General features: G+C 59.4%; 215 protein-coding genes, 5 tRNA genes and 1 riboswitch (2 of these 221 only partly in view). Of the genes, 100 read left to right on the top strand and 120 right to left on the bottom strand.

The window, feature by feature from the left end:
- Both secDF and yajC read right to left on the bottom strand, forming a co-directional pair.
- Positions 1-2,378 carry the 5' portion of a protein translocase subunit SecDF gene (gene secDF, locus ACQZ5F_RS05625; protein WP_225339815.1) on the bottom strand. The gene continues 187 nt to the left of window position 1, outside the view, so the window shows 2,378 of its 2,565 coding nt (coding positions 1-2,378); its start codon is at positions 2,376-2,378; the stop codon falls past the left edge of the window.
- 82 nt (positions 2,379-2,460) lie between these two features.
- On the bottom strand, positions 2,461-2,808 hold the full coding sequence (gene yajC, locus ACQZ5F_RS05620; protein WP_046800095.1) for a preprotein translocase subunit YajC: 348 nt from the start codon (positions 2,806-2,808) through the stop codon (positions 2,461-2,463).
- 207 nt (positions 2,809-3,015) lie between these two features.
- On the opposite strand from yajC, the gene ACQZ5F_RS05615 reads away from it, so the two are divergent.
- A complete protein-coding gene (locus ACQZ5F_RS05615; RefSeq protein WP_052818400.1) occupies positions 3,016-3,888 on the top strand; it encodes an ATP-binding protein in 873 nt (290 codons plus the stop codon).
- Positions 3,889-4,229: 341 nt separating this feature from the next.
- The gene (gene fdhA, locus ACQZ5F_RS05610; RefSeq protein WP_046800115.1) at positions 4,230-5,420 is read left to right on the top strand and encodes a formaldehyde dehydrogenase, glutathione-independent; all 1,191 of its coding nucleotides are present in this window, start codon (positions 4,230-4,232) and stop codon (positions 5,418-5,420) included.
- Between the two features lie 92 nt (positions 5,421-5,512).
- Here fdhA and ACQZ5F_RS05605 read toward each other — a convergent pair whose 3' ends face one another.
- Positions 5,513-6,172: a TetR/AcrR family transcriptional regulator gene (locus ACQZ5F_RS05605; protein ID WP_225339814.1), complete on the bottom strand. Its 660-nt coding sequence runs from the start codon at positions 6,170-6,172 to the stop codon at positions 5,513-5,515.
- Positions 6,173-6,283: 111 nt separating this feature from the next.
- Between ACQZ5F_RS05605 and ACQZ5F_RS05600 the strand changes: the two genes are divergently transcribed.
- Positions 6,284-7,657, top strand: coding sequence for a cytochrome P450 (locus ACQZ5F_RS05600; protein ID WP_225339813.1), 1,374 nt, complete (start codon positions 6,284-6,286; stop codon positions 7,655-7,657).
- Positions 7,658-7,726: 69 nt separating this feature from the next.
- Here ACQZ5F_RS05600 and ACQZ5F_RS05595 read toward each other — a convergent pair whose 3' ends face one another.
- From ACQZ5F_RS05595 to ACQZ5F_RS05585, 3 genes are all read right to left on the bottom strand, one after another.
- The gene (locus ACQZ5F_RS05595) at positions 7,727-7,930 is read right to left on the bottom strand and encodes a DUF3126 family protein (protein WP_003502851.1); all 204 of its coding nucleotides are present in this window, start codon (positions 7,928-7,930) and stop codon (positions 7,727-7,729) included.
- A gap of 120 nt (positions 7,931-8,050) precedes the next feature.
- Complete coding sequence (cysE, locus tag ACQZ5F_RS05590; RefSeq protein ID WP_046800091.1) at positions 8,051-8,875, bottom strand: serine O-acetyltransferase; 825 nt, start codon at positions 8,873-8,875, stop codon at positions 8,051-8,053.
- Between the two features lie 200 nt (positions 8,876-9,075).
- Complete coding sequence (locus ACQZ5F_RS05585; RefSeq protein WP_225339812.1) at positions 9,076-9,852, bottom strand: alpha/beta fold hydrolase; 777 nt, start codon at positions 9,850-9,852, stop codon at positions 9,076-9,078.
- A 170-nt stretch (positions 9,853-10,022) separates the two neighbouring features.
- Between ACQZ5F_RS05585 and ACQZ5F_RS05580 the strand changes: the two genes are divergently transcribed.
- Together ACQZ5F_RS05580 and ACQZ5F_RS05575 are read left to right on the top strand one after the other, a co-directional pair.
- On the top strand, positions 10,023-10,268 hold the full coding sequence (locus ACQZ5F_RS05580; RefSeq protein ID WP_046800090.1) for a zinc-finger domain-containing protein: 246 nt from the start codon (positions 10,023-10,025) through the stop codon (positions 10,266-10,268).
- Positions 10,269-10,296: 28 nt separating this feature from the next.
- Entirely contained in the window at positions 10,297-11,478 is a 1,182-nt protein-coding gene (locus ACQZ5F_RS05575) for an FAD-dependent monooxygenase (protein ID WP_225339811.1), read from the top strand.
- A 41-nt stretch (positions 11,479-11,519) separates the two neighbouring features.
- Here ACQZ5F_RS05575 and ACQZ5F_RS05570 read toward each other — a convergent pair whose 3' ends face one another.
- On the bottom strand, positions 11,520-12,707 hold the full coding sequence (locus ACQZ5F_RS05570; RefSeq protein ID WP_046800088.1) for a cystathionine beta-lyase: 1,188 nt from the start codon (positions 12,705-12,707) through the stop codon (positions 11,520-11,522).
- 375 nt (positions 12,708-13,082) lie between these two features.
- Between ACQZ5F_RS05570 and ACQZ5F_RS05565 the strand changes: the two genes are divergently transcribed.
- The 6 genes from ACQZ5F_RS05565 (at position 13,083) to ACQZ5F_RS05540 (ending at position 18,374) form a co-directional block, all read left to right on the top strand.
- On the top strand, positions 13,083-14,105 hold the full coding sequence (locus tag ACQZ5F_RS05565; RefSeq protein ID WP_046800087.1) for an amino acid ABC transporter substrate-binding protein: 1,023 nt from the start codon (positions 13,083-13,085) through the stop codon (positions 14,103-14,105).
- A 109-nt stretch (positions 14,106-14,214) separates the two neighbouring features.
- Complete coding sequence (locus ACQZ5F_RS05560; protein ID WP_052818397.1) at positions 14,215-15,411, top strand: amino acid ABC transporter permease; 1,197 nt, start codon at positions 14,215-14,217, stop codon at positions 15,409-15,411.
- A 3-nt stretch (positions 15,412-15,414) separates the two neighbouring features.
- Positions 15,415-16,572 carry an amino acid ABC transporter permease gene (locus tag ACQZ5F_RS05555; protein ID WP_046800085.1) on the top strand — a complete coding sequence of 386 codons (1,158 nt, stop codon included), beginning with the start codon at positions 15,415-15,417 and terminating at the stop codon, positions 16,570-16,572.
- An 11-nt stretch (positions 16,573-16,583) separates the two neighbouring features.
- Positions 16,584-17,357 (top strand): amino acid ABC transporter ATP-binding protein, encoded by a 774-nt coding sequence (locus ACQZ5F_RS05550; RefSeq protein WP_046800084.1) that lies wholly within the window; start codon positions 16,584-16,586, stop codon positions 17,355-17,357.
- Positions 17,358-17,775: 418 nt separating this feature from the next.
- A tRNA-Glu gene (locus ACQZ5F_RS05545) sits at positions 17,776-17,850 on the top strand.
- Positions 17,851-18,299: 449 nt separating this feature from the next.
- Positions 18,300-18,374, top strand: a tRNA-Glu gene (locus ACQZ5F_RS05540).
- A gap of 127 nt (positions 18,375-18,501) precedes the next feature.
- Here the strand turns inward: ACQZ5F_RS05540 and recJ are convergent.
- From recJ to ACQZ5F_RS05515, 5 genes are all read right to left on the bottom strand, one after another.
- The gene (recJ, locus tag ACQZ5F_RS05535; protein ID WP_225340000.1) at positions 18,502-20,310 is read right to left on the bottom strand and encodes a single-stranded-DNA-specific exonuclease RecJ; all 1,809 of its coding nucleotides are present in this window, start codon (positions 20,308-20,310) and stop codon (positions 18,502-18,504) included.
- A gap of 103 nt (positions 20,311-20,413) precedes the next feature.
- A complete protein-coding gene (locus ACQZ5F_RS05530; protein WP_175414467.1) occupies positions 20,414-20,638 on the bottom strand; it encodes a hypothetical protein in 225 nt (74 codons plus the stop codon).
- A 211-nt stretch (positions 20,639-20,849) separates the two neighbouring features.
- Positions 20,850-22,160, bottom strand: a complete 1,311-nt coding sequence (locus ACQZ5F_RS05525) for a homoserine dehydrogenase (protein WP_046800082.1) — start codon at positions 22,158-22,160, stop codon at positions 20,850-20,852.
- Positions 22,161-22,221: 61 nt separating this feature from the next.
- On the bottom strand, positions 22,222-23,442 hold the full coding sequence (locus ACQZ5F_RS05520) for an LL-diaminopimelate aminotransferase (RefSeq protein ID WP_046800081.1): 1,221 nt from the start codon (positions 23,440-23,442) through the stop codon (positions 22,222-22,224).
- A gap of 302 nt (positions 23,443-23,744) precedes the next feature.
- Positions 23,745-24,704, bottom strand: a complete 960-nt coding sequence (locus ACQZ5F_RS05515) for a nucleoside hydrolase (RefSeq protein ID WP_052818593.1) — start codon at positions 24,702-24,704, stop codon at positions 23,745-23,747.
- A gap of 181 nt (positions 24,705-24,885) precedes the next feature.
- Between ACQZ5F_RS05515 and ACQZ5F_RS05510 the strand changes: the two genes are divergently transcribed.
- On the top strand, positions 24,886-25,689 hold the full coding sequence (locus ACQZ5F_RS05510) for a TSUP family transporter (RefSeq protein WP_225339810.1): 804 nt from the start codon (positions 24,886-24,888) through the stop codon (positions 25,687-25,689).
- A 58-nt stretch (positions 25,690-25,747) separates the two neighbouring features.
- Here the strand turns inward: ACQZ5F_RS05510 and ACQZ5F_RS05505 are convergent, their stop codons facing one another.
- The 8 genes from ACQZ5F_RS05505 to hemN form a co-directional block, all read right to left on the bottom strand.
- Positions 25,748-26,443 (bottom strand): nitrogen regulation protein NR(II), encoded by a 696-nt coding sequence (locus ACQZ5F_RS05505; protein ID WP_046800079.1) that lies wholly within the window; start codon positions 26,441-26,443, stop codon positions 25,748-25,750.
- A gap of 279 nt (positions 26,444-26,722) precedes the next feature.
- Positions 26,723-27,652, bottom strand: a complete 930-nt coding sequence (locus tag ACQZ5F_RS05500; RefSeq protein WP_052818591.1) for a lipid A biosynthesis lauroyl acyltransferase — start codon at positions 27,650-27,652, stop codon at positions 26,723-26,725.
- Between the two features lie 5 nt (positions 27,653-27,657).
- The gene (locus ACQZ5F_RS05495) at positions 27,658-28,686 is read right to left on the bottom strand and encodes a zinc-binding dehydrogenase (RefSeq protein WP_225339809.1); all 1,029 of its coding nucleotides are present in this window, start codon (positions 28,684-28,686) and stop codon (positions 27,658-27,660) included.
- A 162-nt stretch (positions 28,687-28,848) separates the two neighbouring features.
- Positions 28,849-30,132, bottom strand: coding sequence for a beta-ketoacyl-ACP synthase (locus ACQZ5F_RS05490; RefSeq protein WP_225339808.1), 1,284 nt, complete (start codon positions 30,130-30,132; stop codon positions 28,849-28,851).
- Positions 30,133-30,144: 12 nt separating this feature from the next.
- Positions 30,145-31,341, bottom strand: a complete 1,197-nt coding sequence (locus tag ACQZ5F_RS05485; RefSeq protein ID WP_046800076.1) for a beta-ketoacyl-ACP synthase — start codon at positions 31,339-31,341, stop codon at positions 30,145-30,147.
- A 209-nt stretch (positions 31,342-31,550) separates the two neighbouring features.
- The gene (locus ACQZ5F_RS05480) at positions 31,551-32,030 is read right to left on the bottom strand and encodes a 3-hydroxyacyl-ACP dehydratase FabZ family protein (RefSeq protein ID WP_020810293.1); all 480 of its coding nucleotides are present in this window, start codon (positions 32,028-32,030) and stop codon (positions 31,551-31,553) included.
- Positions 32,031-32,121: 91 nt separating this feature from the next.
- Positions 32,122-32,406 (bottom strand): acyl carrier protein, encoded by a 285-nt coding sequence (locus ACQZ5F_RS05475; RefSeq protein WP_003495848.1) that lies wholly within the window; start codon positions 32,404-32,406, stop codon positions 32,122-32,124.
- Between the two features lie 114 nt (positions 32,407-32,520).
- Positions 32,521-33,870, bottom strand: a complete 1,350-nt coding sequence (gene hemN, locus ACQZ5F_RS05470; RefSeq protein ID WP_225339807.1) for an oxygen-independent coproporphyrinogen III oxidase — start codon at positions 33,868-33,870, stop codon at positions 32,521-32,523.
- Positions 33,871-34,083: 213 nt separating this feature from the next.
- Here hemN and fnrN point away from each other — a divergent pair, with 213 nt between their 5' ends.
- On the top strand, positions 34,084-34,809 hold the full coding sequence (gene fnrN, locus ACQZ5F_RS05465; protein WP_046800073.1) for a transcriptional regulator FnrN: 726 nt from the start codon (positions 34,084-34,086) through the stop codon (positions 34,807-34,809).
- A 576-nt stretch (positions 34,810-35,385) separates the two neighbouring features.
- On the opposite strand, the gene ACQZ5F_RS05460 is transcribed toward fnrN, so the two are convergent.
- Positions 35,386-35,811, bottom strand: coding sequence for a hypothetical protein (locus ACQZ5F_RS05460; protein WP_046800110.1), 426 nt, complete (start codon positions 35,809-35,811; stop codon positions 35,386-35,388).
- A gap of 139 nt (positions 35,812-35,950) precedes the next feature.
- Here ACQZ5F_RS05460 and ACQZ5F_RS05455 point away from each other — a divergent pair, with 139 nt between their 5' ends.
- From ACQZ5F_RS05455 to ACQZ5F_RS05430, 6 genes are all read left to right on the top strand, one after another.
- Complete coding sequence (locus ACQZ5F_RS05455; RefSeq protein ID WP_225339806.1) at positions 35,951-37,810, top strand: PHA/PHB synthase family protein; 1,860 nt, start codon at positions 35,951-35,953, stop codon at positions 37,808-37,810.
- A gap of 33 nt (positions 37,811-37,843) precedes the next feature.
- The gene (gene sfsA, locus ACQZ5F_RS05450; RefSeq protein WP_225339805.1) at positions 37,844-38,563 is read left to right on the top strand and encodes a DNA/RNA nuclease SfsA; all 720 of its coding nucleotides are present in this window, start codon (positions 37,844-37,846) and stop codon (positions 38,561-38,563) included.
- Between the two features lie 31 nt (positions 38,564-38,594).
- Positions 38,595-39,428 carry a type I methionyl aminopeptidase gene (map, locus tag ACQZ5F_RS05445; RefSeq protein ID WP_046800109.1) on the top strand — a complete coding sequence of 278 codons (834 nt, stop codon included), beginning with the start codon at positions 38,595-38,597 and terminating at the stop codon, positions 39,426-39,428.
- A gap of 13 nt (positions 39,429-39,441) precedes the next feature.
- On the top strand, positions 39,442-40,278 hold the full coding sequence (gene radC / locus ACQZ5F_RS05440; protein WP_225339804.1) for a RadC family protein: 837 nt from the start codon (positions 39,442-39,444) through the stop codon (positions 40,276-40,278).
- A gap of 148 nt (positions 40,279-40,426) precedes the next feature.
- Entirely contained in the window at positions 40,427-40,849 is a 423-nt protein-coding gene (locus ACQZ5F_RS05435) for a TadE/TadG family type IV pilus assembly protein (protein WP_046800069.1), read from the top strand.
- 1 nt (position 40,850) lies between these two features.
- Positions 40,851-42,590 (top strand): TadG family pilus assembly protein, encoded by a 1,740-nt coding sequence (locus tag ACQZ5F_RS05430; RefSeq protein ID WP_225339803.1) that lies wholly within the window; start codon positions 40,851-40,853, stop codon positions 42,588-42,590.
- A 67-nt stretch (positions 42,591-42,657) separates the two neighbouring features.
- Here the strand turns inward: ACQZ5F_RS05430 and ACQZ5F_RS05425 are convergent, their stop codons facing one another.
- The 4 genes from ACQZ5F_RS05425 to rpiA form a co-directional block, all read right to left on the bottom strand.
- A complete protein-coding gene (locus ACQZ5F_RS05425) occupies positions 42,658-44,034 on the bottom strand; it encodes a class II 3-deoxy-7-phosphoheptulonate synthase (protein ID WP_225339802.1) in 1,377 nt (458 codons plus the stop codon).
- A gap of 251 nt (positions 44,035-44,285) precedes the next feature.
- On the bottom strand, positions 44,286-45,674 hold the full coding sequence (gene gor, locus ACQZ5F_RS05420) for a glutathione-disulfide reductase (protein WP_225339801.1): 1,389 nt from the start codon (positions 45,672-45,674) through the stop codon (positions 44,286-44,288).
- A gap of 146 nt (positions 45,675-45,820) precedes the next feature.
- Positions 45,821-46,390: a DUF2059 domain-containing protein gene (locus ACQZ5F_RS05415; protein WP_052818389.1), complete on the bottom strand. Its 570-nt coding sequence runs from the start codon at positions 46,388-46,390 to the stop codon at positions 45,821-45,823.
- A 16-nt stretch (positions 46,391-46,406) separates the two neighbouring features.
- A complete protein-coding gene (gene rpiA, locus ACQZ5F_RS05410) occupies positions 46,407-47,102 on the bottom strand; it encodes a ribose-5-phosphate isomerase RpiA (RefSeq protein ID WP_046800064.1) in 696 nt (231 codons plus the stop codon).
- 190 nt (positions 47,103-47,292) lie between these two features.
- Between rpiA and ACQZ5F_RS05405 the strand changes: the two genes are divergently transcribed.
- On the top strand, positions 47,293-47,994 hold the full coding sequence (locus tag ACQZ5F_RS05405; protein WP_225339800.1) for an HAD family hydrolase: 702 nt from the start codon (positions 47,293-47,295) through the stop codon (positions 47,992-47,994).
- Positions 47,995-48,000: 6 nt separating this feature from the next.
- Positions 48,001-48,576: a CHAT domain-containing protein gene (locus ACQZ5F_RS05400; RefSeq protein ID WP_225339799.1), complete on the top strand. Its 576-nt coding sequence runs from the start codon at positions 48,001-48,003 to the stop codon at positions 48,574-48,576.
- A 56-nt stretch (positions 48,577-48,632) separates the two neighbouring features.
- On the opposite strand, the gene ACQZ5F_RS05395 is transcribed toward ACQZ5F_RS05400, so the two are convergent.
- Positions 48,633-50,483, bottom strand: coding sequence for a L,D-transpeptidase family protein (locus ACQZ5F_RS05395; RefSeq protein ID WP_225339999.1), 1,851 nt, complete (start codon positions 50,481-50,483; stop codon positions 48,633-48,635).
- Between the two features lie 500 nt (positions 50,484-50,983).
- On the opposite strand from ACQZ5F_RS05395, the gene fumC reads away from it, so the two are divergent.
- Complete coding sequence (gene fumC, locus ACQZ5F_RS05390) at positions 50,984-52,375, top strand: class II fumarate hydratase (RefSeq protein ID WP_052818386.1); 1,392 nt, start codon at positions 50,984-50,986, stop codon at positions 52,373-52,375.
- A 264-nt stretch (positions 52,376-52,639) separates the two neighbouring features.
- Here the strand turns inward: fumC and ACQZ5F_RS05385 are convergent, their stop codons facing one another.
- From ACQZ5F_RS05385 to ACQZ5F_RS05370, 4 genes are all read right to left on the bottom strand, one after another.
- Positions 52,640-54,268 carry a CTP synthase gene (locus tag ACQZ5F_RS05385; protein WP_046800060.1) on the bottom strand — a complete coding sequence of 543 codons (1,629 nt, stop codon included), beginning with the start codon at positions 54,266-54,268 and terminating at the stop codon, positions 52,640-52,642.
- Between the two features lie 159 nt (positions 54,269-54,427).
- Positions 54,428-54,880 carry a preprotein translocase subunit SecG gene (secG, locus tag ACQZ5F_RS05380; RefSeq protein ID WP_046800107.1) on the bottom strand — a complete coding sequence of 151 codons (453 nt, stop codon included), beginning with the start codon at positions 54,878-54,880 and terminating at the stop codon, positions 54,428-54,430.
- Positions 54,881-54,995: 115 nt separating this feature from the next.
- Complete coding sequence (gene tpiA, locus ACQZ5F_RS05375) at positions 54,996-55,766, bottom strand: triose-phosphate isomerase (protein ID WP_137084310.1); 771 nt, start codon at positions 55,764-55,766, stop codon at positions 54,996-54,998.
- Between the two features lie 215 nt (positions 55,767-55,981).
- On the bottom strand, positions 55,982-56,863 hold the full coding sequence (locus ACQZ5F_RS05370; RefSeq protein WP_225339798.1) for an alpha/beta fold hydrolase: 882 nt from the start codon (positions 56,861-56,863) through the stop codon (positions 55,982-55,984).
- A gap of 208 nt (positions 56,864-57,071) precedes the next feature.
- Between ACQZ5F_RS05370 and parE the strand changes: the two genes are divergently transcribed.
- Together parE and ACQZ5F_RS05360 are read left to right on the top strand one after the other, a co-directional pair.
- The gene (gene parE, locus ACQZ5F_RS05365) at positions 57,072-59,192 is read left to right on the top strand and encodes a DNA topoisomerase IV subunit B (RefSeq protein ID WP_225339797.1); all 2,121 of its coding nucleotides are present in this window, start codon (positions 57,072-57,074) and stop codon (positions 59,190-59,192) included.
- 67 nt (positions 59,193-59,259) lie between these two features.
- Positions 59,260-60,150, top strand: coding sequence for an NAD-dependent epimerase/dehydratase family protein (locus tag ACQZ5F_RS05360; RefSeq protein ID WP_225339796.1), 891 nt, complete (start codon positions 59,260-59,262; stop codon positions 60,148-60,150).
- Between the two features lie 9 nt (positions 60,151-60,159).
- Here the strand turns inward: ACQZ5F_RS05360 and ACQZ5F_RS05355 are convergent, their stop codons facing one another.
- Genes ACQZ5F_RS05355 through ACQZ5F_RS05345 form a run of 3 tightly spaced genes read right to left on the bottom strand, consistent with a single transcriptional unit; the run spans position 60,160 to position 61,478 of the window.
- Positions 60,160-60,768, bottom strand: a complete 609-nt coding sequence (locus ACQZ5F_RS05355; RefSeq protein ID WP_046800055.1) for an ATP-dependent Clp protease proteolytic subunit — start codon at positions 60,766-60,768, stop codon at positions 60,160-60,162.
- A gap of 42 nt (positions 60,769-60,810) precedes the next feature.
- Positions 60,811-61,167, bottom strand: coding sequence for an SRPBCC family protein (locus ACQZ5F_RS05350; RefSeq protein WP_225339795.1), 357 nt, complete (start codon positions 61,165-61,167; stop codon positions 60,811-60,813).
- On the bottom strand, positions 61,164-61,478 hold the full coding sequence (locus ACQZ5F_RS05345) for an ArsR/SmtB family transcription factor (protein ID WP_052819817.1): 315 nt from the start codon (positions 61,476-61,478) through the stop codon (positions 61,164-61,166). Before ACQZ5F_RS05345 ends, ACQZ5F_RS05350 begins: the two co-directional genes overlap by 4 nt.
- A gap of 159 nt (positions 61,479-61,637) precedes the next feature.
- On the opposite strand from ACQZ5F_RS05345, the gene ACQZ5F_RS05340 reads away from it, so the two are divergent.
- Positions 61,638-63,194 carry a phospholipase D family protein gene (locus ACQZ5F_RS05340; RefSeq protein WP_225339794.1) on the top strand — a complete coding sequence of 519 codons (1,557 nt, stop codon included), beginning with the start codon at positions 61,638-61,640 and terminating at the stop codon, positions 63,192-63,194.
- 15 nt (positions 63,195-63,209) lie between these two features.
- Here ACQZ5F_RS05340 and ACQZ5F_RS05335 read toward each other — a convergent pair whose 3' ends face one another.
- From ACQZ5F_RS05335 to ACQZ5F_RS05315, 5 genes are all read right to left on the bottom strand, one after another.
- The gene (locus ACQZ5F_RS05335; protein WP_046800051.1) at positions 63,210-64,043 is read right to left on the bottom strand and encodes a response regulator; all 834 of its coding nucleotides are present in this window, start codon (positions 64,041-64,043) and stop codon (positions 63,210-63,212) included.
- A 159-nt stretch (positions 64,044-64,202) separates the two neighbouring features.
- A complete protein-coding gene (locus ACQZ5F_RS05330) occupies positions 64,203-66,716 on the bottom strand; it encodes a GcvT family protein (RefSeq protein WP_052819815.1) in 2,514 nt (837 codons plus the stop codon).
- A 241-nt stretch (positions 66,717-66,957) separates the two neighbouring features.
- On the bottom strand, positions 66,958-67,302 hold the full coding sequence (locus ACQZ5F_RS05325) for a hypothetical protein (RefSeq protein WP_225339793.1): 345 nt from the start codon (positions 67,300-67,302) through the stop codon (positions 66,958-66,960).
- Positions 67,299-68,609 carry a hypothetical protein gene (locus tag ACQZ5F_RS05320; RefSeq protein ID WP_448731062.1) on the bottom strand — a complete coding sequence of 437 codons (1,311 nt, stop codon included), beginning with the start codon at positions 68,607-68,609 and terminating at the stop codon, positions 67,299-67,301. The genes ACQZ5F_RS05325 and ACQZ5F_RS05320 overlap by 4 nt, the downstream gene beginning before the upstream one ends.
- Positions 68,610-68,865: 256 nt before the next feature.
- Positions 68,866-71,514, bottom strand: a complete 2,649-nt coding sequence (locus ACQZ5F_RS05315; RefSeq protein ID WP_225339791.1) for a mechanosensitive ion channel family protein — start codon at positions 71,512-71,514, stop codon at positions 68,866-68,868.
- Between the two features lie 147 nt (positions 71,515-71,661).
- On the opposite strand from ACQZ5F_RS05315, the gene ACQZ5F_RS05310 reads away from it, so the two are divergent.
- The gene (locus ACQZ5F_RS05310; protein ID WP_003524764.1) at positions 71,662-71,916 is read left to right on the top strand and encodes a GlsB/YeaQ/YmgE family stress response membrane protein; all 255 of its coding nucleotides are present in this window, start codon (positions 71,662-71,664) and stop codon (positions 71,914-71,916) included.
- Between the two features lie 155 nt (positions 71,917-72,071).
- A tRNA-Lys gene (locus tag ACQZ5F_RS05305) sits at positions 72,072-72,147 on the top strand.
- Between the two features lie 166 nt (positions 72,148-72,313).
- On the opposite strand, the gene ACQZ5F_RS05300 is transcribed toward ACQZ5F_RS05305, so the two are convergent.
- Positions 72,314-72,754, bottom strand: coding sequence for a hypothetical protein (locus ACQZ5F_RS05300; RefSeq protein WP_082178920.1), 441 nt, complete (start codon positions 72,752-72,754; stop codon positions 72,314-72,316).
- A 433-nt stretch (positions 72,755-73,187) separates the two neighbouring features.
- On the opposite strand from ACQZ5F_RS05300, the gene ACQZ5F_RS05295 reads away from it, so the two are divergent.
- The 4 genes from ACQZ5F_RS05295 to ACQZ5F_RS05280 all read left to right on the top strand — a co-directional run bounded on the left by ACQZ5F_RS05295 (position 73,188) and on the right by ACQZ5F_RS05280 (position 74,845).
- Entirely contained in the window at positions 73,188-73,520 is a 333-nt protein-coding gene (locus ACQZ5F_RS05295; RefSeq protein ID WP_046798390.1) for a hypothetical protein, read from the top strand.
- Between the two features lie 162 nt (positions 73,521-73,682).
- Positions 73,683-73,934 carry a hypothetical protein gene (locus tag ACQZ5F_RS05290; RefSeq protein WP_046798389.1) on the top strand — a complete coding sequence of 84 codons (252 nt, stop codon included), beginning with the start codon at positions 73,683-73,685 and terminating at the stop codon, positions 73,932-73,934.
- Between the two features lie 201 nt (positions 73,935-74,135).
- On the top strand, positions 74,136-74,366 hold the full coding sequence (locus ACQZ5F_RS05285) for a hypothetical protein (protein WP_046798388.1): 231 nt from the start codon (positions 74,136-74,138) through the stop codon (positions 74,364-74,366).
- A 290-nt stretch (positions 74,367-74,656) separates the two neighbouring features.
- On the top strand, positions 74,657-74,845 hold the full coding sequence (locus ACQZ5F_RS05280; RefSeq protein WP_046798387.1) for a hypothetical protein: 189 nt from the start codon (positions 74,657-74,659) through the stop codon (positions 74,843-74,845).
- Between the two features lie 193 nt (positions 74,846-75,038).
- Here ACQZ5F_RS05280 and ACQZ5F_RS05275 read toward each other — a convergent pair whose 3' ends face one another.
- Both ACQZ5F_RS05275 and ACQZ5F_RS05270 read right to left on the bottom strand, forming a co-directional pair.
- Positions 75,039-75,290, bottom strand: coding sequence for a hypothetical protein (locus tag ACQZ5F_RS05275; protein ID WP_225339790.1), 252 nt, complete (start codon positions 75,288-75,290; stop codon positions 75,039-75,041).
- A 151-nt stretch (positions 75,291-75,441) separates the two neighbouring features.
- A complete protein-coding gene (locus tag ACQZ5F_RS05270) occupies positions 75,442-75,600 on the bottom strand; it encodes a hypothetical protein (RefSeq protein ID WP_167379148.1) in 159 nt (52 codons plus the stop codon).
- Positions 75,601-75,977: 377 nt separating this feature from the next.
- Between ACQZ5F_RS05270 and ACQZ5F_RS05265 the strand changes: the two genes are divergently transcribed.
- The gene (locus ACQZ5F_RS05265) at positions 75,978-76,412 is read left to right on the top strand and encodes a PACE efflux transporter (RefSeq protein WP_046798385.1); all 435 of its coding nucleotides are present in this window, start codon (positions 75,978-75,980) and stop codon (positions 76,410-76,412) included.
- Between the two features lie 46 nt (positions 76,413-76,458).
- Here ACQZ5F_RS05265 and ACQZ5F_RS05260 read toward each other — a convergent pair whose 3' ends face one another.
- The 5 genes from ACQZ5F_RS05260 to ACQZ5F_RS05240 all read right to left on the bottom strand — a co-directional run bounded on the left by ACQZ5F_RS05260 (position 76,459) and on the right by ACQZ5F_RS05240 (position 81,536).
- Positions 76,459-77,427, bottom strand: coding sequence for an alpha/beta hydrolase family protein (locus ACQZ5F_RS05260; protein WP_225339997.1), 969 nt, complete (start codon positions 77,425-77,427; stop codon positions 76,459-76,461).
- A 102-nt stretch (positions 77,428-77,529) separates the two neighbouring features.
- Positions 77,530-78,135, bottom strand: coding sequence for an ABC-type transport auxiliary lipoprotein family protein (locus ACQZ5F_RS05255; protein ID WP_046798384.1), 606 nt, complete (start codon positions 78,133-78,135; stop codon positions 77,530-77,532).
- A 15-nt stretch (positions 78,136-78,150) separates the two neighbouring features.
- Positions 78,151-79,521, bottom strand: a complete 1,371-nt coding sequence (locus tag ACQZ5F_RS05250; protein ID WP_046798383.1) for an MlaD family protein — start codon at positions 79,519-79,521, stop codon at positions 78,151-78,153.
- 7 nt (positions 79,522-79,528) lie between these two features.
- Positions 79,529-80,365 carry an ABC transporter ATP-binding protein gene (locus ACQZ5F_RS05245; RefSeq protein ID WP_046798382.1) on the bottom strand — a complete coding sequence of 279 codons (837 nt, stop codon included), beginning with the start codon at positions 80,363-80,365 and terminating at the stop codon, positions 79,529-79,531.
- A gap of 10 nt (positions 80,366-80,375) precedes the next feature.
- Positions 80,376-81,536 (bottom strand): ABC transporter permease, encoded by a 1,161-nt coding sequence (locus ACQZ5F_RS05240; RefSeq protein ID WP_046798381.1) that lies wholly within the window; start codon positions 81,534-81,536, stop codon positions 80,376-80,378.
- A gap of 143 nt (positions 81,537-81,679) precedes the next feature.
- Here ACQZ5F_RS05240 and dgcA point away from each other — a divergent pair, with 143 nt between their 5' ends.
- Complete coding sequence (dgcA, locus tag ACQZ5F_RS05235) at positions 81,680-82,663, top strand: N-acetyl-D-Glu racemase DgcA (RefSeq protein ID WP_137084332.1); 984 nt, start codon at positions 81,680-81,682, stop codon at positions 82,661-82,663.
- Positions 82,664-83,201: 538 nt separating this feature from the next.
- On the opposite strand, the gene ACQZ5F_RS05230 is transcribed toward dgcA, so the two are convergent.
- Positions 83,202-84,041, bottom strand: coding sequence for a UDP-2,3-diacylglucosamine diphosphatase (locus ACQZ5F_RS05230; protein ID WP_046798379.1), 840 nt, complete (start codon positions 84,039-84,041; stop codon positions 83,202-83,204).
- Positions 84,042-84,269: 228 nt separating this feature from the next.
- Here ACQZ5F_RS05230 and ACQZ5F_RS05225 point away from each other — a divergent pair, with 228 nt between their 5' ends.
- The 4 genes from ACQZ5F_RS05225 to ACQZ5F_RS05210 all read left to right on the top strand — a co-directional run bounded on the left by ACQZ5F_RS05225 (position 84,270) and on the right by ACQZ5F_RS05210 (position 89,990).
- A complete protein-coding gene (locus tag ACQZ5F_RS05225; protein ID WP_448731061.1) occupies positions 84,270-86,585 on the top strand; it encodes an NADP-dependent malic enzyme in 2,316 nt (771 codons plus the stop codon).
- Positions 86,586-86,717: 132 nt separating this feature from the next.
- Positions 86,718-87,818, top strand: a complete 1,101-nt coding sequence (locus ACQZ5F_RS05220) for a DUF2865 domain-containing protein (protein ID WP_225339789.1) — start codon at positions 86,718-86,720, stop codon at positions 87,816-87,818.
- A 351-nt stretch (positions 87,819-88,169) separates the two neighbouring features.
- Positions 88,170-88,829 (top strand): hypothetical protein, encoded by a 660-nt coding sequence (locus ACQZ5F_RS05215; RefSeq protein WP_052760219.1) that lies wholly within the window; start codon positions 88,170-88,172, stop codon positions 88,827-88,829.
- A gap of 207 nt (positions 88,830-89,036) precedes the next feature.
- Complete coding sequence (locus ACQZ5F_RS05210; RefSeq protein ID WP_137084336.1) at positions 89,037-89,990, top strand: chymotrypsin family serine protease; 954 nt, start codon at positions 89,037-89,039, stop codon at positions 89,988-89,990.
- Positions 89,991-90,046: 56 nt separating this feature from the next.
- On the opposite strand, the gene bluB is transcribed toward ACQZ5F_RS05210, so the two are convergent.
- The gene (gene bluB / locus ACQZ5F_RS05205) at positions 90,047-90,760 is read right to left on the bottom strand and encodes a 5,6-dimethylbenzimidazole synthase (protein WP_225339787.1); all 714 of its coding nucleotides are present in this window, start codon (positions 90,758-90,760) and stop codon (positions 90,047-90,049) included.
- Between the two features lie 96 nt (positions 90,761-90,856).
- Positions 90,857-91,038, bottom strand: a riboswitch (cobalamin riboswitch).
- A 72-nt stretch (positions 91,039-91,110) separates the two neighbouring features.
- Positions 91,111-91,941: a TolB family protein gene (locus ACQZ5F_RS05200; protein ID WP_225339786.1), complete on the bottom strand. Its 831-nt coding sequence runs from the start codon at positions 91,939-91,941 to the stop codon at positions 91,111-91,113.
- A gap of 191 nt (positions 91,942-92,132) precedes the next feature.
- Between ACQZ5F_RS05200 and ACQZ5F_RS05195 the strand changes: the two genes are divergently transcribed.
- Complete coding sequence (locus ACQZ5F_RS05195; protein ID WP_046798373.1) at positions 92,133-92,510, top strand: glyoxalase superfamily protein; 378 nt, start codon at positions 92,133-92,135, stop codon at positions 92,508-92,510.
- A 249-nt stretch (positions 92,511-92,759) separates the two neighbouring features.
- Here ACQZ5F_RS05195 and ACQZ5F_RS05190 read toward each other — a convergent pair whose 3' ends face one another.
- Complete coding sequence (locus ACQZ5F_RS05190; RefSeq protein ID WP_225339785.1) at positions 92,760-94,439, bottom strand: NAD+ synthase; 1,680 nt, start codon at positions 94,437-94,439, stop codon at positions 92,760-92,762.
- A 221-nt stretch (positions 94,440-94,660) separates the two neighbouring features.
- Between ACQZ5F_RS05190 and ACQZ5F_RS05185 the strand changes: the two genes are divergently transcribed.
- The 3 genes from ACQZ5F_RS05185 (at position 94,661) to sthA (ending at position 99,397) form a co-directional block, all read left to right on the top strand.
- Positions 94,661-96,601, top strand: a complete 1,941-nt coding sequence (locus ACQZ5F_RS05185) for an LTA synthase family protein (RefSeq protein WP_448731060.1) — start codon at positions 94,661-94,663, stop codon at positions 96,599-96,601.
- Positions 96,602-96,716: 115 nt separating this feature from the next.
- Positions 96,717-97,250: a DUF1003 domain-containing protein gene (locus tag ACQZ5F_RS05180; protein ID WP_046798370.1), complete on the top strand. Its 534-nt coding sequence runs from the start codon at positions 96,717-96,719 to the stop codon at positions 97,248-97,250.
- 743 nt (positions 97,251-97,993) lie between these two features.
- Positions 97,994-99,397: a Si-specific NAD(P)(+) transhydrogenase gene (sthA, locus tag ACQZ5F_RS05175; RefSeq protein ID WP_046798468.1), complete on the top strand. Its 1,404-nt coding sequence runs from the start codon at positions 97,994-97,996 to the stop codon at positions 99,395-99,397.
- Between the two features lie 248 nt (positions 99,398-99,645).
- On the opposite strand, the gene ACQZ5F_RS05170 is transcribed toward sthA, so the two are convergent.
- The 4 genes from ACQZ5F_RS05170 to ACQZ5F_RS05155 all read right to left on the bottom strand — a co-directional run bounded on the left by ACQZ5F_RS05170 (position 99,646) and on the right by ACQZ5F_RS05155 (position 102,898).
- Positions 99,646-100,305: a hypothetical protein gene (locus ACQZ5F_RS05170; protein ID WP_225339783.1), complete on the bottom strand. Its 660-nt coding sequence runs from the start codon at positions 100,303-100,305 to the stop codon at positions 99,646-99,648.
- Between the two features lie 263 nt (positions 100,306-100,568).
- Positions 100,569-100,904, bottom strand: coding sequence for a cupin domain-containing protein (locus tag ACQZ5F_RS05165; protein ID WP_349506713.1), 336 nt, complete (start codon positions 100,902-100,904; stop codon positions 100,569-100,571).
- A gap of 192 nt (positions 100,905-101,096) precedes the next feature.
- A complete protein-coding gene (tig, locus tag ACQZ5F_RS05160) occupies positions 101,097-102,575 on the bottom strand; it encodes a trigger factor (protein WP_046798367.1) in 1,479 nt (492 codons plus the stop codon).
- 240 nt (positions 102,576-102,815) lie between these two features.
- Positions 102,816-102,898: transfer RNA gene (locus ACQZ5F_RS05155), tRNA-Leu, on the bottom strand.
- A 665-nt stretch (positions 102,899-103,563) separates the two neighbouring features.
- Between ACQZ5F_RS05155 and ACQZ5F_RS05150 the strand changes: the two genes are divergently transcribed.
- The 3 genes from ACQZ5F_RS05150 to trmFO all read left to right on the top strand — a co-directional run bounded on the left by ACQZ5F_RS05150 (position 103,564) and on the right by trmFO (position 106,282).
- Positions 103,564-103,710, top strand: coding sequence for a DUF1127 domain-containing protein (locus tag ACQZ5F_RS05150; protein WP_004433052.1), 147 nt, complete (start codon positions 103,564-103,566; stop codon positions 103,708-103,710).
- Between the two features lie 479 nt (positions 103,711-104,189).
- The gene (locus tag ACQZ5F_RS05145; protein WP_003495735.1) at positions 104,190-104,333 is read left to right on the top strand and encodes a DUF1127 domain-containing protein; all 144 of its coding nucleotides are present in this window, start codon (positions 104,190-104,192) and stop codon (positions 104,331-104,333) included.
- Positions 104,334-104,827: 494 nt separating this feature from the next.
- A complete protein-coding gene (trmFO, locus tag ACQZ5F_RS05140; protein ID WP_225339781.1) occupies positions 104,828-106,282 on the top strand; it encodes a methylenetetrahydrofolate--tRNA-(uracil(54)-C(5))-methyltransferase (FADH(2)-oxidizing) TrmFO in 1,455 nt (484 codons plus the stop codon).
- 41 nt (positions 106,283-106,323) lie between these two features.
- Here the strand turns inward: trmFO and ACQZ5F_RS05135 are convergent, their stop codons facing one another.
- Genes ACQZ5F_RS05135 through ACQZ5F_RS05125 form a run of 3 tightly spaced genes read right to left on the bottom strand, consistent with a single transcriptional unit; the run spans position 106,324 to position 108,573 of the window.
- Positions 106,324-106,902, bottom strand: coding sequence for a TadE/TadG family type IV pilus assembly protein (locus ACQZ5F_RS05135; protein WP_225339780.1), 579 nt, complete (start codon positions 106,900-106,902; stop codon positions 106,324-106,326).
- Positions 106,899-107,441 carry a TadE/TadG family type IV pilus assembly protein gene (locus ACQZ5F_RS05130; RefSeq protein WP_052819799.1) on the bottom strand — a complete coding sequence of 181 codons (543 nt, stop codon included), beginning with the start codon at positions 107,439-107,441 and terminating at the stop codon, positions 106,899-106,901. Before ACQZ5F_RS05130 ends, ACQZ5F_RS05135 begins: the two co-directional genes overlap by 4 nt.
- Positions 107,422-108,573, bottom strand: a complete 1,152-nt coding sequence (locus tag ACQZ5F_RS05125; protein ID WP_225339779.1) for a pilus assembly protein — start codon at positions 108,571-108,573, stop codon at positions 107,422-107,424. The genes ACQZ5F_RS05130 and ACQZ5F_RS05125 overlap by 20 nt, the downstream gene beginning before the upstream one ends.
- Positions 108,574-108,599: 26 nt before the next feature.
- Here ACQZ5F_RS05125 and ACQZ5F_RS05120 point away from each other — a divergent pair, with 26 nt between their 5' ends.
- The 6 genes from ACQZ5F_RS05120 (at position 108,600) to ACQZ5F_RS05095 (ending at position 114,536) form a co-directional block, all read left to right on the top strand.
- A complete protein-coding gene (locus ACQZ5F_RS05120; protein WP_225339778.1) occupies positions 108,600-108,884 on the top strand; it encodes a hypothetical protein in 285 nt (94 codons plus the stop codon).
- Positions 108,885-109,221: 337 nt separating this feature from the next.
- A complete protein-coding gene (locus ACQZ5F_RS05115; protein ID WP_225339777.1) occupies positions 109,222-110,349 on the top strand; it encodes an S-(hydroxymethyl)glutathione dehydrogenase/class III alcohol dehydrogenase in 1,128 nt (375 codons plus the stop codon).
- Between the two features lie 286 nt (positions 110,350-110,635).
- Positions 110,636-111,376, top strand: a complete 741-nt coding sequence (locus ACQZ5F_RS05110) for a hypothetical protein (RefSeq protein ID WP_448731086.1) — start codon at positions 110,636-110,638, stop codon at positions 111,374-111,376.
- Positions 111,377-111,482: 106 nt separating this feature from the next.
- Positions 111,483-111,746 (top strand): acyl carrier protein, encoded by a 264-nt coding sequence (locus ACQZ5F_RS05105; protein ID WP_046798361.1) that lies wholly within the window; start codon positions 111,483-111,485, stop codon positions 111,744-111,746.
- Entirely contained in the window at positions 111,743-113,275 is a 1,533-nt protein-coding gene (locus tag ACQZ5F_RS05100; protein WP_225339776.1) for an AMP-binding protein, read from the top strand. The genes ACQZ5F_RS05105 and ACQZ5F_RS05100 overlap by 4 nt, the downstream gene beginning before the upstream one ends.
- On the top strand, positions 113,259-114,536 hold the full coding sequence (locus ACQZ5F_RS05095) for a type III PLP-dependent enzyme (protein ID WP_225339775.1): 1,278 nt from the start codon (positions 113,259-113,261) through the stop codon (positions 114,534-114,536). Before ACQZ5F_RS05100 ends, ACQZ5F_RS05095 begins: the two co-directional genes overlap by 17 nt.
- Before the next feature lie 36 nt (positions 114,537-114,572).
- Here the strand turns inward: ACQZ5F_RS05095 and ACQZ5F_RS05090 are convergent, their stop codons facing one another.
- From ACQZ5F_RS05090 to coaD, 8 genes are all read right to left on the bottom strand, one after another.
- Positions 114,573-114,998, bottom strand: coding sequence for a hypothetical protein (locus ACQZ5F_RS05090; RefSeq protein WP_448731059.1), 426 nt, complete (start codon positions 114,996-114,998; stop codon positions 114,573-114,575).
- Positions 114,995-115,249, bottom strand: a complete 255-nt coding sequence (locus ACQZ5F_RS05085) for a type II toxin-antitoxin system Phd/YefM family antitoxin (protein ID WP_225245953.1) — start codon at positions 115,247-115,249, stop codon at positions 114,995-114,997. The genes ACQZ5F_RS05090 and ACQZ5F_RS05085 overlap by 4 nt, the downstream gene beginning before the upstream one ends.
- 107 nt (positions 115,250-115,356) lie before the next feature.
- Positions 115,357-116,514: an aminodeoxychorismate synthase component I gene (locus ACQZ5F_RS05080; protein ID WP_448731058.1), complete on the bottom strand. Its 1,158-nt coding sequence runs from the start codon at positions 116,512-116,514 to the stop codon at positions 115,357-115,359.
- A 36-nt stretch (positions 116,515-116,550) separates the two neighbouring features.
- Positions 116,551-117,681, bottom strand: coding sequence for a tRNA guanosine(34) transglycosylase Tgt (gene tgt / locus ACQZ5F_RS05075; protein WP_448731057.1), 1,131 nt, complete (start codon positions 117,679-117,681; stop codon positions 116,551-116,553).
- Positions 117,681-118,763, bottom strand: coding sequence for a tRNA preQ1(34) S-adenosylmethionine ribosyltransferase-isomerase QueA (gene queA, locus ACQZ5F_RS05070; protein WP_448731056.1), 1,083 nt, complete (start codon positions 118,761-118,763; stop codon positions 117,681-117,683). The genes tgt and queA overlap by 1 nt, the downstream gene beginning before the upstream one ends.
- A 323-nt stretch (positions 118,764-119,086) precedes the next feature.
- Positions 119,087-119,596, bottom strand: a complete 510-nt coding sequence (locus ACQZ5F_RS05065) for a peptidylprolyl isomerase (RefSeq protein WP_046798353.1) — start codon at positions 119,594-119,596, stop codon at positions 119,087-119,089.
- Positions 119,597-119,632: 36 nt separating this feature from the next.
- Positions 119,633-120,202, bottom strand: coding sequence for a peptidylprolyl isomerase (locus ACQZ5F_RS05060; RefSeq protein WP_052819792.1), 570 nt, complete (start codon positions 120,200-120,202; stop codon positions 119,633-119,635).
- A gap of 29 nt (positions 120,203-120,231) precedes the next feature.
- Positions 120,232-120,726: a pantetheine-phosphate adenylyltransferase gene (gene coaD / locus ACQZ5F_RS05055; RefSeq protein ID WP_448731085.1), complete on the bottom strand. Its 495-nt coding sequence runs from the start codon at positions 120,724-120,726 to the stop codon at positions 120,232-120,234.
- 437 nt (positions 120,727-121,163) lie between these two features.
- On the opposite strand from coaD, the gene ACQZ5F_RS05050 reads away from it, so the two are divergent.
- From ACQZ5F_RS05050 to ACQZ5F_RS05015, 8 genes are all read left to right on the top strand, one after another.
- Positions 121,164-121,343, top strand: coding sequence for a hypothetical protein (locus ACQZ5F_RS05050; RefSeq protein ID WP_046798466.1), 180 nt, complete (start codon positions 121,164-121,166; stop codon positions 121,341-121,343).
- 40 nt (positions 121,344-121,383) lie between these two features.
- A complete protein-coding gene (locus ACQZ5F_RS05045; protein ID WP_256367998.1) occupies positions 121,384-121,518 on the top strand; it encodes a hypothetical protein in 135 nt (44 codons plus the stop codon).
- A gap of 270 nt (positions 121,519-121,788) precedes the next feature.
- Complete coding sequence (locus tag ACQZ5F_RS05040; RefSeq protein ID WP_312357995.1) at positions 121,789-123,681, top strand: peptidyl-prolyl cis-trans isomerase; 1,893 nt, start codon at positions 121,789-121,791, stop codon at positions 123,679-123,681.
- A gap of 16 nt (positions 123,682-123,697) precedes the next feature.
- The gene (trpD, locus tag ACQZ5F_RS05035) at positions 123,698-124,741 is read left to right on the top strand and encodes an anthranilate phosphoribosyltransferase (RefSeq protein WP_448731055.1); all 1,044 of its coding nucleotides are present in this window, start codon (positions 123,698-123,700) and stop codon (positions 124,739-124,741) included.
- 10 nt (positions 124,742-124,751) lie between these two features.
- On the top strand, positions 124,752-125,567 hold the full coding sequence (gene trpC / locus ACQZ5F_RS05030) for an indole-3-glycerol phosphate synthase TrpC (protein ID WP_225339770.1): 816 nt from the start codon (positions 124,752-124,754) through the stop codon (positions 125,565-125,567).
- A 7-nt stretch (positions 125,568-125,574) separates the two neighbouring features.
- Positions 125,575-126,066 carry a cyclic pyranopterin monophosphate synthase MoaC gene (gene moaC / locus ACQZ5F_RS05025; protein WP_225339769.1) on the top strand — a complete coding sequence of 164 codons (492 nt, stop codon included), beginning with the start codon at positions 125,575-125,577 and terminating at the stop codon, positions 126,064-126,066.
- Positions 126,067-127,284, top strand: a complete 1,218-nt coding sequence (locus ACQZ5F_RS05020) for a molybdopterin molybdotransferase MoeA (RefSeq protein ID WP_225339768.1) — start codon at positions 126,067-126,069, stop codon at positions 127,282-127,284. It abuts the gene before it with no gap.
- Positions 127,285-127,792: 508 nt separating this feature from the next.
- Positions 127,793-128,863 (top strand): GGDEF domain-containing protein, encoded by a 1,071-nt coding sequence (locus ACQZ5F_RS05015; protein WP_046798345.1) that lies wholly within the window; start codon positions 127,793-127,795, stop codon positions 128,861-128,863.
- Positions 128,864-129,089: 226 nt separating this feature from the next.
- Here ACQZ5F_RS05015 and ACQZ5F_RS05010 read toward each other — a convergent pair whose 3' ends face one another.
- The 3 genes from ACQZ5F_RS05010 to ACQZ5F_RS05000 form a co-directional block, all read right to left on the bottom strand.
- Positions 129,090-129,698 (bottom strand): pyridoxamine 5'-phosphate oxidase family protein, encoded by a 609-nt coding sequence (locus ACQZ5F_RS05010; protein ID WP_225339767.1) that lies wholly within the window; start codon positions 129,696-129,698, stop codon positions 129,090-129,092.
- A 46-nt stretch (positions 129,699-129,744) separates the two neighbouring features.
- Positions 129,745-131,556, bottom strand: a complete 1,812-nt coding sequence (locus ACQZ5F_RS05005; protein ID WP_046798343.1) for a monovalent cation:proton antiporter-2 (CPA2) family protein — start codon at positions 131,554-131,556, stop codon at positions 129,745-129,747.
- Between the two features lie 278 nt (positions 131,557-131,834).
- Positions 131,835-132,203 carry a gamma-butyrobetaine hydroxylase family protein gene (locus tag ACQZ5F_RS05000; RefSeq protein ID WP_046798342.1) on the bottom strand — a complete coding sequence of 123 codons (369 nt, stop codon included), beginning with the start codon at positions 132,201-132,203 and terminating at the stop codon, positions 131,835-131,837.
- 107 nt (positions 132,204-132,310) lie between these two features.
- On the opposite strand from ACQZ5F_RS05000, the gene moaA reads away from it, so the two are divergent.
- From moaA to mobB, 5 genes are all read left to right on the top strand, one after another.
- The gene (gene moaA, locus ACQZ5F_RS04995) at positions 132,311-133,360 is read left to right on the top strand and encodes a GTP 3',8-cyclase MoaA (protein ID WP_052819870.1); all 1,050 of its coding nucleotides are present in this window, start codon (positions 132,311-132,313) and stop codon (positions 133,358-133,360) included.
- 173 nt (positions 133,361-133,533) lie between these two features.
- On the top strand, positions 133,534-134,502 hold the full coding sequence (locus ACQZ5F_RS04990; RefSeq protein WP_046798341.1) for a DMT family transporter: 969 nt from the start codon (positions 133,534-133,536) through the stop codon (positions 134,500-134,502).
- A 1-nt stretch (position 134,503) separates the two neighbouring features.
- The gene (locus ACQZ5F_RS04985; RefSeq protein ID WP_046798340.1) at positions 134,504-135,703 is read left to right on the top strand and encodes a multidrug effflux MFS transporter; all 1,200 of its coding nucleotides are present in this window, start codon (positions 134,504-134,506) and stop codon (positions 135,701-135,703) included.
- The gene (gene mobA, locus ACQZ5F_RS04980) at positions 135,700-136,338 is read left to right on the top strand and encodes a molybdenum cofactor guanylyltransferase MobA (protein ID WP_225339766.1); all 639 of its coding nucleotides are present in this window, start codon (positions 135,700-135,702) and stop codon (positions 136,336-136,338) included. The genes ACQZ5F_RS04985 and mobA overlap by 4 nt, the downstream gene beginning before the upstream one ends.
- A gap of 60 nt (positions 136,339-136,398) precedes the next feature.
- Positions 136,399-136,914 carry a molybdopterin-guanine dinucleotide biosynthesis protein B gene (gene mobB / locus ACQZ5F_RS04975; protein WP_225339765.1) on the top strand — a complete coding sequence of 172 codons (516 nt, stop codon included), beginning with the start codon at positions 136,399-136,401 and terminating at the stop codon, positions 136,912-136,914.
- Positions 136,915-137,128: 214 nt separating this feature from the next.
- Here the strand turns inward: mobB and ACQZ5F_RS04970 are convergent, their stop codons facing one another.
- The 13 genes from ACQZ5F_RS04970 to ACQZ5F_RS04910 all read right to left on the bottom strand — a co-directional run bounded on the left by ACQZ5F_RS04970 (position 137,129) and on the right by ACQZ5F_RS04910 (position 152,974).
- Positions 137,129-138,697, bottom strand: coding sequence for a peptidoglycan DD-metalloendopeptidase family protein (locus ACQZ5F_RS04970; protein WP_225339764.1), 1,569 nt, complete (start codon positions 138,695-138,697; stop codon positions 137,129-137,131).
- Between the two features lie 345 nt (positions 138,698-139,042).
- Positions 139,043-139,696 carry a protein-L-isoaspartate(D-aspartate) O-methyltransferase gene (locus tag ACQZ5F_RS04965; RefSeq protein ID WP_046798336.1) on the bottom strand — a complete coding sequence of 218 codons (654 nt, stop codon included), beginning with the start codon at positions 139,694-139,696 and terminating at the stop codon, positions 139,043-139,045.
- Positions 139,693-140,463 (bottom strand): 5'/3'-nucleotidase SurE, encoded by a 771-nt coding sequence (surE, locus tag ACQZ5F_RS04960; RefSeq protein ID WP_046798464.1) that lies wholly within the window; start codon positions 140,461-140,463, stop codon positions 139,693-139,695. The genes ACQZ5F_RS04965 and surE overlap by 4 nt, the downstream gene beginning before the upstream one ends.
- A gap of 174 nt (positions 140,464-140,637) precedes the next feature.
- On the bottom strand, positions 140,638-141,921 hold the full coding sequence (gene serS / locus ACQZ5F_RS04955) for a serine--tRNA ligase (protein ID WP_046798335.1): 1,284 nt from the start codon (positions 141,919-141,921) through the stop codon (positions 140,638-140,640).
- Positions 141,922-142,016: 95 nt separating this feature from the next.
- Entirely contained in the window at positions 142,017-142,820 is an 804-nt protein-coding gene (gene tatC / locus ACQZ5F_RS04950; protein ID WP_225245944.1) for a twin-arginine translocase subunit TatC, read from the bottom strand.
- Complete coding sequence (gene tatB / locus ACQZ5F_RS04945; RefSeq protein WP_448731054.1) at positions 142,817-143,551, bottom strand: Sec-independent protein translocase protein TatB; 735 nt, start codon at positions 143,549-143,551, stop codon at positions 142,817-142,819. Before tatB ends, tatC begins: the two co-directional genes overlap by 4 nt.
- A 53-nt stretch (positions 143,552-143,604) precedes the next feature.
- On the bottom strand, positions 143,605-143,811 hold the full coding sequence (locus ACQZ5F_RS04940) for a twin-arginine translocase TatA/TatE family subunit (protein WP_046798332.1): 207 nt from the start codon (positions 143,809-143,811) through the stop codon (positions 143,605-143,607).
- A 130-nt stretch (positions 143,812-143,941) separates the two neighbouring features.
- Entirely contained in the window at positions 143,942-144,676 is a 735-nt protein-coding gene (gene scpB, locus ACQZ5F_RS04935) for an SMC-Scp complex subunit ScpB (protein WP_225245942.1), read from the bottom strand.
- Positions 144,666-145,514 (bottom strand): segregation and condensation protein A, encoded by an 849-nt coding sequence (locus ACQZ5F_RS04930; protein WP_052819781.1) that lies wholly within the window; start codon positions 145,512-145,514, stop codon positions 144,666-144,668. Before ACQZ5F_RS04930 ends, scpB begins: the two co-directional genes overlap by 11 nt.
- Before the next feature lie 58 nt (positions 145,515-145,572).
- The gene (gene nagZ / locus ACQZ5F_RS04925) at positions 145,573-146,589 is read right to left on the bottom strand and encodes a beta-N-acetylhexosaminidase (protein WP_448731053.1); all 1,017 of its coding nucleotides are present in this window, start codon (positions 146,587-146,589) and stop codon (positions 145,573-145,575) included.
- A 240-nt stretch (positions 146,590-146,829) separates the two neighbouring features.
- Positions 146,830-149,856, bottom strand: coding sequence for an SPOR domain-containing protein (locus ACQZ5F_RS04920; protein WP_448731052.1), 3,027 nt, complete (start codon positions 149,854-149,856; stop codon positions 146,830-146,832).
- Positions 149,857-149,922: 66 nt separating this feature from the next.
- Positions 149,923-151,680 (bottom strand): arginine--tRNA ligase, encoded by a 1,758-nt coding sequence (gene argS, locus ACQZ5F_RS04915; protein ID WP_225339758.1) that lies wholly within the window; start codon positions 151,678-151,680, stop codon positions 149,923-149,925.
- Positions 151,681-151,756: 76 nt separating this feature from the next.
- Positions 151,757-152,974 (bottom strand): deoxyguanosinetriphosphate triphosphohydrolase, encoded by a 1,218-nt coding sequence (locus ACQZ5F_RS04910; RefSeq protein ID WP_225245937.1) that lies wholly within the window; start codon positions 152,972-152,974, stop codon positions 151,757-151,759.
- 215 nt (positions 152,975-153,189) lie between these two features.
- Here ACQZ5F_RS04910 and erpA point away from each other — a divergent pair, with 215 nt between their 5' ends.
- Both erpA and xth read left to right on the top strand, forming a co-directional pair.
- Positions 153,190-153,522 (top strand): iron-sulfur cluster insertion protein ErpA, encoded by a 333-nt coding sequence (gene erpA, locus ACQZ5F_RS04905; RefSeq protein ID WP_046798327.1) that lies wholly within the window; start codon positions 153,190-153,192, stop codon positions 153,520-153,522.
- A 95-nt stretch (positions 153,523-153,617) separates the two neighbouring features.
- Positions 153,618-154,415, top strand: a complete 798-nt coding sequence (gene xth, locus ACQZ5F_RS04900) for an exodeoxyribonuclease III (protein WP_448731051.1) — start codon at positions 153,618-153,620, stop codon at positions 154,413-154,415.
- Positions 154,416-154,459: 44 nt separating this feature from the next.
- Here the strand turns inward: xth and exoR are convergent, their stop codons facing one another.
- From exoR to ACQZ5F_RS04860, 8 genes are all read right to left on the bottom strand, one after another.
- Complete coding sequence (gene exoR / locus ACQZ5F_RS04895; protein WP_046798325.1) at positions 154,460-155,254, bottom strand: exopolysaccharide production regulator ExoR; 795 nt, start codon at positions 155,252-155,254, stop codon at positions 154,460-154,462.
- A complete protein-coding gene (locus tag ACQZ5F_RS04890) occupies positions 155,248-155,544 on the bottom strand; it encodes a hypothetical protein (protein WP_225339757.1) in 297 nt (98 codons plus the stop codon). The genes exoR and ACQZ5F_RS04890 overlap by 7 nt, the downstream gene beginning before the upstream one ends.
- 274 nt (positions 155,545-155,818) lie before the next feature.
- The gene (locus ACQZ5F_RS04885; RefSeq protein WP_062653901.1) at positions 155,819-157,102 is read right to left on the bottom strand and encodes an outer membrane protein transport protein; all 1,284 of its coding nucleotides are present in this window, start codon (positions 157,100-157,102) and stop codon (positions 155,819-155,821) included.
- A 453-nt stretch (positions 157,103-157,555) separates the two neighbouring features.
- A complete protein-coding gene (locus ACQZ5F_RS04880; protein WP_448731050.1) occupies positions 157,556-160,399 on the bottom strand; it encodes a valine--tRNA ligase in 2,844 nt (947 codons plus the stop codon).
- A 221-nt stretch (positions 160,400-160,620) separates the two neighbouring features.
- Complete coding sequence (popZ, locus tag ACQZ5F_RS04875; RefSeq protein WP_448731049.1) at positions 160,621-161,580, bottom strand: cell division protein PopZ; 960 nt, start codon at positions 161,578-161,580, stop codon at positions 160,621-160,623.
- A gap of 411 nt (positions 161,581-161,991) precedes the next feature.
- On the bottom strand, positions 161,992-162,663 hold the full coding sequence (locus ACQZ5F_RS04870; RefSeq protein ID WP_052819775.1) for a protein-L-isoaspartate O-methyltransferase family protein: 672 nt from the start codon (positions 162,661-162,663) through the stop codon (positions 161,992-161,994).
- Positions 162,664-162,908: 245 nt separating this feature from the next.
- A tRNA-Cys gene (locus tag ACQZ5F_RS04865) sits at positions 162,909-162,982 on the bottom strand.
- Between the two features lie 240 nt (positions 162,983-163,222).
- Positions 163,223-163,375: a DUF3309 family protein gene (locus tag ACQZ5F_RS04860; protein WP_003495626.1), complete on the bottom strand. Its 153-nt coding sequence runs from the start codon at positions 163,373-163,375 to the stop codon at positions 163,223-163,225.
- Positions 163,376-164,096: 721 nt separating this feature from the next.
- Between ACQZ5F_RS04860 and ACQZ5F_RS04855 the strand changes: the two genes are divergently transcribed.
- Positions 164,097-164,402: a hypothetical protein gene (locus ACQZ5F_RS04855; protein WP_225339754.1), complete on the top strand. Its 306-nt coding sequence runs from the start codon at positions 164,097-164,099 to the stop codon at positions 164,400-164,402.
- 83 nt (positions 164,403-164,485) lie between these two features.
- Positions 164,486-164,731: a DUF982 domain-containing protein gene (locus tag ACQZ5F_RS04850; RefSeq protein WP_225339753.1), complete on the top strand. Its 246-nt coding sequence runs from the start codon at positions 164,486-164,488 to the stop codon at positions 164,729-164,731.
- Between the two features lie 514 nt (positions 164,732-165,245).
- On the opposite strand, the gene wrbA is transcribed toward ACQZ5F_RS04850, so the two are convergent.
- Positions 165,246-165,845 (bottom strand): NAD(P)H:quinone oxidoreductase type IV, encoded by a 600-nt coding sequence (gene wrbA, locus ACQZ5F_RS04845; protein WP_046798461.1) that lies wholly within the window; start codon positions 165,843-165,845, stop codon positions 165,246-165,248.
- Between the two features lie 276 nt (positions 165,846-166,121).
- Between wrbA and ACQZ5F_RS04840 the strand changes: the two genes are divergently transcribed.
- The 6 genes from ACQZ5F_RS04840 to ACQZ5F_RS04815 all read left to right on the top strand — a co-directional run bounded on the left by ACQZ5F_RS04840 (position 166,122) and on the right by ACQZ5F_RS04815 (position 174,347).
- On the top strand, positions 166,122-166,913 hold the full coding sequence (locus tag ACQZ5F_RS04840; RefSeq protein WP_052819772.1) for a competence/damage-inducible protein A: 792 nt from the start codon (positions 166,122-166,124) through the stop codon (positions 166,911-166,913).
- A 205-nt stretch (positions 166,914-167,118) separates the two neighbouring features.
- Positions 167,119-167,964 carry a universal stress protein gene (locus tag ACQZ5F_RS04835; protein ID WP_225245931.1) on the top strand — a complete coding sequence of 282 codons (846 nt, stop codon included), beginning with the start codon at positions 167,119-167,121 and terminating at the stop codon, positions 167,962-167,964.
- Positions 167,965-168,262: 298 nt separating this feature from the next.
- Entirely contained in the window at positions 168,263-168,760 is a 498-nt protein-coding gene (gene gpt, locus ACQZ5F_RS04830; protein ID WP_046798460.1) for a xanthine phosphoribosyltransferase, read from the top strand.
- A 677-nt stretch (positions 168,761-169,437) separates the two neighbouring features.
- Positions 169,438-173,256 (top strand): vitamin B12-dependent ribonucleotide reductase, encoded by a 3,819-nt coding sequence (locus ACQZ5F_RS04825; protein WP_046798316.1) that lies wholly within the window; start codon positions 169,438-169,440, stop codon positions 173,254-173,256.
- Positions 173,257-173,746: 490 nt separating this feature from the next.
- Positions 173,747-174,025, top strand: a complete 279-nt coding sequence (locus tag ACQZ5F_RS04820; RefSeq protein WP_137084404.1) for a BrnT family toxin — start codon at positions 173,747-173,749, stop codon at positions 174,023-174,025.
- Positions 174,015-174,347, top strand: coding sequence for a helix-turn-helix domain-containing protein (locus ACQZ5F_RS04815; RefSeq protein WP_225245929.1), 333 nt, complete (start codon positions 174,015-174,017; stop codon positions 174,345-174,347). Before ACQZ5F_RS04820 ends, ACQZ5F_RS04815 begins: the two co-directional genes overlap by 11 nt.
- A 6-nt stretch (positions 174,348-174,353) precedes the next feature.
- Here the strand turns inward: ACQZ5F_RS04815 and ACQZ5F_RS04810 are convergent, their stop codons facing one another.
- Positions 174,354-175,679, bottom strand: coding sequence for an Nramp family divalent metal transporter (locus tag ACQZ5F_RS04810; protein ID WP_225245928.1), 1,326 nt, complete (start codon positions 175,677-175,679; stop codon positions 174,354-174,356).
- Between ACQZ5F_RS04810 and ACQZ5F_RS04805 the strand changes: the two genes are divergently transcribed.
- Together ACQZ5F_RS04805 and ACQZ5F_RS04800 are read left to right on the top strand one after the other, a co-directional pair.
- Positions 175,600-176,370 carry a VOC family protein gene (locus ACQZ5F_RS04805; protein ID WP_225245927.1) on the top strand — a complete coding sequence of 257 codons (771 nt, stop codon included), beginning with the start codon at positions 175,600-175,602 and terminating at the stop codon, positions 176,368-176,370. The genes ACQZ5F_RS04810 and ACQZ5F_RS04805 overlap by 80 nt on opposite strands.
- Positions 176,371-176,568: 198 nt before the next feature.
- On the top strand, positions 176,569-176,796 hold the full coding sequence (locus tag ACQZ5F_RS04800; protein ID WP_046798312.1) for a hypothetical protein: 228 nt from the start codon (positions 176,569-176,571) through the stop codon (positions 176,794-176,796).
- Positions 176,797-176,824: 28 nt separating this feature from the next.
- Here ACQZ5F_RS04800 and ACQZ5F_RS04795 read toward each other — a convergent pair whose 3' ends face one another.
- Positions 176,825-178,558 carry an ABC transporter ATP-binding protein gene (locus tag ACQZ5F_RS04795; RefSeq protein WP_046798311.1) on the bottom strand — a complete coding sequence of 578 codons (1,734 nt, stop codon included), beginning with the start codon at positions 178,556-178,558 and terminating at the stop codon, positions 176,825-176,827.
- A gap of 231 nt (positions 178,559-178,789) precedes the next feature.
- Between ACQZ5F_RS04795 and ACQZ5F_RS04790 the strand changes: the two genes are divergently transcribed.
- Positions 178,790-180,028 carry an AI-2E family transporter gene (locus tag ACQZ5F_RS04790; protein WP_046798310.1) on the top strand — a complete coding sequence of 413 codons (1,239 nt, stop codon included), beginning with the start codon at positions 178,790-178,792 and terminating at the stop codon, positions 180,026-180,028.
- A 255-nt stretch (positions 180,029-180,283) separates the two neighbouring features.
- Here ACQZ5F_RS04790 and ACQZ5F_RS04785 read toward each other — a convergent pair whose 3' ends face one another.
- Positions 180,284-180,739, bottom strand: coding sequence for a GNAT family N-acetyltransferase (locus ACQZ5F_RS04785; RefSeq protein ID WP_052819757.1), 456 nt, complete (start codon positions 180,737-180,739; stop codon positions 180,284-180,286).
- 106 nt (positions 180,740-180,845) lie between these two features.
- Between ACQZ5F_RS04785 and ACQZ5F_RS04780 the strand changes: the two genes are divergently transcribed.
- Positions 180,846-181,271, top strand: coding sequence for a hypothetical protein (locus ACQZ5F_RS04780; RefSeq protein ID WP_046798308.1), 426 nt, complete (start codon positions 180,846-180,848; stop codon positions 181,269-181,271).
- Positions 181,272-181,274: 3 nt separating this feature from the next.
- On the opposite strand, the gene ACQZ5F_RS04775 is transcribed toward ACQZ5F_RS04780, so the two are convergent.
- From ACQZ5F_RS04775 to ACQZ5F_RS04765, 3 genes are all read right to left on the bottom strand, one after another.
- Positions 181,275-182,429 (bottom strand): DUF2336 domain-containing protein, encoded by a 1,155-nt coding sequence (locus tag ACQZ5F_RS04775; protein ID WP_225339751.1) that lies wholly within the window; start codon positions 182,427-182,429, stop codon positions 181,275-181,277.
- A gap of 112 nt (positions 182,430-182,541) precedes the next feature.
- Positions 182,542-183,153 carry a flavin reductase family protein gene (locus tag ACQZ5F_RS04770; RefSeq protein WP_225339750.1) on the bottom strand — a complete coding sequence of 204 codons (612 nt, stop codon included), beginning with the start codon at positions 183,151-183,153 and terminating at the stop codon, positions 182,542-182,544.
- Positions 183,153-183,734 (bottom strand): nitroreductase family protein, encoded by a 582-nt coding sequence (locus tag ACQZ5F_RS04765; protein WP_046798305.1) that lies wholly within the window; start codon positions 183,732-183,734, stop codon positions 183,153-183,155. The genes ACQZ5F_RS04770 and ACQZ5F_RS04765 overlap by 1 nt, the downstream gene beginning before the upstream one ends.
- A 109-nt stretch (positions 183,735-183,843) precedes the next feature.
- On the opposite strand from ACQZ5F_RS04765, the gene ACQZ5F_RS04760 reads away from it, so the two are divergent.
- On the top strand, positions 183,844-184,836 hold the full coding sequence (locus ACQZ5F_RS04760; protein WP_046798304.1) for a hypothetical protein: 993 nt from the start codon (positions 183,844-183,846) through the stop codon (positions 184,834-184,836).
- Between the two features lie 212 nt (positions 184,837-185,048).
- On the opposite strand, the gene thrS is transcribed toward ACQZ5F_RS04760, so the two are convergent.
- The 4 genes from thrS to ACQZ5F_RS04740 all read right to left on the bottom strand — a co-directional run bounded on the left by thrS (position 185,049) and on the right by ACQZ5F_RS04740 (position 188,509).
- Entirely contained in the window at positions 185,049-187,052 is a 2,004-nt protein-coding gene (thrS, locus tag ACQZ5F_RS04755) for a threonine--tRNA ligase (protein WP_052819753.1), read from the bottom strand.
- Positions 187,053-187,178: 126 nt separating this feature from the next.
- A complete protein-coding gene (locus tag ACQZ5F_RS04750) occupies positions 187,179-187,703 on the bottom strand; it encodes a DUF1697 domain-containing protein (protein WP_225339749.1) in 525 nt (174 codons plus the stop codon).
- Positions 187,700-188,059: a membrane protein insertion efficiency factor YidD gene (gene yidD / locus ACQZ5F_RS04745; protein ID WP_046798301.1), complete on the bottom strand. Its 360-nt coding sequence runs from the start codon at positions 188,057-188,059 to the stop codon at positions 187,700-187,702. Before yidD ends, ACQZ5F_RS04750 begins: the two co-directional genes overlap by 4 nt.
- 3 nt (positions 188,060-188,062) lie before the next feature.
- Complete coding sequence (locus ACQZ5F_RS04740; RefSeq protein ID WP_046798458.1) at positions 188,063-188,509, bottom strand: iron-sulfur cluster assembly scaffold protein; 447 nt, start codon at positions 188,507-188,509, stop codon at positions 188,063-188,065.
- 281 nt (positions 188,510-188,790) lie between these two features.
- On the opposite strand from ACQZ5F_RS04740, the gene folE reads away from it, so the two are divergent.
- From folE to ACQZ5F_RS04720, 4 genes are all read left to right on the top strand, one after another.
- Positions 188,791-189,417: a GTP cyclohydrolase I FolE gene (gene folE / locus ACQZ5F_RS04735; protein ID WP_046798300.1), complete on the top strand. Its 627-nt coding sequence runs from the start codon at positions 188,791-188,793 to the stop codon at positions 189,415-189,417.
- Between the two features lie 126 nt (positions 189,418-189,543).
- Positions 189,544-189,996 (top strand): phosphoribosyl-AMP cyclohydrolase, encoded by a 453-nt coding sequence (gene hisI, locus ACQZ5F_RS04730; protein ID WP_225339748.1) that lies wholly within the window; start codon positions 189,544-189,546, stop codon positions 189,994-189,996.
- A 94-nt stretch (positions 189,997-190,090) separates the two neighbouring features.
- The gene (locus ACQZ5F_RS04725; RefSeq protein WP_046798299.1) at positions 190,091-191,026 is read left to right on the top strand and encodes a patatin-like phospholipase family protein; all 936 of its coding nucleotides are present in this window, start codon (positions 190,091-190,093) and stop codon (positions 191,024-191,026) included.
- Between the two features lie 79 nt (positions 191,027-191,105).
- Entirely contained in the window at positions 191,106-191,435 is a 330-nt protein-coding gene (locus ACQZ5F_RS04720; RefSeq protein ID WP_046798298.1) for a hypothetical protein, read from the top strand.
- Between the two features lie 98 nt (positions 191,436-191,533).
- On the opposite strand, the gene ACQZ5F_RS04715 is transcribed toward ACQZ5F_RS04720, so the two are convergent.
- Both ACQZ5F_RS04715 and ACQZ5F_RS04710 read right to left on the bottom strand, forming a co-directional pair.
- Positions 191,534-191,968 (bottom strand): CBS domain-containing protein, encoded by a 435-nt coding sequence (locus ACQZ5F_RS04715; protein WP_046798297.1) that lies wholly within the window; start codon positions 191,966-191,968, stop codon positions 191,534-191,536.
- 196 nt (positions 191,969-192,164) lie between these two features.
- Complete coding sequence (locus tag ACQZ5F_RS04710; RefSeq protein WP_046798296.1) at positions 192,165-192,902, bottom strand: rhomboid family intramembrane serine protease; 738 nt, start codon at positions 192,900-192,902, stop codon at positions 192,165-192,167.
- Positions 192,903-193,259: 357 nt separating this feature from the next.
- Between ACQZ5F_RS04710 and ACQZ5F_RS04705 the strand changes: the two genes are divergently transcribed.
- The 3 genes from ACQZ5F_RS04705 (at position 193,260) to ACQZ5F_RS04695 (ending at position 196,000) form a co-directional block, all read left to right on the top strand.
- Positions 193,260-193,817 carry a PAS domain-containing protein gene (locus tag ACQZ5F_RS04705; protein WP_046798295.1) on the top strand — a complete coding sequence of 186 codons (558 nt, stop codon included), beginning with the start codon at positions 193,260-193,262 and terminating at the stop codon, positions 193,815-193,817.
- A 184-nt stretch (positions 193,818-194,001) separates the two neighbouring features.
- The gene (locus ACQZ5F_RS04700; RefSeq protein WP_448731048.1) at positions 194,002-194,619 is read left to right on the top strand and encodes a PilZ domain-containing protein; all 618 of its coding nucleotides are present in this window, start codon (positions 194,002-194,004) and stop codon (positions 194,617-194,619) included.
- A 775-nt stretch (positions 194,620-195,394) separates the two neighbouring features.
- Positions 195,395-196,000, top strand: a complete 606-nt coding sequence (locus ACQZ5F_RS04695) for a transglutaminase-like cysteine peptidase (protein WP_225339747.1) — start codon at positions 195,395-195,397, stop codon at positions 195,998-196,000.
- An 89-nt stretch (positions 196,001-196,089) separates the two neighbouring features.
- Here the strand turns inward: ACQZ5F_RS04695 and ACQZ5F_RS04690 are convergent, their stop codons facing one another.
- Entirely contained in the window at positions 196,090-196,527 is a 438-nt protein-coding gene (locus tag ACQZ5F_RS04690; RefSeq protein WP_052819747.1) for a DUF1489 family protein, read from the bottom strand.
- Between the two features lie 65 nt (positions 196,528-196,592).
- Entirely contained in the window at positions 196,593-197,996 is a 1,404-nt protein-coding gene (locus ACQZ5F_RS04685) for an L-serine ammonia-lyase (protein WP_046798291.1), read from the bottom strand.
- On the opposite strand from ACQZ5F_RS04685, the gene ACQZ5F_RS04680 reads away from it, so the two are divergent.
- Together ACQZ5F_RS04680 and ACQZ5F_RS04675 are read left to right on the top strand one after the other, a co-directional pair.
- Positions 197,995-198,441, top strand: coding sequence for a hypothetical protein (locus tag ACQZ5F_RS04680; RefSeq protein ID WP_162249004.1), 447 nt, complete (start codon positions 197,995-197,997; stop codon positions 198,439-198,441). The two genes, ACQZ5F_RS04685 and ACQZ5F_RS04680, sit on opposite strands and share 2 nt — an antisense overlap.
- Positions 198,442-198,706: 265 nt before the next feature.
- A complete protein-coding gene (locus ACQZ5F_RS04675; protein WP_225339746.1) occupies positions 198,707-199,057 on the top strand; it encodes a hypothetical protein in 351 nt (116 codons plus the stop codon).
- 322 nt (positions 199,058-199,379) lie between these two features.
- On the opposite strand, the gene ACQZ5F_RS04670 is transcribed toward ACQZ5F_RS04675, so the two are convergent.
- Together ACQZ5F_RS04670 and ACQZ5F_RS04665 are read right to left on the bottom strand one after the other, a co-directional pair.
- Complete coding sequence (locus ACQZ5F_RS04670; protein WP_448739314.1) at positions 199,380-200,132, bottom strand: phosphodiester glycosidase family protein; 753 nt, start codon at positions 200,130-200,132, stop codon at positions 199,380-199,382.
- A 119-nt stretch (positions 200,133-200,251) separates the two neighbouring features.
- Positions 200,252-200,413, bottom strand: coding sequence for an entericidin domain-containing protein (locus ACQZ5F_RS04665; protein WP_003495552.1), 162 nt, complete (start codon positions 200,411-200,413; stop codon positions 200,252-200,254).
- A gap of 190 nt (positions 200,414-200,603) precedes the next feature.
- Here ACQZ5F_RS04665 and ACQZ5F_RS04660 point away from each other — a divergent pair, with 190 nt between their 5' ends.
- Both ACQZ5F_RS04660 and ACQZ5F_RS04655 read left to right on the top strand, forming a co-directional pair.
- Positions 200,604-201,380, top strand: a complete 777-nt coding sequence (locus ACQZ5F_RS04660) for a formyl transferase (RefSeq protein ID WP_225339996.1) — start codon at positions 200,604-200,606, stop codon at positions 201,378-201,380.
- A gap of 88 nt (positions 201,381-201,468) precedes the next feature.
- Positions 201,469-202,389: a methylenetetrahydrofolate reductase gene (locus ACQZ5F_RS04655; RefSeq protein WP_225339745.1), complete on the top strand. Its 921-nt coding sequence runs from the start codon at positions 201,469-201,471 to the stop codon at positions 202,387-202,389.
- 49 nt (positions 202,390-202,438) lie between these two features.
- On the opposite strand, the gene ACQZ5F_RS04650 is transcribed toward ACQZ5F_RS04655, so the two are convergent.
- Positions 202,439-203,377 carry a LysR family transcriptional regulator gene (locus ACQZ5F_RS04650; protein ID WP_170979853.1) on the bottom strand — a complete coding sequence of 313 codons (939 nt, stop codon included), beginning with the start codon at positions 203,375-203,377 and terminating at the stop codon, positions 202,439-202,441.
- 242 nt (positions 203,378-203,619) lie between these two features.
- On the opposite strand from ACQZ5F_RS04650, the gene ACQZ5F_RS04645 reads away from it, so the two are divergent.
- Positions 203,620-203,838: a DUF1127 domain-containing protein gene (locus ACQZ5F_RS04645; protein ID WP_046798454.1), complete on the top strand. Its 219-nt coding sequence runs from the start codon at positions 203,620-203,622 to the stop codon at positions 203,836-203,838.
- Between the two features lie 271 nt (positions 203,839-204,109).
- On the top strand, positions 204,110-205,150 hold the full coding sequence (locus tag ACQZ5F_RS04640; RefSeq protein WP_046798287.1) for a GlxA family transcriptional regulator: 1,041 nt from the start codon (positions 204,110-204,112) through the stop codon (positions 205,148-205,150).
- 274 nt (positions 205,151-205,424) lie between these two features.
- On the opposite strand, the gene ACQZ5F_RS04635 is transcribed toward ACQZ5F_RS04640, so the two are convergent.
- A complete protein-coding gene (locus tag ACQZ5F_RS04635; RefSeq protein ID WP_225339744.1) occupies positions 205,425-206,900 on the bottom strand; it encodes an NAD(P)H-hydrate dehydratase in 1,476 nt (491 codons plus the stop codon).
- 358 nt (positions 206,901-207,258) lie between these two features.
- Here ACQZ5F_RS04635 and ACQZ5F_RS04630 point away from each other — a divergent pair, with 358 nt between their 5' ends.
- From ACQZ5F_RS04630 to hspQ, 4 genes are all read left to right on the top strand, one after another.
- A complete protein-coding gene (locus tag ACQZ5F_RS04630; RefSeq protein WP_003508042.1) occupies positions 207,259-207,597 on the top strand; it encodes a P-II family nitrogen regulator in 339 nt (112 codons plus the stop codon).
- A gap of 72 nt (positions 207,598-207,669) precedes the next feature.
- Positions 207,670-209,079, top strand: coding sequence for a type I glutamate--ammonia ligase (glnA, locus tag ACQZ5F_RS04625; protein ID WP_046798285.1), 1,410 nt, complete (start codon positions 207,670-207,672; stop codon positions 209,077-209,079).
- 97 nt (positions 209,080-209,176) lie between these two features.
- On the top strand, positions 209,177-210,097 hold the full coding sequence (locus tag ACQZ5F_RS04620) for a DMT family transporter (protein ID WP_225339743.1): 921 nt from the start codon (positions 209,177-209,179) through the stop codon (positions 210,095-210,097).
- 90 nt (positions 210,098-210,187) lie between these two features.
- Entirely contained in the window at positions 210,188-210,517 is a 330-nt protein-coding gene (gene hspQ, locus ACQZ5F_RS04615) for a heat shock protein HspQ (RefSeq protein WP_046798283.1), read from the top strand.
- 90 nt (positions 210,518-210,607) lie between these two features.
- On the opposite strand, the gene ACQZ5F_RS04610 is transcribed toward hspQ, so the two are convergent.
- Together ACQZ5F_RS04610 and ACQZ5F_RS04605 are read right to left on the bottom strand one after the other, a co-directional pair.
- Positions 210,608-211,264 carry an invasion associated locus B family protein gene (locus ACQZ5F_RS04610; RefSeq protein WP_046798282.1) on the bottom strand — a complete coding sequence of 219 codons (657 nt, stop codon included), beginning with the start codon at positions 211,262-211,264 and terminating at the stop codon, positions 210,608-210,610.
- A gap of 133 nt (positions 211,265-211,397) precedes the next feature.
- Positions 211,398-211,532, bottom strand: coding sequence for a hypothetical protein (locus tag ACQZ5F_RS04605; protein ID WP_263647292.1), 135 nt, complete (start codon positions 211,530-211,532; stop codon positions 211,398-211,400).
- Positions 211,533-211,588: 56 nt separating this feature from the next.
- Between ACQZ5F_RS04605 and ACQZ5F_RS04600 the strand changes: the two genes are divergently transcribed.
- The 3 genes from ACQZ5F_RS04600 to ACQZ5F_RS04590 are packed head-to-tail and all read left to right on the top strand — an operon-like array spanning position 211,589 to position 215,126.
- On the top strand, positions 211,589-213,436 hold the full coding sequence (locus ACQZ5F_RS04600) for an extracellular solute-binding protein (RefSeq protein WP_225339742.1): 1,848 nt from the start codon (positions 211,589-211,591) through the stop codon (positions 213,434-213,436).
- Between the two features lie 27 nt (positions 213,437-213,463).
- Positions 213,464-214,132 carry a DsbA family oxidoreductase gene (locus ACQZ5F_RS04595; protein ID WP_046798280.1) on the top strand — a complete coding sequence of 223 codons (669 nt, stop codon included), beginning with the start codon at positions 213,464-213,466 and terminating at the stop codon, positions 214,130-214,132.
- A gap of 52 nt (positions 214,133-214,184) precedes the next feature.
- The gene (locus ACQZ5F_RS04590; protein ID WP_046798279.1) at positions 214,185-215,126 is read left to right on the top strand and encodes a DMT family transporter; all 942 of its coding nucleotides are present in this window, start codon (positions 214,185-214,187) and stop codon (positions 215,124-215,126) included.
- 44 nt (positions 215,127-215,170) lie between these two features.
- Here the strand turns inward: ACQZ5F_RS04590 and ACQZ5F_RS04585 are convergent, their stop codons facing one another.
- From ACQZ5F_RS04585 to ACQZ5F_RS04575, 3 genes are all read right to left on the bottom strand, one after another.
- Entirely contained in the window at positions 215,171-215,509 is a 339-nt protein-coding gene (locus ACQZ5F_RS04585; protein ID WP_052819738.1) for a hypothetical protein, read from the bottom strand.
- Positions 215,510-215,946: 437 nt separating this feature from the next.
- Positions 215,947-219,444, bottom strand: a complete 3,498-nt coding sequence (gene mfd / locus ACQZ5F_RS04580) for a transcription-repair coupling factor (protein ID WP_046798277.1) — start codon at positions 219,442-219,444, stop codon at positions 215,947-215,949.
- 3 nt (positions 219,445-219,447) lie between these two features.
- On the bottom strand, positions 219,448-219,759 hold the full coding sequence (locus tag ACQZ5F_RS04575) for a succinate dehydrogenase assembly factor 2 (protein ID WP_046798276.1): 312 nt from the start codon (positions 219,757-219,759) through the stop codon (positions 219,448-219,450).
- A gap of 189 nt (positions 219,760-219,948) precedes the next feature.
- On the opposite strand from ACQZ5F_RS04575, the gene recG reads away from it, so the two are divergent.
- Positions 219,949-222,054: an ATP-dependent DNA helicase RecG gene (gene recG / locus ACQZ5F_RS04570; protein WP_225339740.1), complete on the top strand. Its 2,106-nt coding sequence runs from the start codon at positions 219,949-219,951 to the stop codon at positions 222,052-222,054.
- Positions 222,055-222,066: 12 nt separating this feature from the next.
- Positions 222,067-222,339: a hypothetical protein gene (locus ACQZ5F_RS04565; protein WP_046798274.1), complete on the top strand. Its 273-nt coding sequence runs from the start codon at positions 222,067-222,069 to the stop codon at positions 222,337-222,339.
- A gap of 25 nt (positions 222,340-222,364) precedes the next feature.
- Here the strand turns inward: ACQZ5F_RS04565 and ACQZ5F_RS04560 are convergent, their stop codons facing one another.
- From ACQZ5F_RS04560 to ACQZ5F_RS04530, 7 genes are all read right to left on the bottom strand, one after another.
- Positions 222,365-222,655: a type II toxin-antitoxin system RelE/ParE family toxin gene (locus tag ACQZ5F_RS04560; RefSeq protein WP_225339739.1), complete on the bottom strand. Its 291-nt coding sequence runs from the start codon at positions 222,653-222,655 to the stop codon at positions 222,365-222,367.
- Complete coding sequence (locus ACQZ5F_RS04555; RefSeq protein WP_046798273.1) at positions 222,652-222,897, bottom strand: CopG family ribbon-helix-helix protein; 246 nt, start codon at positions 222,895-222,897, stop codon at positions 222,652-222,654. Before ACQZ5F_RS04555 ends, ACQZ5F_RS04560 begins: the two co-directional genes overlap by 4 nt.
- A 117-nt stretch (positions 222,898-223,014) precedes the next feature.
- A complete protein-coding gene (locus ACQZ5F_RS04550) occupies positions 223,015-223,683 on the bottom strand; it encodes a DUF502 domain-containing protein (RefSeq protein ID WP_046798272.1) in 669 nt (222 codons plus the stop codon).
- Between the two features lie 13 nt (positions 223,684-223,696).
- Entirely contained in the window at positions 223,697-224,200 is a 504-nt protein-coding gene (locus tag ACQZ5F_RS04545; protein WP_225339738.1) for a GNAT family N-acetyltransferase, read from the bottom strand.
- Positions 224,197-226,023, bottom strand: coding sequence for a glutamine--fructose-6-phosphate transaminase (isomerizing) (glmS, locus tag ACQZ5F_RS04540; protein ID WP_137084523.1), 1,827 nt, complete (start codon positions 226,021-226,023; stop codon positions 224,197-224,199). Before glmS ends, ACQZ5F_RS04545 begins: the two co-directional genes overlap by 4 nt.
- A 102-nt stretch (positions 226,024-226,125) precedes the next feature.
- Positions 226,126-227,487, bottom strand: a complete 1,362-nt coding sequence (glmU, locus tag ACQZ5F_RS04535; protein WP_225339737.1) for a bifunctional UDP-N-acetylglucosamine diphosphorylase/glucosamine-1-phosphate N-acetyltransferase GlmU — start codon at positions 227,485-227,487, stop codon at positions 226,126-226,128.
- 212 nt (positions 227,488-227,699) lie between these two features.
- Positions 227,700-228,177, bottom strand: the 3' portion of a protein-coding gene (locus ACQZ5F_RS04530) for a FadR/GntR family transcriptional regulator (RefSeq protein ID WP_137086005.1). Its footprint extends 257 nt past the window's final position; 478 of the gene's 735 nt are visible here — the last part of the coding sequence; the start codon falls outside the window, past its right edge; the stop codon is at positions 227,700-227,702.

Below are 228,177 nucleotides of genomic sequence, written 5' to 3'. Positions count from 1 at the left end.
AAGAGATACAGTGCCAGAAGCGCCAGAAGGACAGTCAGACCAGTCAGGATCGTGCGCGACAGGGTCTGGTTCAGCGACGCATCGATGATCATCGACAGCGGCATCTTTTTGTACCGCCTCAAATTTTCACGGACACGGTCATAGATAACGACGGTGTCGTTCAGCGAATAACCAATGATCGTCAGGATCGCCGCGATACTGGTGAGGTTGAACTCTATATCCAGGAAGACGAACAGGCCGATGGTGAAGACCACGTCATGAACCATCGAGATGACCGCGCCGAGTGCAAACTGCCACTCGAAGCGAACCCAGATGTAGACCATAATCGCCGCCATGGCGAGCACAACGCCGATCGTGGAGGTAACGGTCAGGTCACCGGAAACGGCAGGACCGACGACTTCCACGCGGCGGAAGTCATATTTGTCCTCAAGCTCGCCGCGCACCATGGTGATGGCGGACTGCTCGGCATTTTCGCCGCCGTCCTGCGCCTGGATGCGGATGAGAACATCCTGCGGCGTACCGAAATTCTGCGCCTGGATTTCACCGAGATTGAGCTGGTTCAGACGATCGCGAATATCGGCGAGATCGGCGTCACCCTGCTTGGCGCGCACTTCGATGACCGAACCGCCCTGGAAATCGATGCCGAGGTTCAGGCCCTTGGCAACGAAACCGCCGACACAGGCGAGCATGATCACGCCGGTGATCATGAACACCACGCGGCGGTAGCGCATGAAGGGAATGTCCCGGCCATCGAACATGGCGGTGCGGACACCCTTCGGCAGATGTTTCGGGCGGCTGCGGCGAACCCAGTAGCCGAACATCCACGCCGTCAGCGTATAGGCCGTGAAGACGGTGGTGATGATACCGACGGCCAGCGTAACCGCGAAGCCTTTGACCGGGCCGGTACCCATGTAGAACAGCACGCTTGCGACGATCAGCGTCGTCAGGTTGGCGTCGATAATGGTCGCAAAGGCGCGGGTAAAGCCATTATCCAAAGCCTGGATCAGCGGTTTGCCGCTCTTCACCTCCTCGCGTATTCGCTCATAGATCAGAACGTTCGAATCCACGGCCATGCCGATGGTCAAGACGATACCGGCAATACCCGGCAAGGTCAGCGTCGATCCGATCACACTCAACACAGCGAGCAGCATGATGACGTTGACGATGAGGGCGATATTCGCCAGCAGGCCGAAGAAGCCATAAAAGACGAACATGAAGATGAGGACGCCGACGGCGCCGATGGCGCTGGCCGTCAGGCCGGCGGTGATGGAGTCGTTACCGAGGCTCGGGCCGACGGTACGTTCTTCAACGACGGTCAGCGTGGCCGGAAGTGCGCCCGCACGCAAGAGAACCGCGAGGTCGTTTGCACCCTGCACCGAGAAATTACCGGAAATCTGCCCCGAACCGCCGATGATCGGCTCGCGGATGACAGGTGCGGAAATCACCTGATTATCAAGCACGATGGCGAAAGGCTTGCCGACATTCTGCTGCGTCGCCTGCGCAAAGCGCTGCGCGCCGCGGCTGTCGAAGCGGAAGGTGACGACCGGCTCGTTGGTCTGCTGGTTGAAGCTCGCCTGCGAATCCACGAGATTGTCGCCGGAAACGAGAGCACGACGCTCCACCAGATAGGGAACCGGCGGATCGTCCTGCGAATAAAGAACTTCTGAGGTTGCGGGCGGACGGCCATTCATCGCTTCCTGCACCGGCATGGTGGTGTCGACCATGCGGAAGGACAGCTTTGCCGTCTGGTTGAGAAGCGATTTCAGGCGCTGCGGATCCTGAAGGCCCGGCACCTGCACGATGATGCGGTCAGAACCCTGACGCTGGATGAGCGGCTCGGTGGTGCCAACTTCGTCGACGCGGCGGCGCACGACTTCGATCGACTGCGACACGGCCGATGACAGGCGGTAATCAACGCCTTCGTCGGTGAGATTGAGCCGCAGCAGATTGTCGCCGCCATCGCTCATCGTCACTTCGGTGATGGAACCGCCGACCAGCGTTCCGGCGGATACCGGCTGCGTCAGATCGCGAAGCGCCGTCTTGGCGGCTTCCAGCTGGGCGGGGTCGCTGATGCGAACCTGAATCTGCTGGCCGTTGCCGGCTAGCCCCGAATAGCGGATATTGGCGTCGCGAAGCTGCGTGCGCACATCGCCGACAATCGTCTCAAGCCGTTCCTTGACAATGTCGGAACGCTCGATCTTGAGCATGATGTGCGAGCCGCCCTGAAGGTCGAGACCGAGCGTTACCTTGTTGTCCTTGTACCAGGCAGGCATGCTCTCCAGCTGTTTTTCCGAAAACAGGTTAGGAGAGGCGATGAAGACGCTTGCCAGCACAAGCAGCCAGATGAAGACTGTTTTCCAACGGGAAAAATGAAGCATTTCGATCTCGGTCAGGGTTGGGGTTGCGCGGACAGCGCAACCCGTCAAAATTCGCAATCGGGCGTCCGGTTATCCGGCAGGATCAGGAAGCGGCTTCCGTCTTGACCACTTCACCCTTCACACGCACTTCGGCAATATAAGCGCGGGCAGCGCGGATTTTCACGCCTTCGGCGATTTCGACTTCGAGTTCACTGTCGTCGATGACCTTGGTCACCTTGCCAACGATGCCGCCGCCAAGAACGACCTGATCGCCACGGCGAATGCTGGTCAGCGTTTCCTGGCGCTTCTTCATCTGCGCGCGCTGCGGGCGGATGAGGAAAAAGTACCAGACGACCATAAGGGGCGCAAACAGGAAAAGCATTTCCAGGCCGGAACCGAAGGCCGATGCGCCGCCCGTAGCGTCCTGGGCAAAAGCTTGACTAATGAACATATAAAACTCCTCAACGATTACGGCACGACCTCGTATGCCGCCCCAGCTTTCAAGCCGCCGGAATATAGTGGGGAACGCCGGGATTGCAACAGATGCAAGGCCCACGCCGTACCGATTCCGGACCTCTTAACCTTTATGGGCCGGAAACGCCATGCTAGGCCGGTCGCAAAACAGAGTTTTGAACACCAGACAAGCGGAAGAAACACCATGATTCGAGAAGAAACGGCCACCCTGCTTCTTGCCGAACTGCGCCGGCTGAACGTTGCCGTGGAGCGGCTGGCCGGCCCGGCCCCCGCCGTAAACGACTGGAATGCAGCGGATTGTTTTGTCTGGTCGCCGGTCAATTCCTTCCTGCAACCGGTCCCCCGCCCCAACCGCATCGCGCTCAAACTCATTCGCGGCGTCGATCATGTGCGTGACATCCTGCATGAAAACACCTTGCGTTTCGCCGATGGTTTTCCCGCCAACAACGTGCTGCTGTGGGGCGCACGCGGCATGGGCAAGTCCTCACTGGTCAAGGCGGTTCACGAAGATGTGCGCACTGCAAGCGGCGTTCCCCTGAAACTGGTGGAAGTGCATCGTGAGGATATCCACACCCTGCCCGCTTTGCTCGACATACTGAAAATCTCGGATCAGCGGGTCATCCTGTTCTGCGACGATCTCTCCTTCGATCATGACGACACGGCATACAAGTCGCTGAAGGCGGCGCTCGACGGTGGTATTGAAGGGCGGCCGGATAATGTCCTGTTCTATGCGACCTCCAACCGCCGCCATCTGCTGCCACGACACATGATGGAAAACGAACAATCGACCGCCATCAACCCGTCGGAAGCGGTAGAGGAAAAAGTCTCTCTATCGGATCGCTTCGGCCTGTGGCTCGGCTTCCACAAATGCGGCCAGGAAGACTATCTGACGATGATCGACAGCTATGCCGAACACTTCGATCTGGGTCTGGATCGGCAAACCCTGCATCACGAAGCGCTGGAATGGGCGACCACCCGTGGCGGCCGCTCCGGTCGCGTTGCCTGGCAATATATTCAGGACGCCGCCGGCCGCTTGAGGAAATCCATCGACCGATAACGCGACAGTGACGGCTGGCGAAAGCCGGTGTCGTTACGGCCACAAAGCGTGTCGTATTTCCGAACGACAAGCCGCGCCCCGCATGGTTTGCTGCTGCCATCCGGTTCCGCTTCGAATTTCGAGGTGGAACAGTCGGAACACCGGCGAAATGCCGGTGGCTGCGGCGGGCGGTGATCGGGAGGCAGGCTGCGTCTTTTATCGACACGCAACCATTCCCCTTTCGATCCCTTCGCCGAAAAATTCCGCTCGAACCGGACACCGGTTCAGGCGCGTATTTTGACGATATCCTGTCCGCGGAGGAGCGGGCCGGCATTGGCTTTCAACCCGAGGAGGAGATGGATATGAGCAGGAACAGAGGAGTCGTTTACCTGAAGCCCGGACAGGTCGAGGTCCGCGACATCGACGACCCCAAGCTTGAGGCGCCGGATGGCCGCCGTATCGAACACGGCGTTATTCTCAAGGTGATTTCCACCAATATCTGCGGCTCCGACCAGCACATGGTGCGCGGCCGCACCACGGCCATGCCGGGCCTCGTCCTTGGCCACGAAATCACCGGCGAAGTCATCGAAAAGGGCGTCGATGTCGAGATGCTCGAAATCGGCGACATCGTCTCGGTGCCGTTCAACGTTGCCTGCGGCCGTTGCCGTTGCTGCAAGTCGCAGGATACCGGCGTCTGCCTGACGGTGAACCCGTCACGCGCCGGCGGCGCTTACGGTTACGTCGACATGGGCGGCTGGATCGGTGGACAGGCCCGTTATGTCACCATCCCCTATGCCGACTTCAACCTCTTGAAATTCCCCGATCGCGACAAGGCGATGTCGAAGATCCGCGATCTCACCATGCTATCGGACATCCTGCCGACCGGCTTCCACGGCGCCGTCAAGGCGGGCGTCGGTGTCGGTTCCACGGTCTATGTCGCGGGCGCCGGCCCGGTCGGTCTTGCCGCTGCCGCCTCCGCCCGCATTCTCGGTGCGGCCGTCGTCATGGTCGGTGATTTCAACAAGGATCGCCTCGCCCACGCCGCCCGCGTCGGTTTCGAGCCCGTCGATCTTTCGAAGGGTGACCGCCTGGGCGACATGATTGCCGAGATCGTCGGCACCAACGAAGTCGACAGCGCCATCGACGCCGTCGGTTTCGAGGCACGCGGCCATTCCGGCGGCGAACAGCCGGCCATCGTTCTCAACCAGATGATGGAAATCACCCGCGCCGCCGGCTCTATCGGCATTCCGGGCCTCTACGTCACCGAAGATCCCGGCGCGGTTGATAATGCAGCAAAGCAGGGCGCCCTGTCCCTGCGTTTTGGCCTCGGCTGGGCCAAGGCACAGTCCTTCCACACCGGCCAGACGCCGGTGCTGAAGTATAACCGCCAGCTCATGCAGGCGATCCTGCATGACCGCCTGCCCATCGCCGACATCGTCAATGCCAAGATCATCGCACTCGATGATGCCGTGCAGGGGTATGAAAGCTTCGATCAGGGCGCGGCAACCAAGTTCGTGCTCGACCCGCACGGCGATCTGTTGAAAGCGGCCTGACGCCTCAACCAACAGGCCAGAATGATAAACGCCCGCGACACATCCCGTCGCGGGCGTTTTTGCATGACCAAACATGTCTCCAGCCGGAGATATTATTCTTCGCTCTCGGCAAGCGCTTCAAGCTCGGCTGCCGCCTCAGCGGAAAGATAAGGCCTGAAGAGGCTGGAGACCTGCTGCAGCCCCCAATCCAGCTGCTGCGGTCCGAATTCGCTGACGCCTTCCTGCAGATTGAGATAGGCCGCCCAATAGGTCGAGACGATCCATAGATTGGTCAAAACCGCGTCGCGCTCGCTCTCGGGAATAGTCACCAGACCCGCATTCTGCATGCGGCCGACAATGTCGCCAACCGCCAGTCGCATCGCAGCGCTTATGGTTCTGACTGGCTCCACCAGTGATGGTGCCAGTGCGATCAGGCCGACCAGGTCGCGAAACAGAAAGCGGTAATTCCATACCAGCGAGAACCATTGCCGAAGAAAACCGGCATAGGTGGCCGCCGCCGCCTCGTCTGCCCCGTCAACGGTTGCGACCAGCATCATCGCATCGGCTTCGAACCGCGCAAACAGCGCGAGAACCAGCGATTCCTTGGTGCGGAAATGATAATAAAGATTGCCCTCGTTAATATCGACCGCAAGGGCGATCTCGGCAGTCGTCACGCGATCGGGCCCGCGCCCGTTGAACAGCTCAAGGGCGGCGTCCAGAATTCTGTCGCGCGTGCGCGCTCGCGCCGGCCGCTCTGCCTCGTTGCTCTTCATCAAAATCCTGCCCCGCCATTGAAACCTAAGGCATACACCTTAAATACCTAAAATAAGGTACGCACCTTAACAGCAAAATCCCATTGTTCAAACGCGAATAAGGAGCTGTCGATGATCGGAACCGGCCTTCACACCCCACCCATGGACAAGACCGGGGCAGAGCCCCTGTCAAAACTTGCCACGGCGCGTCTTGCAATCTCGCTTGTCCGCAATCCGTTAAAAGCTCTACCGCCGGATATTTTCAGCGAACCGGCGGTCTTCACCCGGCTCGGCGGCGCGATGCGCGTGCATCTCGCCGATCCCGTGCTGATCCACGAGGCTCTGGTCAAAAATGCCCATCTGCTTGGCAAGGGTGAAGATGTCCGCCGGGTGCTTGGTCCCGCACTCGGTCAGGGTCTGCTGACCGCCGATGGCGACCACTGGAAATGGCAAAGGCAATCCGTCGCGGCCGCATTCCGGCATGAAAAGCTGCTGGAATTGCTGCCTGCCATGATCGAAACGGCACGTCGCACGCAAGCGCGCTGGCGCTCCCCTTCAATCGGCGACATCGATATCGGCCATGAGATGATGCGTACCACCTTCGACATCATTGTCGAGACCATGATGTCCGGCGGATATGGCATCGATATTGCGCGTGTCGAACAGAGCATTACCGATTATCTGAAGCCGACAGGCTGGACCTTCGCGCTCGCCATGCTGGGCGCGCCGGAATGGCTGCCCCATCCCGGCCGGCGCAAATCCCGCGCCGCCGTCGATTATCTGCGCGCCAGCCTTGCAACGGTGATTGCCGGCCGGCGGCAAAACCCCACCGACCGAACCGATCTTGTCTCCATGCTGCTGGAAGCCAAAGACCCGGAGACAGGACGCATGATGAGCGATGAGGAAATCATCGACAATCTTCTAACCTTCATCACTGCCGGCCATGAAACGACGGCACTCGGCCTAGCCTGGACTTTCCACCTTCTGTCGCAGAACAGAGAAATTGAAAGAAAACTTGTCGAGGAGATCGAGGCCATCACCGGCGGCGAGCCTGTCGCGGCCGAACATATCGCCAATCTTACCTATACGAGACAGGTGTTTTCGGAGGCGATGCGGCTCTACCCGCCTGCCCCGGTCATCACGCGCACGGCGCTGCAGGATTTCAGGCTCGGGGAGCACGACATTGCAGCCGGAACGGTTCTTTATGTGCCGATCTATGCCGTACACCGGCACGCTGCATTGTGGGATGAACCCGAACGCTTCGACCCGTCGCGTTTCGAGCCTGAAAAGGTCAAGGCGCGTCACCGTTATGCCTATATGCCCTTCGGCGCCGGCCCGCGCGTCTGCATCGGCAATGCCTTTGCCATGATGGAGGCCGTGGCAATCCTTGCCGTTCTTCTGCAGACCGTCCATCTCGAAAACAGAACCACTGCTGCGGCAGAACCGCTGATGCGGGTGACATTGCGGCCGCAGGACCGGCTGATGATGAAGATCACGCAGCGCTAAAACAAATCGCCCGCGGTGTGATCACCGCGGGCGACTATTATTGGTGAATATGTCACCTGAGGGTGACGATCACAGATCGACGTCGAGGATCGCCATGGAGAAGTTGTACGAGCGGTCGCCGTCTTCGTCATCGATGTAGACGACGCCGAGAAACTCTTCGCCAAGATACACTTCGGCGGAATCGTCTTTGCGCGGACGCGCCTTGACAATCATCTTCTCGTTGAAGGTGCGCTTGAAATAGGCGTCGAGTTTTTTGATTTCGTCGGCTTTCACCACTATTCTCCTGTGCGGTTCGGGTTGGGCCGCTTTTGGCATGGGACAAAGGCCAAAGTAAAGTGAAAGCGGCGCATCATCCGTGTCTTCCACACGGACGAGCGCAATATTCACGACCTGTCAGATATCGGCCCCGATAACCTGGTCCATCAGACGCGAGGGTTCTGAACACCCTGCTTCTCCCACCACGCGCGCCGGAACACCGGCCACGGTGGTCTTCGGCGGAACCGGTTTCAGCACCACCGAACCAGCGGCGATGCGCGAGCAGCTGCCGATCTCGATATTGCCAAGAATTTTCGCGCCCGCCCCGATCATCACGCCATTGGCGATCTTCGGATGGCGGTCCGCCCCCTCCTTGCCGGTGCCGCCGAGCGTCACGCCATGCAGGATGGAAACGTTGTCGCCGATAACTGCGGTCTCACCAACCACCAGTCCGGTGGCATGATCGAGGAAGATGCCCTTGCCGATACGCGCGGCCGGATTGATATCCGTCTGGAAAATGCTCGATGAGCGGCTTTGCAGGTAAAACGCGAAATCCCGGCGGCCCTTCGCAAGCAGCCAATGCGCAAGGCGATGGGTCTGGATGGCATGGAAGCCCTTGAAATAAAGCAGCGGCTCCATGAAGCGCGTGCAGGCCGGGTCACGATCATAAACGGCCTGGATATCGACACGCAGCACGCTGCCCCATTCCGGCCAGTCATCCAGCATGTCCTGGAAGGTCTGGCGCAGAAGCACGGCCTGCATGTCGGGATGATCGAGGAGTTCGCAGATACGATAGATCACACATTCTTCGAGAGACCGGTGATTGAGGATCGTCGAATAAAGAAAAGCGGAAAGCAGCGGGTCCTGAGCTGCGGCGCTACGCGCTTCATGCAGCAGGCTGCCCCAGATCGGATCGACGATCGCCAGCTGTTCGGGCTGACGGGCCTCGGTACGTGCGACCATGAATGGTCTCCTCGTTTGCAGTGGTCGTTCTTTATACAGAAAAAGACGTGTATAAGAAATGGGATTCGAATGACGACTTTAAAGACGGCAAAGCTTCAGTTTTTCTTCATACAGCATGAAAAACCGTTTCTTGCCGTCCTGAGCGTCGCCGCATTTCCGCACGAAAAACCGGGCTCCGCATTTCCTGGAAATTCTCCAGATCAAAGCGAACGGTAAAATTCCAGCACCGCCGCCTTGAACACCCGGTCTCCAACAGCCAGCATATGATCACGCCCGGGAATGTCGATCGCCCGCGCATGCGGCATGATCGCGGCGAGTTCCGCGCCCGATCCGGCAATATCGTCATTCGTTCCGACCGCAATCAATGTGGGTGCATCGATCTTTGCCGCCTGTTCAGGCGTAACAAGAACCCGCGACGTTTCAATACAGGCAGCAAGCGCCAGCCGGTCGCTTTTTGTCTGGTCGGCGAAAGCGCGGAACATGCGGCCGCGCTCATGGGTGACGACATCGAGCGAAGGTGCGAGAAGCGCCTCGGCGATCGGATCCCAGTCGCCAACACCTTCAACCATGCCGATGCCGAGCCCACCGAATACCAGCGAGCGGACACGCTCAGGATGGGCCATGGCGAGGAAGGCCGAAATGCGCGCGCCCATGGAATAACCCATCACATGCGCTTCCGCGATGCCGAGATGATTGAGCAGCGCCACCGCGTCCCCCGCCATGACGGGCGGATAATAGGCGTCGGGATCATGCGGCTTGTCGCTTGCGCCATGGCCGCGATTGTCGATGGCGATCACCCGGTAGCCCGCTTCCCCCAGCGTCTTCAACCAGCCGGGATGCACCCAGTTGACATTGGCGCTGGAGGCAAAGCCGTGGATCAGCAAAACCGGATCACCCGCCGGATCGCCCTCATCGAAATAAGCAAGGCGCAGGCCGTCATGGGAAAAATCTGAAAATTGCGGCAGGTTGAGATTCATCAAGGACATCCTTTTTGCCGGACCATATGGCAGGAAAGCACAAGATTGAACATGTTTTCCTGACGATTTTTATGGAGATGCAATGCGTTTGAGGCTACATATCCGCAACGAAGAGCCGTTGCGCGACGACGGATTGCGGCTCGATAACGATATTGCATTTGGAGACGAACATGGCCGGGCATTCCATTCCCCACTTCCAGAACGATGGCGGACACAGCGTAATCGAGATCGGCGTCAAGGAATTCATGTGCACCGGCGCTTCCGTGCCTTACGATCACCCGCATATCTTCATCGATATGGGCGACGACAACGAGAAGGTCTGTTCCTACTGCTCCACCCTTTTCCGCTACAATCCGTCGCTGAAGGCCGAGCAGACCAATCCCCCAGGCTGCGTCTTCCATGTGAAGGCCGCCTGACCTCCACTTTTGCTGATCGGGGCGCATCATGCCCATAAAATCCGTAGCCATTGTCGGTGCCGGCATCGCCGGTCTCACCGCTGCCCTTTCTTTTGCCCGGCACGGTATCGATTGTGACATCATCGAGCAGGCAGGCGAGCTGACGGAAGTCGGCGCCGGCCTGCAACTCTCCCCCAACGCCGCCCGCATTCTCGCCGAACTCGGCGTAATGCCCGAGATCGAGGCGCGCTGGACCGAGCCGGTCAGCGTCGATCTCGCCTCCGGCAAGTCACTGGCCACGCTATTGTCGCTGCCAATGGGCGCGGTGGCCCGCACGCGCTGGAGCGCACCCTATGGTGTGCTGCACCGATCGACGCTGCAGAGCGCGCTTCTCAATGCGGTAAAGGACAATCCGCTCTGCCGCCTGCATCTCGGCAAGCGCATCGAAAGCGCAACGGTCGATGTTATCGCCGCAACCACGTTCCGCGATCACGATCTGATCGTTGGTGCCGACGGCGTCTGGTCGGCGGCCCGTTTTGCCGTGCCTTCCGCGCCGACAGCCACCTTTTCCGGCAACATTGCCTGGCGTTTCACGGTCAGCGAAAACGACGTTCCATCCGCCATCAATAAAAGCGCCGTCACGGCCTATCTCGGTTCGGGCGGCCATGTCGTCGCCTATCCGCTGAAGGAAGTCGGCGGTTTCAACATCGTCGCCATCGCGCTTGGCGCCGATCCCGGTGCGACATGGCGGGCCGAATCGAGCGGACGGCAGAAAGCCATGCTGCTCGAACAGTTTCGCGGCTGGAGCCCGGATCTGCTGCGGCTGCTGGAAAAGGCTGAGAACCCCACCTTCTGGCCGCTCTATCAGGCCGGCCCCGGACGCTGGCAGAATGGCCGCGATACGGTACTGATCGGCGATGCGGCCCACGCCATGATGCCCTTCGCCGCACAGGGCGCCGCCATGGCGATAGAGGATGCGTTTGAACTTGCGGGAACAATGGCAGGCAGCGGCGGTGGAGCCTCCCTGCCCCTGCCGCAAGCCCTCGCCGCCTTCGAGGCTCTGCGCCTGCCGCGCATAGATAAGGCCCGCAAGCGGGCCTCTCTCAATCGTTTTGCCTATCATGCGAAAGGCCCGGTCCGAATTGCCAGGGACTTCGTATTTTCCACGCGGCCCTCAGAGGCGTTCCTCAGCGATTTCGACTGGCTCTATGGCTATCACGCAAAGGGCTGAGTACCGGGGCTGAGCATTGGGGGCTGAGCGCTTGGGACTGATTAGACCCCAGCCGCGGCTGCGAATCCGACTTCGAGGTCGTTTTTCAGATCGGCTATGTCTTCAAGCCCGATCTGCAGGCGGATGACCGGCCCCTCTGACGGCCCCTTCGCAATAGTCCTGTCAATGAGCGACACCGAAACCGCAAGCGATTCGTACCCGCCCCAGGAATAGCCAAGCCCGAAGAAGGTCAACGCATCGAGGAAGGCGGCTGCCGCCTGCTTGTATTTGCCCTCTTCCGCCTTCAAGACGAAGGAGAAGACGCCGCTCGCGCCCTTGAAATCGCGCTTCCACATTTCATGCCCGGCAAAGCTCGGCAAGGCCGGATGCAGAACACGCACGACGTCGTCACGGCTTTCCAGCCATTGGGCGATATCGAGTGCGCTCTTCTGATGGTGTTCCAGCCTGATGCCCATGGTGCGCATGCCACGCAGGATCTGGTAGGCGTCATCGGAGGTGACGCAGATGCCGAGATTGGTGTTTGCCTGGTAAAGCGCCTTCCAGTGTTTTTCATTGGCCGAGACGAAGCCCATCAGCACATCGGAATGCCCTGAGGGATATTTGGTGGCGGCGTGAATGGAAATATCGACACCGAAATCAAGCGGCTTGAAATAAAGCGGTGTCGCCCAGGTATTGTCCATCGTGACCACGCAGTCATGCCTGTGAGCGATCTCCGTGATCACCCGGACATCCTGAATCTCGAAGGTATTGGAACCCGGCGCTTCCAGATGCACGAGTTTCGTATTCGGCCGGATCAGCGCCTCGATGCCAGCCCCGATTGCGGGATCGTAATATTCGATCTCCACACCGAGCTTCTTCAGCATCGTGTTGCAGAAGCGGCGTGTGGGGAAATAAACCGAATCGACGACAAGCGCGTGATCGCCCGCACCGAGATAGGCAAGGAACGGCACGGTGATCGCCGCAAGGCCCGACGGCACGAGGATAGTTCCGAACGAACCTTCCAGCTCGTTGACGAGATTGCACAGCGCGTCCGTCGTCGGCGTGCCGTGTGTGCCGTAGGTGTATTTCTGGTTTTCAGTCGAAAGCGTTTCCGCGTCGGGAAAAAGCACGGTCGAGCCGCGCACGATGGGCGGATTGACGAAACCGAAACAGTCCGCGGGATCATTGCCGCCATGGGTCAGGCGCGTATTCACACCTGCGGCGGAAAGCAGGTCATTTGTCTTGGTCATTTCAGATCAGCTTTCGAAGAATATTGACGCGTGCGACAATGCTGAGAGCCAGAGGCAAGGTCAAGCCCCGTAAGGTCACGCGGGATGGGTCGATTGATCCATCGTGAAACAGAATACAAGAAGTATACAAAAATCGTGCAAGTGCAAATTTCCGCAAAAATATGCTTATATTTTCACCCTTTGCACACTTCACGACCAAAATTCCGAAAATTCCGTTTTATAGGCACAATTATCGTCGGCATGTCTTGACCCCGCTGCCAATTGCGATTGTGATAGAAAAAGCGGATCGAAAAGATCTCGCTGAGGGGGGAGCTGGGGTAAAACAAACATGCCGGTCCCCTTGCTATTGACGATAACAAACAAAGGTTGGGAAAAATGAAAAAGGCAATTCTGTCAGCCGCTATCGGCGCAGCAGTTTTGGGAGGAGCCTCGGTCGCTTCAGCTGCGACGCTTCAGGACGTGAAGGGAAAAGGTTTCGTCACCTGCGGCGTAAGCGCCGGCATTCCGGGATTTTCCAATCCCGATGACAAGGGCGAATGGTCCGGCATCGACGTGGACTATTGCCGTGGTATTGCCACAGCGGTTTTCGGTGACCCTTCCAAGGCGAAGTTTGTCGCTCTTTCGAGCAAGGACCGCTTTCCGGCTCTCCAGTCCGGCGAAGTCGACGTTCTGACCCGTAACACCACCTGGACGATCAGCCGCGACACCTCTCTCGGCTTCAACTTCCGTACCGTCAACTATTATGACGGCCAGGGCTTTATCGCCAAGAAGGGCCTCAACGTGAAGTCCGCGCTTGAGCTTTCCGGCGCCGCCGTCTGCGTTCAGACCGGCACGACCACCGAGCTCAATCTCGCCGACTATTTCAAGACCAACAATCTGCAATACAACCCGGTCGTTTTCGAAAAGGAAGCCGACGCAACCTCTGCCTATGATTCCGGCCGTTGCGACGTCTACACCACCGACCAGTCCGGTCTCTATGCTATCCGCCTGAAGCTGAAGAACCCGGAAGACAACATCGTTCTTCCGGAAGTCATCTCCAAGGAGCCGCTCGGACCGGCCGTTCGTCAGGGTGACGACCAGTGGTTCGACATCGTGACCTGGGTTCACTACGCCATGGTCAATGCAGAAGAACTGGGCATCACCTCCAAGAACGTCGATGAGCAGAAGTCCAGCGCCAATCCGGATATCAAGCGTCTGCTCGGCACCGAAGAAGGCACCAAGATCGGTACCGACCTCGGCGTAACCAACGACTGGGCCTACAACATCGTCAAGCTGGTGGGTAACTACGGCGAAGTCTTCGACCGCAACGTCGGTGCCGGCTCGCCGCTGAAGATCGAGCGTGGCCAGAACGCGCTGTGGACCAAGGGCGGCCTGCAATACGCACCGCCGGTCCGTTGATCGACCCCATCATCGGCTAGATCATGACAGGAGGCTGGGCAACGCCCGGCCTCCATTTTAAAATTATATAAATAAGCTCGCAAAGAGCATATAAAAGGGAAAGGTGCCTATGGCAGGCAACGCGGTCAGTTCGCAACGATCGCGCGCGCAAAGCGCGTCGTCACTTATCAACGATCCACGCATACGCGGAATTTTCTATCAGGTTGTGACAGTCGTCATCCTGACCGCATTCGTCTGGATCATCGTGACGAATACGATCACCAATCTTCAACGGTCCAACATTTCATCCGGCTTCGGCTTCCTCAACGGAAGAGCCGGCTTCGATATCGGCCAGTCGCTGATCGCTTATACCAGCGACGCGACCTATGGCCGGGCGCTGCTCGTTGGCATTCTCAACACGATCCAGGTTGCATTTTTTGGCATCATCGCCGCCTCGATCATCGGTTTCATCGTCGGCATCGCCCGGCTTTCCAGCAACTGGCTGATTTCGAAGCTCGCGCAGGCCTACGTGGAGATCTTCCGCAACATCCCGCCGCTGCTCGTTATCTTCTTCTGGTACAAGGGCGTCATCTCCGTTCTGCCGCAGGCGCGCGATTCACTGGAGCTGCCGCTTGGAAGCTATCTCAACAATCGCGGCTTCTTCTTTCCCAAGCCGCTCTGGGGAGAAGGCACCTGGCTGATACCGCTCGCCTTTCTGGTCGCAATCGTCATCAGCTTTTTCGTTTATCGCTGGGCAAAGGCGAGACAGGAACAAACCGGCCAGCAATTCCGCACCGGCATCACCGCCACACTTCTCATCATCGGCCTTCCGGCCGCGACATTTCTGGCGCTCGGCTCACCGCTGACATTCGACTTCCCGATTGCCGGGCGGTTCAACCTGTCGGGCGGCGCGGTCGTTGCACCTGAATTCATGTCGCTGTTCCTGGCACTTTCCTTCTACACCGCCTCCTTCATCGCCGAAATCGTTCGCGGCGGCATCAAGGCCGTGGCGAAGGGCCAGACGGAAGCGGCGGAAGCACTGGGGCTGCGTTCCAGCACGACGACACGTCTGATCATCGTGCCGCAGGCAATGCGTATCATCATCCCGCCGCTGACGAGCCAGTATCTCAACCTGACGAAGAACTCCTCGCTTGCGGTCGCGGTCGGCTTTGCCGACATCGTCTCCGTCGGCGGCACGATCCTGAACCAGACGGGTCAGGCAGTCGAAGTCGTCGCGATCTGGCTGGTCATCTATCTCTCGCTGTCCCTGCTCACGGCCGTGGTCATGAACTGGTTCAATGCGAAAATGGCGCTGGTGGAGAGATAATCGATGACATTAAGCAATCACGCTTTTGTGCGACAGACCATCGAGGACGCCAGACCCGCTCCTTCGAGCGCCGTCGGCTTCGGTCATTGGCTGCGCACCAAACTTTTCGCCACACCGAAGGACACCGTCCTTACGGTTCTCGCCCTCGCCTTTCTGGCCTACCTTCTGCCACCGGTGGTGAAGTGGCTGTTCATCGATGCCGTGTGGACCGGCAGCGATCGTATCGCCTGCCTCACCGCTTCTCAGGGCGGCGCGCTTCCGGACGGTCAGTCCGGGGCATGCTGGGCTTTCGTATCGGCCAAGCTCGGACAGTTCATCTTTGGCCGTTATCCGCTTGACGAGCGCTGGCGTCCGATCCTCGTGATGGTGACGTTCGCCATCCTGCTGGTGCCGATGCTCATCCCGAAAGCGCCGTTCAAGCGCCTCAATGCGCTGGTGCTTTTCATCATCCTGCCCTTCATTGCGTTTTTCCTGCTCATCGGCGGCGTCTTCGGCCTGCCGAAGGTGGAAACGCAGCTGTGGGGCGGCCTGATGGTAACGCTGATCCTGTCATTCTTCGGAATAACGGTATCCCTGCCCTTCGGCATTCTTCTGGCGCTCGGCCGCCGGTCGAACCTGCCGGTCATCAAGATGCTCTGCGTGCTCTTCATCGAAGTCATCAGAGGCATTCCGCTGATCACCGTGCTGTTCTTCGCCAGCATCATGCTGCCGCTGTTCCTGCCCGATGGCTGGACCTTCGACAAGTTCCTGCGCGCGCTGGTCGGTGTCTCGCTGTTCTCCTCGGCCTATATGGCGGAGGTGATCCGCGGCGGCCTGCAGGCCATTCCGAAGGGGCAATATGAAGGGGCGGATTCGCTCGGTCTGAACTATTGGCAAAAGACGAGATTGATCGTGCTGCCGCAGGCGCTGAAGCTGGTCATTCCCGGCATCGTCAACACCTTCATCGGGCTTTTCAAGGACACGTCGCTGGTCTCGATCATCGGCATGTTCGACCTGCTCGGCATTGTCACACTCAACCAATCGGATGCGAACTGGGCGACACCCGTCACCGCCATGACTGGATATATTTTCGCAGGCTTCGTATTCTGGATATTCTGCTTCGGCATGTCGCGTTATTCGCTGTTCATGGAACGGCACCTCGACACCGGGCACAAACGATAAGGGACGCTCAAATGGCAGAAAACCAAGCAAAAAAACTGGCCGTCTCGACAACGGACGTGGCAATCGAAATCACCGGCATGAACAAGTGGTATGGCGATTTCCACGTATTGCGCGACATCAACCTCAAAGTGATGAAGGGCGAGCGCATCGTCATCGCCGGCCCTTCGGGATCGGGCAAATCGACCATGATCCGCTGCATCAACCGGCTGGAAGAACACCAGTCGGGCTCGATCCAGGTTGATGGCATCGAACTGACCAACGACCTGAAGAAGATCGATGAAGTCCGTCGCGAAGTTGGCATGGTGTTCCAGCACTTCAACCTCTTCCCGCATCTGACCATCCTCGAAAACTGCACGCTGGCGCCGATCTGGGTTCGCAAGATGCCCAAGAAGGAAGCGGAAGAAGTGGCGATGCACTATCTGAAGCGCGTCAAGATCCCCGAACAGGCCCACAAATACCCGGGCCAGCTTTCCGGTGGCCAGCAGCAGCGTGTGGCGATTGCCCGCTCGCTGTGCATGAAGCCGAAGATCATGCTGTTTGATGAGCCGACCTCGGCGCTCGACCCGGAAATGGTGAAAGAAGTGCTCGACACCATGGTCGGCCTTGCCGAAGACGGCATGACCATGCTGTGCGTAACTCACGAAATGGGTTTCGCCCGCCAGGTCGCCAACCGCGTCATCTTCATGGATCAGGGCCAGATCGTCGAACAGAATTCGCCGGCAGAGTTCTTCGACAATCCCCAGCACGAACGTACACGCCTGTTCCTCAGCCAGATCCTGCACTGAGACTGCAATCAGCAACGCATTATCCAACGGGGCCGTTTCGGCCCCGTTTTTTGTTGCAGGGACAATGCGCCACACACCCCGTCATCCTCGCCCTTAAGGCGAAGATTCATGGGCGGCCGAAGTGGATTCTCGCCTCAAGGGCGAGGATGACGGTAAAGGTGTTCTACCTTATGACTTCGTCACGGTTCGATTCCAGTCCAGCCAACAACCGCGCTGAGTCGTCATCTCGCGGCCTGCCTCCCGAGCGAAAGGCCTCGAAAGCAGCAATACCCAGACGCTTTAACCATTTGTTACGAAACAAGAATCCTTGCTTTCCAAGCCTTCTGGCGGTCCTTGTCATTTTTTTGTCAAATCATGCATTTTTCCGCTTGCAGACCTTCGGGAGCCTGACTATAAGGGCGCCACACCACAAGCGCACGCGCCCTTCGTCTATCGGTTAGGACGTCAGATTTTCATTCTGAAAAGAGGGGTTCGACTCCCCTAGGGCGTGCCACTTGCCTTCGTGTTATCCTCCATCAAAAATACACAGATACTCTTCACGCCTACGAATTCGTCGCAGGCGATAGTTGCGTCGGAACCGATTCCCGATCGGCACGTTAGAATGCTGTCCCCCCGATGGAAGGCAAGCCGGAGGAAACGCCAGCGGGCAGATCGACCGGCTTGCCTTTCCCCCTCGATCAGATGACAGAGCCTTTCCGATATCGCCGGCAGGGATGCCAGCTAAGGGATAAAAACGGCGTCTCCGACCTCCGTCGAGGCAAATTGGCATTGCTCACGCCAAGTGATAGGGGCGATATTTCAAGGCTTTGGCCAGATCACCCGCAGTTTTCCACAGGCCTGCGGACTTCCTCAAAAAATCTCGTCTCGAAGCGAAAAAAATCAATTTTTCCGCTTGCGGACCAACGGGAGCCTGACTATAAGGGCGCCACACCACAAGCGCACGCGCCCTTCGTCTATCGGTTAGGACGTCAGATTTTCATTCTGAAAAGAGGGGTTCGACTCCCCTAGGGCGTGCCACTTGCTTCTCCTTGAAAATCAGCACTCTGCATAAAAAACTTCACGTGATGCGTGAATGCGATGATGATTGCCGTTTGCGGCTCGTTCATCAGCTGTCCCCGAAAATTCAAAAAGATCGGCAGCGCCGTCAGGGTGCGAAAGCCGCGTCCAGAACGCGCAGCTGCACACGCCTCTGGCCCTGCCAGAGATCGGCACCCACGGTGCCGGCAACATGGATGGACCTGCCACGCGCATTGAGCAGCATCTGCCCCAGAGGGGCTTCTGCGGCGCGGAATGCGATGCCCTCCAGCCGCGAGCCGTCCATGGCCTCGAGCGTGATTTTGACATGCGCAGTACCGACGAGGCGCACATCGCGCAGGCGATGGGCCGGAACGGCAAAAATCGGCTGTGAATGACCCGATCCATAAGGACCCGCCTGCTCCAGCTGGTCGATAAGCTGCAACGTCGCGCCGGACGCACCGATGGCGCCGTCGATCTTCAGCACGCTGCTTTCCACCAGTTCGCTCACCGTCTTGACGGCCGCTTCTTCAAAGAACGTCCTGAGTTTGCCGAGATTGGCGCGCTCCACCGTCAGCCCGGCCGCCATGGCATGGCCGCCGCCCTTCACCAGCAATCCCGCCTCCACGGCGGCGCGCACCATGCGGCCCATATCGAAACCATTGATCGAACGGCCCGAACCGGTACCCTTGCCGGAGGGATCGAAAGCAATCGCAAAGGCCGGACGACGGAAGCGATCCTTCAGCCGCGATGCAAGCAGGCCGACAATACCGGGATGCCAGTTTTCCCGGGCGGTGACGATGACGCCGGCGCCGGAACCGTCGCCATATTCAAACAGCGCCTCCGCCTCGGCTTCCGCCAGCATCACCGCTTCCATCGCCTGCCGCTCGCGGTTCAGCTCATCCAGCCGCTCCGCAATCACTTCCGCCTGCGAAGTATCCTCAATGGTCAGAAGACGGCTGCCGAGTGCGGCATCGCCGATACGGCCGCCGGCATTGATGCGCGGCCCGATCAGGAAACCGAAATGATGGGGTGTGACCGGTCCGCCAAGCCCCGCCTTCTTGAACAGGGCGGCAAGCCCGGCATTGTTCATATGGCGCGCGGCAATCAACCCCTTCACCACATAGGCGCGGTTCAGCCCCTTCAGCGGCACCACATCGCATACCGTCGCAAGTGCGACGATATCGAGCAGCGACAGCAGATCAAGCGTGAAGGCCTGCCTGTTGCGTCGGTCCTTCAGCAGCCGCAGCGTGGCGACCAGCACGAGAAACACCACGCCGGCGGCGCAGAGATGCCCCTGCCCCGACAGATCGTCCTCGCGGTTGGGATTGACCAGCGCGACAGCCGGCGGCAGTTCCGAACCCACCTGGTGGTGATCGATGACGACAACATCGGTTCCCGCATCCTTGGCGGCCTGCAGCGATTCATGGCTGGTGGAACCGCAATCAACCGTCACGATCAGGGTCGCGCCATTGGCGGCAAGCTGCTGCATCGCTGCCGGGTTCGGCCCGTAACCTTCGAAAATCCGGTCGGGAATATAGATCTCCGGCGTCAGCCCGAAATGCGCGAAAAACCGGTACATCAAGGCGGAAGAAGCAGCCCCATCGACATCGTAGTCGCCGAAGATCGCCACCTTCTCGCCGGTCTCGATGGCGCGCACCAGCCGCTCGGCCGCTTTCTCGCAATCGGTCAGCACATGTGGATCGGGCATCAGCGAACGGATGGTCGGATCGAGAAAAGCAAGCGCATCATCCACGCCTACTCCGCGCCCGGCCAGCACGCGGGCAATCAGCTCGGGAATGGCATGGATTTGGGACATGGCCAGCGCGCGGTTCTGTCCGGCCTGATCCAGCCGCGAGACCCAGCGCTGTTCTGTCGCCGACCGCTCCACGCTTAAAAACGCGCGGGCCACGGTATCGGCCGGCTCCATCATTGCCATCCTGTCCATTCGTCCTGTCATGCGCGCATATCGGCGCTTTAATGCTTAGAACGGGCTAAATGGCGATCGCGCGTTTTTCAAGCAAAAACGCTTGTTCCGGCTTTCACACCGCAAATATCGAGAAAAACGGGCTGACGATCGATACCGCGCCAACCAGCAGCAGCAGCGAGAACACGGCAAGCGAACACCAGTTGCGCTCGTGTTCGGCCATATCGAATTCCATGCTGCGAATATTGTCGTTGGCAGTGTGAGGCCGTGCCCGATGGTGGGCGACCGGAATGTCTGCGCGCTTATTGTCCTTGAACAGGATGATCGATGTCACGGCCACGCCTCCCTCGCTTGGTGAACAGGATTAACCATAGGGCCGAATCGTGTCGCATTCCAGCGGTTCCGCAGCCGTTTTCTAAAATTTTATGACGGCTGAAAGCCGGTGTTTCGGGGGCGTTTTTTACACCCTTACCAAGGCCTCCCCATGACAAAAAAGACCGCGCTTCCATGTGGAGGCGCGGTCCTCAACGTCAGAAAAATCGTGAAGCGCTTCAGGTCCGCTCGATGCGGATGACCTGCGGCTCGCTGACGAGATATTTCTCGTTCTTGATCGCCTTCACCGCCTTGCGGATCGCATCTTCCATCGTCGCATGGGTGACGAGGATGATGGTCTGCGGCGCGCCTTCCACATGCACACGCTGGCGCTGCACGATGGATTCCAGCGAGATGTTATTGTCAGCCATGCGGGTGGCGATGGAGGCGAAAACGCCGGCCTGATCCTTCACCGTCAGGCGGATGAAATAACCGCCTTCGTGGCTCTTCATCTTGGCGCGGCGATAATCGGCCAGCGATTTTGCCGGACGGCCCAGGACCGGCACCTGCTGGGCACCGGGGCGGCTCTTGGCGATATCGGCGATGTCGCCGAGTACGGCGGACGCCGTGGCGTTGCCGCCGGCACCCGGACCGACCATCAGCAGCTCACCGAGAATATCGGATTCGATCGCCACCGCATTGGTGACACCATCCACCTGCGCGATGACAGAATCGAGCGGCACCATGGTCGGATGCACGCGCTGTTCGATGCCGGATTCAGTCACCTGCGCCACGCCGAGAAGCTTGATGCGGTAACCGAGTTCGGCCGCCGCCTGAATATCCTCGCTGGAGATATTGGTGATGCCTTCGAGATAGATGTCATCGGCCGAAATCTTGTTGCCGAAGGCAAGCGTCGTCAGGATTGCCAGCTTGTGGGCGGTGTCGTTGCCCTCGATATCGAAGGCCGGATCGGCTTCGGCATAACCGAGCCGCTGCGCTTCCTTCAGACAGGCCTCAAAGGACAGCCCTTCCTTCTCCATCTTGGTGAGGATGTAATTGCAGGTGCCGTTCATGATGCCGTAGATGCGCGACACATGGTTACCGGTGAGAGACTCACGCAGCGCCTTGATGACGGGGATACCGCCAGCCACGGCCGCTTCGAAATTGAGAAGCGCGCCCTTGTCTTCGGCAATGGTCGCCAGTTCGACGCCATGCTTGGCCAGCAGCGCCTTGTTGGCTGTCACCACATGGAGACCGCGTGCAAGTGCGGCTCGCACTGCATTTTCAGCCTGACCGGAAGCGCCACCGACCAGTTCGACGAAGACGTCGATCTCGGCTTCGCTCGCCAGCTGCTCCGGCGTATCGAACCAGGTAATACCCTTGAGATCGATGCCACGGTCGCGCGAACGGTCGCGCGCGCTCACCGCAATAATCTCAATCGCGCGTCCGCAGGTAATCGCAAGTTCGTTGCTTCTCTGCTGGAGGATGCGCACGAGCGAAGCGCCGACAGTGCCGAGCCCCGCTATGCCGATTCTCAATGAATCTGCCATGGGTATGTTCCTGATTTGCTGATGATGGTGGCGGCCGAGGCCCGGCCGCCTTCGGTTGCCCTTATCTGTGGGCGTTAAGCGAAACGACATTGTGCATCGTTTCGTCTGCGCTCGACAGGAAGCGCTTCAGATTGCGCGCTGCCTGACGAATTCGATGCTCGTTTTCCACGAGCGCGAGGCGGACGTAATCATCGCCCATCTCGCCAAAGCCGATGCCGGGAGCAACGGCGATATCAGCCTTCTCGACCAGAAGCTTGGAGAATTCCAGGCTGCCGAGATGGCGGAACTTTTCCGGGATTTTCGCCCAGGCGAACATCGTCGCCGCCGGCGGCGGAACCTCGAAGCCGGCCTTGCCGAACGTATCGACCATGACGTCACGGCGGCGGCGATAGACGCTGCGCACTTCGGCAATGTCGGAACCGTCGCCGTTAAGAGCATGGGTGGCCGCAACCTGGATCGGCGTGAAGGCGCCGTAATCAAGGTAGGACTTCACGCGGGTCAGCGCCGCGATCAGCCGCTCATTGCCGACGGCAAAGCCCATGCGCCAGCCGGGCATGGAGAAGGTCTTCGACATGGAGGTGAATTCCACCGCAACGTCGATTGCGCCGGGAACCTCGAGAACCGAAGGCGGCGGATTGTTGTCGTCGAAATAGATTTCCGAATAGGCAAGGTCGGAGAGCACGATGATCTCGTGCTTCTTCGCAAACGCGATGACGTCCTTGTAGAAATCCAGCGAAGCCACATGCGCCGTCGGGTTCGACGGGTAGTTGATGATCAATGCCAGCGGCTTCGGGATGGAGTGGCGCACGGCGCGCTCCAGTGGCCCGAAGAAGCTCTCATCCGGCTCGACATTCATCGAGCGGATAACACCGCCCGCCATCAGGAAGCCGAAGGCATGGATCGGATAGGTCGGGTTCGGACACAGGATCACGTCACCAGGGGCTGTGATGGCCTGCGCCATATTGGCAAAGCCTTCCTTGGAGCCGAGGGTCGCGACGACCTGGGTATCGGGGTTCAGCTTCACGCCGAAACGGCGGGCATAATAGGCGGCCTGCGCGCGGCGAAGGCCAGGAATGCCCTTTGACGAGGAATAACGATGGGTGCGGGGGTCCTGAACGACTTCGCAAAGCTTGTCGACGATCGCCTTGGGGGTCGGAAGGTCGGGATTGCCCATGCCGAGATCGATGATATCGGCCCCGGCCGCTCGCGCGCTCGCTTTCAAACGGTTGACCTGTTCGAAGACGTATTGCGGCAGACGCCGGACCTTGTGAAACTCTTCCATCACTTTCCTCATGGGAATGGACCGGTTCTGCCGGCCCATAACGAAGGTTCGTTTTTTGTTTTTAAACGCCGCCGACACGAACCGACCCGGCAGGCGTTATTCATTGTAGCGCAAAGCACGGGAAAACCTACAAGGCTTTTCTCGGCCCACACGCCATCGCGATCATCCACCTGTGCTTCGGACACAGCCTTTTCGGCCCCTTTGGCAAGGTGGATCGCGCAATAGGATCAAGGAACTTGCATAACGCCAGATTCTTGGAAAATGCAAGGCAAGCCATGCTCAAGAACGGCCATTCCTGTCGTTCAGCCGCGCTCCCCCGTCACAATTGCCGCGCGGATGACCGAAAGCACGCGCTCCGGCTTGATATCCGTGCAGACAAGCTGGCTTGGATGTCCGTCCCAGTCACCTGGCGGGAAGGCGCGGCCATCCGGCTTCTGGATGGTCTGGCCGTCGGCAAGCCCACCGCAGACGACGCGCACCGGGCCGCTACGGGTCTCAAACAGATCAGGCGCGACGAGGTAGACGCAGGCGCAGCTGTCATGCACCACCATGCCGTCGCCGGTGCGGGTCTTGTAGAAATCGATGTAGAATTGCGACAGGTCGGACAGCAGCTGCACCGGCTTGCCGCCGGCCTTGGCCATCTCAGCCATGAAGGCGCTTGTCATCACCGTTTTCGTCGTCACGTCAAGACCGACGACGACCACGCGCCAGGGCGCAGTAAAGACAAGATCGGCCGCTTCCGGATCGCCATGAATATTGGCCTCGGCCGCTGGCGACACATTGCCGTTCATGTCGAAGGCGCCGCCCATGACGATGACTTCCTTCACCAGCGCCGCAAAATCCGGCTCCTCGCGCAGCGCCAGCGCCAGATTGGTCATGCGACCGACGGCGATCAGCGTCACCTCACCCGGATTGGCCTTCACCGTCTCGATGATGAAACGATGCGCCGGACGCGGATCGAGCGGCAGATCGACGGTCTCAGGAATGTCGATATCGCCGAGGCCATTTTCGCCATGGATGAAGGTCGGCCAGTGGCCTTCCTTGCGGGCGGGATCGAAGGTTACGCCAGCGCCTTTCGCAACCGGCGCTGTCATCTGCCATTCCCGCTTCAGGAACAGCGCATTGCGGGTGGTGATATCGATGGGCGCATTGCCGAAAACCGTGGTGACGCCGATCAGATCGATATCGGGATGGCGATGCAGGAACAGAAGCGCCATTGCGTCATCTACACCGGGATCCGTATCGAATATCACTTTATGCATAATGCCCTCATCCATATGTCTCAAGCGCCACCCGTTCTTCCGGCGACGCCACGGAAACATAGCGATAAGCGGCAGTACCGCAATCCCCCCAGGGGCAGCGGATCAGCGAGAAAAATATTGCGCGGCGTTGCTTTCGGTGAAAGAAGAGGCCCTCTCCCTTCCGCCTGCCCGGACATCCCAAGTGCAAGACATCGCCCTCAACGTTTTCGTCGTTCTTTTCTGCGTCGCCATCTTTGCCGGATTTATTGATTCCATTGCCGGTGGCGGTGGGCTCATCACCATTCCGGCCATGCTGATCATGGGTATTGCGCCGCTCGACACGCTTGGCACCAACAAGCTGCAGGCGCAGTTCGGCTCGGCCTCCGCCACTCTCGCTTACGCCAGACGCGGCCACGTCAATCTGCGGGAACAATTGCCGATGGCCATCATGGCCATGCTCGGCGGCGGACTCGGTGCTGTCGCCGCCGCCTTCGTGCCATCGGGCGTGCTGCGCACCATTATGCCGTTCCTGCTGATTGCGATCGCGCTTTATTTCGCCTTCAAGCCACAGCTCAGCGATATCGACAGCCATCGCCGCATCACCCCCTTCGTCTTCGGCCTTACGGTCGCGCCGCTGGTGGGTTTTTATGACGGAGTTTTCGGTCCCGGCGCGGGTTCGTTTTACATGCTGGCCTTCGTGGCGCTTGCCGGCTTCGGCATGCTGAAGGCAACCGCCCATACCAAACTTCTGAACCTCGGCTCGAATTTCGGCGGTTTCATCGTCTTCGCCATCGGCGGCGCGGTTCTGTGGAAACTGGGGCTCGCCATGGGGCTCGGCCAATTCGTCGGCGCGCAGATCGGCTCACGTTTCGCCATGAAAAACGGCGCGAAGATCATCCGCCCGCTTCTGGTTCTTTCGTGTCTGGCAATGGCGACGAAGCTACTTGTCGATGCTTCGTCCACCTGGTCCATCGCCACGGTCTGGGAAACCATTTTCCCGAAATAAGTGAGAGGCAAAGCGCCTTCGCTCATTCAGGCAATCGACGGGAATGGGGCTCTTTGCGTCAGCCGGTGGCGCGACGTCTGCGATCGGCGATTTCCCTGATCACCACCATGGCGCCGATAAGCTTGTAGGCGGAAGAATAACAGGGCGACATTTCCAGCGACTTGACGACCGTGTGGCCGTTCTGGTCTTCCGCATAGGTGTATTTCGACGTATCGCCCTTGAAGCAATTGTCGAGCTTTTCGCGCAGATGGTTCTGGAAACGGTGAACGCCGACCAGCTCGGCGATATGGCACCCCAAAAGCCCTTCCGGCGCATTGCGCTGGAATGCATCGAGGGCATTGGCGAAGGAAACCCGGTAGCCGGGAGAGACGATAACCACCGGCTCGTCGAGGTCGTTGAGCATGTCCTCATCGAGGATCAGATGGCGGTGATGCCATTCCAGGCTATCCTCGTCCTCGTCGCCGATGACCTTTGCCTTGAGCGGCATGCCGACATACCGGTCAACCAGGGTTCGCAGAAGCTCGGAATTGCGCTGCACGCAGCCAAGGTCTTCCGCCTCGTGGTTGAGGAGGTCGATGGCGAAGCGGAACTGCTCGCGAATATCTTCCGAGCTTTCAGTCTGACGGCCGACAATACGCTCGAGAAGCTGCTCCAGTTCACGTTCCAGCACTGCGATCTTGTTGGCTTCGTTTTTACCAACGGCAGATTGCAGTTCCGTATAACGCAGCCAGAACAGCTCTATCAAATCTTTCAACCCAACTCTCCCTGAACGGGCAAACACCCCGCTCTCAATCCGAAAGGATAGACCCTTTATCCCTGATCATAGCCTCTTTGCGCTTAAAAATGACGTAACGAAGCGCAAAAACGCCATCGGGATTGTTGTTCAAAATATCACAGCCACCGCTGTTTTTTCAATTTCGATAATCCATGAACGAAAAATGAGGTTCCACTAATATGGAAAAATGTCGAAACGCACAATTTCCCGGCCGAATTTAATATAAACCGCGGAAAATCCGGCTGCGCCGCAATCGCCTCAGATCTGGTGTTTCACGTCCCAGCGGTCGTGATACCACAGCCACTGTCCGGGATATTCGCGCACCCAGCTTTCCACCTTGTCGTTCAGCAGCTGCGCCGTCGCCTGAATATCGACATTGCCCTTTTCATCGCGCGGGATCTCGACCTTCGGCTCGATTTCCAGCCGGTAGCGATTATCCGGCAGACGCACGCAGCGGGCGGGATAAACATCGCAGTTGAACTGCCGCACCAGCTTGGCAAGCAGCGGATTGGTGCGAACCTCAAGCCCGAAGAACTTCGTCGTCAGGCCCTTGCTGAACTTCTGGTCAACGAGAACGCCGACACCGCCGCCCCTTTCCAGCTGCCGCGCCAGCGCGAAGGACGAGCCGGCATGCGACGGCACGAGATTGCCCATGCGCTCCTTGCGGAAATTGAACACCTTGTCGGCGACATACGGATTGTTTGGCGGACGAAACAGCACCGTCACGTCCAGACCGAAGGCAGAACTCGCGACAGGCAGCAGCTCGAAATTACCGCTATGGGCGGTAAAGACGATGAAGGGCCGCGGATTGTCGCGTAGCTCAAGGAATGTCGAAATGCCCTCGACCTGAATGCGCCCCGGCTCGTTCTTTTCTGGATCGAAATCAAACAGCCGATCGAGAAACACATATTCCGCCGCAAGCCGCCCCATATTGGCCCAGCTATCCATGGCAATCGCAAGCCGTTCTTCCTCGGATTTTTCCGGAAAGGCACGCGCCAGATTGTAGAGCATCAGCTTGTGGCGGCCGGTTTTCGGCCCCACGAAGCGCGCCAGCCGGTCGGCGGCGCGAATGCCCGCATCGGCCGGAAAAAGCTTCAGCAGATTGAGAAGGCCGAAGGCGAATGTCGCAATCAGCCATTGCCGGAAGTGGTCCAGTTTCAGGACGATCCGCGTGAGGAATAATTTCACGATGGTCAATCCATCCGCAGAACGATCTTGCCGAACACCTGACGCGTTTCCATACGCTCCAGCGCCCGGTCGATATCGTCGAAGGTTACTTCGGTGTCGATGACCGGGTGAACGATGCCGCGGGCCATCTTCTGCATGGCATTGGCCATGTTTTCCATGCGGCAGCCGAAGGAGCCGAGCAGCTTCAGTTGCTGCTGGAACAACATCATCAGGTTGATGTCGGTGGATACGCCCGAGGTGGAGCCGCAGGTGACGAGACGGCCGCCGCGCTTCAGCGAGAACATCGAGGCGACGAAGGTGTCCTTGCCGACATGTTCAAACACCACGTCAACACCCTTCTTTTTCGTCAGCTTGCGCACGACGCCTTCGAAACGGTCTGTCCGGTAGTTGATGACGTGATCGGCGCCGAGCACCTTGGCACGCTCGATCTTGTCGTCGGAGCCGACTGTCGTGATGACGGTGCAGCCCATCTTCTTGGCAAGCTGGATCGCCGCCGTGCCGATGCCGGAACCACCGGCATGAACGAGGATCGTTTCGCCCGGCTCAAGCTTGGCATTGTCGAACAGCATGTGCTCGACAGTGCCGAAAGTCACCGGTGCAAGTGCGGCGGCAACGGCGTCAATACCATGCGGAGCCGGCACGAGCTGGCGGGCGGGAATATTGATCTTTTCCTGCGCGAACCCGTCGAGATGGAAACCGTGCACGCCCTGAACATGTTCGCACAGATTGTCACGGCCTTCGCGGCAAGGCTTGCACAGCCCGCAGGTGCGCGCGCCATAAACCGCGACGAGCTGGCCCGGCAGCACATTCGAAACGCCCGGACCGATGGCTTCCACCACGCCGGAAGCCTCGGCACCAATGGTAAGCGGCATCTTGCGCTTGGCGAAAGCCATGCCGCGCCAGCCCCACACGTCGATATGGTTGAGCGCCACGGCCTTGACGCGCAGCGTCACCTCGCCCGGACCAGGTGCATCCGGTTCGGGCAGGTCCACTTTTTCGAGCTTCCGGTCGTCCACGAGTTGAAGAGCGCGCATATTTCAGTCCTTCGCCCAAGGGCGTTTATCTGGGGGCGTTTATCTAAAGGGCTATTCCAGCAAACCTCTGTAACGGTTTTGCGGCCGGAATGCGTAATCAAAGAAGCGAGAGCGTTTCCGGATTGTTCGGGCCAGAAACGCTCCTGTTGATGGCGAAACCGGTTAAGCCGGTTCCCGCGTCATGACAAGGCTTGCATTCTGTCCGCCAAACCCGAAGGAGTTGGAGAGAACCGCGCTCACCTGAGCATCCCGCTTCACATTCGGCACCACGTCGAGGGTGATGGTCGGATCGGGATTGTTGTAGTTGATCGTCGGCGGCAATGTGCCGGTCAGCATGGTCTGCAACGAGAACACCGCTTCCACGGCGCCGGCGGCCGTCAAGGTATGGCCGATCATCGACTTGTTGGACGACAGCGGAATACCCTTCAGGCCTTCGCCGAAGACGGCGAGCATGGAGCCATATTCCATCTTGTCGTTTTCCGGCGTCGAGGTGCCGTGGGCGTTGATGTAACCGATATCGCTTTCGGCCACGCCCGCATCGGCGAGTGCCGCGCGGATCGTCGCAATCGCCGGGCCGCCATCGGGCGAAGAGCGCGTGCGGTGGAAGCTGTCGGCCTTTTCACCGGCGCCCTTGATGATGCCGAGCACCTTTGCGCCGCGTGCGACGGCGGCTTCGAGCGATTCCAGCACCAGCGTTGCCGCACCTTCGGCAATCACGAAACCATCGCGATCCTTGCTGAACGGCTTGGAGGCCTTTTCCGGCGGATCGTTCTGGGTCGAAAGTGCAGACAGCAGCGAAAAGCGGATCAGTGCCTCGGCGCTGACCGAACCGTCGGTCGCAACCGTCAGCGCCCGTTCGGTGCGGCCCTGGCGGATCGCCTCGACGCCGAGCTGGATCGCAGTCGCGCCGGATGCACAGGCGGTGGAAAGCGTGACCGGCAGGCCGCGTGTGCCAAAGCGGTCGGAAAGACGCTCGGAAATCGCGCCGAAAAGTGCTGCTTCCTGGAAGGCCGGATCGGGGCGCTGGCGCAACGCCGTCATGAACCGCTCATAGGCGTCGCCCGGCTGGGCAGCCGGCGGCGAACGGTCGGCAAGCTCGAAACGGGCGCTCCATTCCGGCTCGATCGGCGGTGCTGCGAGAAACAGCGGCCCATCGAAATCACCCGATATACCGGCCTGCGCCAGAGCTTCGATGGTGGTTTCACGCGCGAAGGCATAGGAGCGCTCGACGGAGTTCGGAACCGGGATATCGATGAAATCCACCGTGCCGCTGATGCGGGTGGAAAGCCCCTCGGTCGGGAAACGGGTGATCTTGTGGATGCCCGACTTGCCAGATGTCAGCGCCGCCCAGTTATCGGTAAGCCCCTGCCCCAGCGACGTGATGATACCCATGCCGGTCACGGCGACGATCGGGCGACCGAGATGATCCTTGAAATTGGAAGTCATGGTCTATTCTCCTCAAACGTCGCGGGACAGAACGGCGACACCTTCGCCGCGCACATGGCCGACAGTGGTGACGACGGCTTCACTGGCCGCCTCGCCCATCTGCTTTTCCGCAGCCGCGTCGAAGGCAGGAACCTTCGCGCCGCTTTCAAGCGTCAGCGCCGCCAGAGCCAGTCCGAGCGGAAACTGCGCTTCAAGTCCATGGCCGGTGATACCGCCAAAACCGCGAATGACGGCCTGCGGCAGCGCTTTTTCGAGAATATCCTTCTCGCGCCGGGTCACCTCGTCATAACCGCTCGCACCGGAGAATACGACGGTCGCGGCGCTGTCCTTTGCAGGCGCAAGCAGCCGCTCCATACGCTTTTCCATGCGGCCGTCATCGCGGCTGCCACGATCGCCCTCGATGGCGTCGATGCGGGCATAGATACGTGCGCCGCGCTCGCTGGCGTGCTTGCGCGATTCCAGCACGAGGAATGCGCCGAGCGAACCGGAAATCATGCCACCGCCGTCCTGATCGCCACGCGACCACAGCGGCTGCCAGCCGCCCTGCGCATGCGCGCCGATCGCCTCGAACAGCAGGATCATGTCGGGACGTTCGGCCGAAAAGGCACCGCCAACCAGCGCATGGCTCGATTCGCCGGAACGAATGCGGTGAAACGCGGTTTCTACGGCGGAGATACCTGCCGCTTCCTCGCCCATGAAGGTGCGGGACGAACCGGTGACCTTGTGCACGATGGAGATGTTGCCGGCCATCAGATTGGAAAGCTGGGCGAGAAACAGCGTCGGGCGCAGCTCCGTGGTCAGCTTCTCGTTGAGCAGCTTTTCGCGGTCGTTGCGCTTCAGCGCTTCATCGACGATCAGCGTATCGACATTGATGTCGCGCTCACCGCCGCCGGCGGCCACGATCATGTCCATGGTGGCGCAGGCTTCGGCATTTTCCTTCAGCCCGGCATCATCGAGCGCCAAACCGGCGGCGAACACGCCGAGGCGCTGCCAGTTTTCCATCTGGCGTTGGTCGCCGCGCTTGGCAATCTGCGCGGACCAGTCAATTTCCGGCATGGGATGAACCGGATAGGGTTTGAATTTTTCGGTCTCGACAATCGTCGCCGGCGCGGCTGCTCCCGAAAGAAGCGCAACATGCGCCTGGCTGCCGACGCCGTGACAGGTCACGATGCCGACCCCTGTTATCACCACATCATTGTCAGATTTCATCGTCTGTCATCCTTTGCAGCCGGCCCCATCGGAATGGTCACGGCTATCCAACAGCGGTCGCAAACGACCGCTCCATGCGTTGCGGAATAAAGCGCGCGGTGCGGATTGGCAATGGTGAAGGCCCGTTCGGCCATCGCCAGCCCACGATTTTCATGCATCGAAACCGGGCCGACGGAAAAAACGCCCTCTTTCGAAACGGGCGGAAGCGCTTATTTCTGCGCATCCGCGGCAATGGCCGCCATCAGGCCGACTTCTTCGGCCCGCTTCTTCACGATGGGACCGAGAGGGATTTCGCTGAAGGGCATGGTGCGCAGTTTCAGCTGCGCGTCGCAGACCTTCTTGCCATCGCTGGTAATCTTCGCCTTGGTAACCGCAAAGCCAGAACCGTCATGCTCCAGCACGGCCTCGATGTCGAGAACAGCGCCCGGCTCAACGAAGGTGCGCATCTTGGCGCCATCGACCGACATCAGGAACGGCATGGATGCAAAATCGCTGAATGCCAGAACCAGCATGCCGGAGGCCTGCGCCATGGTCTCGATCAGAAGCACACCCGGAACCAGCGGCATGCCGGGAAAGTGGCCTTCGAAAACCGGGCTTTTGTCGGGAACGACGGACTGCGCCTTCAATGTGCGCGTCGTCATATCCACGGCCTCGACCTTGTCGATCATCTGAAAATATTCAAGCAACATCCGTCCGGCCCGTCTCTGGTCGGTTGCGACCCGCCCAATGAAAGGCCGGGTCCAGAAAGAGAAATGCCCGCTTGACGCGGGCATCATCATCTCAGCCCTTGGCTGCGCGCAATTCGTCGATCTTGGCGCAGAGGTTCTTCAGCACGAAGTATTCTTCGGTGGAAACCTTGCCTTCGTTGACTTCCTGCGTCCACTGCTCGAGCGGAATCTTGATGCCGAATTCCTTGTCGATGGCGAAAACGATATCCAGAAAGTCGAGGCTGTCGATGCCCAGATCGTCGATCGTGTGGCTTTCCGGCGTAATGGTTTCGCGGTCGATTTCGCTGGTTTCGGCGATAATGTCGGCAACCTTGTCGAATGTAGCTGTCACGCCCATAATCCTTATTGTCGTTCGTATGAATTATCCTGTCTGACGCACCACATAGGCAAGTCACACAAAAAAGCCAATGGTTTCGTGACGTAACTTTGAAATTTGCCGCAAAACTGTTGCCTAAACAGCAACCGAATGGCGGCCGCGTCCATTGCCGAGATAAGTGTCGAAGATTGCCGCGATATTACGCACGAAGGGCCTGCCCACCTCGGTAAGCGTAAAAATATCGGCATCCATACGCACCACGCCATCGCTGTTGCCGGCGGCAAAATGCTGTGCCTGCGTCCGCACGGCATGGCTGGCCTTGCCGAAACGCTGATCTAGATCGGCGAAATCGAGCGCGAAATCGCACATCAGCCGCTCGATGACATGCGAGCGCAGATGGTCCTCTTCCGATAATTCTATTCCCTTGACGATGGCAAGGCCGCCCTCGCCCGTCATCCGCTGATATTCCCCGGTCGCCACCATGTTCTGCACATAACCCTGCGGCAGCCGGCCGATCGAAGAAGCGCCAAGCCCGATCAGCGCATCGGCCGTATCAGTGGTATAGCCCTGGAAATTCCGCCGCAACGCACCCGCTTCGGCCGCCTGGCACAAGGTATCGGCTGGCTTGGCGAAATGGTCGATGCCGATCGCTTTGTAACCCGCCTGTTGCAACATCTCACCCGCCATCGTCATCTGGCGATACCGCTCGGCAATATCCGGAAGCGCGTGTTCTGGGATCAACGACTGGTGTTTTTTCATCCACGGAACATGGGCATAACCGAAAAGCGCCACCCGATCCGGATCGAGCGAGACGATCTGATCCACTGTCTTCTTCAGCGTCTCGCAGGTCTGGAACGGCAGACCGTAGAGAATGTCGCAATTGACGGAGTGAACACCCCTCGCCCGCACCGCATCGACAACGGATTTTGTCTGTTCGAAAGACTGAATACGGTTGATGGTTTTTTGCACTTTGTCATCGAAATCCTGTACGCCGAGGCTTGCCCGCGACATGCCGACGGCGGCAAGCGCGTCGTAACGGCTGTCATCCAGATCGTTGGGGTCCATTTCCACACTGATTTCAGGCGCCAGCCCAAAGGTGAAATGGCGCCGCAGACAGTCCATCAGGCTCACCATGTCCTCAGGCTTCAGCATGGTGGGAGAACCACCGCCGAAATGCACGGCACTCACCACTGCGTCAGGTGAAACGAGCGCGCCGACCGCGGCAATTTCCTGCTTAAGTGCTTCCAGATAAACGGCAATCGGCTCGTATTTCAGCGTGTGCTTGGTGTGACAGGCACAGAACCAGCACAACCGGTCGCAATAGGGAATATGCAGGTAAAGCGATATCCGGTTCCGGTGGTTGAGCTCGCCCAGCCATTGCCGGTAGGTCGCATTATCGATTCTCTCGTGGAAATGCGGCGCGGTCGGATAGCTCGTGTAACGGGGTACGGCGCCAGAATATTTGCGAAGAAGTTCGGTATTCATCACCGGTTTTGCCTTTTATCAAGAAAATGTCGATTTCCTCTCTTTCAGTAACGGCTGCGACAGTTTGCAACTTTGACTTCAATCAAATTGCGCCTTAAGTTCTTCCTAAAGTAGACGCTGGGGCGACGGCTACGCGGCGCAAGCCTTTAAAGAGACCGTATTTGATACCCACGGTCGCAATCGTCCCGAAAAAGCCAGCATTGGAAAAGGCTTATGGACACGCTGCAGAAGACCATCCACAATTCGGAAGAGCCCGTTGTCTGTCGCTCCTGCGAGGCGCGCCACGGCGGTCTTTGCAGCACGCTGACCCCGCAGCAGCTCTGCGATCTCAACCGTTATTCCAGCCGCAAAAAGCTGGAGGCCGGCAATGAGCTGCTCGGCCAGGGGGAGCTTGTCACATCCTATGGCAACATCCTCAATGGCGTGGTGAAGCTTTCGAAAATGATGTCGGATGGCCGCCAGCAGATCGTCGGCCTGCAATTCGCACCGGATTTTCTCGGCCGCCCGTTCATGGCGGAAAGCAAGATGACGGCGGAAGCGGCAACGGATGTCGAAATCTGCCTTTTCCCACGCCGCATCGTCGACCGCATGGTCTCGGAAGTGCCTGATATGGAGCGCAAGCTGCATAACCAGTCCCTGAAGGAACTGGATGAGGCGCGCGACTGGATGCTGACGCTTGGCCGTAAATCGGCGCAGGAGAAGGTTGCCAGCTTCCTTTATATGATCGCCACCCACATCGACCCGGAAAACGACGATAAATCGGCTTTCGACCTGCCGCTCTCACGCGCCGACATCGCCGATTTTCTCGGCCTCACCATCGAAACGGTGAGCCGGCAAATGACCAAGCTGCGCAAGGAAGGCATTATCCGCATCGAGAACAACCGCCATATCACGGTGCCCGATCTCGACATTCTGAACGAAGCTGCCGGCAACGACTGACCGGCATTCGCCATTTTTCATCGACCCTGAAGCGCGGGCGTTCCAATATTGACGTGCGGCGCCCGCGCCTGAGCGGGGGCGAGCGCAAAACCGGCAAGAACCAGCAAAGCGGCGATGCATTTCATGATATTTCACCCTGTATGCCGCTTTTTCAGCGGCCTGTTTGTTATGGCTGCATCATAAGCGCCAAACAGCATCCATCCGCTTAAAATCTTCGGTAAGCGGATGGTTCAAAGGCAGGGTAAACATGGGGTTATGATTTCGCGCCGGCCTGACCCATGAGCCGTAAGTGCCACCATCCCCAGGCTCGGCATCGCCACTTGTTTCTTCTCCCCGCCGGGGAGAAGGTGGCCCGAAGGGTCGGATGAGGGGGCAACGTTGCCGGATTTCGGAGAGCTCGCCCCCTCATCCCGCTGCCGCGGACTTCTCCCCGGCGGGGAGAAGAAACACGCGGCATGCGCTCGCTCCATCTCAAGCCTCATGGCGCATATGGGCCAGCTTGGTTTCAGGGCGTGTTTCGTCACTCAAGGATGTTGGCGTGGGTTCGTTATATCGCGCATAACGCGCGTGATAATCTCACTGCGAAGCAGCAGGCGTCGCAACCGGCTTCTGGTTTTCGCCGAGCGCCCGCAGTTCCGCAACCCGGCGTTTGTATTCGGCTTCCGAAATCTGGCCGTTGCGGCGTGCCGCACCAAGGCGCGAGAGGCTCGTTTCCATGGTGGAGGCCTCATCGTCACCCATCTGGGTACCGGCCGCCGTCATGGGCGCCGAGAAGGTCGGATAGGTGCCCGTGTCGCGCTTCTGGCTCACCGCATTGTCGCTAACGGGGCGCGGGCCGACAATTTCTGCCGTCGGGCGGCGCATGTGGGCAGGTGCCACGATCGGTTCGGGAGCCTTGCAGGCCGCGAGCCCGGTAACAATCAGGACGCCGGACAGGGAAAGCACAGCGATTCTCGCAGTGTTTTCCGCATATGTTCCCCATGTGCCCATCTGCTTGCCCATCGTCGTGTTCCGCCTGTAAGGATATCTGCCGATATCGAATTCGACTGCGGTTCGGCCCTTTGCTGCCTCCCCTTGCTGGTGGAACTTGTATTCGTTTTCATGCAGAATGTGCAAACACAAATTTGGCGGAGGATAGCGCATGGCGGGTGTTGACGGCGGGCAGAAGCAAAAGGGCGGCAAAACGCCCGGTTTCGACGCCGGATCCGCCGAAGCCTACCTGATCCGCGACCCTGAAGCCTTCGCGATCAACATCGCCCGCGCGCTTGAAAATCTCGGCAAGGCCGCTTCCGAATGGCTTGCGCCGCGTGAACGCGGCGAAATCCCTGAAAACAGCGCCGATCCCATGACCGACCTCGTCAAGACGCTGTCCGATGTCGCGGAATATTGGATGGCCGAGCCGCAACGTTCACTGGAAGCGCAGACCCATCTTCTCTCCAGCTATTACGACCTGTGGACAAAATCGGTGGCGCAATTTTCCGAATCTGCCGATTCGGCCTCGGAAAAACCCACTGAGACCGGCCCCGCGCAGCGCCGCAACCGGCGTTTTGCGGATGCCGACTGGCAAGCCAATCCGTTTTTCGATTTTCTCCTGAAAGCCTATCAAACCACCGTGGGCTTCGCCGACCGGATGGTGACGGAAGCCGAGGGGCTGGACGAACATACACGCACCAAGGCGCTGTTCTACATGCGGCAGGTAACCGAGGCGCTCTCGCCGGCCAATTTCGTCTTCACCAATCCGCAGGTCTTCCGTGAAACGGTCGCCTCCAGCGGCGCCAATCTCGTCAAGGGCATGGCACAGCTGGCGGAGGATGTCGCAGCAGGCAATGGCCACCTGAAACTGCGCCAGACCGATTACAGCAAATTCGTCATCGGCCAGAATATCGCGGTAACGTCGGGCAAGGTGGTGGCCAAAAGCCCGCTCTGCGAGATCATCCATTATGCGCCGACAACACAGAAGGCCTTCAAACGGCCGCTGCTGATCGTGCCGCCATGGATCAACAAATTCTACATTCTCGATCTCAACCCGCAGAAATCCTTCGTTAAATGGTGCCTCGATCAAGGACACAGCGTGTTCATGGTCTCCTGGATCAACCCGGATGCCCGCCTCGCCGACAAGAGCTGGGACGATTACATCCGCGAAGGTATTGAATTCGCCCTCGACACCATCGAGGAAAGAACCGGCGAGAGGCAAATCAACGCCATCGGCTATTGCGTCGGCGGCACGCTTTTATCCTCGGCACTGGCACTGCATGCGCAGCAGGGTGATGAGCGTATCCGCAGCGCCACGCTGCTCGCCGCCCAGACAGATTTCATCCATGCCGGCGATCTCAAGGTCTTCATCGATGAGGGCCAGCTTGCCGCACTCGACAGGCACATGCAGGCGGTCGGTTATCTCGATGGCTCGATCATGGCCACTGTCTTCAACATGCTGCGGGCTTCCGATCTTATCTGGCCCTATATGGTCGATAATTACCTGCGCGGCACCGAACCCCTGCCCTTCGATCTGCTCTACTGGAATTCCGATTCGACCCGGGTGACGGCCGCCAGCCATTCCTTCTATCTGCGCAATTGTTACCTCGAGAACAATCTCGCCCGCGGGCTGATGCGTGTTGCCGACAAGCGGATCAATCTCGGCGACATCAAGATACCGATCTATGACCTCGCCACCCGCGACGACCATATCGCGCCGGCGAAATCGGTGTTCACGGGTGCTGCGCTGTTCGGCGGACCGGTGGAATTCGTGCTGGGCGCTTCCGGTCACATTGCCGGCGTCGTCAATCCGCCGCAGCTTGAAAAATACCAATATTGGACAGGGCCGTCACCGGCCGGAGACTTCGATGCCTGGCAGGCCGCCGCCACCGCCCATAAGGGTTCCTGGTGGGTGCACTGGCAGAACTGGATCGAAAGCCAGAATGGCGAGAGGGTGAAGGCGCGAAAGCCGGAAGACGGCAAGCGTGCCGTGCTCGGCGACGCGCCGGGAACCTACGTCCTTTCCTGACCCAATTCCATCACCGAACATCTTTCAGGCCACATGCTCTTCACACCCCCGCTCGTTCCCGCCACGCTGATTTCCCGCTACAAGCGCTTCCTCTTCGATGCCGTTCTGGAGGACGGCACGGCGATTACCGGTTCCTGCCCCAATACCGGCTCCATGCGCGGGCTGACGACACCGGGCTCCCGTATCTGGCTTTCCGAACATGACAGCCCGACCCGCAAGTACCGGCACATGTTTGAAATGGTCGAGGCAGATGGCACCGTGGTCGGCATCAATACCGGCATGCCGAACCGGCTGGCGGAAGAGGCAATCGTGAACGGCCGTATCCCTGAGCTTGGCGGCTATTCGACGATCCGGCGCGAACAGAAATACGGCCGCAATTCCCGCATCGATTTCCTGCTCACCGAACCCGGCCGGCCGGATGCCTATGTTGAAGTGAAGAACGTGCATTTCATGCGCGAAAGGGGTTTGGCCGAATTCCCCGATACCGCCACCAAGCGCGGCACCAAGCACCTGGAGGAGCTGGGTGACGCAGCGGAAGCCGGTTACCGTTCGGTGATGCTCTATCTCATCCAGCGCGACGATTGTGACCGGATGCGCATCTGCGACGATCTTGATCCGGTCTATGCGCTGGCGTTTCAGCAGGCGATGGCACGTGGTGTCGAGGCCTATGCGGTAAAATGCGCGGTCTCCCCGGCACAAATTTCGGTCAGCGGAACGGTTAAGATGGACGAATGGCGTCCGGCTGTTTTATGAACAGGGACGTAAAGAGACAGAAAGCACTATGATGGTCACCTATATCGACGCAGCCTCCGCTCCCCTCAAGAATACCGGCGTCATCCGCCTCTATACCCCTGAGGACTTCGACGGTATGCGCAAGGCGTGCCAGCTGACGGCGCGCTGCCTCGACGAACTGGCGGCGATCGTCAAGCCCGGCGTGACGACGGACGCCATCGACCGTTTCGTCTTCGAGTTCGGCGCCGACCATGGCGCACTGCCGGCGACGCTGAATTATCGCGGTTATACCAAATCCGTCTGCACCTCGATCAACCATGTGGTCTGCCACGGCATTCCGGATGAAAAGCCGCTGCGCGACGGCGATATCGTCAATATTGACGTGACCTATGTGCTTGACGGTTGGCATGGCGATTCGAGCCGCATGTATCCGGTCGGCCAGATCAAGCGCGCCGCCGAGCGACTGATGGAAGTGACCTATGAATGCCTGATGCGCGGCATCGCGGCGGTCAAGCCCGGTGCGCGCACCGGTGCAATCGGCGCGGCGATCCAGGCCTATGCGGAAGCAGAGCGCTGCTCGGTGGTGCGTGATTTCTGCGGCCATGGCGTCGGACGCCTGTTCCACGACACGCCGAACATCCTGCATTACGGCCAGCCGGAGGAAGGGCCGGAAATCCGCGAGGGCATGATCTTCACCATCGAGCCGATGATCAATCTCGGCAAACCGCATGTAAAGGTGCTGTCGGATGGCTGGACCGCGGTGACGCGTGACCGTTCTCTCTCAGCGCAATATGAACATGCCGTCGGCGTCACGGCCACAGGCTGCGAAATCTTTACGCTGTCACCGGGCGGCTTTGATCGCCCGGGCCTGCCGCCACTCGCATAAGGCCAGACCGCCTATGGCAAAACGCCCTGCCCCGCCTCCCGCCGATCTTTCCCCGACGTCAGGCTTTGAGGCGGGCGAAGGCGACCTGTTCGACGCGGCGGATGAGCGCGGCTTTTTTGCCGAACCGCGAAGTGCTCCGAAAAAACCCACCGTCACCATTGCCGAACAGGAAGCGGAGACCGCGCACTATCACGGTCACCGGGACCGGCTGCGGACGCGTTATCGTGATGGCGGCGACGCCGCACTTGCCGACTACGAATTGCTGGAACTCCTGCTGTTCCGGCTGATCCCGAGGCGCGATACCAAACCCATCGCAAAGGCGCTGATTGCCCGCTTCGGAACCCTTGGCGGCGTGCTTGGCGCACCCTTGCCGCTGCTGCAGGAGGTGAAAGGCGTCGGCGAGGCCGTGGCTCTCGATCTGAAGCTGGTCGCTTCGGTTTCCCAGCGCATGCTGAAAAGCGAAATCCGCAACAAGCAGGTTCTCGGCTCCTGGTCATCGGTCATTGATTATTGTCATGCCGCCATGGCCCATGAAACGCGCGAACAATTCCGCATCCTGTTCCTCGACAAGCGCAATGTCCTGATCGCCGACGAGGTGCAGGGTCAGGGAACCGTGGACCACACGCCGGTCTACCCGCGCGAAGTGGTGCGCCGCGCCCTTGAACTATCATCTACTGCGCTGATTTTAATCCACAATCACCCTAGTGGAGACCCCACCCCCTCGCGGGCGGATATCGAGATGACCAAAACCATTATCGATACTGCAAAGCCGCTCGGCATTGCTGTCCACGACCACATCATCATCGGCAAGGATGGCCACGCCAGCTTCAAAGGGCTTCGGCTTATTTGAAAATCAACTGGTACTGACGCGAAGTTTTTAATGCGCCTGCAACCCATAAGGGCGGCATCAACAAAAAATTAATACCTATAAATTAGCATTTCCGAAAATAATAAAACAAGGCATCGAACCTTGGTGCCTTAAGAAACGGGGGTGCTTTATGCGTAATGCAGTGCGTTTCCTTCGCGATAGGTCCGGCTCGAACGCTGTCGAGTTCGCCATCGTCGCGCCGATCTTCTTTCTCGTCCTTCTGACCATGATCGCCTACGGCATCTACCTGATGGCGGCCTATTCGGTGCAGCAGATCGCCGCCGATGCGGCGAGAACGGCGGTTGCCGGCCTGAATACGACCGAGCGCCAGCAGCTTGCCCGGGATTTCGTCACCAAAAGCGATCTCAGTTACGCCTTCATGGACAAGAACCGTTTCACCGTCGATGTCGCCACCGATCCCGCCAATGCCAACCAGTTCACGGTCAAGGTCGAATACGACGCCAGCGATCTGCCGATCTGGAGCCTCTACAGCTACACCATGCCAGAGCCGGTCATCCGGCGTTTTTCCACCATCCGGATCGGAGGAGCATGACATGCGGACTATCCCTTCCCTGCTCCCCGCTTTCCTGAAGGATCGGGCCGGCAACATCGCCATCTCGGCCGGGCTGACCGCGCCGCTTTTCATCGGCGTCCTGGCGCTTGGCGTCGATTACGGTTATCTGACCCTGCAGAAACGCCAGTTGCAGCAGACCGCCGATCTCGCAGCCATATCGGCGGCGGCAAATGCCGCCGACCCGGAAAAGGCGGTCCAGCAATATTTCGCCCTCAACGGCATGGATCTCGGCGTAAAGACGCCGCAGGGCCTGCTCACTTCTAACGGTCTTCAACCCTTCGATCCCGCAAACGAGTTTGCAGGCAGCAAGGGTTACGCCGAGGTCATCAAGGGCCATTATGAGCCGGATGCAACCATCCCTGTCGGCGCGCGGTTCGTCGACAACGCCCTGCCCACCAACGCGGTGAAAGTGAACATCGTCGAAAAGGGCCAGATATTCTTCGCCGCCGCCTTCACCACGCCGCCCAAGGTTTCTGCGGTCGGAACGGCCTCATCCCAGAAGATCGCGGCGTTTTCGGTGGGATCGCGACTGGCAAGTCTCGATGAAGGCATTTTGAACAGCCTGCTCGGCGGCCTGCTCGGCACCACGGTTTCGCTCAAACTCATGGATTACCAGGGTCTGGTTGCCGCCGATGTCAACGCACTGCATGTCGTCGAGGCGCTCGCCATCGATCTCAAGCTCACCGCCGGCACCTACAAGGATGTGTTGAAGACGGAAATCACCTACGGTCAGTTCCTCAATGCGCTGACCAAAACCACCGGCCTGCAGCCAGCTGTCGCCAACATTCTGAAGACACTGGAAAAAACCGCCAACAAGAGCAACATCAAGCTCAAGCTTGAGGAAATCCTCAATCTCGGACCATTCTCGGACAAGCTGATCGGTAGCGGTGAAAACCTCAAGGTCACCGCCGGCGTCTTCGATCTCCTCAATGCCGCAGCCGTTGCCGGCAATGGCGGCAATCAGCTGGCGCTCAATCTCAACGCCAATGTTCTCGGTCTCGCCTCCGTCAAGGCAACGCTTGCCATCGGTGAACCGCCGGTCGAAACCCCGTCGCTCGCCGTTGGTGGTCAGGGCACCATCGTCCGCACCGCACAGACCCGGCTGGCGGTCAATGTCGTGGTGGACGGGCTTCAGGCCATTGCCGGCCTCAAGGTCAATATCCCGCTTTATGTGGAAGTCGCCCATGCCGAAGCGCGGCTTGCCGATATTCGCTGCACGGGTGGCGGACAGGGAACGGTCGATGTAGAGGTTGTTCCCGGCGTTGCGGAAATCGCGCTCGGCAATGTCGATACCTCAGCTTTTGCCAATTTCGGCAAGGACCCGCGTGTCACCAAGGCTGCGATCGTCGATTCAGCGCTGCTGGCCATCAATGGCAGCGCCCTCATCAATGCCACCAACATGACGAAGACCAAGCTGACCTTCACGCAGTCGGATATCACCCAGGCAAAGATCAAGAGCGTTTCCACCAAGGACACCGTCACCACCCTTGTCAGTTCGCTGTTGAAGAACCTCAATCTGGATATAAGGCTGCTCTTTCTCAACCTTGATCTGGGAGGCCTGGCGGGTATTCAGGCAGCGCTTGCCAACACGCTTGCGGTGGTTACCGCTCCGGTCGATCAGCTGCTCTACAACGTGCTTCTGGTTCTCGGCGTCAAGATCGGCGAAGCCGATGTGCGCGTCACCGATGTGCGCTGCCAGCAGCCGGCGCTGGTGCAATAGCCCCGAAGATAGACAAAAAAAAGCCGCCGGGAATGTCCCGGCGGCTTTTGTTTGATCAGTCTTTAAATCAAGCCGTAGCAATCGCCAGACGCTTCTCGTCCCGACCGCTCTTCATGCGCTCGGACAACAGGAACGCCAGTTCCAGCGCCTGATCGGCGTTGAGGCGCGGATCGCAATGGGTGTGGTAACGATCCGACAGCGAATCCGCCGTCACGGCACGCGCACCACCCGTGCATTCCGTCACGTCCTTGCCGGTCATCTCGATATGGATGCCGCCCGGATGTGTACCTTCGGCGCGGTGGATCTGGAAGAAGCTTTCGACTTCCGACAGGATGCGCTCGAACGGACGCGTCTTGTAGTGGTTGAGCGTGATCGTGTTGCCATGCATCGGATCGCACGACCAGACGACCTTGCGGCCTTCCTTCTCGACTGCACGAATGAGCTTCGGCAGGCTGTCGGCAACCTTGTCATGGCCAAAGCGGCAAATCAGCGTCAGGCGACCGGCCTCGTTTGCCGGGTTCAGCGCATCGATCAGCTCGATCAGATTGTCAGGCGTCAGCGACGGACCGCATTTCAGGCCGATCGGGTTCTTGATACCGCGGAAATATTCCACATGCGCATGGTCGAGCTGGCGCGTGCGGTCACCGATCCAGATCATGTGGCCGGATGTCGCATACCAGTCGCCGGAGGTGGAATCGATGCGGGTCAGCGCCTCTTCGTAACCGAGCAGCAGAGCCTCATGGCTGGTGAAGAAATCGGTTTCGCGCAGGCTGGGATTGTTCTCCGCGCTGATACCGATCGCCTTCATGAAGTCCATGGTTTCGGAAATCCGGTCGGCCAGCTTGCGGTAACGGTCCGCCTGCGGGCTGTCCTTGATGAAGCCGAGCATCCACTGGTGAACGTTTTCAAGATTGGCATAACCACCCATCGCGAAAGCGCGCAGCAGGTTCAGCGTCGCGGCCGACTGGCGATAGGCGTCGAGCTGGCGCTCCGGGCTCGGTATGCGCGAACCTTCGTTGAATTCGATGCCATTGATGATGTCACCGCGGTAGGACGGCAGCGTCACGCCATCAAGCACTTCCACGTTGGAAGAGCGCGGCTTGGCGAACTGGCCGGCAATACGCCCAACCTTCACGACAGGCAGCTGCGCGCCATAAGTCAGGACAACGGCCATCTGCAGGAAAGCGCGGAAGAAGTCGCGGATATTGTCCGCGCCATGCTCGAGGAAGCTTTCGGCGCAATCGCCGCCCTGCAGCAGGAAGGCGTTACCTTCAGCCACATTGGCAAGCTGTTTCTTCAGACGGCGGGCTTCACCGGCAAAAACCAGCGGCGGATAAGTCGCAAGCGTGGCTTCCGTTGCAGCAAGCGCTGCCGCATTAGGATATTCGGGAACCTGCTGGATCGGTTTCTGCCGCCAACTGCCGGGTGTCCAATTCTGTGCCATGTTCTTACCCTTTTTTCGCCCGCGCGACTGCCGCGCGACCGCCTCGAAAAATTGAGCGGCTTATAGCTCCAAGCATCGGCTTTGCATAGCCAATGTCAGGGCTAACAGGCTCATTCTGCCCCTTTTGGGCACTCCAGATGCACAAAAGTCAATTCAAACGATTTAACCAGCCCGCCGCCATTCAGAAAACATCAGTTTTCGAACGGCGGCGGGCGAATTTGGACAGCGATCATATCACGCTTGTACCAGCGTTACACGCGCTCGCCGTTCACCACGCGGTAGCTCGGCGAATACATCGTCACCAGCTCCTCGGCGGCGGTCGGATGAACCGCCATGGTGCGGTCGAAATCATCCTTGGTGCAGCCGGCTTTCAGCGTGATGCCGAGAAGCTGAGCCATCTCGCCCGCTTCGTGGCCGAGAATATGCACGCCAACAACCTTGCGGTCGGCGGCATTGACGATCAGCTTCATGATCGTCTTTTCCTGACGGCCGGACAGCGTTGCCTTCATCGGCCGGAACTGGGCGCGATAGACTTCCAGCTCCGGATATTTCTTGCCCGCCTCCTCTTCCGAAAGACCGACGGTGCCGATTTCCGGCTGCGAGAACACCGCCGTCGCGATCAGCTCGTGATCCGGCTTGGTCGGGTTGTTCTTGTATTCGGTCTCGATGAAGCACATGGCCTCGTGGATCGCCACCGGCGTCAACTGTACCCGGTCAGTGACGTCGCCCAGCGCAAAGATGTTCGGCACATTCGTGCGCGAATAATCATCAACGATGATCGCGCCCCGCGCATCCAGCTTCACGCCGGCATTTTCCAGACCCAGAACCTTGGTATTCGGATCGCGGCCAAGCGCCAGCATGACTAGGCCGACATGCAGCGAGCTGCCCTGCTTGGTGCGCGCCACGAAACCATCGGCACCATCCTTGCTGACTTCCTCGATGATATCTTCGAGAATGATGCGGATGCCCTTGGCCTCCATCGCCTCATGCAGGCCCTTGCGCATGTCGTGATCGAACCGCGAAAGGATTTCCTTGCCGCGATAGATCAGCGTCGTTTCGACACCGAGCCCGTGGAAGATATTGGCGAATTCAACAGCGATGTAACCGCCGCCGGCAATCAGGATCGATTTCGGCAGTTCTTCCAGATTAAACGCTTCGTTGGACGAGATCGTCAGTTCATGGCCGGGCAACGCCTTGTGCTCGTTCGGCGTGCCGCCGACGGCAATCACGATACGCTCTGCCGTGAAGGTCTCACCGGTTTTTGTGAGCTTCACGGTATGGGCATCGACCAGTTCGGCACGGCTGTCGAAAATATCGGCCTTGGCGTTCTCCAGCCCCTTGCGATACAGCCCCTCGAGACGGGTAATTTCCTTATCCTTCGCGGCGATCAGCTTCTTCCAGTCGAAGCTGCGCTCGCCCACACTCCAGCCGAAACCTTCGGCATCCTCGAAATGTTCGGGGAATTGCGAGGCATAGACGAACAGCTTCTTCGGCACGCAGCCGCGAATGACGCAAGTGCCGCCATAACGATATTCTTCAGCAATCCCCACGCGCTTGCCGAGCGAGGCCGCCACGCGGCCGCTTCTCACGCCGCCCGAGCCGCCACCGATGACGAAAAGATCGTAGTCATAAGCTGTCATAGTCAAAACCCCTGATCAAAACCACGCCATCAGCCTCGAGGCGAACGGTGGCGTCTTCACGGCACATATAGGTGCTGCGACGCACAAATGAAAAGCCCGGTCTTGCGACCGGGCTTTGAATATTTCTGAACTGTCTGTTCATTCAATCAGGGCTTGGGAGCAGCCGGAGCGCCGCCCGTGGCATTCTGATCGGCCGGAAGCGGCTTCAGATCGGCGCCGGCAACCTTCTGCAGTTCCGACATGCTGGACGCGTTGAGATCGCGGTTGATGCCGGCAGCCCAGATATCGGCGGCCTTCATCAATTCGCGCGTGGCGATCGGGCCGTCCTTCAGAAGCTTCTTGCCCGCTTCGCTGCTGTAGAAGGCGGAAATGGCGTTCAGCTCTTCGACGCTGAAGGCGCGCGCATAGGTGAGTGCAGCCTCGCGTTCCAGATCGGCGCGGCGCGGCGCAAGCTCGAGCGCCTTGGCATCGACGGTCTCGGTGATGGCATCCTCGACATTCGGCGAGGCCTGAATAAGTTCGGCCTTCAGACGCTCGGCCAATCCAGGCAGAATGTCGTCAAACCGGTCGGTAACGCCAAGAGAGGCGATTGCCTGCCGTGCGGCAGCAACATGCGCTTCCGAAATTTCCTGAGCGCGTGCGGCAGTACCGAACACAACGCCGGAAATGAGGATCGAAGCAGCGGCAGCTTTGCCCAGTCCCGCTAGTTTGATCATGAAAATCTCGCTCCTGTTATACTGCCTGCATCACGCGGGCGCCTTCAGGACCCGCGATAATGGCAAGCGATGCCAAATTTATGAAAAGTCCGTGCTCGACGACACCGGGAATCGTGTTCAGCTCGCGTGCTAGCGCTTCTGCATCAGGAATACGGCCAAAAGATGCGTCGAGGATAAGGTGTCCGCCATCCGTCATGAAGGCGCCGTCGCCGGACGAACGCATTGTCAGTGCACCCGAAAGACCGGACCGCGCTGCCAGTTTTTCAATGGCGATGCGTGTCGCCACCTGGCCGAACGGGTTGATTTCGATGGGAAGCGGAAAGGCACCCAGCGTCTCGACGACCTTGCTCTGGTCGGCAATGACGATCACGCGGGCAGATGCCGCCGCGACGATCTTTTCGCGCAGAAGAGCACCACCGCCGCCCTTGACGAGACGCAGCCCGTGATCCACCTCGTCAGCGCCGTCGATGGTCAGGTCCAGTTCCGGCAATTCATCGAGGGATTTCAGCGGCACGCCAAGCTCGACGCAGAGACGCGCGGTGCGCTCGGATGTCGGCACGCCCTCGACCTTGAGACCGGCCGCGACCTTCTCGGCCAGAAGCCGGACGAATTCCTCGGCCGTCGAACCCGTGCCGATACCAAGCCTCATCCCGTCTTGCACATGGGACAATGCGGCCTCGGCGGCCTTGATCTTCATCTGGCGGGCATCCATGTGCCTGAAACTCCGGTAGCTTTGTCGTCGCCGTGCTGTTTACACGGGTCGAAAGCCAAACGAAAGCCTTTTTCAAGCCAACGAACAGAACGTTGTGACGCGGTTGCAAAGACAGGCCCGTTTGCCTAGGCTTGGCACGAATGAAAGCACCGACACCTCGACACCCGCATTCTCCAAGAGGCCCGTTCCCGTGACATCCCGCCCGCTCTCTCCGCTCGCCATCTTTGATCTCGACGGCACGCTCGTCGACACCGCCGCCGACCTTGTCTCGAGCCTCAACCACACCATCGCCGCAGCCGGCCTTGCCCCCGTCACCTATGACGATCTGACCCACCTCGTCGGCCAGGGCGCGCGGGTAATGATCAAGCGGGCCTTCGCATTGCGCGAGACGGAACTGCCGGAAGCCGAGATCGACCCGCTGTATGAGCGTTTCATCACCCACTACCGTGCCGAAATGCCCGGTGAAAGCCGCCCCTATCCCGGCATCGTCAACACGCTGGATGCGCTCTCGGAAGCCGGCATCACGCTTGCCGTCTGCACCAACAAGACAGAAATCCTCGCTTTGCCGCTGCTCGAAAAACTGGGGCTGACGCGATATTTCGCGGCCATCACCTGCGGCGACACCTTCGCCTTCCGCAAACCGGATGCCCGCCATATTCTCGGCACCATCGAAAAGGCCGGTGGCGATCCGCAGCGCGCGATCATGGTCGGCGACAGCATCAACGACATTCTCGCCGCCAAAAACGCTGCCGTACCGTCGATCGGTGTCACTTTCGGTTATTCGGATGTGCCGATGGCCGAGCTTGAACCTGACGTCGTGATCGATGATTTTGCAGCACTGACGCCCGATCTGGTGGGCCGGTTGCTGACCGGACGCGACGCGGCGGCGTAAACCGCCGTGGTCGATCACAATTTCCTATTCCCACGCACCGCTGTCAGCATCATCGCCATTGGCGATACCGGCGAAGCCCTGCTTCTGAGAGCAGTGCTGGAAAGCCTTGGCGCGTCGGTCCGGCTGCATCTTCCCGGCACGCCCGAAGATATTCTGGTGTGCCTGAAACAACCCGACAATCCGCCCCCCTATCTCATCATCAGCGGCCATGGCGATGAAAACGGGCTTGTGGTCGGCGAATTTGACCCTGATGTAACCCGGATGGAATTGCTGGACGGCAGCATGCCCGCCGAAGCGTTCCTCGGAACCGTCGATCTGCGCGACACCGTGGTTTTCAGCACGGCCTGCTGCACGGGCTCCGGGGCTTTCGCCAAAGCCTTCATCGAGGGCGGCGCAAAAGCCTATGTGGCGTCAGCCGGTTATCCTGACGGCGCGGCGACACCGCTCTTCGTTCATCTGTTGTTTTATGAGCTGCTCGTCCGCAAATCGCCGCTGGAAGAAGCGTTGAGGCTCGCCAGCCTGCTTGATAGCGATGACGAACTGGCGTTTGAGCTCTTCAAGCCACAAACCCCGGAATCATAACCGGCCGAAACAAAAAAAAGCGCCGTTTCCGGCGCTTTTTCTCTCAATGCGATTTATCAGATCGATGCGGCCCGCGCCTTCGTCGTCACGGCAAAAGCCTTCTGCACATAGCTGTCACGATCATAGACGTCGTCGAAGAACTGCACCTTGCCGTCCTTGTCCGGCCAGGCGGTGAAATAGGCGACATAGACCGGGATTTTCACCGGCACCTGCACGGCGCGGTTCTTGCCGGAAGCGATCTGCTCACCCACCTTGTCGACGCTGGTGCCGAGAACCGCGGCAGCCATGCGGCGTGGATCGACCAGACGGATACAGCCATGGCTCAGCGCCCGCATGTCGCGGTTGAAGAAGCTTTTGGCCGGCGTGTCATGCATGTAGATGGCATGCGCGTTGGGGAACAGGATTTTCAGATCGCCCAGCGCATTGTCGCTGCTCGGCGGCTGGCGCACGGAAACGGCGTTGGTCGAGCCATACCAGTTGACGCTGGTGGAGGAGACCGCACGGCCGCCCACCTGCACTTCGTAACCCAGCCTGTCGAGATAGGACGGGTCGCGGCGCAGCTTCGGCAGCATCTCGTTGACGATGATCGACTGCGGCACGCCCCAATAGGGGTTGAACTCGACGGTCTGGATTTCGTCCTGGAAGAAATAGGTCTGGTTGGCCTTGGAGCCGACGACCACCTTCATGCCGAACTGTTCCACGCCATCATTGTGGTAATAGGCCATGAAAGCGGGCTGGTTGATGAGGACGTAACGCTGGCCGAGATCGGCCGGCAGCCAGCGGATCTGCTCCATGGCCACCTGCACCTTGGCGATCTTCGCCTCGTTGCTTTCGCCGACCATGGCGCGCACGGTCGCGCGACCGATGACGCCATCCGGCTTGAGGCCGTTTTCGCTCTGGAAAGCCTTCACCAGATCGACGAGGTCAGGCGTATAATCCTGCGTCTGCTGGTAGCCCGAAATGATCGCCGCATGTTCGGCCTTGAAGGCGGGCGAAGCGCGATGTTCGATTGCCTTGACCACATTGGCCATGTCGGCGCTGCTATTGCCGGGCTTCAGCACCAGATCGGCTGGAACGCGGACGGTGTGAGCCGCATCGCCCTCACCGCGCAGGCGGGCGAGGTCCGCCTTCAGCGCCTGATATTCGGCACTCGACGGTTCGCGGCTGCGCAGATAGGCGGCGACATCGGGGCTGAGGCCCGCAAGCTTCAGCACTGGCGCAAGGTTTACCGTCTTGCGCTTGAAATCATGGTAACCGGAGAGCCGGTTCGGATCGACGCGGCCACGGGTCGTGTCCTGCACATAGGCCAGAACCTTGGCAGACAGTGCGAGTTCAAACCGCATCTGCGCCCGCTGATAGGCGTCAGAGGTGGATGCCGATGCCGTTTCCACCGGCGTGCCGGTCACAGTCGTGCCCGAACCATTGCCGCTGATGCTGGCGGTCACATCCTTTGCCGGTGCGGAAATGCTGTAATCGGCCGGATCGAGACCGCTTTCGCCAACCGTCTCGAAGAAGGCGATGACGGCGTTGGCACGCTCGGTCAATTCACCGCCGGAAACCCACAGCGTCTTGCCGCCGGCGCCATAATAGGCTTCCAGTGCCTTGGCGATTTCAGGCGTGGCGCTGAACTTCAGATTGGCGAGGTCTTCACCGAAATTGGCCGTGTTCACAGCGCGGGCGGTATCCGCCTTGTAGTCGTAATAACGTGGGCCGGAAACCCGCGGCAGGGGCTCGGGATCGGAAGCATCGGCGCTCGGTCCTGAAACCGACGGCGAGGTGACGATACCGGCCGGCGGCAATTCACCGCGATCGCGCGCAACCTTGCCCGGGCCGCCGCGCAGAAGGTCCATCAGCGTTACCGCACCGGCGCTGCCGGGAAGAGCGACGGAAAGACCGAGAACCAGCATCAGCGCTGCCGATGTTTTTCCAGATGTGACTTGCAATTTGATCCTCGTAGCACCCAGCACCGCCAGGAAAACGGCGGGCATCAGTTTCATGCCTGTCTAGCCGATCAACGGCCCGTTGAAAAGAAACGCCCAAAGTTCACAACCGTGCCGAAATGAACCTTATGATACAGCCAAAGCCATAAAAACGTAATTTCCAGAATTGGCGAGAATGGTTAAATTTCTATTTATTTCATTCACTTTGCCGTGGCTCCCAGCACCGCCCGCATGCCACCGAAAGCCCGGTTTTCCGGTCATTTCGGGACGTAGTAAAAATGACACGCCGGTCCGTTTTTCACCCCGGCCTTGCCCTGGCGTTGAAATCGCTTTAACGCGGCGGGAAATATCTGCCTCTGCCGCATTGCAACGCTTTCATTGCCGACGCGATGATTCTATATATCGGCCGCGCAAGACGGGCGAAGGCGCCGTTTTGGCGGAGGAACACGAGTAAAAAGGCAAGATTGATGACAGCCACACGGACGGAAACCGATACATTTGGACCCATTGAAGTTCAGGCCGATCGCTACTGGGGCGCGCAGGCGCAGCGCTCGCTCGGCAACTTCAAGATCGGCTGGGAAAAACAGCCCGCCTCTGTCGTTCGTGCGCTGGGCATCGTCAAGCAGGCTGCCGCCCGCGCCAACATGGCGTTGGCCGGTCTTGACCCCAAGGTCGGCGACGCCATCATCGCCGCCGCGCAGGAAGTCATCGACGGCAAGCTGACCGAGCATTTCCCGCTCGTCGTCTGGCAGACCGGCTCCGGCACCCAGTCCAACATGAATGCCAATGAGGTGATTTCCAACCGCGCGATCGAGATGCTCGGCGGCGAAATGGGCACCAAGAAGCCGGTTCACCCCAATGACCACGTCAATATGAGCCAGTCCTCGAACGACACCTACCCGACGGCGATGCACATCGCCTGCGTGGAAGAGATCGTTCATCACCTGCTGCCGGCCCTCAAGCACCTGCACAAGGCGCTGGAAGCCAAGGTCAAGCAGTTCGAAAAGATCATCAAGATCGGCCGCACCCATACGCAGGATGCCACGCCGCTGACACTCGGCCAGGAATTCTCCGGTTATGCCGCGCAGGTCGCCTCGGCCATCGCCAATATCGAACTCACCCTGCCCGCACTCTCCAAGCTCGCCCAGGGCGGCACGGCTGTTGGCACGGGCCTCAACGCCCCCATCGGTTTCGCCGAAAAGGTTGCTGACGAGATTTCCAAGATCACCGGCCTGCCGTTCGTGACTGCGCCGAACAAGTTCGAGGCGCTCGCCTCGCACGATTCCATGGTCTTCTCGCATGGTGCGATCAATGCGGCGGCGGCGGCGCTCTTCAAGATCGCCAACGACATCCGCTTCCTCGGCTCCGGCCCGCGCGCCGGCCTCGGCGAATTGTCGCTGCCGGAAAACGAACCTGGCTCGTCGATCATGCCGGGCAAGGTCAACCCCACCCAGTCGGAAGCGCTGACACAGGTCTGCGCCCACATCTTCGGCAACAATGCAGCGCTCTCGTTTGCTGGCTCGCAGGGCCACTTCGAGCTCAACGTCTATAACCCGATGATGGCCTACAACTTCCTGCAGTCAGTCCAGCTTCTGGGCGACGCGGCCGTCTCCTTCACCGACAATTGCGTCGTCGGCATCGAGGCCCGCGAAGACAACATCAAAAAGGGTGTCGAAAACTCGCTGATGCTGGTGACAGCGCTGAACAGCAAGCTCGGCTACGACATCTGCGCCAAGATCGCCAAGACCGCGCACAAGAACGGCACGACGCTGCGCGAAGAAGCCGTCGGCGGCGGATACCTCACCAACGAGGAATTCGACCAGTATGTGCGCCCGGAAAACATGATTGGGCCGAAATAAGCCTGTCGGTTTTTTTGCTGAGATCGGAACGGGCCTTCGGGCCCGTTTTCTGTTTGACCCTAAATAACCGCGAGACGCAGGTATCGGCGCTACAACAAACCTCACCTCAAACGCGGCGTCATCCTCGGTCTTGTACCGAGGATCTGCCTACGTATCGCCAATCGCAACGTAGCAGATGCTCGGGACAGGCCCGAGCATGACGACGGAGAGCGCATCAACAAAAAAGGGCCGCAAAAGCGGCCCTCTTCATAATCATTCAAACCGTCAAACCAGCCGGCTCTGCTCCACCGCCGCTTCGACGAAGCTGGCGAAAAGCGGATGCGGGTCGAGCGGGCGGCTCTTCAGTTCCGGGTGGTACTGAACGCCGATGAACCACGGGTGATCAGGATATTCCACCGTTTCCGGCAGGACACCATCCGGAGACATGCCCGAGAAGACCAGGCCGCATTCTTCCAGTCGGTCCTTGTAGTCCACATTCACCTCGTAGCGGTGACGGTGGCGCTCGGAAATATCCGTGGTGCCGTAGATTTCGGCGATCTTGGTGTCTTTCTTCAGCGCCGCCTTGTAGGCGCCAAGACGCATCGTGCCGCCGAGATCGCCCTTGGAGGAGCGCTTCTCCAGCTCGTTGCCCTTGACCCATTCGGTCATCAGGCCGACGACCGGCTCGGGGGTCGGGCCGAATTCGGTGGAGGAGGCACTTTCGATGCCGGCGAGATGACGGGCCGCTTCCACGACCGCCATCTGCATGCCGAAGCAGATGCCGAAATAGGGCACGTTGCGCTCACGCGCAAACTGCGCCGCCATGATCTTGCCTTCGGAACCACGCTCGCCGAAGCCGCCCGGCACCAGAATGCCGTTGACCTTCTCGAGATAGGGTGTGGGATCTTCCTTTTCGAAGACCTCGGACTCGATCCATTCCAGCTTGACCTTGACGCGGTTGGCGAAACCGCCGTGATGCAACGCCTCGATCAGCGACTTATAGGCATCCTTGAGACCGGTATATTTGCCGACGATCGCAATCGTCACTTCGCCTTCCGGCGTGCGGATGCGGTTGCAAACCTCTTCCCACTGCTCCAGGCGCGGCTTCGGCGCCGGTTCGATGCCGAAAGCGGCCAGCACTTCCGAATCGAGGCCTTCCTTGTGGTAGGCAATCGGAACGTCATAGATATTCGCCACATCCAGCGCCTGGATGACGGCGGAAGGACGCACGTTGCAGAACAGTGAAAGCTTGCGACGTTCCGCTTCCGGGATTTCCCGGTCGGCGCGCACCAGAAGGATGTCGGGGTGAATACCGAGCGCCTGCAGTTCCTTCACGGAATGCTGGGTCGGCTTGGTCTTCAGCTCGCCAGCAGCCGGAATATAAGGCATCAGCGTCAGGTGAAGATAGATCGCCGTGCCGCGCGGCAGATCGTTGCCGAGCTGGCGGATCGCTTCCATGAATGGCATCGCCTCGATGTCACCCACCGTGCCGCCGATCTCGCAGATGACGAAGTCGTAATCGTCATTGCCTTCGATCACGAAATCCTTGATCTCGTTGGTGACATGCGGAATGACCTGAACGGTTGCGCCGAGATAATCGCCGCGCCGTTCCTTGTCGATGATGTTCTTGTAGATGCGACCGGTGGTGATGTTGTCGGTCTTGGTGGCCGAACGCCCCGTGAAGCGCTCGTAGTGGCCAAGGTCGAGGTCCGTCTCGGCACCGTCGTCAGTCACGAACACTTCTCCGTGCTGTGTCGGGCTCATGGTGCCGGGATCGACGTTCAGATAGGGGTCGAGTTTACGAAGCCGCACCCGATAACCACGGGATTGCAACAAAGCTCCGAGTGCTGCCGCGGCGATGCCCTTGCCTAGAGAGGAGACCACGCCGCCTGTGATGAATACATATCGCGCCATGGGATTCACCGGATACCTTTTTACCTCTGATTCCGCCAGCCCAAATTTCATGCTGTTACAAATTCGCTGTTGACGAATGTGTAATTCAACTGGCCGGAATACGAACAAAAGAAAACCGGCAGGCTTTTGGCCTGCCGGAGCGTTAAATCAGAACCGGGCTTATTGACCGGTCGGAACTGCGTTCGGATCGGCGGGCTGCGCCGGTGCCGGAGCGGCCGTGCCGGAAGCGGCAGGAGCCGTCTGTGCGGGCGCGGCTGCACCACTATTGGTCGGAACGCCATTTCCAGCCGGAGCCGGCGTTGCGGGCGTCGCTGCCGGGCCGAGCGTGTCGAGAATGCCGTTACCCTGGCCTTGCGTGGCCGGAATACGGTTCAGAATATCGGTTGGACGCGATTCGTAACGGGTCATAAGACCAAGGCCGAGCGACGTCAGGAAGAACAGCGCGGCGAGGATCCCCGTTGTGCGGGTCAACGCATTGGCCGTTCCGCGCGCGGACATGAAGCCCGAACCGCCGCCGATACCGAGGCCGCCGCCTTCGGAACGCTGGATCAGGACCACGCCGACAAGCGCCAGCACGATCATGAGGTGAATAACAATCAAAACGGTCTGCATGACAATCCATTCCATGCCCCGCGCGGAGCACTACAAAGAAGGTTTCGCGGCTCTTTACATGAGGCGAAGGTTTATTCCAAGCCCCTTTCCAACCCCTGTGACAGGAAAGCTGGTCTCAGGCCGTCAGTTGCTCATATGCCGCATAGATGGAAAGGAAGTCCGAGGCTTTCAAGCTGGCACCGCCGATCAGCGCACCATCCACGTTCTCGACGCCCATCAGTTCCAGCGCATTGGCGGGCTTCACCGAACCGCCATAGAGAATGCGCATGGTCTTGCCGGCATCACCGAACCGCTTGACCAGCTCATCGCGCATGAAGGCATGAGCCTCGCGCACGTCCTGCGTGGTGGGGGTGAGACCGGTACCGATCGCCCAGACAGGCTCATAGGCGATGACGGTATTTTCAGCCGTTGCCTCATCCGGCAGCGAGCCGGCCAGCTGGCGCTTGAGAATATCGAGCGTCTGGCCAGCCTTGCGCTCATCCGCCGTCTCGCCGATGCAGACGATTGCGATAAGATCGGCCTGGTGGGCCGCAACGGCCTTGGCGCGCACCAGATGATCCGTCTCGGCGTGATCGGTGCGGCGCTCGGAATGGCCGACGATGACATGGGTACCGAAGCAGTCAGCGATCATCTCGGCGGAAATATCGCCCGTATGTGCGCCGGATGCATTCTGGTGGCAATCCTGCGCGCCGATCAGCAGCGGGCTGTCATCGCACAGCGCCGTCGCGACATAAAGCAGCGTGGAGGGCGGGCAGATCAGCGCATCCACCTTCTCCGACAGCGCGCCCTTGACGCCCTCTGCCATGGCCTTGATCTGATCGAGCGAGGCACGCGTGCCGTTCATCTTCCAGTTTCCGGCAACAAGCGGTCGAACATTCGGCGTCATGCGTATCCATTCCCTTTGTCTCGGGGTTGCCGCCATTAACGGCGCCCCTTCCCTCAGCCATCTCACGGCCCATAATCGCGACAGAAACACTGCCGGAAATCCCGGAATATTCCTTTAAACGGCCCCGGCAATAAATGGTACAAAAAAGCGGCCCGAAGGTTCAAAACGACGGCCAATTTCTAAAAATTTGCCGCCGCTGACCCAAAACAGAGGCCTTAGCGGCTTAAAATCCAGTTCAAAACCGCCCGCCAGTCGGTCATGCGCACCGGCGTTCCGTGGCTGCCGGTCTCGAACCGCGTAAACCGCGCCGGCTCCCCGGCCTTCAGCAATGCACGGAAAATCGTCGCCTGCTGATCCGCCGAATAGACCTTGTCAGCGCTGCCATGGGTGAACCAGACTGGCTTCTTCGCCCTGGCAAAGGCGCTTTTCGGAAAATCGGGATCGACCGCGCCGCCGAGGATCGCCATGCCCTTGAGATTGGCGACGGCAACCTTGTCCCGGCTGATGCCATAACAGATGAAACTGCCCATCGAGGCGCAGGTGAGCACGACAGGTTTCCCACCCGACTTTTTGGCCGCATCGGCAATCAGCGCCGCGACATCGGCAACGCCGTTTTCATCGAAGGAGCGCACGCTCGGCACATAATAGGTGCCGCCATTGGCAACTGCGAGGTTTTTCAGCCGGTTGAAATTGCCGCCGAACGTATAGTCGTTCATGCCGAGCCGCCGGTCGCCGCCGCGACCGTGAATGAAGATGACCGTGAAGGCCTGCCCGCTTGCCGGCCCGACGCGGCCGACCTCAAGCGCCCTGCCCTCAACGGAAACACTTTCCAGCGCCTGCGCCTTCTTTGGCGCCATATCCATATACTGCCGCTTAACCCGCCGCTCCGGCACCTCATCGCGGCCGTTAATGTCGCGCATTTCCTGATAATCGATGACTTCCGACGCGCCGCCATCGGCGGTGGAAAGCACCGTCTGGCTGGAAAACAGCTCGTCCTTGAAGGGGCGCAGCGGCCCATCGGCAGCGGAAGCAGCGCCCGGCATCACCGCAACAGTCAGGCAGAAAAGAGTACAAAACGTGAAATGAGCTGTGGACATGACTTGGTTAACCGTTCATTCGTGGCTGCGAGACTTGCCATCACAAAGGCGGCGGCGCAATCCTCCTGTTGCGAAACCCTGACATGGGTCTTGGCGTATGGCGCGCCGCGTTCGGCCACATGGCTTACACGTTTGGCGCTATAATCGCCCCATATACAAAATGATTCGCTTGGCGAAATTCTGACGACACTATTTTTGAACCTTGGACATGATGGACGACAGCAACGATCTCTTCTCCGGTCTTCCGGCGGCACAAAACAGCGAAACGGCAACGAACGAGGACGCGGGTAAACCCGTGAAGGTCCCGGCGACCGCAGCCGCGAATGTGAACGTGCAGCCGAAACCCGCAGCCGTTGCGGCCGTCGCATCTTCCGCACCGCCGGCACCCGTGTCTCCTGCCGGTGACGATTACGGCGCCTCGTCGATCCGCGTGCTCGAAGGGCTGGAGCCGGTGCGTATGCGTCCCGGCATGTATATTGGCGGCACCGATGAAAAGGCGCTGCATCACCTGTTTGCCGAAGTCATCGACAACTCGATGGACGAGGCCGTCGCCGGCCATGCCAATTTCATCGAGGTTCATCTCGATGCCGAAGGTTTTCTGACGGTCACCGACAACGGCCGCGGTATTCCCGTGGAGAACCACCCGCAGGTTCCCGGAAAATCCACGCTCGAAGTCATCATGACCAAGCTGCATGCCGGCGGCAAGTTCGACGGCAAGGCCTATGAGACGTCAGGCGGCCTGCACGGCGTCGGCGTATCCGTGGTCAATGCGCTTTCCGATCTTCTCGAAGTGGAAGTGGCGCGTAACCGCAAGCTTTATCGCCAGCGCTTTTCGCGCGGCGCGCCGATTGGCGGGCTTGAGGAACTGGGCGATGTGCACAACCGCCGCGGCACGCGCGTGCGTTTCCATCCTGATCCGCAAATCTTCGGCGATCACGCAAAATTCGAACCGGCCCGCATCTTCCGCATGGCCCGCTCCAAGGCGTATCTCTTCGGCGGCGTTGAAATCCGCTGGAGCTGCGATCCCGGCATGGTGCCGGCCGGTGGTGAAATCCCTGAAAAAGCCGTGTTCCATTTTCCGGGCGGTCTCAAGGATTACCTCGCTGCTACGCTCGGCAAGGAATTCACCGTCACCCGCGAGATTTTCTCCGGCCGCACCGAAAAGACCGGCGGCCATGGTGCGCTGGAATGGGCGGTGACCTGGTATGGCGGCGACACCCAGATCCATTCCTATTGCAACACCATTCCGACACCCGAAGGCGGCACGCATGAGGCCGGTTTCCGCATTGCCCTCACCAAGGGCCTGAAGAACTATGCCGAGCTGACGCAAAACAAGCGCGCCAAGGAAATCACCACCGATGACGTGATGATCTCGGCAGCCGGCATGCTCTCGGTCTTCATCCGCGAACCGGAATTCGTCGGCCAGACCAAGGACAAGCTGGCAACCGTCGAAGCCCAGCGCATCGTTGAAAATGCGCTGCGCGATCCCTTCGACCATTATCTCGCCGGCAATCCCGGCGAAGCGGACAAGCTGCTCGACTGGGTGATCGAGCGCGCAGAGGAACGCCTGCGCCGCCGCAAGGAAAAGGAAGTCAACCGCAAGACCGCCGTGCGCAAGCTGCGCCTGCCCGGCAAGCTGGCGGATTGTTCCCAGAACACGGCCGAAAATGCGGAACTTTTCATCGTCGAGGGTGACTCGGCGGGTGGCTCGGCCAAGCAGGCGCGCAACCGCGCCAACCAGGCCATCCTGCCGCTGCGCGGTAAAATCCTCAACGTCGGCAGTGCCAGCCGCGAAAAGCTCTCCGCCAACCAGCAGATCGCCGATCTCATTCAGGCGCTCGGCTGCGGTACCCGCACCAAATATCGCGAAGAGGATTTGCGGTATGAGCGCATCATCATCATGACCGATGCCGATGTCGACGGCGCCCATATTGCCTCGCTGCTCATCACCTTCTTTTACCAGGAAATGCCGGAACTCATTCGCGGCAATCATCTCTATCTGGCCGTGCCGCCGCTTTATGTCATCCGTCAGGGTGCCAAGAGCGCCTATGCCCGCGACGACGCCCATCGCGCCGAGCTGATGGAAACCGTCTTCAAGGGCAAGAAGGTCGAAATCGGCCGCTTCAAAGGCCTTGGCGAAATGATGGCGCAGCAGCTGAAGGAAACCACCATGGATCCCGAAAAGCGCACCCTGCTGCGCGTCGAGATCGACGACGTGGATTTCGAAGGCACCCGCGAGGCCGTCGACAATCTGATGGGCACCAAGGCCGATGCCCGCTTCCGTTTCATTCAGGAACGGGCGGCCTTTGCGGATAATCTGGATATCTGATTATCCAGACGGTCCCTTGAAAGGCAGCGCCCCGCGCTGCCTTTTGCGTTGATGCGGAGGAAACATCATGCGGATAGTGCTGACGGGCAGTTCCGGTCGGGTCGGCCGCGCGATTTTCAGTGCGCTGGCCGGCAGGCACGATGTCACCGGCATGGATCGCTCACCCTTCTCCACCACCCATATCGTCGGCGATTTCGCGAACGAAGCGCACCTGCGCTCCGCTTTCGAACGGGCGGATGCGGTGATCCATACGGCGGCGCTCCACGCTCCGCATGTCGGCATGGTTCCGGATTCTGAATTTCAGCGTATCAATGTCGATGGAACCCGCATGGTCGCGGAAGCGGCAATGGCGGCAGGCGTGGAGCGGCTGGTCTTCACCAGCACCACGGCGCTCTACGGACACGCGGTTTCGGCAGGGTCCTGCACCTTTATCGATGAAGAGACGCCGCCTCTGCCGAAAAGCATCTATCACCGCACGAAGCTCGAAGCCGAGCATCTGCTCAAGGAAATGGCCAGTCCGCGTCTCGCCGTGCGCGTGCTGCGCATGTCCAGAAGTTTCCCGGAACCCGCTGACGTGATGGCCGCCTATCGGCTGCATCGCGGCGTCGACATCCGTGATGTCGCAGATGCTCATGCGCTGGCACTCGGCAACGCGGGAGAAAATTTCCAGCGCTATATCATATCGGCAGCCACCCCGTTCACCGCTGATGACTGCGACGCCCTCGCCAGGGATGCGCCCTCCGTTCTCCGGCAGCGGAGCCCGGCCCTCGCAGACGCGTTCGCACAACAGGGATGGGCGCTGCCGATGACCATCGATCGGATCTATTCACCCGCCCGCGCCGCAAAGGGGCTTGGCTGGACATCCCGGTTCGGCTTCGAGGAAGTATTGGCTGAGCTTGCCCGGCGCAGCCTGGAAGTCCTGCCTGTAGGCGCCAGCATCAGCAGAAAATCCGAGTAAGCGCCGGCCTTATGCCGCAACATCCTCGCGAACTCCGAGAATACGGTCGATCAATCCCCACTCCAGAGCCTGTTCCGCCGTCATGAAGAAATCCCGGTCCATGGCCGCTTCGAATTTTTCATAGCTGTGTTTGCAATGCTCGGAATAAAGCCGCGTCATGCGGTGCTTGGTCAGCCGCATCTCCTCGGCATGGATCAACATGTCCGAAGCCTGCCCTTGAAAGCCGCCCAGCGGCTGGTGAATGTGAATGCTGGCATTGGGAAGCGCCGTGCGCTCGCCCGGTTCACCCGCCATCAGCAGAAATGACCCCATGGAACGGGCCGTTCCCATGCAGAGTGTATGAACCGGCGCGCGGATGTAATGCATGGTGTCATACATTGCCAGACCACTGGTCACTACACCGCCCGGCGAATTGATATAGAGATGGATCGGCTTCTTCGGGTTCTCCGCCTCCAGAAACAGCAATTGCGCGCAGACCAGCGCTGAAACCGTATCGTTGACCTCTCCGTTGAGGAAAATGATCCTTTCCCGCAGCAGGCGGGAATAGATGTCGAAAGACCGCTCTCCCCTTGAGGATTGTTCGACGACCATGGGGACGAGTTGCATCGCTTCGCGCATCGGCGAACTCCTGTCGTTTGAAAATGTCGGGAAACGTGCCGGTCAGGCGGCGAGCTTGATCGGCGAACCGTTATGGTTTGCGGCGGCCTTTACCATCCGGCCGGGCTTGATGGCGGGCATATCATGAATGATCCGTAGGCTGGTGCCGCCACGGTCATTCGATGCGATCGTAAAGGTGACGGTGCTTTCCAGAAACGGCGGATTATCGTCGCGCAGCCTGTAGCGCACCTCCTCGCCGGGCTTGCTATCGATTGCTTCCGGTTCCGCCAGAGCCTCTGCCGGCAACCATATGGCGCGAAACGCCGGAATGCTGATCGCCCGCCACACCTTCTGCGGCGGTTCGTCGAGATCATATTCAAGCTCGATGGCATCAGGAGATTCCGGCTTTTGCACGTTCATTGATCCATATCCTTCAGCAGCAGCTTCAGAGCTTCGATACGCTGTGGCCAATAGGCGCGGTATTTGCCAAGCCACGCCGCAATGCGCGTCAACCCGTCCGGATCGACCTCATAATTGACGAAACGGCCCTGTCGCCTTTCCACCACAAGCCCGGCCCCGCGCAGCACCGAAAGATGCTGTGACATGGCCGGCTGGCTGATGTCGATGCCTTCGCGCAGCGCGGAAGCATTCATGGCGCCATCCGCCAGCTTTTCGAAAATGGCACGGCGCGTGGGGTCAGCCAGCGCCCGGAAAATATCATTCTCAGTCATGACCGACACATAAGCACGTACTTATGTGATTCGCAAGCCCCAGCCCATTCACGAACACCATATTTTTCGCTCCCGCATTACCCGTGGCAATGAACGCTTTACCCCCTCGCGCGTTTGCATCCCGCCTGATAATCTTCGGGCCGGGAGCGATAAAAACAAGTGACTGCATTTACGGCCTTCATCGTCATTCTTCTCATCCTCATTGGGCCGAGCCTGTTTGTCGTCATCGGTAAGCAGCGGGAAAAGGCCATTCCCAAACGCCCCTCCACCGCCCTTCCCGTTGTAGAAGATGAAACGGCGCTGGACCGCCACTGGCAGTCGATTCGGAACGGCTGGAACGAGAAGAATGCGCTTTGCCTGCTGCATTCCAACCTCGATGCCTTTGCCGTGCGTGTGGCCGCGGCACGCGCCGCCGGGCGCAGTCTCGATCTTATGTACTACATGTGGAATGCCGACCTGACCGGACGGCTGATGATGCGTGAAGTCATCACCACCGCCGATCGCGGCGTGCGCGTGCGCCTGCTTCTCGATGACCTCGGCGTCTCCATTTCCGACCGCATCTTCCACGCCATCGACAGCCACCCCAATATCGAACTCAGGCTGTTCAACCCCACCCGGGCACGGGAAAACATCCTGCATCGCAGCCTCGAACTGGTGCTGCGCTTTCGAAGCGTCAACCGGCGTATGCACAACAAGGCATGGATTGCCGACGGGCGGGCGGTGATCGTCGGCGGTCGCAACATCGGTGACGCTTATTTCGATGCCGCCGAGCGGGCGAATTTCCATGATTTCGACATTCTCGGTTTCGGCAGGATCGTTGGCGACGCCACTGAAATCTTCGACGATTATTGGAACAGCGCCGTTTCCGTGCCGGTACGCTCGCTGCTGGCACGCAGACCGAACAAGCTTGCCCGATTGCGGCGCGAACTGGATGCCTTGCCGCAAAGTGAGGCCGCCAAACCCTATCTCGAGCGCGTCGAGAGCCAGTACGGCCGCGATCATTTTCTGATGTCGGACCGCCTGCACTGGGTTGATACCGCAGATGTCCTGGCCGATCCGCCGGAGAAAGCGGCTGGAAAACGCCGCAAGGGCCACAATTTCCTGATGGAGAGCCTGTTGCCGCTGATGCAGGCCGCGGGCGAGAGCCTGCACATCACCTCCCCCTACTTCATTCCCGGCAAACAGGGCGTGGAGATATTCCTCGATCTTGCAGAACGCGGCGTGTCTCTCGCCATCCTCACCAATTCCTTGGCAGCAACCGATGTCGCCGCCGTTCACGCCGGTTATGCCCGTTATCGAAAGCCGCTTCTGCTGGGCGGGGTGCGTCTGCATGAATTGCGCTCGCAGGCCGACCAGGGCAGCTTCACCCTGCGCGGTTCGGGACAGGCGAGCCTGCACACCAAGGCCTTCACCCGCGACGGCAAGACTGGCTATATCGGCTCGCTCAATTTCGATCCGCGCTCCGCCTCGCTCAATACGGAAATGGGCGTTGTTTTCAATTCGCCACTGCTGGTGGCCCGCATGGACGAAATATTCGCCGAAGAAATCCGCCGAACGATGAGTTTCGAACTGGACGTCGATAGCGGCAACCGCATCGTCTGGATGACGGAAGAACAGGGCCGGCCGAAGACCTACCGGCGCGAACCGGACGCGGCCATCAGCCGGCGGATCATCGCCGGCATCATGCGTTTCCTGCCGCTTGAATCACAGCTTTAACGAAGAAGGCCGCGCTCAGGCGGCCGGCCTCACTCCGGCCCTGGCCAGCTGTATCTGCACCAGCGTATCGAGGTTCTGGTTGACGCGGCAGTAGAACTCCTCGTCGATGAAGGGCCGCAGCATGAAATCATTGCCGCCCGCCTTGAGGAACCGCGCCGACAACAGCCGGTTGGTGGAGGACGACACGCCGATGATGCGCAACTCATGCGACCCGCGCACGGTGCGGATGCGCCGCGTCAGTTCGAAACCATCAATGTCAGGCATGTTGTAGTCGGTCACGACGAGGCCGATATCGGGACTGGCCTTGAGGATTTCCAGTGCCTTCGCGCCACTATCGGCAAGACTGACGCGGAAATTGTAGCGCTTTAGGCGGCTCGACAGCAGCGCCCGCGCCGTTGGGCTGTCATCAACGATCAGCACGTGGTGGCGGTGGTTGGTGAGGAACCGGCAGACCGATTCCGTCAGCATGTCCACGGCGAAAATATTGTCCTTCAGAATATAATCGACCACATCCTTGGCGATCAGCGTCTCGCGCGTCGCCTCATGGAATGTGCTGGTAAAAACGATGGTCGGGATCGAAAGATCGATCAGATATTCCAGCGCCTCACCCTTTTCTGCCCCCGGCAGGTTGATGTTGGAAATCGCCAGCGTCACCGGTTCTGGAGAATGTTCGTAACAAGCCTGCAACTCTTCAAAAGAGCGGCATACCTCCACGGAAACGCCGAGCATTTCCTTGAGCCGCATACTCACCATCTGGGTGAATACGTTGCTGTCTTCCGCCAGCAGAATGCGATTATTGGTGAAAGGCACGCCCGAATATTGCATGCCCGTAATGCCGAGAAAATTCATCCTGTCCCAGTCCCCCATCGTCCTTCAGGGGAAAATAGCAGCGGCGTTTTGCAGAATAATTAATAACACTTTTGCCGGCAAACCAGTTGAAACATATGCTTACCCAAAAGAAAATACGGCCCCGAAGGGCCGTATTTCGCTAGCTGGAATAAAGGCGCATCAGGCGCGCAGCAGCGCATTTTCCGTATCGAAGGGGCTCTCCTCCACCACCTCGGCATCGTAAAGTGTGCCGAGAATGCGGATCTTCAGCTTCGTGCCAACCGCCGCATATTCCGGCTTGAGCATGGCAAGCGCAATCGACTTGCCAATACGCCAGCCGAAGCCGCCGCTGGTGACACGGCCTGCAAGAGCGCCGTTTTCATCGGAAATCGCTTCCGAGCCGCGCGCATCGACATCCGTATTGCCCGACACGGTCAGCGTCGAAAACACCGACTTCAGGCCGGCTTCCTTATAGGCCACCAGCGCATCACGGCCGATGAAGGATTTTTCCGGGCGCAGGAAGCGGTCGAGACCGGATTCATAGGCGTTATATTCCACCGAAAGCTCGCGACCCATGTTGCGATAGGACTTTTCGAGCGACATGGACACCATGGCCCGGATACCGAACGGCTTGATGCCGAATTCCGCACCCGCCTCCATCAGCCGGTCGAAGATGTAATTCTGCATCTCGATCGGATGGTGCAGCTCCCAGCCCAGTTCGCCCACGAAGTTGACGCGCAGCGCATGCGCCGTCGCCACGCCAACGGAAATCTGCTTTGCCGTCAGCCACGGGAAATCCTTGTTTTCCAGACTGGTACGGGTCAGCTTCTTCAACAGATCGCGAGACTTCGGGCCGGCAAGCACCAGCACGCCGTATTTCTGGGTGATCGGCTGCAGCACCACGGAACCGTCGGTCGGCGCAAGACGGCGCAGCACGTCATGATCGTGGGCCTCAAGACCGCCAGCCGAAACCATATAAAACCGGCCAGGCGCCCATTCATAAACGGTGAACTCCACCTTCACACCGCCATTCGGCGTCAGAAGATGCGTCAGCGCAATGCGGCCGCGCTTCTTCGGCACGATATTGGCCAGAATACTGTCCAGCCAGGCACGCGCGCCGGGGCCGGAAACCTCCATCTTGGCGAAGGCCGACATATCAAGCACGCCGACATTCTGGGTGACGTTCTTCACCTCATTGCCGACATGTTCGAAATAGTTCGAACGGCGGAACGACCATTTCTCGACGATACGGCCATCCTCCAGCGGCGGCGCGTAATTGTGGCTGGTGATGACATCGGCACCCACGCCGAGGTCTTCTTCCTTGAGCGCATAACCTTCCGGCGCATACCAGTTGGCGCGTTCCCAACCGTAGACGGAGCCGAACACGCCGCCGAGCTTCTTCAGACGGTCATAAACCGGCGTCGTCTTCAAAGGACGGGCCGCGGAACGCTCCTCATCGGGATAATGCATGGTGAAGACGTTGGCATAGGCCTCCTCATTCTTGGCAATGAGATAACCTTCCGTAGCATGCGGTCCGAAACGGCGCGGATCGACGCCCATCAGGTCGAGCGTCGGCTCGCCATCGACGATCCATTCGGCCAGCTGCCAGCCGGCCCCACCGGCAGCGGTGATGCCGAAGGAGTGGCCCTCATTCAGCCAGAAATTCTTGAGGCCCGGTGCGGGACCGACGATCGGATTGCCGTCAGGCGTATAGGCGATCGCGCCATTATAAACCTTCTTGATACCCACTTCGCCGAAGGCCGGAACGCGGACCATGGCCGTTTCGATATGCGGCATCAGGCGGTCCAGTTCCTCCTGGAACAGCTCATATTCGCTGTCGTCAGAGGGACCATCGACATAACAGACCGGGGCGCCGACTTCGTAAGGACCGAGGATCAGGCCGCCGGCCTCCTCGCGCATGTACCAGGCCGAGTCCGATTCACGCAGAACACCCATTTCCGGCAGGCCCTGACGGCGGCGTTCCTGAATGGCCGGATGCGGCTCGGTGACGATATATTGATGCTCGACCGGAATGACCGGAATATCGATGCCTACCATCTCACCCGTCTTGCGGGCGAAGGAGCCGGTGCAGGAGATGATATGTTCGGCGATGATCTCGCCTTTATCCGTTGTCACCTTCCAGTGACCGTCTTCCGTCTGCTCGATGGCGGTAACCGTGGTGTTGCGATAGATCGTCGCCCCACGGTCACGCGCGCCTTTGGCCAACGCCTGCGTGAGATCTGCCGGCTGGATATAACCATCATCCGGATGCTGGATGGCGCCGAGCAGCCCATCCGTCTCGCAGAGCGGCCAGATTTCCTTCACCTGCTCCGGCGTCAGCATGTTGACGCGCACGCCGATCGTCTCGGCAATACCGGCATAATACATATATTCGTCCCAGCGATCCTTGGTACGGGCGAGACGGATATTCGAGACCTTGGAAAAGCCGACATTCATGCCAGTCTCTTCCTGCAGCTCCTCATAAAACTTCACGGAATATTTGTGGATCTGGCCCACCGAATAGCTCATGTTGAACAACGGCAAAAGGCCGGCCGCATGCCAGGTGGAACCCGAGGTCAACTCCTTGCGCTCGATGAGCACGCTGTCGCTCCAGCCCTTTTTGGCAAGATGATAAAGCGTCGAGACGCCGACCACACCGCCACCGATCACCACCGCCCGTGCATGTGTCTTCATTTACAGAACCCCTAAAAAGCGCCGGCATTGTCTGTCGTGCTGCCAAATCGATGAGGGGAATATGAAGCGCTCCGCTGCGGTTCAGCCGCCTGATTGCGACATGGCCATAGGGTGCTGCGACAGGCGCGAAAATGCGTAGTCAGGCGAGGCCGCAGCCGTGAAAATGTCGGGAAACATCCGCCCGGCAACGTTCAGCTTTTCAAGCCACGCCGCGCCAACGAGCAATAGCCAGGTATTTGGGCTACCTGTTCTGAAGCTGCTTTTGCATATCGAGCATTTTGGGCTCATCCAGCTTAAAGTCCTTCAGCATATTATTGCCTGGGATAATGATAGTTTCCTTGAAAACGGGGGCTCCCGGGAGATTATGTATACCGCCGCCACCCGGTGCCGGTGGTGGAGCAGGGAGAGAGGGTGATGGGAAAGGATCATCTTTAGGCGGAAGGAGGGGCTCTTCACACGGTGGAATTTCATATTCACAATCCACAGAGAGCGTGGAGGCACCTCCATCGATAGTTTGCGAGACAACGTCTTGTGCATTCATCAAGAATGAAGCGACTAGTCCGAGCAAAATCGATGCGTTTTTCATTTTCCTACCTCCGCAGATGTCACGCATGCCCGAACAGTGCCTTTTACTTTTTTATCAGCAGAAGCTTTTGCCAAATCATCCCTCCAGGCCGGCATACTGCCCCGCATACCAATCGAAACCGAATTGAAACCGATAACGAGTGGCCGCGCAAAATGACTGGTGGAAAACAGACCCGAACTATTGGCGCTACGGATAGCATTTTCAGCAGCAAGCCTGTTTTTAACGGTAGCGTCAGCCGGCGTTTCTTTTGGCCGCTCGATTACCGCCGAATTTACCGAATCCTGCAATTGTTCCATGTTCGGCTTACCGCCGCCCAGATTGGCTTCGCTCAACCGACCCCGCCCGTTGGTAACCCTTACACCGCGCGTCAAGAATGCCTGCCGCACCACGAGCAAGCGGATGTCATAGATGTAGCGCAGGCCACAATCTTTGGTTTCCGCGCTCCTCAAAATGTCGCGGCCGAGAATATAAGACAGCTTCTCCCGAATATATTCGTCACTACAAAAGAGTTGCGTTGTCGGACCGTCACAAAATTGCATCAATGCGTATTGCGCATGAAAAGGGTTGATGGCGTACGCTTGGACGTTCTGTAGCTCGATTTCCTCAACATCCGCACGCGCGCCACCGAAGCCGATATTCTGCAACAGTCCGGCTATACCTTCCTGTCGCTCGATCTTGATAACGGGAAAAAGCACATCCTTCACCTCAAGGCCCGACGTCGTTCCGCTCTGAACTTCTGCACGCGGCTGCGACAAGGCAAGCTTGCTTCCATCCTCTCGCCAGATATTATCGCCGAAATAGGGAGCCTCCGATTTCAGTGAAAGATATCTCCGAAGTTTCGGTATCTGTGTGATCTTCACGTAGCGACCTATAAAGGATTCGCTTTCGAGATCTCCCGGTAGAGATTTGAACTTGTGGCCTGAATCCACAATTTCAGCGATAATATCCCCCACATAGATATCCTCCTGCGGCGGATAGACTGGTGTAATACCTAGTCTGCGAATAGAATCGTTCCAGCGCTTCGGTAGATAATCGTCGGTTACATCCGTCTCCCCCATCAGGAAAAACAGACCGGCAGAACCGATAACTACACCCGCCGCCAACAAGGACGCCTTGGCGGCATGGGGTTTACCCCACGCCCAAACGCCCTTCAGCTTTTCCGGCAGAGACGGCTTTACAGGAACTTGGCCCGGAGGCTGGGCAGGCTGGGCAGGCTGGGCAGGCTGGGCAGGCTGGGCAGGCTGGGCAGGCTGGGCAGGCTGGGCAGGCTGGGCAGGCTGGGCATTCTCATCGACTGGATCCGGCATTTGAACCCCGACAGGAAAGAAATAAACTAAGTAATAACCACAATATATCAACTTGAAGTTTACATAACAATACAGTCATCGCGGGTATTTTGATTATATTTTCATGACGGAGACCGGACACGTCCGGCCGCCGTCAAGTAAAAAAGCGTCTCCGCCCCTACCCATCATTTGCCGCAACGCAATCGGGTGCGAGGCCCGCCCCGCACGCGCCTGCCCCGGTGCCGGCGGCGCAACGATCAAGATCAGCCGTGGCCGCTCAATTGTCCTTGCCGGCCACTTTTGCCACGGCCTTCGGTTCGGCGACAATCCCGTCACCCGCTTTGCCGGCATCCTTTTCCGGCGGGGTTCCGGCGACCGGCGATGCCGCCCCGGTATGGGCCGCCATTGCCTTATCCCCCTCCTCCGACAGCAGCGCCGCCATCATCTGCGGGTTGGCGTCGCCTTCCACATGAATATTGAGGTTACGCTGCGGGAATGGAATATCGATGCCTTCCTCGCGGAAGCGCTGGAGGATGGCGATCCTCAGCGCATTTTTCACACCAAGCCCGGTCGACAGATCGGCAAGGTGGAACCGCAATTCGAAATCCAGCGAAAAATCGCCGAAACGAAGGAATTCCACGTGCGGCTCGGGGTTGCGCAGCACCGGCGGCTGGGCACGCACCAGCTCCAGCAGAATATCCATGACCTGCTGCGGATCGGAATCATAGGCCACGGAAACCGGTATTTCCGCACGCATGATGCGGTTGCGGTGCGTCCAGTTGCCGACGGAGGAATTGATGAACTCGGAATTCGGCACTATGATCGACTGGCCCCGAAAAGTTTCTATCTCGGTTGCGCGCACGGACAGCCGCTTGACGGTGCCCTCGGTCGTCCCCGTCACCACCCAGTCGCCCACCTTGAAGGGACGTTCGACCAGAAGGATGAGGCCGGACACGAAATTCGAGACGATGTTCTGCAGGCCGAAACCGATACCGACCGAAAGGGCGGAGGCGACCAGCGCCAGGCTGGAGAGGTTGAGACCGGCGGAAGACACGCCGAAGATCGCCGCAACCGCGATGCCGAGATAACCGATGCCTGTTTTGACCGAGTTGCGCACCCCGGCATCCACCTGGCCTCGCGCCATGACGTTATTATCCAGCCATTTCTGGAACCAGCGCGTGATGATGTAGCCGATAGCGAAAACGAGAACGCCGCCGAAGAGGCCGATCAGCGAGATCGAGGCATTGCCGACGGTAATGCCCGTCAGCAGGCGATAGGCCCAGCTTTCGATATCGCCCGGCTGGAAGCCCCAGGAAAACAGGATGAGCGGTACGCCGAAGGCAAGCGCCACGACATAAATACCAAGCCCTGCGGCAAGGCCGGCCTGATCGAGCGCAACCGGACCGAGACCGAAACGCCGCGCGAGATAACGCCCGGCAAGGGATTCGGCAAAGGCGCCCTGCCTCGAAATCGCCTTGCCGGACAGGATGCCGATATACATGGTTGCCAGCACGGCGCCCGTGGCGACGATCTGCGTGGCAAGGAAACGCGCAAGACCGACATAGCCCGTCAGGCACGCGCCGATGAGAATGAGACCGCCGACGCGCAGCAGGATGACCAGCCAGCGGGGCAGCCGCTGGTTGCCGGTCTCATAATCCTGCCCCTCACCGATCATCGGCCGCAGGAACGATACGGTGAGCAGGATGATGCCGATAATGATCGAAGCGACGAAGCTTTTGGCGACGGTGACGATAAGCGGCGAATAAAGCGTCTCGCTGATCGTTCCAAACAGATAGTCGAGACCATTGACGAGCGCCATCAGCAGCACCGCCGAAGACAGCGTATGCGCTCCGCGATTGGACACCTTCAGCAGACGCCATTCAGGTTGGGTGGGTGCAAAGATCGCGTAACTCAGCCGCGATACGAAATAAACGAAGCCGAGGATCGCCATGGCCCCGAACAGGATTGGCGCTATATCGGATCGCAGCACGTTGAAATTATCGAGGAAAAACGCCGAGGTGGCCAGAAACAGGAACAGCGACAGCGACTGCACCATGGTCGACCAGAAGGCCACCGAAAGCCTTCTGAGATAAGATGGCTCGCCGGTAAAGGCCCGCCGGTCCATGCGGCTGCCGAAAAACCGGTAACCACCGACCAGAAACAGCAGCCCCGCCATGATCGACAGCATCACGGCCCCGAACATCGGCAACCGCTTGTAGCTCCACACGAACCCCGTCCAGCTGCTGAAGGCATTGCTGAGGTTGGTCACCTCGGTGACGAAGGCCGAAGAGGCGTCGCCCAGCGTCTGGGCAGAAACTTCCGTGCGCTTGAACAGGGTGGCGGCAAAAAGCGCCCGGCGAACCGCCGTGATATTGTTGGAAATCTGCGCGGCATTGGTGGCGATGCTCTCCACCTCGCCGGCAATCGCATTCACCTCGGCACGCTCCGCCGTCAGCCGGGCGCGCTCCTCTGTCACCATGCTCGCTTCCGGCGGCTGGCCATCGGCCGGCGGCTCGCCAAGCGCATCGAGACGCGTCTTGATCTGGTCCAGCCGGGTGCGCAGCTTGGTGTTGGCCGCCGCGGCATCGGCGGCAATGCCATCGGCACGGCCCTTCATATCCACCAGATGCGCATCATCGCTGCCGCCCGCCTCCACCTGCCCGGCGATCGTTGCAACATCGGCCTTCCATTTTTCCAGTTCCGCCCGCGCCTGCTCGACTGTGGTGGCCTGGATCACGGCGGGCGCCGGCGGCGTTGTCTCCCCTTGCGCGGATGCCGGCATTGCGGGCAGCAGCAAACCGCCAAGCAGCGAAAACATCATGACCAATATCATGGCCATGGCACTGCTTCGCCCACGACCAGGCGCCGGTTCGCCGAACACCCGTCTGCCATTCATCAATCCGCCGAACATCAACCGCACATCCATGCCTTTCGTCTCTTCACGCCGTCACAGGCTTTTTAGCGCCTGCGACGGGGAAAACCACCCTCATAAAGCGAGGTTTTCCGGAGTTTACCTTGCTTTTCACCACGAGAATCATCACCTTTGATAGTGCAGCAAACATGGGAGGAAATCATGGAATCTGCTGGTATTGGCTGGATCGCAGCTATCATCATCGGTGGTGTCGCCGGGTGGCTCGCCGAACAATTCATGAAAAGCAATATGGGTGTTTTCATGAACATCCTTCTTGGAATCGTCGGCGCGATCGTCGCCAACGCCATATTGTCTGTTTTTGGAATCGTTCTGACCGGCTGGCTCGGTTATCTCATCGCCGGCTTCATCGGCGCCTGCATCCTCATCCTCATCGGCAGGGCTTTCAGACGCGGCTAGGCAAAAAGGAAAATCTGTAAAACCCCGGATTTTCAGCCTTTTCCAGCGCGACTGAAATTTTTTCGTCACAAAAATCGAAGAAATTTCATTTCCGCGCTGGACAAGCCCAAACTTCCCCTTTATAGCCCCCCTCACACCGCCACACGGTGTCGGTCGGGTGATTAGCTCAGTTGGTAGAGCAGCTGACTCTTAATCAGCGGGTCGTAGGTTCGAGCCCTACATCACCCACCAAATTCTCTTTAAATGACAAGATGTTGCGATGCTTACTTAAAGCATCGCCCGAGCGGTTGAGCTCGCGCAATCGTTCCTTCCCAGCAATGCTCGCGAAAGAAACGGTACTTGTCACGGGCAATGTCGAGCCAGACAGCCCCGCCGGCGCAACAGTTCCCCGGAAAGTCTACAACTTCGTTTCCGACACGCTTTTTGTCCCGATGAAGCGCGGCTCCAATGGCCGACCGGCAATACGGCTTCCGAATTCCTCCGTGAAACGAACGGGCGCTGCCTGCTTTACCGCATCGATGGCGGAATCGATAAACGCCTGCCGTCTCGGGCTCTCCTCCTGGGGACGCGAGGCAATGACGACCACCTTGCCGCGTATCTGGCCGTCCTTGTGCAGAATGAACCGCAGCGTCACCACCAGCCCCTCGGTGTCTTCCGGTGGCACCCAGCAGGCATAGATCGCATCGAACATTTCATTGAGATTGCTGGCAGGCGTCGGATCTTTGCAAATCCGCGACTGGCCCGAAACCGGCGTCAGAATGCCGCCAGCCAAGATGCTCAACACCACGAGACCGGGCAGGCTGAAACGACGGAATACCAAAGAAGAACGGTTGATCAAATCCAATATCCTTTATCGGGAAGCGATCCGCCGATCTGGCCGGCCAGTCACAACCATCTTTTTGAAAAGTCGATTTCGTCAGTAAAAACCCTTGAAATATTTAATCGAAGAGAGAAAATTCGCCTGTAAATAAATCATAAATACGACGATAGAAAATACTAGAATAAATAAACAACATTAAAACGAATAACCACAAATAAATACATTAAAAACCAGAACGAAATAAAAAACATATGAAAATATATACATATAAAAACTATAATAAACAAAAATAATACATATGAAATCGATGGTTAAGTAAAATTAAAGACGACCGAAAAAACTCTCCCCGAAAATGCGGCCTCGCGTCTTAACCAATAGCTGCGGTTTACATTGCAAGCCGCTGGTTTGGCTGTATGCATGGCCTGCCAGAACAAGGGCAAAGGGGGATATCATGACATCGAAATGGGTATTGGCAGTATTTTTCGGCACAGCAATGACGGTTGCAGGTGCGGCGCAGGCGGAAGACCTGGTGTTCACGCTGAAGAACGGCACGGGCTCCGTTCTCAACGCCTTCTACACCTCACCGGTGGGCGTTGATGACTGGGAAGACGATGTGTTCGGAAAGAAGGCGCTTGGCCCCGGCGAAGAGATGGAAATCACCATCGCCGATGGCCGCAGCGTCTGCAAATATGACATGCGCTTCGAATTCCAGGGGGATGCGCTGGAAGATCTTGAAGATACGCAGAACCTCTGCGAACTCGGCGAATATACCATCACCGAATAAGGCAATGGCGGCCCTGCCCGGCAAAGGCAGGGCCTGCGGCGGCGAAGGGTTCTGAAAACCCGGGCACCCTCCGACAGCGGCGAAGCTCCGGAAAAACCGTCGGAACGGCAATTATAGGCGTTGCCGCGCCGCCCTTTCCGCAAAGCTGTCTCAATCATCCCTATGATTGGCACGATGAGATTGATCATCAACATATTGCTGTTCGTCCTCGGCGCGGTCGGGAGCGGAATATGTGCGTTTTTATTATCGGCAGCGCTTGCCGATTCCGGGTTGCTTGGTTCCTGTTTTGAGGGAAATTGCGCTTATGCGGCGCTGTTTATGGTGCTTCCGGTCGCATGGTTCATACTTTTTGCGCTTTACGTCATGGCTTTGCTGGTCTGGAGACGAAAACCGTTCCGGAATGGACGGCTCTGAAAAAGCGCGCTGCGCCACCGTCGCTACCGCGCGTTCGTTGACAGCGATCAGCACTTACCGTTAACTCCGCCTGCTGGGGGATTCGCTGCCAGTGATATGTGGGCCCGCTGGGCATTCCCCATATCACCGGCCTCTGAATGTGCATGTTCCGAATTGCGTTTTGCGTTTGCTGGGCATGACGGAAAACAGGGAGACCAAAGGATGCGGGCCTCAATCAATTCCCCGTCGCTTTCGATCGACACGATGGACTATCAGGCCGAGTGCCAGTTCGCGCTGGAACCCTCTATACAGGGCCTTATTGAAAAGGCGGAAAGCGCCGGCTGGAACCGTCAGCAGGCTGCACTTGCCATCGTAGCACTCGCCAGCGAACATCTCACCGACCTCTTGTCTGCCGGTGGCCCTGCATTGTTGGATCAACGTTCCCTCTCCTGATCTCCTTTGAAGCCGGGCGGCACCAGCGCCCGCGTCATCCAGACATCATCACGAAAATCAACCCTGTGTGCCCGGAGTGTCCTCACCGACGCTGCCGGAACCCCAGGTCGCGTTGTGAAACCCCCACTCAGGCGAAACCGGCCTCACGCACAATACCGCTGCAACGCCATCTGCCGTATCCGGGTAGCCGATCCCGCAGAGCGCATCGATTGCCGGTCGGCGACTGTGCCATAGTGTTGACATAGACCATCAATAATGAGAACATAAAGTGAACATTATGGAGGTCAGCGATGAACACTGCAGACGCAACCATAGAAAATGCCCTCTCCGTCGTCGCCCGCTCCCGCGATATGCGCGAGCGCGCGCTGGAACGGCGCCGCGAGTTGCAGCGGCGAACGGAAGTCATCATCACCCGGCCGCTCTATGTGCTGAAAAAGAACGACGGGCCGAAGCAGCTGTCGTTGAAACTCGACAGCTGAGCATGGCTGCGGACATTGGCTCTGTCTTGGAGCAAAGACGCGGTGCAGGGGCGATGGAAGTCCCGGCGAAATGAGGACGCGCGCAATGCCCCGTGCCAGAGAGGTTTGTCCCACGGCCTTGCTCCCGAAAGCAAATCCCGTGCGGATCGCGTCGCGCACGGGATTTTCAGAATGAAGAGGTCATCGTCTTGTCTTATTGCATGCGTTGCATTGCGGCTTCGGGCTCACCGGTCGTCGCAACCGTTGCCGCTGGAAGGCGGTCGGTCTTTTTCAGAATGACGACGGGCTTTTCCACCGGTTCCGTCGGCGGAACGATGCTTGCGGTTTTAAATTCACGGTCGACGGCAGGAACGGAAGCGTTGATCTTTTCATGACCCGCGCATTCGGCAAGCGCTGCACTGGCGGAAAAGCCAAAGACAGCGGCGATAATGAGAACTGATTTCATGTCATTCTCCCTTCGCTTTTGTGGCGCTCTCCAGTCTAGGTGGAGACGAACCGGATTGAAAATCACACTTTAGAGACATCTAAAGCAGCAAATCATTTCGGCAGTCGTCGTCATTGATGTGCATGGGAGCGATATGCTGATTGTATCGCCCTTATTTCTTGCGCACATCCAGCGGATTTCGGCAAAGCGGCCGGCGAAATATCATCGCCACATAACTTCCCTTGAGGGAAATGAGGCTGGGCGTGTAAGTCGAAACCTTTGCCGTGTTGGCGGCCTTGATCGTTCTTCCATCAGAGGAATTCTGCTGCATGGCGCGCCTCCTTCCATGAGCGATAACGAAAAAACGCCGTTCTTGTTCCGCATTGCATCTTCGTTGGTGCGTGCGAGAAATGAAAACGTCGCCTCGTGTTTCTTCTCCCCGCCGGGGAGAAGATGGCCCGAAGGGTCAGATGAGGGGGCAAGCTCTCCGTATATCTCTACCCTCGCCCCCTCATCCCGCTGCCGCGGACGTCTCCCCCTCGGGGAGAAGAAACAAGCTTCACCCTCCCCGTGACATCGAACCGCGCTCGTCAAGACCCCAAAGCTTGAAAATTTCGCCCAAAACCTCTATATGCCTCACCGCGAGGACGACCTCGGCCATATCGGCGACAGCATGCGGGACGGCCCGGTCACACACCGGAGAATAAATTGCGTTCCCTCCAAGATCGTATCCGCCACGCGCTCAGCTTCGAAATCATCGGCCTTCTGCTCGTCATTCCGCTCGGCGCGCTGCTCTTTGGCATGCCGATGGAAGATATCGGCATTGTCGGCCTCGTCAGCGCAACACTCGCCACGGCCTGGAACTACATCTACAATCTCGGTTTCGACCACGCCATGCAGCGCCTGAAGGGCACGACGCTGAAGACACCCGCCATTCGGGTCGCACATGCCGTGCTGTTCGAACTGGGCCTGCTGATCGTGCTGATGCCCTTCATCGCCTGGTATCTGAATATCAGCCTTGCCCACGCGCTGGTGATGGATATTTCGTTTGCGCTGTTTTACGTGGTTTATGCTTTTGTCTTCAACTGGAGCTATGACCGGATTTTCCCGCTGCCGGAATGGCAGTCGCAGGATGCCGTCTGATAGACGTCCTCGGCAAAAGACGGCCCCGGCAAAAGACAGCAAGACTTCAGCGCAGCGAGGCCCTGAAAAAGCTGACGACATCGGCGTTGAAACTGCGATGAAACTCTGCCCGGTCAAAGCCGGGCGCATCGCTGCAAATCTGCGGCAAAGCATTTGCCATGTCTGCCGGGCAAGGCGCGATGAACGAAAAATGCCCTGCCCCCTTCACCGTCCGGTAGTCCGGTTTCCCCGGCAGTTCATCGCGCAATCTGGCAATATCCTGCGGCACAACGCCATCGCCACCCTGTTCCGAACTCCACAGCTGGACGGGAATACCGATATTTTTCAGATCTTCAGCGCCGGGAAAAGCATTGAGCGGGTCCGCAACAACCGCGGCCCTTATCCGCTTATCGTGAACCCAGTCTTTCGCAACAGCGCTTTTGTCCCGCATCTGCGCGCATATGGCCGCCTGCTCGTCCGGGCATGGCAATCTGCTGTTTAAAAAATCCGGCACGCCGCCGGCAAGCACCAGCGCGGTATAACCGCCGCGCGAAAATCCGAAGACACCAATCCGCCCGGCATCGATGACGTCGGCCTCTTTCCAGTCTGTCAGCATATGATCAAGCAGGCGGACAATATCCGCTGGCCGGTCGGTCAGCGCGGAAAGTTCACCTGCCCGCTTCATATCAATCGCATTATCGCCGGGATGATTGAGCGCCGCGACGATGAAACCGGCGTCTGCCAGCGCCACCGCCGTATCCCGATGGCTGAAATACGTGCCGGCAAAACCATGGGAAATGACGATAAGCGGATATTTCCCGTCAACGATCGGGCAATCGCGCACCGCAGGCAGAACGAAGGGACCGATACGGGTTTCCACCGGCACTGCCGCACAGGGCGACCAGACAGCCACCCTGATGGGAGCTTTGCCATCGGTGGATGGAACCTCGATCAACCGCAGTCCGGCCGCAAGGGCGGCATCGGTTCCCGAGAGGACGGAAAGAAGCATGAGGCAAAGCAACGCCAGAAATCGCATGACGAACCCACAGATCGAGAGACTGCGCTCAAGGCCGTGCATCAACCGACCTCACCCGAAGATAGGCTAATTTCTTATATCGGAAATGACCGTAGCGAGGACTTAGAGCGACTTCAGCGTCCAGGCCACGATCTCGCGCGTGGCGGCGGCAAAGGCCTGATCCAGCGCCTTCACGAAATTGGCGTTGCCGGACCCACTGACACGGGCACTGGCGCGGAATACTTCCTGCGCCTTCACCGTGCCGTTGCGGTCGTTCAGAAGCTTCACCGACATTTCGATATTGGCGATGTTTCTCGCCGTATCCACCTCGAAGGCGCGGATATCGGTCACGACCTGATAGTCGATCGCCAGCCCCTGCCCCGGACGGCCGACGCCGCCAAGCTTGCCGGTGTCTTCGAAGGCTTCCACGAGCTTGGACTGCACCATGCGCGGCAGGCGGTCGCTCCATTGCGAATTGCCGAGATATTGCACTTCCGAGCCGGAGAGCCGCACCACGATATTCTCGCTGTCCAGCGCCTTGAGCGCGGTCGGGTCGGCAATCAGCAATTGCCGGCCTTTCAGCGAAGGCCCCTGCGTTACAGTCGCCGAAGACACGGAAAGATCGAACGTGTCGTTTTTCGGCGCGCCGGCACAGCCGGCCAGCAGCGCGGCAAGCAGCGGAGCCAGAATAAGGGCGCGGCGTTTATGGCCGGTCATTGATCGTGTCATTGGCCCATACCCCTCTTAGCGCCTTGTTCTGCCGTCATATTGTTTCACGGTTTCGCCGCCGAAAATCAACCGTTGCGGATCGCGGTCGATATTGGTGATGGCATTGTTGAGATTATCGACTGTCTGTCGCGTGCTGCCGATCAACGCCTGGAAATCCTTGAGGCCAGAACTGGAGAAGCGGGTCAGATTGTCGGCGATCGGCCCGATGCGGGCATTGAGATTGTCGGCCACGGCCTTGAACGAGGTAAGCGTCTCGCGCGCCTTGGCAAACAGCGAATTGGCGTCATCGGTGCCCAGCATGCCGTCCACCTTGGCAAGAATGCCATCGACGCGGCTGGAGGCGAGGTTCAGCTTGCGGCCCATGTCGGTGAAGTCGGAAACCGCCTGATCGATATCGGCGCGGCGGGCACCGACATCATCGGCAATCCGTTTGAAATTCGCCACCGCATCACGCGCATCGGCGGTTGCGGCGGAAACATCACCCACCACGGTGCTAACCTTGGCGGGATCGACGGAGGCCAGAAGCTCATCCGCACGCTTTACCACGGTCTGCACTTCCGTGCTCGCCGCCTCGAAATTACGTGCCGTGCTCTGCACGGTCTCCATGATGCCCTGGATATCGCTGGAAGCCGACGCAACATCCTTCGTCACCTTGTCGACATTCGACAGGATGGAATCGATCTTGCCGGCATCCACCGCCTTCACCAGATCCTCGATGGCGGTCAACGTGCCGTCGAGACGCACCGAGACGGACTGAACGGTGGTGGAAAGCGAGCTGAGGCTTGCAATGAAATTCTTGATGCCGTCGGAATTGGCCGCCAGCGCATCGGAGAACTTCTCGGCATTGCGCACCGTTTGCGTCAGCGGACCACGGGCATCCTGCACGAAGCCCTGCAATTCGCCGATGGCGCCATCGGCGCGCTTCAAAATCTTGTCGGCGGTGGCAAGCAGGTTGGTGACGCTGGAGAGATCGGCTGTCAGCTCGGCCGGAACGCCGCTTTCGACGGCTTTCTGCAGGATGCGCTCGCCATCCTTGTTGCCGCCGGAAAGCTCGATATAGGCAGCACCCGTCAGGCCCTGAATTTCAAGCACGGCGCGGGTGGATGGGAAAACCGGCGCATCCGCCTGCACTTCGGTAAAGGCGATGGAATAAGCAGGGTCGTCGCGATCAATCGCAAGCCCGCGCACCGTACCGACCGGAATACCGTTGAAGCGCACCGGCGAGCCGACGGAAAGACCGTTGGCGGAGCCGGGAATCCGCACGACGAGCTGCGCCGTCGGGCCGCCACGGCCGAATTCCGCCATCCAGTAAACGAAGCCGAATGCGGCAGCGATCACGATCAGCGTGAAAATTCCGACTATGGTGTAGTTCGCCTTGGTTTCCATGCTTCTGTTACTCCACCGGATTTTCATGTTTGCCGTCCGGAAGAACGACAGAGCGCGCCCGTTTGCCGCGGAAATAGGACTGCACCCACGGGTCGTCGCAGGCGAACATGTCCTGCAATGTCCCCTCCACCAGAACCCGCTTGTCGCCGAGAACCGCAATGCGGTCGCAGACGGAAAACAGGCTGTCGAGGTCGTGCGTCACCATATAGACGGTCAGGCCGAGCGAATCACGCAGGCGCGCGATCAGCATATCAAATTCCGCCGCCCCGATGGGATCGAGGCCGGATGTCGGCTCATCGAGGAAGACGAGGTCGGGATCGAGCGACAATGCCCGGGCAAGGGCTGCACGCTTGATCATGCCGCCTGACAGTTCCGACGGGTACTTGTCGCCGGCATCGGGCTTCAGCCCGACCATCTCGATCTTCAGATAAGCAAGCTCATCCATCAGCTTCTTCGGCAGGTCCAGATATTCCCGCATCGGCAGCTGGATGTTTTCCTTCACCGTCAGGCCGGAAAACAGCGCGCCCTGCTGGAACAGCACGCCAAGACGCTGGTCAAGCATCATGCGGTCGTCTTCGCTCGCCTTGTCGTAATCGGTGCCGAGAATGCGGATCGCACCCGCCTGCCGTGGCAGGAGCCGCAAAATCGCCCGCATCAACACGGATTTGCCAGCACCAGAGGGGCCGATAAAGCCGAGGATTTCGCCGCGATAGACATCGAGATCGAGATTTTCGAGCACGTTCCGACCGTTGAAACCAACGGTCACGCCCTCGACGGAAAGCACGATCTCGCGCCCGTCTTTCCCGGTCTTGATCTGTTGCTGTGTCTGGTCCTGCTGCTCCAACGCGCCCTCCCTAAAAATCGATGGCTGCGTAGAAGATGGCGAAAAGACCATCGACCAGAATGACGACGAAGATCGACTTCACCACCGAGGAGGTGACATGCTGACCGAGCGATTCCGCCGAACCGCCCACCTTCATGCCTTCCACCGCCGCGACGATGCCGATGATGAGCGCCATGAACGGCGCCTTGATCATGCCGGCGGCAATGGTCGATTCCTCGACAGCGCCATGCAGGCGTGACAGGAACACCTCGAAAGTGATGCCGGAATAAAGCAGCGCCACGATGGCCGCGCCGAAAAGCGCTGCGAAATTGGCGAGAATGGTCAAAAGCGGCAGCGCGATGGTCAGCGCCACCAGCCGCGGAAACACCAGCACACCCACGGGGTTGAGACCGATCACCTTTAGCGCGTCGATTTCCTCGCGCATCTTCATCGAGCCGATTTCGGCCGTAATCGCGCTGCCGGAACGGCCGGCGATCATGATCGCGGTCAGAAGCACGCCGATTTCACGCAATTGCAGAATTCCGACCAGATCGACGACGAAGACCTCGGCGCCGAAATATCGGAGCTGGAACGCGCCCTGCTGGGCGATGATCGCGCCGATCAAAAACGACATCAGCATGATGATCGGCACGGCGCGCACGCCCATATGGTCGATCTGGTTGACGATCGCCGCCGGCGAGACGCCTCGCCCGCGCCCGAGCTTCATCTGCGCGCCGCGCACGGCGGAGCCGAGAATATACATGCCCGCCAGGAAATCCGCGCCGTTCTGAACCACGGCCTGGCCGATCGGTGCGAAGATGCGCTCCACTAGCCCCGGTTTGGCGACCGGCTCGCCCTGCATCTCCGCCTTATCGGGCAATTGACCGATGACGTCCTCGATCCGGTCGTTGCCGGTGAGCGTGACAGTCGCGCCGTTCGCCTCGATATCCTTGCGCAGGCGCTGGATGATCCACGCACCCGTCGTGTCGATGGCTTCGACAGCGGAAAGATCGATCTCGACGGAGCCGCCGGATTTGTTTTTTTCGATCCTGTCGAGGCTTTCGAAAATTCCGGAGAGATTGCTGTTGCGCCAGGAACCGCTCATGACATAACGCAAGCCGCCGCCGGAGACGGAACCGTCTTCGGTGATTGCGGCCGGGTTCGCCTGTTGCCGTGTGTCCTGTTCTTGCATAATGCTCCGAGCGAGTGCAGCCGTCACGAGATTCTTAAAGGTTTCATAACGTTTTGGCCTCCGGCAAGCCACAGTGACGGCTGACAATTCGTGATAAATTTGGCGTCATGTGTCTTTTGCCGCCCAATCGGAAGTGAAAAAATATGCCCCGTTACCTGCAAGCCACAACAGAACGCTTCCCCGTCGCCGGCAGCTTCACCATCTCACGCGGCACCCGCACGCATGCGGATGTCGTAACGTGCACCATCCGCGAAGGTTCCTTCGTCGGCAAAGGTGAATGCGTGCCCTATCCGCGTTATGGCGAAAGCATCGAGGGTGTCCTTGCCGATATCGAGGCGATGGCAGAGCGGATCGCCGCCGGCCTGACACGGCAGGAATTGCAGCAGGCGATGAAACCGGGTGCGGCCCGCAATGCGGTCGATTGCGCGCTCTGGGACCTTGAGGCGAAGATCAGCGGCAAGAGCGCTGCCGAACAGGTTCTCGGACAGGCGGCAAAGCCGCTCGTCACCGCCTATACGATTTCGCTTGCCGACCCTGAAACAATGGCCGCGAAGACCGCGGAAAATGCAGGCCGTCCGCTGCTGAAGATCAAGACCGGCACCACTGACGACGAAGCCCGCCTGCGGGCCGTGCGCGCCGCCGCACCCGAAGCGCGCATCATCATAGACGCAAATGAAGGCTGGAATGACGAGAATATTGAATATTATCTGAGGCTTGCAGCAGAACTGAAGATATCGCTGATCGAGCAGCCGCTGCCGGCCGGCAAGGACGCCATTCTGGCGCGCATCAATCATCCGGTGCTGATCTGCGCCGACGAAAGCGTGCATTCGACCAAGGACCTCGCCGGCCTGCGCGACCGCTACGATGCAATCAACATCAAGCTCGACAAGACCGGCGGCCTGACGGAAGCGCTTGTCATGAAGGCGGAGGCCGAAAGGCTCGGTTTCACCATCATGGTCGGCTGTATGCTCGGCACCTCGCTCGGCATGGCCCCGGCCGTGCTGGCCGCGCAGGGCACCGCCTTTGCCGATCTCGATGGGCCACTGCTGCTGGCTGAGGATCGTGATCCGGGGCTGGTTTATGAGGGCTCGCTGGTCTATCCGGCGCAGCCGGAACTGTGGGGGTAACGCCAGAATACTGACGATGAAAGAAACAAGATGGAACGCGAACCTCGCCGCTTGTTTCTTCTCCCCGCCGGGGAGAAGGTGGCCCGAAGGGTCGGATGAGGGGGCCAGCTCTCCGAATATCTCGACCGTTACCCCCTCATCCCGCTGCCGCGGACTTCTCCCCGGCGGGGAGAAGAAGCGAGACGCACCAGTTCGCTCCACATCAGCGGGCAAGGGCTCGTTTGTGAAGGGTCGCTGGTTTGCCCGGCCCGGCCGGAATTGCAGGCGGGTAGATCCGGAATATTGACGGCAAGGAAACAGGATAACGCGCCAACCTCGCCACTCGTTTCTTCTCCGCGCCGGGGAGAAGGTGGCCCGAAGGGTCGGATGAGGGGGCGCCGTTGCCGGATTTCGGAGAGCTCGCCCCCCTCATCCGCTGCCGCGATCTTCTCCCCGGCGGGGAGAAGAAACCAGCGGCGACCGCTCATCCCACACGAGCGCGCATTGATCTCAAGGAAACACCGAAGGCCAGGTACCCCTTTAGCCCACAGGCCCCAACTCAGGCCGCGTGCTTGCCGATCAGCCCCGGAATATCCACCGGCTCCATCTCATCCGATGCCTGTCCGGCGGTGGCGTCGCTGGTCTGCATCCAGGTGATCAGCTCGAAGCTGCCATCGGCATTTTCAGCAATCGCCGTGCAGCTTTCCACCCAGTCGCCGGTGTTGATGTAGCGGATGCCGTCCATGTCTTCCATGACAGCGTGGTGGATGTGCCCACAGATCACGCCATCGACATTGTTGCGCCGTGCCTCGTCAGCCACCACGCGCTGGAATTCGCCGATGAAGTTGACGGCGTGTTTGACCTGCAGCTTGGCCCAGGCCGAAAACGACCAGTAAGGCAGGCCGATGCGACGGCGCACGGCGGCAATGGCGATGTTGATGGCGATCGCCGCGTCATAAGCCCAGTCGCCGAGATAGGCGAGCAGGCGGGCGTTGCGCACCACCACGTCGAACTCGTCGCCATGGATGACCAGATATTTCTTGCCGTCGGCCGCCTCGTGGATCATGCGCTCGGCCACTTCGATGCCGCCGAAATGCATGCCGGGGAACTCCCGCAGGAATTCATCGTGGTTGCCGGGAATATAGATGATGCGCGTGCCCTTGCGGGCCTTGCGCAGCAGCTTCTGCACCACGTCATTACAGCCCTGCGGCCAGTACCAGCTGCGGCGCAGGCGCCAGCCGTCGACGATGTCGCCGACCATGATGATCGTCTCGGCTTCGTGATACTTTAGGAAGTCGAGCAGGAAATCCGTCTTGGCCGCCTTGGAGCCAAGATGAACATCCGAAATGAAAAGCGTTCTGAACTGTCTGGTTTCGATTTGACCGGCCACGGATTTCATCCCCCTGTTCGGTTGCGTCCCTGCGGCTTTCTTACCTCTCAGAACCAGACTCGTGTTTCAGCAACATGACAGAGGCCGGTTTTTGTATGGAATATGACGGATGGCTTCACGAAAACGCGAATAAGCCATGCCCGTATTTGCATGAATGTGCGTCAAATAACGGCTGTACCATGGGGAAGTTTGTTGTATTCAGGGGGCCGGAATGAAACCAGACATGACGGTGGAAGAATGACCTCTCACGATAAGAACAACACGCCCGCCAACACGGCAAAGGCCGACATCGAGGAACAGGCGCTCTTTTTCCACCGCTACCCGCGCCCCGGCAAACTGGAAATCCAGGCCACCAAGCCGCTCGGCAACCAGCGCGATCTGGCGCTGGCCTATTCGCCAGGTGTGGCCGCCCCCTGCCTCGCCATCCATGAAAATCCGGAAATGGCGGCGGATTATACCGCCCGCGCCAACCTCGTCGCCGTCATCTCCAACGGCACGGCGGTGCTGGGGCTTGGTAATATCGGCCCGCTCGCTTCCAAGCCTGTCATGGAAGGCAAGGCCGTCCTCTTCAAGAAATTCGCCGGCATCGACGTCTTCGACATCGAGATCGACGCGCCCGGCATCAATGACATGGTGTCGACCATCGCAGCGCTTGAGCCCACCTTCGGCGGCATCAACCTTGAGGATATCAAGGCGCCGGAATGTTTCGAGGTGGAACGCCAGCTGCGCGAGAAGATGAATATCCCCGTCTTCCACGATGATCAGCATGGCACCGCGATCATCGTCGCCGCCGCTGTCACCAATGCGCTGGAACTGGCCGGCAAGTCTCTGTCCAGCGTCAAGATCGTCGCTTCCGGCGCCGGTGCGGCAGCTCTCGCCTGCCTCAACCTGCTTGTCGCCATGGGCGCCAACAAAGAGAATATCTGGGTCCACGATATCGAAGGCCTGGTTTATGACGGCCGTAACACGCTGATGGACGAGTGGAAGGAAGTCTACGCCCAGAAGACCGACAAGCGCGTGCTGGCTGACTCGATCGACGGCGCCGATGTCTTCCTCGGCCTTTCCGCCGCTGGCGTGCTGAAACCGGAACTCCTGGAGCGCATGGCGGAAAATCCGCTTATCCTTGCGCTTGCCAACCCCAATCCGGAAATCATGCCCGAAGTCGCGCGTGCCGCACGCCCGGACGCCATGATCTGCACCGGCCGTTCGGATTTCCCGAACCAGGTCAACAACGTACTCTGCTTCCCCTATATCTTCCGCGGCGCGCTGGATTGCGGTGCGACGACCATCAACGAGGAAATGAAGATGGCCGCCGTGCAGGCCATCGCCGAACTCGCGCGGGAGGAAGTCTCCGAAGTGGCGGCCAGAGCCTATAGCGGTGAAACCCCGGTCTTCGGCCCGACCTATCTCATCCCCTCGCCCTTCGATCCACGCCTCATCCTGCGCATTGCGCCCGCCGTTGCCCGCGCCGCTGCCGCAAGCGGCGTCGCTTCCCGGCCGATCACCGATTTCGAAGCCTATTTCGACCAGCTGAACCGTTTCGTCTGGCGCTCCGGCTTCATCATGAAGCCGGTCTTCAATGCCGCCAAGGCCGCCGAAAAGAAGCGCATCATCTTTGCCGAAGGCGAAGACGAACGCGTACTGCGCGCCGCCCAGGTTCTGCTGGAAGAGGGTACCGGCATCCCGATCCTCATCGGCCGCCCGCAGATCATCGAAACGCGCCTGAAGCGCTTCGGCCTGCGCATCCGCCCGCATACGGATTTCGCCGTGGTCAATCCGGAAGACGATCCGCGTTACCGCGATTATGTCGATGATTATTTCGCGCTGGTCGGCCGCGCCGGCATCAACCCGGAAGCGGCGCGTACCATCGTGCGCACCAACTCCACCGTCATCGGCGCGCTGTCGGTCAAGCGCGGCGAAGCGGATGCGCTGATCTGCGGCCTCGAAGGCCGTTATGACCGCCATCTGCGCGACGTGAACCAGATCATCGGCAAGCAGGAGAACGTGCGCTCCTTTGCGGGCCTCAGCCTGCTCATCACCCAGCAGGGCGCGCTGTTCCTCACCGATACTTTCGTGAATAACGATCCGACATCAGAGGAAGTGGCGGAGATGGCCATTCTTGCGGCCAAGGAAATTCGCCGCTTCGGCATCACGCCGAAGATCGCGCTCGCCAGCCACTCCAACTTCGGCTCGCGGGACTCGGAAAGCGCCCGCAAGATGCGCCGCGCGCTGAAGATCGTGCAGGCGGCAGCCCCCGAGCTGGAAGTGGACGGCGAAATGCAGGGCGGCTCGGCGCTCTCGGAAGCGCTGCGCAAGCGGGCGATGCCGAACAGCGTGCTGACCGGTGAGGCGAACCTTCTGGTCTTCCCGAACCTTGATGCCGCCAACATCACGCTCGGCGTCACCCGCACCCTGACGGAAGGCCTGCATGTCGGCCCGATCCTGCTCGGCACGGCCCTGCCAGCCCACATCCTGTCGCCCAGCGTCACCTCACGCGGCGTCGTCAACATGGCGGCCTTTGCCGTGGTGCAGGCATCACATCCTTCGGTGTGAGGGCGCATTAACGCAATTTTGAACAAGCTGTTGCCGCATTGCGGCAACAGCTTATGTTATCTTCCTGAAACACGGATTTCGTGAAGTATAACGCCCCTGCCACCGGCTGGGGACATTAAACGGATCGCACAATTGACCCGGCGCAGCCGCATCATCGGCCTCCTGCTTCCCCTTGTTTTCCTCGCCCCGGCCGCCTTCGCGGATCAGGTCTGCGATACGCTTTATGCTCAATTGCGCGAACCGCCACGCGTCATCGGCAATGCGTCAGAGGTGCGGCGTTACGCCAATGCGCTTGCCCGCCAGAACATCGTCGTGCGCAAGATCAGGAACGATATGCGCAGCTATGGCTGCTCCTCGGGCAGCGTCATTGTCTACGGTAACCCCAATGCCGGCCTCTGCGCCGAAATAGGCGATGCGCTGGTGGACGCCGAGGCCGAACGTGACGCCATCATTCGTGACCGTGACGATGCGATGGCGGCTCAGCGCAGCGATGATGGCGGCATCAGGCGCCAGCGTATTCTCGCCGCGCTCGACGCCAATGGCTGCAGCGCGATGCCGGAAACGGACACGCAACCGCCGCAAGCGCCCGATGTGACCCGTTATCCCGATGCGTTCCGCCAGCCGGACAATCAGCCGGGACAGGCGGGCCTGTCGCCATACCCCAATGCCGCCGCCGAGGGCGGACTTCGCACCCTTTGCGTGCGCACCTGCGACGGTTCGTTTTTCCCGATCGCCTCCAATGCTTCGCCGCTCGACTTCCGCGCCCAGGCGGAGCAATGCCAGAAAATGTGCCCGGGTACTGAGACCGAGCTTTATTTCCACTCCATGACGGATCAGGAGACCTCCGACATGGTCTCGGCCGAAACCGGCAAACCCTACAAGGACCTGCCCACCGCCTTCGCCTATCGCAACGCGTCTGCGAAAGCGCCCGGCTGCGCCTGCAACATGGCCGCCTATCACCAGGACATGCAAAAGCAGGAAGAGGCCGCCCGACCGCAGGCCGAAAAGCCCTATTCCGGCATCACCACCATTCCATCACCGCAAGGTGATAAGCCGAAGGAACAGGCCGAACAGCAACAGGCCGCAAAACCGCCGGAGCAACCGGTTCCTGAACGCGACTATGATCCGAACGACGCAAAAGTGCGCGTTATCGGCCCGAAGTTCCTGCCGGACCAGACAGGCCGGATCGACCTGAAGAACCCGGCGCTGAAGGGTATACAACCGCAGCAGTGAAGAGACCGGTCTTCCCTGCCTGCGTCACTTCCGTACAGGCTGAGTGTCTCCCGACCTGCTTTGACGCATATTCGTGGATGCAGAAAACACATTCTTCACCTCATTCGCCGGCAAATATTCATATATAAGTTGTACTCACAAACGCGATTGACTTCGCCATAAAGGTGCATATTATAAAAATATCCACTTAAAGTGGACAAACACAACATACGAAATATGTATATAACGTGCGGCGTTAGCCGCACGCGCCCTTTCATGCATCTCCAGACGACGATGTCGCCCATCTCGAGCCCGAGTGGACGATCAGAGTTTCATTGACCTATGAAGCCCACAACCATCAGGAGTATAGACATGACATCCATTCAGATCACCGCAACCGGCGTCAAACTGCTCGATCCCTTCGTCCCGGTCATCGCAACTTTGCCGACAGGCGAAGCGAAGGAATCCTATTCCATCTCGGTCTCCGGCATGGGACAGCTGACCGGCATTTCCTATACCGTGCCGGCGCATACCACGGGAAAAATCAAGGCCCAGCTGCAAATCTCGGCGCTTTCCAGCCAGGATGTGAAGGACCTCAACACGCTTGCGCTCGGAATGCTGGATGCTTCCTACCGCGAGGAGATCAACGAATACGAAAAGACCACGGCCAGCGCCAATCTTTCGGTCTGGACATGGTTCTTCGGCGGCGGCGGCGCTTCCGCCTCTTATGAAAAGACCAAACAGGAAATGCGCTCCAAGGGCCTGACGGATCAGCAGATCACCATGCTGATGGAGGCCTTCCTGGAACGCGCAACCAATATGTCGACGGTCGAGATCGAGTTCTATGTGAACAATCAGAACAACGACTACGCCGTCTCCGGTGACGTCTATCTCTACACGGTTTCCGGCACCATCAGCACTGAAAAAGGCACCTCCCAATACCGCATGCTGGCCGATCAGGCGGCGGCTGGCGGTCCTCCGCCAGCCGGCGGCGGCGCTCCCTCCAGCGGCAAGATCATTCCGCTGAATTGAGGGCTCGCGGGGCACGGGCGGCGCAGCCCTTCACCCCAACGGGCGCGCCGCCCCTTAAGAGCATTTCCAGGAAAAGTGGAACCCGGTTTTCCGTCCGGGAATGCGTCAAAACAAGGAGTTGGAGTGTTTTCGTGATTCGAAGAAAAACGAAAAAAACCTAAAAAACCAGACATCCATCCTTCACCCCTTTTTCCATGAGGCAAGCGAATGACTTTCGAGGAACTCACCGCGCTCAAGGAGCGGCATTACCATCAGCTGACAGGCATACCCGGCGTCACGGCGATCGGCGTCGGGTTGCTTGAGGACGCCGCCGGCGAACTGACACAGGAGCTTGGCCTGATCCTTTACCACCGCGCGCCGGACCCATCGCTGAAGGCGGGTCTGATGACGACGCTGGGCGGCGCGCCGCTGCAGGTGCGGGAAGGATCCTTCGACCGCCCGAGCGAGGCGGTGCGAGAACTGCCCGCGCCCGGGACGGAATGGAAGGATCACCCCAGACGCCTCTCCGACAACCCGCGCGAAAAAGTCGTGGAACCGATGGTCGGCGGCATCAGCGGCAGCCCGGATTACTGGTCCTGGACCGACACCGTCGGCACCATCGGGCTGGTCGTCCGGGCCGCCAACGGAACGCCGCTGATCATGAGCAACGAGCATGTCATCTGCCGGGACAATGCCCAGGTCGGCGATGACGTGTCGCAGCCGGCGCGCACCTGGTTTGGCGATCTTGCCGCCAATATCGTCGCTTTCCAGAAAGGCAACATCGTCTATCAGGGAACGACCTATGGCGTCGATGCGGCCGTCGCCAGCCCGGCGAATGGCCGGCTCGCCACCATCGGCGCAATCTACAACCTCCCCTCGCCGGTGGGGGCGGCCGTTGCGGCGCTCAACATGAATGTCACGAAATCGGGCGTGACCAGCAATATCACCAATGGCGTCGTTTCCGGCTTTTACGACGTGCAGCAGCCGAATATGCGCAACCAGATCGGCATATCGCCGCGCCGCGCCGGCGAGGTCTTCAGCCAGCCGGGCGATAGCGGCAGCGCTGTCATCGACACCGCCGGCAACAATGTCGTCGGATTGTTCTGGGGCGCAAGCGGCGCGATCAGCCTCGCCAGCCCCATTCACCCCATCCTCAATCTTTTTAACTGCACCGTCGTTTGAAGAGACGGTCGCCACCACCCTTCCCGGCTTCGGCCGGGAGGGGTGGATGTCGCCGGTCAACCGCCCCAGCGGTTACGAAACACCAGCTCCTCCAGCGGCACGCGCTGCCGCCAGCCTTTCACCGCCAGTTCCGGCTCGTTATAGAGCGCATCGACACGACCGAGGCAGAGCCAGGCGACAATTTCAATATGGTCGGGAATACCGAGGATGGTGCGAATGTCGCTATCGTGGAAAATACTGACCCAGCCGACGCCGACGCCTTCGGCACGCGCCGCGAGCCAGAGGTTCTGGATGGCGCAGACGGTGGAATAGACATCCGTGCGCGGATTATGGGTGCGGCCCAGCACCACCTTGCCACCGCGTGTGGGATCGCAGGTGACGCAGATGCTGAGCGGCGCCTTGCGGATGCCTTCGAGCTTGAGACTGCGATAAAGCGCCTGCTGCTCGCCCGTAAACATCGCCGCTGCCTCTTCATTGGCGCGGCTGAAGGCCACAAAGGCCGCCTGACGGATGGCAGCATCAGTGACGAGCGTGAAATTCCACGGCTGCATGAAACCGACCGAGGGAGCCGAATGCGCCGCTTTCAATAGACGCTCGACAAGTTCGTCCGGCAGCGGATCGGGAAGGAACTGGTCGCGCACATCGCGGCGCGTCTCGATGGCGCGGTAGATCGCCTCGCGCTCCGCACCGGAAAACGGGCGGGCGGGCGAAAGCGCATGGTCGAATGGGCTGGCTTGCAATGGATCGCCAGCGGACGGATCGGTCGGCATCGTTTAACCCCAACAATGCGGGCGCGCCGGTGCCGAAACCATACCGGTTTCGCGCGCACAACGCGCCTCTTCAGCAACCTGCCGCCGTCCGCGCGGTTCGGTCTATCCTGCCAGGCCGGTCTTCTGACTCGACTTCATCCGCCCCTTTCGCCTTCCCGAATAACTTCAGTGGCTTGTGAAAAGGGCATCCGCCTCACAGCGCTGGGCACGTTCCGGTTTCTCACCGAATTCCCGATTCTCCCGCCGCAAGGGCGGGCACCTGACGAGAAAACTTATGATCAAGAGGACTTGCGAATGCAAGTATCGTAAGGGCGGTGCGGCAATGTGACCTCAACGAAAACCAAATCGCATCATTCCACAGGGAAATAGCGCACATAAGCGAATTCATCCCCGTCAGGTGACCAGTTGGGCGAGTTCATCGTCCCCTGCCCGCCGAAAAGATCAAACAGCGTTTCAACATTGCCGCCATCCATATCCATCAGCCGCACCCGCACATCAAGATCACGCGGATGGTCGAAGACATCGCCGCCATAGGAGACAAACACCACCTTGTCACCTTTGGGAGACGGATGTGGAAACCAGTCACCATAGGAACTGTCGGTAATGCGCTCGACGGCGGAACCGTCCACCCGCACCCGCCAGATCTGCATCAGCCCCGTGCGACTGGAATTGAAATAGATCCACCCACCGTCAGGCGAATAATCCGGCCCGTCATTGCGGCCCTCGCCATGGGTAAGGCGTGTTTCGACGCCGCTCTCAATATCCATGGAATAGATGTCGAAGACCTGATCGCGAATGCCGCAATAGGCGAAACTCTTCCCGTCCGGCGCCCAGCCGTGCCAGTAGGAGGGAAGGTTCTTCGTCATCAGCTTCGGCGTGCCGCCCGTCGATGGCAAAAGATAAATGGCGCTCTTGCCGAATTCTACCTTGTCGGAAATGGCATAGAGCGAACCGTCAGGTGAAATGCCGTGGTCGTTGTTGCATTGCGTCGCAAAGCCGGTATCGACCTTCTCCGGTGAGGCGTCACCGAATGGGGACAGGCGATAGAGCAACCCCTCGCTGTTCAACAGCAGATATTTGCCATCCGGCGACCAGTTCGGCGCTTCGAACAATTCCGGCGTCTGCCACACCACCCGCATCTGCCGGGTGCGGATGTTGAAGATTTCGATGGAACTGCGCATGCTGCCTCCCGGGCTGTCGATAGTCTGGATCGGTCCCTTGGCTGGTGCAGACATTCCGTTTGCTTTCGCCGCCACGGTGATTATGATCCTATGACCGCAGGCACCGTCCTGCAAATTCAAATCGGAAAAAACGCCAGCGTTCCGGCACCGCCCGTAACCCTCCCCGTTTCTCCCAGATCCGAGGTTCCGCGATGAATACCATCGCCGATCACGGCATCCGCTTCGGCCGGATCGCCGCAATGCTTCCTGTCAGAAATATCGAAAAGGCCCATGATTTTTATGTCGGTGTGCTGGGCTTCACAAAAACCTTCGAAAACGGCAACCCCGTCGGTTTCATGATCCTCAAACAGGGCAATGCCGAACTGCACCTGACATTGCAGCCCACCCATAAGGCAGCGCCCTTCAACGTGGCGCATATGATGGTAAGCGATGTCGATGCGCTGCACGCGCTCTGCAAGAGCCACGGGTTGCGCATCATCAAGGGCCTGCAGGACAAGGATTATGGCCTGCGCGCCTTTGTTTTTGAAGACCCTGACGGCAACCGCATCGATGTGGGGCAGGTTATTTGAGATGAATAGGCGGCGCGGCGTGTCCGCGCCGTCTTTCTAAGCACGAAGGTCTCTTGCGGACCAAGCGCAGCCACTTGTTTCTTCTCCCCGCCGGGGAGAAGTCCGCGGCAGCGGGATGAGGGGGAAACGGTAGAGACAAACCGAGAGGTTGCCCCCTCATCCGACCCTTCGGGCCACCTTCTCCCCGCCGGGGAGAAGAAACACGCGGCAAGCTCAGCGGAACAACCTTCTACCTGCGCGCGCGACCAATCACCTGTCACGAAACCGGTTGGTAATCGGATAACGCCGGTCACGGCCGAAATTCTTCTTGGTGATCTTCACGCCCGGCGCCGATTGCCGGCGCTTGTATTCGGCAAGGTAGAGCAGATGCTCCACCCGGTGCACCGTCGCCACATCATGGCCGCGCGCCAGAATCTCCTCGACCGACATTTCCTTCTCGACGAGGCATTCCAGAATATCGTCCAGCACCGGATAGGGCGGCAGCGAATCCTGGTCGGTCTGGTTGGGGCGCAATTCGGCCGACGGGGCCTTCGCGATGATATTGGCGGGAATCACCTCGCCGGAAGGACCGAGCGCGCCCGGCGGCACATTACCGTTGCGCCAGCTGGAAATGGCATAGACCTGCATCTTGTAGAGGTCCTTGATGGGGTTGAAACCGCCATTCATGTCGCCGTAGAGCGTGGCATAACCCACCGACATTTCCGACTTGTTGCCCGTCGTCACCACCATCGAGCCGAACTTGTTCGATACGGCCATCAAGATGGTGCCGCGCGTGCGGCTCTGCAGGTTTTCCTCGGTAATGCCTTCTTCCGTGCCTTCGAAGAGATCTGACAGTGCCGAGAGGAAACCCTCCACCGGCTCGACGATCGGCACGATATCGTAACGGCAGCCCAGCGCTTTCGCGCAATCGGCCGCATCCTTCAGCGATTCTTCCGAAGTATAGCGGTAAGGCAGCATGATGCAGCGTACCCGCTCCTCACCCAGCGCATCGACGGCAAGTGCGGCGCAAATCGCCGAATCGATACCGCCGGAAAGGCCAAGGACCACGCTCTTGAAACCGTTCTTGTTGACGTAATCCCGAAAGCCCAACATGCAGGCGCGATAATCCGCCTCCTCGCCTTCGGGAATTTTCGAGAAGGGTCCGCTCTCGCAGCGCCATCCCTCTTCCGTACGTTTCCAGTCGGTGACGGCAAGCGTTGCCTCGAACTGGCTCATCTGGAAGGCAAGCGTCTTGTCTGCATTAAAGCCAAAGCTTGCGCCATCGAACACCAACTCATCCTGCCCACCCAGCTGGTTGGCGAAGACGAGAGGCAGACCGCTTTCAATCACCTGCCGCAGCGCCACCTGGTGGCGCACGTCCAGCTTGCCGCGATAATAGGGCGAACCGTTTGGCACCAGCAGGATTTCCGCCCCGCTTTCGGCAAGCGTTTCGCACACTCCCATCTCGTTCCAGATTTCCTCGCAGATCGGAATACCGATCCTGACCCCACGGAAATTATAGGGACCGGAGATCGAACCTTCGGCGAAAACGCGTTTTTCGTCGAACTCGCCGTAATTCGGCAGGTCAATCTTGTCGCGCAGCGCAATGATCTTGCCGCCATCCAGCAACGCCACCGAATTATGCCGGCCCGTCTCGCCCTGGCGCGGAAAACCGATAACGACACCCGGCCCGCCATCGGCGGTGTCCGCTGCCAGCTCTTCCACGGCCTTCAGGCAGGCCTTCAGGAACGCCGGCTTCAGCACCAGATCTTCAGGCGGGTAGCCGGATATGAACAGCTCGGTCAGAAGCAGGAGATCGGCGCCCTGCGTTGCCGCATCGGCCCTTGCCTCACGCGCCCTGGCGAGATTGCCCGCCACGTCGCCAACGGTGGGATTGAACTGCCCGACGGCAATCCGGAGATGGTTCTGGATATCGTGTCTGTCGCTCATGCCATTTCAATACCGCGCCCGTGGCCGCTCCGCAACGCGGCAATTGCATGCCATCGCCTGGACGATGCGCCACCGCTGCGTTCACGCTAAGGTTATCACCGCTCCAGCCATCCTCCGCAAAGTTCATGTCGCGTTCATCGCGCTTATGTGACAGTTACATGACACTTTTGCGACGCCCGATTCACCTCCCCGGATTGGGCGGCCGCCTGAAATACCGGAGTATGAGTTTGAGAGATTCGGCGCCAAAAACAACGGCTTCCGAAAAGGCTGGTTTCGTCTTTTCGCCTGCATGGACAAGGAGCCTTTCCAAGCTTTCGGGCGCGGCCTATACGCTGGCCAATCTGACGGTCGCATCCATCGTGCTCGTCGTGGCGCTGGAATGGATTGCCCGCGGTTCGCTCCATGATGTCGGTGCTTTCCTCACCTCCTCCGCCCGGCCGGGCATGACCACCATTGCCGCCGTGCTCACCCTTCTCGTCGCGCTGGATGCGATCCTTGGCCGGCGTTATCTGTCCCTCATCGCAGTTGCCCCGCTCTGCGCGCTGACGGGGCTGATTTCCGCGCAGAAACAGACCTATCTCTCCGATCCGCTTTACCCATCCGACCTGCTGTTCGGCCGCCAGATTTTCGAACTCTTACCCACAATGCTGAAGGCGCAACCGCTGACGGCAGTGCTGGTTGGCCTCGGCATCTGCGCCGCCATTACGGCTGTCGTGGCGCTCTGGCTTCTGGCGCGCCGCCATTCGCCGTCATTGAGCTGGCGTGAACGCGCCGCGGGGCTCGCACTGGCGCTGCCGCTTCTTGCCGGCCTTGCCTCGCTGATGGACTATTCGCATTATTCCTGGGTCCGCGATCGCCTCAACATCATTCCCATGATGTGGGATCAGCAGGAAAACTACCGTCACAACGGCTTCCTGATGGCCTTCGCCTTCAATATTCCGATGGCCAATGTCTCGGCGCCGCAGGGTTATGGCGAAAACAGCATCGCCGACCTGACCTCCGAGCCCGCCGCTTTCGCCCCCAACAAGGGCGATTATCCTGATGTGATCATGCTGATGAGCGAATCGCTGTGGGATCCGACGCGGCTTGAAAACGTGAAGCTCTCCGCAGATCCGATGCCGACCATCCGCGCCAAACAGTCCGGCAACGTGTTCTCGCCCGAGTTCGGCGGCATGACGGCGAATGTGGAATTCGAGGCGCTGACCGGCTTTTCCAACGCCTTCCTGCCCTATGGCAGCATTCCCTATCAGCAATATATCCGCCGCCCGGTGCCCTCGCTCGCCAGCTTCTTCCGCGGTGAAGGTTATTCCGCCATCGCCATGCACCCATTCCAGGAATGGTTCTGGAACCGCAAGCACGTCTATACGAATTTCGGCTTCGAGGAATTCCGCTCCGAAGCGACTTTGCCAGCCATGGAAAAACGCGGCAACTTTGCCTCCGACGATGCGCTGATGGACGAGATCATGGCGACGGCCGACAAGGCGCAGAACCCGCTGTTCCTCTTTGCCGTCACCCTTCAGGGACATGGGCCTTACGAGGCGAACCGTTACGCCGAAAACACCATCGGCGTCGAAGGCGACCTCTCCGCCTCGGCCTCGCAGGCGCTGGCCACCTATTCGCAAGGGGTGGCGGAAGCCGATGAAGCGCTTTTGAAAATGATGCGCTGGGCCAAGAAACGCGACCGCGAAACCATCATCGTCCTCTTTGGCGACCACCTGCCGCCGCTTGGCCAGACCTTCGTGGAAAGTGGCTACATGCCCGGCATGGTGGCCAGCCGCCGCGCGCCGCTTGACGTGATGAAGAAGGAGCATGAGACGCCGCTCGTCGTCTGGTCCTCGAAAAAGGGCGTGCGCAAGGATATCGGCAGCATCAGCCCGGCGCTTTTGCCCTATCACGTGCTGAAGACTGCCGGCTTCTCCGATCCCTTTTATACCGGCACGCTCGGCGAGGTGCAGCAGGCCTTCTCCGTCATCGACCGGCATATGCTGGTGGCGACCGATGGCAAGGCCCTGCCCGACTGGTCGATCGCCCCGAACGCCGTTCCCGACGTGGTGCGCGATTACCGCCTGCTGCAGTTCGACATGATGTTCGGCGCCCAATATGGCCGCGAGCGCTTCTTCCCCGGCTTCAACTGGCTGCACGAGGGCGCGCCGGCCGTCTGATACTTTTCGGCGGGGACGCCTGAACCGCATGGCAGCGGAAATCGTTTGAATTCCGCCGCCATGCGGGTTTATCTCGCACAGAGCGCAGGCACCTCATCAAAACCGGAGACACACCGTGTCAGATATCTCCGACTACATCACGTCGCATTTCAAGCGTTCCTCCCGCGAAATCGGTGAGGTGGAGCGCCGCATTCTGGAACTGTCGCACCAGAAAAAACTGATCTCGCGCGACACCAATGCCGAATTTTCCGCTGGAGCAAGCCTTGGCGACAGGCTGGCCGACAATATCGCCAAGATCGGCGGCTCCTGGGGTTTCATCCTCTCCTTCTGTTTTTTCCTGATCTTCTGGGCGATAATCAACACCATCATCCTGACCACCCGCGCCTTCGACCCGTACCCGTTCATCTTCCTCAACCTGCTGCTTTCCATGCTGGCCGCCATTCAGGCGCCCATCATCATGATGTCGCAGAACCGCCAGGCCGCCCGCGACCGTTTCGAGGCCGCCAAGGATTATGAGGTGAACCTGAAGGCCGAGCTGGAAGTGCTGTCGCTGCATGAAAAGATCGACGTGAAGGTGCTGGCCGAACTGGCGGCGCTGAGACAGGATCTCGCCGCACTCCACCACCACGTCACCCGCAAGGACGGCTGACACCGGCAAAATTCATCCCCGCTTTTCCCCGCCCTGCCGGGCGCTGTTATCTTGCATCCAGTCCTGCCGGGTGGATGCCAGACGTGGCTGAAACCGAGGGACAGTTCTGATGGGGACGGTGGCGCGTTCGTGACGACAGAACCATTTCGCAAAGTGCGGTGCACGGCCCTTTGCGAGATACGGCATCGTGAAAGACCCGGCTGCGCAACGCATCCGACCCACACCAACCCCGACAAAAGCGCAGCCGGGCCATCGCCCGACGCACGCTGAGTATCCCCGACCGGCAACGCTGGGCGGGATGAAGCTGTTGGGGTTTAGGGCATTTCCATTCCCAATAGACCGAAAGTACATGGGGCTTCACCCCCCTCTGCCCTGCCGGGCATCTCCCCCACAAGGGGGGAGATCGATCTGCGGCACGGTCTCGTCCGACACGAAGCTGGAGATTGAAGCGATAAAGATGCGTCTTGCCGATCTCCCCCCTTGTGGGGGAGATGCCCGGCAGGGCAGAGGGGGGTAAAGCCCCGCGCTCCTTAGCTAAGTCGAAATTCCCCCCCCAGTTACGAATCCGTCAGATTCTTGCGCTACAGATTGACGCAGGCGTTTGTTGCATTGCACTCTTGCGGGCAAGGCTGACGCGGGAATCACTCCCCATCGTCAAAATGGCATCACGACCATTTCGCGACGACGCCGCGCCGGATGCGACATCCGGTTATCGCAATGCATTCTGTTCCGGGGTTTTTTTCATGCACCAGTTCGATCTGATTGTTGTCGGCAGCGGTCCGGCGGGAAGACGGGCCGCCATTCAGGCCGCCAAGCTCGAAAAGAAGGTTCTGGTCATCGAGAAGGGCAGCCGCGTCGGCGGCGTTTCGGTGCACACCGGCACCATTCCTTCCAAGACCCTGCGTGAAACCGCGCTCAACCTCACCGGCTGGCGTGAGCGCGGCTTTTACGGCCGCTCCTACCGCGTCAAGCAGGAGATCGACGCCGACGATCTGCGCCGCCGCCTGCTCATCACGCTGGATCACGAAGTCGAGGTGCTGGAACACCAGTTTGCCCGCAACCGCGTGCAGCACATTCGCGGCACGGCAAGCTTCGTTGACGCCAACACCATGAAAGTGGTGAAGAACGACGGCGAGATCATGAACGTCACCGGCACCTCCATCCTGCTGACCATCGGCACCCGCCCCTACCGGCCGCCGCACATCCCCTTCGACGGCCAGGCGGTGCTTGATTCGGATGAGATTCTCGAAATCAAGGAGCTACCGCGCTCAATGGTCGTCGTCGGCGCGGGCGTCATCGGTATCGAATATGCGACGATCTTCAGCGCGCTCGACACGCAGGTGACGGTGGTGGAACCGCGCGAGACCATGCTGGAATTCATCGACAAGGAAATCGTCGAGGACTTCACCTATCAGCTGCGTGATCGCAATATGAAGTTGATCTTCGGCCAGAAGGCGGAAAAGGTGGAGCGAGACGAGAACGGCAAATGCCTCGTTTCGCTCGGCAATGGCCGCGTGCTCAAAACGGAGACGGTGCTGTTTGCCGCCGGCCGTGTCGGCGCCACCGATACGCTCAATCTTTCGGCTTGCGGGCTGGAAGCCGATAGCCGTGGCCGCCTGAAGGTCGATCCCGAAACCTTCCAGACCTCTGTGCCGAACATCTATGCCGCCGGCGACATCATCGGTTTCCCGAGCCTTGCCTCCACCTCCATGGAACAGGGCCGCATCGCCGCCCGCCACGCCGTGGGCGCACCGGCTGGCGAACCGCCGCAATTCTTCCCCTACGGCATCTATGCCGTACCGGAAATCTCCACCTGCGGCCTGACGGAAGAAGAAGTCATCGAACGCGGCATTCCCTATGAATGCGGCATCGCCCATTTCCGCGAAACCTCGCGCGGCCACATCATGGGTCTCGACAGCGGCCTCTTGAAGATGATCTTCTCGCTAAAGACCCGCCGCCTGCTGGGCGTCCACATCGTCGGCGAAGGCGCAACCGAACTGGTGCATATCGGCCAGGCGGTGCTGAACCTCAAAGGCACGGTGGAATATTTCGTGGAGAATACGTTCAATTACCCCACGCTGGCTGAGGCCTACAAGATTGCCGGGCTGGATGCGTGGAACCGCATGGGTGAGATCAAGAAGGATTGAGCTGCGCGTTCCAGAGAACAACGCGCCAATCTGTTCAGCCAGTGCTTATGCCAAGGTCCTGGCATCCTCGCCCGTCATACCGGCCCTGAGCCGGCATCCAGCCAGCCCAAGTCCTTGGGCTAAAACGACTCTCATGGCGCAGACGCGCGCTTGCTGGATGCCGGATCAAGTCCGGCATGACGGAGGAGAGGCCTTTATCTCCTTCTTGCATTTCACCTGCGCACGCGCACCGCAGGCAGCCCGCCCACTCACCAGCGAATACTGTACCGCGCACTGACCCCCGGCCGGAAATGATCCGCATAGCCCTGATCCAACGTTCCCCGCACGGTCAGATTGTCACCGATCTTCTGCTCCACCGCCACGCCGCTGCTGAATTCGTTGAAGCTGTTGCGGCTGGCCCCCGTCAGCACGAAAGCGGTACCCGTCTCGGAGCGGGAAAGCCGCAATGACTGCGACACGTCGAGGCCGTTCCATTGCTGCGCCGTGCCGTCATAACGCACGGTGAAATTGCGGTTCGCCTCAATATCCAGCTCCGGGGTGACGATGCGCTTCTGCTGCGAGGTCACGGAAACGCTGCTCGAGCCCGTCAGTGCATTGAAGATGACGCCGACATCGCGGGCAAGCGAGACGCCGGGCAACTGTTCGGCAAGCAAGGTGACATTGCCCCATACCCGCACCGGCGTATCCACCACCTGCCCCGTCCTGGAGGCATTCATGCCCATTTCCAAACCCGCACGGATCGGCGTATCGACCGGCAGCTTCGCGCCAATGCGCGCCGTATAGGAACGGTCGGAATTCTTGACCGGCTTCCAGATCAGCCCGGCTTCGTCGGCATGCACCGTCGTTCCGCCACAGAGGCCAGCAACGAGCGACAGGCGAAAAAAGAAAATAGATGTTCGGAACGGCATATCTTGTCCCCAAATCATTTAAGGGCGTGCCGGCGCTACCCGGAAAGCACGGTAAAAGTCGAGTCCAACGAGATTGTCGGCGTGACGGCCACCCCATCAGGCTGGCCCGCATTCCCCTGAACGGCCACACGAAGCAACCAGGAAATCATAGCGGCCATTGTGCCAGATGAACGGGAGATGAACAAGCGCACATGCAGCAAAATTATGTGCAGTGCGATCAAGATGGAATGAGCGCTACCCCTCATGGCCTCTTTGCGCCGAGGTCATTTGGTAGGCGGGAATTCAAGGCCGTTCGGTAATGAAATCCAGATAACGGTCTGAGCCTCCGGCGAGTGCCGGGATAGATGCCCTTTTCCGTGTGTGTCCGAGACCAGCACAAAGCTACCTGCCGAAACGTGGCGTACCTCACCATCACTGGTCTCGTATTCAACAGAGCCATCAAGCCTTACTGTCAGCACTGGCTCTGGTACTCCATGCCACGCAACTTCTCGCATCCCAGCGGGAATATGCGCGATGCGGGCCCGAGAGGCTGGATAGCTGGCTGTGACATCAAAGGGTACGGCATCGGGGTGAACTGGCCATGCGGTCGTCGCAGGCACTTCATGCTGGTTCCCTTGTGAAAAGCCAAATAAGTTTGGCAACGGGTGGCCGCACTAAAGCAACATACCTTTACGGCTATATGACATTCATTGTCCGCTTCGGGCCGAAACCAGACATCCTACCCATCCCCAAAACAAAAAGGCCGCAGCTTTCGCCACGGCCTTTTTTCAATCAGCTTCCACTGAAGAAGATTATTCGGCGTCGCCTTCAGCGGCCTTCTTCTTGGCCGGAGCCTTCTTCTTCGGAGCGGCTTCTTCGCCTTCAGCGGCGTCGTCAGCCTTGGCAGCAGCCTTTTTCTTGGCCGGGGCCTTCTTCTTGGTTTCCGTTGCTTCTTCGGCGTCGTCAGCCAGCAGCTCTTCCTTGGAAACGGTCTTGTCCGTTACCGAGATTTCGGAAAGCAGCTTGTCGATGACCTTTTCTTCGAAGATCGGAGCGCGCAGCGAAGCGGAAGCGCCGGGGGTGTTGCGGAAGAAATCGAGGATTTCCTTCTGCTGGCCGGGGAACTGCTGCAGCTGCTGGAACAGCGCGCGCTGCATTTCTTCTTCGGTCACTTCAACGCCGGCCTTTTCGCCGATTTCGGAGAGAACGAGGCCGAGACGGACGCGGCGTTCAGCCAGCTTGCGATATTCTTCGCGGGCTTCTTCTTCGGTCGTGTCTTCGTCAGCGAAGGTCTTGCCGGACTGGGCGAGATCGGTGTTGATCTGGCGCCAGATGTTGTCGAACTCGGCGTCAACGAGGCCAGCCGGGGTGTCGAACTTGTACATTTCGTCCAGCTGGTCGAGGATCTGACGCTTGACCTTCTGGCGGGTGATGTTGCCGTACTGGCTTTCGATCTGGCCCTTGACGATTTCCTTCAGCTTTTCAGCCGATTCGAGACCGAGCTTTTCAGCCAGTTCGTCGTTGATTTCAACGGCGGCAGCAGCGGCAACTTCCTTGACGGTGATGTCGAAGTTGGCTTCCTTGCCTGCAAGGTTTGCAGCCGGGTAGTCGGCCGGGAAGGTCACGGTGATGGTCTTTTCGTCGCCAGCCTTGACGCCGACCAGCTGGTCTTCGAAGCCGGGGATGAAGCGGCCCGAACCGAGAACCAGTTCGGCATCTTCAGCAGCGCCGCCGTCGAAGGCAACGCCGTCAACCTTGCCAAGGTAGTTCATGGTGACGCGGTCGCCATCGGCGGCCTTGCCCTTCTTGGCTTCAAAGGTGCGGGCGCTTTCGGCGATCTTGAGGATCTGCTCGTTGATTTCGTCTTCAGAGACTTCAACAACTTCGCGGGTAACCTTGATGCCGTCATTGGCCTTCAGTTCGATGGCCGGGATGATTTCGTAAGCAACGGTGAATTCGAAATCGGATTCAGCCGACAGAATCTTTTCGGCTTCCTGCTCGTCTTCGGTCATGGAGATGGCCGGCTGGGTAGCAGACTTTTCGCCGCGGCTGGAAAGGATTTCGGTCGGCTTTTCACGCACCAGCTCGTTGACGAGGTCAGCCATGATGGACTTGCCGTACATCTTCTTCAGGTGGCCCATCGGCACTTTGCCGGGACGGAAGCCGTTGATGCGAACCTTGTCCTTGGCGTCAACCAGACGCTCGTCCAGACGGGCCTTCATGTCGGCAGCCGGGATCACGACCTTGAGTTCGCGCTTCAGCCCTTCAGCGAGCGTTTCGATAACCTGCATTTTCCTAACCTTCACATCATGGCGGCGGTGCTCAGACAGCCGTTGGTTTACTTTCGAGCACTGCGCCGGAAACATCGTTCCCCGGCCGTGGCTTCCCTTATTTCTTTACACAAGCGCCCGCCGGGCAACATTGCGCCCGCGCCGGAGACAAAGGTGCAAAGGGGATGATGAACCCCGAAGCTCCCCGCATCTTATAAAGATGCACTCTGGCGCAAGCGTGGCACAGCCATGCTTTGCTTGTGGTGCGGGTAGAGAGACTCGAACTCCCACGCCGAAGCGTTGGTACCTAAAACCAATGCGTCTACCAATTCCGCCATACCCGCACGTTGGGCGGCGGTATGTCACAATGTTCAGAAAGGGTCAAGCACGCCGTTCCCCCCGCCTTTCGTTTCCTCCGGACTTTTCTCATCCCCCGCGCCGGTGGCAAGAGACGGCCGCCCTCTCCGCTTATTCGCCGCCCGCGCCGGGGGACAGCGCGCAACAGCCGGACAAAGGCGATTTTGGGCAAAAAACGGCAAGCCGCACCACATGCGCCTCCCATCGCCTTTCCGACCCATCTCGCCCTGCACATCGCATGCAGACAGGCGCGTAAAACAGGCAATATTTATGCGGCTACATTGACATTATATATAGCCTGCCCCGCAGCCCAAGTTGCCGGATTGCCAGCCCTTGCTCCAAACCGGCGATTCAGGGCTTCCGCACCCTGCCCCGCCCCTTATTCGTTCATCTCACACGCCTTCGCACTGCCGAACCCCCGGGCGATCACCAAAAGCACACAAATTGGTCACAAATTATGCATGAATCGCCGCAATCAGCCTGATTTACCGGCTTGCATTGCATTACGCGCATAGGTGACATCTTGCTTTGTCTGTTTTTGTTTTGATTAAACCGATTATATTCGTGGTCATACAGAGATCGAGTTCAGCCCCGGACCAAAGCCTCCCAAGACTGGCCGCAGAGACTGAACAGCACGAAGAGGAAGATGAAAATGAACATTGCACGCTCGCTCACCAACTGGCGCAAGTATCGTCAGACCGTAACCGAACTCGGCCGCATGACCGACCGCGAACTGAGTGACCTCGGCATTGGCCGTCAGGACATCCGCCGCGTCGCCAAGACTGCCGTCGGCTTCTAATTATACGCCCCGCCGCTTGATGCGGCGGATGTGAGACGACCTACCCAAAAAGGCCTGAGGCTCCCGCCTCCGGCCTTTTTTCGTTTTGGGCGACTCTCCAGGTCGAAGTGGTTCTGCCGTAGCCACTCGCGCGGTCGGCAGATGAAAAATGCATCGATGATGCCTGCCATTTGCGCGGCGCGAATAATGCAAGAGCCGCCGCACCGCTCCTTTTTCACCTGAAAAGCCCCTTCAGCGCCGCCAAAGGCCGCCATATCGGTCAAAACCGCCTGAAACACAGGCATTTCCGCTCATATTTTGCCCATATGATATTCAGAGCCGCAAATTTAGCCGACATAGTGCACAAATGCATGGCAGTAGCCTAAATTCTGCACTGCACAACATGGCTTAATGTCTATATATAAACCTCAACAGCCGAGAGCACAGAGAAACACTGAGCCGGCAGACGAAATCAACAGAGATAGATTGAGGAAACGACCATGAACCCTATCCGCATTGCAAAGAACTGGATCTCCTACCGCCGCACGATCAACGAACTCGGCAGCCTCTCCAATCAGGCTCTGAGCGACATCGGTCTGACCCGTTACGACATCCGTAACGTAGCAGCCCGTTCGTTCCGCTAAGGCGTAAACGATCGTCCCGCTGCCCGACCTCCAGGGCGCGACGATCGAGCGACAGGTTTTAAGAAAACGGCGCCTTTGGCGCCGTTTTTGATTCTCGGGTCTGGCTCGAGGAACTAGCCTTTGGATAGGCGCCCGGCATCGCGGCATATTTCTTCTCCCCGTCGGGGAGAAGGTGGCCCGAAGGGTCGGATGAGGGGCAACGCCAGCGATAGGCCGCACCCTCGCCCCCTCATCCCGCTGCCGCGGACTTCTCCCCGGCGGGGAGAAGAAACAAGCGGTACGCACTCGCTCCCAAAAATGCTTGCCTGCTTCTCAGCCTTGTCGCGAAGTTAGCAGCTCGCCCCCCTCATACCCTCCATCCCTCAAAAACATTTGGCTGCCCCGGCCATGCATGCTAGTGCATGCCGCAAACAATGCCGTGTCCTTCAGGACCCGCGCGGAACAATCACTCGAGAGACAGCCGGCGGACGGGAGCCTTTGCCCCGCGGCGGCCCATGGACGCCAGCATGCAAGACAAGACCCATTCTCCCATTCATGTCGTGGGCGGCGGACTGGCCGGTTCGGAAGCCGCGTGGCAGATTGCTGAGAGCGGCGTGCCCGTCATCCTGCACGAAATGCGCGGCGTGCGCGGCACGGATGCGCATAAGGGTGATACGCTGGCGGAACTGGTCTGTTCCAACTCCTTCCGCTCCGATGATGCGACGGCCAATGCGGTCGGCGTCATCCATGCCGAAATGCGGCTTGCCGGCTCGCTGATCATGGCCTGTGCCGACAAACATCAGGTGCCGGCCGGCGGCGCGCTTGCCGTCGACCGCGACGGGTTTTCGCTTGCCGTTACCGAAATGCTGGAAAGTCACCCACTGGTGACGATTGTCCGCGAAGAGGTTTCCGGCCTGCCACCGAGGGAATGGGGCAGCACAATCATTGCCACCGGGCCGCTCACCTCGCCGGATCTGGCGGCGGCAGTGCAGACAGAAACGGGTGAGGATGCGCTGGCCTTTTTCGACGCCATAGCCCCCATCGTGCACCGCGACAGCATCAACATGGATATCTGCTGGTACCAGTCGCGTTACGACAAGGTCGGCCCCGGCGGCACGGGCAAGGACTACATCAACTGCCCGATGGACGAAGAGCAATATAACGCCTTCATCGACGCGCTGATTGCCGGCGACACGGTCGGGTTCAAGGAATGGGAAGGCACACCCTATTTCGACGGCTGCCTGCCGATCGAGATCATGGCCGAACGCGGCCGCCAGACGCTGCGCCATGGCCCGATGAAACCGATGGGGCTGACCAATGCCCATAACCCCACCGTGAAGGCCTATGCCGTGGTCCAGCTGCGCCAGGACAATGCGCTCGGCACGCTCTACAACATGGTGGGTTTCCAGACCAAGCTGAAATATGGCGTGCAGGCGGATGTGTTCCGCATGATTCCGGGCCTCGAAAATGCGGAATTCGCGCGTCTCGGCGGCCTGCACCGCAACACCTATATCGATTCCCCGACCCTGCTCGATCCGTCGCTGAAGCTGAAATCCCGTCCGGACCTGCGTTTCGCCGGCCAGATCACCGGCTGCGAGGGATATGTGGAAAGCGCCTCGGTCGGCCTGCTCGCGGGCCGCTTCGCCGCCGCCGAACGGAAGGGCGAGGCCCTGAGCCTGCCGCCGGCCACCACGGCCCTCGGTTCGCTTCTCAACCACATCACCGGCGGCCACCTCTCCTCAGATGATGAGCCGGGCAAACGTTCCTTCCAGCCGATGAACATCAATTTCGGCCTGTTCCCTGAACTGGAGCCGGGTTCCATCGTCAAGCCGGAGGGCGTGAAACGTTTTCGCGGCAAGGACAAGACGATCATGAAACGTCAGCTGGTTGCAGCTCGGGCGCTGAAGGATTGCGCGCAGTGGCTGGGGATGGGCGAACCCATCAAGGTTTCCGGCGCAGGGGAGCAGTGAAAGGGAAAGCCCGTTCAGGGCACGTACGGTGACCGTTATCCTCAGCGAACATTCCAGAAGGACCAGTCCGACTTGCCCTTCTGATATTTATAGTGCCGCGAGAAATACGGATTGACCGTGGCGACATATTCGAACTCGATGGTCGTCGGGCGCAGGAACGAGAATAGCGGGCTATATTTATAACGCCCTGAAATCACGATGACGGCTTCCTCTTCCTTGAAATTTCCCGCCTTCAGCATCTTGTCCCAGGTCACGGCTTCTGCGGACCCGAAGAAGTTGTAGGGCGCGAATTCGACGGTTGCGACGCCGCCCACCAATTTGGCGCTCCGCAAGGTCAGATCGAGCTTCTTCGAGTCAAGAGGTTGCCCGGCCTCAATGACAAAGGTTTTTACCCCCGTCCTCACCCGCTCCTCGAATTCCGGGAAACGGGCGGACCAGCGGGCTGTATTGTCGACGACCGTGACGAAACGGTCGTAGCTGAGCCAGCCACGACCAGTCTCGATCATCACCGCCAGAAAAATGATCAGCATTGGCAATAGCAGGGAGAATTCCACCGCGGCGACGCCGGAGCGCGACCGCACCATGGCGGCGAGGACGGATTTCAGCCGAAACACCATCATTCCGTCACCCGAACGGCGGTGATCGCCAGAGAGACATTCTGTAATTGCGGCTGCGTGTCGCTACCACCGGGGATCAGCAGGCGCGTCGTGGGCAGAATGAATAGCCAATTGTAACCAAGCGCCAGAAGATATTGCCCGGCTTTTTTATCCGGCGCCTGAAACTTGTTCTCGATGGGAAATGTCAGCGGCACGGCGGTGAAATCCGCATCCGGGATCGGGACGAGCGTTATCTTCATGTCGATTTCCGTCGTGCCGAGCAGGAAATTCGAGGCGATGACACGCCTGAATTCGATTTCGGTAACCGCCGTATGGCTTGCCGCCGCCTTGCGCAGCATTTCCGCGCCGGCATTGGCCGCGGTTGCCAGATTGAGAGTGAGCAGCAGCGCCAGACCGACTTCGAAAATGCCGAAGACCAGCAGGAAATAGAGCGGCATGAGCAGGCCAAACTCGACGGCGGTGGCCGCCCGGATGTCGAGTGCATAAGAGCGGAACCGAGCACGGCAACGGCGAAAGAGGCCTTTATTTCGGTGAGTCGACATACTTCACCTCAAAAGCCGTGATGATGCCGCCAAGACTGTCGCTTTTCCCGCCTGCGGCAATCGTCAGCTTGTAGACGGAATAGATATCAACCGTGATCGAATAACTGCGGCGCTCCCAGAAGACTTTGTCCTTCTGCGCCATTTCGATGATCTTCTTTTCGGGGCCTAGTTGCGGACGCTGGAGCTGCAGGAAGATGTCGATGTCGTTGGTGCCGCCATAGGCGTCGTTGCGGCCATTATACCAGACCGAAACCTCATATTTTCCGGGATGCAGTTCGACAATCTTGAAGATGGAACTGTTGGCGTCGCTTTTCTTCTGATTATCCCAATGGCTATCCAGTTCCACCACATATTTGGTCGGCGGTATTCCGCCATTTTCGGCTTTCAGCAAAGAGGGTTTTTGCGGATCGTCCGGCTTGGGTGGACATGGATTCGTTGCCGCGGATTGCGACGCGTCCTTATCGGGCTCTTTCAGTTTGTTGTTGTTTTTCGGATCTTTTGCGTCCGTCGGTGCGACGTCCGGCTGCGAGACGCTGGCGCAAGCAGCTCCGGCATCCTTCTTCGGCTCCTCATAACCCTGCCAGCCGAATTTCTTGCGGCACGCCGCATTGCTCCAGTCCTGAAGCTCGATGCCGGGGCCTGTGCCACCATTCCATCCAATTTCCTCATAGCTGACAACGCCCCAGCAACCATTCGGGGCGTCGGGGCCTTTACCGTTTTTGAGAATCCGGTCTTTACCGTTCAGCCGGTCGAATGTGTTGTTGACGATTACCTCGCCGTCATAGGGATAGGGAGGAATACCGTCGCAACGGTAAGTCAGCGCGTAGTCCATCTTTTCGACATTGAACAGGCCGCCCAACACCGTCTTATAGGTAAATTTCGCTTCAATATCGGTGGTCAACCAGTCGATCGTCACATCGCGGCTCACCACATCCTGTTTGGTGGAAGTGATGAGCGCGTCGAACGTATCCAGCACGTTTTTGCGGCGCACCTCATCGATAGGCACATTCGTCCGGGTCGGTTTCGTCGAGCGCTCACAGGCCTGCGCGATCACCCGCTTCGACTGGCTGTAATAGGCCAGCGCCCGGCCACCTTCGAACAGCAGTCCGAACGTGAAAAGAAAAACCGGCATCAGCAATGCCGTCATGATCGCAAAATTTGCCCGCCGATCCCTCAGAAGCAGGCGGAAATGACGCGCCGACGCGCTCAAGATTTTTTCAATATGAAACATCTGCAATGATCGCTTTTCATCCAACCGCCACGGATCGTTCCGGCTCCCCCCAGCCAGACACACAAAAACTGCAGCCGGGCGAAATTCCCCCGGCCACAGAAAATAAATTCAGCAAAACCGCTGATGCTCACCGCGATCATGGCGGCGCGACACAAGTGGCGAAGGCCAATTGCACTCGCGAGATAAAGGTATTTTCCGGAACCACCGATTGATGGCCGCCCAATTTCATTCGTCATTCTACATGGCGAATTAAACACCAGATTCGTAAATTAAAGATCACCCAAATATCAAAAATAGTATGTAAAATCATATATTTAAATCAGATATTCATAATTTATTATAGTCGAAATATTCAATTGAATACGCTGGGTCGATATTCCATTGCGGATACAATTTTGCCGAGGCTCGCTCTTCTCGTCCAGCACGGAGACGTGCTTCACTTTTTTGGTCGTAACTGAGACGTGAAGGTCGCTTTTGCCCCTTGTCCCTGCCGACAAGCTCGGGCAAAACAGCCCTATCCAATCATGAGACAACGCCAGGAGATCGAAAATGGACGTTCGCGCCGCAGTTGCCATTCAGGCAGGAAAACCGCTTGAGGTCATGACCGTCCAGCTGGAAGGTCCCCGCGCCGGCGAAGTGCTTGTTGAGGTCAAGGCGACCGGCATCTGCCACACCGACGATTTCACCCTGTCGGGAGCCGATCCGGAAGGTCTGTTTCCGGCAATCCTCGGCCATGAGGGTGCCGGTATCGTCGTTGATGTCGGCCCCGGCGTCACCTCGGTCAAGAAGGGTGACCACGTCATTCCGCTCTACACACCGGAATGCCGCGAATGTTATTCCTGTACCTCGCGCAAGACCAATCTCTGCACCTCGATCCGCGCCACCCAGGGTCAGGGCGTCATGCCTGACGGTACCTCGCGTTTCTCGATCGGCAAGGACAAGATCCATCACTACATGGGCTGCTCGACCTTTTCGAACTACACCATCCTGCCGGAAATCGCGCTCGCCAAGATCAATCCCGACGCGCCATTCGACAAGGTCTGCTACATCGGCTGCGGCGTCACCACCGGCATCGGTGCTGTCATCAACACCGCCAAGGTCGAGATCGGCGCGACCGCCATCGTCTTCGGTCTCGGTGGCATCGGCCTCAACGTGCTGCAGGGCCTGCGCCTTGCCGGTGCGGATATGATCATCGGTGTGGACATCAACAATGATCGCAAGGCGTGGGGCGAGAAGTTCGGCATGACCCACTTCGTCAACCCCAAGGAAGTCGGCGACGACATCGTGCCCTATCTCGTCAACATGACGAAGCGCAACGGCGACCTGATCGGCGGCGCGGATTATACGTTCGATTGCACCGGCAATACCAAGGTCATGCGTCAGGCGCTGGAATCCTCGCATCGCGGCTGGGGCAAGTCTGTCATCATCGGCGTTGCCGGTGCCGGCCAGGAAATCTCGACGCGCCCGTTCCAGCTCGTTACCGGCCGCAACTGGATGGGCACCGCCTTTGGCGGCGCACGCGGCCGCACCGACGTGCCGAAGATCGTCGACTGGTACATGGAAGGCAAGATCCAGATCGATCCGATGATCACCCACGTGATGCCGCTCGAAGACATCAACAAGGGTTTCGACCTGATGCACAAAGGCGAAAGCATCCGCGGCGTCGTGGTCTATTGATCGGCAAATCACAGGAGGCGGGCGCGTTCGGCGCGCCTGCCTTGCATGCAAACGTGATCGCCGCCGCCGCCCTGCAGCCCAGACGATTAACGGGACAGTAAATCTATCGTCGTAAGGCAATACTACGCGGCGAGGTTGAAAAATCTCTTTCCCCGGCCAGTTAACGCCAGACAGCGGAGAGCGACCTCTGAAAATCGTACCGATCGACAACGGAAACCGCGCCGCCGCCGTTGCCCTTTTGGCGAAAGGTTTCCCCGAAAAAAGCGCGGCTTTCTGGTCCCGCGGACTGGCGCTTATCAGCGACCACCATGCGCGCCGGAAACTCGGTTCGATCGGGCAATTGCTGATGAAGGGTGAGGACGCGGCGGGCGTTCTGTTGACGATCAAAAGCCGTCTGCCCGAAACTGGCAGCATCGTCGTCAACCTGTCCAGCTGGTATGTCGAGCCTTCGTGCCGGTGGTTTGCACCGCGTATGCTGCAAATGGCCTCCTCGTCTGAGGAAGAACTGTTTACCGACCTCACCCCGTCTCCCGAAGCCTGCAAGCTGAACGAGAGGCTGGGTTTTCAGACGGTGACGGATCACACGCTTTTTTATCCCCTGCCGCTCAAGGCTCTGCGTCCTTCCGGCGAGCGGCTGAGCCCGCTTGCAGCCGTGTCGCCCGATACCCTGCCGGCCGCAATGCGTGAGATGCTGGAAGATCACCTGCGGCTCGGCTGCATCGTGGCCATAATGCAGGCGGACGGCCATCACTATCCGCTGGTGTTCTTGAAAACCACAACCAAAAAGCTGCCCTCCGCCCGCTTGATTTATTGCGAGGACCGAGAGATCGCGCAAAGGCATATTTCTGCAATCGCTCGCCATCTTCTGTTCCGGGGCAGGCTTGCCCTGACGATGGCGGCGCTTGATGGTGAGCGCAATGCCGGCGGGTTCGCGGCACATAAATTCGCGCCGATACAAGTAAAAGGCGCATGGAACCCACATTTTATTAACGAAACATACTCAGAGTTGGTGTTATTGCCACCCTAGGTATTTTAGTGAACCATAACTGACCTGACAGAATATCGACCTTTGTAGATAAAGCGTCATTTCAGGCGGGTTTTATGGGAAACACACGGGAAATCGGAGAACAAGCATGCTTGCGGCAAAGAAAAGCGAAACCAACGTTGCTGATACGATCCATTCCTATCTCTCGAGCCGTTTTCCCGCCCACGCACCTTTTACCGACGATACCCTGCTTCTTGAAGGCGGCGCGATCGATTCGCTCGGTTTTCTGGAATTGATGATCTTCCTCGGCGAGAGTTTTGGCATCATTCTCGATGATGAACATTTCACGCCTGACAATCTCGGTACACCCGCTGATCTCATCGCCTTCGTCCTCAGGGAACGGAGGAGATGACACCGCATTTCCTGCTGCACCACCTGCTCGCCGCACAGGCGGCAAGCGACGATCAGGCCCTTATCCATAAAGATATCGCGCTGAGCTATCGGGAATTCGCGCAAGCGGCGAGCCTTTGCGCGGCTGCCCTGCAGCAGGCCGGCGCAGAACGCGGCGACAGAGTCGTCATTTTCCTGCCACGCGGCATAGAGGAATGCTGGTCGATCTTCGGCGTCAGCATGGCATCCTGCGTTTTTGTGCCGGTCAATGCGCTGCTGAAATCACAGCAGATCCGCCATATCATCACGGATTGCGGCGCGAAAATCGTCATCAGCAGCAGGGCGATGCAGGAAGAACTCGGCGCAGCGCTGGAAGGCTTGGCCGATGTGAGCGTATTGCTGACGGAAAATATCGAGACCCGCTCGAACGCGCCTGCCAAAACCTCGGCGGCAATCGGCGAGGACCTTGCGGCGATCCTCTATACATCCGGCTCCACCGGCTCACCCAAGGGCGTGATGCTGTCACACCGCAATCTTCTGGCCGGCGCGCGCATTGTGCGGACCTATCTGGAGATTACGGCGAGCGACCGTATTCTTTCCCTCCTGCCCTTCAGCTTCGATTATGGCCTGAACCAGTTGCTGACGGCCGTGGAACAGGGCGCCACCACGATCATCTCCACCTTTCGGCTGGGCGACGATATCGTCCGCGATCTGCGCGACCACGCCGTGACAGGTCTCGCCGGCGTGCCGACCGTCTGGGCAATCCTGACGAGGGCGGCCCCCTCGCTCGCAAAGACGCCCCTGCCGCATCTGCGCTATATCACCAATTCCGGCGGGCGCGTGCCGCAGGAAACCGTAAAGGCGCTGCGCGAAAAGCTGCCGGATACAAAAATCTACCTGATGTATGGTCTAACCGAGGCCTTCCGCTCCACCTTCCTGCCACCGGAAGAAATCGACAGCCGCCCGACCTCCATCGGCAAGGCCATTCCGGAATGTGAAATCTTCATCGTCACCGATAAGGGACAACGGGCAAAACCGGGCGAGCCGGGCATTCTCGTCCATCGCGGCCCGACGGTATCGCTCGGCTACTGGAACCGGCCGGAAGACACGGCAAAAGTGCTGCGCCCTCATCCCTTCATTCCGGCGGCCCTGGGCGGCGAAACCGTCTGTTATTCCGGTGATCTGGCCGTGGAAGACGAGAATGGCTTCTTCAGCTTCGTTGCTCGCAACGATGCGATGATCAAATCGTCAGGCTATCGCATCAGCCCGACCGAGGTGGAAGAAAGCCTGATGTCAACAGGGCTGTTCCAGCAGGTTGCCGTCATCGGTCTACCGGACCCCTTTGCCGGTGAAAGGGTGCATGCCGTGGCAACCGCCGCCAATGAAAATATCGACGTTTCGGCAGCACTCAGGAAAGCCGCCGAAATGCTCGCCCCCTTCATGATCCCGCGCGCCATCGAACTGGTCGACCGGCTTCCGGTCACCGCCAATGGCAAGGTGGATTACCGCGCGCTGGTGCGCGAACGGACGGACAATGTCGCCCACGGATAAAACCCAGAGCCACGGCCCGGCCCTTGCGACTGCGCAATTTTCGGTCACTGACAACGATCTTGTCATCGGCGGACTTGCGGTTCACGATATCGTCGCCCAAACCGGAACGCCGTGCTTCCTCTATGATGCCAGCGCCATGCGCCGCGCCTATCAGAACCTTGAAACGGCGCTCTCGGGCTTTGCCGATATCTATTATTCGGTGAAGGCCAATCCCCTGCCCACCATTATCGCACTTTTCCGGCAACAAGGCGCCGGCGCTGAAATCGCCTCCGTCGGCGAATATCGCGCTGCGATCAAGGCGGGTGTCGCACCTGAGAACATCATCTTCGCCGGCCCCGGCAAGGGCATGGCCGAATTGCGCGAGGTAATCGAAGGCGGCATCGGCGAAATCCATATTGAAAGCGCCGAGGAAATCGCCCGTATCGAAGCGATCGGCAAACCGGTCAAAGCCTCGATCCGCATCAACCCCGTGCCGGATGCTCAAGCCGGCGCCATGCGCATGGGCGGCAAGGCCACGGCTTTCGGTTTCGACGAGGAAGAGCTGGAAAACGTCCTGCCGCTCTTCAGGGACGCCAGACATATCGATCTCGTCGGCGTGCACATCTACGGCGGCACACAGATCCTCGACGCCGACATGCTTGTCTCCCAATGGCGACACGCCATTTCCCTTGCCGCACGCATGGCGCAAATGCTGGGCAGACCGCTCGAAACCATCGATCTCGGCGGCGGCCTGGGCATCCCCTATTTCGCAGGCGAAACGCCGCTCGATCTTGAAAAAGTCAGCGCCGCCATTCCCGACCTCAAGGCGCTTGTGAAAGCGCATCCTCTGATAACCGACGCCCATATCATCGTCGAACCCGGCCGCTTCCTCGCCGGCCCCGGCGGCATCTATGTGGCGGAAGTGAATTCGGTAAAAACCTCGCGCGGCACCACCTTCGTGGTGACGGATGGCGGCATGCACCATCACCTCGCCGCTTCGGGCAATCTCGGCCAGATCGTCAAGCGCAACTACCCCATCGTCGCACCCGCCAAAATGCAGGCAGAATACGACGAGACCGCAACGATCGTCGGCCCGCTCTGCACGCCCCTCGACACACTGGCCCGCAATGCCGCACTGCCCAGGCTGAAGGCCGGTGATCTCCTCGCCATCCTGCAATCGGGCGCCTATGGCGCCAGCGCCAGCCCTTCGGGTTTTCTGAGCCACGCGGCAGCGAAGGAAGTGCTGGTGGAGGATGGCGTATTTGAGGTGATCGGGCGGTGAGCCAGTTCCGGCTGACTTCCATGACCACTGGCGCACTTAACGCTTGGCCTGAGCAACACGTCCATTCTTCATTGTCTGATGAAGTTTGCTTTTGATCTGCTCGAAGAATTCCTGAGGAATCATACCGTAGTCATACCGGTTCGGGTCTGCGGGAAGCGCCCTCAAGTGAATACCCGGCCATTCGAAACGATTGACCTCGCTCACTCGGACCCAGTTGGCATCGTCATCTAGGCCCAGTTGGCTACAGAGTTCAGCGGGAATTTCGATGGATGTGTCTTCCTCACCAAAGTCGGGAGGAAAATGTGTGATCGGTACGACAATCGTGTCATTGGTCTTGGAGTGATACACGATGATGGCGCAAGGCCTGTCCTTGCGCCCTACCGAAAGGCCTTCGCTTTTTTCCCGATGCCACAGGTAGTTATAGCGAATTATAAGGCCCGGAACGGGAGTCGGATAACTCACTCGGAAGCTTTGCCGTATTCGGCGCCCATAATCGACGCCATGGTCTCGTCATCCATCTCGCTTACTTTGATGACTTCACGCTCGCGTCTTTGCAGGTCCCGATAATGATCGAGTTCAGATGCTGAGAGGAACGCACCAATCGTGCGATTATGCGCCGTAACCTCTATCACGCCCGCAGTTTGCACCTGTTCCCGGAACGTCGTGAATTTACGAGCGAACTCAGTCGCTGGAACTCTTATCGTTTGCGCCACGGTCGCCAGTCTCCCTTTTGTGTAAAATACGTATTTTACACCTTTTAGCAAGGAAATGATGTTCGCTGCGGATCAAAATATGCATAACTGTCAAGTGCGCATCTCGATCACCCCCGCAACAACCTGTCCCCCACCGCGAATTTCGATTTCAACAGACACTCGTCATATTCCGCCTCGGCAACGGAATCGAAGACGATGCCGCCGCCGACATTAAAGACGGCGCGGCCGTTATCGAACAGGCTGAGGGTGCGGATCGCCACGGAGAACCGCATATCTCCATCAGGAGATATGAAGCCGATCGCTCCGCAATAGGCGTCGCGCGGGCCGGCTTCCAGCTCCCGCAGGATTTTCATTGCCCACATTTTTGGTGCGCCGGTGACGGAGCCGCAGGGAAACAGCGAGGCAAAAATCTCTTCCACCGTCACGTCAGGCAGAAGCTTTGCCCTGACGTGGCTGACCATCTGGTGCACGGTCGGATAGGTCTCGATATCGAACAGCCTCGGCACATCGAGGCTACCGACCTCGGTGATGCGGGAAATATCATTGCGCAGCAGATCGACGATCATGCGGTTTTCGGCCAGCGTCTTTTCATCCGCCAACATCGCCGCGATAATTGCCCGGTCCTTCTCCGCATCCGCCCCGCGCGGCGTCGTGCCCTTCATCGGATGGGTTTCGATGAACCCCTCGCCATCGACCGAGAAAAACAGTTCCGGCGAGCGCGACAGGATGACCGGGCCACCAAGATCGACCAGCGCGCCGTATTTCACCGGCTGGCGCGCGATCAGCGACCAGAAGGCAGTGAGCGGATCGCCGCTCCAGCGGGCAGTGACGGGCATGGTCAGATTGCCCTGATAACAATCGCCACGACGCAGGTGGTCGTGCAGTCGCGCAAAGCGCTGCTGGTATTCCTGGAGTGTCCATGCCGGCACGGGATTGGAAAGAAACGCATCCGCATCTGGCAGCGCGTCGGGACGCGCAAACCGCCCGGCATCCGGCTGCGGGCCGGAAAAGACGCCGAAGCGCAGAAACGGCACATTGCGGGGTTCATCGGCAAGAGGCGCAAGCTTCGGCTCGAACAGGAAACCCGCCTCGTAGGACATATAGCCGGCAAGGTATTTCCCGGCCCGTCGCAGCGCTTCCATGCGCTTGAGCGCGGCAAAAAAGGCCTCAGGCTCATCCGCGACGATGATCTCTTCCGGCTCGGCGAAGGCTGTCACCGCGCCGGTCGTATCATCCCGGAAAAGAACGTAAGGCGCATGTGCCAAGGAAAGCGTCCGAAACAGGAGAAAGGTCGGGAAGCGTCAGATCGGGTCTATATCGCCCCGCGCCCACATTTCTATGGTTTCCGCATAAAAATCGGCGAAACGGCCTTCCTCGATCGACTTACGGATACCCTGCATCAGCTCCTGATAATAGGCAAGATTATGCCAGGACAGCAGCATGCCGCCCAGCGCCTCGTTGGAGCGGGTGAGATGATGCAGATAGGCGCGGGAATAATCGCGCGAGGCCGGGCAGTTGGACTGCTCGTCCAGCGGCCGCATATCCTCGGCATGGCGGGCATTGCGGATGTTGACCCTGCCGCGACGGGTAAAGGCAAGCCCGTGACGACCGGAACGGGTCGGCATCACGCAGTCGAACATGTCGATGCCGCGCGCCACCGATTTCAGGATATCATCAGGCGTGCCGACGCCCATCAGATAACGCGGCTTTTCGGTGGGCAGCACCGGCAGGGTGATGTCGAGCATGCCCAGCATCACATCCTGCGGCTCGCCGACGGCAAGGCCGCCGACCGCATAGCCCTTGAGATCAAACTGCTTCAGCCCTTCGGCCGAGCGGATGCGCAAATCCGGCTGGTCGCCGCCCTGCACGATGCCGAACATGGCCTTGCCGGGCTGTTCGCCGAAGGCGACGCGGCAGCGCTCCGCCCAGCGCAGCGACATTTCCATGGCGCGCTCGATTTCCTTGCGCTCGGCCGGCAGCGCAATGCATTCGTCGAGCTGCATCTGGATGTCCGAATCGAGCATGCCCTGAATTTCGATCGAGCGTTCCGGCGACATATGGTGCAGCGAACCGTCCACATGGCTCTTGAAGGTCACGCCCTTCTCGTCGAGCTTGCGCAGACCCGAAAGCGACATAACCTGGAAGCCGCCGCTGTCGGTGAGGATCGGGTGCGGCCAACGGATCAGCTCATGCAGACCACCGAGACGGGCAACACGCTCCGGACCCGGCCGCAGCATCAGATGATAGGTATTGCCGAGAATGATATCGGCCCCCAGCTCACGCACCTGATCGAGATACATGGCCTTGACGGTGCCGACGGTGCCAACAGGCATGAAGGCGGGCGTGCGGATGACGCCGCGCGGCATGGCGACTTCCCCGAGGCGCGCGCCGCCGCTCGTGGCTTTCAGGGTGAAGGTGAATTTGTCGTGCATCAGTTTTTCCGGAACAACAGGCTGGAATCGCCATAGGAATAAAAACGGTATCCGGTTTCGATGGCGTGCTTATAAGCGTCACGCATCGTTTCGAGACCGCAGAAAGCCGAAACGAGCATGAACAGCGTCGATTTCGGCAGGTGGAAATTGGTCATCAGAATATCGACTGCCCGGAAACGATAACCGGGCGTGATGAAGATGCCGGTGGCGTCGGACCACGGGTGGATAACGCCATTCTCGTCAGCCGCACTTTCGATCAGCCGCAGCGAGGTGGTGCCGACGCAGACGATGCGCCCGCCGCGCGCCTTTACCGCATTCAGCCGGTCGGCGGTTTCCTGCGACACATGGCCGATCTCGAAATGCATCTTGTGATCGTCGGTATCGTCGGACTTAACCGGAAGGAAGGTGCCTGCCCCAACGTGAAGCGTCACGAAATGCCGCTCGATGCCCACCTTGTCCAGCGCGGCAAACAGATCGGGCGTGAAATGCAGCCCGGCGGTGGGGGCGGCAACGGCTCCCTTTTCGCGGGCATAGATGGTCTGGTAGTCGGTCTGGTCCTGTGCATCTTCCGGCCGTTTCGCCGCGATATAGGGCGGCAAGGGAATATGGCCGACTGAGGCGATCGCCTCGTCCAGCACCGGGCCGGAGACGTCGAACAGCAGCGTGATCTCGCCCTCCTCGCCCTTCTCCTCGACGGTGGCTTCCAGATGGGCAAGGCCGCAGGCATTGTCGCGCTCATAACCGAAACGGATGCGGTCGCCCTGCTTGATGCGCTTGCCGGGACGCGCGAAAGCCTTCCAGCGGGATTGATCAGCGCGCATGTGCAGCGTGGCCGAAACCGCCGTCTCCGGCGCGCCTTCGCGCAGCCGCACGCCTTCGAGCTGGGCGGGAATGACGCGGGTGTCGTTGAACACCAGCGCATCGCCGGGCTTCAGGAAGGACGGCAGATCGAAGACGCGATGGTCTTCCATGCGGCTCTCATTCGGATCGACCACCAGCAGGCGCGCGCTGTCGCGCGGGTTCGCCGGGCGCAGGGCGATATTCTCCTCGGGCAGATCGAAATCGAACAGGTCTACACGCATTGCAAGGGTCTTCCAGAAATCCAATTTGACACGGCACGGTGTTTTGCGGCCCGACGCATCCGCACCCCTCGCCCCTCATTCCTGTGCTTGTCACAGGAATCCAGTCGGCGCGCGTCTGCGCGGCGGGAGGAGTCCTTTCAGCCCAGGGACTTGGGCTGGCTGGATTCCTGTGACAAGCACAGGAATGAGGGAAGAAGAGAACGACGCGACGGATGGCAAGCGTCAAAACTGCCGCGTCCATCCTTAAAATCACGTACCGTCAATAAACGTCAAAACCCGCCTCGCATAGACTGCGAGACGGGTCGAACTGCAATTTCCGAAAATCAAGCCGCAGAAGCGAGCTTGATGGAAACGATCGAATCGGGATCCTTCACCGGCTCGCCGCGCTTGACCTTGTCGATGGCTTCCATGCCTTCGATGACCTGGCCCCAGACGGTGTACTGCTTGTTCAGCCAGGGCGAATCGGTGAAGCAGATGAAGAACTGCGAGTTGGCGGAGTTCGGGCTCTGCGAACGGGCCATGGAGCAGGTGCCGCGAACGTGCGGAATGGCGGAAAACTCAGCCTTGAGGTCTTCCTTTTCAGAGCCGCCCATGCCGGCGCGTGCCGGGTTGAAGCTTTCCGAACCCTTCTTGCCGAACTTCACGTCGCCCGTCTGGGCCATGAAGTCTTCGATGACGCGGTGGAACACGACGCCGTCATAAGCACCTTCCGATACCAGTTCCTTGATGCGGGCAACGTGGCCAGGCGCAACTTCCGGAAGCAGCTGGATCACGACCTTGCCGGTCGTCGTTTCCATGATGATGGTGTTTTCCGGATCCTTGATCTCGGCCATGATTATTCTCCTCTGTTCGGGCTCTATTGCCCCACCTTACTTTTTGCCGACGGTGACCTTGATCATCCGGTCGGGGTTGGAAACTTCACCGTTGCCGCCGGCGCCACGCTTGATCTTGTCCACGGCTTCCATGCCGGACACGACCTTGCCGACCACGGTATATTGGCCGTTCAGGAACGGACCGTCGGCGAACATGATGAAGAACTGCGAATTGGCGGAATTCGGATCCTGCGAACGGGCCATGCCGACCACGCCCCGTGTGAACGGCGTCTTGGAGAACTCAGCCGGAATATCCGGCAGGTCGGAGCCGCCGGTGCCGGCGCGCTGGGCGCTGAAACCCTTTTCCATATTGCCGTACTGCACGTCGCCGGTCTGCGCCATGAAACCGTCGATGACGCGGTGGAAGGCGACGTTGTCATAAGCGCCCTTCTTGGCCAGCGCCTCGATCTGCGCCACGTGCTTGGGCGCGACTTCCGGCATCAGCTCGATGACAACGGGACCGTCCTTCAGTTGTACGGTGAGAAGTTCGGCGGCGGAAGCAATGGTGCTGGCGGCAAGTGCGCCTGCAAACATGGCGCCGGCAAAGGCAAATCGAACGAGTTTCATCGGATTGGCTCCAGAATGTGGGGCTGAAGTCAGCGCTTCAGCTTGGCGTTGAGGGCTTCAAGCACGGCTTTCGGCACGAAGGCGTCGACATTGCCGCCCATGGCGGCGATCTGCCGGACCAATGTGGCTGTAATGGGTCGCGACGAGGTGCCGGCGGGCAGGAACACGGTCTGGATATCAGGCGCCATCTGGCGGTTCATGCCGGCCATCTGCATTTCATAATCGAGATCGGTGCCATCGCGCAGGCCGCGCAGCAAAAGGCGCGCTCCGTGCTGACGGGCGGCATCCACCACCAGATTGTCGAAGGAGACGACTTCCATGCGCGCCGCTTCGCACGGCAGATGTTCGGCAAGCGCCTGCTTTATCAGCGCCGCCCGCTCCTCAAAGCTGAACAGCGGCGCTTTTCCGGGATGAATGCCGACGGCAACGATGACTTTCGACGCCACGTTCAGCGCCTGGATAAGCACATCCAGATGTCCGTTGGTCATCGGATCGAATGATCCTGGATAAAAGGCAATCGTCATATCGCTCTCAGATGGTGGGCGCGCTTCGATGCTGGGTATCATGTGCCCGCCTTTTGTCATGGAGAGGCACGCGGCGCAAGACATTATAACCGCACGGCACAACCGCGGCTGTGCCGTGAACCCGCGATGAATGGGCCGTTCAGTGCGGTTTCAGAGCTATTTTGTTTAAATGCACAACATCGGGAAACCGAAACGCCCCTCACTCGTTAAGCATCCGGAGAATTGAAAATGCTGGCCTTCATGATCGTCCTTTCGGTCATCGCATCATTCGCTGCCGAGTATCTTTTTCTCGAATGACGCCCTTAGCCAGTTTCCTGAACGCCAGATGAACGAGCCATTCAAGGAAGTTTCACAGGCGCGATGCTAATCGATTTTTACGATTGACGCGGAACATGTTGAGGCATGGCGCGTTAAGAAAGAACCAAAGGAACGGACAGATGTTTGTAAGAGAAAAACAGTCTACTTCGGCGAAAATCAGCGTCATCAGCACCGCCTGGACAGTACTGGTTATCGCAATGGTAGCAACGACGTTTAGCCTTTATGAGCAGAAGCCTGAAGCCCAGGGACCGGACTACCCGCAGCTGACCGCCCGCTACCAGTATATGAATTATTACTGATAACGGGGAAAATTTCCTCGAAACTCCCGGAGACGATATCATGTTCACATTTCTGACGATGCTTCTGGCCCTGATCAGCGTAATGTTCGTGACATCGATGATCTCCGTCATCGCCGAGATGCGGCGTGAAGACGAGGAATTCAAGGCGACGATCCGGCGCGACCGCGCTTTCTAAGCGCGGCGGGCGGTCTTAACAGCCGATTAAAAAACGATTCTTCGCAACCGCCTGGGCGCTCCGGGCGGTTTTATTTTGCGCCTCATGACGGCAATCCGGCGAAGATGAAGGCGGAAAAACGCCGCTCCAATCACATAAGCGTTTTCAAAACCCCGTTTTTCCAAGGGAAATTCCCTTCAATTTCCGTTTGGATTGATTTAAGGAACGCCGATACGTTGCGGGCCGGAAGGCTGGCGACCGCGATGACGTTCCTGTGAGGTTTGCATAACGATGCTCGATTCCCTGAGAAATGCTTCTCGAACCATGGCAGCCAAGCTGCTGCTTCTCCTGCTTGTTGTTTCGTTTGGCGTCTGGGGCGTCTCCGCATCGCTTGTCACCGCCAATTCCCACGCCGTCATGACGGTGGGTGACCAGACGGTCAGCCCGCAGGAGTTCCGCCTCGCCTATCAGCGCCAGATTTCCGATCTCAGCCGCCAGTTCGGCACAAGGCTGACGACCGAACAGGCCAAGGCCTTCGGCATCGACCGGCAGGTCTTCAGCCAGCTTGCTGCAGGGGCATCGCTCGACGAGCTTGCATCCAAGATGAATCTCGGCCTTTCGGAAGATCGCCTTGCCAAGCTCATTGCCGAAGACCCGGCCTTCAAGTCGGTCAACGGCCAGTTCGACCGCAATCTGTTCAGCGAACGCCTGCGCAATTCCGGCTTCCGCGAGGACGACTATATCAAGGAACGCAGCAAGGTTGCCGTCAGAAGCCAGATTGTCGAAGCCGTGTCAGATGGTTTTGCCGCGCCGCAGGTGCTGGTGGATGCGCTGAAGCAGTATCGCAACGAGCAGCGCGCGGTCGACTACGTCATTCTTTCCAACGCCGTCATCCCGCCGGTCAAGGCACCGGGCGACGATGTGCTCACGCCGTGGTTTGAAACCAACAAGACGAAATATCGCGCACCGGAATTCCGCAAGTTCACCTATGTGAAGCTGGAACCGTCGGACATTGCCGATCAGGCTTCGGTGACCGACGCGCAGATCGCCGACTATTATAACAGCCACAAGGACAGCTTCCGCACCGCCGGCCGCCGCACGGTTGAACAGCTGACCTTCACGGACAAGGAAATGGCTGCCGCTGCCGCCGAACAGATCCGTCTCGGCAACACCACCTATGATCAGGTGGTGAAGGATCAGGGCAAGACCGCTTCCGACGTGACGCTCGGCGAATTCACCAAGGACACGATCCCCGACCAGTCGATTGCCGACGCAGCCTTCGGCATCCAGAAGGATGGCGGCGTGTCTGCCGTCGTCGAAGGCTCCTTCGGCCCGGTCATCCTGCGCGTCACCGGCATCAAGCCGGAAACCACCCGCACGCTGGATGAAGCCAAGGAAGATATCCGCAAGGACCTCGCTACTGCCGCAGCGGCGGAAGAAGTCACCAATGTGCACGACCGTTACGAGGATCTGCGCGCCGGTGGTTCGTCGCTTGCCGATGCCGCAAAGCAGCTGAACCTCAAGCCCGTCACCATTGCCGCCATCGATGCCGCCGGCCTCGATGAAAAGGGCGACGCGGTCGAAGGCCTGCCTTCGCCGCAACTGGCGCAGGAAGTCTTCAAGACCGAACCCGGCACCGAAGCCCTGCCGATCAATCTCGGCCGCGAAGGTTACATCTGGTTCGATGCCGAGCAGATCATCCCCGCCCGTGACCGCACGCTTGCCGAAGTACGCGACGATGTCGTGGCCGACTGGACGTCCGAGCAGCAGCGCACAGCACTTGCCGCCAAGGCCGACGAGCTGAAGGCCCGCGTTGAAAAGGGCGAGACGCTTGAGGCTGTTGCCGGCGAGCTCAGCCTTGCCGTCGAACAGAAATCCGGCCTGCGCCGCACCAGTGAGGATGCGATTTTCGGCCGCCAGACGATTGCTGCCGTTTTCTCCGGCGCTGAAGGCGTGGTTGGCACGGCGGCAGATGCCGAGGGTTCCAGCCGCATCCTCTTCAAGGTCACCTCGGTTGACACCAACGCCCCGGCCGACGCGCTTGCCAATGACGACCAGCAATTTACCGCCATTGCCCGTGCAGCTGGCGACGATATGCTGGACCAGATGGTCAACCGTCTGCAGAACGACTATGGTGTGACCATCAATCAGGCCCTCGCCGATCAGGCGATGGTCGGCTTCTGACCGGGGGGCGGAAACCATGGCCGAACTGAAGCCGCTGATCGCCAAGGTCGCGAACGGAGAAAGCCTGAACCGCGAGGATGCGCGGACGGCCTTTGACATTCTGATGTCGGGCGAAGCCACCCCGTCGCAGATCGGTGGTTTCCTGATGGCGCTGCGCGTGCGCGGCGAAACGGTCGACGAAATCGTCGGCGCCGTTTCCTCCATGCGCGCCCGCATGCTGCCGGTCTCGGCTCCCGCCAATGCCATCGATATCGTCGGAACCGGCGGTGATGGCATCGGCACCTATAATATCTCGACGCTGGCTTCGATCATCGTTGCCGGCACGGGCCTGCCGGTCGCCAAGCATGGCAACCGGGCGCTGAGCTCCAAATCAGGCACGGCGGATGCCTTGTCCGCGCTCGGCGTGAAGCTCGATATCGGTCCTGATCTCATCGCCCGCTGCATCGCAGAGGCGGGGCTTGGCTTCATGTTCGCGCAGATGCACCATTCCGCCATGCGCCATGTCGGCCCGAGCCGTGTCGAACTCGGCACAAGGACGATCTTCAACCTGCTCGGCCCGCTCTCCAACCCGGCGGGTGCAAAGCGCCAGTTGCTCGGCGTCTTTTCGCCGCGCTGGCTGGTGCCGCTTGCCGAAGTGCTGCGCGATCTCGGTTCGGAAAGCATCTGGGTCGTACATGGCGATGGCATGGATGAAGTCACCACCACGGGCGTCACCCATGTGGCGGCACTGGAAGATGGCAAAATCCGCACCTTCGATCTGACCCCGAAGGATTTCGGTGTCGACGTCGCGGCAATGGCTGATCTGAAAGGCGGCGACGGTATTGCCAATGCGTCGGCATTGCGCGACGTCCTGTCGGGCAAACGCAATGCCTATCGTGACGTGTCGCTCTGCAACGCGGCTGCTGCCCTTGTCATTGCCGGCAAGGCCGAAACATTGGGTCAGGCGATGGCGATCGTCAGCGAGGCGCTGGACAGCGGTGCGGCGGCGGCGGCGCTTGACCGTCTGGTCCTCGTCTCCAACGAAACAGATGCCGCGCAGGCCGACCACAAGCAGGAATGAGAGCGAGACCATGAGCGACATTCTGAAAAAGATCGAAATCTACAAGCGCGAAGAAATCGCCGCTGCCAAGGCCACGGTCTCATTGGCCGATCTGAAAGCCATGGCCGCTGACCAGAGCGCGCCGCGTGGTTTCTACAAGGCGCTCCGGGCAAAACAGGCCGAAGGCAAATTCGGCCTGATCGCCGAGATCAAGAAGGCCAGCCCGTCGAAAGGCCTGATCCGCCCGGATTTCGATCCGCCGGCGCTGGCTGCTGACTATGAGGCGGGTGGCGCCGCCTGTCTTTCGGTGCTGACGGATAGCCCAAGCTTTCAGGGCGCCCCGGAATTCCTGACCGCCGCCCGCAATGCCTGCGCCCTGCCGGCGCTGCGCAAGGATTTCATGTTCGATACCTATCAGGTGCATGAGGCCCGCGCCTGGGGCGCAGACTGCATTCTCCTCATCATGGCGTCGCTCTCCGACGATGAAGCCAAACGCCTTGAAGACGAGGCTTTCATGCTCGGCATGGATGTGCTGGTCGAGGTGCATGACGCGGAGGAAACCGAACGGGCCCTGAAGCTCGCCTCGCCGCTGCTTGGCATCAACAATCGCAACCTGCGCACCTTCGAGGTCAGCCTCGAAACCAGCGAGAAGCTGGCGGGCCTCGTGCCGGCCGAAAAGCTGCTGGTGGGCGAGAGCGGCATCTTCACCTTCGAAGATTGCCAGCGTCTCGAAAAAAGCGGCATCAGCACCTTCCTCGTGGGCGAAAGCCTGATGCGCAAGGACGATGTGGCGGCGGCCACCAAAGCGCTGCTGACGGGCCAATCCGGCATTCTGGCAGCCGAGTAATATCCCGATGAGCGATGGCCAGAAGCTCACCCATATCGATGCCAGCGGCGAGGCGCATATGGTCGATGTCGGCGACAAGACCGAAACGACCCGTGTCGCCGTCGCCGAAGGCTTCGTGAAGATGAAACCGGAAACGCTGGCGCTCATCCGCGACGGCAACGCCAAGAAGGGCGATGTCATCGGCACCGCCCGGCTGGCCGGCATCATGGCCGCCAAACAGACGGCCAATCTCATCCCGCTCTGCCATCCGCTGATGCTGACCAAGGTGGCGGTGGACATCACCGAAGATACCGCCCTGCCCGGCCTGCGCGTCCAGGCCATGGTGAAACTGTCGGGCAAGACCGGTGTGGAAATGGAGGCGCTGACCGCCGTTTCCATCGCCTGCCTGACGATCTATGACATGGCGAAGGCCGCCGACAAGGCGATGGAAATCGTCAATATCCGCCTGCTCGAAAAGAGCGGTGGCAAATCCGGTGATTTTCGCCGGCAGGAGAGTTGAATGAAACCGCTGCTGCCCGTAGATGATGCCACAAGGCGCCTTCTGGAAGCGGCGGTTCCGGTAACCGGTAGCGAAACCCTGCCGCTTGCCGAATGTGACGGCCGCGTCCTCTCGGCCGATCTGGCGGCGCACCTCACCCAGCCGCCTTTTGACGCCTCGGCCATGGATGGCTACGCGCTGCGCAGCACCGATGCCCCTGAGATCGGCTCAGTCCTGACCGTCATCGGCCAGGCGGCTGCCGGCCATGCTTTTACCGGCACGCTGGGTGAAGGCGAAGCAGTGCGCATCTTCACCGGCGCGCCCGTGCCTGAGGGAGCCGATACCATCCTCATTCAGGAAGATGCAGAAGTGCTGGAAGGCGGCAAGATCCGTACCACCTTCGAAGTCACCGCAGGGAGACACATTCGCCCCCGCGGGCAGGATTTTGCGCAGGGCGAAACGGTTCTGCAAGCCGGGCGCGAACTCGGCTTCACCGACCTGACACTTGCGGCGGCCATGAACCACGCCACACTTGCCGTCTACCGCAAGCCGCGCATCGCCATCCTCGCCACCGGCGACGAATTGCTGCCGCCGGGAAGCACGCCGAACCCGGCTCAGATCATCGCCTCCAACACTTTCGGCGTCGCAGCCCTCGCCCGTCAGGCGGGCGCCGATATTCTCGACCTCGGCATCATTGCCGATGACGATACGTTGATCCGCGCCGCCATCGGCAAGGCCGTCGCAGCCAAGGTGGATGTGCTGGTGACGCTGGGTGGCGCCTCCGTCGGCGACCACGATCTCGTGCAGGCGGCACTGAAGGCGGAAGGCATGCAGCTGGATTTCTGGCGCATCGCCATGCGCCCCGGAAAGCCGCTGATGGTCGGCGCGATCGGCACGATGCAGGTTCTCGGCCTGCCCGGAAACCCGGTCGCCAGCCTCGTCTGCAGCCTCTTGTTTCTCGAACCGCTGATCCGCCGGATCGCTCGCCGCGCGCCTCTGGAACGCAAAGTTACTGTAAGGACCGCAGCGCCGCTAAAGGCCAATGACCATCGGCAGGATTATCTTCGCGCCCGTCTCCGCACCGACGACAGCGGTGAACGCGTGGCGGAAGCCTATGCCAAACAGGATTCATCGATGATGAACATCCTTGCCCATTCCGACGTCCTGATCATACGTCCGCCGCATGCGCCGGAAGCACCGGCAGGCACGGAATGCCCGGTTATAAAGCTCAGGACCTGACGCCGCCCGAGAGCCGCCGGATCGAAACGGTACACTGTTTCAAAAGCTCGACAGATATCATCCCAATACCGGCGCAAACCGCGCCGTCCGGCGCAAACCGCGCCGTCCGGCGTTGAGACCACCAAATAAAAACTGTAAGATTCTTGCGTTTAGACATGAGCGGCGAAATTTTCCGCCTATAGGCCATGTCTTGCCGAATTGAAAAATGCCCCGACCCGACGTTTCCCTTCCTAGCATCCTGTATTGCTGTGCCAAAATAAATCACTCGAAAAGCGTTATCGGGATTGACAGAATAAATACGATGCTGTCACCAAGGCGAATAGTAGAGGGAAAAAACTCCGGAAATTTCTAAAAATGAAAATTACTTATAATTATCAATTAAATAAGATAAAAATCAGCGAAAATGGAATTTCCGGGAACAAAAATTAGTTTTCCATAAATTAAGCTTTCCAAAACAGCCCGCATAATAATAATCATTGTCTATAAGCAGACTCACTGGAGTTTCTTGATGAACACGGCATCCACGCCCAAAACAACGGGACCCGACATTGCCGGGCAGATTGCCTACGCCATGCGGAGCATGGGTGTTTCGCCGATCCCGCGTAATTACAGCCTTTTCTACGAAGCCTATATCGGCTCGAACCCGGCGCTGACGAAGGATCTGGCGGCACTTGGAAGCCGGGCCACGCAGGAGGATCTGGACGAACTGTCCACGCGCCACGGCGAAAGCAATCCGGTCAGGGCAATCGACGACGCGCATGAAAAGCTCAGGCGTGAACTGGAAGCGTTGCTGGGCACATTGCGGCGGGAACAATCCTCCATCGAGAACTACAACAGGATACTTGGCGAAACGCGCCAGCGCATCGATGACAAGAACGCCTCCAGCACAAATATTCTGAAGAATGCGATCCTGTTGCTGGCCGAAGCCACGGGCACAAAGATCACCGACGGTGAAAAGGCGTTCAACGACGTCAATCGCCATGCCGAAGAAATGCACCAGGTCCGCCTGGAGCTGGATGAATATAAGCGCATCGCCAATACCGACTCGCTGACGCGCCTTTCCAACCGCCGCGCCTTCGACGACCGGCTGGCTTCCGTCTACGACAGCTCCATCGGCCTGCAGTATACGTCGCTGGTGCTGCTCGATATCGACCATTTCAAGCGGATAAACGATACGTTCGGCCATCCGGTCGGCGACAAGATACTGGCAACCGTCGCCTCGGTCATCCGCGCCAACGTCCGCAAGGACGGTTTCGTCGCAAGAAGCGGCGGTGAGGAATTCGCGATCATTCTCGACGGCAATACGCCGGAGGAAGTGATGGTGATGTGCGAGCGCATCCGCCTGTCGCTGGAAAGCACGCCCTTCCGCAATTCAAGATCCGGCGCCGATTATGGCACGGTGACGATCTCCATCGGTTTTGCCTCCGCTTCGCAGGCCAACAATCCGGGTGAACTTTATGGCCATGCCGACACGGCGCTTTACCACGCCAAGGAAACCGGCAGAAACCGCTCCGTCTTTTACGAGGACGGTATGCAGAAGAACTATACCGGCAAGAACTGGCTGATTTACCGGACGTGAGGCGTATCGCGCCAGTTTGGGCGCACTGAAACCACGCTACTTCCCCTACCCTCGTTCCTGTGCTTGTCACGGGAACCTTGGCCAGCCCAGGTCCTTGGGCTGAAAAACTCCCTCCGCCGCGCAGACGCGCGTCGACTGGATTCCAGTGACTGGCACAGGAATGAGGGAAGAGGAAAGACGTCGGCCTATCGTTGAATCGCTATGAGGCACTCTTCGCGGCAGCCCCTCACCACATCGTAGCCGCCGCCCGCGCCGCCCATTCGCGGTCATAGGTTTCCTGATCGAACTCCGCTTTCGCGGCTTTCAGCAGCACACCCGGCGTGGGTAGCGACGCCGGTTCGACGAAGTGTTCCGGGTTCCACAGTTCCGAACGCATCAATGCCCGGGCGCACTGGAAATAGACCTCATCAATCGTCACCACGATGACGGTGCGCGGATGTTTGCCGTCCATCTCGAAGCTCTGCAGCAGCTCCGGATCAACCGAAACTATGGCGCGGCCGTTGATGCGCATCGTCGTATTCGAGCCGGGAATGAGGAACATCAGCGCCACCCGTGGGTCACGCACGATGTTGAGAAGGGAGTCGACACGGTTGTTGCCGCGCCAGTCCGGCAGCAGCACGGTCTTGTCATCCGCTACCCGCACGACACCGCCTCTGTCACCGCGCGGTGAACAATCCATGCCTTCCGGCCCCACCGTCGCCAGCGCCAGAAAGGGTGACGCCTCGATCATCAGCCGGTATTCCGCCGTGAGCGTGGCCGTCACCTTCGCAACCGAGGCTTCGCTCGTGCCGTCATAGATGGCCTTCAGTTCCTCAACAGTACGAATGATCGTCATATTCGCCTCAATCCCTCGAAATTTGCTTCATCTGTCGGAAGAGCATTTACTCTTCAGACGCTTCTGCCTTTTCCCGTTCCGCCCGCTCGCGTGCCGTGCGCGCGGCGACGAGATCGGCCGGCTGGGCATTGCCGCGGATCAGCGAACGGCCGGCATAGATGCCGCCGACGACTTCCATGGCGAAACGTTCCTCGTCGCGGTCACGGAATTCCTCCACCAGACGGGCAGCGTCTTCGCGCTCCTCGCCCATGGCGCCCAGCACTTCCTCGCTGAAATTCAGCGCCGATTCCAGCGTCTCGCGGATCTGGTAATCCACGCCGGCCTTCAGAAGATCGATGGCGTGGCCACGGTCATAGGCGCGGGCGAGAACCGGAACCAGCGGGAATTCGTGCTTGACGATCTCCGCGATCCGCACCGCCGCATCCTTGTCGTCGACACAGATGAGAACGGCGCGCGCCGTGCTGGCGCCCGCCGCATGCAGGATTTCCGCCCGCGATCCGTCGCCATAATAGACCTTGAAACCGAACTCCGCCGCATCGCGCACGAATTCGGCATCCTTGTCGATGAGAGACAGCGTGTATCCCCGCGCCAGAAGCGGCTGGCTGACGATCTGGCCGAAACGCCCGAAGCCGATCAGCAGAATGCTGCCCTCGACATTCTCAGGCACATCGAGATCATCGGTATTGGGAACCGCAGCCGGCACCAGCCGGTCGTGCAGAATGACCATCAGCGGCGTCAGCACCATCGAAATGATGATGGTCGCCGTCAGGATGGCGTTAGCCTCCCGGTCGAGAATGCCGGCGCTGACGGCGGCGGAATAAAGCACGAAGGCGAATTCGCCGCCCTGCGCCATCAGCACCGCCCGCTCCAGGCTCTCGCGGCGCGTGGTGCCGAGCGCCCGCGCCACACCATAGATGAGAAAACCCTTGAGCAGCATATAGCCCGCGACGCTGACGACCACCAGCTGCCAGTTGGACGCGATGACGGCAAGATCGATCGCCATGCCGACACCGAGGAAAAACAGGCCGAGCAGAATGCCGCGAAACGGCTCGATATCCGCTTCCAGCTGATGCCGGAAGGAGGATTCCGACAAAAGCACGCCGGCAAGGAAGGCACCCATGGCCATGGAAAGCCCGCTGACCTGCATCAGCAGCGCAGACCCCAGCACCACCAGCAGGGCGGCGGCCGTCATCACCTCACGCGCACCGGAGGCGGCGAGCAGCCGGAAGAACGGGTTGAGCAGATAACGCCCGGCAAGAATGAGCGCGCCGACGGCGGCAAGCGCGATGCCCACGGAAATCCAGCGCTCAGAGGGCGTCACATGTTCGCCGCCCGAGCCGAGAAAGGCGACAAGCGCCAGAAGCGGCACGATGGCCAGATCCTCAAACAGCAGGATGGCGATGATGCGCTGGCCTTTCAGGCTCGACATGCTGTTGCGCTCCTGCAGCATCTGCATGACGATCGCCGTTGAGGTCAGCACGAAACCCGTGCCGGCGACGAAGGACATGATGACGGGAAAGCCGAGACCAACTCCGATCAATGTCAGGCCCGCCATACAGACCAGCACCTGCAGCGCCCCGAGCCCAAAAATATCCTGCCGCATCGACCACAGCCGCGACGGCTGCATTTCAAGGCCAATGATGAACAGGAACATCACCACGCCGAGTTCCGCTATATGCAGAATGGCCTGCGAATCGGAGAAAAAACCGAGACCGTAAGGCCCGATCACCAGGCCGGCGGCCAGATAACCCAGCACCGAGCCGAGGCCGATGCGCTTGAAAATCGGCGCGGCGACAACGCCTGCCGCCAACAACACGACCACCTGGGCCAGATCATTTCCGTTCGCTTCGACAGCCACACGCCACCCCGCTGAAGTTGATAAAACGAGAGTGCCCCCTCGCCAGATTGCCGGCAAAGCGTAAGAACCTTCCTCCGTCATGCCGGACTAGATCCGGCATCCAGCCACGGCGCGTCTGCACCGTGAAAAACGAGTCTTTTGCGATCAAAGACTTGATCGCGCTGGACCCCGGATCAAGTCCGGGGTGACGAAGTGCGGATGCCACCATTTTGCCAAACGCACGGGTTTCTCAAGTCTTTGTCATTATCATCGCGAGGTCATCCACCTCCATGTTTTCTCTACCGGGATAGCGGCTCCCTGCTCAAGCCTTTTTCAGCAAGCTGCCGTTGATAATCGTCAAACAGTGCGTCGCCGGTTTCGCCCAGTTCCCTCAGATATTTCCAGGTGTAGATACCGCTGTCATGGCCGTCGTCAAAAACGATGCGAACCGCATAATTGCCGGTCGCGACCATCGAGCGGATGGCGACATTGCGTTTGCCGGGTACCGTGACCTTTTGTCCCGGACCGTGGCCCTGTACTTCCGCAGAGGGCGAAAGCACCCGCAACATCTCGGCGGGGAGCCGGTAAACGCTTCCATCGTCAAAGGAAACGGTCAATTCCCGCCGGTCTTTCGACACAAGCAGCTCGGTCGGCCAGACATCACTCATTTTTCACTTCCGTAAGCTCATAATATGCGTCAAAATTACGGACTTGCCTCACGATAGGCAAGCCACTACATCATTTGAAAGGCGCATCGCGCAAAGAGGATGGAGACGTGAACAGTTTCCCCGGATCGCTTGAAAAAGCGCAATTCCTGACGGAAAACAACGCACCGATGATTGATCCCTTCGGCCGCGCCATCACCTATCTGCGCGTTTCAGTCACCGACCGCTGCGATTTCCGCTGCACCTATTGCATGTCCGAACACATGACCTTCCTGCCGAAGAAAGACCTTCTGACGCTGGAAGAGCTCGACCGGCTCTGTTCCGTCTTCATAACGCGCGGCGTGCGCAAGCTCAGGCTCACCGGCGGCGAGCCGCTGGTGCGCAAGAACATCATGTCGCTGGTAAGGAACCTCGGCCGCCACGTGCGCACCGGCGCGCTCACGGAGCTGACGCTGACCACCAATGGCTCGCAGCTTGCCAAATATGCCGATGAGCTGGCCGATTGCGGCGTGAAGCGCATCAACGTCTCATTGGACACGCTGGACCGCGATAAATTCCGCCAGATCACTCGCTGGGGCGATATCGACCGGGTGATGGAAGGGCTGGATGCCGCACAGGCCGCAGGCATCAAGGTCAAGCTCAACGCCGTGGCGCTGAAGGACTTCAACGACACCGAAATTGCCGAGATCATGCGTTTTGCCCATGGTCGCGGCATGGACCTGACTGTCATCGAAACCATGCCGATGGGCGAGATCGAGGAAGACCGCACCGACCGCTACCTGCCGTTGTCACAGCTGCGCGCCGATCTGGAAAAGAACTTCACGCTCATCGACAGCGACTACCAGACCGGCGGCCCCGCCCGTTATGTGACGGTGAAGGAAACCGGCGGCCGGCTCGGTTTCATCACGCCGATGACCCATAATTTCTGCGAAAGCTGCAACCGTGTCCGCCTCACCTGCACCGGCACGCTCTATATGTGTCTGGGCCAGGACGATGCCGCCGACCTGCGCACGGCGCTGCGCGCTTCCGACAGCGACGCCTATCTTTCCAGCGCCATAGATGAAGCCCTTCTGCGCAAGCCGAAGGGGCACGATTTCATCATCGACCGCACCCATAAACGCCCCGCGGTCGCCCGCCATATGAGCGTGACGGGCGGCTGATCGGCGGCTGAACCTCTTTCTCGTCGACCCACCCATATAAACGGTTGAATTGCCGACGCCTCCGTGCCACGTCTCTTTACATGGAGGAATGCGTCGTCGCGCCCGCGAGGCCGCCCGAAACCGTCTGAAAGGGCGATCAGGGTAAAACTGCGCATGGTCTGGGATCGTATGGAATGGCATTGACGGACAATACTCGCGGCGCGCTTTTCATGGCGCTCGCCATGGCAAGCTTCACGGCCAACGACGCCCTGACGAAATCCGTCACACCCTATATCAACACCGGCCAGATCATGTTCGTGCGCGGCATCATGACCGTGGTGCTGATCTACATCGCCGCACGGCATTTCGGCGCGCTCAGGCCGCTGAAAACCCTGATGCGCCCCATCATCATCCTGCGCTGTCTCTGTGAAGTGACTGCAGCCGTGCTTTATCTGACTGCACTCGGCCTCATCGAATTTTCCAATGCCTCGGCCATATTGCAGTCGCTGCCGCTGGTGGTGACGCTGGGTGCGGCGCTGTTCCTGCGCGAGCCGGTCGGCTGGCGGCGGTGGGTGGCGATCATCGTCGGTTTCATCGGCGTGCTCGTCATCATCAGACCCGGCCCGGAAGGTTTCACGCCCGGTGCATTGCTCGTCGTCGCATCGCTGGCCGTCACCGCCGCACGTGATCTCCTGACCCGGAAAATGTATGCCGATGTGCCCTCGCTCGCCATTACCGTCATCACCGCCACGGTCAACATGGCGGTGGGCGGTCTGCTGATCGTGCCTTTCGGCGGCTGGCAGCCGATGAACGTCACGATCGTGTCGCATCTCGCCGCTTCCGCCATTCTGGTCCTGGTCGGTTATCAGGCGATCATTCTCGCGATGAGATCAGGCGAAATCTCCTTCGTCGCGCCGTTCCGTTATACCGGCCTGCTCTGGGGTTTCATGATCGGTGTGTTCTTCTTCAACGAAAAGATCGACAGTTTCACCATCATCGGCGCCATGATCGTCATCGGTTCAGGCCTCTATACGTTCTACCGCGAAAGCCTGCGCAAGCGTTCGCAGATGGCCAAGCGCGCAGCCGCGACACCAACGGCTGCGACCACAGTGCGGCCGGCTTCCGTAACGAAAACTGCCGTTACGGAAGAGGCGGGAGAATGAGATGAAAAGCGGCCGTTTTCTCGACCGGACCACCCCACCCCATATCATCACGCTGGTCGTCATCGCCGGCGTCGCGGCGCTGTGCATGAATGTGTTCCTGCCCTCGCTTGCGGCCATGGCGCTCTATTTCGAGACCGATTACGCGGTGATGCAATTTGCCGTTTCAGGCTACCTCGCCGCCACCGCCTGCCTGCAACTGCTTATCGGCCCGCTCTCCGATCTCTTCGGCCGCCGGCCCGTCATGCTTGCCAGCATCGCGATCATGATCGTCGCTACGCTGGTCTGCATGCTGGCGCCGAATATCACCGTCTTCATGATCGGGCGGGTGGCACAGGCGGCCGTCGTTTCCGGCTTCGTGCTGGCCCGCGCCATCGTGCGTGACATGGTGCCGATGGAACAGGCCGCCTCGATGATCGGCTATGTCACCATGGGCATGTCGGTGGTGCCGATGGTCGGTCCCACGGTCGGCGGGTTGCTCAACGACATTTCCGGCTGGCAGTCCAGCTTCGCGCTCCTTGCCCTGCTCGGCGTCGGCATTCTGGCGCTGGCCTGGTTCGATCTCGGCGAAACCAACCACAATAAATCAGCGAGTTTTTCACAGCAGTTCCACGCCTGGCCGGAACTTCTGCGCTCGCCGCTATTCTGGGGTTATGCGCTGACCTCGACCTTCTCATCGGGCATGTTCTTTTCCTTCCTCGGCGGCGCACCCTTCGTCGGCAGCGTGCTTTACGGGCTTGCGCCGGCCATGCTCGGCCTGCAATTTTTCTTCATGGCCAGTGGTTACATGCTCGGCAATTTTGTCTCCGGCCGTTATGCCAGCCAGATCGGCATCACCCGCATGATGCTGTCGGGCAACGTCATCGCCCTTGCCGGCATCGCCACGACCATCACACTGATTTCCGCCGGGGCGGAAAGCGCCTATGCGTTCTTCGTGCCGCTTGCCCTGATCGGCGTCGGCAACGGCGTGACACTGCCCAGCGCCAATGCCGGCATGGTCAGCGTCCAGCCGCATCTGGCCGGCTCCGCCTCGGGTCTCGGCGGCGCGATGACCATCGGTGGCGGTGCCGCCCTTTCCGTGCTTGCCTCATCGGTCCTCTCAAAAGAAGATGGAACCTGGCCGCTCCTCATGGTGATGCTGGCGACCGGCCTTGTCGCCCTTCTCACCACCTATGTCGTAAGGCTGCAGGAACAGCGGCAATGAGCGCCCTTCCCCATCGGATACCCGGTCTCGTGCTCGCCGGCGGCCTGTCGCGGCGCATGGGCACCAACAAGGCAATGGTGATGCTGGGCGATGCGCCGCTGCTTTCCCACGTCGTGCGCCGCATTTCGCCGCAGGTCTCGGATGTCACCATCAATGCCGCGATCAATGACAAGGGCGGCTGGGCGGACACTTTCGGCCTGCCGCTGCTGCCCGATACGCTGAACGGCCATGCCGGTCCGCTTGCAGGTGTTCTGGCCGGCATGCGGCACTTCCGCAATCGCGAGGCTGCCGGCAGCCATTTCCTGACGGCGCCTGCCGACAGCCCGTTTTTTCCGGACGATCTCGTCGCCCGGCTTTGCGAACACGTATCGGACAATACGATCATCATTGCCGCCTCCAGCGGCCAGCTTCACCCCGTCTTCGCGCTGTGGCCGGTGGCGCTTGCCGACGATCTGGAGGAGTGGCTGAGGAACGATGCGAACCGCCGCATCCGCGCTTATCTTGCCCGGCACGTCACCATCGGCGTGGCTTTTCCGCCGCTTGAAACGGCAAAGGGCAGCCTCGATCCATTCTTCAACATCAACACGCCGGATGAGCTGGCGCTGGCGCGTAGCTATCTGGAGCATTTCCAGTAAAGGTGCGCAGCGGTTTTGCATCAGGACAATGCGTTGAAACAAAGAGATGGAGCTGGAACCATGACGACACAAAAGGTCTTTGGCATTGCCGGCTGGAAAAATTCGGGCAAGACCGGCCTTGCGGTGCGCATCGTCACCGAGCTGACAGCGCGCGGCTACCGCGTCTCCACCATCAAGCACGCCCATCATGATTTCGATATCGACAAGGTGGGTGCGGACAGCTGGCGTCACCGCCAGGCCGGCGCCCATGAGGTCACCATCGTCTCCGGCACCCGCTTCGCCATCATGCATGAATTGCGCGGCGAACGGGAACCGTCCTTCGAATACATCCTCTCCCGCCTCGCCCCCTGCGATCTCGTGCTGATCGAAGGCTACAAATATGAGCCCGTGCCGAAGATCGAGGCGCGCCGGCTGGAGGCGATGAAAACCGAACCGCTTGCGCCGCTCGATCCACATATCATCGCGATTGCCGCCGATCATGAAGTGGCGGACACGAACCTGCCCGCTTTCGATCTCGATGATACCGCAACGATTGCCGACTTCATCGAGAAGACGGTCGGGTTGGTGAGAGGGTAAACTGGCATTGGAAACGGGGCCGTTTCTGTCTCGGCCGCACTCTCTCCTCCGTCCTCCTCGGGCTTGACCCGAGGATCCACAACTCCGCGCACCATGGGTCCTCGGGTCAAGCCCGAGGAGGACGTCGAATATGTGGAGACGTTTGCATCCACCCCCCCAAAAATGAAAAAGCCGGGCTCTTCACCCGGCTTCATCATTCCTTGAGACGCAATACCTATTCAAGGAAACCTGATGGGTTCACCGGTGTCGCATCCTTGCGAACTTCGAAGTGAACCTGCGGACGTTTGGCGCTGCCGGTCATGCCCGAGGTGGCGATGGTCTGGCCACGCTGGACCTTCTGGCCACGCTGCACGTCGAGATTGGCGGCGTTGCCGTAGACAGTGACCTTGCCGTCGTCATGGCGCACCAGCACCGTGTTGCCGAGCTGCTTCAGACCGTTGCCGGCATAGATGACCACACCGTTTTCAGCGGCCTTGATCGGCGTACCCTCGGGAACCGAGATGTTGATGCCGTCATTGCGGCTGCCTTCGACATTGTCACCGAAATTGTTGATGACTGCGCCGCGAACCGGCCAGCGATATTTGCCGATGCCCGTGGATTCAGGCGCGAGAGAAGCCATGTCGGACTTCTTTTCGATATCGCTGACACTTGCCGCGGCAGCCGGCGCGGCCGGTACAGTCGCGGCAGCAGCGGCAGGGGCCTTGTAGGGCTCCGGCTTGGCGGATGCGGTCTCGACTGCCTTGGCCGCTTCCTTGGCGGGAACGGAGGCCGTCTTGACATTGTCAGTGCCGGCGCCCGGCATGGAAAGTGTCTGGCCGACACGGATGCTCTCGTTGGAAAGACCGTTGGCGGCCTTCAGCGCTGCAACCGAGACGCCGTTTTCACGGGCGATCTTCGCAAGGCTGTCGCCCGGCTGAACCTTGTAGCCACCGGTCGGCGGCAGCGGCTTGCCGCCGGGAGGCGTCAGCTTGCCGGCCTCGGAGGCAACCTTGTCGCGAGCAGCAGCCTGCGACGGCAGCACGGCCACATTGCCCTCGGGGCTGCGCAGCGGCGTCGGTTGGTCGCCATTGCGGTTCAGCGCGATATTACCGGCGGCATCCTTGGCGGCGTTGCGCACCTGGCCGAATTTCGGAATGAGGATCGACTGGCCAGCCTGCGCGGACGACGCGGTTTTCAGACCGTTGACCCGCAGCAGTTCCTTTTCCGGAACGCCGTAGCGATTGGAAATGGTGGTGATGCTTTCGCCCGGACGCAGCGTCACCGAAGAAGCGCCATCCGTATGCCAGCCATTCTTGTCGGAACGGACGGTTGCGGTGGTCAGATTGTCGGTAACGGGTGCTGCGGCCTGGCGAGCAGGCGCGGCCAGAGACGGAGCTGCCTGTCGCTGCGCGGATGGGAAAGGCTGGGCCATGGCTTCGTTGCGCGTCGACGGATCGCGGCTTGCCACTGCCGACGGCGCCGACAGTTCGGAACGCTGCACCGGAGAGGCCGAAGCCGAGCGGGCCGTGGAAGGCTGGATGCCGCCGCCGTAACCGCCGGACTGCGGATAGGAATTGCCCGCCATGTTCTGGTTGGCGTAACCGCCCTGCGGTGCAGCAGAGGCGTAACCGCCATTCATGTCGCCCTGCGGAACCGGGGCCTGCGCATAAGCACCGCCGCCCTGACGGGCTGGAATTGACGCCGTGGTCATCTGATCCGGTCCACTGGAAAAGAGGCCGCCGAACCGCGTTGCATCCGAGCTACAGCCCGTTGCGACGCTTGCCAGCAATGCCGCTGCGAACATTTTTGCGACTGATTTTCCGATTTTAGACGAATGTCTCATACGCATGACTCGATCTACACTGACGCCAACCCGCCGCATCGAGACCGATCCGGCACAAATTTCACTTCTTGCAAGGCCCATTTCCCGAGGTGGGGAAAACCATGCGTCGATGTTTATGATTAAAGCGCGTTAGTGTTACCACGCCGTTAAAACGTTAAGCCGTTTGGCGCTTTTTTGACACTTCGATAACCATGACGAAAACCGGATGCGTCACGATTGAACAATAATGATATTGAAAATCAGTTAGTTACGGAAATTCAGAACTTTAGAAGACTAAAATAAACCGTCTTCAAAATTTTCATTTTGTTACAAATGCCGGGCAATATGGGTGCTGAGCGGCAGATAAGGCGCCTCAAACAGCTCTTCCTTTTCGAAGCGGCTGCCGGTCTTGGAAAAGCGGGTCATCACGCAGCGATCACCCTCAACGATGATCGGCGCGATCATCATTCCACCCGAAACGATCTGCTCGGCAAAGAAGCGCGGCATGGTGGTGAAGGCAGCCGTGGAGACGATGCGGTCAAAGGTGCCCTCGCCCACAAGCCCGTTGCTGCCGTCCGCCTGGCGAATGACGACATTACGGATGGAAAGGTCATCGAGACAGTTCTGCGCCTGCTGCACCAGTGTCTTGTAACGCTCCAGCGAAAACACCCGCTCCACCCGGCGAGCGATGATCGCCGTCATGAAACCGCTGCCGGTGCCGATTTCCAGCACGCGCTGGCCGGGTTTCAGCTGCAGGCGGGCAAGGATCTTCACCGCCATGTCGGCGCCTTCCATGAAGGCACCGCAATCGATTGGGATCGTGCGGCTGGAATAGGCGTCGGCCGCAAATTGCGGCGGCACGAATTTGGAGCGTGGCGTCTGCTCGACCGCCGTTAAAAGATCAAGGTCGGAAATCCCCTCGCCCCTTAAGCGGAGAACCAGAGCGGCAAAACCTTCCTTTTCGACCATTGCGGATTTCAATCGGCGACTCCGAATCCCAGTGCTTGCGCAACCCGATCCTTCACCGTGTAGTCCGTCAGGTCAAGCTTAAGCGGCGTGACCGAAATCTTGCCGTGCTTCAGGGCATGGATATCGGTGCCTTCGCGGAAGGTTCCGAGACGTTCGCCGAAGCGCAGCCAGTAATAGGGGAAACCGCGGCCGTCCTGTCGTTCTTCCACGGTCAGGCCGAAATCGAGCTTGCCCTGCCCGGTCACGGAAACGCCCTGCACATCCTTGGGCGCGCAATTGGGGAAATTGAGATTGAGGAACGTGCCATCAGGCAGATCGACATCCATCAGCTTGCGCAGAAGATCCGGCGCATAGGTTTCGGCGACTTCCCACGGCACGACGCGGCCATCGGCATGGCTGAAGGCCTGGCTGAGCGCGAAGGAACGCACGCCCTGCAGCGTGCCTTCGATGGCGCCGGCAATCGTGCCGGAATAGGTCACGTCATCGGCCATGTTGGCGCCAGCATTAACGCCTGACAGCACGAGATCTGGCTTCTCAGGCAGAACCTCGCGAATGCCCATGATGACGCAATCGGTCGGCGTGCCACGCAGCGCGAAATGTTTGTCGGAAACTTTTCGCAGACGCAGCGGTTCGGAAAGCGTCAGCGAATGAGCAAGGCCGCTCTGATCGGTTTCCGGCGCAACGATCCAGACATCGTCGGACAGCGTGCGGGCGATACGTTCCAGCACCGCCAGCCCTTCGGCGTGGATACCGTCGTCATTGGTCAGCAAAATCCGCATGTTTTCTCTCTCCGCTTTCATGTCGCAGGGGACGAAGCATCCTCTCCTCCGTCATGCCGGACCTGATCCGGCATCCAGCCGACGCGCGTCTGCGCGGCGGGAAGGACTCTTTTCAGCCCAAGGACTTGGGCTGGCTGGATGCCGGATCAAGTCCGGCAGACGGTAGTGTAATTCTCAAGCCGCCTTCTCGATGCGCTTCAGACCGCCCATATAGGGCAACAGCACGTCAGGAATTGTGACGGAACCGTCCTCGTTCAGATAATTTTCGAGAACCGCGATCAGGCAGCGGCCGACGGCCGTGCCGGAACCGTTCAGCGTGTGCACGAACTTCGTCGCCTTGTCGTCCTTGCCGCGATAACGCGCATTCATGCGCCGGCCCTGGAAATCGCCGCAGACCGAGCAGGACGAAATTTCGCGATAGGTGTCCTGGCCGGGCAGCCACACTTCCAGATCGTAAGTCTTGCGTGCGCCAAAACCCATGTCGCCGGTGCAGAGCGTCATGGTGCGGAAATGCAGGCCGAGACGCTTCAGCACTTCTTCGGCGCAGGCTGTCATGCGCTCATGCTCGGCAACAGCGCTTTCCGCATCGGTGATGGAGACGAGTTCGCATTTCCAGAACTGGTGCTGGCGCAGCATGCCGCGCGTATCGCGGCCGGCCGAGCCCGCTTCCGAACGGAAGGACGGTGTGAGCGCGGTGAAACGCAACGGCAGTTTTTCCTGCTCGAGAATTTCGCCTGAAACGAGGTTGGTCAGCGTCACTTCCGCCGTCGGGATCAGCCATCGGCCATCGGTGGTCTTGAACAGGTCCTCGGAAAACTTCGGCAACTGCCCGGTTCCGAACATCGCCTCGTCACGCACCATCAGCGGCGAGGAAACTTCGGTATAACCGTGTTCCGTCGTGTGCAGGTCTATCATGAACTGGCCGAGCGCCCGCTCGAGCCGTGCCAGCTGGCTGGTCAGAACGGTAAAACGCGAGCCCGACAGCTTGGCGGCGCGCTCGAAATCCATGTAACCGAGCGCTTCGCCGATCTCGAAATGCTCCTTGGCCTCATGGTTCCAGCCGGGCTTCTGGCCGACCACGCGGGTGACCACATTGTCGTGCTCGTCCTTGCCATCGGGCACATCGTCGAAGGGCATGTTCGGCAAGCGCGACAGGGCGTCGTTCAGCTCGGCGGTGACCTGACGGTCCTCCTCCTCGGCGCGCGGCATGTTTTCCTTGATGTCGGCGACTTCGGCTTTAAGTTTTTCCGCAAGCTCCATGTTCTTCTGCGCCATGGCGGCGCCGATTTCCTTGGAGGCGGCATTGCGGCGGGACTGCATGTCCTGCAGGGACTGGATGACGGAACGGCGTTTTTCATCAAGGGCGATCAGGCCGCTGGCGGCAGGCTCAGCACCTCGGCGTGCAAGAGCCGCATCGAAGGCTTCGGGGTTTTCGCGTATCCATTTAATGTCGTGCATCGTCGTTCCAGACCGTTGTTGCATGCCCTCAGCAAAACGCCGGGCAAAGGCCCGGCGCGAAGAGATTTGTGAGCGGGGTAGACCTTCGCAAAGGCTCAGGTCTCTTCCAGCTCCGTGCTTTTGGATTCCGCCGCACGTTTCCTCTCCACGAGTCGAGCCATGTAGATGGAAATCTCGTAGAGAATGATCGCGGGCAGCGCAAGACCGATCTGGGACATGGGGTCTGGCGGCGTCAGCACGGCCGCGACCACAAAGGCCATGACGATGGCAAACTTGCGTTTTTCACGCAGCCAGTCGCTGGTCAGAAGCCCGACACGCGCCAGAAGCGTGGTGACGACGGGCAGCTGGAACACAAGGCCGAAGGACAGCACCAGCGTCATGATGAGGCTCAGATATTCCGACACCTTCGGCATCAGCGAAATCGCCACCTCACCATCCTCAGGCAATTGCTGCATGGCGAGGAAGAACCACATGACCATGGGCGTGAAGAAGAAATAGACGAGCGCCGCACCGATGAGGAAAAGGATCGGCGACGCGATGAGGAATGGCAGGAAGGCGGCGCGTTCGTTCTTGTAGAGACCGGGTGCGACGAATTTATAGAGCTGCGAAGCGATCACCGGAAAGGAGATGACCATCGCGCCGAACATCGCGACCTTGATCTGCGTGAAGAAGAATTCCTGCGGCGCGGTATAGATCAGCGACGATTTTGTCACATCCAGCCCCGCCCAGAGCACGGCCCACTTGTAGGGAATGACAAGCAGGTTGAAGAGGTGCTTGGCAACCGCGAAACAGGCGATGAAGGCGACGAAAAATGCGCCGAGCGACCACATCAGCCGGGTGCGCAACTCCATGAGGTGCTCGATAAGCGGCTGCGGCTTATCTTCGGTATCCCCGCTCATGCTTCATCCTTTTTCGGCTTCACAGCCTTTGTTTTTGCCGCTTTGACCGGCCTGGCGTCGGCCACCGCCGTCGGCCTGTCAGCCTCGGTCTTCTTGGCCGTTGCCTTTTTGACGACAGCCTTCACAGGCGCCTTCGAAACGGCGGCTTCGCTAGTCATCGCGGAAGCAACAGCTTCCGGCGTTGCGGCCACTTTGGTCCGGGCGGCCCGTTTCGGCTTGGCGACAACCGCTTCGGCTTCGACGGTCGCAACCGATTTCGCACGGGCGCGTTTCGGCTTTTCTTCCGTGGCGGCGGCAACCGGTGCCGCTGCGGCAGCGACGACGGGCGGCGTATCCGGCAGCTTCATTTCCGGCTCCGGCGTGCTCATGAGCGGGGCGACCGGCTCGCTCGTCGCCGGTGCGGCAGTGGAGGACAGGCCATCGGGTGCCGCCGTTGCCTTCTGCAGGTCGGATTTGATCTCATTGCCCAGCTGGCGAAGCGGGTTCATCGCATCGCGCAGGGAATTCGTGGGGTTGAGATTGCGGACATCGGAAATCGTCTGGCGCACATCGTCCATATCGGCCTCTTTCAGGGCCTCATCGAACTGCGTGCGGAAATCCCCGGCCATCTTGCGAAGGCCGGCCATCGTCTTGCCGAAGGCGCGGATCATGGGCGGCAAGTCTTTCGGTCCGACGACCACGATCAGCACGACCGCAATCACCAGAAGCTCGCTCCAGCCGATATCTAACATCAATATGCTCCCGAGACCCTAACGCCAGTCTCACACCAAACGGAACAGGCCGCTTACTTGATCTCGTCAGCCTTGTGGTCGACGGTCTTCGCATTGGCATCTGCCGGCGGCGGCGTCTGGTCTTCGTCAGCCATGCCCTTCTTGAAGCTCTTGATGCCCTTCGCGACATCACCCATCAATTCGGGGATCTTGCCGCGTCCGAAAAGGACGAGAACGATCACCAGCACGATGAGCCAATGCCACACACTAAAAGAACCCATAACTGCAACTCCTGAATTTCGCTTTTAGACGATGTAAGACGTTTGAAAGGCTTTTTCAAACGACAAATCGTCGCTGAGACGGGCCGTGCCCATAAACTTTTCGCGTGTATCACGTGGGCCTATGACGATATCAATCGTCACCATCACCACCGCCCGGTGCAAGCAGGCCCAGTTCCTCCAGATCGAGCTGCGTGATCGGGTCTTCATCCTCACGCAACTCGTCGCTCATCATCGGCAGAGGCACACCGAAATTGGACGGGATACGGCCCGAAAGCAGTCCCGCTCCCTTCAGCTCCTCAAGGCCCGGCAGATCCCGCAACTCCTCAAGGCCGAAATGATCGAGAAACTCCACGGTGGTGCCGATCGTCACCGGCCGGCCCGGCGTGCGCCTGCGACCGCGGAAACGCACCCAGCCCGCCTCCATCAGCACGTCGAGCGTACCGCGTGAGGTCTGCACGCCACGGATTTCCTCGATCTCGGCGCGTGTCACCGGCTGATGATACGCGATAATCGCCAAAACCTCCAGCGCTGCGCGCGACAGCTTCTTGGGCTCCTTCTCCTCCGTGCGGATGACGAAGGAAAGGTCGCCCGCCGTGCGGAACGCCCATTGCCCGCCCACCTGCACGAGATTGACACCACGGTCGCCATAGGCGGCCTTCAGCGCGTGCAGAATGGCGACGACATCCATGCCGCGCGGTAGACGCTCGGCGATGAAACCGATGGAAACCGGCTCGGCCGAGGCGAAAACCAGCGCTTCGGCAATTCGCTCAGCCTCCTTCAGCTGACGCTCGGAAAACACCGTGAGTTCGGGTTCCACCCCATCTGTCGCGATCATTGCCTCGCCGGTCTCGTCGTCATTCGTCATTATCGGTCCCTCCGGCACTGGCTCCGCGCTCGTCCCTTGTGCCCCGGCGCATATAGATGGGCTGGAAAGCCCCCTCCTGCCGGATTTGCAACGATCCCTCGCGCACCAGTTCCAGCGAGGCGGCAAAGGCGCTGGCGATGGCCGTCACCCGCATGGCGGGATCCGGAACATATTGCAGCAGATATTGATCGAGCACCGTCCATTCACCGACATCACCGAGGAGGCTGTTGAGAAGCTCACGCGCCTCCACCAGCGACCACACCTGCCGTTTTTCAATGGTGACCTGGGTGATGGCCTGCCTCTGCCGCAGATTGGCATAGGCGCTCAGAAGATCGTAGAGGTTCGCCTCATAAGCCGAGCGATTGATATGCGGAATATGCTCCGGTGCGCCGCGGGCGAAAACGTCGCGGCCAAGCTGGGCGCGGTTGACCAGCCTTTCGGCCGCCTCACGCATCGCCTCCAGACGTTTCAGCCGGAAGGCCAGCGTCGCGGCCATTTCCTCGCCCGAAGGGCCGTCATCCTTTGCCTGCTGCGGAATGAGTAGTTTGGATTTCAGAAAGGCGAGCCAGGCCGCCATCACAAGATAATCGGCGGCCAGCTCAATGCGCACGCGGCGCGCGCTTTCCACGAATTGCAGATATTGCTCGGCAAGGGCCAGCACCGAAATGCGCGACAGATCAACCTTCTGCGTGCGGGCAAGATGCAGGAGAAGATCAAGCGGGCCTTCGAAACCCGCGACATCGATGACCAGCCCGGCCTCGCCCGTCAGCCGCTCCGGCGTCACATCCTGCCAGAGCTTGTCCATCGGCGTTGAATTGCGAGACTTGTCTGCGGCCATTGTTCCATCCGCCGGGCATCCGGCCTGTGATCCCGAGTGGGCGACCGCCGCCCGATCGTCAGGAAACGGCCCACATGGCGTTGAATTCAGCTCTCAGTTCAGCTTCGTCGGAGGCGTCAGCAGCGGGGAAACCCGTCTCCACAGCCCGCACCCGCTCCAGCGAACGGCCGGAAAGAACGGGAACTTCCTTCACAACCTCAAGCATTTCACCCATCACGCCGTTGCAATGCAAGACTATATCGCAGCCACCAGCAACAATATTCGCAGCCCGTTCGCCAAGCGTGCCCTTCAGCGCATTCATGGAACTGTCGTCGGACATCAGCAGCCCGTCAAAGCCGATCCGACCGCGAATGACCTCCTCGATCACCTTCGCCGAGGTAGTCGCCGGGCGTTCGCGATCAACGGCGTTGAACACCAGATGTGCGCTCATCGCCATCAATTCGCGGTTAAGCGCCCGGAACGGCACGAAATCATGGCCGTCCAGCTCATCAAGCGGCACATCGACAACAGGCAATTCATGGTGCGAATCGACCATGCCGCGACCGTGACCCGGCATGTGTTTCATGACGGGCAACATACCACCCGCCTTCAGCCCATCGGCAGCCGCCTGGCCCATCTGCGCCACCATGGTCGGCGAATAGCCATAAGCCCGGTTGCCGATGACATTGCTGGCGCCTTCCACCGGCACATCAAGCACCGGCAGGCAATCGACATTGATGCCGAATTTCATCAGGTCAAAGGCATGCAGGCGCGACATCAGCCAGGCGGCGCGCAGCCCTTCTTCGCGGTCGCGCTCGTAGATTTCACCGAGAATACGGGCATTTGGATAGGCCTGCAGGATCGGCGGCTTGATGCGCTGAACGCGCCCGCCTTCCTGATCGATCAACACCGGCGCATCTGGCCTCCCGACGGCATCACGCATGGATGCGACGAGATCGGCAATCTGTTGCGGCTCGCCGATATTGCGGCCGAACAGGATGAAGCCCCACGGCTGCTGGTCACGGTAAAGGGCAATCTCATCGGCGGTCAGCGAAAGCCCGCTGCATCCGAGGATCATGGCTTTGCAATCGGTCATGGTGTCACGCTCGCAGGGAAAAGAGGGGTAAGGGTAAGGAGACTGCGCCATCGGGATTGCGAAAATCGTCCGACAACCTCTCCGCCGTCATCCTCGGGCTTGCCCCGAGGATCCATCGCTCCGGGTTATGGGTCCTCGGGTCAAGCCCGAGGATGATGGAGAGTGTGGTGGAAGGTCCAAATACTCCAAGGGCTGCCTCACGCGGCAGCCCCGATCGTTACGAAGCCAGATCGGCCGCTATCAGCGTGCCACCAGGCAGCTGCCGCCGGCCGAGCGGAACTTCTCGCACAGCGCCACGGCTTCGTTCTTGTCACCCGCAGGGATGCGGACGCGGTAGAACGTGCCCTTGCCGGCAATTTCAGCTGCCTTGATGTCGACGCCGCGTCCACCGATGACCGAGCCGAACTTGGCCGACATGTTCTGGTAGGACTTCTGGGCCTCAGCCTGGCTCGGCAGCGACGCGATCTGGATGTAGTAACCACCGGCAGAAGGCGTGCTGGTTGTCGCAGGTGTCACGGCAGCCGTCTGCTGCTGGGCCGGAGCGGCAGTCGCCGGGCGAACATTACCCTGGTTGGTAACGGTTGCCACCACATTGGCGGGCTGGGCAGACGGACGCGCCGAAGGAAGCGGTGCTGCCGACTGCGAGGCTTGCGACTGTGAGTTTGGCGTGGCAGCGGCGGCAGGCGTGTTGGCCTGCGGCTTTGCAGCCTGCTCGGGCGCCACTGGAACCCGCGAAGCGGCGATGACGGCGGGAGCGCCCTCACCCGGCTTGGCGGTCTGCGGTGCGGCAAGCTCTGCAACCTTGTCGGCCTTTGGCGGCTGGGCTGCCGGTGCGTCCACTTCCTGGGCCACCAGCGTGCCGTCCGGCTTGACGATCATGGTGCGGACCTTGCGCGGCGAAACGCCGGTCGCGCCAGAACCTTCGTTCTGAGCAGCCTTTTCTTCCGGCGAAAGCAGGCGCGGATCTTCGGTTTCGCCAACCGGCGTGCCGGTCGCTTCCATATCCCCGTCGTTTTCGCCTTCCAGCGGCAATTGTTCCGGGATCAGCGTGCGCTGAACCACATCCACCGGCTGTTCGTTGCTGGAAATCAGCGCCGGCTGTTTCGGATCGGCAGCGCTGCCGCCGGCAACACGGTCATAAACCGCCTTGTCCTGATTTGGCACGACGCGACCGCCCGGATTTTCCGGCACGACCTTCATCGGGTTGTTATCGGCGGAGATGATGACCGGCGCACCATTGGAGCCGGTACCGGACGAACCGCCTGATATCAGCGCGTAGACGCCGCCACCGATCAGCACCAGACCGATTGCGGCAGCCACCGGCATGATCCAGCGGCGACCGCCGCGTTCATCTTCATCGCGATAGGCCGCCTGATGATCGACATAGGTATTTTCGGCATCGCGCGACGCATTGCCACGGGAAGCCGCAGCTTCCTGCATGGAGCGGCGGAAGTCCTCTTCCAGAGCCCGCTCGAATTCATCGGCGTCATCAGGAGCCTGCGCGGCGCGCGCCTGCGGGGCGGCAGCGCGGTTTTCCGCGTGTTTATGGCGGTCGAGACCACCGGCAACTGCAGGCGCAAACAGCGTCGCAAGCTCGGTATCGATATCGAGGTCTTCCTCGTGACGGCGCGGCGCCGGCTTGGGTTCGAAAACCCCGACCGGCAGTTCCGGAACATCCATTTCGATGATGGTTTCCGGGTGTTCTTCCGTTTCACCGATCTGCGAAGGATCGAAAGGCAGGCTTTCCAGCGTCTGCGGCGCTGCCGGCTGCGGCGCGGCGACAGCCGGACGCGGCTGAACGGGCGCAGCTGCTGCTGCGATGGGAGCGGCAACGGTTGCGGCGCGTGGTTGCGGAACAGGCTGTTCCCTCACCGGCTGGGGCGCGACAGCCACCACCGGGGCGACCGGCTGCTGGCGAACGGGTTGCGGCGCGGGCGCAGGAGCAACCTCGGCTTCGGCGATTTCCGACAGGTCGAGATCAAGATCGAGATCGTCGAGCGCCAGCTCGAAATCATCATCGTTGAAACCGGCAAAATCCGTGAAATCCGGCTCCTGAAGAGGAGCCGGGGATACAGCGGGGGCAACCGGCGTCACCCGTGCGGGAGCCGCAGCAACTGGCGTTGCGGCAATCACCGGCGGTTCGATTTTTGCGGCCTGAACGACAGGCGCGGACTGCACGACGGGTTCTTCGCCACGACCGGGAATGGAATATTTCGCAACGTCGTAGATCAGCTCGTCCATCGGCGACAGATTGGTCGCAGCCGGCCTTTGAGCAACCGGAGGCGTCACAGGCTGCTCGGCAGGCGTGAAGCTTTCCGCAACCGAGGGTGCAAAGGCAGGTGCTGTCTCTTCCGCCTGAATGACGGCAGGTGCCGGCGCGGGCTCGATCTGCGGTTCCATCCGGGCCGCGACAAGCGGCTGTTCGGAGCGCGGCTCGACCCTTCTCGGATCGACAGCGGAAACATCGCGGCGCGCGCCGAAATTCGCAAGCGGCAGGCGCAGGCTGGAAAATTCGAGCGAAGAACGGCCGCCATGCGAAGGCGGACGCACGGAAACCGGAGCGGGCGCTTCCTCGGCAACCACGATCTCCACCTCATCGGCAAGATCGAAAGCCTGCGGTTCCGGCGCATAGGCCTGACCGGCAAAAGCAACATTGCTCGAAACATCGGCCGGAAGCTCCGGCATGGCGTGCCATTCGGGCTCTGCCGTTTCAACGGCCTGCGGCTCTTCCCATGCGACCTGCTGGGCGGGCGGTTGGTAAACCACCGGCTCGGCGGCGCGCGGCTGGCGGGAATGCACATCGAAAACTTCGGCGACGGCGCCGGCATCGTCACGGAAGTCCGCGCGGATGTCCTGCTGAGCTGATGTTTCCACGTAATTATGGATATAGGCCTGGTCGACCTCGGGAAGCCGCTCTTCCCTCACCTCGGGTGCAGGTGCGGGTGCAAGCTCGGGCTCGCGGCGGGCGAAAACCGATTCGACACGCTGCATGAAGTCGTTGGGGTGGATGCCCGCACGAACATCGTTTGCCGGATCAAGAACGACTGGATCGGCGTGCGGTGCGTCGTAAACCTCGAATTCCCTCAGAAGCTCATCTTCGAGGTTAAATTCGGGTTCGCGGCGGGCAACCGATGGCTGAGCCTCGGAACCCGCATGCGAAGGACGATCTTCGAAGCCGACGATACGCGCCAGTTCTGCCAGAGGATCGTTGTCAGCGAACCCTTCGGACCGGGCGTCCCGGTTATACGCGACATTTTTTTCGACCATTACGTGTTCCACCATCTACGCATTGCAGCTCTTGCCAGCGTATTGTGAGCAAATAATGGTGATATGTTATCGCATTTCGTCAGGTGCGTCCGCTCCCAAAAGCGTAAGGCCAGACTTCAAAACATTCGCGACAGCATTCACCAGCCCAAGTCTGGCAATGCTCAATTCTCGGTTTTTATCGTTAATAAAACGTAATTCCGGTTGGTCTTTGCCTTTGTTCCAGTGTCCATGGAAGGAACTGGCCAGATCATAGAGGTAAAAAGCAAGCCGGTGCGGCTCATGCGAAAGGGCCGCGGATTCGATCAGACGTGGATATTCGGCGAGTTTTGCAACCAGCTGCAACTCATTGATATCGCTGATCAAAGAAACGGATGCCGCCATCTCTTCCGCAGAGGGAGCCAGGCCCGGAAACGCTTCCTGCGCCTGCCGGAAGATCGACATGGAGCGGGCATGCGCATATTGCACGTAAAAAACCGGATTATCCTTCGATTGTTCGGTCACTTTCGCGAAATCGAAGTCCAGCGGCTCGGAATTCTTCCGATAAAGCATCATGAATCGCACCGGATCGCGACCCACTTCGTCGACGACATCGCGCAGCGTGACGAAGTCGCCGGAGCGTTTCGACATCCTCACCGGCTCGCCATCACGGAACAGTTTGACCAACTGGCACAAAAGTACCGTCAGCTTCGACTTGCCCTCGGAGACGGCGCGCGCGACCGCTTCCAGCCGCTTGACGTAACCGCCATGATCGGCACCCAGCACATAGATCATCTCGGAGAAACCCCGATCGAACTTGTTCTTGAAATAGGCAACGTCGGCCGCGAAATAGGTGTAGGAACCGTCCGATTTCATCAGCGCGCGGTCCATGTCGTCGCCCACTTCGGTGGAACGGAACAGCGTCTGCTCGCGATCTTCCCAGTCGTCAGGCAATTCGCCCTTCGGCGGCGGCAGCGTGCCCTTGTAGACATGGCCCTTGAACGTCAGGTCGTTGATGGCCGAGAGGATCGGTCCGCCATTGCCCTCATGCAGCGTGCGCTCCGAGAAGAACACATCGTGCTTGACGTTCAGCGTCTCCAGATCCTCACGGATCATCGCCATCATCGCAGCGATTGCCTTGTCCTTGACGATCGGCATCCACTTTTCCTCGGGCATGGCCCGAAGCTTGATGCCGTATTCATCCGCCAGCGCCTGGCCGACGGGAACGAGGTAATCGCCGGGATAGAAGCCCGACGGAATGGCGCCGATATCCTCGCCCAGCGCTTCGCGGTAACGCAGGAAGACCGAACGCGCCAGCACATCGATCTGTGAGCCGGCGTCGTTGATGTAATATTCCTTCGTGACGCCATAACCCGCAAAAGCGAGCAGGTTCGCCAGCGTGTCGCCCACAACCGCACCACGGCAATGGCCGACATGCATCGGGCCGGTGGGATTGGCGGAGACATATTCGACATTGATCTTCTGGCCGACGCCCATCGTCGAACGGCCAAAATCGATGCCCTGGCCGATCATGTCGGCAAGCAGACGCTGCCAGTAACCAACCGAGACCTTGAGATTGATGAAGCCCGGACCGGCGACATTGACGCTGTCGACATCGCCATCGGCCTGAAGAGCCGGCACGATGAGTTCGGCGAGCGCCCGCGGGTTGGTGCCCAGCGGCTTGGCCAGCACCATCGCCGCATTGGTTGCGACGTCGCCGTGACTGAGATCACGCGGGGATTCGATGGTAATTCGACTGAAATCGACCTTTTCGCGGTTCTCTTTCACGAGATCGAGGGTTTCGAGCGCGTTTTTGATCCTGGTATCGAAATCGGCAAAAATGTTCATCGTTCCAACCTGCGCGAAGGGCTTCTGTTTATGTCCGGCCATCATAACCGGGTCGGCTTCGCGATCGCCCGCTGCCCTATCGCAAATCGGGGGTGTGGTCAAACAGCCGCTGGTGGGCGCGCAGTGCATAACTGTCGGTCATGCCGGCCAGATAATCGCCCACATGCCGGGCTTTTGCAGCCTCGCTCATACCGGAAATGCTGTCCACCCAGTAGTGGCTCTGCATCTCCGCCGGTGTTTCCATATAACGGTGGAAAAGGTCTGTGACGATCTGCGTCGCACCAGCCCGGATACGCATGATTTCCGGGTGCCGGTAGATATGGCCGAACAGCAGCTTCTTGATCTGCCGGTCTGTCTCGGCCATCTCGGGCGAAAACGTCGCGACGGTGAAATCGGCGGCGCGGATATCGGCCGCACTTTGCGGTTTCAGGCGGGCAAGGTTGTGCTGCGCAACCCCGATAACATCTTCGACCATATGGGTGATCTGCCGGCGCATGATCTCATTGGCGAAACGCTCCTTGTCGAGCACGGGATATTTCGCCCGCACCTCGGCCATCAGGCCGCTCAGGAACGGCACCTCCTCCAGCATCTCGAAGGTGAGATAACCGGCGCGCAGGCCGTCATCTATATCATGGGTATTATAGGCGATGTCATCGGCAATCGCCGCCATCTGCGCCTCAAGGCTGGCATAGCTGCCAATCTCCAGATCCTGCAGCTCGCAATATTCGAGGATGGGAAGCGGAACAGGTCCCTTGACGCCCTCGCCCCTGGCATTCACCAGCGGGCCATTGTGCTTGACCAACCCCTCCAGCGTCTCCCATGTCAGGTTGATGCCATCATATTCGGCATAACGGCGCTCCAGCTTGGTGACGATGCGCAGCGACTGGGCATTGTGGTCAAAACCGCCATAGGGCAACAGCACCGCATCCAGCGCATCCTCGCCGGTATGGCCGAAGGGCGTGTGGCCAAAATCATGCACCAGCGCCACCCCTTCCGCCAGATCCTCGTCAAGCTTCAGCGCCCGCGCCAGCGCACGGGCGATCTGAGCTACCTCAATCGTATGGGTAAGACGGGTGCGGTAGTGGTCTCCGTCAGGGCTGATGAACACCTGCGTCTTGTGCTTCAGGCGGCGAAAGGCTGTCGTGTGGACGATGCGGTCCCGGTCGCGCTGGAATTCGGAACGCGTCAGACTGCCCTCTTCGGGAAAAAGACGCCCGCGCGTGGTCCATGGATCTGAGGCGAAAACCGCTCTCTCGCCGCTTCCGAAACCCAATGCGCGCTGGTCTATGATCATGCATCCACCTGTTGTCTTCTCCTGCCGCGGCGTCCTTTTCGCCTCGGCCATTGACCTTTTCATTCACCCTTCATACCTATCGCAGAGGTCAGCGCAAAGCATCATCGCCGCGCAGACCGCCTTCACACAGGCTATAGACCGTTAATTTGACCGGTTTATAATGGTGACAACGAGATTATTGCTCTCCGGTTCTTGACCCCGGCAGGAGGAACGACATGGAAAACAGCGACATTACCCTTTCGGAAGCCGCAGCGAAGCGAATCGCCCAGATCGTCGCAGCCGATGCGGGCAAGCACGCATTGCGCGTTTCGGTGGAAGGCGGCGGCTGCTCGGGCTTCTCCTACAAGTTCGATCTGGCGGAAGACCCCGCCGATGACGACATCGTGATTGCCCGCGGCGACGCCAAGGTGCTGATCGACAGCATGTCGGTCATCTACATGGCCGGTTCCGAAATCGACTTCGTCGACAATCTGTTGGGCCAGTCCTTCCAGATCAAGAACCCCAATGCGGTGGCAAGCTGCGGCTGCGGCACCAGCTTCTCGATCTGAGATATCTTTCCACCACATCCACACCGCCGATTTCCAAAAACGGTGGCAATCGCCTTTGCATCGGGTAAAAGTACCCTCACAAAAGGGAAACTCCGATGAAGATTGCCACTTGGAACATCAATGGCGTCAAGGCGCGTATCGAAAACCTCTGCCAGTGGCTGAAGGATTCATCGCCTGATATCGTCTGCCTTCAGGAAATCAAGTCGGTTGACGAGGGCTTCCCCCGCCTTGAGATCGAGGCACTCGGCTATCATGTCGAGACCCACGGCCAGAAGGGTTTCAACGGCGTTGCCCTGCTCTCAAAGATGAAGCCTGACCAGATCAATCGCGGCCTGCCGGGCGATGATGCCGATGAACAGGCCCGTTTCATCGAAGGCGTGTTTTCCGTTGAAAACGGCGCGATCCGCGTCTGCTCGCTTTACCTGCCGAACGGCAATCCGCCCGACGATCCGGTCAAATACCCCTACAAGCTCGCCTGGATGGAACGGCTGCGGCGCTTTGCCGAAGATCGCCTCGCGCTTGAGGAACCGCTCATTCTGGCCGGCGATTATAACGTCATTCCCGAGCCCTTCGATTGCCACGACCCACGCGTGTGGGAAGGCGATGCTTTGTTCCTGCCGCAAACACGCGTTGCATTCCGCAAGCTCGAACATCTGGGCTTTACCGATGCCGCCCGCGCAACCACCGATGAGGCAGGACTATATTCCTTCTGGGATTATCAGGCCGGTGCATGGCCGAAGAATAACGGCATCCGTATCGATCATCTGATGCTCTCGGCGGAGGCGGCCGACAGGCTGCAATCCGTCAACATCGAAAAACATGTGCGGGCATGGGAAAAACCGTCCGACCACGTGCCGGTCTGCGGTTATTTCGATTTCCGGCCGGTCGGCTGACCGGCTCGCGTCAGACGGGCGAAATCGCCTCGACTGGTATCATCTCAATTGGAATCGTCGATCTGCATGTTCTGCGCCATCGCGATGGCCGCGCGGCGATCATTTTCGCCCGCCAGTGAAAACGCCTGCTCCTGCAGGTTCTGGATCCACGTACAGTCTATCGCCGTGCATTTGTCCAGCGCCGCCGTCATGAAAGCCAACCCCTGCGCCGTCTGGCCCTCCTGGAAGATCAGGTTGCCGAAGATCGACATGGCGCCGGCATGGCCGTGCTTGCGCGCCTGATTGAGCCACTTCTTGGCCTGCTGCACATCCGCCCGGCCGCCCTCGCCGGCCAGGATCATTTCCGCCAGCCGGAACTGCGCTTCAGCCACGCCGAAGGTGGAAGCCACCTGGAAATAAAGCTGGCGGGCCTGCGAAAGGTCCATTTTCACCGGGCTGCCGGGAATGCCGTGCCGGTAATAATCGGCAAGAGACAGCAGCGCGTTGACGAAAAAGCCGGTATCCTCGGAACCCGGCTCAACGCCCTGGCTGGCGATTTCGCTGTAAATCTTGAAAGCTTCGAAGTCGTTCTTGGCGACGCCATCGCCGAAGGCATACATATTGGCAAGCGCCCAGCGCGAACCGGTATGGCCCTTTTCAGCCGCGTAGCGATAGGCCTCGACGGCTTCGCCCTTGTTGCCGTTCTTGTAGGCCTTGAAACCGAACTTGAACAGGTCGAAGGGGCCGGATTCCTTGGTCACGCCCGCATTGATGTCAAAAGCCGCGGCAGGCATTGCGAGCGACGCAAGCAACATGCCCATAAGAAGCGGCTTTAAAACGTTGGCTTCACATTTCAGCATTTCGGCGAACTTCTCATAACTCTTCCCGGCATATAGCCAATACTTGCGGAATACTGCAAAGCTGAACCCCGCCGGGTCGCGATTTTTCGAACACACTGCGTCTTTCCGGCAGCACTTTCCAGCGCACCGCCGGTGGTCTCTTGCGGTAATTGCTCCAAATTTTCAGTGAAACAGATATAGGCATAATTTCCGGCAATATAACGGCGTTTCACCATCTGCCGGTCAGCGCCAAACAAGAAAGCCGGACCAAATTCCCGTATTACTTGCTTAAACCCTGAATCCAAACCCATTTTCACTTTCTGCAATTCCAGAGATCCACATCAAACGCCTGCATGTTCTTTCATTGCCGCGCCCATAAACATAAGCCAAGCACTCTGTTTGTGGCGGGAAATGGACAGATATGCTCACATTCCAACGCGGCTCCACGCTTGCAGAAAAGTGTTGCCAAATCGTCACAAAACTTTCGGCCTGGAAAATTTTATCGAGAAGGAATCACAGTCGGGCATGAAAAAAGGCCCGGTTGGTAAACCGGACCTTTATTTTAGCATAAGCGGAAGTATGGCGTCAGAACTTGACCTTCACACCCGTCGAAATGGCGGCTACGAGATCGCTGCCGAAGCTGTAGCCCACTTCATCGCCGCAGGTTGCCGCGCTGCCAGGGCTGCAACGGCCGCCGGCAATCGAAGATTCACCCGAAGTAAGCAAGCCGAGAGCACCGGCAATCTTGAATTCGAGGTTTGGGGTGGGCGAATAGACGACCTGGGTGCCGATCATCCACGTATCCGTCTGTGTACCGATAACCGTCGATGTGCCGCGATCCCATGTCAGGCTGACGGCACCGCTCCACTGGTCGTTGAACTTGTGGCCGATACCGCCGGTCACCGTCCAGCCGTCACGATAATAAAGATCGAGGGTCGTGAGCGAGGTTACGCCCGCAATACAGGAGGGAACACCGACCTGGCAGAATGGCACGACCTGAATCTGGCTCCAGTCGGTCCATTTGACCGAACCGAAAGCAAGCCAGTCTGGCGCGATGCCCGACTGCACCTTCAGTTCCAGGCTGTCCGGCATGGAAACCGAACCATAAACCGGCGTGACTTTACCGCCGTAAGCGATGAGGGCCGGGCTGCCGGCCGCAGGCAGGCTTCTAAGGTCAACCGTACCGTTTAGATCGTGATCGACGGCGCTGTTATAGACAAGGCTGGTGCGGAAAGCGATTTCCGGGATTTCATAGGCGATACCCGCGCGCCATCCCCAGCCGTCGCCTTCCATGTCCAGCTTGCCGACGCCGGAGTAAAGGGAAGGATAAGCCGGGCCGAGCGCTGTCGGGGAAACCACCTGACGGTATTTGTAACCGCTGATCTCCTGATAGAAACCACCGCCGATGATCGAGAAGTCACCCTTGCCAAGATCGAACTTCACCCGGCAGGTGGTGGCGTAATTGTGCGATTTGACCTTGGTCTCGATATTGTAGCTCGATCCCTGCCAGATGCCGGGATTGAGATCCGCGCCCCACGGCTGCGAATAATCGAACATGCAGTCGCCGAAGTCGCCAATGGCTGCCTTGGCACCCACCCGTGTCGACCAGTAGTTTTCGGAATCGTCTGCGGTGGTCGACCAGGAGGCCGGCAACGGCCCGCCGCTTTTCAGCGGATTGTCGCGCGCATTCTCAACCTTGCGCTGCGGAGCAACGAAGGTGGCCGAACTATCAAGAACATAATCGGACGGATCGAACAGCAGGTCGATATTGTAACCGCCGCGCTCAAGGCCACCGGCCAGTGACGGCGTGACCGCCGCGATGCTGGCTACGAAACATACCGCGCCGCGAAAAATTGCAGTTTTTGCCATCTCTCTCCCCAATCAAGGCAATGTGATCGAGGATAGAGTGAAACGCTAAAGGGCAAATGACAATCTGTCGCAGTTTTCGGCTGTCGCATGAATGCGGCGATTTTTTTACGTAAGAATTTTATGTCTACCCGCTTATATAATCATTTTAGGCTATTTTTCTAATCCGTTCGTTGAAATTGACACAAAACGAAACAAATTGCCAAATCCGACAAGAAATGTCGCCAAATAACCACAGTCGCATTTTCCCGAAGAAACCTGCTTATCAGACCGTTTTTATTGGTTTTTTTCCGCTTTTCCGGATCGTCCGGACAAAAATCGCGATGAAATAATCGCACTGTTTCCCGGAAATGATTCGCCGCTGCAACGCAACAATGAAAAGAAATGAAACATGACAAAAGGCAAAAAAACGCCCCGCATTGACGGGGCGTTTTGCTGTTGGAAAGGCAGGGCGGGTTATCCCGCCTCGTTGACCCGCTGCATGGCCGTCTTCAGGCCTGTCAGCTGCACCTCGAGTTCCGCCTTGCGCTCGCGCTCAGTGGCCACAACCTCCGGATCGGCATTGGCGACGAATTTTTCGTTCGAGAGCTTCTTGTCGATACGTTCCATTTCCGCATCCACCTTGCCGATCGCCTTTTCAAGACGGGCCTTCTCAGCCGCGAGATCGACAAGGTTGCCGAGCGGCAGGCAGACCGTGGCTTCACCGATGATGATCTGGGCCGAACCCTTCGGCGCGACATCGCCGGCACGGATTTCATCGGCCCGCGCTAAGCGCCGGATAGCGGCGGCGTGGCGGTCGAGCCGCGCTTCGGTGGAGGTGTTGGCGCCGACAACCACCAGCGAGGCAGTCGCACCCGGCGGCACGTTCATTTCGGCGCGCGTCGAGCGGATGCCGGAAACGAGATCGATCAGCCAGTTGATTTCCGCAGCCGAAGCGTCGTCGCGGAATTCCGGCACCGGCCAGTCTGTGAGGCAGAGCAGATCGTCGCGCTCCTCCCCTTCACCGGCCGTATGCGCCCACAACTCTTCCGTCATGAACGGCATGAAGGGATGCAGCAGCTTGTAGATCTCATCCAGAACATAGGCCGCGCAGGCCTGCGATTCCGTCTTCGCCTTTTCATCCTCGCCACTGAAGACGGGCTTCAGCAGTTCCAGATACCAGTCGCAGAACTGGTTCCAGACGAAACGGTAGAGAATGCCGGAAGCATCGTTGAAACGGAAGTTCTCAAGCGAGGCCGTCACATCGCGCGCCGTATTGGCAAGCTCGGTCAGGATCCAGCGGTTGATCGTCAGCGAAGCGGTTTCGGGCAGGAAGTGCGGATCGCGCTTCACGCCGTTCATTTCGGCAAAGCGTGTGGCGTTCCACAGCTTGGTGCCGAAGTTGCGATACCCGGCGATACGCGCGGGATCGAGCTTCACGTCGCGGCCCTGCGCCGCCATGATGGCAAGCGTGAAGCGTAGCGCATCCGCACCATATTCGTCGATCAGCTCCAGGGGATCGATGACGTTGCCCTTGGACTTCGACATCTTCTGGCCGTTCTTGTCGCGAACCAGCGCGTGAATATAGACCGTGCTGAACGGCTCGACCGGGTTGCCGGCATCGTCCTTCATGAAATGCAGGCCCATCTGCATCATGCGCACCACCCAGAACGGAATGATGTCGAAGCCGGTGACCAGCACGTTGGTCGGATAATAACGCGCCAGTTCCGGCGTCTCTTCCGGCCAGCCCAGCGTCGAAAACGGCCAGAGCGCCGACGAGAACCAGGTGTCGAGCACATCTTCGTCGCGGATCAGGATTTCGCCCGGCTTGAAGTTCTCAAGCTTCTCCTCAACCCAGGCCTTCCACGGACCTTCATGGGCGATGTAATGCTGGATGGCCGCCTGCAGCGCCTCTTCCTCGGTCTTTTCAACGAAGACCTGCCCATCCGGGCCGTACCATGCGGGAATCTGGTGTCCCCACCACAATTGCCGCGAGATACACCAGGGCTGGATGTTCTCCATCCACTGGAAGTAGGTGTTTTCCCAGTTCTTCGGCACGAAATTGGTGCGGCCTTCGCGAACCGAGGCAATCGCCGGCTGCGCCAGCGTCTTGTTATCCACCCACCATTGATCGGTCAGACGCGGCTCGATCGGCACGCCGCCGCGGTCGCCATGCGGCACCACGTGCTTGTGCGGCTCGATCTTGTCGAGCAGGCCGGCTTCCTCGAAGATTTCGACGATGATCTTGCGCGCGGTAAAGCGGTCCTGTCCTTCCAGACGATCCCATGCGCCATGCAGGGCGGCCGGATGATTGAGGCCCTCGAGGAAATCCTCATTGTCCTTGATGGAGATGGTGCCATCGATATTCATGACGTTGATGGCGCGCAGGCCGCAGCGCTTGCCGACTTCGAAATCGTTGAAATCATGTGCAGGCGTGATCTTGACCGCACCGGTACCAGCCGTCGGATCGGCATAGTCGTCGGCAACGATCGGGATCTTGCGGCCAACGATCGGCAGGATGACATGCTTGCCGACGATACCCTTGTAACGCTCGTCCTCCGGGTTAACCGCAACACCGGTATCGCCGAGCATCGTTTCCGGACGTGTCGTGGCGACGACAATGTAGTCGCGCGTTTCGAACTCGGTGGGCGTTCCGTCGGCATCGAAAGCGACGGGGTACTCATAGGTCACACCCTTTTCCAGCGGATAGCGGAAATGCCAGAGATTGCCCTTCATCTCGATCTGTTCGACTTCCATGTCGGAAATCGCAGTCTGCAGCTTGGGGTCCCAGTTGACGAGACGCTTGTCCTTGTAGATCAGGTTCTGCTTGTAGAGCGTCACGAAGACTTCGAGGACAGCCTCGGAGAGACCCTCATCCATGGTGAAGCGCTCACGCGACCAGTCGCAGGAAGCGCCGAGGCGCTTCAGCTGGTTGAAGATCAAACCACCGGACTCAGCTTTCCATTCCCAGACCTTTTCCACGAAGGCTTCACGGCCCATCTCGCGGCGGCCCGGAAGCTGCTGTTCCATCAGCTTGCGCTCGACAACCATCTGGGTGGCGATGCCGGCATGGTCCATGCCCGGCTGCCACAGCACATCCTTGCCGCGCATACGCTCGAAGCGAACCAATATGTCCTGCAGCGTATTGTTGAGCGCATGGCCCATATGCAGGGAGCCCGTCACATTCGGCGGCGGGATGACGATGGTGAAGGTTTCCGCGCCCGGCTTGGCGTTGGCGCCGGCACGGAAAGCATTCGCCTCGTCCCATGCTTTGGCGATCTTTGGTTCGACGGCTGCGGAATCGTAGGTCTTCTCGAGCATTTCCTGACCTGAATTTTAGAGTTCTTGTGTGGATTTTTTAAATAAGGATGGATGGTCGAGAGTCAACAGAAACCGACCCGCTTAAGCCGCCGATTGAGCGACCCTGCACACGACTATGCCCCCATAACGCCTTCATCTTCAACAAAAAAGCCGCCCCGATGCCGGAGCGGCCCCTGTTTCGTCATGGCCCGACGCATTTGCGACAGGCGGCTTGAGAGAACTTAACGGCGCGAACCGCGCGCGACGCGCTCGATTTCCTCGCGCACGAGACGCTCCACCAAAGTCGGCAGATTGTCTTCCAGCCAGTCCTGCAACATCGGCCGCAGCATCTCGGCAGCCAGATCCTCGATCGAGCGCCGCTCGACGCCATCGAACACATCGGCAAGTTCGCTGAAGGAACGGGCGATCTGCGCGCCGGCGGCAGCGGAAATAAGATTGAGCGACAAAGCGCTCTCGGGTTCCGCCTTCGGCTCGGCCAGATCGAATTTCGGCATCTCGACGGCAGGCTGGTGCACTTCGATTTCGAAATGCTCCTTGGGGAGCGGCGTTTCGATCGCGCCACGCAACGCAAGCTGATCAAAAGCGCTCTCGGCAAAAGGCGCATTTTCGATGGCGGCGGCGGCGGCGCGATCCTCGGCAGCGAAAGGCACCGGCTGTTCGCCGGCAGCGGCAGCGGTTGCCGCCATCAGCGGCCGCACATCCGTTGGACGCTGCGGCGCCGGACGTTCAGCCGGTGTTACGCTTGAGAAAGATGCGGCGGGCGCAGCCGGTGCGGGCTCTGTTGCGCCACGCTGCGCCTGCGCTGCAAATGCCTGTGGCCCCATCGCGGCGTTGCGGTCGGCGGCGGCGCGAACACGGGCTGCAACGTCGGCCAGCGACATGGTCTTCTCGGCGGAGATTTCCGGCTGTTCCGGCATCGGCGTTTCGGAAGCCGGCGAATAATCCTGCGCGGGCCGAGCGCCATAGGCCTGGTTTGCGGCGGGGGGAACGCGAGCCGGCGGGCTGACGGGCTCCGTCACGAAGGTCGCTTCACCGGCGGCATCGTCTTCATCGTCATAAACCGGCGGCAACTGTCCGGAAAACGCACCGGCAGGTCCCGGCTCGTTGCTCTCGATGATCCGGCGTATCGACGCCAGAATCTCTTCCATGGACGGTTCACGCGCTACGCTTGGCTGAGCCATATCAATCCCCGGTTTCCACTCTTGAGCGCTCAGGCCGTATCGCTCTGGATACCGGACATGGCGCTTCGCACCTGTTCAATTCTTACATCGCGTCCGTGACAGCCGAAGCCGGCTGTCGTGCCGATGCTCTGAAACATGTTCGGACAAAACCGCCGGGCGTTTTTGCCGTCCCTGTTGCAGGATCATGCGGGGCAGAAATACGCACACCCCGAATCACCCTTAGTCTAGGGCAGCATAGTCAGGAACTAAATCACTGATTCGACAAGTTTCGCCGTGATGCACAGCTTTGTGAGAACAGGCCGTCAAGCCGTCGCCGCTGGGCAAGCGGGGCGCAGCACGCAGGCCCCGCAAAAAACAAACGCCGGGGCGGAAGGTCCACCCCGGCGTAAACAGCGATAATATGTCTATGGATCAAAAAACGAATTCTGCCGCCTTGGCAAAACCGGGCAGAGGCTTGATGGAGGCGTTGAAGGAGCTTGCAGCCGATGTGCTGTTGCCATCACGGCGATAGACGGTGGCCTTTGCGGCGTTGCCATATCCGACAACAACGACCAGACGTCCGCCGTCGCGCAGCTGATCGGTCAGCGCCGACGGCACTTCCTCGACCGAACCGTTGACGAAAACCAGATCATAGGGCGCTTCGCCCGCATAACCCTTTTCGAGATCGCCGGTCACGACAGCGACATTGTCATATCCGAGCGAAGCCAGCGTCTCGGTTGCCTGCGCCGCCAGCGCTTCGTCACATTCGAGCGAAACCACCGAACCGGCCAGCTGCGAAAGGATGGCGGCCGCGTAACCGGAACCACCGCCGACTTCAAGCACCACATCTTCCTTGGATACGGCGGCAAGCTGCAGCAGTTTCGCCAACGGCGACGCTTTCATGACATAGCGCGCCGGGCGGCCGTCGCGGGCCGGACATATCTGCATATCCTCATCCGCATAGGCAATCTGCCGCACGCCCGCCGGCACGAAGGCCTCGCGCGGCACGCTCAAAAACGCCTTCAGCACCGAATGCGAAGTCACGTCAGTCGTGCGCAGCTGGCTGTCGACCATATTGGCGCGCGCGGTTTCGAAATCCATCATGTCCTTATCGCCTCAATTTCACGGATGCCGGTCGGGAAGCCTCGGCTCCAAAAGCTCAAAACGGCGCGGGTTTCCCCTCACCTTTGGATAATCTCATAATTGCCAAGGCGCGCGCTTTCAAGCGCGGTGAGTGGGATGTGCGGGAAAAAGCGAAATGACAGGGATTTTTTTAAAACAGCAAAGACGGTCAATCACCGCAAAGCGGGACATATGTTCAAGACGGCATCTGCTGTTTGTGGAAATTTTGGAGGCCTCGCCCGGAATTGAACCGGGGTACAAGGATTTGCAGTCCTCTGCGTCACCACTCCGCCACGAGGCCTCACGCGCTCTTCATTCGAGCGATGGCGGGCATTTAGAACGAATCCATTTTGGGCGCAAGAGGGTTCGTTCCGAATGTGGTGTTTTTTCAGGCCGGATGGGCGCAACTCGTCAGCCCACCGTCTAAGCGCTTAAGATTCCGTGTTTTTTTGTATCTTCCTCTTATTTCAAAGGAAAAAACGCCCGCATCCGGCGCATTTGCGGCAGTGCGGGCGATTGTTGTCAGGCCGATTGCGAGCGATCAGATGCGCCCAAGCAGAACCAGGATCAGGACGATGACCAGAACCAGTCCGAGGCCGCCCGACGGGCCATAACCGTAATTATGATAACCCCAGCTTGGCAGCGCGCCGATCAGGAACAGAATAAGCAGGATGACGAGGATGGTACCGAGCATGTTTAACCCTCCGCTATTGGCATGTGTCTGCCTGTTTCAATGACGGAGCACGAAAAAGGTTCCCCCGCAGTTCCTCCACCCTGCAGCCAGCCCCCCTGGAAGCACAGCAGCCGTTTCAAAGGGTTAAAGCGCTGTCTGCGGTGAGGACCCGCCTCCGCCCCGTGAGGCAAAATAATTTGCCGGATAACGGCTTCGGCGACATGCATCGAAACGGGGCGGGTCTCGAGGTCAAATATTTTTGAGCGACTATGACCGGCAATGGTAGCGATTTATTCGTGGTAATTTCTCGGTCTATGTCCATTGGCGGTTGTTCGTTACTCTATAACAAGTCCCCCGTACCCTGAAACTGGCGGGAGACAGAGAGATCTGGCATCACTGGCAGTGCGCCAGATCTCTCCCGCCCTCCCCGGCAAGCCACAAATCTCCCCTTAAGGCACACGGATATTTGACTGACGGTGATATGCGCTTCTCTTGCCTTGCCGGTTTCACTCCGGCTAGACCCCTGACCGGGAGGGAGAAACGAGAATCATATGTCCGGTTTTGCGAACCTCATCCCGCTTTTCATCTTTGGCCTCCTCGTCTACGCTTTCTTCCGCTGGGTCGCGCGCGACATTCAGAATCCGAAAAGCAAATAGACGGGACGAATAATCCTTCATCTTCTTGCCTGACGGGAACCGCTGCGCCTCCATATCGTTTTCGCAGACGCACTTCGGAGGACAGGATGAAAACGCTCCTATCATCGGCCACTATCACGCTCACACTGGCGCTGGCGGGATGCACCACAGTCGGACCGCCCCCCTATACTGGACCGGCGCCCTATGTCGCACCGATCCCCGGCAGCATTACCTACAGAGGCCAGCCGCGCACCAAGCTGACGAAATCGCCTATCGGCAGCACCTTCAGCCACGAATTCCGTATCGATGGCAGCACAAGGGCGGTGGAAACCTACCGGATCGCGCCTGACCGCTCGCTGGAGCTTATCGACCGGCGCATCATTCGCGACTGGCTGTTCGGACGCGACGACTGACCGCACCGCACCGGGACCGAAACGGATTGCGCATTCAGGCCGCTTCGGTTAGAGCCGGGCACGACAAACAATACGGATAGGCGATGAACACGCGCTGGCAAAAACCCGTCCTGATCGCGTTTGAAACGCCGGGCGAATACACGAGCATCGAAACCACGCAGGCAGCCTCCTGGGCGCTGATCGAAGATTGGCCGATCGAAGATGGCGATGCGCTGGACAAGGCGCTGCTCATCTGCGCCGCCGTCGATGCTGGTCGGAAAAAGCCGGAAGATGCGCGCAAGGCTTTCCTCGCCGCCGCCGTCGAAGCAGGCCTTGATTTCAAGGCCTGACGGCAACTGGCTCGCCTGCCGCAGGACGATGCCATGTGCCCTGCGGCGCTGAAATTTCAAGACAACAGGTTCGATGGATAAAAACCGATGGAAGCTTCCGGAAACATGAAAAAAGCCCTGTTCATCTTTCTTCTCTCCTGCCTCGCAATCGGCCTTCTCGGCCACCTCGTCGTCGCCTTCGTCGTCACTGGCTGAAGCGCCCAAGGCACCTTCGCCGCACGCGCAATGGCAAGGCATTAAAAATCTCTAAATTTCATTCTTCTGTTATGGAACCGCAATAGGCTCTGTCCGTTCTCTTTTCGCCCGACACAAGGAGGATTGAAATGCGTGACGGATTGAACGGTTTTCTAGAAATCTCGATGCTCGGCTTCGTGGTCGCAAGCTGCCTTTTCATGGTCAACCTGCCGATCTGACCCGCCTTAAAATCCTTTCCCGACAGCACCGGTGACGTAATGATGCCGGGATTAAGAAAAATGCGGCCTTTCGGCCGCATTTCTTTTCAACAAACTTGGTTTCAGGCCGAAAGCTTGGCGGCGATTTTTGCCACATGCGCGCCCTGGAAACGCGCGCCTTCCAGTTCGATTTCAGAAGGCTGGCGCGATCCGTCACCATCGGTGATGGTGGAAGCGCCGTAGGGCGAACCGCCTTTGATTTCATCGACACCCATCTGGCCCTGGAAGGCATAGGGAAGGCCGACAACGGCCATGCCGTGATGCAGGAAGGTGGGAAGGAAGCCGAGAACGGTCGATTCCTGGCCGCCATGCTGGGTAGCGGAAGAGGTGAAGGCCGAGCCGACCTTGCCAACCAGCTTGCCGTTGAACCACAGCCCGCCGGTCTGATCCCAGAAATTGCGCATCTGCGAGGCGACCGTGCCGAAGCGCGTGCCGGCGCCAACGATGATGGCGTCGTATTCAGCGAGTTCGTCCACGGTTGCAATCGGCGCTGCCTGATCCAGCTTGAAGTGGGAGGCCTTGGCGACCTCTTCCGGAACCAGTTCGGGAACGCGCTTGACCACGGCTTCCGCGCCGGTGGATTTGACGCCTTCGGCGACGGCATAGGCCATTGTCTCGATATGACCGTAAGCAGAGTAATAAAGTACCAGAACCTTCGTCATTCTCTTTGTTTCCTTTGCTGGAACTGTTTCCGGCGTGCCGGCCAGAAGCTTTTTCAAAAACTCGATGATCATCGGCGTTGACCCGTCAAATGTGTGTGACGAAAACCTAGCCCACGGCCCCTCATCCCGCCAGCCGGGGATTGGCATACGCACTGTTCACCATGAGTGAACGGAAAACCGAAATGTCAACTATTTACAAAAGGACATTTTTTCAAAACCGCTTTGCATTCAGCAGGAGCAGGGCTAACGTCGGGGAAACAGATGACGAGTGCAACCATGTCCAATCCCTCCTCCACCTCCTCCGTTGTCACCGCCGCCATGCTCGCCATTGGCGACGAATTGCTGTCGGGCCGCACCAAGGACAAGAATATCGGGCATCTCGCAGATGTCCTCACCATGTCCGGGATTGACCTCAAGGAAGTGCGCATCGTCGCCGACGAGGAGGAGCAGATCGTCGAGGCGCTGAACGCGCTGCGCGGTCGCTATGATTATGTCTTTACGTCAGGCGGCATCGGCCCGACCCATGACGACATCACCGCGGATGCGGTGTCAGCGGCGTTCGGCCTGCCCTGCGAACACGATGCCGAGGCGCTGCGCCTGCTGGGCGACATGTACCGGGTCCGCGAGATGGAATTCACCGAAGCGCGCAAACGCATGGCGCGCATGCCGCGAGGGGCTGCGCACATCGCCAATCCGGTTTCCGTCGCCCCCGGATTCGTCATCGGCAATGTTTATGTCATGGCCGGCGTGCCGCAGGTATTTCAGGCTATGCTCGACAATGTCATGCCGACCTTGCGCACCGGCGCGAAGGTCATGTCGCAGGCGGTGCGCTCACCCTATGGCGAAGGCGATATCGGCACGCCGCTGACGGCCATCCAGAAGGCCCATCCCGAAACGAGCATCGGCTCCTATCCGAAATATGACGGGCAGCGTTTTTCGACGGAGATCGTCGTACGCGCCCGCGACGCCGGCGTGTTGAAGGCGGCAACCGAGGCGGTTGCCGCCATGATCGAAACCATCGGCCAGGAGAAGCAACTGGCCGCCAGCAAGGGCGATGCAACCGCCTGAGACGGAGAAGGCCTGAAACGAAAAGGTTTGACCAAAATCAAGGTGGCGGTCTGTAAAGGCGGCCACTCTCCCCCCTGAGCATTTCCAGGAAAAGCGGAACAGCTTTTCCGTCCGGACAAAGCGTAAAACAGAGACTTAGATCGCTCTGGCGATTCGAAGAAAAGCCAGAACGATCTGAAAACGACATGTCACCGAGGAGAGAAGAATGGGTTACAAAACGATACTGACAGTGGTCGACAATGTTTCGAACACGCAGAAGCTCGGCGAATTCGTGGTAAGCCTTGCCAACCAGTTTTCCTCGCATGTGATCGGCCTGCACATGGAAACGCTGGCCGCCGTTCCGCTCGTCGCACCGATGGAAATTCCCGATCCCGCCACCGTGCAGGCTCTGCAGGACGTGGCGCACAAGGAAACCACCGACGTCGGAACCCTTTTCGAACGCACGCTGTCCGCCAACGGCATCTCGCATGAATGGCGCAGCTTCGTCACATCGGTCGGTTACGCCTCCGCATCCGCCATCGATAGCGCCCGTTGCGCCGATTTGATCGTCGCCCGCCAGAGCAGCTCCTCGGCACTGTCAGACAGCCGCTCGGATATTGACGGTTTCCTGTATGAAAGTGGCCGCCCCGTTCTCCTCGTGCCGCATGTGCTCACCGTCGCCAAACCGATCAAGCGCGTCCTCATCGCCTGGAACGGCTCCCGTGAAGCGACCCGCGCCACCTTCGACGCCCTGCCCTTCCTGATCGCGGCCGAAAGCGTCGAGATTTTCTCCGTCGACCAGGCAGAGAGTGAAACACAGTCCGCGGGTCTCGCCGGCACGGAACTGGCCGCAACGCTTGCCCGCCACGGCGTCAACGTCACGGTCACCTCGCAGGAAAAGATCGCCGGCGTCTCGCCGCAGGCGGCCATAGAAAACCGCCTGTCGGATAACAGCATCGACCTTCTGGTCATGGGCGCCTATGGCCATTCCCGCTGGTGGGAGCTGCTGTTCGGCGGCGTCACGCGCACCCTGCTCGATTCCATGACGGCGATGACGCTGCTTTCGCGCTAAATATGGATGCGGCGCAAACAGTGCCGCAAGCCCTCCGTATCCCGCATTATACGGGCGAGCGCCGCTTGTTTCTTCTCCCCGCCGGGGAGAAGTCCGCGGCAGCGGGATGAGGGGGCGACGGTCGAGATATGCGGAGAGAGTGCCCCTCATCCGACCCTTCGGGCCACCTTCTCCCCGGCGGGGAGAAGAAACAAGCCGCAATCTCCCGCGCTGTCCTTTAAGCGGAAAGCTTGCCTTTTTGCCGGTCTTGCGGCTATTAGCCAAAGCCATCGACAATTTTGACCAGATGGTAGACGACATGTCCCTTCCCGATAAAGCTTTTCCCGTCTCCTGGGACCAGTTCCACCGCGATGCCCGCGCGCTTGCCTGGCGTCTTGCCGGCCTCGATAAAGAGTTCCGGGCAATCGTCTGTATCACCCGTGGCGGCCTTGTGCCGGCGGCAATCATTTCCCGCGAGCTGAACATCCGCCTGATCGACACGGTCTGCATCGCCACCCGTCATGACTACGTCAATCAGGGCGACACGGTTCTCCTGAAGGGCGTGGACCCGAAACTGGCGGCTGATGGCGGCGAAGGCGTGCTCGTGCTTGATGATCTGACCGATACCGGCAAGACGGCGCTGGAAGTGCGCGAGATGCTGCCGAGAGCCCATTTTGCCTGCGTTTACGCCAAGCCGAAGGGCGTGCCGACCATTGACACCTTTGTCACTGAAGTCAGCCAGGACACCTGGATCTATTTTCCCTGGGACATGGGCTTCACCTATCAGGAGCCGATCGCCAAGGGATCACGCGGCTGATTGCCAGCCGCCGCTCAAGGCACCCCTGAAAAGCCGTCCCGCCGGGGCGGCTTTTTTGTGTGAAACTGCCTTTTTGACGACAGCGGAAAAACACGGAAAAACCGCAGTGTCGCCTTTATGCCTCACCCCGGAAATGCGCGGTTTTGGCTTTCCGCTGCGGAAACCAGCCCCGCACAGGCTTGAGATTTCCCCGCCAAGTTACTGATTCTTTTGAAAGCTTTTGCTTTCCCCGTTTTCCACAGGCACTTCACACAATATCTTGTGGTTAAAAATGCGTTTCAATCTATGGCTTGACGAATCTATGCCGCAAGAGGAAAGTGACAGTTATGTTGCGGCGGCAACGGACCGGAAAGTAACGAGGCCGGCTCCTTTCAATCTCAGCTCGCTAATCCAGACGCGGCGTCCCGGCCATCAGGGGGCGGTTTGCCGGTGGGTTTCTGCGTGCCTTGGAGAACCGCCAAAAACATGACGCGGGGACTGGCGGCAGGAAGCTGTTGATACTATATTTAGTATTCCACACTATGCTTGCAGCCGAATAAGCCACGAGATACAGGGATCACATCCAAGGATGAACATCCCTTTCAGATCGGCAACAACCGGCTGCGCGAAGGCATCGCACGGCTGGACCGGATTTTTGCGCCCTTTGCCGGGCGCCCAATGGACGAGGACAGGAAACCATGCGCATTGAACGTCGCTTCACGAAGCCCGGCCAATCGCCTTACGCGGAAATCGACTTCCGCAAGGCCGTCAGTGAAATCAAGAACCCTGATGGTTCCATCGTGTTCCGTCTGGCGGATATCGACGTTCCCGCGCAGTTCAGCCAGGTGGCGACCGACGTTCTGGCGCAGAAATATTTCCGCAAGGCCGGCGTGCCGAAGGTGCTTAAGAAGGTTGAGGAAAACGACGTTCCTTCCTTCCTGTGGCGCTCTGTTGCCGATGAGAAAGCCCTGAAGGATGTGCCGGAAGCCGAGCGTTACGGCTCCGAGACCGATGCGCGCCAGGTTTTCGACCGTCTGGCCGGCACCTGGGCCTATTGGGGCTGGAAGGGCAAATATTTCTCGTCCGAAGAAGACGCGCTCGCCTTCCGCGACGAGCTTGCCTACATGCTCGCCACCCAGCGTGTTGCCCCCAACTCCCCGCAATGGTTCAACACCGGCCTGCACTGGGCCTATGGCATCGATGGTCCGGGCCAGGGCCACTTCTATGTCGACCCCTTCACCGGCAAGCTGACCAAGTCCAAATCCGCTTACGAACATCCGCAGCCGCATGCCTGCTTCATCCAGTCGGTCGAAGACGACCTCGTCAATGAAGGCGGCATCATGGACCTGTGGGTGCGCGAAGCGCGCCTGTTCAAATACGGTTCCGGCACCGGCTCCAACTTCTCCTATCTGCGTGGCGAAGGCGAAAAGCTTTCCGGCGGCGGCAAATCCTCCGGCCTGATGAGCTTCCTCAAGATCGGCGACCGTGCAGCCGGCGCCATCAAGTCCGGTGGCACGACCCGTCGTGCAGCAAAGATGGTCGTCGTTGATGCCGATCACCCCGACATCGAAGCCTATATCGACTGGAAGGTGAACGAGGAGCAGAAAGTTGCCGCTCTCGTCACCGGCTCCAAGATCGTCGCCAAGCACCTGAAGGCCATCATGAAGGCCTGCGTCAATTGCGAGGCAGACAATGGTGACTGCTTCGACCCGGCCAAGAACCCTGCCCTGAAGCGCGAAATCCGCGCTGCCAAGAAGGATATGGTGCCGGAAAACTACGTCAAGCGCGTCATCCAGTTCGCCGAACAGGGTTACAAGGACATCCAGTTCAAGACCTACGACACGGACTGGGATTCGGAAGCCTATCTCACGGTTTCAGGCCAGAACTCCAACAATTCCGTCTCGCTGAAGGATGACTTCCTGCGCGCTGTCGAAAATGACGGCGACTGGAACCTTACCGCCCGCAAGGACGGCAAGGTGATGAAGACGCTGAAGGCCCGCGACCTCTGGGAAAAGATTTCCCACGCCGCCTGGGCGTCCGCCGACCCCGGCCTGCACTTCAACACCACCATGAACGACTGGCACACGTCGCCGGCCGAAGGCCCAATCCGCGCTTCGAACCCGTGCTCGGAATATATGTTCCTCGACGACACGGCCTGCAACCTTGCCTCGCTGAACCTCCTGCAGTTCAAGGATCAGGCGACGAAGCGCATCGACATCGCCGATTACGAACATGCCGTTCGCCTGTGGACCGTCGTGCTCGAAGTTTCCGTGATGATGGCGCAGTTCCCCTCGCGCCAGATTGCCGAACGCTCCTATGAATACCGCACGCTCGGCCTCGGTTACGCCAATATCGGTGGCCTCTTGATGTCGTCGGGCATTCCCTATGACAGCGATGAGGGCCGCGCCATTGCAGGTGCGCTGACCGCGATCATGACGGGCATTTCCTATGCCACCTCGGCTGAAATGGCCGGCGAGCTTGGCCCCTTCCCGAGCTTTGCGCCGAACCGCGACAACATGCTGCGCGTCATCCGCAACCACCGCCGTGCCGCCCATGGCCTGTCGGATGGTTATGAGGGCCTGTCGGTCAACCCGGTCGCGCTCATCCATGCCGATTGCACGGATCAGGACCTCATCGCCCATGCAACAGCCGCCTGGGACAAGGCCCTGGCGCTTGGCGAACAGCACGGCTATCGCAATGCCCAGACCACCGTCATCGCGCCAACAGGCACGATCGGCCTCGTGATGGATTGCGACACGACCGGCATCGAACCCGACTTCGCGCTGGTGAAGTTCAAGAAGCTCGCCGGCGGCGGCTACTTCAAGATCATCAACCGCGCGGTTCCCGATGCGCTGCGTTCGCTTGGGTATTCCGAAAGCCAGATCGCCGAGATCGAGGCCTATGCCGTCGGCCATGGCAATCTCAATCAGGCGCCGGCCATCAACCCCTCGACGCTGAAGGCCAAGGGCTTCACCGATGAGAAGATCGAAGCCGTCAACGCTGCGCTGAAGAGCGCCTTCGACATCAAGTTCGTCTTCAACCAGTGGACGCTCGGCGCCGACTTTCTCAAGGACACGCTGAAGGTCTCCGACGAGCAGCTCTCCGATATGAGCTTCAACCTGCTCGAGCACCTCGGCTTCGGCAAGAAGGATATCGAAGCGGCGAACGTGCACGTTTGCGGCGCGATGACGCTGGAAGGTGCACCGTTCCTGAAGAACGAACACCTGCCGGTGTTCGATTGCGCCAACCCCTGCGGCAAGATCGGCAAGCGTTATCTCTCGGTGGAATCGCATATCCGCATGATGGCGGCGGCACAGCCCTTCATCTCGGGTGCGATCTCCAAGACGATCAACATGCCGAATGACGCGACGGTGGAAGATTGCGGCGCAGCCTACATGCTCTCCTGGAAGCTGGCGCTGAAGGCCAACGCCCTTTACCGCGATGGCTCCAAGCTTTCCCAGCCGCTCAATGCCTCGCTGGTGGAAGATGACGACGAAGAAGATTTCGTTGAAGAACTGATCCAGCAGCCGCTTGCCCAGCAGGCCGTGACGATCACCGAAAAGATCGTCGAACGCGTCATCGAGCGCGTGTCCCGCGAGCGTGAAAAGCTGCCGAACCGCCGTCAGGGTTATACCCAGAAGGCAACCGTCGGCGGTCACAAGGTCTATCTGCGCACCGGCGAATTCGGTGACGGCCGCATCGGCGAAATCTTCATCGACATGCACAAGGAAGGCGCTGCTTTCCGTGCGATGATGAACAACTTCGCCATCGCCATTTCGCTTGGCCTGCAATATGGCGTGCCGCTGGAAGAATATGTGGAGGCCTTTACCTTCACCAAGTTCGAACCGGCCGGCATGGTGCAGGGCAACGACGCGATCAAGAACGCCACGTCGATCCTCGACTACGTGTTCCGCGAACTCGCCGTCTCCTATCTCGGCCGCCACGACCTCGCCCATGTCGATACGTCTGACTTCTCCAACACGGCACTTGGCAAGGGTATCCAGGAAGGCAAGACCAACCTGCTCTCCACCGGCTGGACACGCGGTTACAAACCGACACTGGTTTCCAGCAACGAAGGCGAACGCTCCGCTTCCGAACCCAAGGGCTCGGCAACGGCAGCCCCCGCCCGCGCCTCGGCCAACGTCACCTCCTTTGCAGGCTCTGCCGCCCGCAAGCTGGAACCGACGGTCGCCATCGCAACCTCCGAAATCGTCTCCTTCAAGCGGGACTATGAAGAGCGCGCCAAGGAACTGGCCGAAGAGATTGCCGAAGAGGTGATCGACGACGTGGCCCAGGAAGCCAAACAGACCGCCACCGCCCTCTTCTCCGACAAGGCCGCCGCCGACGCTGCATCGGCCAAGGCGGAAGCCAAGAAGGTGGAAAACGAACGCCGCATGCGCTCGATTGCACAGGGCTACACGGGCAACATGTGCTCGGAATGCCAGAACTTCACGATGGTGCGGAACGGCACTTGTGAGAAGTGCGATACTTGTGGTGCGACGAGCGGTTGCAGCTAAGATAGCTGTGGATAACTAGTAAATTTCCAGCCCGGCGATTTCGTCGGGCTGGATTTCCAAATGGAACAAAACAAGAATATTGTTTGAGATTTGAAGTTTAGAAATACAAAAGCCGGGACACGAGGTCCCGGCTTGTATACCGCGAAAAAGCCGAAGCTCACGCGGGGCGAAGAGACTCAAGTGCCTCCTCTGTTGGCGCAGTAATTATGGAGCATAAGAGAATTGAAGTCGAGGTAGCTTCGGTAGCCATCAACAAGGAGTTTTCTAGATGGCCTCCAATGAACGTACGTCTAAGTCGGTTGCATCTACGGCAGGAAAGCTGCTCAGCAATCCCAAGACACCCGCTGCTGTAAAGAAAGTAGCGGCCTCAGCCTTAACTCAAGCACCCAACAAAAAGAAATGATGAATCCCGAGGGCTCTTTCAGATATGAAAGAGCCCTTATTGTTTCGATATTTTATTTATTGCGCTACTGGAAACCCGTAGTTCGAAATGTTATATTTTGAATGGAATGAGCATAAGGCGTCAGCCAATCTCGCCAAACATGGCGTCAGTTTTGAAACCGCCCGCGGGGTTTTTGACGATCCATTTGCCGTGGATATCGAGGATCGTTCAGCGAATTACGGTGAAGTCCGACGGCGTATAGTGGGGTTGGCCAACGGATTGGTTCTGACCGTGATCTATACCGAACGAAGCGAAGTGATCCGCATCATATCCGCACGAAAGGCGACACGCGCAGAGCGCAAGGAATATGACGACAATGGCTGGTAAAACCGATCAAACCGACTGGGTCCGTCTTCACGCCATGACAGACGAAGAGGCGGAAGCAAACGCGCTTGCCGATCCCGACAGCCCACCGCTTTTCGCCGAACAGTTCGCTGCTGCCAGGAAAATGCCCCGCATCAAGATCATCCGCCGGGCGCTGAAGCTGACGCAGGAAGAGTTTTCCGCGCGTTATCATATTCCGCTCGGCACCCTGCGCGATTGGGAACAGGGCCGCAGCGAGCCGGATCAACCGGCCCGCGCTTATCTGAAAGTCATTGCCGTCGATCCCGAGGGAACGGCGGCCGCGCTCCGTAAAGGCGCGGCCTGACCCTCCTCACCCCATGAAATCCATCAGCAGCTTCACATTCAACGCCGCAATCACCACCGCAATCAGCCACGCAAAAGCCGAGAGCCAGAGCGGCGCTTTCAGTGCGCCCATCTTGGCCTTGTCGGAGGTGAACATCACGAGCGGGAAGACGGCGAAGGAGAGTTGCAGGCTGAGCACCACCTGCGTCAGGATCAAGAGTTCCGCCGTGCCGCTGTCTCCGTAAAAGATGGTGACGCCGGCAGCCGGGATGATGGCGATGCCGCGGGTGATGAGGCGGCGCAGCCAGGGGGCGAGCTGCATCTTCAGGAAACCCTCCATCACGATCTGACCCGCGAGCGTGGCCGTGACGGTGGAATTGATGCCGCAGCACAGGAGCGCCACGCCGAACAGCGTCGGCGCAATGGCAAGACCCAGCAGCGGCGCGAGAAGATTATGCGCCTCACCGAGTTCGGCGACATTGGTCTGCCCCGTCTTGTGAAAGGTCGCTGCCGCAAGGATGAGGATCGAGGCGTTGATGGTGAGGGCGAACATCAGCGCGATGGTGGAATCGAGCGTCGCGAATTTCAGTGCCTCGCGCTTTTCGGCAATTGTTTCACCGATTTCGCGGGTCTGCACGATGCCCGAATGCAGATAGAGATTATGCGGCATGACGGTGGCGCCAAGAATGCCGAGCGCCAGATAGAGCATGTCCGGATTGGTGACGATCTCGGTCGTTGGTGCAAAACCGAGGATCACCTGCCCCCAGTCAGGGTCGGCAAGCGCCACCTGAATGGCGAAACACACGGCGATGACGCCAAGCAGCGTGATGACCATAGCCTCCACCCAGCGGAAACCGAGCTTCTGCAGATAAAGGATGAGGAACACATCAAGCGCGGTGATGAGAACGCCGAGTTCGAGCGGAATGCCGAAGATGAGGTTGAGGCCGATCGCCGTGCCGATGACCTCGGCAATATCGGTGGCAATAATGGCGATTTCGGCCAGCACCCACAACACCATCGCCACCGGCTTCGGATAGGCATCACGGCAGGCCTGGGCGAGATCGCGGCCGGAAGCAATTGCCAGACGGGCGCAGAGCGATTGCAGGACAATCGCCATGATGTTCGAGACCAGCGCAACGGTGAGCAGCGTATAGCCGAATTTGGAGCCGCCGGCGAGCGATGTCGCCCAGTTTCCGGGATCCATATAACCGACAGCAACGAGATAGCCGGGGCCGAAAAAGGCCATGGCCCGGCGAAACGTGCCGGCATTCGGCTTGACCTTGATCGAACCGTGTACGTCGGACAACGACAGATCGTCGCCATTCCGCCGCCATCCAAAGACTGGCTTGTCCATTCCAAGAACTTTCAAATCGGAAATTGTGTTTATGCAATTGCAAATCATTCGCATAAACTCAATGGGCTGGCAAGCGGGCTTTTGGGCGCTTGCGCCATCGAAAAAGATTGCCTTGTATTGTGTCGCGGGGATGCCCCGCTGGATGCCCTCAAATCGACCGGAGCAAAAGCGCCGCATAAAAACCGACAGGATCAGCCGCGTCATAAGGGATGGCTGCCCGGCGTCCGGGTGGCCGGGGTTGCAGCTGGCCATTGACAGCATCGATGTCGTAGCCTGTACACAGGTCGCCGATACAGGTCAGACATATTCCAGAAGGAGCAACCGCGTGAACCTGATTGCCCATGTCGAAATTCCCGTGCTTGATATTGAAAGGGCGATGCGTTTCTACAGCGCCGTTTTTGACGTTAGCTTTGCGGAAATCGTCACGATCCATGACAACAGGATGGCCTATTTCCCCTTCGAGGAGGGAAAGGATGGGGCAAGCGGCGCGCTTGCCGAGGGAGAGACCTATGTTCCGACGAAAGACGGAGCAATCATCTATCTCGGCGTGAAAAACATTGACGATGTGCTTGAGAGAGCCGTGCAGCTGGGCAGCGAAATCCTGTTTCCCAAAACGCCGGTCGATGACAATCTCTTCGTCGCCGAAATTTCCGATAGCGAAGGAAACCGCATCGCGGTGCAATCGGCCTGATCAGGCAGTCTGCGTTGTAAATTGAAGAATGGCCGGCGCATCATTCCGTTTTCGATGCCCGGCCTTCGAAGACAAGGGTCGGCCGTTCAGGTGACAGCCCTCACGGCCTTGTCATCACCCCTGCCCCCGCCGTTGCGGAACAGCTGCATATGCGCCTGCGTTGATCTCCAAGGAAGTAGTCCAATTCCGGGGAAGTTCATGCGAGACGGCAGCAAATTCAGCCTGGTGAACCATCCGAAGCGATGGCCCAGATATATCATGGCACATAGAAGGCCGCGCGACTGGCTGATGACAATCAGCGGCATCGTGCTGCTGTTCGTGGTCGCCGCCGCAGTCGCCATGGGTTATCTCGTCACCAGCCATCCGGGAAAACCGGAACCCAATCCCGGCATCGTCGAGGAAGAGGCTGCGGAAAACGGCGGATAGGCGGCGGCGCAGGACGCGCCGCTCCCAATCAGCTGAGGCCCGCAAGATGCCCGCTGAACTGCGCCTCATGCAGGCGGCTGTAATGGCCCTTGGCGGCCAGAAGCTCGGCATGGGCCCCGGTTTCGGCAATGCCGGTCTGGTCGACCACCACAATGCGCGAGGCATCACGGATCGTTGCCAGCCGGTGGGCGATGACGAGCGTGGTGCGACCTTTGGCAAGTTCCGTCAGCGATTGCTGGATAGCCCGCTCCGTTTCCGTATCGAGCGCCGAGGTCGCTTCGTCCAGAATGAGGATCGGCGGGTTCTTGAGGAACATTCGGGCAATGGCAAGACGCTGCTTCTGCCCACCGGACAATTTGACGCCGCGCTCGCCGATAACGGTGTCGAGCCCGAGCGGCATGGCCTCGATCACGCCATCCAGCCGCGCACGCCGCGCCGCATCCATGATCTCCTCGTCGGAAGCGCCAAGCCGGCCATATTCGATATTCTCGCGGATCGTGCCGCCGAAAAGGAAAACATCCTGCTGCACGATGCCAATCTGGTTGCGCAGCGAGGCAAGCTTCATTTTTCTGATATCGATGCCGTCAATGGTGATCGCACCGCTGGTAACATCGTAAAAACGCGGCAGCAGTGAGCAGAGCGTCGTCTTGCCCGCGCCCGAAGGACCGACAAAGGCAACCGTCTCACCGGCGCTGATCTTGAGGTCGATATTGCGCAGAACCTGCTTGCCCTCGGCATAAGCGAAACCGACATGGCGATATTCGATGCTGCCGGAAAGTGCCGGCGCCTCGATTGCGTCGGGCGCATCGACGATATCAGGCGCCGTGTCCAGAAGTTCGGTGAAACGGCGGAAACCGGCAATACCCTTCGGATAGGTCTCGATCACCGAATTGATCTTCTCCACCGGGCGAAAAAACACGCCGACCAGCAGCAGGAAGCCGACAAAGCCGCCTTCCGTCAGACTGCCCGTCAGCACGAACCATGCGCCGCAGATCATCACGATCATCTGCGTCAGGCGCATGCTCATGTAGCTGAGCGAAGTGCTGGCCGCCATGATCTTGTAGGCGTCGAGCTTCGTGCGGCGGTATTTCTGGTTGTCCTTCTCGAACAGCGCACGCTCATGGTCTTCGTTGGCGAAGGCCTGCACCACTCGCATGCCGCCAACGTTTTCCTCGATACGGGCATTGAAATCACCGACGCGACCATAGAGCGCGCGAAAATTCTGCGTCATGCGGCCGCCGTAACGGCTTGTCACCCAGGCGGTGACGGGCACGACGGCGGCGGTGATGAGCGCCAGCTGCACATTGACCGACATCATCAGCAGGAACGCGCCGATGAAGGTCATGATGGCGATGAACAGATCCTCGGGTCCGTGGTGGGCCACCTCGCCGATCTCTTCCAGATCCTTGGTCAGCCGCCCGACCAGATGGCCGGTCTTCTGGTTGTCGAAATAACGGAAGGAGAGCTTTTGCAGGTGATCGAAGGCCAGACGCCGCATGTCGGTCTCGATATTGATGCCGAGCATGTGTCCCCAATAGGTGACCGTCGCCATCAGCCCCGTATTCAGCACGTAGATGACCAGCAGACCGACAGACGCAGCGAGGATGATCGCCCATTCGCCGCCCGGCAAAAGCACATCGACAAAGGCCTTCACCGCCATCGGAAAACCGAGTTCAAGCACGCCCGACAAGACCGCGCAGGAAAAGTCGAGGATGAAGAGACCGCGATAGGGACGATAATAGGCGAAGAAACGGCGAAGCATGGCATGACCTGGAGAGCGGGCGCGGCAAAACTCGTACCGCAGAAAACGGGAGTTCAATTGTCATATTTCAATGCGTGCGCCAAGACCGATGTTCTATTTTTACCAAAATCGTTCAATAGCTTCGGCAATAAACACACAACGGTAATGTGATCGGGTTATATTGCACTTATATGTATCGGTGTGAGAGAGTGAATGCATCCCTTCGGGGGAGAATGCGAGAAAGAGCCTGCCGTGAGTAACAATGACAGTCGTAAGCAGAGTGGCGAACCGAGATGGCTTGGCCCCGCCAGTCCGACGCGGATCGCCCTGATCCCGCCCATCTCGGCTGCGCGCTGGCTGCTCGTTCTCGTTGCCCTTGCGGGCACCTATTTCTTCCACGGCTTTCTGGTTCCCGTTCTCGCCGCCCTCGTCATCGGTTTTGCCAGCTGGCCGGTCTATACGCGGCTTTTGCGACAGGTGGGCGGCAACACCACGCTCGGCGCATCCATCGCCATCGTCCTCATCCTTACCTTTCTCGTGGTGCCGATCTTTATCGCCGCCTCCTATACGGCAAGTGAAATCCGCGAATGGTTCGGCTGGGCGGTGCACGTCAACAAGGCGGGCGCTCCTGTGCCGGACTGGATCGCCGCGCTGCCCGGCGTCGGCCCGTGGCTCGGCGAACAATGGGTGAAATATATCGGCACGCCGGGCGCCATCGGTGAAGTCATACAGCTCGTCAGCGGCGCCAATATCGGCAATATCTACCGGGCGATCCTGGCCGCCGGCAACGGCGCCTTCCACCTTGTCCTCACCCTGCTGTTCATGCTGATCGCGCTGTTCTTCGTGTATCGCAACGGCGCCGGCTTCTCCCGCCAGGTCGATCTCGTGGGTGAGCGCATCCTGCCGACGCGCTGGGAGCGCATCTCCCGCGTCGTGCCCGCCACCATCAGCTCCACCGTCACAGGCATGACGCTGATCGCCATCGGCGAAGGCATCATCCTCGGCATCGCCTACTGGATTGCCGGCGTGCCCTCGCCCGTCACGCTCGGCGTGCTCACCGGTGTCATGGCGCTCATTCCGGGCGGCGCGCCGCTCTCATTTACGCTGGTGTCGATCTATCTGGTCGCCAGCGGCTCCCCGGCTTACGGTCTGGCGCTGTTCGTCTGGGGTTCGGTCGAGCTTTTCATCGTCGACAAGACCATCCGCCCGAAGCTCGTCGGCGGGCCTATAAAACTGCCTTTCCTGCCGACCTTTTTCGGCCTCGTCGGCGGCGTCAAGACCATGGGTTTCCTCGGTCTGTTCATTGGCCCAGTGCTGATGGCGCTGCTGGTGGCAATCTGGCGCGAATGGGTGCGTGAAGTGGAAATCTCCGCCGCCGTAAGCGCCGAGACCCCGCCCTCGCCGCCCACCCAGGACGACCCGGTCGCGGATGCCATCTCGCGTGAAGACGAAAGCGATGAAACGACGGCGTTTCGAAAAGCGGCGTTTTGATTGCTGAAGCCTGCGGCGAAGGGCGATTGCCTGAAACGCCGGATGGCGGACCAAGATCGTTTACCTCTCATCCGTCATGCCAGACCTGATCCGGCATCCAGTCAAGGCGCGTCTGCGCCGTGAAAAGAATCTATCGCGATCAAGGACTTGATCGCGATAGACCCCGGATCTAGTCCGGGGTGACGTGGGTGGATGCTATGGCAACGTCTTAAACGTCCCCATCGCCAGTCCATCAGGCAAATCTGTGCCTTCGCCCTAGAGCGCCTTTTCCATGAACAGGCTGAGCGGATCCGGCCTGTAGGGCGCAAAGGCCTCGATTTCCACAAACCCCGCCTTGCGGTATAAACCGATCGCTTCCGGCTGGCTGATGCCGGTTTCGAGCCGGATGGCGGTAAGGCCAAGTTCGACGCCACGCGCAACAAGCGTATCCATGATCAACTTGCCGATCCGCAGTCCCCGCGCGTCAGGGTCAACGAACATGCGCTTGACTTCCGCCGTGCCGTCGCCCGCTTCCACCAGCGCCCCGCATCCGACAACACGCCCCTCATGGCGCGCCACAAAAAACGAGGCATTATCCTTCTCCAGCTGACCAATATCGACCAGATGATTGCTCTCGGCGGGATAAAGTGACGCCATATAGGCATTGGAAAGATCGATGAGGCGCAGAACCGCTTCCTGCCGGGGTGTTTCAAGCTTGATTTCGATGGCCAATGGAATGCCTGCTTTCTCTCAAAAAATGCGTATTTCGTCGTAATGTCACTGCAATCCGGATAGATGAGTTTCTAGAGCATTATTCCCGACAGAGGCAACACACCCCATGAAAACAGCCCTCGTTCTCATGACCTTCCTTGGTTGCGACGACAGCGCCACCGACTGCCATTACCTTGCCACCTCGCAGCAGCGCTGGACAAGCATCGAGCTTTGCGACGCCGTGTCGGAAAAGGAGCTGGAGCGCTACGCCAACGCCTCCTATCCGGTCGTGGTGGCTGTTTGCCAGACACCGGGCGAACAGACGCCGCAGACGGCCGGCACACAGCCCCCTGCCGCAACGGCACCGGCTGATACGGCGCCGCAGGCAAGCGCAGAGGTGACGCAGAAAGAGGAAGAAAGCCTGACAAAACAGGCAATCAGCCGCGTCAGCCGCATCCTGCCATCTACCGAAGGCATTAAGCATCTGCTGGGCACGCCGGTCAGAGTGGTCGAAAACAGCTATTCGTGGATTGCCAAACGCCTAGAGAAATAAAACTCAGGCAGCCTCAACCGTCAGTGCCTCGGCATAATACCGGGCCTTCTGCCGTTCTTCCGCAATCGCCAGCTTGCGCACGGCATGTAGCAGTTCGAACAATGTTTCGGAACCGTTGACGTCGCGGAAATGCGCCAGCAACTCGGCAGAGACGGAAGCAGCCGCCTCTGAAAGCTGCGAGCGGGCGGCACGCCGCCACATCAGCGTCGCCTCGATGAAGACGTCAACAACGTCGCCGAAAAGACCGATCGACTGGAACAGGGCCTTCAACGCATGCGGCCGCCCGGTTGCCAGAATGGCGCGCACCTTGCGGTCTTCGAGACCGGAGAGATTGACCATGGCCGCGGTAAAGAACTCCAGACGCCCCGAACAGACGGCGTGGATGAGCAGCGCCGGTGTCAGTTCCAGCCGCTGGCGCAGATGCTCCACCAGCGCCGGCAATTCGGGCGACGCAACGGCTGCTGCGATGAGGATTGTGGCAGAATCCTCCGCCTCGCGGAAAATACTGTCGGCGCGGTTGCGTGCGATGAGCGCATGAACCAGCGCCGAACCCGCCAGAGCTTCGCTGACACGCGCCATCAACAGGTGCCGCGCATCAGCCGGCAGCGCCTCACGGCAAAGCAAGAGATCGCGAATGTCGGCGTCCGAGCCATGGCGCTCGGCAATGCGCCGCAGCGAGAACGGTGTGATGAAGGCGTCGTCATTCTCGAGAAGAATGATGGTTTCCGAGAGATCGCCGACTTCGGCAAGTGCCGCGCAGGCCCCGCGCGGCAGACCTGGCCTTGCGGCGATGAGGGCACGCGTCAGGCTCTCACCGCGCCCGGCAAGGTCAACCAGATCGGCTTCGGTAAGGACCGGCGAACGGGCAATCACCGTACAGGCGATTTCCGGCTGGTCTTCGGCAAGTGAAACGAGAATGGCACGCGGCGCATCAGTGGCATCCGCCAGCGCCTCGGCAAGCGCCAGCCGCACACGCGGCGACGGGTCGTCGAGCAGATAGGTCATTGCCATATAGGCGGCATCGCGGTTTTCCCGCGCCATGTCGGAATGCAGATAGGCACGGCCGAGAGCATTGGCGGCCTTCGCCCGCTCGGTCGATCCAGCCTTTTCAGACCAGCGAAGAAATGCCTGTACGATCACCTGAGCCTCGAAACACATTCGCAACAATGGATGACGGCATCATCGCCGCCACCATGTATAAAACTCTAGGCGCAAATAGTTTACGTTTGGTTCACCATAAAATTTAACCCTTGCCGGCGAAGGAATATATTTACGGCGCAGTAGAGGGACGCTGCAGCTGGAATACATCGCTGCCGCCATCGCAGTAATCCATATAACCCATGCGCGCCACGGGACGCGCAAGCCCCATATCGATGCGACCATCGCGAATGATCGTCTCATCGATATGGATAGCCATGACCTGTCCGATGACCATCCACGAATCCGCCGGCTTTCCGTCGATATCGTTCAGCTGCTGGACCTGGGTCACGCGGCATTCAAGCACCGCCAGCGCCTCGCCCACAAAGGGCGCATCCACCACCCGGCCATCAACGGCAGTCAGGCCGGCAAGGGCGAATTCATCGACATCGTAAGCAACCGGCGCTGAAGAGGCATTCATCCGGTCGACCAGGTGGCGGCTGACGAGGTTGGCAGTGAAAACGCCGGTCTCCTCCACATTGCGCAGGCTGTCCTTACGCCCGCTGGAGGAAAACATCACGAGCTTCGGCCGGTCGGAAATCGCATTGAAGAAGGAATAGGGCGAGAGGTTCAGCGAACCGTCCCTCCCCTTCGAGCCGATCCAGCCGATCGGCCGCGGCGCGACGATCGCCTTGAAAGGATCGTGCGGCAGACCGTGCTGGTTGGTATCGGTGGTGTAGAACATCAGACATCCCCAACCCAGGTGACGACATCGGCAAGCTCCGGCCGAGGCCGTTCCACCGGCGGGAATGTGGTCGAGCCGATATGGATATATCCCGCCACCTTTTCTTCCGCGCTGACGCCGATTTCCGCCAGGAAGGCCGTGTCGAAGGCAAGCCATTCCGTCAGCCAGTTCGCCGCAAAACCGTTGGCATTGGCGGCGAAGATGACATTGAGGCATACCGCGCCAGCCGACATCACCTGTTCCCATTCCGGGATTTTGAAATGCGGCTTGGCGGTGCTGATGACGGCAATGACGACAGGCGCGCGGGTAAAGCGGGTGCGCTCGGCATCCTGCTGCTGCAGGTCCAGTTCCGGGTTTTTCTCAAGCGCGATCCGGAGCGCTGTCTCACCGAGACGCACACGATCTTCACCGCGATAAACCACGAAACGCCAGGGGGCGAGTTTGCCATGGTCAGGCACGCGTACGGCAAGGCGGAGGATTTCCTCGATTTGCCCCTTCGAAGGCCCCGGCTCTGCAAGCTGCAAAGCGGGCGTGGAGCGGCGAACCTTGAGGTAGTCGAGGAGCTTGATATCGCTAGTCATGATCAAAAATCTTCCATTCTGCTGTCATCGCGAAACTAGGGCCTTGAAATAGCCATGGCATTGGTTTTGAAGTGATCCGGGAAAATCAAGAAGTCAATCGGTATCGAAAATGTCGGCAATCAAATTCGCGGCGAAATTCGCGACACGTCTGGCCATTGCATGCGCCACGCTCGGCGTTTTATCACAAGCCGCTTTTTCGCAGGACGCCTTTAAAGACTTCAAGCAGCTGGGCGGCACGCCGAAAATGCCGAAGCTCAATGCTTTCACTGCACCGACAGCACCCAATGCCCCGGAAAGCACCGCCCGCGATATCGCCATGGAAGCCAAGCTGACGAGCGGCGGCGAAGCGGTAAAGGAAGGTCTGTCCTGGCGCGTCTTCAGCCCCATTCCGGGTGCCGATGGCAAATTGCCGATGCTGGCAAGCTCGGAGGGCGGCTCGGCGGAATTCCATCTGGTGCCCGGCGAATATTTCGTCAACGTCGCCTTCGGCCGCGCCGGCGTCACCAAGAAACTCAATGTCCCGACATCAGGCAACGTCCAGAAACAGGTACTGATTCTCGATGCTGGCGGTTTCGTGCTGAATGCGGTTGCGGGGTCCGACAAGCAGATTTCCGGCAACCAGCTGAAATTCTCCGTCTACTCCTCCGATGCCCGCCCGGACGGTGAGCGCGGTCTCGTGATGGCCGACATCAAGCCCAATACCGTCGTTCGCCTCAACGCCGGCACCTATCACGTGGTTTCCGAATATGGCAACGTCAATGCGGTGGTACGCGCCGATATCCAGGTGGAAGCCGGCAAGCTCACCGAAGCGACCCTCCAGCACCAGGCAGCGCAGATTACCCTCAAGCTCGTCTCCGAAGAAGGCGGCGAGGCGATTGCCGACACGGCCTGGTCGGTTCTGAACGGCGGCGGCGACGTGGTGAATGAAAGCGTCAGCGCCTTTTCGACCATGGTGCTGGCGGAAGGCGAATACACCGCCATCGCCCGCAACAAGGACAAGGTATTCCAGCGCAACTTCAAGGTCACGTCCGGTCGGGATTCCGATGTGGAAGTGCTGATGAAGGATCAGGCGCCGGAAGACATGACCGGGGATTTTGAGTAAACGTCACCGCTCTCGAAGTCATCCTCAGCCTTTAGGATGATGACTCTCCGTCTTACGCGCGACGTCATCCTTGGGCTTGTCCCAAGGATCTAAACACGTTCAACTCAATCGAGACGTTGCAGATGCTCGGGACAGGCCCGAGCATGACGGAAGAGAGCTTTCAGGACTTTGCCAAAAACGAAAACGGCCCCCGAAGGGGCCGTCGTCATTTATCAGGCAACCTGCTTCTTCGCCGCAAGCTTGCGCTTCACATCCGGCGGCGTTGCCTCATCCACGAGGCTGGTAATCGCGTCTTCCAGCGACATCGGCGTCTGGTTCTGCGAACCGAGGCGGCGGATGTTGACGGTGCGCTCTTCCGCTTCCTTGCGGCCGCAAACGATGATGACCGGAACCTTGGTCACCGAATGTTCGCGGACCTTGTAGTTGATCTTCTCGTTGCGGAAATCGGTCTCCACCACCATACCCGCCTCGCGCAGCGCTTCGGCCACTTCGCGGCCGTAATCGTCGGCATCCGAGGTGATGGTGGCGACAACGACCTGAAGCGGCGCGAACCACAGCGGCATATGGCCGGCGAAGTTCTCGATGAGAATACCGAGGAAGCGTTCCATCGAACCGCAGATGGCGCGATGGATCATCACCGGCTGCGTCTTTTCGGAATTCTGGTCGATATAGAAGGCGCCGAAGCGTTCCGGCAGGTTGAAGTCCACCTGCGTCGTGCCACACTGCCATTCACGGCCGATGGCGTCCTTCAGCGTATATTCGAACTTCGGCCCGTAGAAAGCGCCCTCGCCCGGCAGAATGCCGGTCTTGATGCGGCCTTCGGACTGCTCTTCGATGGTCTTCAGAACATCCATCATCACGCTTTCGGCACGATCCCAGAGATCGTCGGAACCGACACGCTTTTCAGGGCGCGTGGAGAGCTTGACGACGACTTCGCTGAAGCCGAAATCCTCGTAAACCGAGAGGATCAGATCATTGATGCGCAGGCATTCCGCCGCCATCTGCTCTTCCGTGCAGAAGACATGCGCATCGTCCTGCGTGAAGCCACGCACGCGCATCAGGCCATGCAGCGCGCCCGATGCTTCGTAGCGATGGACATTTCCGAATTCCGCAAGGCGGACAGGCATTTCGCGGTAAGACTTCAAGCCATGCTTGAAGATCTGCACGTGACCCGGGCAGTTCATCGGCTTCAAGGCGAAGACGCGCTGATCGGCTTCCTCGTCATCGGGATGGGTAAAGGCATGGGCGGATTTCACCGCAAACATGTTTTCCTGATACCAGCCCCAGTGACCGGACGTTTCCCACAGCGACTTGTCCAGCACCTGCGGTGCGTTGACTTCCTGATAGGTATTGGCGAGCCGGCGGCGCATATAGGCCGTCAGCGTCTGGAACATGCGCCAGCCCTTGCCGTGCCAGAAGACGACGCCCGGCCCCTCTTCCTGAAAATGGAACAGGTCCATTTCGCGGCCGAGGCGACGGTGGTCGCGCTTTTCAGCTTCGGCCAGAATGTGGAGATAATTGTCCAGCTCTTCCTGCGTCGCCCAGGCGGTGCCATAGATGCGCGACAGCATTGCATTGTTGCTGTCACCGCGCCAATAGGCGCCGGCCACCTTCATCAGCTTGAAGGCCGTACCGATCTGCCCCGTGGAGGCCATATGCGGGCCACGGCAAAGATCGAACCAGTCACCCTGATAATAGATCTTCAGGTCCTGGCCTTCCGGAATGGCATCGACCAGCTCGACCTTGTAGTTCTCGCCTTTGGCGGCGAAGACTTCCTTGGCCTTTTCGCGCGACCAGATCTCGCGGGTAAACGACTTGTTGCGCTGAATGATTTCCTTCATCCGCTTTTCAATCTTCGGCAGATCTTCCGGCGTGAAGGGTTCATTCTTGGCGAAGTCGTAATAAAAACCGTTCTCGATCACCGGACCGATCGTCACCTGCGTGCCGGGCCAAAGCTCCTGCACGGCTTCCGCCATCACGTGCGCGGCATCGTGGCGAATGAGCTCCAGCGCACGCCCGTCTTCACGCGTGACGATCTCGATTTTGCCATCGGTGATGGTCTCGGACAAATCGCGCACGGTGCCATCAAGCGCAATGGCGACAGCCTTCTTGGCAAGCGATTTGGAGATGGATTCGGCGACCTCGCGACCGGTCGTACCGGCGGGGTAGCTGCGCACGGATCCATCGGGAAATGTAAGGGAAATGGCTTCAGACATCGTCTAGTGCTCCTGTCCAGTCCCGCCAACGAATGCGGGTGGTGTTGGAATAATGATTTGCCCGCGATAAGCGAACAGGCAGGCTGATAAAGGCTTTTGCCATTCCAGTCAAAGGTGAAGGGCGTTTCAGCCGAGCATTTTCGCCAGCCCGTTGACGGTATTGGCATTGCGGGTCGTGCCTATGCCGAGCCTCTTCGTGGTCAGCACTGACAGCAACCAGCTCTCGCTTGGCTTGCCTTGAAAGTCGATCCAAAGATCGCCGCCGACGACGGCAATCTTTTCCTGCTGGCGATATTTCTCCAGTAATCCAAGAACGTCCTCACCAAGCGGCTCCCGCATCACCCGAATGCAGACGTCAGGAGAATTGCCATGCGGAAACGGATTGTTCGACGCCAGTCGCAGCCAGTCCCCGCCCGTCCGAACGAGTATATCGACATGTTTGCCGAACCGCGCCTCAAAAGCGCGCTCAAGCCTGTCTTCGATCTCGCAGGCGGCAACTGCCCCGCCACGAAAGACCAGATTTCCTGTTGCCACCAGCGTTCTGCAGTCCTGAAATCCCAATTCCTCGGCCATCGCCCGCAGATCGGCCATCACAAGCCGCTTGCCGGCGCCTAGAACGATGCTGTGCAGCAGCGCCACATACTCGCTCATTTGCGCAGGCTCCAGTAACGCCAGGGTGCCCACCAGCGTCGCTTTTCACCGAGAGTTTCCGGCACCGGGTCCAGCCCGCTGGTGCCGCCCGGACCGCAGCGCGCAACGCGAAACAGCGTCATCCATCCGCCTGCCCAAAGTCCGTGGCGGGCGATGGCTTCATAGCCATATTCGGAACAGGTGGGGATATGACGGCAGGAATTGCCGATGAAACCGGAAAATGTGAGCTGATAAAACCTGATGAGACCGACGCCTAAAAGCCGTCCCGGCGTTTTGGCAAAGCTGCCTGTCCAGTTGCGGGATCGGCCCGCTTTCGCCGCCGTCTGCTGGTGCCGGCAGCCCGGTTCGCCGCACATGGTCTAACCCGCAGCATTCAGGACCGGCCGGCCTTCGATCTGGTCAAGCGCATCGACCACCGCTTCGAAAGTCAGCATGGTGGAGGCGTGACGTGCCTTGAAGTCCCGGACGGGGGAAAGCACCCGCATATCCTCAAAGCGGCCCGTGGGGCCCTCGCCGCCCTGTTTCAGCATGGCCAGCATATCTTCCCGCGCCTGGCGGATTTCACCGCTGGAAGCGCCGATGACATGATGGGCCATGATGGAGGCCGACGCCTGACCGAGCGCACAGGCACGAACCTCATGCGAAAATCCGGTCACGACACCGTCTTTTACCTTCAGATAGACCTTGAGTTTCGAACCGCATAGCCGCGAGTGTTTTTCGGCGCTGGCATCGGCATCCTCAAGAACACCGATCAGCGGAATATTCCCGGCAAAGTCCAGAATGCGGTTATTATAGATGTCATCCATCGTCAGGTGTCCGGCGCGCTCAAAATGCCCAAAACGGGACAGGTCATATTTTTCAAACACAGCGTTTGTCGCAGTGAAGCTTTCCTGCCCTTCATTCTCATTATATGCTAACGAGCTTTCTGGACATCAAGCCATGATGAAATTAACGGCTTCGATACCGAATTATTAGCAGCGGCCTTGCCAAAATGCTGTAAAACAACCAGATAGCAGCAACTGCGAACACAAGTTCGCGATGAAAAACGAGTTCAGGTGCGGCCTTTACCCGCATCGGGAGAGACGAAATGGATGCGATCGTGAAGAATTTCCCCGGCGCTGGCACAAAACCCGACGTGGCCGAAGCTCGCCCAAGCCAGGCGGAAGCTGAAGAAGCAGTACGCGTTCTTCTGCGCTGGGCGGGAGAAAATCCTGCCCGTGAAGGACTTCTGGATACGCCGAAGCGCGTCGCCAAGGCCTATCGCGAACTCTTCGCCGGTTATGAGCTGAATGTTCAGGACGTGCTCGGCACGACCTTCGAGGAAGTCGGCGGTTATGACGATGTGGTGCTGGTGCGCGACATCCCGTTCTTCTCCCATTGCGAACACCATATGGTGCCGATCGTCGGCAAGGCGCATGTCGCCTATCTTCCCGCTGGCCGCGTGCTTGGCCTGTCGAAGATTGCCCGCGTTGTCGAAATCTTCGGCCGCCGCCTGCAGACGCAGGAAAACATGACCGCGCAGATCGCCAGATCCATCGAGGAAACGCTGAAACCGCGCGGCGTGGCCGTCATGATCGACGCCGAACATATGTGCATGTCCATGCGCGGCGTTAACAAGCAGGGGTCGACAACGCTGACCACCAGCTTCACGGGTACGTTCAAGAACGACCCGGCCGAGCAGGTCCGCTTCATGACCATGGTGCGGAACCGCTAATCATCGGACCGAATCGCCAGCGCGGTTTTCGGAAAATCCGGTGATCAGATAAGACCTGGAGTGGCGGAACCGATTCCGTTCTTTCGCCGCTCTGATCGTTCCGCCAGTTCAGTTTCCGGGGTTACCATGTCCATTCCCTTTCCATCCGCGTCTGCGGATAAGGAAGTGCTCGAAAACGCAGGCCTTTTTTCGCCGAAATTCGATGCCCACGGCCTCGTCACCGCCGTGGTCACCGACGCTCGCGATGGTGAATTGCTGATGGTCGCCCATATGAATGCCGACGCCCTGTCGTTGACGCTGGAAACGGGCATCGCCCACTATTACAGCCGCTCACGCGACAAGATCTGGAAGAAGGGCGAAACATCAGGCAACCTGCAGACGGTGAAGGAATTCCGCACCGATTGCGATCAGGATGCGGTGTGGCTGAAAGTCTCCGTCGCCGGCCACGATGCGACCTGCCATACTGGCCGCCGCTCCTGTTTTTATCGCACCGTGGAAATGTCTGATGGCAACGCCGTGACCAAAATCACCGACGATACCCGCCATTTCGATCCGGCAACCACCTATTCCGGCACATAAACGGCCGGCTTCCATCAGCCGCACCAATTTGCTACCAATATAGCAGGTTCCGGGGATAGGACGGAGCCTCACGGAACTGGCAGGGAGTGCGATCATGTTGGGATGGGGAAATCGTCGCAATCAGCTCGCGGCTGGAAACCCCGAAGACATGGAGCCGCCCATCGTCACCGAGCGCGTCGATACGCGCCGCATCGCTCTGGCGCTTGGCGGCGGGGCCGCGCGCGGCTGGGCTCATATCGGCGTCCTGCGGGCGCTGGACGAGGCAGGCGTGAAGATCGGCATGATTGCCGGCACCTCGATCGGCGCTCTGGTGGGCGGTTGTTATCTCGCCGGCAAACTCGATGAGCTGGAAGAATTTGCCCGTTCTCTGACGATGCGCCGCATTGCGGGCCTGCTCGATCTGACGATCGGCGGCGGCGGCCTGTTTGGCGGCATGCGGCTGACCAAGCGTATGCAGGAGCATCTGGAAGGCCTGCGCGTCGAAAACCTGGACCACCCCTTCATCGCCGTCGCCACCGAACTGCGCACCGGCCATGAGGTCTGGATCCATCAGGGTGACCTTGTCACGGCGCTTCGCTCATCTTATGCACTGCCGGGAATTTTCGAACCGGTGCAATGCAATGGCCGCACTTTGATCGACGGCGCGCTGGTCAACCCCGTGCCGGTTTCGGTTTGCCGGGCCTATGAGCAGGCGCTGGTGGTTGCCGTCAATCTCAATTACGATCTCTTTGGCCGTTCCGCCGTGGTCAAGCATGCAGCCTCGCCACATGCAGGTTCCGCTCCGCCCATGGAGAGCGCGCCGCGTCCCGGCCTGCCAGGCGTCATGGTGCAGGCCTTCAACATCATTCAGGACCGGATTTCACGCTCGCGCCTCGCCGGCGATCCGCCCGACCTCATGCTGCATCCGCGCATCAACGATATCGGCCTGTCGGAATTCCATCGCGCCAGCGAAGCCATCGACAGGGGATATCAGGAAACGCGTGCGCGCATTCCCGAACTGGAGCGCATGCAGCAGGCGTTCCGGCGTTAGCGCCGGCCACAGCTGAAACGTCTCCAGGTTCATAAATCATGCGAAACGGACGGATGAAACGCCGAGCTGTCGTGAGCCCATGTATTGGTATATCTCAATCCTGCCTCCAGCCGCGCAAAGCACACTATGCGACACGGCTCTGCTGATCGGATTTCTGGAAGGGCAGCCTCAACTCAGACGCAGAAACGCCGTCAGTTTTGGATCGGCAGATGGTCAGCCGTGGATCGACATCACCATTGTGAAAGGAACAGCCGAGAGCAACTGGTCCAGCAATGGCACATTCATTTCGCAGTTCAATCGGGTTGAAATTGTCTGCACCGATGATGAGCGGCAAGAGTTCTACGTGGAAATATCCACTAAAATAGCCGACTTCCTTCAATGGCGGCTTGTGACGCAAGACGACGCATGAGTTCCGGCTAGAGCATTTCCGCTTTTCTGCGAAACGCGAAAACGCTCTACCTTTTTGTGTTTGCGCATTTCCCGGCCGCCTCCAACCGGGACGCAAGGTCATCCTGCAATATAGGCTTTGATGTGCTCCGCCTCGGCCTCGATCTCGCCGATCCGCGCCTTCACCACGTCACCGATGGAAATGATACCGGCGAGACGCCCGTTCTCTTCCACCGGAACGTGGCGGAACCGCCCGCCGGTCATGATTTCCATCAGTTGGTCGGTGGTGGAATTACCATGACAGCGGATGACGTTTTTGGTCATGGCCACCGAAACGGATTGCAGCAGGGAAGCGGCGCCCTGGCCCGCCACGGCTTTCACCAGATCGCGTTCCGTGAAAATGCCGAGAACCACACCGTCGGCATCCGTCACGACGACCGAACCGATCTTGTGCGTATGCAGCGTTGCCGCTGCTTCGCCGATGCTGACCTCTGGACCCACAGTCACGACGTCCCGGCCCTTGCGGTCGAGAAGATCCTTTACGAATGTTGCCATGCCTTCCTCCTCTTTTCAGCGATTACAGCACGCCGCAGTCTCCCCCGGCGGTTGCAAATCATGAACCATGGTGCGCTGAGGCCCGTGTGAATGCAATCCCGGATGGGACGCACCCAAGCAAATTTGCGCCATGGCCGACAAGGAGCGTGATCGCTTCGATGCGCCGCCACAAGCCGTGGTGCGCCTCTACCCGGCTTTAGCGCAGCGGGCGATCAAACAGGCCGAAGAACAGGAAGCCCAGCAGGAACCCGAAAACATGCGCGTCCCAGGCGATTTCACCACCGACATCGCCGAACAATGGTATCCCGACCGCGATAAGCACATTGCCGAACAGCCACATCAGCGTGAAGATCAGCACGGTGCGGTTGGAAAGCGCCTCCAGAATACCCTGCCTCGGCATCAGATGGCCGAAAGAGGCGTTGTAGCCACCACGGGCGGGAAAAACAAAACGGCAGGCTGCTCCCATCAGTGCCGAGACGACGCCGGACGCGCCGATCAGCACCGTGACATCGCCCCAGTTCAACGCCGCATGGCCGAAGGCCGAAACGGCGGCGGAAATGCACCATAACAGCACGAAGCGCAATGTTCCGATCCGACGCAGAACCGGTGCACCAAAGGCCATCAGCCACAATCCGTTAAACAGAATATGTTCGATGCCGCCATGCAGGAAAGAATAACTTACCGGCGTCCAGAGCCATTCCAGACCCTGCTGGGAGAAAGGCACGGCATACCGCAGTGGAATGAAGCCAAAGGTGAAGATGAACCAGTTGCTGCCATCCTCCGACAGCAGATAGGCAGGAACCACATAGGCAACCAGGAGCGCCGCCAATATGCCAACGAGAAGCGGCGGCAGGTTGAAGACGGGATTGTTCGTGTCGTCTTTCGGCTCCGGCGTTTCCGAAACCGGCGGCTGTTCGCCGTCCCCGTAGGACATGATCGCATCCCTGTCTTGTCGAAATTTCTATCTTCCGAGCAATATAGGAAGCCCGGACGAAAAAAAAGCCGTCCTGCCTTTCAGGCAACTGACGCCAGAACCGGGGCCGGTTCAAGCGCCGCCGCCAAAGGCAGTCCGGCTTGCGGCGACGCCGTTAAACCACGAGCGCTGCCATCAATTGTGCTGACCGGAGCTTGTCCCCGACATGGCCGCACCGATGCCACGGGCTTTGTCGTCGCGCAATATCAACCCTTTGTTAACCTTAACAAAACTGGCTGGCACGAAAATCGCTACACCTCCCAATACAGGCGTTCGGATGGACATGATGTCCCAAAAGCGAACATGGAGAACGGTGCTATGAAAAGCATGGCCGGACTGGACATATATAACTATTGGGACGAGCTGCGCGGCAACAGGCCCGCCCCCCGTCGCGAAGACATCGATCCCGCAAGGTTGAAACATCATCTCGGTGATCTCTTCATCCTGACGGAAAAGGGAGAGGAAGCGCCCTTCTTCCGTCTCGCCGGCACGCGCATCTGCGACCTGTTTGGCCGGGAATTGCGCGACCGCCCGTTTTCGGAACTGTGGCCGGCGGCAAAAGCCGTTTTCCCCTGCCGCGTCGCGCGCGGTATCCTGCAACATCAATTGCCCGTCGTCTTCGATGTCGAGGCGGAGGATGACTTCGGCGCAGCACCGCTGACATTCGAGATGCTGTTGCTGCCGCTGCGCACGGACGAAGGCGCCGCCCCGCGGCTGCTCGGGGCCTTGCTTCCGGCACATCCACGTCATGAATTCGCAACCCCCATCCATTGCCTTTGGATGAAGAGCAGCCGCCTGCTGCAAATGGATATCGCGCAGACGCAATATTCGGCAAACGCACATGCTGCTGTCACACCGTTCGCAGGCAGCTGTTGACGGGTCCGTTCCTCCTTCAATGCAAGGACGGACGGTGCCCGGCAACCCGGAATCTTTGCTGAAAAATAGGTCAAAACTGTAACGATATCGCCGATAGTAAGAATTGTAGATATCAAGAAGTACAGTCTGTTAACCCGCGCAGAGTAGAGATTTCTCATCATCATCCGTTACAATTGCGCTGTCCATGTTTTCATCTCGTTCGGTCAACACTGCCCAAATCCTGCATCCGGTTGAAGAGGTCTCCCTCGACGCCGCCGTCGTCGTGTCCTTTTCCGGCCGCCTCATGTTGCCCGACCACGAAGAATATGATTGCACCGCAACCGAGATGACCGCCGAAAGAGCGCAGTTCACCTGCTCCGGCATGGCTCGCAATGGTGACCGCGTCATCGCTTATCTCCAGCATATCGGCCGGATCGAAGGCTCGGTGACGTCGCTTACCGCCTCCGGCTTCGTCATCACCATCAATGCACCGGAGCGCAAGCGGGAGAAGCTCGCCGCGCAGCTGGCATGGATCGCCAAACGCCAATTGCTCGGCCTGCCGGAAGACCGCCGCCACGACCGATTGACGCCGCGCAATGCCAAGGCGCATCTGGTTCTGGAAGATGGCGTACTCGTCTCCTGCCGGCTGATCGACCTTTCCCTGTCCGGCGCGGCCATCGAAGTCGAAAACCGTCCGCCGCTCGGCAGCCGGGTCCAGCTCGGCAAGAACATGAGCGGCAAGATCGTGCGCCACTTCATGGAAGGCGTCGCGGTCGAATTCGACCGCGTCCAGTCACCGGACGCGCTGATCGAATTTCTCTAAAGCACCGCCTCGAAACGTGCGCAGCCACTAACAGCCGCAAATCCATAATATCAGGAATGGGCAACATTCCTGGCGCCCCGACTTCCGTCACGCTGAATGTGCGACGGCTGTGCCCCCGGTATTGACGGGCATCTGTTGCGGCTTGTCTTTTTCGTCGCCCGGCCTTTAGCCAGAATCCAGCCAGCCAAGCCCTTGACCTCGCGGAAGTCTCCCTGTCGCGTCGCCCCGTTTCCACGGGCTTCCGATGCAGGGGCGAAAAGGCGAGATTGAAACACCTCAGCGCGGGATACCGTCCCAGCCTTCACTTTCCATCCCTCCGGATGCGCGGCGTGGCACGCCAAACTCTTCAATTTCCGGGTCGGCAATGGCCGCACATCGAGACGGAAAGCGCCCGCTCAAACATTTTTCCCAGAAAAAAGCAGTTTTTTTGAAGTTTTTTTCGCCGCTTTTTCAGGGCGTCCCAAGCTGAAACATCCATCCCAAAACGGGAAATCCTCTCGCCTGCCCGGCTTCTCCGGAACACTTCACGCGGCTGTGAAAATCACCCCGCACAGAAAATCGCTGTCAATACAGCGGCATAAATGGCTACCAAAAACCTAAGGCCGGGATCCGTAAAATTGTAATAAAATTTGCTTCGAATACCCATAAAATTTGACTCAAATACAGTTCAAAACAACGGCTAATTTGCTGAAATTTAAGCTCAAATTGCCTCTCGCAAATTTCCGCCGGATCAAAATATACCTGCGAATGTCTCCTCAACACGGGGAGACAAGCAATGAACAACAACCGTATCGTTTTCGTCCTGATCGCATTCATCGTCAGCGCCTTCGCCCAGCAGGCAAGCGCGTCGCCGGCTGCCGTCATGCGCGTCATCGGCAAGGCCAACCCGCCGATCGGCCATTATGAGTTCTGCCAGACCTATCAGAGCGAATGCCAGGCGACCTCGGCGGACACCGGCCCGATGAAGCTGACCGAAGAGCGCTGGAAGGCGATGCTCGACGTCAACTACACCGCCAACACCACGATCACACCGATGACCGACATGGAAATCTACGGTGTTGAAGAGCGCTGGGCCTACCCCACCACGGTTGGCGATTGCGAAGACTTCGTGCTTCTGAAGCGCAAGATGCTGATGAACAAGGGCTTCTCCGCTTCCAACCTGCTCATCACTGTCGTTCTGCAGCCGAATGGCGAAGGCCATGCCGTTCTGACCGTTCGTACCGATCGCGGCGATTTCGTACTCGACAACATGCGCAACAAGGTCATGAACTGGTCGGAAACCGAATATACCTACCTGAAGCGCCAGGACACCGCCAACCCCGGTCGCTGGGTGAAAATTCAGGATGGTCGCGCCACCAATGCGGTTGGCGGCATCCGGTAACACCAGCGAACCTCAATACCGTCTCCCCAATGAAAAAGCCGGCTCCGCAAGGAGGCCGGCTTTTTCATTTTCGTAAAGACCCACAAGCGTCAGAGCAGGCCAAGCTCGGCAAGTTCGCGCCTCAGGTCGGATGGCATGTCCTCACCGCCGAAACCACCGCCACCGAGATCGCGTGGCGCCTCCTCGTCCTTCAGGTAACGCCAGCCCTGAAACGGCCGCTTCGGCGCAGGTGAGGTCTCAATCACTTCGGGGCCGAGAATGAGATCGCAGCGGGTAATCCCGTCTTCCCCCTTGAAGGAACGGAGATCAAGAAGCTTCTGCCGCGCCTGCACCTGCCCCTTGATGACCCAGTAGAGCGAGCCGCCATCCAGCAATTCCTCGGCCCTTTTCGGGATCATGCGGGTGGTATGCACACTGTGCGGTTCCAGGCCTGCGGCCATTGCGGTCAGCGAGCGCTGCGCGACCCAGTCTCTCAAATCCTGGAGTGAATCCGCGCCAACGCAAAGTTTGATGAGATGTAAAGGCATATCCCTATCAATGCCTTTTTGCGGCAGGCGTCAAGCATCTGGACGATGCCGGCCGCCCTGCCCGCTCAGCACTCCACAACGTTGACGGCAAGGCCGCCGGTGGAGGTTTCCTTGTATTTATCGCTCATGTCGTTGCCGGTCTGGCGCATGGTTTCGATGCAGGCATCAAGCGGCACGAAATGCTGGCCGTCACCCTTCAGCGCAAGCGACGCCGCCGTCACAGCTTTCACGGCGCCCAGCGCATTACGCTCGATACAGGGCACCTGCACCAGCCCGGCAATCGGGTCACAGGTCATGCCGAGATGATGTTCGAGCGCGATTTCAGCGGCATTTTCGATTTGTTCGGGCGAGCCGCCCATGACCGCTGCAAGACCCGCTGCCGCCATGGCCGCCGCCGACCCGACTTCGCCCTGACAGCCCACTTCCGCGCCGGAAATCGAGGCATTGTGCTTGATGATGCCGCCAATCGCCGCCGCCGTCAGCAGGAAGTCACGCACGTCGTCAACCGTTGCATCCTCATGGAAGTGCCGGAAATATCGGACAGTGGCCGGAACGACGCCCGCCGCACCATTGGTCGGCGCGGTGACCACCCGGCCACCGGCGGCGTTTTCTTCGTTCACAGCCATGGCGTAAACGCTCAGCCAGTCATTCGCCATGACAGGATTGAACCGGTTGCTGCGCCATTCCGCATTCAGCTTTTCGTAAATGGAACGGGCACGACGGCGCACCTTCAGGCCACCCGGCATGATGCCGTCGACTTTCAGCCCGCGCTCGATACAGCCGTCCATCGCTTCCCATATCTGGTCAAGCCGGTCGTTCAACTCGTCGCGGGAAACCACCGTCTCCTCATTCGCCCGTTTCATCTGGGCGATTGTGCGGCCGGAACGGGTCGCCATATCAAGCATTTCCTTTGCCGAGGCGAAGGGATAGGGCACACGCGGACCATTATCGATGGTTTTGCCGCGCTGCTTGATCGCTTCCAGTTCCGTATCGGTCACGACGAAACCGCCGCCGACCGAATAATAGATGCGCTTGATCAGCAGCCTGCCCTGATTGTCGAAGGCGGAGAAGGTCATGCCATTGGCATGGCCAGGCAGCGGGTTCTTCTTGTCGAACACCAGATCCTCGGCTGCCCGGAATTCGTAGGTCGGATGTCCGGGCGGCGTTACCGTTCCGGCCTTTTCCACCGTCTCGATGATCGCATCCATGGCGTCGGGATCAACAAGGTCCGGCCGCTCGCCGGTCAAACCGAGAATGACGGCACGCCCGGTGCCATGGCCAATGCCGGTAAAGGCGAGTGAGCCGTGCAGGCTGACCTTCAGCCGCGAAACGCTGGCACCGGCAGGGCGCGGCCACTCATCGCTGAGGATCAGCGCCAGAAAGCGATTGGCCGCCGTCATCGGACCCATCGTATGGGAACTTGAGGGACCGATACCGATCTTGAAGACGTCAAAGACCGAAAGAAACATGAAGTTTTTCCTGACTGATGGATTCCACCATCATCATATCCAAAGCCGCGACGGATCGCCACCACAGCATAGGATGCAAAATCTATCGGGATTTTCGGAGAAATCCGGCGCTTCGGCAAGAACGAAGAGCGTCACCGGCTTTTGCGGCTGCGACATGCAGGTCGCAGAAACGAAAACAGCACGGTTTCCAGAGGAAACCGCGCCGTTTCAAAACCCGTCAATTCAGGAGAAGTGCTTATGGGCTGCCAAAAATGTACGTCAATGCGAGAAAAGCGGCAAAGCCTGCAAGTGCGCGCAAGGTAACGCCCCAGCAGGATTTCTGAGCGGTTTCTTCCATGATTACTCCAGCTATTCACTCTCCGGGGGATCTTCAAGACCCGGCCCGTTGGAAGAAGCATTTATTAAAATCCGGCGACGAAGGCAAATGCAAAAAGCGGCTAAATGAAGGCTTTTTCGACGGGCTGCCATTCGCCCCGCGCATAGGTGCATGAAAAAACAAGGTGTTAGAGCGCGGCTTCCAAAACCGGCATTTCGGCTTTCGCCTCAATTTAGGCTAAAGTGTAACCGTTATTTAAAGCTTTTGCACAAACACCTGTTGAAAACCTTTGTCGCCGGCACGGTAAAGTCGAATTTATTCCGCCGCCACCGCGCCTTGAAAGCACAACACCTCTGCTTTATCGACGACGGATAACGACAACGGGACTCACTTCATGCAGCAGGCATCTTCCTTTCCCGATCGCGAAACGGTCGCCGCCAAACTGACGTCGCTTGCAAGCGACGACAAGGCATGGGTGTCGTTGCTGATGGAAAACGCCTTGCAGGATGAAAACCTGCTGGCCGGCCTCAATCTTTATCTCGACCAGCAGGCCAATGCCCGCTTCCTCAACAGTCTTAAGTTGGAGGCCGCCGGTGAATGGCTTGGCGCCAACGCCCCCGCCCGCCTGCAGATTCGCCTCGCGGAAACCGCCAAAACCAGCCAGCACCCCGCTTATCTGGCCTTCCGCAAAGGGCTGACCGCATCGGCAGGTCTTGAAAAGGCCTACCCTAAAGCGCCGATCTGATCTTCCGGCGGGAGCATGATGATTGGAGCGGGATTTCGGGCGAAAACCTGTTCTGGTCGTGATCTTTCACGAGGTTGCCCATTGACAACGGGTCGAGGGTGCAGGGGCTTCACCCCCCTCTGCCCTGCCGGGCATCTCCCCCTCAAGGGGGGAGATCGGCAAGCGGCGCTACCACCGCTTCATTCGCCGGCGCTGAGATGGGCGAGACCTTGCCGCAGATCGATCTCCCCCCTTGAGGGGGAGATGTCCGGCAGGACAGAGGGGGGTAAGCCCCACGCACCCTTGACCCGTTGCCAATGGACAACCTCCTGAAAGCGAACATCTAATCCGGCACCCGGTCAACAACGGCGATGATCGGCCCCATGGGAAACAGCATGTCGCGCCGCTTCATTGCGGGAATATCGACACTGGATATGGTGCCGTCGAGATAAAGCGCGTTGGGCGCATCGAGCACATCCCGAAACAGCGTGGCAAAATCATAGAAGCGCACGGTATTTTCCGAAATGGCGAAATGCACCATGCCATCGCGGGAGACGCCGACGCCGTTGCGTCGCTTCAGGCTGTCGCTGTCGGGCAAAAATCGCGGATGCAGCTTTCCGTCGATAACCAGCATCGGCCCCGACTGGGTGGCGAAATCCGGCTTTGGGTCTGCCGCCAGATAGGCCTCGGTCTCCAGCACGCTGGCCGTCGTGCCTTTCAGATAGAACACGCCATTGGGCAGAAGGTGAAAATTGCCCCAGCCACCCCGGGTGCTGATCGACGAACGTTCCACGCCATTTTCGACAAACAGGCCAACCGGCGAATAGTCGGAATGATACATGCCGCCATTCATGGCGAAGATGCTGAACATATGCTGCCGCCAGAGCGCGGAGGACAGGTCGGCGAAGGAGCGATACCCCTGCCCGGAGACGTGATCGCGATCATAGATCCGGATGGTATTCTTTGCCGGATCGAAGCTGCACACGGTGTAGCGACCGCCCGCATGGTCCATGCTTTTGCAAAAATCCGCCTGCCCGCCGGCCTGCGCCGAAAACGGCAACAACAATGGCAACAGCAGCTTCGCCAGTCTTTTCATCGATCCGTTCATGCCCACCCCGTGATTCTCGTCAGGGGAACATTCGCAGGGAAATTCAGTCAAAGAAAAGGCGTCACCCCAGCTTCAGGGTGACGCCGGAACATTTAAGGGGAGTGCCTTTAGCGGCGGGCAGCGCGGTCCACATTGCGGCCGGCGTCCTGCGTTGCATCAACGGCATTCGCCGTATCCCGGCCCATGCCACGGATGGTGTTGCCGCAAGAACTGAGCGTCACGACGGTCAACAAGGCCACGAAAACGGTCGAAAGAATGCGTGTAATCATTGAAATAACTCCCCTATGACTTGCCGTCCAAGGCAAGCGCCGATGTGATATGCGTCACAATAACGTGAGTCCCGAAAATCGGTTCCAGCGGCATTTCAAAAAATCCAGTCGATGAAAATTAACAGGGTTTTGAAGTTCACGCGGGAAACTCCACACCTGGATCATGGCTGAGGAAAATATCGTGGGTGATATGACTGAGATCAACAATCGGCTTCTGGTGATGACGGCAGGCGGCGTGAACCCCAATATCATGATCAATGCGCTTGCCGCCCATTTTCCGGATATTCACGTCTTTGTCGAACAACCGGAAAGCAAATCCGTCATTCTCAGGCGGCGGGCGCGTCGGCTGGGCTGGATTGCCGCCAGCGGCCAGATGGCGACGATGGTCGCCTCTCGCCTCGGCAAACGTTTCACGGTTCGAAGAAGCCATGAGATCATCGCCGAGCATGGCCTTTCCGCCGAACTGGGCCATACCGTTCCCATCACGCAATTTGCCTCGCTGAACGACGAGGAATGCCACAAGGCCGCCAATCAGTTGAAGCCGGCGGCGATCTTCACCATTTCCTGCCGCCTTCTCAAGCCCGCGACGCTGCAGGCCCTGCAATGCCCGGTGATCAATTTCCACGCCGGCATCAATCCCGCCTATCGCGGCCAGATGGGTGGATATTGGGCGCTGGTGGAAAAGGACCGCGGCAATTTCGGTGCAACCGTGCATCTGGTTGACAAGGGCGTGGATACCGGCGCCACGCTTTACGAAAAACGGCTGAAACCCTCACCTTCAGACACGATTGCCACCTACCCGCTGCTTCTCACCGCCGCCTCGGTGGATATTGCCGTCAACGCCGTCGAAGATGCATTATCCGGCAGCCTCGCACCACAGCCGCCCTCACCCGGAAAATCGGTATTGCGCTTTCCGCCGACGATCTGGACCTGGCTATGGAACGGCCTGACGAAACGGATCTGGTGATCCTTCGCTGCACCGCGGTGCCAAGCTTCGTCGCAGATGCAGGGCTGTCTTGCCGCATCAGGCACAGACGGCATCGAAAAAACGGTGCATGATAATCAAAAGGATCATGCACAAATTGCCCGACATTTCCGCCTCCTCCATCATCCCCGCCTCCATCGAAGCCTCACCCGCACAGGTGCTTGGCCCGGCAAGCCTTGCCGGTCTCTTTCCGCAGGGCGTGCGTGTCTATCTGACCGACACCGGCGCGGCCTCACAGGTCAGGCTCGTTGATGCGGCGAGACATCTGCGCGATCTCGGTTATGAGCCCGTGCCGCATCTTGCGGCGCGGCGCATCCCGTCGCGCGTGGAGTTTGAGGAACAGGTGAAGCGGCTGGCGGGCGAAGCGGGCGTATCGGATGTGCTGGTTGTCGGCGGCGGCGTCGACAGGCCCGCCGGTCCCTTCGCTTCCAGCATGGATATGCTGTCGTCAGGCATTTTCGACCGCTATGGAATGAAGCAGATCGCCATTGCCGGCCACCCCGAAGGCAGCCCGGATTTCAGCGAGGAGACGGCAGTTGCCGCGCTGCGGCTGAAGCGTGATTTTGCGCAAAGAAGCGATGCGACGATGCGCATCGTCACCCAGTTCGGTTTCGATGCGGCCCGTTTCATCGCCTGGGCGGAAGGGCTTGTTGCATCAGGCATCGACCTGCCGGTGCATATCGGCGTTTCCGGCCCGGCCAAGATCACGACGCTGTTGAAATATGCAGCGCTTTGCGGTGTCGGCAATTCCATCGCTTATCTGAAGAAAAACGCGCTCTCCCTCACAACGCTGGCGAAGGGTCATTCGCCGGAAAGCGTCGTCGGACCGATCGAGCGGCACTGGCAGGCCAATCCGCAAGGGCCGATCCGGCAAATTCACGTCTTTCCCTTTGGCGGCTTGCAGAATTCGGCCGACTGGCTGGTCAATCGCGGAAGCTGGCAAACGGGCGGCGCCGACCGTTCGGCATCGCCGGATTCCGTCGCGGTTTGACACCATGTCCGCCTGCGCCCCGCTTCAAGGCCGCGCAGGCCCGGCCATGTTACGCCGCCTTGGCAACCTCGACAAAGGCGCTGCGAATGCTCTCCGCCACCGCAAGCACCGGACGCGACGCCTTGTCGCCCATGATCAGGCGAATATCGAAGCAGCCGAGTTCCGGCAGGCCTTCCTTGTCGCCCAGAATGACCATGTCGTTTAACACATAGGATCGCGGCAGCGGCGCGATGGCAAGATCGGCGGCAATCGCCGCGCGCTGCGCCATCGTATGGCCGCTGAGATAAGCCACCCGGAAATTCCGCCCGCGCCTCTCCAGCGAATTGATCGCCTCCGAACGCCAGATGCAGCCTTCTTCCCAGATCGAAATCGGTAGAGGGTCACGCAGATAAGCGGTGCCGCATTTTGCACCCGCCCAGACGAGACGTTCGCGCATCAACACCTCGCCCGTATCCCTGAGCGGATGCGAGGCACAGTTGACGAGCGCAAGATCAAGCCGTTGCTCGTCCATCCGCTTGTAGAGATTGGAGCTGGAATCGATGGTGACGTCGATCATGATGCCGGGGAAAGCCTCGGCAAAGCGCTTGAGAATGCCCGGCAGCAGGCCACGCTCCCCGATATCCTCCGGCGCGCCGAGACGCACCACACCGGAAAGCTCCGGCATGACGAAACGTGACACGGCTTCATTGGAGAGCGCGATCATGCGGCGCGCATAGGTCAGCAGCGTCTCCCCATGCGCGGTCAATGTTACCGAGCGGGCATCGCGCAGGAACAATGTCGTCTTCAACTGTTCCTCAAGCTTCTTGATCTGCATGGAAACGGCCGAGGGCGTCCTGAACACCACTTCCGCAGCGGTGGAGAAATTTCCCGTTTCCGCAATCGCGACGAAGGTTCTCAATATGTCGTTATCCAGCAACGGCAGCGGTTGGCGGAAAGTTACGGTCATGGCACGTACCTTCAAATATTTTGATTTATAGATGGATATCATTTCGTTTGATTGAATGTCAACTAGCGCGCACGATCCGGGACATCGAATGACAGGACCGAAAAAAGCCCTGCTGTCATGAAGCGCCGAACTCCCCTTATGTGATGACGCGCAGCCGGCAGGCCATGCCAGTAAGTCATTCCGATAATTGATGAATGATATGAAATTCATTCTCTTGTTTGATGAAATATGCAGGCGCATATCGAAGGCGCAAATCAATCGTGGTTCAGGAAAGGATCAAGGACATGACCATGATACACTATCTCCCGGCGGCGAACCGCTCTCCGCATCGTCCCTCTTCCGGCGGCTGGCTTCACCGCCTGTCAGGCCACGTTTCCGCTCTTTACAGATCATGGCGTCGTGCACGGATGCTGCGCGCACTTGAGGCATTGCCGCCTGAAACATTGAAGGATATCGGATGGCCGACGACAGACAATTACCGCACAAACGCCATCCGCAAATGACCTCTGACCGGTGGCTCGCAGCCATTTTAAGACTTGCGAGCCATCTCTTCCCGTGTCAATACGCTCCGGCAACGGCGTAAAAAAGCCTGCCTGTTTTACATGCGACACGACGCCTTTTTAAAAGGCTTGTCGCAAATTTTGCATATTTCAAAAGCGATTTTTTGACAGCCCCGATTCCACGGCGTATTTTTCGTTAAAGATGTCGGAAACAGGACATCCAGAAGACCGATTCCAAGGGAGGAATTGCGTATTCGCAACGGAGCACGGGCAAATGAGCAAAAACTCCCAGAAGAAACGCTCAATCGTCTTTTTTCTCATTCCGCAATTTACCATGCTGCCCTTTGCCGCAGCGGTTGAAACGCTTCGCATCGCCAACCGAATGTTGGGCTATCAAGCCTATGAATGGCGCATCGCTTCACTCGATGGCCAGAAGGTCATGTCATCGAGCGGCATCTGTCTCGAGGTCGACACCTGTCTCGCTGATGAGCGTCGGTATGTTACCGGCGAGAACCGCGCAGAAATGGCAATCATCTGTTCGGGTATCGATGTGGATCAGCACATCAACAAGTCAGTCAACGCCTGGCTGCGCGAAGCCTATAATCGCGGCATCGCCATCGGCAGCCTCTGTACCGCCGCCCATATCCTTGCGCAGGCTGGCCTGCTGAACGGCAAGCGCTGCGCAATCCACTGGGAAAACCTGCCAGGTTTTTCAGAAGCCTTTCCGCAGGTGGAAGTTTATGCCGACCTTTTCGAAGTCGACAGCAACATCTACACCTGTGCCGGCGGCACGGCCTCGCTTGACATGATGCTGAGCCTGATCGGCCAGGATTTCGGCGAAAACCTCGTCAACCGCGTCTGCGAACAGCAATTGACCGACCGGGTGCGCAGCCCCAATGACCGCCAGCGCCTGCCGCTGCGCGCCCGCCTCGGCGTGCAGAATAGCAAGGTCCTGTCGATCATCGAATTGATGGAAGGCAATCTCGCCGAGCCGCTGTCGCTGCTTGACATAGCCGATGCCGCCGATCTGTCACGCCGGCAGGTGGAGCGCCTGTTCCGTCAGGAAATGGGCCGCTCGCCCGCCCGCTATTACCTTGAAATCCGCCTCGACCGCGCCCGTCACCTGCTCGTGCAATCAGCCATGCCGGTGGTCGAAGTCGCCGTCGCCTGCGGTTTCGTCTCGGCCTCGCATTTTTCCAAATGTTACCGCGAAATCTACAATCGCACGCCGCAGCAGGAACGCGCCGAACGCAAGCTCTTGATCAGCGCCTCGCGAATGGCGATGGCGAGCCAGGGTGGCAAAGCCGCGCATTGAAGACGCGGCCTTAAAAAGCCTCGGGCACGATGGCAGGCAGATCGAAGACAAAGCACCTCCGTCATGCCGGACTTGATCCGGCATCCAGCCACGGCGCGTCTGCGCCGTGAAAGAGTCTCTCGCGATCAAGGACTTGATCGCGCTGGACACCGGATCAAGTCCGGGGTGACGGAGTACGGATGATGGAACTGTGCCAAAAAACACAAGTTCAGCGAGCTGCTAGCTGCCCGCAGAAACCCGACCCAAATCCCTACCCCAACACCATCAGAGGAACTCACCTAAACGGCCGAACCGCGTGGGCAAGATCCTCCGCCGTCATGCCAATGCCCGCCCTGTTGCCCGCCTCACCATGCAGCCAGACCCCGGCAGCCGCCGCCTCGAAGGCAGGCGCGCCCTGCGCCAGCAACGCGCCGATGATACCGGCCAGCACATCTCCCGAACCCGCCGTTGCAAGGCTCGCCGGCGCATTGGTGTTGACCAGCGCCCGCCCGTCCGGCGCGGCGATCACCGTATCCGCGCCCTTGTAGACCAGCACTGCACCGCTGCGCGCTGAAGCAACCTGCGCCTTCTCGATCTTGCTCAATCCGGCATCTGCGGCAAGATCGGGAAATAGTCGCGCAAACTCGCCCTCATGCGGCGTCAGGACAAATTTTCCCGTGCCCGACGTGACGCGTTCGAACAGCGCCTCCGTATGATCCTTGAAAGCCGTGATCGCATCGGCATCCAGCACCACCGCCCTGTCTCCGAGCAGGGACACGAATTGCCGCGCCTTGTCCAGATCACCAAAACCCGGACCGAGAACGAAAGTGCCGTGACGCCGATCCTCCAGCCAAAGCCGAAGATCATCGCTATTGTCCATGGGCGCGTTCATCACCGCCGTCAGCGTCATCGAAAGCACGTCGAGCGCCGCTTTCGGGGCAGTGACAGTGACGATCCCCGCCCCCGCCTTCAGCGCCGCAAGCGCCGTCATGCGGCTTGCGCCGGTCGCATGGGCCGGGCCGGAAAAGACGGTCAGGTGCCCACGCCGGAACTTGTGTGTCTCCATATCGGCGCGCGGCAAGGCGTGCCCCCAGACAAGCGGATGGTTTTCAGCCACCGATCCCGCATGTGCGGCAAGGATGCGGGCGGGAATGCCGATATCGAAGACTTCCAGCGCCCCGCACAGCTCCCGCCCCGGCATCAGCAGATGGCCGGGCTTGCGCGCCATGAACGTCACCGTGCGCTGCGCTTTGAATGAGGCACCGAGAGGCGCACCCCTGCGGCCGCAAAGGCCCGAAGGCAGATCAACGGCAAGCACAGGAACGCCCGCCTTCGCCACCGCCTCGATCACATCGGCAAGTTCGCTTGGAATATCGCGCGACAATCCGGCCCCGAAAACCGCATCAATCACCATGTCGCCGCCAAGAGGCACATAATCGCCAAGCGGCAACGGCGTTACCCCGCTCCGCTCAAATGCCGTTCGCGCATCGCCCTTCAGCGCGGCAGTATCACCGAGATGATAAACCGCAACGGCCGCGCCGCTCTGCAAAAGCACCCGCGCCGCCACATAACCATCTCCGCCATTATTGCCGCCACCGCAAAGCACGACGAAACGCAGCGCCTGCGGATAATGGCGCAGGACCGAGGCGGCAACCGCCTGCCCCGCCCGCTCCATCAGGTCATACAGCGGAATGCCGGATTGCCCGGCCGCCGCATCGATGCGGGCCATCACGTCAGGGTCGATCAGGAAGAGCTGTGGAAGGGATGTCATGGGCCGATCATCCCTTCAAAACGCCGGAAAGGCAATCGATACAAAAATAAGCAGATCTGCGTGACTGAATAATAGTCAAATGCACAAAATATAAACAGACCGGCAAAACACCCGTGCCGAAACTCAAAATATAAGAGATTACTAAAATAATACAAATCAATAGAAATGCGGATGGATTTTTGGGATTTTCGAGAGAAATTCGCCGGAAACCCGCCAAAAGCGAATGCATTTTGTCCCGGAAAGCCGAGCGGGCGAAGTTTTTTCTTCAAGCCCGCTTCCGATCTGGCACAATACGTGCATTCTTGTGGCAGAGCGGGAAGAACCTGCTTTAACGGGAGAAGCGGAGAGATATTTTCTCATGAAAAAGATCGAAGCGATCATTAAGCCTTTCAAGCTCGATGAAGTGAAGGAAGCCCTTCAGGAAGTCGGACTTCAGGGAATCACGGTCACGGAAGCAAAAGGCTTTGGTCGTCAGAAGGGCCACACGGAACTTTACCGCGGTGCGGAGTACGTTGTGGACTTTTTGCCGAAAGTGAAAGTCGAAGTCGTATTGGCGGACGAGAATGCGGAAGCCGTCATTGAGGCGATCCGCAATGCGGCCCAGACCGGACGTATCGGCGACGGAAAGATTTTCGTTTCCAATATCGAGGAAGTCATCCGCATCCGTACCGGTGAAACAGGCGTGGACGCCATATAATCAAGAAGGTCCCGGGCCGGGGAGGCTCAGGCTTTTCACCTCGTCATCATCACACTCAAGGAAAACGTTTAAATGACGACCGCAAACGATATCTTGAAGCAGATCAAGGATAACGACATCAAGTTCGTGGACCTGCGCTTTACCGACCCCAAGGGCAAGCTGCAGCACGTCACCATGGATATTGTCTGTGTGGACGAAGACATGTTCGCCGATGGCGTCATGTTCGACGGCTCCTCGATCGCCGGCTGGAAGGCCATCAACGAGTCCGACATGGTGCTGATGCCCGATCCGGCCACCGCCCATATCGACCCGTTCTTCGCCCAGTCCACCCTGGTCGTCCTTTGCGACATTCTCGACCCGGTCTCGGGCGAAGCCTATAACCGCGACCCGCGCGGCACTGCCAAGAAGGCCGAAGCCTACCTCAAGGCATCTGGCATCGGCGACACCGTCTTCGTCGGCCCCGAGCCTGAATTCTTCGTCTTCGACGACGTGAAGTACAAGGCCGACCCTTACAACACCGGCTTCAAGCTGGATTCGTCCGAACTGCCGTCCAACGACGACACGGATTATGAAACCGGCAACCTCGGCCACCGTCCGCGCGTCAAGGGCGGTTATTTCCCGGTTCCGCCGATCGATAGCCTGCAGGACATGCGCTCCGAAATGCTGACGGTTCTGGCCGAAATGGGCGTCGTCGTCGAAAAGCACCACCACGAAGTGGCTGCCGCGCAGCACGAGCTGGGCGTGAAATTCGACACGCTGGTCTCCAGCGCCGACAAGATGCAGATCTACAAGTACGTCGTGCACCAGGTCGCCAATGCCTATGGCAAGACGGCAACCTTCATGCCGAAGCCGATCTTCGGCGATAACGGCTCGGGCATGCACGTTCACCAGTCGATCTGGAAGGGCGGCAAGCCGACCTTCGCAGGCGACGAATATGCCGGCCTGTCTGAAAACTGCCTCTTCTACATCGGCGGCATCATCAAGCACGCCAAGGCCATCAACGCCTTCACCAACCCCACCACCAACTCCTATAAGCGTCTGGTGCCGGGTTATGAAGCGCCGGTTCTGCTGGCCTATTCCGCCCGCAACCGTTCGGCTTCCTGCCGTATTCCCTTCGGCTCCAACCCGAAGGCAAAGCGCGTCGAAGTCCGCTTCCCGGACCCGACCCAGAACCCCTATCTCGGTTTTGCGGCCATGCTGATGGCCGGCCTCGACGGCATCAAGAACAAGATCCACCCCGGCAAGCCGATGGACAAGGACCTTTACGACCTTCCTGCCAAGGAACTGAAAAAGATCCCGACCGTCTGCGGCTCGCTGCGCGAAGCGCTCGAAAGCCTCGACAAGGACCGCAAGTTCCTGACCGCCGGCGGCGTGTTCGACGACGACCAGATTGACTCGTTCATCGAGCTGAAGATGCAGGAAGTCATGCGTTTCGAAATGACCCCGCATCCGGTCGAATTCGACATGTACTACTCGGCCTGATCGGCCTATCGAGCGCTCCCCGGGGCGCTCGATTCATCTCGGCGGTTTTCCCCGGAAAGCCGCCGTTTTCTTTTGAAGCCCAGCCATATCGCGAAGAATGTCAAACAAGCCAGCCTCTCAGCAAACCCGCCTCACGGACTGGCTCATCTTTCTGGCTGTGCCGTTCTTTTTCTCCAGCAACGTCATTTTCGGCCGCGGCGTCGTCGGTGAGGTCTCACCCTTCATCGCCGCCTTCATCCGCTGGATCGGATCAACCCTCATCATCGCGCCGTTCATGGTCGCCGACTGGCGCAACTGCCTGGCTTTCCTGCGCCACAAAACGCTGCTGTGGCTCGTACTCGGCATTCTCGGCATGGGCATCTGCGGCGGCGTGGTCTATTGGGGCCTGACCATGACGACGGCTGCCAACGGCACGCTGATCTACACGACATCGTCGCTGTTCATCATCCTGTTCCAGCGCATCTTTCAGGGCCGGCGCATCAGAAAGCTCGAAGTGGCGGGCATGATCATCGCCTTTGCCGGCGTGGCGGCCATCGTGCTCAAGGGCGATATGTCCGCTCTGTGGCACATGAATTTCAACATCGGCGATTTCGCGATCCTCACGGCAGCCATCGCCTTTGCGATCTATTCGCTGCTGCTGCGCGACCCGGCGGCCCGGCAGATGGCCTCCTTCAGCCTCTTCGGCCTGATTGCGCTTTCCGGCGCGCTGGTGCTTCTGCCGCCAGCGGCCCTCGAACTGGCGCAGGGCGGCATGCTGCCCGCCACACCGATGGCCTGGGCGAAGATCGGCGGCATCATCCTTTTCGCCTCGCTGCTCGCCTTTTATTGCTTCACCCATACGGTGCGCGTTTTCGGCCCGGCAACGGCCGGCATCACGCTTTATATGATGCCGCCGGTCTCGATCATAATGGCAACGTTTTTCCTTGGGGAGAGCTTCGAGACCTATCACGCCATCGGCATCGTGCTGGTCACCGGCGGCGTGGTCATCGCCACCGCGCCAATCGGCCGAAGGGCCTGAACGGCGGACGGCAATATGGGCGGGATACCCCCTAGCCCTTGATATTTCGCATTCCGCCCCCAACTATTAGTGGGAAAGGAAGTTCATGCCATGAAACAAAGAGACGCAAAATTCACGCTTGGCGAGATCGTCCGCCACAAGGTGTTTCCGTTCCGCGGCGTGGTCATCGACGTGGACCCGGAATATGCCAATACCGAGGAATGGTGGAACGCCATTCCCGCCGATATCAGGCCGGATCGCGACCAGCCCTTCTATCACCTTCTGGCGGAAAACGAGGAGACGGAATATGTCGCCTATGTTTCCGAGCAGAACCTCGTCCACGACGAAAACGAGACGCCGCTTAGAAACCCCAATATCGGTCGCATCTTTGACAAGGCGCCGAATGGTGAATGGCGTCCGAAGATGTCGACGGCGCATTGACGCAAGTCTGAAATCCCCACCCCTCCCAGGGCATAAAAAAACCGGTCTGTCGCCAGACCGGTTTTATTATTCTTGACGCTGGTGCAGCGATCAGGGCTTCGGCGCGGTCTTGGCGGCGTCCTGAGCGGCTTCCAGCTTCTTGCGGGCCTCTTCTGCCTTCTTCTGCATGCCTTCCTGCAGGCTGCGCTGGCTTTCGGCCAGCTGCGACTGAGTGATGGCAGCACCATCATAAGCGCCAGTGAAACCGGTCAGTGCGATCTTGATGGGGTTCGGCGCGCGGCGGAAGTTGATGGAGGTGAAGACCACCTCGCTACCCTTCTTCAAGGAAGCAATCATGGCGTCCGTCAGCGGAACTTCAGCCGTGCACTTGTCGGGAAGGCAAACGGCGTAATCGAGCTTCTGGCCCTTGCCGCCGTCGATCTGCATCATCACGCCCGGAGGAATGAGACGCGCGGTCGGAACGGAAACCTGCAGCAGCTTGCGGTTGACCTTGCCTTCGACGGTGATGAGGCCGACAGCGGTGATCATCTGGCCGTTCTGGGCGAGAACCACGTTCTGCACGACGCAGACATCGTTGTCTTCCTGCTTGGAGCAGGTCTTGAACCAGCCGAGCGGAGGAGCGCCGGCGCCCTGAGCGGCGGGAGCAGCATCCTGCGCCTGCGAGATGGCCGGAGCGGACACTGCGCCGAGAGAAAGGACCAGAGCGGACAGAGCCGTCCGGGTGAATGTGTTTGCCTTTTGCATCATAAGAGTTCCGTCTCCTGAATGTCTGCCAGAACAGAACCGCTAAGGTCCTGTTCGCCGATGGCGGTATCCTTCTGCCCGTTCAACTGTCGTTTAAATGAGGCAAATGCGTGACCCGTCTCTTCCGGCCACCCTGTTACATGCCGATCGCGGCGATATCCAGCACTTCTTTAACTTTTTCTTGAGGTGGGCCAAGATTTCCCGCCCGCGCATGGGTCCAGCCATGGGCCTGTGCTACATATTTGCCAGAATCATAACGAAAACCAATCATGACGATAAACCGATCATCATGACAAATCGGACGGACAGTTGAGACAGGATAATAACATGCGCAACCTTGCGGCCCTCATCCCCGCATTGTTTCTTTTGGGTTCGTCCCTGCTTCCCGCCGGGAGCGCCCAGGCGCAGCCGCTTCACGGCATTTCCATGCACGGCACACCGGCGCTGCCGGCGGACTTCCGGCACTTCCCTTACGTCAATCCGGACGTTAAAAAAGGCGGACGCATCTCCTATGGGGTCGTCGGCACCTTCGACAGCCTCAACCCCTTCGTTCTCAAGGGAATGCGCACCACCGCGCGCGGCGTCTGGGACCCGGAATTCGGCAACCTGCTCTACGAACCGCTGATGCAGCGTTCCAGCGAAGAACCCTTCAGCCTTTATGGCCTGCTGGCCGAAACGGCTGAGTGGGATGAGGAGCGCAGCTTCATCCAGTTCAACATCAGTCCGAAGGCGAAATGGTCGGATGGCGAGCCGGTGACGCCCGACGACGTGATCTTCACATTCAATCTCCTGAAGGAGAAAGGCCGCCCCCCCTTCAACAGCCGTCTCGACGGCGTGGCGAAGATGGAAAAAATCGGCGATCACGGCGTGCGTTTCACCTTCAATGAGAAGGCGAACCGCGAAACGCCGCTCATTCTCGCCTCCTCCACCCCCATTTTGCCAAAACATGCAATCGACCCGGAAAAATTCGAACAGGCGGGCCTCGGCCCGGTCGTGGGCTCGGGTCCATACCGAATCAAGACGCTGCGGCCGGGAGAACGAATCACCTGGGAGCGGAACCCGGACTATTGGGGCAAGGATATTCCGAGCAAGGTCGGCTTTGAGAATTACGACGAGATAACCGTCACCTATTTCCTTCAGGTCACCACCATGTTCGAGGCCTTCAAGAAGGGCGATATCGACATTTACCCCGAAGGCGACGCCATCAACGGCACCTCCGATACCTCGCATTGGGGGCAGGCTTATAATTTCCCCGCTGTTCATCGCGGCGATATCGTCAAGGATGTGTTCCAGCCGCGGCTGCCTTCAGGCATGTTCGGCTTGGTGTTCAACACCCGCCGTGCCGTCTTTGCCGATGAAAAGGTGCGCGAGGGACTGTCCTATGTGCTCGATTTCGAGTGGATGAACAGGAACATTCTCGGTGGCGCCTTCAAGCGCACGCAGAGCTACTGGCAGAATTCGCCGCTCGGCGCCTTCGGCAATGCCGCCGATGCGCGCGAGCTTGCGCTGCTGGGCGATGCGGCGAAAACCATGCCGCCGGAGCTTTTGGCGGGAACCTATGCCATGCCCACCACCGACGGCACCGGTGCGGACCGCAAGGTGCTGAAACTGGCCGTCGATAAGCTGAAAGAGGCCGGATACAGCATCAAAAACGGCAAAATGTCCGACGCCAATGGCCGCCAGCTTGCCTTCGAGATCATGACGCAGAACCCGGCGCAGGAGCGCATAGCGCTTGCCTATCAGCGCTCCCTCAACCTGATCGGCGTCGCCATGGGCATCCGCTCGGTCGATGACGGCCAATATCAGGCCCGCTCAAACAGCTTCGATTATGACATGATCATCCGCTCCCTGCCCTCCTCGCTCTCGCCGGGGGCGGAGCAGCTCAACCGCTGGAGTTCGCTATCACGCGACGCGCAGGGCAGCTTCAACTATGCGGGGGCCGCCAATCCCGATATAGACCGGATGATCGAGGCCCTGCTGCAGGCCCGTTCGACGGAAGATTTCCAGGCAGCCGTGCGCGGTTACGACCGCCTGCTGGTTGCCGGTCACTACGTCATTCCGCTCTATTATATCGGTGCGCAGTGGATCGCCCGCTGGAAATATATCGACCGCCCGGATATCACCCCGATATCAGGCAATCAGAAACAGACCTGGTGGGATGCGCGGGCGCAATAACCGGTCCAGACAAGGGAAGATAAAACCATGGAACGCATCGTTATCGACGTCGTATCGGATATGGTCTGCCCCTGGTGTTATCTTGGCAAGGCAAGGCTCGATCTTGCCATTGCCGAGGTGCAGGACGAGATCAGCGTCGACGTGAACTGGCGTCCCTATCGCCTCAATCCGGACTATCCGCCTGAGGGCGTCGACCAGAAAGCCGCTCTCGAGGAAAAGCTCGGCAAGGAGCGTCTGGAGCAGGCGCATGCCAGTCTGGTGCAGCTCGGCAAGGAAGTCGGCATCCACTATGATTTCGATGCGATCAAGATCGGCCCGAATACACTCGACGCACACCGCCTGTCGCTCTGGGCCCATTCGGAAGGCCGCGACATTCAGGAAAAGATCGTTACCGGTCTGTTCAAGGCAAATTTCGAGGAAGGTCGCAATATCGGCGATCACGCCGTGCTGACCGACATCGCCGAAAAGGCGGGCATGGACGCCAAGGTCGTGGCGCGGCTTCTGGCATCCGACGCGGACAAGGATACGGTTGTCGCCGAAATTGATGCGGCGCAGCAAATGGGCGTTGCAGGCGTGCCGTTTTTCATCCTCGACCAGAAATATGCCATCAGCGGCGCGCAAACGCCTGATGTATTGATTGCTGCACTGCGGGATATTGCAAAAATCAAGACGGACGAGCATAAGTCGATGAACTGACGGTCGAACCACCGGCAGCTTACCCTAACCGATAAACTGTTGGTGTTTTCCCGTGTCGGACCAGACCCTGAAAGGCATTCTGCTTGCCTTTGCCGCCTTCGCTGCCTACGCATGGAGCGACGCGAGCGTTAAACTCATAGAAGGCCAGATTTCGCCGATCGAATCGGCCTTCTTCGGCGCCGTCTTCGGCCTCGCCGCCCTGCCCTTCATCCGCAAGCGCAACGATCGCTGGGCGGATGTCATCAAGACGACGAACCGCCCGCTCTGGCTCATCCGCTTTTTTGCCTCCGGCATCGGCGCGGTCGGCAGCGTCACCGCCTTCACGCACCTCTCCATGGCCGAAGCCTTTGCGTTGATCTTCCTGCTTCCCTCCTTCGTCACCATCATGTCGGTGGTATTTTTGAAGGAACAGGTCGGCATCAAGCGCTGGTCGGCAGTCATTATCGGTTTCATCGGCGTACTGATCATTCTCAGACCAGGTTTTCGCGAGCTGGGCATCGGCCATCTGGGCGCCATCCTCGGTGGCTTGAGCGGCGCGCTGTCCATCGTCATCTTCCGCGCCATGGGGCCCTCCGAAAAGAATGTGTCGCTGTACGGCGCGGGCGTGCTGGGCTGTCTGGCAATCAGTGGCTTTGCCATGATCCCCACCTTCGTGCCGCCCAGCGGTCAGCAATGGCTGCTTCTGGCCGGTTACGGCCTGTTTGCCGCCGTCGGCAACGTGCTGGTCATGTATGCCGCCCGTTATGCGCCCGCCGCCATGATCGGCCCGACGCAATATAGCCAGATGCTCTGGGCGATCTTCTTCGGATACCTGATCTTCGGTGACCATATCGATGGCTGGATGCTGGTCGGCATCGCCCTCATCGTTGGTTCCGGAATGCTGACGCTCATCCGTGAAAAGCAGCGAAAAGTGCCGATGCCAGCCTCGATCGCGGCCACCGACCAGAACGTCGCAGTCGGCATCACGCCGGAAGAAGCGCCGCGACCGCTTTAGTCCCGGCGCGTTCTTCCATAGCTATTATACTGTTGGCAGCGAACTCAGTCGCAGACCCGTGCGCGATACATGTCGCCCCAGCCATTCTGCCGCCAGACGACGTGGCAGCGCGGATAGGCCGGCTGATAGATCACTGGAGGGCCATAAACCGGCGGGCCGTAAAAAGGCTCGCCATAATAAGGGCCGCCATAAGAATGCCGCGCCCCGGCAATGATGGCGCCGCCGATAATTGCTCCGGCGATACCTGCGGCAATGCCGGCGCCGCCATGTCCGTGTCCGAAATGGCCGCGTGCTTCCGCCTGGCTGGTGGTGGCAATTGTGGTGCCCGCAATTGTCAAAGCAACCAGACCTGCGGAGACGAACCTGTTCATCCTGGTCCACATTGTCTTGCTCCTTCGTCTTCCCACTCGCGCATCATATTGGGCGCAGTGCAGGAGATGAAAACAAGACTACGCCCGCCGAAGCTACCGGCGCATGTCCGTTTCATTACATCCCGGTAATGTTTGCAGAGCCTTGGGGTGTTGGTTGATCCGATAAGGCAAGATGGTTTGTCCGGATGTGCTTTAAGTTTTGGCTTTCGGAAGGTTGTCCGACCCGAGGGTACGTGTAGCTTTACCCCCCTCTGCCCTGCCGGGCATCTCCCCCACAAGGGGGGAGATCGATATGCAGCAAGGTCTCGCCCATCTCGAAGCTTGCGCGTGAAGCGGTGGTAGGGCCTCTTGCCGATCTCCCTCCTTGTGGGGGAGATGCCCGGCAGGGCAGAGGGGGGTAAAGCCTCACACGCCTAGGTCCGCTGTCAATCGACAACCTCTCGAAAGCTTTAGGACCGCGCCAATTCCGCCAGCTGCGTCATGATCATCGCCGCACCCGCCAGACGCTTTTCCGGCGTCGGCAGATCGCGCGTCAGGAACAGGCTGTGGTCGGGCCGGATTTTCGCCATGGAGCCTTGCTTGCCGATATAGGCGACGAGCGCCGCCGGGTTCGGGAATTCCTTATGACGGAATTGCAGCACCACGCCCTTCGGCCCGGCATCCACCTTCTCGACATTGGCAACGCGGCAGAGCGACTTGATGTAAACGATCTTGAGGAGATGCTGCACCTCTTTCGGCAGCGGGCCGAAACGGTCGATCATTTCCGCGCCGAAACCGTCGATCTCGCTGATATCGGCAAGCTCGCCGAGACGGCGGTAGAGACCCATGCGCAGATGCAGATCCGGCACATAGTCTTCCGGGATCATCACGGAGGTGCCAACAGAGATTTGCGGCGACCAGCCGCTGTCGCGCACCTCTTCGTCACCCTTCACCTCGGCGACAGCTTCTTCCAGCATCTGCTGGTAAAGTTCAAAACCGACTTCCTTGATATGCCCGGACTGTTCCTCGCCAAGCAGATTGCCCGCGCCGCGAATATCCAGATCGTGGCTCGCCAGCTGGAACCCTGCCCCCAGCGTATCCAGCGATTGCAGCACCTTCAGCCGCCGCTCCGCCATCGTCGTCAGCACCTTGTTGACCGGCAGGGTGAACAGCGCAAAGGCGCGCACCTTGGAACGGCCGACACGGCCGCGCAGCTGATAAAGCTGGGCGAGACCGAACATATCGGCGCGATGCACGATCAGCGTGTTGGCGGTCGGCACATCGAGACCGGATTCGACGATGGTGGTCGAGAGCAGCACGTCGTATTTGCCGTCATAAAAGGCGTTCATGATGTCTTCGAGTTCGCCCGCCGCCATCTGGCCATGCGCAACCGCCACCTTCAGCTCCGGCACATCCGATTGCAGGAAAGCATGAATATCGGCGAGATCGGCAAGGCGCGGGCAGACATAGAAACTCTGGCCGCCGCGATAATGCTCGCGCATCAGCGTTTCGCGGATCACCAGCGGATCGAAAGGTGAAATGAAGGTGCGCACCGCCATGCGGTCCACCGGCGGCGTGGTGATGAGCGAGAGTTCACGCACACCCGTCATGGCCAGTTGCAGCGTGCGCGGAATTGGCGTGGCCGACAGCGTCAGAACGTGGACGTCGCTTTTCAGCTCCTTCAGCCGTTCCTTGTGCTTGACGCCAAAATGCTGCTCCTCATCGATGATGAGCAGGCCGAGATTGGCGAAGCTTATGCCAGCGCCAAGCAGCGCGTGCGTGCCGACGACGATATCCGTCTTGCCGTCTGCCACTTCCTTTTTTGTCAGCGTCAGTTCCTTGGAACCGACAAGCCGCGAAGCCTGCTGCACGCGGATAGGCAATCCGCGAAAACGCTCGGAAAAGGTGCGGAAATGCTGGCGGGACAGCAGCGTGGTCGGCACCACCACCGCCACCTGCACGCCATTCATGGCGGCAAGGAAGGCGGCGCGCAACGCCACTTCGGTCTTGCCGAAACCGACATCGCCGCAGATGAGGCGGTCCATCGGCCGGCCAGCACCGAGATCTTCACGCACCGCCTCGATGGCGTTCAGCTGGTCCTCGGTCTCGTCATAGGGAAAACGGGCGGCAAATTCATCGTAAAGCCCGTCCGGCGCAACCAGCGCCGGCGCGTGGCGCACCAACCGAGCCGCCGCAATGCGGATAAGCTCATCGGCCATGTCGAGCAGGCGCTTCTTGAGCTTGGCCTTGCGCATCTGCCATGCGCCACCGCCCAGCTTGTCGAGCGTCGCTTCCGCTGCGTCAGAGCCGTAACGGGAAAGAAGATCGATGTTTTCGACCGGCAGGAACAGCTTGGCATCATCGGCATAATGCAGTTCGAGGCAGGCGCGCGGGGCACCCGCTGCCTCGATGGTCTGCAAGCCGACGAAGCGGCCGATACCATGTTCGGCGTGGACGACAAGCGAACCCTCGTCCAGACCGGCCACTTCGGAGATGAAATCCGCGCCGCGCTTGCGGCGCTTGGAGCGCCGCACCATGCGGTCGCCGAGAATATCCTGCTCGCCGATGACGGCCAGCGTTCCGGTCTCGAAGCCGGCTTCAAGGCTCAGCACCGCTGCTGCCGCCTCTCCCTTGCCGAGCTTTTCCACCTCTTTCAGCGATGTTACCGGCTTGATGTTTTCAAGCCCGTGTTCGTTGAGCACCTGCAACAGCCGGTCGAGCGAGCCTTCCGACCAGCCCGTGATCAGCACCTTCCAGCCCTTGGCGCGGCGATCCGCAATATGCTTCACCGCCAGATCGAAAACATTGACCCGCTCTTCGCTCTCGCCTTCGCTTAATGGCCGCGCCCAGCGCGGGCCGACATGGGCATCGAGCGTCGCGACCGGGCGGCCTTCGCTGTCATGTTCGTTGAAGGGCGTCAGGCGCACCGCGTTGACGCCGGCAAGCATCGCATCGAAGCTCTTGCCGTCGAGATAAAGCTGTCCGGGCGAAACGGGCTTATAGGGCGCGCCCTGCGTCGAACCCTTGGTTTCGCCAGAGGCCCGGCGAGCTTCGTAATAATCAAGCACCAGCTTGGAGCGCTCTTTCGCCGCCTCCTTCGCCGTGTGATCGGTGACGATACGAAAACCCTTCAAGTAGTCGAAGGCGGTCTCCAGCTGCTCATAAAACAGCGGCAGCCAGTGCTCCATGCCGGCGTAACGGCGGCCCTCGGACACGGCTTGGTAAAGCGCATCATCGCGGGTCGCAGCGCCAAACAGCGACAGGTAATTCTTGCGGAACCGGCCGATCGTATCCGGCGTCAGCGTCACTTCGCTCATCGGGTTGAGATCAAGCGAACGCGCCTGGGCAATGGTGCGCTGGCTGGCCGGATCGAAGGTGCGAATGCTTTCCAGCGTATCGCCGAAGAAATCGAGCCGCACCGGCTCTTCCGTGCCGGGAACGAAAACATCGAGAATGCCGCCTCGCACGGCAAATTCGCCCACTTCGCGCACCGTCGCCACCCGGTCGAAACCGTTGCGCTCCAGCCGCGCGGCAATCTCTTCCATGCGGATCTGGTTGCCGGGCTTGGCCGAAAAGCCGAGGCTTTCGATAATGTCGCGCGGCGCCATCTTCTGCAGCATGGCGTTGACGGTAACAAGCACGATGGCCGGATGCGGTTTCTTCGCATGGCTGATGAGGCCGGAGAGCGCAGCCAACCTGCGCGCCGAAGTGTCGGCGCTCGGTGACACACGGTCATAGGGCAAACAGTCCCAGGCCGGCAGCGTCATGACCGGAATATCCGGCGCGACGAAACCGAGGATCTGTTCGAGATCGGCGACCCGCTGGCCATCCGACATCACGTAAGCTACCGATGTGCCCGCCCGCGCCATATCTGCAAGCAGCAGGGCTTCCATGCCGGAAGGCACATTTCCGATGGTCAGCGGCGTATCTGCCGACGTCACCAGCTTTGCATCGAATCCGGCTATCATGTTTCAGGCTTTCAGGGTTTCGGCTGTGACGAGATCGAAATCGGGACGATAGGAAGCGATCTTCTCAAACAGCGGCGTCTGGAACTTTTCCGGTATGGCAAGCGCGCCCGTCACCATCTTGACGAGGTCGTTATCCTCTTCATCCATGATGATTTCCAGCTCATCGAGCTGGTCTTCGGAAAGTCCGGCAATATTGTCTTCCGCGAATTGCCCGAGCACCAGATCCATCTCGCGAATGCCCCGGTGCCAGCAGCGGTAAAGGATCCGCCGGCGTCTCGGATCGAGGTCGGCACTTGTGCGCACCAGTCCAGTCATCGCATTCACCTTTCGGTTGGCTATTCAACAGGATGTTGACTGCGACCTCCTATAGAACAGGAGGCGAACGCTTGGGAACCGGTTTTTATCGAAATAATGCCGCAGTAGTGAAAATCTGCCGGTGATAACCCGCCTTTGTCCGCCCCCAAGTCTTGCATAACGCGTCCCCTTCCCCGATTTTGCTGACCCATGCGCCCGGCCATTCTCGATCCGCTGTTTGCCTCCGTCTCCACCCTTGCGGGTGTGGGGCCGAAGCTTGCCGATCTTCTGGCCAAGCTCTTGAACCGGGAAAACGCGGACGACACCCGTGTCATCGATCTTCTGTTCCATGCGCCGTCAAATGTCATCGACCGCCGCAACCGCCCCGGCATTGCGCTGGCGGCCCCCGGCGCCATTGTCACCATTCAGGGACGCGTCGACCGCCACCAGCCACCGCCATCGGGCAACCGTTCCGCACCCTACCGGGTTTTCCTGCATGACGAGACCGGCGAACTGGCTCTGACCTTCTTCCGCGCCAAGGGCGACTGGCTGTCCAAGGCCCTGCCCGTCGATGAAGAGGTTCTCGTCAGTGGCAAGGTGGACTGGTTCAACGGCCGCGCCTCCATGGTGCATCCGGATTTCATGGTGAAGCTTTCCGAGGCCGAGAACCTGCCGCTGGTGGAAGCGGTCTATCCCATGACTGCCGGGCTGTCTGCCAAGGTGCTGCGCCGGGCAATCGAAGCTGGGCTTTCAAAACTGCCCGCCTTTCCCGAATGGATCGACGAAACGCTCAAAACCCGGCAGGGTTTTGGCGATGTGGCATCGAGCTTCCGCGAGCTGCACGATCCGCGCGACAGCGCCGATATCGAGCCGCAGGCGCCGGCGCGCCGGCGGCTTGCCTATGATGAATTCCTCGCCGGGCAATTGTCCTTGGCGCTGGTGCGCCAGCGGCTGCGCAAGGTGGCGGGCCAGCCGATCCGCGCCAAAGGTGACGTTGCCGCAAAAATTCTGTCGCAGCTGCCCTTCTCGCTGACGGCAAGCCAGAGTGCTGCGGTGAAGGATATTTTGACCGATATGGCCGGCGAAGACCGTATGCTGCGGCTGCTGCAGGGCGATGTCGGCGCGGGCAAGACGCTGGTGGCGCTGATGGCCATGGCAACGGCGGTGGAGGCTGGTGGACAGGCGGTGCTGATGGCCCCGACCGAAATCCTTGCACGCCAGCACTATGCCACCATCTCCAAACTCGCTCTCGCAGCAGGCATCACCGTCGAAGTGCTGACAGGTCGCACCAAGGGCAAGGAGCGTCGCGAGATCGAGGAGCGCGTCGCCTCCGGCGAAGCGCAGATCGTCATCGGCACCCATGCGCTGTTTCAGGACAGCGTCGCTTACAAGAACCTCGTGCTGGCAGTGGTGGACGAGCAGCACCGTTTCGGCGTGCACCAGCGCCTGCGCCTCACCGCCAAGGGCATCACGCCGCATATGCTGGTCATGACCGCCACGCCTATTCCGCGCACGCTGGTTCTGGCCGCCTTCGGGGACATGGATGTCTCCAAGCTCACCGAAAAACCGGCTGGCCGCAAGCCTATCCAGACCGTTACGATCCCAACCGAACGGATCGGCGATATTGTCGAGCGGCTGCGCGCGGCGTTGAAGGATGGCAAGAAGGCCTACTGGATCTGCCCGCTGGTGGAGGAAACGGAAGAATCCGACCTGATGTCGGCGGAAGAGCGCCATGCGGTTCTCTCGCAGATGCTCGGCGCCAATATCGGTCTTATCCATGGCCGCATGAGCGGCCCGGAAAAAGACGCCGCCATGCTCGCTTTCAAGAGCGGTGAAACCCGGCTGCTGGTGGCAACGACGGTGGTGGAAGTCGGCGTCGACGTACCGGATGCGACAATCATGGTCATCGAACACGCCGAACGTTTCGGCCTCGCCCAGCTTCACCAGCTGCGCGGCCGGGTTGGACGCGGCGACGAGGCCTCCACCTGTATCCTGCTCTATAAAGGACCGCTCAGCGAAAATGGCCGCGCCCGGCTTTCCATCCTGCGCGACAGCGAGGACGGCTTCCTGATCGCGGAAGAGGATTTGAAGCTGCGTGGTGAAGGCGAGCTGCTCGGCACCCGCCAGTCCGGCACGCCCGGTTTCCGTATCGCCAGCCTCGAGGCCCATGCCGATCTGTTGGAAATCGCCCGCAAGGACGCGGCTTACGTCATCGAGCGCGACCCCGAACTGACAGGCCCGCGCGGCGAAAGCCTGCGCACCCTGCTCTATCTGCACCGCCGCGACGAAGCGATCCGCTTCCTGCACGCCGGCTGAAAGTGAACCGCCATGAACATGATCGACCCGCGCCGCCCGCCACCCGCCTTCCGCAAAGGTTATGCACTGTGCTCGCCGCAGAATATCCTGCAACCCGAGACATTTGCGAAGAGCGAGAAAAAGGCGATCGGCAAGGCGTTCAAAAAGCCCGGCCGCAAGAAGGCGTGGAGCCAGGCGCTGGAAGAAGGCTGGAGCGTGCGGCTGGTCTATATGCGGCTTTTCGTTCCCGTATTCCACGCCACAACGACGGGCACAGAGGTTGATGATCTGGATGACGAGGATTGACCATGAAGTCTGAGGGACTGTTTGGCTAAAGCTCCGAAGGCCACCGCTGCGATGTGTGGATAATCGTCAAAACTTCGATATCCCGGCCAACGCGATAGGCAACGATGTAGGAAATGTCGGAAAGCACGGCTTCCGGTGTTCCCTTGATCCGCCCCACCCGTCCCATAGCAGGCTGATCAAGCGACATATCGACTGCCGAGACAAGGCGGGAAATCACACGGGCCGCAGCGGCTGGATTGTCCGTTTCGATATGCGCACCGATTTCATCGAGCCGTCGCAACGCCCGCAACGTCCATCGAATTTTTCGACCGCTCATGACGACCGCGTAGACCTGACGTATTTTCCGACGATGTTTGCCAGTTCTTCCGGCGTCCCGAACTCGCCGCGATCGGCCTCCGCCAATCCTGCCTCGATCTCGGCAAGCTGCCACTCTTCGCGGGCGACAAAGTCCTCAATCGCCCGCGCCGCCATGTAGGACCGTGAGCGATCGAGCTTTTCTGCCAGCTGATCAAGCTTGACAGCCACCTCGTCCGGCAGGCGTACTGTAAACGCAGTCATGGTTGCAGCCAATTTCGGTTCACTGTGATTATTGGTGAACCACATTGGTTCGTCAACCGCGCGACATTTCACCCCTGAGTGACAATGGAGCAAGGGATCGTATAGGCGCGAATATCATCAAACCGGCGCAATCATCTTCGGCGGCGTGAAATCCGGTGCGACGAGACCACCGGAAATCAAGAGTTTCGCCGCATCTTCCGGCGTCATGTCCAACATCACGATCTTGTCTTTCGGCACGAACAGCAGGAAGCCCGCCGTCGGCACCGGGGTCGGCGGCAGGAAGACGGCGACCATCTCCTGGCCCATCTCGTTGAACCGGTGGGCAAGCTCACCCTTGGCATCCGAGGCAACGAAAACCATCGCCCAGGTGCCGGGGGATGGAAACTCGATCAGGCCGACCTTCTTGAAGGAGTTCGCATGCTCCTTCAGAACGGATTCGAACAGCTGTTTGATGCTCTTGTAGATCGGCCGCACCAGCGGCATGCGATTAAGAATGGATTCGCCGACGCCGACGATCCATTTGCCGATGAGGTTATTACCGAGAAAACCGATGAGTGTGATGCCAACGACGGCGATCAGCAGCCCGAAGCCGGGGATCGCCACATCGAAATATTGCTCGGGATCGTAACGGGCGGGAATATAGGGTTTAACCCAACTATCCGCCCATTGCAGGAAGCTCCACACCAGCCACATGGTGATGGTGACGGGCGCGAGAATGAGAACGCCCGTGAGGAAGCTGTTGCGCAGACGGGCTGCGAAGGATATTTTTACTGGAATTTCAGTCATTTACCGTTCGGAATTAAGCGTTGTCGCCATCGAAACCCGGATGAAAACCGACAATGCCGGATGGAGTTCCGCCATGCAAGCGAAGAACTGTGAAATATTCGTCAGGAATCCCTTCCGCATTCACCCCTTCGACATGGCGAAAACCGAAGCGGCCATAATAGTCCGGATCACCTGCCACGACGCACCCGGAAGCATTCAGACGCTCCAGAACGGCAAGCCCGTCCCGCACCAGCCTTGAACCGACACCCTGCCCCTGTCGCTCCGGTATCACGGAAAGCGGCGCGAGGCAGAACCAGCCGGCCTCGCCGCTGGTGAGCGTCACCGGCGAAAAACCGACATGGCCGATGATGCCTTCACTATCCTCGGCCACCACGGAAACGGTGAGCGCACCCCCCTTGCGCAGCCGCGCAACGATCAGATGTTCGGTCTTGTCGCTGTGATCGACGTTACGGAAGGCATCTTCCGTAACGCGGGCAATCGCACCTTCATCATCCTGCCGTTCCGGCCGGATGATCATTCCACCGTCACCGATTTCGCCAGATTGCGCGGCTGGTCCACATCCGTGCCCATGAAGACGGCGGTGTGGTAGGCAAGCAGCTGGATCGGCAGCGAGAAGACCATCGGCGCGATCAGCTCGTCCACATCAGGCAGCGTGATCGTCGCCATGGTGTCGAGCTTGGAGGCGGCAGCCCCCTTCTCATCGGTAATGAAGATAATGCGGCCACCGCGCGCGGCGACTTCCTGCATGTTCGACACGGTCTTTTCGAAGAAGCGGTCATGCGGCGCAATGACGATAACAGGCGTGTTCTCGTCAATCAGCGCAATTGGCCCATGCTTCAGCTCACCGGCGGCATAACCTTCGGCGTGGATATAGGAGATTTCCTTGAGCTTCAGTGCGCCTTCCAGCGCCAGCGGAAAGCTGGTGCCGCGGCCGAGATAAAGCACATCCTTGAAACGCGACAGATCGCGCGACAGCGCCTCGATCTGCGGCTGGATGCTGTTGAGAACCTTGCTCATGATGCGCGGCATCTCGGTCAGATGGCGAACCAGTTCGGTTTCCTGCTGGGGCGTGATCGTGCCGCGCGCCTTGCCGGCGGCAACGGCCAGGGAAGCGAGCACGGCAAGCTGGCAGGTGAAGGCCTTGGTGGAGGCGACGCCGATTTCCGGACCGGCAAGGATCGGGAAGATCGCATCGGATTCGCGCGCCATGGTCGATTCACGCGTATTGACCACCGCGCCGATCTTCAGCCCCTCCTGCTGGCAATAACGCAGGGCCGCCAGCGTATCGGCGGTTTCGCCTGACTGCGAAATGAACAGGGCCGCCTGCGTGGGAACAAGCGGGATCTCGCGGTAGCGGAATTCCGAGGCGACATCGATTTCCACCGGCAGGCGCGCATAACGCTCGAACCAGTATTTGCCGATCAGGCCGGACAGATAGGCCGTGCCGCAGGCGGAAATGGCAAGGCCGGAAAGCTTGGCGAAATCGATTGCGGTGTCGGCCTGCTTCACGGTCTTGCTGGCGAAATCCACATAATGGCTGAGCGCGTGGGAAATGACTTCCGGCTGCTCGTAGATTTCCTTTTCCATGAAGTGGCGGTGGTTGCCCTTGTCGACCACATAAGCCGTCGCCTGCGAAATCTGCCGCTCGCGCTTTACCGGCTTGCCGGAGAAATCGATGATCTCAGCACCCTGCCGGGTCACGATGGCGCAGTCGCCATCCACCAGATAGGTGATCTCGTTGGTGAAGGGCGACAGCGCGATGGCGTCGGAACCAAGGAACATTTCGCCCCGGCCATAACCGACGGCAAGCGGCGGGCCGGAACGTGCCGAAAGCAGCGTGCCGGGATCATCCTGAAACATGACGACCAGCGCATAGGCGCCGGTAACGCGGTTCAGCATCTTCAGCATCGCTTCGCGATGGCCAAGGCCTTCGCGGGTATATTTCGCCAGAAGCTGCGCCACCACTTCGGTGTCCGTCTGGGTGGTGAAGGTCGCACCCCCGGCGGTCAGCTCCTCGCGCAGTTCGGCAAAGTTTTCGATGATGCCATTATGGACGACGGCAACGCCTTCGACGAAATGCGGGTGGGCATTGGTTTCGTTCGGCACGCCATGGGTCGCCCAGCGGGTGTGGGCAATACCCACAACGCCCGGCAGCGGCTTTTCCGAAACCAGCTTTTCCAGATTGAAGAGCTTGCCTTCCGCCCGGCGGCGGTCCATCGCGCCATTGTCGATGGTGGCGACACCAGCCGAATCATAGCCGCGATATTCGAGACGCTTCAGCGCATCGACAAGCCGTTCAGCAACAGGCTGGGTTCCGACTATTCCGACAATTCCGCACATATATTTCTCCAGACGGCGATCTCTTCGCCGAAACTACTAACCGTTTCTCCGAAATCAGCAATTATCTCGCCGGTCACTTTCGGTATCGCTCGGTAACGTCTTTCAAGAGGCCTTTTTCTTGGCTTCTTTCAGCGCTTTCGCCCGCTCACGCACCACGCTTGCCCGGCCCGGCTTCACTTCCTGACGCGCCCGCCCGAAGGCCAGCGCGTCATCAGGCACGTCATCGGTAATCACGCTGCCGGAAGCGATATAGGCGCCTTCTCCAATCGTCACGGGCGCAACCAGCGACGAGTTCGAGCCAATGAAGCTGTTCGCACCGATCCGCGTTTCAGCCTTGTTGTAACCGTCGTAATTGCAGGTGATGGTGCCCGCACCAATATTGCTGCCGGCGCCGATGAAGGCATCACCGATATAGGTCAGATGGTTGACCTTGGCATCCTCGCCGATCTCGGCCTTCTTGACCTCGCAGAAATTACCGACCTTGGAATTGGCATGCAGGTTCGCGCCCGGACGCAGTCGCGCATAGGGACCGACCGTCGCACCTTCAGCGACATATGCCCCTTCCAGATGCGAGAATGCATGAATGACAGCACCCGGCTCGATCGTCACGCCGGGACCGAACACGACATTCGGCTCGATCAGGGCATCCTGCCCGATCTTCGTATCGAAGGAGAGGAAAACCGTCTCGGGCGCGATCATCGAAACGCCGTCCACCATCAATTCATGGCGGCGGCGCTCCTGCCACAACCTCTCGATAAAAGCCAGTTCGGCACGGTTGTTGCAGCCGACCAGCTCGGTTTCCGGCGCATCGATGGCAACGGCGCGGCGGCCAAGCGAACGGGCGATTTCAACGATGTCGGTGAGGTAATATTCGCCCTTCACATTGCCGTTGCCGATCCGGTCGAGCAGATCAAGGGCATTGCGGCCGTTGATCGCCATCAGGCCGCTATTGCACCAGGTCACCTTGCGCTCTTCGTCGGTTGCGTCTTTTTCCTCGCGGATCGCTACCAGCTCGCCATTCTCGACCAGCAACCGGCCATAACCGGTCGGACGCTCGGTGTGGAAGCCGATCACGGCCACATCGGCACCGGCGGCAATCGCCTCGCGCGCCCGATCGAGCGTCGCGGAAGTGATGAGCGGCACGTCGCCATAAGCGACGATCAGGTCGTCGAAACCGCGTTCGATGGCTGAGCGTGCGGCAAGAACCGCATGGCCGGTGCCCTTGCGTTCCGTCTGCAGGAAAGCTTCAACCTGAACATCCCCAAGGTTCGCGGCCGCGGCAACATTATCCGCATCACGCCCGACCACCAGCGCCACCGCGCCGACACCCGATCCAGCCACAGCCTCCACCACATGCGCAATCATCGGTCGCCCGGCAACCGTGTGCAGCACCTTGGATTTCGACGACTTCATGCGCGTGCTGTCGCCCGCAGCGAGAATAACGGCTAGAGAGCTGCGCTCCATAAGACCTCCAACACCCCGTTACCGGCCGCAGGGCAGCCGGAACAGTGGCATATGTTTGACTTTACGCCAGCCGGTTGAACAGACAGGCGCTTCGGTAATTGCGTTCCGGCATTGCTATAACGGCGGCCCACTTAAGAAACCATGCAAACCCGCACCAAATTTCCGCACCGATTTTCATCAAACGTGATCAGCGGCGGGATGAAGTGATTTATTCAGCGTGGGTGACGGGCAGTGAATTGCAAGATTTGCTGGCGACCATTTTCAATCAGCCTGCCCATTTCGCGGCGCGCCGCGGCCTCATCACGCAGGCGAAACGCTTCGACCAGCCTTAAATGAGAGGCAGACACATCGGAAATCTCGTTGGGATCGGCTTCCGGGTTGCTCATCCGGAAAATGCCCGCCAGCGCCGCCTTGATCAGCGAACCGACGGTGCGCATGAACGGGTTGCCAGACATTTCGGTGATGAGCACATGGAAATTCATATCCGCCAGCGCCCGTTTTTCCTTGGAATAGGCTGTGTTGCCCATCTCGTTGGCGTAAGCGGCGAGCTTGGCGATATCGGCATCTTTTGCCCTGAGAGCGGCAAGCCCCGCGCCATAGGGCTCGAAAGCCTGACGGATATCATAGAGATGCAGCAGGAACTCGTCGCTGACGCCCGCCTCGAAGTGCCAGAGAAGCACTTCGCTATCG

The sequence above is a fragment of the Agrobacterium sp. 22-210-1 genome (genome assembly GCF_053522525.1).
Note: the sequence above shows the minus strand (reverse complement) of the source record. Positions and strands in the feature narration are given on the sequence as shown.

Bases quoted from the DNA above. Each gene is read 5' to 3' on its own strand.
- nagZ (WP_448731053.1), bottom strand. From the start codon at position 146,589: ATGACCGATTGCAAAGCCATGATCCTCGGATGCAGCGGGCTTTCGCTG.
- ACQZ5F_RS05230 (WP_046798379.1), bottom strand. From the start codon at position 84,041: ATGAAATCCGTGGCCGGTCAAATCGAAACCAGACAGTTCAGAACGCTT.
- glnA (WP_046798285.1), top strand. From the start codon at position 207,670: ATGACGACCGCAAACGATATCTTGAAGCAGATCAAGGATAACGACATC.
- ACQZ5F_RS05385 (WP_046800060.1), bottom strand. From the start codon at position 54,268: ATGGCGCGATATGTATTCATCACAGGCGGCGTGGTCTCCTCTCTAGGC.
- recJ (WP_225340000.1), bottom strand. From the start codon at position 20,310: ATGGCAATGATGGAGCCGGCCGATACCGTGGCCCGCGCGTTTTTAAGC.
- ACQZ5F_RS04620 (WP_225339743.1), top strand. From the start codon at position 209,177: ATGTCAAACAAGCCAGCCTCTCAGCAAACCCGCCTCACGGACTGGCTC.
- ACQZ5F_RS04545 (WP_225339738.1), bottom strand. From the start codon at position 224,200: ATGATCATCCGGCCGGAACGGCAGGATGATGAAGGTGCGATTGCCCGC.
- rpiA (WP_046800064.1), bottom strand. From the start codon at position 47,102: ATGGATGCCCGCCAGATGAAGATCAAGGCCGCCGAGGCCGCATTGTCC.
- ACQZ5F_RS05150 (WP_004433052.1), top strand. From the start codon at position 103,564: ATGAACATTGCACGCTCGCTCACCAACTGGCGCAAGTATCGTCAGACC.
- ACQZ5F_RS05430 (WP_225339803.1), top strand. From the start codon at position 40,851: ATGCGGACTATCCCTTCCCTGCTCCCCGCTTTCCTGAAGGATCGGGCC.
- serS (WP_046798335.1), bottom strand. From the start codon at position 141,921: ATGCACGACATTAAATGGATACGCGAAAACCCCGAAGCCTTCGATGCG.
- ACQZ5F_RS04630 (WP_003508042.1), top strand. From the start codon at position 207,259: ATGAAAAAGATCGAAGCGATCATTAAGCCTTTCAAGCTCGATGAAGTG.
- ACQZ5F_RS05600 (WP_225339813.1), top strand. From the start codon at position 6,284: ATGATCGGAACCGGCCTTCACACCCCACCCATGGACAAGACCGGGGCA.
- ACQZ5F_RS04835 (WP_225245931.1), top strand. From the start codon at position 167,119: ATGGGTTACAAAACGATACTGACAGTGGTCGACAATGTTTCGAACACG.
- ACQZ5F_RS04685 (WP_046798291.1), bottom strand. From the start codon at position 197,996: ATGTTTCTTTCGGTCTTTGACGTCTTCAAGATCGGTATCGGTCCCTCA.
- ACQZ5F_RS05325 (WP_225339793.1), bottom strand. From the start codon at position 67,302: ATGAAAAACGCATCGATTTTGCTCGGACTAGTCGCTTCATTCTTGATG.
- tatC (WP_225245944.1), bottom strand. From the start codon at position 142,820: ATGAGCGGGGATACCGAAGATAAGCCGCAGCCGCTTATCGAGCACCTC.
- ACQZ5F_RS05350 (WP_225339795.1), bottom strand. From the start codon at position 61,167: ATGAACGTGCAAAAGCCGGAATCTCCTGATGCCATCGAGCTTGAATAT.
- ACQZ5F_RS04680 (WP_162249004.1), top strand. From the start codon at position 197,995: ATGAAGTTTTTCCTGACTGATGGATTCCACCATCATCATATCCAAAGC.
- ACQZ5F_RS05485 (WP_046800076.1), bottom strand. From the start codon at position 31,341: ATGAAATCTGACAATGATGTGGTGATAACAGGGGTCGGCATCGTGACC.
- hspQ (WP_046798283.1), top strand. From the start codon at position 210,188: ATGAAACAAAGAGACGCAAAATTCACGCTTGGCGAGATCGTCCGCCAC.
- hemN (WP_225339807.1), bottom strand. From the start codon at position 33,870: ATGAATACCGAACTTCTTCGCAAATATTCTGGCGCCGTACCCCGTTAC.
- ACQZ5F_RS05295 (WP_046798390.1), top strand. From the start codon at position 73,188: ATGACATCGAAATGGGTATTGGCAGTATTTTTCGGCACAGCAATGACG.
- ACQZ5F_RS05060 (WP_052819792.1), bottom strand. From the start codon at position 120,202: ATGAAACTCGTTCGATTTGCCTTTGCCGGCGCCATGTTTGCAGGCGCA.
- ACQZ5F_RS04670 (WP_448739314.1), bottom strand. From the start codon at position 200,132: ATGAAAAGACTGGCGAAGCTGCTGTTGCCATTGTTGTTGCCGTTTTCG.
- ACQZ5F_RS05425 (WP_225339802.1), bottom strand. From the start codon at position 44,034: ATGGCACAGAATTGGACACCCGGCAGTTGGCGGCAGAAACCGATCCAG.
- fumC (WP_052818386.1), top strand. From the start codon at position 50,984: ATGACAGCCACACGGACGGAAACCGATACATTTGGACCCATTGAAGTT.
- ACQZ5F_RS04810 (WP_225245928.1), bottom strand. From the start codon at position 175,679: ATGGACAAGCCAGTCTTTGGATGGCGGCGGAATGGCGACGATCTGTCG.
- ACQZ5F_RS05455 (WP_225339806.1), top strand. From the start codon at position 35,951: ATGGCGGGTGTTGACGGCGGGCAGAAGCAAAAGGGCGGCAAAACGCCC.
- argS (WP_225339758.1), bottom strand. From the start codon at position 151,680: ATGAACATTTTTGCCGATTTCGATACCAGGATCAAAAACGCGCTCGAA.
- ACQZ5F_RS04760 (WP_046798304.1), top strand. From the start codon at position 183,844: ATGTCGGCAATCAAATTCGCGGCGAAATTCGCGACACGTCTGGCCATT.
- ACQZ5F_RS05515 (WP_052818593.1), bottom strand. From the start codon at position 24,704: ATGCATAAAGTGATATTCGATACGGATCCCGGTGTAGATGACGCAATG.
- xth (WP_448731051.1), top strand. From the start codon at position 153,618: ATGAAGATTGCCACTTGGAACATCAATGGCGTCAAGGCGCGTATCGAA.
- ACQZ5F_RS04600 (WP_225339742.1), top strand. From the start codon at position 211,589: ATGCGCAACCTTGCGGCCCTCATCCCCGCATTGTTTCTTTTGGGTTCG.
- ACQZ5F_RS04675 (WP_225339746.1), top strand. From the start codon at position 198,707: ATGCAGCAGGCATCTTCCTTTCCCGATCGCGAAACGGTCGCCGCCAAA.
- popZ (WP_448731049.1), bottom strand. From the start codon at position 161,580: ATGGCTCAGCCAAGCGTAGCGCGTGAACCGTCCATGGAAGAGATTCTG.
- ACQZ5F_RS05605 (WP_225339814.1), bottom strand. From the start codon at position 6,172: ATGAAGAGCAACGAGGCAGAGCGGCCGGCGCGAGCGCGCACGCGCGAC.
- ACQZ5F_RS05040 (WP_312357995.1), top strand. From the start codon at position 121,789: ATGCTCGATTCCCTGAGAAATGCTTCTCGAACCATGGCAGCCAAGCTG.
- ACQZ5F_RS05575 (WP_225339811.1), top strand. From the start codon at position 10,297: ATGCCCATAAAATCCGTAGCCATTGTCGGTGCCGGCATCGCCGGTCTC.
- ACQZ5F_RS05615 (WP_052818400.1), top strand. From the start codon at position 3,016: ATGATTCGAGAAGAAACGGCCACCCTGCTTCTTGCCGAACTGCGCCGG.
- cysE (WP_046800091.1), bottom strand. From the start codon at position 8,875: ATGGTCGCACGTACCGAGGCCCGTCAGCCCGAACAGCTGGCGATCGTC.
- ACQZ5F_RS05355 (WP_046800055.1), bottom strand. From the start codon at position 60,768: ATGCGCGAAGCGATGCAACTCGTCCCCATGGTCGTCGAACAATCCTCA.
- ACQZ5F_RS05095 (WP_225339775.1), top strand. From the start codon at position 113,259: ATGTCGCCCACGGATAAAACCCAGAGCCACGGCCCGGCCCTTGCGACT.
- ACQZ5F_RS05475 (WP_003495848.1), bottom strand. From the start codon at position 32,406: ATGGGCGTGACAGCTACATTCGACAAGGTTGCCGACATTATCGCCGAA.
- ACQZ5F_RS04665 (WP_003495552.1), bottom strand. From the start codon at position 200,413: ATGATTACACGCATTCTTTCGACCGTTTTCGTGGCCTTGTTGACCGTC.
- tig (WP_046798367.1), bottom strand. From the start codon at position 102,575: ATGCAGGTTATCGAAACGCTCGCTGAAGGGCTGAAGCGCGAACTCAAG.
- ACQZ5F_RS05170 (WP_225339783.1), bottom strand. From the start codon at position 100,305: ATGCCGTTCCGAACATCTATTTTCTTTTTTCGCCTGTCGCTCGTTGCT.
- ACQZ5F_RS04565 (WP_046798274.1), top strand. From the start codon at position 222,067: ATGAACATGATCGACCCGCGCCGCCCGCCACCCGCCTTCCGCAAAGGT.
- ACQZ5F_RS05020 (WP_225339768.1), top strand. From the start codon at position 126,067: ATGAAACCGCTGCTGCCCGTAGATGATGCCACAAGGCGCCTTCTGGAA.
- exoR (WP_046798325.1), bottom strand. From the start codon at position 155,254: ATGCTGAAATGTGAAGCCAACGTTTTAAAGCCGCTTCTTATGGGCATG.
- ACQZ5F_RS05580 (WP_046800090.1), top strand. From the start codon at position 10,023: ATGGCCGGGCATTCCATTCCCCACTTCCAGAACGATGGCGGACACAGC.
- ACQZ5F_RS05550 (WP_046800084.1), top strand. From the start codon at position 16,584: ATGGCAGAAAACCAAGCAAAAAAACTGGCCGTCTCGACAACGGACGTG.
- ACQZ5F_RS05240 (WP_046798381.1), bottom strand. From the start codon at position 81,536: ATGCAAGAACAGGACACACGGCAACAGGCGAACCCGGCCGCAATCACC.
- folE (WP_046798300.1), top strand. From the start codon at position 188,791: ATGGATGCGATCGTGAAGAATTTCCCCGGCGCTGGCACAAAACCCGAC.
- erpA (WP_046798327.1), top strand. From the start codon at position 153,190: ATGGAAAACAGCGACATTACCCTTTCGGAAGCCGCAGCGAAGCGAATC.
- ACQZ5F_RS04715 (WP_046798297.1), bottom strand. From the start codon at position 191,968: ATGGCAACATTCGTAAAGGATCTTCTCGACCGCAAGGGCCGGGACGTC.
- ACQZ5F_RS05435 (WP_046800069.1), top strand. From the start codon at position 40,427: ATGCGTAATGCAGTGCGTTTCCTTCGCGATAGGTCCGGCTCGAACGCT.
- coaD (WP_448731085.1), bottom strand. From the start codon at position 120,726: ATGACGATTGCCTTTTATCCAGGATCATTCGATCCGATGACCAACGGA.
- glmU (WP_225339737.1), bottom strand. From the start codon at position 227,487: ATGGAGCGCAGCTCTCTAGCCGTTATTCTCGCTGCGGGCGACAGCACG.
- ACQZ5F_RS05370 (WP_225339798.1), bottom strand. From the start codon at position 56,863: ATGTCCACAGCTCATTTCACGTTTTGTACTCTTTTCTGCCTGACTGTT.
- gor (WP_225339801.1), bottom strand. From the start codon at position 45,674: ATGACAGCTTATGACTACGATCTTTTCGTCATCGGTGGCGGCTCGGGC.
- surE (WP_046798464.1), bottom strand. From the start codon at position 140,463: ATGCGGATTTTGCTGACCAATGACGACGGTATCCACGCCGAAGGGCTG.
- recG (WP_225339740.1), top strand. From the start codon at position 219,949: ATGCGCCCGGCCATTCTCGATCCGCTGTTTGCCTCCGTCTCCACCCTT.
- ACQZ5F_RS04985 (WP_046798340.1), top strand. From the start codon at position 134,504: ATGAAAAGCGGCCGTTTTCTCGACCGGACCACCCCACCCCATATCATC.
- ACQZ5F_RS05215 (WP_052760219.1), top strand. From the start codon at position 88,170: ATGACATCCATTCAGATCACCGCAACCGGCGTCAAACTGCTCGATCCC.
- ACQZ5F_RS04660 (WP_225339996.1), top strand. From the start codon at position 200,604: ATGACTGAGATCAACAATCGGCTTCTGGTGATGACGGCAGGCGGCGTG.
- ACQZ5F_RS04840 (WP_052819772.1), top strand. From the start codon at position 166,122: ATGTCCAATCCCTCCTCCACCTCCTCCGTTGTCACCGCCGCCATGCTC.
- tpiA (WP_137084310.1), bottom strand. From the start codon at position 55,766: ATGACGCCGAATGTTCGACCGCTTGTTGCCGGAAACTGGAAGATGAAC.
- moaC (WP_225339769.1), top strand. From the start codon at position 125,575: ATGAGCGATGGCCAGAAGCTCACCCATATCGATGCCAGCGGCGAGGCG.
- ACQZ5F_RS04720 (WP_046798298.1), top strand. From the start codon at position 191,106: ATGTATTGGTATATCTCAATCCTGCCTCCAGCCGCGCAAAGCACACTA.
- parE (WP_225339797.1), top strand. From the start codon at position 57,072: ATGATGGACGACAGCAACGATCTCTTCTCCGGTCTTCCGGCGGCACAA.
- ACQZ5F_RS05010 (WP_225339767.1), bottom strand. From the start codon at position 129,698: ATGACGATCATTCGTACTGTTGAGGAACTGAAGGCCATCTATGACGGC.
- ACQZ5F_RS05195 (WP_046798373.1), top strand. From the start codon at position 92,133: ATGAATACCATCGCCGATCACGGCATCCGCTTCGGCCGGATCGCCGCA.
- ACQZ5F_RS05290 (WP_046798389.1), top strand. From the start codon at position 73,683: ATGATTGGCACGATGAGATTGATCATCAACATATTGCTGTTCGTCCTC.
- ACQZ5F_RS05125 (WP_225339779.1), bottom strand. From the start codon at position 108,573: ATGCCGGTTTTTCTTTTCACGTTCGGACTGCTGTTCGAAGGTGGCCGG.
- ACQZ5F_RS04610 (WP_046798282.1), bottom strand. From the start codon at position 211,264: ATGATGCAAAAGGCAAACACATTCACCCGGACGGCTCTGTCCGCTCTG.
- ACQZ5F_RS05050 (WP_046798466.1), top strand. From the start codon at position 121,164: ATGTTTGTAAGAGAAAAACAGTCTACTTCGGCGAAAATCAGCGTCATC.
- ACQZ5F_RS04780 (WP_046798308.1), top strand. From the start codon at position 180,846: ATGAAAACAGCCCTCGTTCTCATGACCTTCCTTGGTTGCGACGACAGC.
- trpC (WP_225339770.1), top strand. From the start codon at position 124,752: ATGAGCGACATTCTGAAAAAGATCGAAATCTACAAGCGCGAAGAAATC.
- scpB (WP_225245942.1), bottom strand. From the start codon at position 144,676: ATGACGAATGACGACGAGACCGGCGAGGCAATGATCGCGACAGATGGG.
- ACQZ5F_RS05495 (WP_225339809.1), bottom strand. From the start codon at position 28,686: ATGCGCGCTCTTCAACTCGTGGACGACCGGAAGCTCGAAAAAGTGGAC.
- fdhA (WP_046800115.1), top strand. From the start codon at position 4,230: ATGAGCAGGAACAGAGGAGTCGTTTACCTGAAGCCCGGACAGGTCGAG.
- ACQZ5F_RS04640 (WP_046798287.1), top strand. From the start codon at position 204,110: ATGAGCAAAAACTCCCAGAAGAAACGCTCAATCGTCTTTTTTCTCATT.
- tatB (WP_448731054.1), bottom strand. From the start codon at position 143,551: ATGTTAGATATCGGCTGGAGCGAGCTTCTGGTGATTGCGGTCGTGCTG.
- ACQZ5F_RS05135 (WP_225339780.1), bottom strand. From the start codon at position 106,902: ATGATGGTGTTTCGGCTGAAATCCGTCCTCGCCGCCATGGTGCGGTCG.
- ACQZ5F_RS05525 (WP_046800082.1), bottom strand. From the start codon at position 22,160: ATGGCAGATTCATTGAGAATCGGCATAGCGGGGCTCGGCACTGTCGGC.
- ACQZ5F_RS05015 (WP_046798345.1), top strand. From the start codon at position 127,793: ATGAACACGGCATCCACGCCCAAAACAACGGGACCCGACATTGCCGGG.
- ACQZ5F_RS04695 (WP_225339747.1), top strand. From the start codon at position 195,395: ATGAACAACAACCGTATCGTTTTCGTCCTGATCGCATTCATCGTCAGC.
- ACQZ5F_RS04930 (WP_052819781.1), bottom strand. From the start codon at position 145,514: ATGGCCGCAGACAAGTCTCGCAATTCAACGCCGATGGACAAGCTCTGG.
- ACQZ5F_RS05480 (WP_020810293.1), bottom strand. From the start codon at position 32,030: ATGTTGCTTGAATATTTTCAGATGATCGACAAGGTCGAGGCCGTGGAT.
- ACQZ5F_RS05330 (WP_052819815.1), bottom strand. From the start codon at position 66,716: ATGAAGACACATGCACGGGCGGTGGTGATCGGTGGCGGTGTGGTCGGC.
- ACQZ5F_RS05270 (WP_167379148.1), bottom strand. From the start codon at position 75,600: ATGCAGCAGAATTCCTCTGATGGAAGAACGATCAAGGCCGCCAACACG.
- ACQZ5F_RS05115 (WP_225339777.1), top strand. From the start codon at position 109,222: ATGGACGTTCGCGCCGCAGTTGCCATTCAGGCAGGAAAACCGCTTGAG.
- ACQZ5F_RS05520 (WP_046800081.1), bottom strand. From the start codon at position 23,442: ATGGAAGAGTTTCACAAGGTCCGGCGTCTGCCGCAATACGTCTTCGAA.
- ACQZ5F_RS04910 (WP_225245937.1), bottom strand. From the start codon at position 152,974: ATGATCATAGACCAGCGCGCATTGGGTTTCGGAAGCGGCGAGAGAGCG.
- yidD (WP_046798301.1), bottom strand. From the start codon at position 188,059: ATGTGCGGCGAACCGGGCTGCCGGCACCAGCAGACGGCGGCGAAAGCG.
- queA (WP_448731056.1), bottom strand. From the start codon at position 118,763: ATGCGTGTAGACCTGTTCGATTTCGATCTGCCCGAGGAGAATATCGCC.
- ACQZ5F_RS05490 (WP_225339808.1), bottom strand. From the start codon at position 30,132: ATGACTTCCAATTTCAAGGATCATCTCGGTCGCCCGATCGTCGCCGTG.
- gpt (WP_046798460.1), top strand. From the start codon at position 168,263: ATGTCCCTTCCCGATAAAGCTTTTCCCGTCTCCTGGGACCAGTTCCAC.
- ACQZ5F_RS05320 (WP_448731062.1), bottom strand. From the start codon at position 68,609: ATGCCGGATCCAGTCGATGAGAATGCCCAGCCTGCCCAGCCTGCCCAG.
- trpD (WP_448731055.1), top strand. From the start codon at position 123,698: ATGGCCGAACTGAAGCCGCTGATCGCCAAGGTCGCGAACGGAGAAAGC.
- ACQZ5F_RS04860 (WP_003495626.1), bottom strand. From the start codon at position 163,375: ATGCTCGGTACCATCCTCGTCATCCTGCTTATTCTGTTCCTGATCGGC.
- ACQZ5F_RS05145 (WP_003495735.1), top strand. From the start codon at position 104,190: ATGAACCCTATCCGCATTGCAAAGAACTGGATCTCCTACCGCCGCACG.
- dgcA (WP_137084332.1), top strand. From the start codon at position 81,680: ATGCCCCGTTACCTGCAAGCCACAACAGAACGCTTCCCCGTCGCCGGC.
- ACQZ5F_RS04550 (WP_046798272.1), bottom strand. From the start codon at position 223,683: ATGACTGAAATTCCAGTAAAAATATCCTTCGCAGCCCGTCTGCGCAAC.
- ACQZ5F_RS05225 (WP_448731061.1), top strand. From the start codon at position 84,270: ATGACCTCTCACGATAAGAACAACACGCCCGCCAACACGGCAAAGGCC.
- ACQZ5F_RS04825 (WP_046798316.1), top strand. From the start codon at position 169,438: ATGCGCATTGAACGTCGCTTCACGAAGCCCGGCCAATCGCCTTACGCG.
- ACQZ5F_RS04750 (WP_225339749.1), bottom strand. From the start codon at position 187,703: ATGAGCGAGTATGTGGCGCTGCTGCACAGCATCGTTCTAGGCGCCGGC.
- ACQZ5F_RS05460 (WP_046800110.1), bottom strand. From the start codon at position 35,811: ATGGGCAAGCAGATGGGCACATGGGGAACATATGCGGAAAACACTGCG.
- ACQZ5F_RS04820 (WP_137084404.1), top strand. From the start codon at position 173,747: ATGTTATATTTTGAATGGAATGAGCATAAGGCGTCAGCCAATCTCGCC.
- fnrN (WP_046800073.1), top strand. From the start codon at position 34,084: ATGGACACGCTGCAGAAGACCATCCACAATTCGGAAGAGCCCGTTGTC.
- ACQZ5F_RS04775 (WP_225339751.1), bottom strand. From the start codon at position 182,429: ATGTGTTTCGAGGCTCAGGTGATCGTACAGGCATTTCTTCGCTGGTCT.
- ACQZ5F_RS05130 (WP_052819799.1), bottom strand. From the start codon at position 107,441: ATGTCGACTCACCGAAATAAAGGCCTCTTTCGCCGTTGCCGTGCTCGG.
- ACQZ5F_RS05255 (WP_046798384.1), bottom strand. From the start codon at position 78,135: ATGACACGATCAATGACCGGCCATAAACGCCGCGCCCTTATTCTGGCT.
- ACQZ5F_RS05345 (WP_052819817.1), bottom strand. From the start codon at position 61,478: ATGACTGAGAATGATATTTTCCGGGCGCTGGCTGACCCCACGCGCCGT.
- yajC (WP_046800095.1), bottom strand. From the start codon at position 2,808: ATGTTCATTAGTCAAGCTTTTGCCCAGGACGCTACGGGCGGCGCATCG.
- ACQZ5F_RS04560 (WP_225339739.1), bottom strand. From the start codon at position 222,655: ATGAGCGGTCGAAAAATTCGATGGACGTTGCGGGCGTTGCGACGGCTC.
- ACQZ5F_RS05570 (WP_046800088.1), bottom strand. From the start codon at position 12,707: ATGACCAAGACAAATGACCTGCTTTCCGCCGCAGGTGTGAATACGCGC.
- ACQZ5F_RS05065 (WP_046798353.1), bottom strand. From the start codon at position 119,596: ATGGCCGAGATCAAGGATCCGGAAAACACCATCATCATGGAAACGACG.
- map (WP_046800109.1), top strand. From the start codon at position 38,595: ATGGTCACCTATATCGACGCAGCCTCCGCTCCCCTCAAGAATACCGGC.
- ACQZ5F_RS04815 (WP_225245929.1), top strand. From the start codon at position 174,015: ATGGCTGGTAAAACCGATCAAACCGACTGGGTCCGTCTTCACGCCATG.
- ACQZ5F_RS05210 (WP_137084336.1), top strand. From the start codon at position 89,037: ATGACTTTCGAGGAACTCACCGCGCTCAAGGAGCGGCATTACCATCAG.
- ACQZ5F_RS05000 (WP_046798342.1), bottom strand. From the start codon at position 132,203: ATGAGTGATGTCTGGCCGACCGAGCTGCTTGTGTCGAAAGACCGGCGG.
- ACQZ5F_RS04765 (WP_046798305.1), bottom strand. From the start codon at position 183,734: ATGACTAGCGATATCAAGCTCCTCGACTACCTCAAGGTTCGCCGCTCC.
- secG (WP_046800107.1), bottom strand. From the start codon at position 54,880: ATGCAGACCGTTTTGATTGTTATTCACCTCATGATCGTGCTGGCGCTT.
- ACQZ5F_RS05560 (WP_052818397.1), top strand. From the start codon at position 14,215: ATGGCAGGCAACGCGGTCAGTTCGCAACGATCGCGCGCGCAAAGCGCG.
- sfsA (WP_225339805.1), top strand. From the start codon at position 37,844: ATGCTCTTCACACCCCCGCTCGTTCCCGCCACGCTGATTTCCCGCTAC.
- mobB (WP_225339765.1), top strand. From the start codon at position 136,399: ATGACGACACAAAAGGTCTTTGGCATTGCCGGCTGGAAAAATTCGGGC.
- ACQZ5F_RS04740 (WP_046798458.1), bottom strand. From the start codon at position 188,509: ATGGATGACATCTATAATAACCGCATTCTGGACTTTGCCGGGAATATT.
- ACQZ5F_RS04655 (WP_225339745.1), top strand. From the start codon at position 201,469: ATGATAATCAAAAGGATCATGCACAAATTGCCCGACATTTCCGCCTCC.
- ACQZ5F_RS05105 (WP_046798361.1), top strand. From the start codon at position 111,483: ATGCTTGCGGCAAAGAAAAGCGAAACCAACGTTGCTGATACGATCCAT.
- ACQZ5F_RS04575 (WP_046798276.1), bottom strand. From the start codon at position 219,759: ATGACTGGACTGGTGCGCACAAGTGCCGACCTCGATCCGAGACGCCGG.
- ACQZ5F_RS04650 (WP_170979853.1), bottom strand. From the start codon at position 203,377: ATGATATCCATCTATAAATCAAAATATTTGAAGGTACGTGCCATGACC.
- ACQZ5F_RS05045 (WP_256367998.1), top strand. From the start codon at position 121,384: ATGTTCACATTTCTGACGATGCTTCTGGCCCTGATCAGCGTAATGTTC.
- ACQZ5F_RS04710 (WP_046798296.1), bottom strand. From the start codon at position 192,902: ATGTCCTACGGGGACGGCGAACAGCCGCCGGTTTCGGAAACGCCGGAG.
- ACQZ5F_RS04800 (WP_046798312.1), top strand. From the start codon at position 176,569: ATGCGAGACGGCAGCAAATTCAGCCTGGTGAACCATCCGAAGCGATGG.
- ACQZ5F_RS05190 (WP_225339785.1), bottom strand. From the start codon at position 94,439: ATGAGCGACAGACACGATATCCAGAACCATCTCCGGATTGCCGTCGGG.
- ACQZ5F_RS04890 (WP_225339757.1), bottom strand. From the start codon at position 155,544: ATGGGTTTGGATTCAGGGTTTAAGCAAGTAATACGGGAATTTGGTCCG.
- ACQZ5F_RS04970 (WP_225339764.1), bottom strand. From the start codon at position 138,697: ATGTTCGCAGCGGCATTGCTGGCAAGCGTCGCAACGGGCTGTAGCTCG.
- ACQZ5F_RS04555 (WP_046798273.1), bottom strand. From the start codon at position 222,897: ATGACTGCGTTTACAGTACGCCTGCCGGACGAGGTGGCTGTCAAGCTT.
- ACQZ5F_RS04940 (WP_046798332.1), bottom strand. From the start codon at position 143,811: ATGGGTTCTTTTAGTGTGTGGCATTGGCTCATCGTGCTGGTGATCGTT.
- hisI (WP_225339748.1), top strand. From the start codon at position 189,544: ATGTCCATTCCCTTTCCATCCGCGTCTGCGGATAAGGAAGTGCTCGAA.
- ACQZ5F_RS04725 (WP_046798299.1), top strand. From the start codon at position 190,091: ATGTTGGGATGGGGAAATCGTCGCAATCAGCTCGCGGCTGGAAACCCC.
- ACQZ5F_RS04920 (WP_448731052.1), bottom strand. From the start codon at position 149,856: ATGGTCGAAAAAAATGTCGCGTATAACCGGGACGCCCGGTCCGAAGGG.
- ACQZ5F_RS05100 (WP_225339776.1), top strand. From the start codon at position 111,743: ATGACACCGCATTTCCTGCTGCACCACCTGCTCGCCGCACAGGCGGCA.
- ACQZ5F_RS05415 (WP_052818389.1), bottom strand. From the start codon at position 46,390: ATGATCAAACTAGCGGGACTGGGCAAAGCTGCCGCTGCTTCGATCCTC.
- ACQZ5F_RS05310 (WP_003524764.1), top strand. From the start codon at position 71,662: ATGGAATCTGCTGGTATTGGCTGGATCGCAGCTATCATCATCGGTGGT.
- thrS (WP_052819753.1), bottom strand. From the start codon at position 187,052: ATGTCTGAAGCCATTTCCCTTACATTTCCCGATGGATCCGTGCGCAGC.
- ACQZ5F_RS05360 (WP_225339796.1), top strand. From the start codon at position 59,260: ATGCGGATAGTGCTGACGGGCAGTTCCGGTCGGGTCGGCCGCGCGATT.
- ACQZ5F_RS05335 (WP_046800051.1), bottom strand. From the start codon at position 64,043: ATGAATTTTCTCGGCATTACGGGCATGCAATATTCGGGCGTGCCTTTC.
- radC (WP_225339804.1), top strand. From the start codon at position 39,442: ATGGCAAAACGCCCTGCCCCGCCTCCCGCCGATCTTTCCCCGACGTCA.
- wrbA (WP_046798461.1), bottom strand. From the start codon at position 165,845: ATGACGAAGGTTCTGGTACTTTATTACTCTGCTTACGGTCATATCGAG.
- bluB (WP_225339787.1), bottom strand. From the start codon at position 90,760: ATGCCGACCGATCCGTCCGCTGGCGATCCATTGCAAGCCAGCCCATTC.
- ACQZ5F_RS05200 (WP_225339786.1), bottom strand. From the start codon at position 91,941: ATGCGCAGTTCCATCGAAATCTTCAACATCCGCACCCGGCAGATGCGG.
- ACQZ5F_RS04635 (WP_225339744.1), bottom strand. From the start codon at position 206,900: ATGACATCCCTTCCACAGCTCTTCCTGATCGACCCTGACGTGATGGCC.
- ACQZ5F_RS05280 (WP_046798387.1), top strand. From the start codon at position 74,657: ATGAACACTGCAGACGCAACCATAGAAAATGCCCTCTCCGTCGTCGCC.
- trmFO (WP_225339781.1), top strand. From the start codon at position 104,828: ATGGACGCCAGCATGCAAGACAAGACCCATTCTCCCATTCATGTCGTG.
- ACQZ5F_RS04795 (WP_046798311.1), bottom strand. From the start codon at position 178,558: ATGCTTCGCCGTTTCTTCGCCTATTATCGTCCCTATCGCGGTCTCTTC.
- ACQZ5F_RS04855 (WP_225339754.1), top strand. From the start codon at position 164,097: ATGAAAACGCTCCTATCATCGGCCACTATCACGCTCACACTGGCGCTG.
- ACQZ5F_RS04880 (WP_448731050.1), bottom strand. From the start codon at position 160,399: ATGCTCGAGAAGACCTACGATTCCGCAGCCGTCGAACCAAAGATCGCC.
- ACQZ5F_RS04705 (WP_046798295.1), top strand. From the start codon at position 193,260: ATGAAAAGCATGGCCGGACTGGACATATATAACTATTGGGACGAGCTG.
- ACQZ5F_RS05565 (WP_046800087.1), top strand. From the start codon at position 13,083: ATGAAAAAGGCAATTCTGTCAGCCGCTATCGGCGCAGCAGTTTTGGGA.
- ACQZ5F_RS04595 (WP_046798280.1), top strand. From the start codon at position 213,464: ATGGAACGCATCGTTATCGACGTCGTATCGGATATGGTCTGCCCCTGG.
- ACQZ5F_RS05555 (WP_046800085.1), top strand. From the start codon at position 15,415: ATGACATTAAGCAATCACGCTTTTGTGCGACAGACCATCGAGGACGCC.
- tgt (WP_448731057.1), bottom strand. From the start codon at position 117,681: ATGCACGACAAATTCACCTTCACCCTGAAAGCCACGAGCGGCGGCGCG.
- glmS (WP_137084523.1), bottom strand. From the start codon at position 226,023: ATGTGCGGAATTGTCGGAATAGTCGGAACCCAGCCTGTTGCTGAACGG.
- ACQZ5F_RS04585 (WP_052819738.1), bottom strand. From the start codon at position 215,509: ATGTGGACCAGGATGAACAGGTTCGTCTCCGCAGGTCTGGTTGCTTTG.
- ACQZ5F_RS04870 (WP_052819775.1), bottom strand. From the start codon at position 162,663: ATGATGGATTTCGAAACCGCGCGCGCCAATATGGTCGACAGCCAGCTG.
- ACQZ5F_RS04645 (WP_046798454.1), top strand. From the start codon at position 203,620: ATGACCATGATACACTATCTCCCGGCGGCGAACCGCTCTCCGCATCGT.
- ACQZ5F_RS05260 (WP_225339997.1), bottom strand. From the start codon at position 77,427: ATGCGATTTCTGGCGTTGCTTTGCCTCATGCTTCTTTCCGTCCTCTCG.
- ACQZ5F_RS05275 (WP_225339790.1), bottom strand. From the start codon at position 75,290: ATGAAATCAGTTCTCATTATCGCCGCTGTCTTTGGCTTTTCCGCCAGT.
- mfd (WP_046798277.1), bottom strand. From the start codon at position 219,444: ATGATAGCCGGATTCGATGCAAAGCTGGTGACGTCGGCAGATACGCCG.
- ACQZ5F_RS04690 (WP_052819747.1), bottom strand. From the start codon at position 196,527: ATGCCTTTACATCTCATCAAACTTTGCGTTGGCGCGGATTCACTCCAG.
- ACQZ5F_RS05395 (WP_225339999.1), bottom strand. From the start codon at position 50,483: ATGCTGGTTCTCGGTCTTTCCGTCGCTCTTCCCGGCAGCGCCGGTGCG.
- ACQZ5F_RS04770 (WP_225339750.1), bottom strand. From the start codon at position 183,153: ATGTTCTACACCACCGATACCAACCAGCACGGTCTGCCGCACGATCCT.
- ACQZ5F_RS05185 (WP_448731060.1), top strand. From the start codon at position 94,661: ATGAGTTTGAGAGATTCGGCGCCAAAAACAACGGCTTCCGAAAAGGCT.
- mobA (WP_225339766.1), top strand. From the start codon at position 135,700: ATGAGCGCCCTTCCCCATCGGATACCCGGTCTCGTGCTCGCCGGCGGC.
- ACQZ5F_RS04885 (WP_062653901.1), bottom strand. From the start codon at position 157,102: ATGGCAAAAACTGCAATTTTTCGCGGCGCGGTATGTTTCGTAGCCAGC.
- ACQZ5F_RS04990 (WP_046798341.1), top strand. From the start codon at position 133,534: ATGGCATTGACGGACAATACTCGCGGCGCGCTTTTCATGGCGCTCGCC.
- ACQZ5F_RS05285 (WP_046798388.1), top strand. From the start codon at position 74,136: ATGCGGGCCTCAATCAATTCCCCGTCGCTTTCGATCGACACGATGGAC.
- ACQZ5F_RS04700 (WP_448731048.1), top strand. From the start codon at position 194,002: ATGTTTTCATCTCGTTCGGTCAACACTGCCCAAATCCTGCATCCGGTT.
- ACQZ5F_RS05315 (WP_225339791.1), bottom strand. From the start codon at position 71,514: ATGGATGTGCGGTTGATGTTCGGCGGATTGATGAATGGCAGACGGGTG.
- ACQZ5F_RS04850 (WP_225339753.1), top strand. From the start codon at position 164,486: ATGAACACGCGCTGGCAAAAACCCGTCCTGATCGCGTTTGAAACGCCG.
- ACQZ5F_RS05585 (WP_225339812.1), bottom strand. From the start codon at position 9,852: ATGAATCTCAACCTGCCGCAATTTTCAGATTTTTCCCATGACGGCCTG.
- ACQZ5F_RS05250 (WP_046798383.1), bottom strand. From the start codon at position 79,521: ATGGAAACCAAGGCGAACTACACCATAGTCGGAATTTTCACGCTGATC.
- ACQZ5F_RS04605 (WP_263647292.1), bottom strand. From the start codon at position 211,532: ATGATTGGTTTTCGTTATGATTCTGGCAAATATGTAGCACAGGCCCAT.
- sthA (WP_046798468.1), top strand. From the start codon at position 97,994: ATGCACCAGTTCGATCTGATTGTTGTCGGCAGCGGTCCGGCGGGAAGA.